This window comes from Amycolatopsis umgeniensis, from assembly GCF_014205155.1.
In the GTDB taxonomy this organism is placed as follows: Bacteria; Actinomycetota; Actinomycetes; order Mycobacteriales; family Pseudonocardiaceae; genus Amycolatopsis; species Amycolatopsis umgeniensis.
Genome location: NZ_JACHMX010000001.1, coordinates 7,558,212 through 7,787,083, shown reverse-complemented (window position 1 = coordinate 7,787,083; position 228,872 = coordinate 7,558,212). Strand labels below are relative to the sequence as shown.

Here is a 228,872-nt window from a genome sequence, read left to right as displayed (position 1 = left end):
ACATCAGCTACTACGCGATCTCGGCCTCGACCGACCTCGCCGAGGAGCGCGGCCAGTACCAGACGTTCGAGGGTTCCTTGTGGAGCAAGGGAATCCTGCCGATCGACTCGATGCAGCTGCTGATCGACGCCCGCCAGGGCGACGGCCTCGACGTCGACACCTCGTCCACTTTGGACTGGGCGCCGCTGCGTGAGCGGGTCAAGACCGTCGGTATGCGCAACTCCAACGTGATGGCGATCGCGCCGACCGCGACGATCTCCAACATCGTGGGCGTCGGGCAGTCGATCGAGCCGCTGTTCCAGAACCTGTTCGTCAAGTCGAACATGTCCGGTGACTTCACCGTGGTGAACCCGCACCTGGTCCGCTCGCTCAAGGCGCGCGGGCTGTGGGACGAGGTCATGGTCTCGGACCTGAAGTACTTCGACGGCAGCCTCGGCCAGATCGACCGCGTGCCGGACGACCTGAAGGCGCTGTACGCCACCGCGTTCGAGATCGAGTCGAAGTGGCTGGTGGACGCCGGTTCGCGTCGCCAGAAGTGGATCGACCAGGCGCAGTCGCTGAACCTGTACATCGCGGCGCCCAGCGGCCGCAAGCTCGACGAGCTGTACCGCTACGCCTGGCACAAGGGCCTCAAGACCACGTACTACCTGCGGGCCCGGTCCGCGACGCACGTGGAGAAGAGCACCCTGCGCGGCACCGACGGCAAGCTGAACGCGGTCTCGGCCACCCCGGCCCCGGCCACGCCTTCGGCACCCAAGCCCGCCGCTCCCGCACCGGCTCCGGCTCCCGCCGCTTCGCCCAGCCCGGCCGCCGCTGTTCCGGCCGTTCCGGTGACAGCTCCCGCCGCCAAGCCGGAGCCGAAGGAGATCCCGCAGGTCTCCGACGTCGACTTCGTCGCCACCGACGGCGCCGCCTGCCGCATCGACGACCCCGACTGCGAAGCCTGCCAGTAAGACATCCTCGTGAGTGGTGATTCGGGTTCTGACCCGAATCACCACTCACGACCCCACTCGTGAAGTGAGCCTCTGTATGACCACCTTTGACGCTTCCACCGACGCCACCGGCCTCGGTGAGATCGAAGTCGGCGCCGCCCGGATCAACGTCGACGACAAGCGGATGATCAACGCCCGCGCCGACGTCAACCAGCTGCTGCCGATGAAGTACACCTGGGCGTGGGAGAAGTACCTCGCCGGCTGCAACAACCACTGGATGCCGACCGAGGTCGCCATGCAGGCCGACATCGCGCTGTGGAAGTCGGCCGACGGCCTGACCGAGGACGAGCGCACCATGCTCAAGCGCAACCTCGGCTTCTTCGCCACCGCGGAGTCGCTGGTGGCCAACAACATCGTGCTCGCGGTGTACCGGCAGATCACCAACCCCGAATGCCGCCAGTACCTGCTGCGCCAGGCGTTCGAGGAGGCCGTGCACACGCACACCTTCCAGTACATCTGCGAGAGCCTCGGCCTGGTCGAGGGCGAGCTGTTCAACATGTACCGCGAGGTCCCCTCCATCTCGGAGAAGGACGCGTGGGCGCTGAAGTACACGCAGAACCTGGAGAACCCGGACTTCGAGACCGGCACCCCCGAGGCCGACCAGAACTTCCTGCGTGACCTGGTCGCGTTCTACGTGATCTTCGAGGGCATGTGGTTCTACACCGGCTTCGCGCAGATCCTGTCGCTCGGCCGCCGGAACAAGATGATCGGCATCGCCGAGCAGTACCAGTACATCCTGCGCGACGAGTCGATCCACCTGAACTTCGGCATCGACTGCATCAACCAGATCAAGATCGAGAACCCGCACCTGTGGACCGAAGAGTTCCAGGCCGAGATCCGCGGCATGCTGACCGAGGCGTGCGAGCTCGAGGTCTCCTACGCCCGCGACACCATGCCGCGCGGCATGCTCGGGCTGTCGGCCGAGCTGATCGAGCAGTACATGCACTTCATCACCGACCGTCGGGCGCAGCAGATCGGTCTCCAGCCGATCTTCGGCGAGACGGAGAACCCGTTCCCGTGGATGTCGGAGGCGATGGACCTCAAGAAGGAGAAGAACTTCTTCGAGACCCGCGTCATCGAGTACCAGTCCGGTGGCGCCCTCGACTGGGACTGACCCCGCATCTCGCGTGATCAGACACGTAACTCGCGTGTCTGGACACGGAACTCACGTGATCGAACACGGAACACGCCGGGCGGACTTCCGCCCGGCGTGTTCCGTCTCCAGACACGCGCGTCCCGTCTCTGATCACGCGAGTTCGCCATCTGATCACGCGAGTTCGCCGTTTGATCACGTATGTCGTCCGGTTCATCACATGTCCAGCGGGGCAGTAGCGCGCCTGGGTACGCTTCGGGGCGCTACTGGTTCGCCCGGCCCCCCAGGCCGGTCGAGGTAACAGGGAACCCGGTGTGAATCCGGGACTGCCCCGCAGCGGTATGTGGGAACGAAAGCCGTCACCGTGCGAGACACGGTAAAGCACTGGGGCATGGCGCCCCGGGAAGCGACGGCCGGTAGGAGCGAGCGAGTCGCCCACGAGTCCGAAGACCTGCCCGTGGTGCGCGCGTCGACGGCGTGCGTGAGTCCGGGCCTCGTGGGATGGGCACGACCGAAAACGCGGTCACTCCTGCGCGCGCTCCGGGCTTTGACGACAAGCTCGCGAGGAGAGAGCTGTGACCGAAATCGGCACCACTGTGCTGGGCTACCCCCGGATCGGACCGGACAGGGAGCTCAAGCGTTCACTCGAACGCTATTGGGCGGGCAAGATCGACGAGACCGCGTTGCTGGAGACCGGCCGTGCGCTGCGCACGCGGGCCTGGCGTGAGCTCAAGGACGCGGGCCTGGATTCCGTCCCCTCCAACACGTTCTCCCACTACGACCAGGTGCTCGACACCGCCGAGCTGTTCGGAGCGTTTCCGGAGCGCTTCACGAAGCTCGGTCTCACGCCGCTCGACACCTACTTCGCCGCCGCTCGCGGGGTGCAGGACGCGCCGGCGATGGAGATGACGAAGTGGTTCGACACGAACTACCACTACATCGTCCCCGAACTCGGGCCGGACACCGCGTTCTCGGTCGCCGGTTCCAAGCCGCTCGACGAATACCGCGAAGCCCGCGCGATCGGCGTCGAGACCCGGCCGGTGCTCGTGGGCCCGGTGACGTTCTTGCTGCTCGCGAAGGCCACCGAGACCGCTCCTGAGGGCTTCCGCCCCCTGGACCTGCTCGACAACCTCCTCGACGGCTACGTCGAACTGCTGCGCCGCCTGCACGACGAAGGCGTCGAGTGGGTCCAGTTCGACGAGCCCGCCTTCGCCGGGGACCGCACCGAGCCGGAGCTCAACGCGCTCATCCGCGCCTACCACCGGCTCGCGAAGGAGACCGCGCGCCCGAAGATCCTGGTCGCCGGGTACTTCGGCGGCCTCGGTCGTGGACTGGGTGTCCTCGCCCGCTCCCCGATCGACGCCCTCGCCGTCGACCTCGTCACCGATGAGTCCTTTGTGGACGCCGTCGCGGCCGAGCCCGCCTTGCGCGACAAGGAGGTCTTGGCCGGTGTCGTCGACGGACGCAACGTCTGGCGCACCGACCCGACCCGCGCGCTCAGCCGGGCGGCGACGTTGCTCGGCACCGCGAAGTCGGTCAGCGTCTCGACTTCGTGCTCGCTGCTGCACGTGCCCTACGACGTCGAGCGAGAGGCCGAACTCCACCCACGGCTGAAGGGCTGGCTCGCGTTCGCCAAGCAGAAGGTCGACGAGGTCGTCCTGCTCGGCCGCGCGCTCAAGGAGGAGGGCGTCGACCTCTCCGCGGCCCGTGCCGCCGCCACGGATCGCGCCACGGCGGCCGATCTGGCCGACGCCGGGGTTCGTGCCCGGCTGGAGGCGCTGCGGCCGGAGGACACCGTCCGCTCGCCCTACGCCCAGCGCGCGGCGGCGCAGCAGGCTGCGCTGGATCTGCCGCCGTTGCCGAGCACCACGATCGGCTCGTTCCCGCAGACCACCGACGTCCGCAAAGCCCGGGCGGCGCACAAAGCGGGCTCGCTGGACGACGCAGGCTACGAGGCCGCGATGAAGGCGGAGATCGAGCGCGTCATCCGGCTGCAGGAGGATCTCGGCCTGGACGTGCTGGTGCACGGCGAGCCCGAGCGCAACGACATGGTGCAGTACTTCGCCGAACGGCTGGCCGGGTTCGCCGCCACCGACTTCGGCTGGGTGCAGTCCTACGGTTCGCGGTGTGTCCGGCCGCCGATCCTGTACGGCGACGTCTCGCGAGCCGAGCCGATGACCGTCGAGTGGGCGCGCTACGCGCAGGGACTGACCGGCAAACCCGTCAAGGGCATGCTGACCGGACCGGTGACGATCCTGGCGTGGTCGTTCGTCCGCGACGACCAGCCGCTGGGCGAGACCGCCCGTCAGGTGGCGCTGGCCATCCGCGACGAGGTGCACGACCTGCAGGAGGCGGGCATCCGCGTCATCCAGGTCGACGAACCGGCGCTGCGGGAACTGCTCCCGCTGCGCAAGGCGGCGCACGAGGCGTACTTCGCCTGGGCGGTCTCGTCGTTCCGGCTGGCGACGTCCGGGATCGACGACGCGACGCAGATCCACACGCATATGTGCTACTCGGAGTTCGGTGAGGTGGTGAAGGCGATCGACGCGCTCGACGCCGACGTCACCAGCATCGAGGCCGCGCGGTCGAAGATGGAGGTCGTCACCGATCTCGGCGCGGCGGGCTTCGGCCGCGGCGTCGGGCCGGGTGTGTACGACATCCACTCGCCGCGCGTCCCCGGCGTCGACGAGGTCAGCGGGCTGCTGCGGACCGCCGTCGGCGCCGTGCCCGCCGAGCGGATCTGGGTCAACCCGGACTGCGGTCTGAAGACCCGCGGATACGCCGAGGTGGAACCCGCCTTGCGGAACCTGGTCGCGGCCGCGAACGCGGTGCGGTCCGAACTGGGCTGATCAGTACATGAAGGCCCCCTTCCTTGCGCCAGGCGCAAGGAAGGGGGCCTTCATGTACCTCCGCCAGGGTATTGTCAGAACGTCAATAAGGGTATCATGGTGGAGCGGTAGCCGGTCTCAACGGGGAGATGGTCACCATGGCGAACGCCGTCGAAAAGGTCACCGGGGCGCTGCGTGAGCGGGTCCCGCCGCTCACCTCGATCCCGCTGCCGCGTTCGATCGACCAGCGCTGGCTCGGCGCGACCTGGCCGGTCCGCGAACTCGCGCCCGCCCCGCCGGGTCTCAAACCCGTCCTCGGCGACGAAGGCCCGCCCGTCATCGGGCACGCGCTGGACTTCATGCGCTTCGGCATCGAGTTCGGCCTCAAGCGCTACGAGACCTACGGCCCGGTGTCGTGGATGGGCGCGTTCGGCCGCCGCATCGTCGCCCTCTCCGGTCCCGAGGCCACCCAGATCGCGTTGGTGAACAAGGACAAGGCCTTCTCCCAGGAGGGCTGGAAGTTCTTCATCGAGCAGTTCTTCGACCGGGGCCTGATGCTGCTCGACTTCGGCGAGCACCACCTGCACCGCCGGATCATGCAGGCGGCGTTCACCCGGCAACGGCTCACGGGTTACGTCGACCAGATGGGACCGGCCCTGCGCGAGGGCATCGCCGAGTGGGCAGGCAGGCCGAACCCGCGGATTTACTGGTCCCTCAAGCAACTCACGCTCGACGTCGCGACACGCGTGTTCATGGGTATGCGGTCCGGCGAAGACGCGGCCGCGATCAACCGCGCGTTCGTGAACTCCGTGCGCGCGGGCACGGCCATCGTGCGCTTCCCCGTTCCCGGCGGCCGCTGGGCGGCGGGATTGCACGGCCGCAAGGTCCTCGAACGCTACTTCGCGGCGAATCTGCCCGCGAAACGGCGAAGCGACGGCGAGGACCTCTTCACCGCCTTGTGCCACGCCACCACCGAAGACGGCGACCGCTTCACCGACTCCGACGTCGTCAACCACATGATCTTCCTGATGATGGCCGCGCACGACACGTCGACCATCACCAGCGCCGCCGCGGTCTACCACCTCGCCAAGAACCCCGAGTGGCAGGAACGCGCGCGTCAGGAGTCGCTCGCACTCGGCGACGGCGTTCCGGACATCGAGGCGCTGGAGACCCTGACGACGCTGGACCTGGTGATCAAGGAATCCCTGCGGCTGGTGGCCCCGGTGCCGTCACTGGCGAGGAAGACCGTCAAGGACACCGAGGTCCTCGGACACTTCATTCCCGAAGGGACACTGGTCGGGGTTTCCCCCACCGTCAACCATTTCTCGCCTGAGCACTGGACGAACCCGATGCGGTTCGACCCGGACCGCTTCGGCGAGGAACGCCGCGAGGACAAGTCGCACCGCTACGCGTGGATGCCCTTCGGCGGCGGCGCGCACAAGTGCGTCGGACTGCATTTCGGGACGTTCGAAGTGAAGGCGCTGCTGCACGAGATGCTGCGGGCGTATCGCTGGTCGGTCCCGGAGGACTACACCGCGCGCTGGGACTACGTCTCGCTGCCCGTCCCCGCGGACGGCCTGCCGATCGAACTCGAGCCTTGTTGATTCAAGACCGGCTGAATCCCGACTAAAGGGACATCCACGATCGAGTACTCTTGGTAACCTCCGGTCACCACTCGTGTAGCGGCGATCACCCTTTCAGCCGGTAGACACCCCGTATCGAGCATGATGCCGTGGCACTACTCCCGGTCGGCTCATACCTAGTGTGGGCCCGTGGGCTCGGACACCCGGTCTGAGCTGGCCATAAACCGCGCATGAAGAGGTGAAGTGTGCCTGAGCCTGGTTCCGCGCCAGGGTTGGTCGACGTCGCTCGGAGATGGGCCGCGACGCTCGCTGACACTAAAGGAGTATCGCTTCCCCAGGAGCAACTCGAGCGGCTCTTGCTCGGCGTCGCCCAGGACGCCGTCCGGACCGAGCCCGACCACCAGCCCGCTCTGCTGCGCTTCTCCAAGCTCTATTCCGCCTCCCCCATCGGGATCGCGCTCGCCGACTCCGACGGCAGGATCGTCGAGGCGAACGTCGCGCTCGGCAAACTCCTCGGCTGCCGCCCCACGTCGCTGCGCGGGCGGAACATCTCCGAACTCGGCTCCGCCGACCACGACGTCGCCCGGCTGCGGAACGGGCTCTCCCAGCTCATGAACCTCGGCCAGCCGACCCAGCAGGAACGCCTGCTGCTGGACCACAGCGAGGAAGGCACGCTCTGGGTCGACGTGACCCTGACCGACCTTCCCGGAGACCGGCCCGGCTCGACGTATCCGGTGCTGATGGTCTCCGACGCCAATGAGATCCACCTGCTGCAGGAACGACTGCTCCACCAGAACGTGCACGACGCGCTGACCGGCCTGCCGAACGCCACCGCGTTCGGCAACGCCCTCGAGACCGCGCTGGCCGGGTCCGGCGGCGAGCAGGTCGCGCTCGTCTATCTCGACGTCGACGGCTTCAAGGTGATCAACGACGGCCTCGGCGCCGGCGTCGGCGACCAGGTGCTGCGCGGGGTCGCGAACAAGCTCAAATCCGTCTTCGCCGGCCGCTACAACGGTTCCGTCGCCCGGCTCTCCGGCGACGGGTTCGCCATCCTGCTGCGCGGCGAGTTCACCTCGCCCCAGGTGATCGATCTGGTCGAGCAGGCCCTGGAGGAACTGGTCGAGCCGATCTACCTCGGCGGGCACGGCATCGGGGTCAGCGCGAGCGCCGGCATCGTCGTCCGCCCGGTCGCCGACGGCGGGCCGGAAGACCTGCTGCGCGCCGCGGAGATCGCGCTGCACCGCGCCAAGGAGGCGGGCAAGGCGCAGTGGATGCTGTTCGACCCGGAACTCGACGCGCGCGACCGCGGCCGCTACCAGCTCGGCGCGGTCATCGCGGGCGCGCTGGAGAACGGCGAGTTCTCGCTGATCTACCAGCCGACGGTGAAGCTCGCGAACCCGGATCAGCTGGCCGCGGTCAACGCGGGGCTGCGCTGGACCCATCCGGAGAAGGGCGAACTGGACTCCGACGAGTTCTACCCGCTGGCGCAGACCACCGGGATGACCATCCCGCTCGGCCGGTGGTTGCTGGCGGAATCCCTCGCCGCCACCGCGCGCTGGCGGCAACGGTTCGGTGACGCGGCACCGGACGTCTGCGTGCGGCTGCCGAACCGGCTGGCCATCGACCCCGATCTGGTGCTGCTGGTCAAGGAACAGCTCGACCGGCACAACCTGCCCGCGCAGGCGTTGCGGCTGTGCACCGATCGCGAGTCCGTGCTCGACCCACGCGGCGAGGTGCTGGACTCCTTCGCGGTGCTGGCCGATCTGGGCGCCCAGCTGGTGCTGACGATCTCCGGTTCGGCCGATCTGGAACTGATCCCGCAGCATCGGCTGCCGGTCCGTCACGTGATCCTGTCCGGCGCGGTGATCGACGCGCTGGCCGACGGCGAGGACGAGGCCGATGTCCGTCACCTGTGCCAGCTGGTCACCAGGGCCAAGGAGCTGAAACTGCGCATCGGCGCGGAAGGCGTCCGCAGCCACGAGCAGGCCGAGCGGCTTCGGCGGTACGGCGTCCTCGCGGCGCGTGGCTCGTTCGTCGCCGATTCCGCGACCGGGGACGAGGTCGACGAACTGATCGAACGGCACGCCCACTGAGGTGGCATGATCCGTCCATGGACCAAGGTGACATCGCCCCGGACTTCACCCTGCCCGACGACAAGGGCGAGGAACGCACGCTGTCGGACTTCCTTTCGTCCGGCCCGGTCGTACTGTTCTTCTACCCCGCCGCGATGACGAGCGGCTGCACCGCGGAAAGCTGCCATTTCCGTGACCTCGCCGCGGAATTCGCCGAAGTCGGCGCGCACCGTGTCGGGATCAGCCCGGACGCCGTCGCCAAGCAGCAGGAGTTCTCGGCCAAGCACGGCTTCGACTACCCGCTGCTGTCCGATGTGGACGGTGTGGTGGCGAAACAGTTCGGCGTATGGCGCAAATTCAGCCCGCTGCACGCCAAACGGCACACGTTCGTCATCGACACCGATCGCAAGGTGCTCGAAGTGATCAAGAGCGAGCTGAAGTTCACCGTGCACGCCGACAAGGCGCTCGCGGCCCTGCGCGACCGCAAGGCTAAGGACGCTTGAGCCGCCAGATCCTGTTGACGCCCGCGCAGGCGGGGGCGAACGGCGGCTCGGCGGCCTCCTCACCGATCATCGTGAACCCCAGCCGCGCGGGCACGGCGCCGCTCGCGAGGTTCTTCTCGTCGTGCCGGATCTCGACCTCCGGCGAGCCGATCCGGAAGGCCTCGGCGGTCAGCAGCCGCGCGGCCCTCGTCACCAGGCCGCGGCCGGTGTGGTGGCGGCTGAGCCAGTAGCCGATCTCGATCCAGCCCGGCCGCGTCATCATGCCCGCGCCGCCGACGACCGCACCGTCGGCGAAGATCGCGAAGTCGTAGTTCCTGCCTTCGGCCCAGTTGCGCGCCGCGTTCTCGAGGAACTCCTTGGCCTCGGACTCCCCGTAGCCGTCGGTGGCCCAGAGCATCCACGCACCGAGGTGCCCAGCGGAATCCCCCGCGACGGCTGCCAAGGTGTCGAGTTGCTCCGGTTTCCAGCGGCGCAGGACGACGACGTCGTCGGCGAGGGTTTCGGCGGGCGCTTCCATCACCCCATGGTGACTCACCGTCGCCCCGGACGCCTCTGATTTTCGGGCGCCGGACGTGCCTCAGGCTCGGTCCGTGAAGGCCCCCTTGAGGGACCCTGGGTCCCTCAAGGAGGCCTTCACGGACTTGCGGATCGCCCTAGGGGTACCAGCGTGAAGGCCCCCGGCCTCCCCGAGAACTCAGGTCAGGATCGCGCTGTCCGGGATCACCGTGTCGTTCTTCAAAGCGTCGAACAGCAGCTTCGACTTGGTCTTGTCCCAGTTCTCCGCCGAACCGTTGGTCACCGGGACCGTCGTGGTGACGACGCCGCCCGACGAGATCCCGCGCATCGCCAGCGCGAGCCCGACCAGGTTGTGCACGTGATCGCCCGAATCCATGGTCAGCGCGTCCGGCGCTGTCGACAGCAGCGGGAACAGCGAGAACGGGTTCAGCAGCGTGCCGGGGCTGCCGATCTCGCTGACCAGCGCGCCGATGAACTTCCGCTGGTTGGCGACGCGGTCGAGGTCCGAACGCGGGGTGGCGTCACTGTGCCGCATGCGGACGAACCCGAGCGCCTGCGGGCCCTGGAGGTCCTGACAGCCCGCGGGGATCTTGATCCCCGTCATGGTGTCCTCCATCGGCTTCTCGACACACATGTTGACCCCGCCGATCGCGTCGACGATCTTGGCGAATCCGCCGAACCCGATCTCGGCGTAGTGGTCGATCCGCAGGCCGGTGGCACCTTCGACGGTCTGCGCGAGCAGTGCGGGGCCGCCGATCGAGAACGCCGAGTTGATCTTGTTCTTGCCGTGCCCCGGGATGGCCACCTGCGAGTCGCGCGGGAGGCTCAGCAGCGTCGGCTTGGTGCTGTTGTCCGGGACGTGCGCGATCATGATGGTATCGGTCCGCTTGCCGCCGCCGGCGGCCTTGACGTCACCGGTGACGAGCTTCTCCTGCTCCTCCGGTGTCAGCCCGTCACGGCTGTCGGAGCCCACGATCAACCAGTTGGTGCCCTCGGCCGCGACGGGGCGGCCGGAGTAGTCGGCCAGCGCGTCGACGCGGTTGATGGAGAACTCCAGGTACACCCACACGCCGGCGAGGAACACCACGAACACGGTCAGCAACGTGACCAGCACCTTGCCGAAGCCCCAGCGCTTGCGTCGCCGCGGCGGGCGCGCGCCGTCCATCGGGCGGCCGGGAGGCGGTTCCGGGCGGCGCGGTGGCGGACCGGCGGGACGCTCGGCGCCTCCGTGCCCCATGGGCGTCGTCCGCTCGTCGTACGGGCTGCTCCCCCGGCCCGGCAGCGGCATCATCTGCGCGGGCTGGTGCCGCCGGGGGCGGCCGGACGGCGGCCGCTGTGGCGGCATCCGTCGCCCTCGGTCGTCGCCTCCATACGTCATGCCGAATCACCCGTCCCGATTTCGCGTGTGGGGCCCAGTCAACCGCAGACCCTAGGTGAAGGACGTGCGGCACCCCGCATCGGTTGGGTGGCGTTCACCGCCCGTTGTCGGCGAAGCCGAACTGGTGGACCTTGAGATACCCCGAACGGAACCCCGCTTCGGAGTACGCCAGGTAGAACTCCCACATCCGTTTGAAGACGTCGTCGAAGCCCAGTTCGGTGATTTCGTCCCACCGATGAGTGAACCGCTCCCGCCACAGCCGCAGCGTGTGCGCGTAGTCCTGGCCGAACTCGCGCACTCCCTGCAGTTTCAGCCGGGTGTGGTCCAGCATGCCCTGTTCGACCGAGGTGGTCGACGGGATGAGCCCGCCGGGGAAGATGTACTTGTGCACCCACGTGTACGAACGGGCGGCGGCGAGCATGCGTTCGTGGTCCATGGTGATGGCCTGGAGCCCGAACCGGCCGCCCGGCTTCAGCCGCTTCCCGATGGTCTCGAAGAACGTCGGCCAGTACGTCTCACCGACGGCCTCGATCATCTCGACACTGACCACGGCGTCGTATTCGCCGGTCGAGTCGCGGTAGTCGCACAGCCGGACGTCGACCCGGTCGGCGAAGCCCGCCGCCGCGATGCGTTCGGTCGCCAGCGCCGCCTGCTCCTCGGAAATGGTCAGTGACGTCACCTTGGCTCCGCGCGCGGCGGCCCGGATCGAGAGTTCGCCCCAGCCGGTGCCGATCTCGAGCACCGTGCTGCCTTCGCGGACCCCGGCGTAGTCGAGGACGCTGTCGATCTTGCGGTGCTGGGCGGTGGTGAGGTCGTCGTCCGGGCCGAACAGCGCCGACGAGTACATCATCGACGGGTCGAGGAACGCGCCGAAAAGGTCGTTGGAGAGGTCGTAATGGCGGTGGATGTTCGCCCGCGACCCCTCGATGGTGTTCTCCTCGTCCGCGGGGTGGCCGCGATCGACGAACCGGCGGAACCGTTGCAGCAGCGGCGGGATGAGCGTCGCCATCCGCTCCGCGAACGGGGTCAGCACCTCGGCGAGCGCGTCGCTCGTCCAGTCGCCGACCATGTAGGCCTCGCCGAACCCGATCTTCGCGTCGACACCAAGGCGATGGAAGAGGGCGGCCGGCCGGTTGACGCGCATCTCGGGCGCGTCCGGACCGCCGGAGCCGAGCTGGGAACCATCGGGCATCCGCACGCGGACGTTCAGCGGATGCACCGCACGGCGGAACAACTGTTCGGCGATCCGCGCGCGGAACGGCGAATGCGGCGGGGTGGCCAGACCCGGCCACCGCGACTCGTCGGGCGTGGGCAGGCCGGACGGGCTTGCCGCCCGATCGATGCTTGACGTGGACATAAAAGGTGCTCCCTCCCGCCCGGTCTAGACCGGGATCCGCAGCCGCTCGGAGCTCGGCCTGTTCCAGGCCGCGCTCAGCGTTTCGTCGTTTCCCCCGGCTTCGATGAGCTCGAGGGTGAAAGCCCGTACGAGACGGTTCCAGACGCGAGACCTCCGAAGCATCGCGTGCCCCTCCCCGCCGATCTCAAACCGCGCGGACCGCGATGTCACCTTTTCGGCGCGTTCCGCGAAAGCGTGTGAGGCCACCGGATCGGTCATCCGGTCCTTGGTCCCGTGCGCGATGAGCACGGCACGGCCCCGGACGGCGCCGATGGGTTCACCCGGTGGTGTCCACGGTGCCAGCGCGCAGACCCCGATGACAGCCGGATCATCGGCGACGCGCAACGCGACCCGACCTCCCATCGAATGGCCGACGAGGACCACGGGTGAGCCCGGATGGTCTTCGCGGATCCGTTCCAGGGCCCAGCGCGCGTCGGCGAGCGCGTCGGTTCCGTGGTCGTTCCAGCCGTAGACCCGGTTGCGCAGGAGCCGCACCTCGACACCGTGCCTCCGGCCCGCCCGGTGGACGTCCTTCGCCAGCGGCACCATCCGCTGGTATGCCAGCCGCCACCACGGAACGCGGGCATGACTGTGCTCCGCGCCGCCGTGCAACACCAGCACCACGGCCTTCACCTGGCCACGCACCCGCCAAATCCGCACCGCGGGATCAGCCTCGCTCACCCTGGATCCTCCAGTCTCCGGAACCCGGCCGCAGCGATCGGGTCAACCTCGATCATCTCCCGATGTATTCCACTTCGGCCATTGGTCCACGCGATACATTCGTCGCTGATCTCCAGACGGAAGGGCGGATGTGGTGAGTACCACCGAACGTTATGCAGACGTCGCCGAACGGCTCGCGGAGGCCGAACGGGGTAACGCGGAGCAGATCCGGAAATCGGCCGAGCTGATCCTGGGGGTCATCCAGGCCGACGCCCTGGTGTTCACCGCCGGAGCGGGCCATTCGCTGGCCGCGGTCGCCGAGACCTTCTATCGCGCGGGCGGCCTCGCCTGCGTGTACCCGGTCTACCACCCCGAGCTGCTGCCGCTGCACGGCGCGCAGCACAGCACCAAGACCGAACGCCGCTCCGGGCTCGCCGAAGAGGTGCTGGCCGAACGCGCGCCGGGTCCGGACGACCTGCTGGTGGTGTTCTCGACCTCGGGGGTGAACCCGTATCCGGTCGAGCTGGCCGCCGGCGCCCGAGCCCGCGGCGCGTCGGTCATCGCGGTGAGCTCGGCCGCGTCCGTGGCCGCGGCGCCGAAGCGCGCGGCGACGACGCTGATCGAAGAAGCCAGCATCGTGCTCGACTCCCACGTCCGCCCCGGCGACTCGAGCTACCCGCCGGAGGCTCCGCGGACGGCGCCACTGTCCACAGTGATCAACGCCTTCCTGTGGAACCTGGTCTTGGCCGAGGTGGTGGACCTCGGCGCGGCGCAGGGCGTCGACATCCCGCTGTGGCGCAGTTCCAACGTGGACGGTGGCGACGAGGCCAACGCCGCGCTGCTGGCCAAGTACGGCGCCCGGGTTCCCGCTCTCCGGTAGCCGCGGTCCGCGCGGACGAGCCTCTTGACTCGTCCGCGCGGTCCTTCTACGGTCACATACCGACTGGTCGGTGTCTCGTGGGAGGTCCGTGTCCATGATCGAGATCCACGGCGAATGCGCGGCGGGATTCGAACCCGTACGGGCCGCCTTCGAGGAGAACTTCGAGCGACGCGAGGAACTCGGCGCGGCGTTTTCGGTGACCAGGCACGGCGAGACCGTGGTCGATCTCTGGGCGGGCTGGGCGGATCCGGACCGGACGACCCCGTGGCGGGCGGACACGCTCACCAACGTCTGGTCGACCACCAAGGGCATGACCGCTCTCTGCGCGCATCACCTCGCCGACGCCGGCCTGCTCGACCTCGACGCACCCGTCTCCGGGTACTGGCCGGAGTTCGCGGCCGCGGGCAAGCAGGACGTCCCGGTGCGCTGGCTGCTCTCGCACCGCTCCGGAGTGACCGGCATCGGCCTCGAACGGCCGGTGACGGTCGAGGAACTGTACGACTGGGACCACGTCACCGGACTGCTCGCCGCGCAGGCCCCGCTGTTCGAACCGGGCACGGCCAGTGGCTACCACGCGCTGTCGTTCGGCTTCCTCGTCGGCGAGGTGGTCCGCCGGGTGAGCGGGGTGGACGTCCGCGCGTACTTCGCCGAGCACGTCGCGGGCCCGCTGGACGCGGACTTCCAGATCGGCCTGGACTCCGAAGACGATCTGGCGCGTTGCTCCACCCTCGTCGAGCCGGTGCTCAGCGCCGAGACGGCGGGCGCGCTGGCACAGGCGTTCGCCAACGCGGGCCCGGCCGCCCTCGCGGCACTGGCGAATCCGCGCGTCCGAGGTCGCGACGCCAACGAACCGGCATGGCGGCGCGCGATCCTGCCCGCCCTGAACGGACATGGCACCGCCAGGGCCATCGCGACGATCTACGGTGCGCTCGCCTCGGGGCGGCTGCTCTCGGACAAGGCCCTCGCGAACGCCCGCGAAGGGCAGGGCCGCGAGGCCGACGTCGTCGGCGGGCTCGGCAACGAATGGGCGCTCGGGTTCTACCTCGGCAGCGAGGAACGCGGCTTCGGGCCGAACCCGCGCGCGTTCGGGCACGACGGGCTCGGCGGCTCGTCCGGCGGCGTGGATCCCGAGAGCGGGATCGCCTTCGGCTACACGATGAACCGGATGGGTCCGCTCATGCGCGACGATCCGCGCAAGATGGCCCTGGTGAACGCGATCTGGTCTCGTGAGCGGTGAGGACGGTTGTGGAGGGGCAGGGCAACCTGTCGGGGCAGGTCCGTGAAGGCCTCCTTCCCTACCCTCAAGGTAGTGAAGGAGGCCTTCACGGACACTCGATGACCTCAGGCTCAGGAGCACCAGCAGCCCTCCCCCTCGATAGAACCCTCCCGAGAGGGGTCACGCGACCGCGGGTTCCTCCGCGAACTGCGTCAGGTAAAGCGTCGCGTAGCGCCCTTCCCTCGCGAGGAGTTCCTCGTGCGTCCCTCGCTCGACGATCTCGCCGTGCTCGATCACCAGGATCTGGTCCGCCGCCCGCACCGTCGACAACCGGTGCGCGATGACCAGGGCGGTCCGCCCGTCCAGCGCGTCGGTCAGCGCCTCGCCGACGGCCGCCTCGGACTGCGAGTCCAGATGAGCCGTCGCCTCGTCGAGGATGACGACCCTCGGCTGCGCCAGCAGGAGCCGCGCGATGGTCAGCCGCTGCCGTTCCCCGCCGGAGAGCCGGTAACCCCGCTCCCCCACCACGGTCTCGAGCCCGTCCGGCAGTTCCCGGATCAGCTCGGCCAGCCGGGCGCGGTCCAGCGCCGACCAGATCTCGGCGTCGGTGACGCCCGGCCGCGCGTACTCGAGGTTCGCCCGGATCGTCTCGTGGAAGAGGTGCCCGTCCTGGGTCACCACACCGACGGTTTCCCGCAGCGAGGCGAAACTCAGCTCCCGAACGTCCACATCGGACAGCCGGACCGAACCGGCGTCGACGTCGTAGAGACGCGGCAGCAGCGACGCGATCGTCGACTTGCCGGCTCCGGAAGAACCGACCAGCGCCACCATCTGCCCGGGTTCGGCGCGGAAGGTGATGCCGTGCAGCACCTCGTCACCGCCTCGGTGATCCAAAGTGGACACATCCTCCAGCGACGCCAGCGAGTACCGGTCCGCCGCGGGGTAGCCGAACCGGACGTCGGAGAACTCCACCGACACCGGGCCTTCGGGCAGCGCACGCGGGGCAGGCTTCTCCTCGATCATCGGCTTGAGGTCGAGCACCTCGAAGACCCGCTCGAACGACACCAGCGCGGTCATCACGTCCACCCGGACGTTCGCCAGCGCGGTCAGCGGCGAGTACAGCCTGGTCAGCAGCAACGCCAGCGCCACGACGGTGCCCGGCGCGAGCGCCCCGGTCAGCGCGAGGTAGCCGCCCAGCCCGTAGACCAGGGCCTGCGCGAGCGCGGAAACCGTGGTCAGGCTGGTCAGGAACCAGCGCGTCAGCATCGCCGTCCGCACCCCGATGTCGCGCACCCGCCCGGCCCGCGCGCCGAAGTCGCCCACTTCCCGTCCCGGGTCGCCGAAGAGCTTCACCAGCGTCGCGCCCGGCGCGGAGAACCGTTCGGTCATCTGCGTGGTCATCGAAGCGTTGAGCTGGCCCGCCTCCCGCTGCAACGCGGCCATCCGCTTCCCGAGCCGCCGCGTCGGCAGGATGAAGACCGGCAGCAGCACCAGCGCCAGCAGGGTGACCTGCCAGGACAGCGTCACCATGACCACCAGCGACAGTACGAGCTGGATCACGTTGGTGACCAAACCGGACAGTGTCGCGGTGAACGTGCGCTGCGCGCCGATGACGTCGTTGTTGAGCCTGCTCACCAGCGCGCCGGTGCGGGTGCGTGTGAAGAACGCGACGGGCATCCGCTGCACGTGCCGGTACACCGCGACCCGCAGGTCGAGGATGATCCCCTCACCGATCCTCGACGATTGTGCCCGCTCGGCCAGCCCGAGTCCGGCGTCGATCAGCGCCAGCACCGCGATCACCACGGCCAGCCACACCACCAGCGAGACGTCGTGCCCGCCGACGATCGCGTCGACCACCTTCCCGGCCAGTACCGGCGTGCTCACCGCCAGCACCGCCGAGACGACGGTGAGCACCAGGAATATCAGCAACCTCCGCCAGTGCGGCCTGGCGAACCTTGCGACGCGGCGGAGCGTCCCCTTGTGCAGCCCCTTCGGAACGTCGGCCGACTTCATCGCCGAGTTCATCAGCGTCCACGTGTTGTCCATGAGATCCCTCTCCTCGCCCCCAGTAAACCTCGACATTGGTCGAGATTTTTCCCGGATATAACCAGCACCAACACCGAAGAACACCGGATGCTTCCCGGTTTCCGCGTCCTCTTTCCGGCGGGTACGGCCGCGTCGGTAGCCTGAGCCGGTGACCAAGGACTCGCGGCAGCTGACCATCGACCTGGTCTTCTACGCCGGCTGCCTGATTTTCGCCGGGCTGAACACCGCCGTCGCGGAGTTCTACGGATACCGCGTGTGGGCCAATTTCGCTGTCGCAGGTTACGGCCTCGCCGTGGTCCACACCAGCTGGCTGATCCTCGCCGCCCGCCGCGGCAAACGGCCGACCGGCGCGCTCGGCTCACGGTGGGTGGGTATCGGAGCCATTGGGCTGTTCGCGATGATCCTTCCCTTGGGAATGCTCGTCATTCGCCGTCTGACCGGAGTGGACTGGCTCATCACGCCGTTCTCGTGGGCCGCCCAGCCCGAGGTCTGGGTGATCGAACGGTCGGCGAAACTCCTTCTGGAGAACGGAACCCCGTACGTCGACGTCACCGCGCTCGGCCGCGCGGCGGAAGTAAACGATTACACCCCATACGGTCCGGTGATGACCGTCTTCGGCCTGCCGCGCGCGTTGCTCGGCGGCGGGCCGGTGGCAGACGCCCTCACCGACGCGCGCTGGATGTTCGCGCTGGCGGCCGTCGCATGTGTACTGCTGACGCTGCGGCTGCTGAAGTGGCCGAAAATCCCGGTGAGCGCCGCACAACTCGCCCTCGCCTGCCCGTTGACCGCGCTGACCTGGGCCGTGGCCGGCCCGGATCTGGCCATCGTGGGCCTGCTGGTGCTGTCCTTCGCGCTGGCCACGAGCGGACGCGCGGTCCTGTCGGGTCTCGTGCTGGCGCTCGTGATCAGCGCGAAACTCATCGTCGCGCCCGCGGTCGTGGTGCTGGGTGTCCTCTTGCTCACGCGGCGTGGTCCTCGCGCACTGGGCGGATTCGCCGCGGCACTCGTGGTGACGACACTCGTCCTGCACGTGCCGGTCTATCTGGTGGACCCGAAAGCGTTCGTCGAGCACGTCTTCCGGTTCCCGCTGGGAATGGGCGTGGTCAAGTCACCGGCGGCGAGCCCGTTGCCCGGGCGCCTCATCGCCTCACTCGGTCCCGTCGGGATGGCGTTTTCCTTCGCCCTGCTCGGGATCGCTGCCGTCGCGATCCTGATCTGGCTGGTGCGCCGACCTCCCACGACCGGTTCGGACGCGCTGTTGCGCATGGCCGTCGGGCTGAGCGCGCTGATCCTGCTCACCCCGGCGACGAGGTACGGCTACCTGGTGTACCCGCTGGTCCTGCTCGGTGCCAGGCTGGCCTTCGGCTCCAGTGAATCCCGTGAAACAGCGGTCCCGGGTAAGGGAACTGCGCCCCCCGCGCAGCAGTCCGCTACTTCTTCGTGACTACTTCTTCTTGACCCTGGTGGCACCACCACGGCCACGAAGCTGGACGCCGGACTCCGAGAGGACCCGGTGCACGAACCCGTACGAACGGCCCGTGGACTCCGCGAGGGCGCGGATGCTCGAGCCCTTCTCGTATTTCTTCTTCAGGTCAGCGGCCAGCTTGTCACGCGTGTTGCCGGTGATCCGCGCGCCTTTCTTGAGATCAGCCACGTCGATCGCCTTCCCGCCGAGAGTGTTCTGGGCCACATAGCGGCCCCTGTCGCCGCAATGATCGAACACTGAGCGCCGGAATGCCAGACGACGAGCGCAAAACTGCTGAAACCGCGATCACATTGGGCCATTTCAGTGGCCGGATGGCATCGATCAAGCACCCGAACGGACGCAGGGCTCACGCAAGCTGGACAAGTTCCAGATAATCGGCGGACCAATGGTCCTCGGTTCCGTCCGGCAACAGGATCACGCGTTCCGGCTCCAGCGCCTCGACCGCGCCCGGGTCGTGCGTCACCAGGACCACGGCGCCCGCGAAGCTGCGCAAAGCGTCCAGGACCTGGGCGCGGCTGGCCGGATCGAGGTTGTTCGTCGGCTCGTCGAGCAGCAAAACGTTGGCAGCGCTGGACACCAGCCCGGCGAGCGCGAGCCGCGTCTTCTCGCCACCGGAGAGCGTGCCGGCGGGCTGATCGAGCTGTTCGCCGGTGAAGAGGAACGATCCGAGAAGGTTCCGCAGCTCTTGCGCGCCGGTGTCCGGGGCGAGGTGACGGATATTTTCCCACACGGAAGCATCGTGGTCGAGCGTTTCATGTTCCTGTGCGTAATAGCCCAAACGCAATCCGTGACCCGGAATGGTCTCGCCGGTATCCGGAGTTTCCATTCCGCCGAGCAGCCGGAGCAAAGTGGTCTTTCCGGCGCCGTTCAATCCGAGTACGACAACCTTCGAACCGCGGTCGATGGCGAGGTCGACTCCGGTGAAGATCTCGAGCGAACCGTAGGACTTCGAAAGTCCCTCCGCGGTGAGCGGGGTGCGGCCGCAGGGCGCGGGCTCGGGGAACTTGATCCGGGCGACCTTGTCGGCCTGGCGGGTCTCGTCGAGCGCGGAAAGCATCTGCTCGGCGCGGCGCGCCATGTTCTTGGCGGCCACCGCCTTCGTCGCCTTCGCACCGAGTTTCGCGGCCTGCTGCTGCAGTGTGGCCGCCTTCTTCTCGGCGTTCGCACGCTCGCGGCGGCGGCGTTTCTCGTCGGTGGCCCGCGCGTCGAGGTAGCGCTGCCAGCCCATGTTGTAGAGGTCCAGCTCACTGCGGGTCGCGTCGAGGAACCACACCTTGTTGACCACGTCGCCGAGCAGTTCGACGTCGTGGCTGATCACGACGAGACCACCGTCGTGCTGCTTCAGGAACCCGCGCAGCCAGTTGATGGAGTCGGCGTCGAGGTGGTTGGTGGGCTCGTCGAGCAGCAGGATCGTCTCGGATTTGCCACCGGCGCCCGCCTCGGCGGCGGCGAACAGGATCCTGGCCAGCTCCACGCGGCGGCGCTGTCCACCCGAGAGGGTCTGCAGCGTCTGCGCGAGCACGCGGTCGGCGAGTCCGAGGTTGGAGCAGATCCGCGCGGCCTCGCTTTCGGCGGCATAGCCACCGAGTGAGGCGAAGCGCTCTTCGAGACGGCTGTAGCGGTTGATCGCCTTGTCGCGCTCCTTGTCGTCCACGAGCTCCGACATCGCGGTCTGCGCCTTTTCCATGTTGCGCATCAACGAGTCGAGGCCGCGGGCGGAGAGCACGCGGTCTTTCGCGGTGACGGACAGGTCGCCCTCACGCGGGTCCTGCGGCAGGTAGCCCAGCTCGCTGCTGCGGCGGACCTCGCCGGCGTGCGGCTCGCCCTCCCCCGCCAGCACCTTGAGCGAGGTGGTCTTGCCGGCGCCGTTGCGGCCGACCAGGCCGATCCGGTCGCCCTGCTGGATGCGGACGTTGGTTTCGTCGAGCAGAATGCGCGAACCAGCGCGCAGCTGCAGGCCAGAGGCCGTGATCACGGGAACTCCCGGTAAAAGGGGGTGGATGAGCGGACAGCTTCGACTCGCCGGCCCGGGGCCGGCGAGGAGCTACTCCAAGAGGATGTCCACGCGATCAGTGTACGGGCCGGTGTCGAGCGGATTTACCCGACCGTGCCCGATGTCACGGGAGACGGGGCTGAAGGACGCTTTCCCCGCGTGCGGCGCGGTGAAGGGAACTTCGCCGCATCACATGCGGGTAAGGGGCCCTTCAGCCCTCCGCGTACGTCGCCCGACCGTGCCCGGCGTCACGGCTCGCGCAGCGTGATCTCCACCGCGACCGCCCGTTCGGCCGCGTCGTCGAGCACCGTCCGGCGCGGTTCGGCGATGTCGAGAACACGGGGTTCGGCACGCTCGAACAGCGGTGCCAGCCGCCGGTCCTCCCGCAGTGATTCCAGCGCCCGCCGGTCGCCCCCGAGTACGACCGCGTCCACTTCGGACAGTTGAGGCAGGAGCACCTCGAAGGCGTCTTCGGCGGCGGAACGCAGCGCGACGCGCGCCTGCCCTTCCCTGCGTCGCGCGAAACGCTGTTGCGACCAGCCGCCCGCCGCGGACCGGCCCTGGACGAGATGGCGATCCGTCCTGGACTGGACGACCACTCCCCCGCGCGCGATCCCGACACTGTGCCCGCCTCGCCGCACCAGCAGGAGCGCGATCCTCCGGGAGACAAGGGCGTGGTCGACGAGCGGTCCGATGGCCAGTCCGGCCACGGTTCCCTCGGCGTCCAACGGTCCGAAAGGGACGGTCGCGACGGCGACGACACCGTTGTCCGCGGTGACCGTGACGATGTCCGGCGCGAATTCCGTCGAGCGCACGCCCTCGTTGCGGACGGCGAACCGGGCGTACCAGCCTTCGAGGCGGTCCGGGGCGACCTCGACCGCCCGTCCCCCGCCCGCCACCTGCCGCTCCCTCGCCATGGGTTCAACCTACGCGTCCCGGTGGTCTCGCGAGCCAAAGTCCGTGAAGGCCTCCTTGCGGGACTCTGGGTCCCTCAAGGAGGCCTTCACGGACTATCGGGACGGTAGTGGTGTCACATTCGCCCCAGTGTCACCAAGGATCACATCGTCGGGTAGCGAAGGGCCCCTTCACTACCTTCAGGGTAGGCAAGGAGGCCTTCACGCGCTTCACGAGAGGACTAGACCGGCTTCACCGGCCCCTTGCCGACCGACTTCCCGACGCCCGCGGGCCGCTCAGCCACCCCGGGCTGGACGAAACCGTTGACGTGCAAGGAGATCGAGCGGATCGAACCGGTGTCGCCACCGGCGACGTCCACCGCGGTGAACGTCCAGACACCGTCGGCCGCCGTACCGGTGGTGAGGCCGCCCAACGGCTGCACCGGCTTGTAGGTCCCGGTGAACGGGGCATTCGCCGCGGGCGCCGAACTGAACAGAGCGGTCGCGGTGTCGGCGAAGACGACCTGGCACACGTTGTTGCCCGAGCCGCCGCCGCGCTGGAACACGGTCGCCTTCGCGCCCGCCGGCGAGGTCAGCGTGCCGACCAGGTCACCGACGTACGAGTGGTTGATGCCCACCGTCGTCGAGGTCTGGTCGGTGTTGCACGTGGCCCCGTCCACCGAGAACGTCAGCTTCGACGCGCGTCCCACGCCGCTCACCGTGATCGGCACGGTCACGCCGGTCGGGTCGCTGTCCGGGATGGCCACCGCCGCACCGGCGTAGGCGAAGTTCTGCGTCACCGGCGACGGCGTGCCGACAGGCAGCGAGAACGTCGACGTGCTCGGCGAGAACGAACCCGCGAAAGTCACCCTGGCGTTCAGCACCACCGGCACACCGAGTTCCTGCGTGGTGGGAACGGTGATGGTGAAGTCGTTCACGCCGGTCTGCCCGGGGCTGATCGTGCCGTACGACTTCGACCGCGGCGCCACCGTGACACCGGGGGTCGGGCTGGTGAGCACGACGCTGGTCGACGACGCGGTGCCGTCGCCGCGGTTGGTCACCGGCAGGGTCACCTTGGCGGTGTCGCCCGGGTCGAGCGCGGAGCCGCCGTCGGCCGGGGTGACCGTCGGCTGGCCCGCGGTCGCGAGCGGCTGCGGGCTGGCACCGGTGTACGCGAGCACCTTGTCGGCGAGGATGACGCCCGCGCCGCTGGAGGGGTCACGGCCCGGGGCCAGGATGTCGACGGCGGTGTTGATCAGCGCCTCGCGCACGTCGGCCGGGGGAAGCCCCGGGTTGCCCGAAAGCACCAGGCCCGCGATCGCGGCGGCGTGCGGCGCGGCGGCCGACGTGCCGTAGAACGTGGTGAAGCCGGTGACGCTGGTCGAGACGCCGTCGGCCGCGGTGAAGTCCGGCTTGGCGCGGACCTCACCACCGGTCCCGGACACGTTGCCCGGGGTGATCGGGGTGCCGTCGGCCTGGTAGAACATCCGCCGCGGACCGTCCGAAGTGAACCGTTCGACCTTCGTGGTCGCGCCGAAGGCGGCGGGGAACGGACCGGCCGGGTTGGCCGGGTCGCCCGGTTCGAGGGCACGCGGGAACGCCTTCGCCGCCGGAGCCGCCGCGACGCTGAACGCGTCCCGCGCCGCCGAGTGACCCACGGTCACGCCGGGTTTGGTGTAGGCCTTGAGGCCGTCGGCCGAGTCGGTGAAACGGCCGCGCAGCGCGGACAGCGACAGGTAGCGGCCCTCACCGGAGAACTTGACGATGGCCAGCCGCAGCCCGGCGGCGCCCGTGGTGTCCACCCGCTCGTAGGCGTCCTGGGTGCCGGTCTGGACGTCCTGGCTCAGGTCGACGACGTTGCCCGCCGCGTTCAGCAGGTACAGGTCGTAGTCGTTGTTCGAGCGGCCCAGCGGGTCCGACCAGAACAAGGTGACCGGCACGGCCCCGGACGCGTTCGAGATCGGCTCGAAGATCTGGTTGCCCGCGGCTCCGGCGAAGTTGTGCGCGGTACCGGCGAACTTGCCGACGCTCTTGCCGGAGTCGACGAAGTCGCCTTCCCAGTGGCCGGAGGTGCCGTCGGCGACGTTGCCCTCGTTACCGGCCGAGGAGAAGTACAGCGCGCCGTTGGCGGTCACGTCGTTCACGGCCTGGGCGATGATCCAGTCCTGGAACGGCGATTCCTTGAAGTACAGGACGTCGTCGACGATGACGTCGCAGTGCGCGTCGAAGCGCAGCTTGCGGATGTTGTCGGCGAAGCTGGCGTCGGAGTTGAACGCGCTGGCGAAACCGAGCGACGCGTTCGGCGCGAGATCGTGGATGATCTCGAGCATGGCGGTGCCTTCGTCGCCGTCGCCCTCCTGACCGGGGATCACGTCGACGCCCGCCGGGAGTTCGCCGCGAGCCTGCGAGGTCGCGAGCGAGTCGACGCCGTCGGACAGCGCGCAGATCTTGGTGCCCACCCCGGTGACGCCGAACTGCTGGCGCGCGGTGTCGGCGTTGTGCGCACGATCGCCTTCGCTGTTGATCGGCCCGGCGGCGATGCCGACCTGGCCCTTGGCCTCGACGGCCTTCTTCAGCTCGGCCGCGATCCGGGCGCCCTTCTCTTCCTTGCTCTCCGTCTTCGCCTGCTTGCCCGCGGCGGAAGGCTCGGCCAGCTGACGGGCGGTGAACGCCTCGTTGGCGGTCTCGACCTTCTTGACGTCCTCGCGTCCGGCGATCACCGGGACAGCGTTCAGCGGCACTTCGGCGCGCACGCTGCCGTAACGTTCGGAGACCGCGCGAATCCCCGCACCGGATTCACGCAGGCTCTTCAGGAGTTCTTCCGAGACCTGGCCCCGGATGTCCACGAGTACGGTGCCGGCCGCGGAGACATTCGCCCCAGACCCCAGTGCGGGAACCGCGGAGGCCGACATGCGTTGAGCGCGGAGTTTCTGTTCGACGAGCAGCCTGCTGTCCACTTTGGACTCGCTGGCGGTCTGGCTCTTCTTGATCGACTGCAGGGCCTCGATCTGCCGGATCGTGTTCTCCGAGAACGAGTCCGGGGATTGGCCCGTTTCCGCCGCCGCGACGGGCGGACTGACCAGGCCGAGCGCGGTGACGAGTGCCGCCGTGCCTGCGGTCAGGATCGTTCTTCTTCTCCTACTAGAACGGGTTGGACGCACGTGCGCCTCCGATTCCTAGGCGCGTGCCCCGACTCACGCTGACCAATGCCGGCGATCACCGGCTGGATCAAGCTAAGTACCGGGCGTGCACCGGCGGCAGGCGCCGTTCGAGTGACGTCGGAATGGGATTTTCCGTTTTTGGCCGGATGCTGTAGGCCGATCAGCGTAATCGTATGGTCACGATGTGCCGAAGACCGGCCTCAAAGGACGAACGAGTCCGACCACGGCTGCGAAGCGCGACCGGACAAGCCGTCCAAAAGGGTCACCGCTTGTTTGTCCGTCAGCGACGCCACGAAGTCGACCACCGCCCGGCCGCGCGCGAGCCCGCGCACGGCGTCGGCGCCGGTGACCGGTTCCCCGGTCGCTCCGATGAGCAGTTCCGGCGACCTGCGCGCGAGATCGTTGAACTCCGAGCGCGCCAGTTCCACCAGATCGTGCAGCCGTCGCGGGAGCCGGTAGAACTCGTCGCGGTCGAGCAGCCACGCGTCGAGCGCGTCGACCAGCGTGGTCACCAGGCTCGCCTGACCGCGCTGGTGCAGCGCCAGTTCCGGGCGCAGCAGCACGAACCGCCGGTGCACGAATTTCAGCACCTGCACCTCGTGCCACTGCGCGGGCCGCAGCGTGAGATGCCCTGTCCGGGTCGAGGGCGACGGCACGACCTGCACGCCGTCGACGAGACGCGCGGTCCATTTCGCGGAGAAGGCGGCGGTGGCCTGTTCGGCCTCGATGGACCCGTCGAACCCGGTGGCGAGCAAACCGTCGACGAGTTCGGCCCGGACACGGGCGACGGCACTGGTGAAGGCGTCGTCGTCGACTATCCAGCCGTCCTTGGCGTGCATCCGGCGGCGCAACCGTTCCAGCGAACGGCCGGGAAGCCGCCGTTCGGCGGTCAAGGTCGCGTCGTCCAGCCCGGCCAGATCCACCGCGCCCTCGACCCAGCCGGTGAACTCGGCCGCGACCGGCGCGTGCTGCAGGACGCCGATCCGGTGGAAGTCCTGGAGATCGTGGATGGCGTAGGCGATGTCGTCGGCGGTGTCCATCACGGACGCTTCGACGGTCTGCTGCCAGGGTTCGATCCGGCCGTCGAACGGCGCCCGCGCCTGGGCGAAGTCGTCGAGCTCGGTGCTGTAGGCGGAGAACTTGCTCGCGCCGGTGCCGGGGGCGTCGGCGGGCTCGGCCGCGCCGCGCGGCTGGACGGACATCGACGTCGGATGCGGATCGGGCACGTGCAGGCGCGCCCACGGGTACTTCAGCACCGCGGCGCGCACCGCCGTGGTGAGGTCGAGTCCGGAAGCGGACGGTCCGCGCACGTCGGTGGTGGTGATGATCCGGAACGACTGCGCGTTGCCCTCGAAACCGTCGGCGAGGCCGAACCGGTGCCGGGCGATCCGGTCGAGGGTCTGCTCCCCCAGATGCCCGAACGGCGGATGCCCCAGATCGTGCGCGAGCGCGGCCGCCTCGGCGACGTCCGGATCGCAGCCGCCCAGTTTCGCGGCGAGTTCGGCGGAATCGCTGGTGGAGTTGATCCGCTCGGCGATCGCGCGCGCGACCTGAGCGACCTTGAGACTGTGGGTGAGCCGGTTGTGCAGCAGTCCGGAGCCACCGGCGCTGACCACCTGGGTCACCCCGCCGAGGCGGGCGAAGAACGGCGACGCGGCGATCCGGTCACGGTCGATCCGGAACGGGCTCGTGGCGAGGTCGGTGAACCCGGCGCTCTCGCTCTCCGGATCACGCCGCCACGTCCTTGGATCCGTCTGTTCCATGCGCCACACCGTATCCGCCGGGGCGCTTTGAGACACTGCCCAGGTGGCGGACGTGGTGATCGCGGGCGGCGGCCCGGCCGGGCGGGCGCTCGCCCGTGCCTGCGCGCGGCGAGGCCTCTCGACGACCCTGATCGACCCGGCGCCGGGCAGGCGCTGGCGGGCGACCTACGGGCTGTGGGCCGACGAGCTGCCGTCGCTGCCCGAGAGCGCCATCGCCTGCGCGCCTTCGAGGACGCTCGCGTTCGGAACCAGGCCGCATTTGCTCGACCGGCAGTACCTCGTGGTGGACAACGCCGGTCTGCGCTCGTGGCTGGACGGCGGCTACCAGGTCGTCGCCGGGGCGGTGGCCGGCGTCGACCACGGCGCGCGGGGCTCGTCGGTGCGGCTCGAGGACGGACGGGTCCTGGCGGCGGGCCTGTACGTCGACGCTTCCGGCGCCCGGCCGAGGGGGAAGCGGTACGAGCAGACGGCGTTCGGCGTCGTCCTGCCCGCCGAGGACGCGCAACGCCTGGCCGACAGCCCGGAAACCGCCGTGTTCATGGACTGGCGCGGCAGCGAACAGGGTTTCCTGTACGTGTTGCCGCTCGGCGACGGCACCGTCCTGGTCGAGGAGACCTCGCTGGCCCGCAAGCCCGGCCTGCCGCTGGAGCTCCTGGCCGTGCGCCTGCGTGCCCGGCTGGCGGCCGCCGGGCTGACGTCGGCCGGGCGCGAGGAACGGGTGCGCATCGTGCTCGACGTGCCGGCGCCCCGACGCGGCCGGACGGTGCCGTTCGGGGCCGCGGCCGGGCTGGTGCATCCGGCCACCGGGTACAGCGTGGCGACCTCGGTGCGGCTCGCGGACCCGGTCGCCGTCGCCGTCGCCAAGGTCTGGGACCGGGGCCCCGCCGAGGTCGCGTCGGCCGCTCACCGGGCGCTGTGGCCGTCTTCGGCGCGCACCGTGCACGGATTGCGGCGGCACGGGCTGCGGGCGCTGTGCGGGATGCCGCCCGAAACGGTCCCGGTGTTCTTCGATCTGTTCTTCGCCTTGCCCACCGGACTCCAACGGGCTTTCACCAGCGGCCGCGAAGACGTTCCGGGAACCGTCGAAGCGATGTCGGCACTTTTCCGGACAGCGCCATGGCGAGTGAGAAAACACCTGATCGGGTGGCGTGCGTTACGCCGTTCTAGGTAACCCGATGCCGCCATGATGAACATCAGTCGACACGTGTTCCGCTTCCCGCCACATCCGGCGAACATACGATCGTGACGTTGCAGATCGCGGTCCGCTTCGCATACCAGCCGTTGTACAGCCTGCACACCGGTGGCGTCGTCGCGTTCGAAGCCCTGGCGCGGCCGGGCCGCGGCACCGCCCACGAACTGCTGGCCGACGCCCGGCGCAGCGGCAGGCTGGCCGAGGTCGACATCGGCCTCGCCGCCGAAGCCGTCCGGCAGCAGAACGAGCCGCAGACCACCCTCCCCCTGCACCTGAACCTGTCCGCGCGGACACTGGCCGCGCCCGCGTCCCAGTTCGACCCGCTGACCGAGGCGCTCAGCCTGTCCGGCCGCCGGACAAGGGACGTCGTGCTGGAGATCGGGCCTCCGTTCGCCCAGGTCCCCGCCGACCAGCTGCTCAGCGGGATGCGACGGCTGACCGACCTCGGCTTCCGGCTCGCGCTCGACGGCCTCGGCCGCGGCGACCTGCCGCTCACGCTGCTGGCCTCCGCGCCGATCGACCTGGTGAAACTGGACCGCAGCGTGCTGCGTGGCCTGCCGCACGACCCGGCCGCCGTCGCGGTGGTCGAGGCCGTGCTGCATTTCGCGTCGCGGACCGACAACCGGCTGGTCGCGACCGGACTCGAGACCACCGAGCAGCTGGAGTCCGCGCGCAGGCTCGGCGTGCGGATCGCGCAGGGAAACCTGCTCGCCCCGCCGGACGGCAACCACGCGCCGCTGCCCGCGCCGGACGCGCCCGGCCCGTTCATCCCCGGTACCGCGCGCGCCCGCCGCGTCGGCGACTTCCTCCGGCCCGCGACCACCCTGCCGGAAGCCGCGACCTGTGACGACGTACGCGAGGTGCTGGCCGCCGCCGACGGGCCGAGCGGCATCGTCGGCATCGACGACCGGCACCGTCCACAGTGGTCGATCGACCGGACGCGGTTCCTGGTCGCGGTCACCGGGTTGTACGGCCACGCCCTGCACGCCAAACGGCCGGCTTCGCGGCTCGCCGACCGGCCGCACACGATCCACGCCGACGCGAGCGCGCTGGAGTTCCTCGAATTGGTCACCGACGCGGACTGGGGCCGGACCGGTGACGACGTCGTGGTGGTCGACGACCGCGGCCGGTGCGTCGGCGTGGTGCTGGTGAACGAGGTCGTCCGCGGGGTGGCGGAGGCGAAGGTCGAGGAGGCCGTCTCACTGAGCCCGCTGACCCGTCTGCCCGGCAGCGACGCCGTCGCCAGGGACGTCGACCGCCGGATCAACGCGCGGGAGCCGTTCGTCGCGGCCTGGCTGGACGTCGACTCGTTCAAGACGGTCAACGACACCGCCGGATTCGCCGCCGGTGACGACCTGATCCGCACGCTCGGCCGGACGCTCACCGATCTGGAGTCGCGGCTGCGGAGGATGCGCGTCAGCCATGTCGGCGGGGACGACTTCCTGATCGCCTGTGACGTCGACGAGATCGGCACGGTCGCCGCCGCGCTGCTCGACACGCCGTGGTCGGCCGACGAGCTGCCGGTGACGGTTTCCCTCGCGACCCTGGTGTGCGGGAACGGCGCGATCCGGTCCTACAAGGACGCTTCCCGGCTCCTGGCGCCGTTGAAGAAGCGCGCCAAGGAGGTCCCGGGGTCGAGCTGGGTGCTCGGGCGGCCGGGTTCGGAACGCGTCGAGGTGCTGCGCGGGATCACGACGCGAGGTCTCCCCGCTCAACGCGCCGCCGCCGGCTTCTGACCCTCAGAGGGCGTGGGCGGCGCGGTAGGCCGAGAAGCGCTCGTCGACCTCGCCGGCGGTGAGCCCGAAGTCCGCGAGGTCGTACCGGTGTACGGGTTTCCTTTCCCCGGAACGGCTTTCGGCGTGGACGACGGTCATCGCGTCCCGGGCTTCGCCGCTCAGCGGCAACCCGAAATGCCGGTAGACACCCTCGACCGTGCCGATCGGGTCGGCGACGAAATCCTCGTACCGGACGTCGCAGAACTGCGCCGGATCGTATCGCTTCCGTGCTTCGAGTGACCTTTCCGCGCCCCGCGCCCACAGATCCAGCTGGGCACGGCCGATCACGTCACCGCGGAAGACGTCGGACCAGCCGTCCGAAGCCTGTTCGTTCAAACTGCACACCGACGCGATGATCGTGCTCGGCGCGCGATGGGTCTGGACGATCAGCGCGTCCGGGTAGACCTCCAGCAGCGCGTCGAGCGCGAAGAGGTGACTCGGGTTCTTGAGCACCCAGCGGCGCCCCGCGTCGGGCAGGCCGATCAGCTGCAGATTGCGCCGGTGCCTGCGATAGGCGTCCGTCCAGCTCTGCCCGTCCAGCCAGCGTGAGTACGACGGCACGTGCGCGAGGCATTCGTAGGACACCGATTTCAGCGATTGCCGCAGCAGCTGCCAGCATTCCTCGACCTGACCGGCGGACATGTGGTGCAGGCCCATGAACTCGGGATGTTCGACGTGGTGCTTCTCGTATCCGGCCTGGATCCCTTGGAAGACCGGGTTTTCCGCCCAGGTCTCGCGTGGCGGGCGCGGTTGCGGCACCTCGGTCAGCCAGACCTCCAGCCCTTGGTGCGCCGGATCCTCGGTGAGCAGCCGGTGCAGCGCCGTGGTCCCGGTGCGCGGCAGGCCGGTGACGAAAATGGGCCGTTCGACGGGAACCCCGGCGTACTCCGGATGCTGTTTCCAGGACGCCTCGCTCAACGACCTCGCCACCAAGGCGCCGCGCAGGAACGCACGATGGATCTTGTTGCCGTACGGGGTCAAACCCGCCTCACCGGCATACGAATCCAGCAGCACCCGGAGACCTTCGAGATGGTCTTCGCCGCCGAAGTCGTCCAGTCCGGTGAGTTTCGCCGCCGACGCGTGCAGATCCTCCACGGTGCCGACGTTTTCCCGCCCTGGCAGCATGCTTTCCCCTTCAGTGGTGGTATTCGCCGGCGTTGACGTCGAGGCACTGGCCGGTGACGCACCGGGCGAGCGACGATGTCAGGAACACGACGGTGTCGGCGATCTCGTCCGGTTCCGGAAGACGCCGGAGGTCGATCGTCTCCGCCGTCTCGGCGTACACCTGCTCCGGTGTCACACCGCGTTCCTTGGCCAGATAGGCGAAGTACCACTTCAGCGAGTCCGCCCAGATGTAGCCGGGCGCCACGGAGTTGACCCGGATCCCGCGCGGCCCGAGCTCCGAAGCGAGGCTCTGCGCGAGCGCGAGCAAGCTCGACTTCGCCATCTTGTACGCGCCGAAAGTCCGCCGGGAATGCCGGAGCACGGCCGAATTGATCATCACCACCGAACCGCCGCTCTCTTCGAGCGAGGGCGTGAACAGTCGCGTGAGCCTGAGCGCGGCGAGCACGTTGGTCTCGAAGCCTGCCCGGACGTCGTTCAGGTCGACGTCGGCGAGATCCATGATCGGCGGGATGGCGAAAGCGTTGTTCACCAACGCGTCCACTCTGCCGAAAGCCTTCAGCGCGGCCTCGGCGAGGTTCGCGGCCGAAGCGTCGTCGGTGATGTCGGTGGGCACGGTGACCGCACGACGGCCGAGCGCGTCGACCTCCTTGGCGACCTCGGCCAGCCGGGCTTCGGTGCGGGCGGCGAGGACGACGTCGGCGCCCGCGGCGGCGGAACGCACCGCGATGGACCGGCCGAGCCCCGGCCCGACGCCGGAGACCACGACCACCTTGTCCCGCATCAGGTCCGTCATCCGAGCATCCTCGACGCGACGGCCGTCTGGCGGGCCGAGATCCGGCTCGACCACTCCTCCGGGGTCACGCGTGCCTCGTCGTGGAACGGCAGCCTGTCGGCGAGTTCCCCGAACTTCACCACCTCGACCTCGGGACCGTCGGCCGCGTCCAGCGCGCGGGAGAGCCGCTGCCACCGGATCTGGACGTACCCGCGATCGTGACCGGTCCGCTCGAGCCAGTTGGCCAGCCCAGGGTCGCGTTCGCTGATCACGAACCGGATCTTGCCGTCCGGGTCGACCCGCGCCTGGTCGGCGGTGAGGCTCGTCTGATGGTTGATGTAGTCCAGCGAGAGATACCAGATGCTGCCGAGCTGGATGCCCTGATAGGGCGCGTCCGAACGCGGCACCGTGACGATCATGACCTCCTCGTCGCCGAGTTCGTAGTGCCCGGCTGACGAGTACTGCGTGGTCAGGCCGCCCGGCGTCGGACGCGGTTCGGTCATCGTGTTGACCGGCAGGTTCAGGTAGAACCACTTCGGGAAGGCGAGGAAGGTCCGCAGCCTGCTCAGCAGGATCTTGCCGGTGACGCCGTAGCGTTTGGCCAGCGCGTCGCGGGTGAGCGGCGCCGGTGCGCCGCCCGCGGTGTCCGCGCACTGGATCTGGATCGTGCCGCGGCGTTCGGTGGCCCAGTCGCTGTGGACCTCGCGCACCACGAGCATCGACGAACCCGGGCCGAGGACGAAGTAGTTCGAGCCGGGGTCGGGTTTCGGCGGTCCGAAACGAAGTTCGAACGAGCCGTCCTCGGCGATCTCGATCTCGCGGTCGTCGAAGGCGGCGAGGCTGTCCGGCACCTCGACGGGCGAGTAATCACCGTTGAGGACCTGGAAACTGACGTCGGCCGTGCTCCCCCGCGTCCCGGTGACGACGTACTCGCGGTCCTCGCGGATGTTCGCGTTGAAGTACAACGTGTCCGGGTTGTCCAGGCCCATCTTCGTGTACGGCCCGGTGGACTGGGTGAAGTACGGATAGTCCCGTTCGTAGGCCCACGCCATCTGCAGGGACGCGCGGATACTCCCGGCGAGATAGTCGTAGCCCTCGACGAGGTCCTGTTCGGTCCGGATGTGCGGCGCCTCCGCGATGACCTTCTCGGCTTCGACGATCGCGTCCGCGAACGGTTGAGTGAGCACCGGCGACTCCTCATGCTGGTACAAATACGTACCGACTTGGTACGTTCTTCGCGACAACAGACTAGAACGCGTTCTAAGGATGGGTCAATGACTCGGCGCTCTCCGCCCACCGAGCGGGTCGTGCGGCTGCTCGACTTCTTCGCGTCGCACCCCGGGCGGCGTTTCGGCCTTTCGGAACTCGCGCGCGAGCTGGACCTGGCCAAACCGACCTGCCTCGGCATCGTGACCGAACTGGCCGACGGCGGTTACCTGGTCCGGGACCCGAGTCCGGTCACATACCGGCTAGGGCCGGCGATGGTCGCCGCGGGCCGCGTCGCGGGCGAGGGATTCGGCGCGAGCGAGGTCGCCCGGCGGCATCTGGAAGACCTGAGCAAGCGCTATGGCGCGACGTGCACGGCGTCGGCCGTGGTCGGCGACAGGATCCTGATGCTGCAGAGCGCCGGGCCCGGACGGGTCAAACTCGGCGAGACTTACCCGTTCGCGCCGCCGGTCGGGCTGATGTACGTGCTGTGGGATTCCGACGCGGCTTTCGACGCTTGGCTCGCGAAACCCCCGGCAGTGCCGGTGCGGCTGGACGAAGCGCACCTGCGCCGCGTCGTCGCCGAGTGCCGCGAACACGGTTACCTGGTGGAGAGCCTGACCTCGGCGGGACGGCGGCTCTACGCGCTGATGGCGGGCGTCGGCGCGGAGGAACTGCCGCCGGAAGTGCGCGGTCTGGTGGGGGAACTCGTCTCGAGCCTCGGTGAACGCGTCTACCTCGGTGCCGATCTGGAACCGCGCCTCAAGCACGCGGTGAGCCTGCTCGCGGCACCGACTTTCGACGCCTCCGGACGGCAGGAGCTGGTGCTCACACTGTCGGTCGGCGAGCCGATCACCGGCGCCGAAATCGCGCGGCGGGGCGCGGCACTGGTCGCGACCGCCGATGCCGTCACCGCCGAATCCGGAGGCCGCCACTCCCGCGTTTAGTCCTCTGGATGCGGTAGTTGCACGCGCAAGAACCCGCGACTCTCAGCTGGCACGAAGACGCGACTCCCGTGATCAGACACGAGACTCGCGTGATTGGACCCGTAACTCGCGTGATCAGAAACGGATCTCACGAGTCACGGGTCTGATCACGCGAGTCACGGGTGCCACCTCTGGCCACCAGCGAAGTCAGGACCAGCGGTTCGCGGTGAGCTTGAGGCTCGGCACGTCGTCCATCGACATCATCGTTTCGTACAGCCGGTCGTACTGGGTCGAGGCGGTCAGCCACTCGCCGTCCACCCGCCGATAGGTGTCCTCGTAGTACGCCGCGCCCTCGATCACCACGCCGTGCTCGGGCACGATCACCTTGTCCCGCATCAGCCAGACGCCGGCCGCCGTGTCGCCGTCGACGTCGATCTCCGGCTGCCCGGCGAAGTGCACCGTGGTGACGCCGGGGCCGACGGCGTTCCGGAAGAACCCGATGATCTCTTCGCGGCCATCGAAGGTCAGGGGCTTGCCGTAGGACGGCGTGCCGTAGCGCGCGTGCGCGTCGACGGTCAGGGTCCCGGCCATCTCGTCCCACAGCTTGAGGTCGAGGCACCGGAGGTAGCGGGCTTTGAGGCGTCGGATCTCTTCGAGTGCGACCAGGTCCATGCCGACAGCGTCCTCCTCCCCTTGACCAAGAGCAAGAACTTGTTCTACTTTTCTGATCTCGAACCACGGAGGTCACGATGGCGTCCCCGGCCTACGAGCTCACCCATCTCGAAGCACTCGAAGCCGAAGCCGTGCACATTTTCCGGGAGGTCGCGGCGACCTTCGAACGGCCGGTGCTGCTGTTCTCCGGCGGCAAGGACTCGATGGTGATGCTCCACGTGGCGGCCAAGGCGTTCTGGCCGTCGCCACCGCCCTTCCCGGTCATGCACGTCGACACCGGACACAACTTCGACGAGGTCATCGAGTTCCGGGACCGCACCGTCGGCACCTACGGGCTCCGGCTCGTCGTCTCCAGCGTCCAGGACGACATCGACGCGGGCAGGGTCGTCGAAGACCCGAAGGCAGGCCGCAACCGTCTCCAGACCGCCGCCCTGCTGCGCGGCATCCGCGAGCATTCCTTCGACGCGGTCTTCGGCGGCGCCCGGCGCGACGAAGAGAAAGCCCGCGCCAAGGAACGCGTGTTCAGTTTCCGTGACGAGTTCGGCCAATGGGATCCGCGCAATCAGCGTCCGGAACTCTGGGATCTGTACAACGGCAGGCACCGCAAGGGTGAGCACATCCGCGTCTTCCCGCTGTCGAACTGGACCGAACTCGACATCTGGCAGTACATCGAGGCCGAAGGCGTCGATCTGCCGTCGATCTACTATTCGCACCGGCGCGCGGTCGTCCAGCGGGACGGGATGTTGCTCGCGCACACCCGGTTCCTCACCTTGGGCGAAGACGAAAGCCCGTACGAGGCAACGGTTCGCTTCCGCACCGTCGGCGACGCGACGTGCACCGGCTGTGTCGAGTCGACGGCGACGTCACCGGGTGAAGTGGTCGCCGAAGTGGCCGTCAGCAGGCTCACCGAACGCGGCGCCACCCGCGCCGACGACCGGATCTCCGAGGCCGGGATGGAAGACCGGAAGAAGGAAGGCTACTTCTGATGGGCGCTTCACAGCTGGTCCGCCTCGCGACAGCGGGCAGCGTCGACGACGGGAAGTCGACCCTGATCGGCCGTCTGCTGTTCGATTCGAAGACGGTGTTCACCGACCAGCTCGAAGCCATCGAGCGCACCAGCCGCGCCCGCGGCGAGGCGTATCCGAACCTCGCGCTGCTCACCGACGGCCTGCGCGCCGAACGCGAACAGGGCATCACGATCGACGTCGCCCATCGGTATTTCGCGACGCCTCAACGGAAGTTCATCATCGCCGACACCCCGGGGCACGTGCAGTACACCCGCAACATGGTCACCGGGGCGTCCACGGCGGACCTCGCGCTGATCCTGATCGACGCCCGCAAAGGCGTACTCGAACAGTCGCGGCGGCACGCGTTCCTCGCGAGCCTCCTGGGCATCCCGCATCTGGTGTTGTGCGTCAACAAGATGGACCTCGTCGGCTGGTCCCGGGAGCGCTTCGAGGAGATCCGTGAGGACTTCCGCCGCTTCGCCATGAAACTCCAGGTCCACGACCTGACCTTCATCCCGATGTCGGCGCTGCACGGCGACAACGTCGTGCACCGGGGCGCCGGTATGCCTTGGTACGAGGGCACTTCCCTGCTGCATCACCTCGAACAGGTGCACGTGGCCTCGGATCGCAACCTCATCGACGCGCGTTTCCCGGTGCAGTACGTGATCCGGGAGCACAGCCGTGACTTCCGAGGCTACGCGGGCACCGTCGCGGGCGGGGTGTTCAAACCCGGCGACGAGGTCACCGTGCTGCCGTCCGGCTTCACCACGACGGTGCGCGCGATCTGGGGCCCGGGCGGCACCACGATCACCGAAGCCTTCGCGTCGCAGGCGGTCACGATCGAACTCGCCGACGACCTCGACCTCGGCCGCGGTGATCTGATCTGCCGTCCCGGCAACCGGCCGCACACCGGCCGGGACGTCGACGCGATGGTCTGCTGGTTCTCCGAACACCACGCGCTCACCCCCGGCGCGAGCTACGTCGTACGGCACACCACCCGCGAGACCAAGGCCGAGATCCGCGACCTGGACTACCGGCTCGACGTCACCACCCTGCACCGCGACGAGACAGCGAAAGCGTTGTCCCTCAACGAGATCGGCCGCATCCGGCTGCGCGCACGGCAGCCGCTGCTGTTCGATTCCTACCGCCGCAACCGGTCCACCGGCGGTTTCCTGCTCGTCGACGAACATTCCGGGGCGACGGTCGCGGCGGGCATGATCACCGGGCCGAGTGTGACGGCGTCGAACGTCGTCTGGCATACCGCCGCGGTCTCCAGGACGGAACGCGCGACACGGGGGCTCACCGTCTGGCTCACCGGGCTTTCCGCGTCCGGGAAGTCGAGTGTGGCCGTCGAACTGGAGCGGCGCCTGGTCGGGTCCGGCAGGCCCGCGTATCTGCTGGACGGCGACAATCTCCGGCACGGGCTCAACGGGAACCTCGGCTTCAGCCCGGCCGACCGCGCCGAGAACGTCCGGCGCGTCGCGGAGGTCGCGAAGCTGTTCGCCGACGCCGGAGTGGTGTCGGTGGTCTCGCTGATCAGCCCGTACCGAGCCGATCGCGAACTCGCCCGCGCCGCACACGAGGCGGCCGGGCTGCCGTTTCTCGAGGTCTTCGTCGACACCCCGCTCGAGGTCTGCGAAGACCGCGATCCGAAGGGGATGTACGCGAAGGCGAGGGCGGGCGAGATCAGCGGCTTCACCGGGGTGGACGCTCCCTATGAGCAGCCGGAGAACCCGGATCTGGTGCTACGGCCGGAAAACGGCGACCCCGCGTCGATGGCCGCGCTGATCCTCGCCACCCTGGAGTAGGTCTGAGCCCTTCCCGCATCACCTGACACGGTGGACTGTTGAGGGACGAGGCACGTTGCGAAAGCCACTTTCGCAACCTTCAACGTTGTGAAAGTGGCTTTCGCAACGTCGGCCGACGGGCGGCTCGGTGCCGCCAGGGGCTTGTCGCGAAAGCCACTTTCGCGACGTCTGATGTCCCGAAAGTGGCTTTCGCGACATGAGCGCCGACCGTACGAGGCGCCGGACACGACACCTCAGCCGCCGTTGGTGGCCCGGTACGGAGCGGCCGCGTAGGTGCGGGCCGTGGTCGCTGTCAGCTTCTCGACCGAACGGAACATCGTCTTCCCGAGCTTCGCCCGCGCTTTCAGCGCCGGGTGCGTCGCGGCGTAGTCGTCTTTGGTGACCGCAGGGTCGCCCGCGAAAACGCCGGAAGCGAAGAGCGAGTAGGTCAGGATCGGCTTGCCGTCCGCGCTGAACATCACCCCGGCCTCGTTGCGGCCGTCGTTGAACCAGCCCGCCTTCGTGGCGACCCGCAGCCGCTCGGCCGAGGTCAGGCCCAGCCGCACCCCGTCGGTGAACGCGCTCAGCGAACGCAGGATGTTCAGCAGGTACTCGGTGGACTTCGCCGAAAGCAGTGTCCCGCCGACCAGTTTCCGCAGCAGCGTATGCGTCTCGGCCGGGGTCGTCTTGCCGAGGAAGAAGCGGTTCGGGTTCGCCACCGGGACCACCTGGGTGTGCACGAAACCCTTGCCGCGCAGGATCTCGTTGACCTCCGCCGAGGGGCAGACCAGCCCGCACAACCGGACGGCGGTGTTGTCGGACAGCGTCAGCAGCGCGGCCATCGCGTGCCCGAGCGTCACCGAACTCGGGTACGCGCCGTCCAGGGCGAAGATCCCGTCGGTGTCCTTGATGACGATGTCGGCCGTGACGTCGACGCGCTGGTCCAAAGTGAGCAGTCCGCGGTCGATCTTGTCGAGTACCGCGGTGGCGACCGCGATCTTGTTGACGCTGTAGGCCTCGACCACCGCGTCGGCCCGCTCGGAGACGGCGGTGACCAGGTTCCCGTCGGAGTCCGCGACGCTGACGTGAGACGACCAGGTGCCTCCCGCCTTCGCGGTTTCCCTGGCGTAGACCTGGGAAATCCGGCGCGCGGCGGCCGAAGCGTTCGCGGCGGCAGTGTCCGATTCGGACTCTTCGGCGGCTTGAGCGACGTGTGTTGTCCCGAGTACCGCACCCGCGGCGGCGACCGTGCCCAGCCCCAGCATCCGGCGACGGTTGACGTTGGTGTCCACTCACGAACCCTACCGCGATCAGCCCGCCGGTGTGACGAAACCGGTGTCGTAGGCCTTGATCACCGCTTGTGTCCGGTCCCTCGCGCCGAGTTTCGCCAGGACGTTCCCGACATGCGTCTTCACCGTCTGCACACCGAGGTACAGCTCGCCCGCGATCTCCACATTGGACAATCCGCCCGCCATCAGCCGCAGCACCTCGCGTTCGCGTTCGGTGAGCCCGGCGCCGGCGAGGCCGTCCTGCGGGCCCCGGTTCGCCTGCTGCGCGGCCAGCCGCCGGATCGCGGCCGGGAACAGCAACGACTCCCCAGCCGCGACCGTGCGGATCGCCGCGACGATCTCCTCGGGCCTTGTCCGCTTCAGCAGAAAACCACTCGCGCCCGCGAGCAGGGCGTCGTAGACGTAGTCGTCGTTTTCGAAGGTGGTCACCACGATCACCTTCGGCGGATTGTCCATTGTGGACATCAAATGCGTGGTCGCGCGGATCCCGTCGATCGAGGGCATCCGGACGTCCATCAGCACGACGTCGGGTTTGAACCGCGAGACCAGCCCCGGCACCTCGGCGCCGTCGGACGCCTCGCCGACGACCTCCAGATCCGGCTCGGAGGCGACGATCGCCCGCAGCCCCGCCCGGATCAGCTGTTCGTCGTCGACCAGCAACACCCCGATGCTCATCGCCGTTTCCCCCATGGCACCGCCACCTCGACCTTCCAGAATCCGTCCGCGCGGCCCGCCGTGATCGTGCCTCCCAGCACTTCCACCCGTTCCGTCATTCCCCGCAGTCCCCGGCCACCCCCGTCCCGCGACGGCGCCGCGGCGCCGAGCGGGTTGGCCACCCGCAGCCGCAACAGGTCCGGAGCGGCGTCGACGAGCACCGTCACCGGCACCTTACCGGCGTGCCGCAACGCGTTCGTCAGGCATTCCTGCAGGATCCGGTAGGCCTCACGCGAGACAACCGGCGGCACCGACGACGGTTCGCCCCGCACCTCCGCCGTCACTTCGGCGCCCGCCAGCCGGGTGGCCTCGACCAGCGCGGACAGCTCCGCCAGCCCCGACTGCGGCGCCCGTGACGACGCCTCCTCGCGCAGCAGTCCGAGTACGTGGTCGAGATCGTCCAGCGCGGCACGGGCGGAGTCCTCGATCGCGGCGAGCGCCTGTTCGGTGAAGTCCGGATCGGATCTCAGCGTCCGGCGCGCGGCCCCCGCCTGGATGGTCACGACGCTCAGCGCGTGCCCGACCGAGTCATGCAACTCCCGCGCCAGCCGGTTGCGTTCCGCGAGCTGCTCGGTGCGTTTCTCCAGCTGGGCGATCCGCTCGGCGGCCGAGACACCCAACAGGCTCCTGGCGATGCGGGTCAGCACCGCACCGGCCACCCAGACGACGTACGCCAGCGCGACGAGGCCGAGCAGGAACGCCACCGGGATCCAGGCGCTCGCCCAGCCCTTCGGCACCACGATCGGGTCTTCTGTGGACAGTGTGATCCGGCCGGTGAACGGCGCCGCGACGGAGAACCCGAAGCCGACCGGGACCAGCAAACTCACCAGGCTGACGACACAGCCGGTGCCCACGTGCAGCAGGAACATCGCGCTCGACCGCAGCCGGACGGGCCAGCTCCCCGCCGGCCCGAACGTCACCCCCGGCACCGGGTCGTCCAGCAGTTCCCGGACGGCCGCTCCCTCCAGTACCCGGACGGCGGGGATGAACGACGACGCGATCATCACCAGGACGACGGTGATCATCCCGATGACGACGCCACGCCCCATCGTCACGACGAGCGGCAGCAGCGACGGCACCACGATGGCGGCGAAGAGCAGATACGGCACGCTGAGGGCACCGCCGAGGATGAAGTACACCCACCGCCGGTAGGTCGCCCGGTCGACGAGCGGGCCGAAAAGTCGCATGCGCTCTTTCTAGCGTGTGCCCGACTCGCGCGGATCCCTCAGCAGTATCTGCGCGATCTCCCTCGCCAGGGTGACCCGGTGCGCGTCCCCGTCGATACCGGTGTGCGCGACAGCGCCTTCCAGCAAGAGGAAGAGCTGCTCCGCGAGCCGGTTCGGATCGGCGGCACCCGGGGCGTCCTCGCGGAGGAGTTCGGCGAACTTCGCCCGCACCGCCGCCTTGTGCCGCCGGATCACGTCGAGGCCGGGATGCCCGGCGGGCAGTTCGGCGGCCGCGTTGAGGAACGCGCACCCCCTGTCGCTCCCGAGCTTCGGGTGATCGACGTAGGCGTCGAAGACCGTCAGCGCCCGAGGCGTGCCGGCCTCCGCCAGCCGCTGTTCGAGGTACGCCCACCAAATGTCGTGACGGCTTCGCAAGTACGCGACCGTAAGGTCCGTCTTCGATCCGAAGCACGCGTACAGCGTCTTCTTCGTGACGCCGGCGGCCTCGGCGATCGCCGCGACGCCCACGGCGTTCAGACCGTCTCGGTAGAACAACGTGCTCGCCGCGCTCAAGACGCGCTCGCCTGCCGGTGTCAGCATGCCTCGACTATACCGATCGGTTGACCTGAGCGCGAAATGCGGGAACACTCCCGAAGTATACCGACCGGTATACCCCTGGAGGAGAGCTGATGGTTTCTTCGTACAAACGCGAGCTGACGCTCACCGCGGCCGGGTTGTCGCTGATCGCGGTCTCCTACGGACTCGCGAGGTACGCGTACGGCCTCTTCGCGCCGACACTCCGGACGGAGTTCGGCCTCGACGGCGGCACTCTCGGCGCCATCGCGGCGGGCAGCTACGTCGCGTACTGCCTCGCCGTCGTCGCCTCGACCGCCATCACGGCGCGCTGGGGCGCGCGAGCGGGGGCGCTCGCCGCCGGGACGGCCGCCACCGCGGGGACCGCCCTGATCGCCGCCGCACCGAACGCCGCCGTCCTCGCGCTCGGCGTCGTCCTCGCCGGGGCCAGCACCGGTCTGGCCTCCCCTTCACTCGCCGACGCGGTCTCACGCGTCGTCCGCGCGAATCGCCGCGACCGCGCCCAGTCCGTGGTGAACGCCGGGACCGGGCTCGGCGTGCTGATCTCCGGCCCGGTCTCCCTGCTCGCGATCGGTGACTGGCGGCTGGCTTGGTGGGCCTTCGCCGCGGCCTCGGCGCTGGTGACCCTGTGGATCGCCCGCATCGTGCCGCCGGTCAAGGGAGAACGGAAGAGCGGCCTGCCGGTGCCGCTGTTCCCGCCCGCCACCGGACGGCTCCTGCCCGCCGCCGCGACACTCGGCCTGGCCAGCGCGGCGATCTGGACGTTCGGCCGGGACATCGCCGTGAGCATCGGCGGACTGGACGAGACCGCCTCGACGGTGGTGTGGATCGTCCTCGGCGCTGTCGGCCTGGCAGGCGCGTTCACCGCCGAACTGACCTCGCGGGCGGGGCTGCGCCGGGCCTGGTCGGCGGGGATGATCCTGTTCGGCGTCGCCACGGCGCTCTTCGCCCTCGCCACCCGGTCGCTCCCGGCGCTCATCATCGCGGCGGCACTGTTCGGAGCCGTCTACATCGGACTGACCGGCGTGCTGATCCTCTGGGGCACCAGGGCCTACCCGTCGTCGCCCGCGTTCGGTGTCGGCGTCGCCTTCCTCATGCTGGCACTCGGCCAGGCTGTCGGAGCACCGCTCATCGGTTTCCTCGGCGATCTCATCGACCTTCGTGCCGGTTTCCTCGCGGCGGCCGCGACGGCCGTCCTCGGCGTCCTGTTCGCACCGAGGGAGGCGACCACTACCTACAACTTCGGGGTCCGTTCCCTCTCAAGGGTGAGTTCCGTCCCGCCCGAGCGGGAATCCCGCGCGGGCTGCGCGTGATGTCCTCATCGGCATGAACCTGCTGCTCGGCCTGCTCACCCTGCCCGTCTACGCGCTCATGCTGTGGCCGCTCGTGGTCGCCGCCCGCCGCGTGCTGGGAGTGCGGATCGGCGTGGTGCGCGCGTTCTGCGCCGCGGGTTTCGGCTGGCTCGTCGCGGGCGGCATCCTCAGCGCGTTCCCCACCCCGATGTACGCGAGCGGCGGCGCCTTCGCCGGGCTGATCATCCCGGTGGCGGGCGGCGCTTTCCTCGCGACACTGATGTTCCTGTTCGTCGCGGAGTTCGTCCTCCCGTCGGGCTCCGGCCTCGGGCTGATCGGCAGGATCCGTTCCCTGCGCCGCCGCGCCGCCAGGACACGGCGGTACTCGCAGATCACCCGGATCGCGATCAAACACGGCCTCGGCCGCTACCTCACCGGCCGCCGCGAATCCGGCCTCGCCCAGGTCCGGCACGCCAAACTGGCGCGTTCGCTGCGGCGCGCGCTGGAGGAGGGCGGCGTGACGTTCGTGAAGCTCGGCCAGTTGCTCTCGACCCGGTCGGATCTGCTCCCGCCGGTGTTCATCGACGAACTGAGCAAACTCCAGGACCAGGTCGCGTTCGCCGACGCCGACGAGGTCGCGACCGTGCTGCGGGAGGAACTGGGCGGCGACCCGGACGAGATCTTCGCCGAGTTCGACCCGGCACCGATCGCGGCCGCGTCGATCGCGCAGGTCTACCGCGCGAAGCTGCGCGACGGGCAGGAAGTCGTCGTCAAGGTGCAACGGCCCGGCGTGCAGTCGCTGGTCGACCGGGATCTCGACATCGTCCGCCGGGTCGCGGCCGCGCTGGACCAGCGTGCCGGCTGGGCACGCTCGCTCGGCGTCGTCGACCTCGCCGACGGCTTCGCCGACGCACTGGTCGAGGAACTCGATTTCCGGACCGAAGCCAGGAACATCGAAGCGGTCGCCGCCGCCTACCCCGGCACCGAGGTCGCCCTCCCGACCGTCCACAAAGAACTGTCCACCGAGCGTGTCCTGGTGATGCGGCGCCTCGACGGCAAGCCGCTCGCCGCTGCCAAGGAGCAGGTCCCGGCCGCCGAACGGGCCAAGCTCGCGCGATCGATGCTGCGCTGCGTCCTCGGCCAGGTGATGGGCAGCGGCGTCTTCCACGCCGACCCGCATCCCGGCAACGTCCTGCTGCTCACCGACGGCAGGCTGGGCCTGCTCGACTTCGGCTCCGTCGGACGGCTCGACTCGGGACTGCGCGGCGGATTGCAGAACCTCATCCTCGCCCTCGACCGCGGCGACCCGGCCGCGTTGCGCGACGGCCTGCTCGAGATCGTCGACCGGCCGGACGAGATCGAGGAGCAACGGCTGGAACGAGCACTGGGCGCCTTGGTGGCCAAGCATTTCAACCACGGGCAGGCGCCGGATCTGGACATGTTCACCGACCTGTTCCGCGTGATCGCCGACTTCCGGCTCAGCGTGCCCCCGCCGATCGCCGCGGTGTTCCGCGCACTGGCCACTTTGGAGGGAACACTGGCCGCGCTGGCGCCGGGATTCAACATCGTCGTCGAATCCCGCGCCTACGCCGCCGAACAAGTGGGTGCCGGACTGCGGCCGGAGTCGTTGCGCTCCACCGCCACCAACGAACTGATGGCGCTCCTGCCGGTGCTGCGCCGCCTGCCCCGTCGCGTCGACCGGATCGGCAACGCGCTGGAGCGGGGCAGGCTTTCGGTCAACGTCCGGCTGTTCTCCGACGAACGCGACCGCGACGTCGTCACCGGGCTGGTGCACGAACTCCTGCTCGCGTTCGTCGGCGCGGCCACCGGGCTGATGGCCGTGCTGCTGCTGGGCGGCGCGACCGGCCCGGAGGTGCTGCCCGGCATCACGCTGCACCAGATGTTCGGCTACAACCTGCTCGTGGTCAGCGCGCTGGTGGGACTGCGGCTGCTCTTCGTCGTTTTCCGGCGGACCGGGCAACGCTCACGATCGCCCCGATGACGCCGATCACGACGAGGCCGACACCGGCGAGCATGAGGTACCGCGCGGTGAGGAATCCGGTGTCGGACACCGGGTCCCCGGGCAGACCGGCGTCGGCGAAGGCCGTGGTCTGCTGGAACGGCTCCGCGTAGACGGTCCTTCCGATGCCGACGACGACTCCTTGTACCTTGTCCAGCGGAACGGCGCCGCCACCCGGCGACCCCGCGTAGATCTGCGAGTCGCGGGAATTGTTCCGCCGGTCGCCCGCGAGGAACACGGTGCCCGGCGGGACTTTGGCCTCGAAGGGTCTCCCGCTGGTGCCCTCGTAGTCGACGTAGGGCTCCTTTACGGCCTTCCCGTTGACGGTGATCAGGTCGTCCTTCGTGCAGCAGACGATCTGATCACCACCGACGGCGATCACCCGCTGGATGGCCTGCCCCTCGTTGGGACTCGCGTCCGGATACGCGCTGAGATCCATGAGGACCACCGAGCCACGCGGGATCTCGCCCATATCGGACCATCGGTAGGTCACGATGGTGCCGGGTTCCAACGTCGGACTCATCGCCCGGCTGGCGACGGACCTCATCCCGTAGTCCGACAGGCTCCAGAAGCCGTATCCGCCGGCTCCCACGCCGACGACCGCCAGCAGGATCATCACCCACAGGAGCGGGGAAAGTCTTCGCTTCGGCCCGGCCGTTTCGGGGGGCGGAGCGGGAAAGTCAGTTTCGGTCACAGCGCACAGTAGCGCCGGTGGCCGACAGTTTCCGGCGAACGCTCAACCCCGGGGTGCGTACATGATGACGCCGACCCCGGCCAGGCAGATCAAGGCGCCGATCACGTCGTAGCGGTCCGGCCGGTAGCCGTCGGCGACCATCCCCCACGCCAGCGAACCCGCGACGAACACTCCCCCGTACGCGGCGAGGATCCGGCCGAAGTTCGCGTCGGGCTGCAGCGTCGCGACGAAGCCGTAGAGGCCGAGCGCGACGACACCCGCGCCGATCCAGAGGTAGCCGCGGTGTTCCCTGACGCCTTGCCAAATCAGCCAGGCACCGCCGATCTCCAGCAGGGCGGCGAGTGCGAAGAGCGCGATGGACCGGATCATCCCGTAACTCAAACAGACACCGGCCGGGCGAACTCCGGGGCGGGGTATAGGGCGTTATACACAAGGGAGTCGTTCGCGGTCAGGGCAAGGGCGTCACTCGCGTGATCAGGGACCGCACTCGCGTGATTGGGCCCGGAACTCACGTGACTGGAGGCCGAACTTGAGTGTTCCGGCCCCAATCACGCGAGTCACGCCTCTGATCACGCTAGTTCCGGGCTTGATCACGCGAATGCGGCGGATCGCGGTCCCCGAACGCTGGGAAGGCCCGTTACTTGCACAACTGCAAGTAACGGGCCTTCCAGAGCGCACGTAAGCGGAAGTCAGACGGTGAAGCCCAGCGCCCGCAGCTGTTCGCGGCCGTCCTCGGTGATCTTCTCCGGGCCCCACGGCGGCATCCAGACCCAGTTGATCCGGAAGTCCTTGACCAGTCCCGTTCCCCCGCCGACGAGCGCGGCACCGGTCTGGTCCTCGATGACGTCGGTCAGCGGACAGGCCGCGGACGTCAGCGTCATGTCGATGGTGGCGGTGTTGTCCGGCTCGACGTGGATGCCGTAGACGAGCCCGAGGTCGACGACGTTGATGCCCAGTTCGGGGTCGACGACGTCGCGCATCGCCTCCTCGAGGTCCTCGACCTTCGCCAAGTCGGCGGTGTCCGGGGCGGCGGCGGTCTCGGCGTCGAGGTCGGCGGCCGTGCGCCCCTCGCGGGTTTCGGTCTGCTGTTCGGTCATGCCGTCTCAACTCCGTTGGTCGTGCGGGCGACGGCGTCCTTGAACGCCATCCATCCGAGCAGGGCGCATTTCACGCGAGCCGGGTACTTGGCCACACCGGCGAAGGCAATGCCGTCTTCCAGCACTTCCTCGTCCGGCTCGATCTGGCCCCTGCTCTGCATCAGCTCGACGAAGGCGTCCATGGTGGTGAACGCCTCCTCCACGGTGTGCCCGACGACGAGATCCGTCAAGACCGACGTGGACGCCTGGCTGATCGAGCAGCCTTGCCCCTCGTAGGAGACGTCGGCGACCTTTCCGTCGTCGACCTTCACCCGCAGCGTCACCTCGTCGCCGCAGGTCGGGTTGACCTGGAACGACTCGGCGTCGAACGGCTCGCGCAGACCGCGGCCGTGCGGGTTCTTGTAGTGGTCCAGGATGATCTCCTGGTACATGCTTTCGAGGTTCATCAGGCCACCCCGAAGAACTTCTGCGCCTCGCGCACACCGTTCACCAGCGCGTCCACTTCGGACAGCGTGTTGTAGATGTAGAACGACGCGCGCACGGTCGCCGGGACCGAGCAGGCCCGGTGCAGCGGCCACGCGCAGTGGTGCCCGACGCGGACGGCGATGCCGAGGCTGTCCAGCACCTGGCCCGAGTCGTGCGGGTGGACGCCGTCGATGACGAACGACACCAGTCCGCCGCGGTCGGCCATGTCCGTGGGGCCGATGATCCGCACGCCGGGGATCTCGCCGAGTCCGGCCAGCGCCGCCTCGGTGAGGATGTGCTCGTGCGCGGCGACCCGGTCCATGCCGATACCCGACAGGTAGTCGGCGGCCGCACCGAGGGCGACGGCCTGCGACGTCATCGGGGTGCCCGCCTCGAACCGCTGAGGCGGCGCGGCGAACGTGGTCTGCTCCATGCGGACCATCTCGATCATCGAACCGCCGGTCAGGAACGGCGGCATCGCTTCGAGCAGCTCACGGCGGCCGTAAAGGACACCGATGCCGTACGGGCCGACCATCTTGTGCCCGGCGAAGGCGGCGAAGTCGACGTCCAGGTCGTGCAGATCCACCGGGAAGTGCGGCACCGACTGGCAGGCGTCCAGCACGACCAGCGCGCCGACCTTGCGGGCCTTCTCCACCAGGAACTTGACCGGGTTGATCGTGCCGAGCACGTTGGACTGGTGCGTGAACGCGAGCACCTTCGTCCGCTCGGTGATCAGCTCGTCCACATTGGACAGGTCAAGCCTGCCGTCCGCGGTGACGGAGAACCACTTCAGCGTCGCGCCGGTGCGCTGGCAAAGCTGCTGCCACGGCACCAGGTTCGCGTGGTGCTCCATCTCGGTGATGACGATCTCGTCGCCGGGACCGATCTTGAACCGCTCGGCCTCGGGACCGGCCGTGGCGGCGTTGCTCATCGCGTAGGCGACGAGGTTGATGCCCTCGGTGGCGTTCTTGGTGAACACCAGCTCGTGCGGGGAGGCGCCGACGAACTCCGCGATCCGCACGCGGGCGGATTCGTAGGCGTCGGTCGCCTCCTCGGCGAGCTGGTGCGCGCCGCGGTGCACCGCGGCGTTCGAGGTCTCCAGGAACCGGCGCTCGGCTTCGAGCACCTGCGCCGGTTTCTGGGACGTCGCACCGGAATCCAGATACACCAAGGGTTTCCCGTCCCGCACCGTGCGGGTCAGGATGGGGAAGTCGGCCCGGATGGCCGCCACATCTAAGGGCACAGAGTTAGCCGTGGTGGTGGTCATCGGGCCAACTCCTCTCGGTGTAGTCGCGAAAACAGTGATCAGACGGCGGCGGTCTCGGCGGAGCCGGTGTACTTGACGTACCCGTTCTCCTCCAGCTCGTCCGCGAGTTCACGGCCGCCGGACTCGACGATCTTGCCGCCGGCGAAAACGTGCACGAAGTCGGGCGTGATGTGCCGCAGGATCCGCGTGTAGTGCGTGATCAGCATGACGCCGGCGTCGTTGTTGGCCTTGAACTCGTTGACGCCCTCGGAGACGACGCGCAGCGCGTCGACGTCGAGGCCCGAGTCGGTCTCGTCGAGGATGGCGATCTTCGGCTTGAGCAGCGCCAGCTGCAGGATCTCGTGGCGCTTCTTCTCGCCGCCGGAGAAGCCCTCGTTCACCGAACGCTCGGCGAACTCGGACGAGATCTCCAGCTTGCCCATCTCCTCCTTGACCTCCTTGACCCAGTGGCGCAGCTTGGGGGCCTCGCCACGGACCGCGGTGGCCGCGGTGCGGAGGAAGTTGGACATGGACACGCCCGGCACCTCGACCGGGTACTGCATGGCGAGGAAGAGGCCCGCGCGGGCGCGCTCGTCGACGCTCATCTCCAGCACGTCCTCACCGTCGAGCAGGACCTGCCCGGAGGTGACTTCGTACTTGGGGTGACCGGCGATGGCGTAGGACAGCGTGGACTTGCCCGAACCGTTGGGGCCCATGATCGCGTGGGTCTCGCCCGACTTGATGGTCAGGTTGACGCCCTTGAGGATCTCCTTGGGGCCCTCCTCGGTCGTGACCGAGGCGTGCAGATCCTTGATTTCCAGCGTAGGCATTTCTTTCCTAAAAGTCTGATGTGGACGGACGAGGGCTTAGACGCCCACGGCTTCGAGCTCGGCTTCGATCGCGGCCTCGAGACGCTCGCGCACCTCGGGGACGCCGATCTTGACCAGGATCTCGTGGAAGAACCCGCGCACGACCAGGCGCCGCGCGGCGTCCTCGCCGATTCCCCGCGACTGGAGGTAGAACAACTGCTCGTCGTCGAACCTTCCCGTCGCGCTCGCGTGCCCGGCGCCTTCGATCTCGCCGGTCTCGATCTCCAGGTTCGGGATCGAGTCCGCCCGCGCACCCGGCGTGAGCACCAGGTTGCGGTTGAGCTCGTAGGTGTCGGTCGCCTCGGCGGCCGCCCGGATCAGCACGTCGCCGACCCACACGGTGTGCGCGTTCTCGCCTTGCAGCGCGCCCTTGTACATCACCCGCGACTTGCAGTTCGGCACCGCGTGGTCGACGAAGAGACGGTGCTCCTGGTGCTGTCCCGCGTCCGCGAAGTACAGGCCGAGCATCTCGACGTCGCCGCCCTTGTCGGCGAAGGTCGCCGTCGGCGAGACGCGGACCAGGTCACCGCCCAGGGTGATGACGATGTGCTTGAGCGTCGCGTCGCGGCCGAGCTTGAGGTGCTGCTCGGAGACGTGCACCGCGTCGTCGGCCCAGTCCTGGACGCTGACCACGGTGACGTTCGCCGAATCGCCGATGACGAACTCGACGTTGTCGGCGTAGGTGCCGGAGCCGACGTGGTCGAGGACGATGACGGCCTCGGAGAACTGCTCGGCGCGGACCTGCAGGTGCCCGTAGGCGACCTCGCCTTCGCCGGGGCCGGTGATCTTCACCGTCGACGGCTTCGACGCCTTGGTCTCCTTGGGCACCGTGATGACGGTGGCCTCGGTGAACGAGGAGTAGGCCTGCGCGGCGATCCGGTCGCTCGGGACACCCGCGACGCCGAGGCGCTCGTCGTCCCGGCCGACCGTCTCGATCTTGAGTTCAGGGGCGGCGTCGGCGTCCACGGTGGCCGAACCCGAAGCGGGTGCGGACCCGTCGTGCAGGCCGCGCAGCCGCTTCATCGGGGTGAAGCGCCAGTTCTCCTCACGGCCGCCGGGGACCTCGAAGGCCTCGACGTCGTGGGAGATGAAGCGCTCCGCGCGGGACGTGGCCGGGATGACCACGCCCTCGCGCATCGCTTCGGAAACGTTGTTCTCGGTAACCGACATGACTAGCCGACGGACCCTTCCATCTGAAGCTCGATCAGGCGGTTCAGCTCGAGCGCGTACTCCATCGGCAGCTCACGCGCGATGGGCTCGACGAACCCGCGCACGATCATCGCCATGGCCTCGGCCTCGTCGAGACCGCGCGACATGAGGTAGAACATCTGGTCTTCGCTGACCTTCGAGACCGTGGCCTCGTGGCCCATGGAGACCTCGTCGTTGCGGATGTCGACGTACGGGTACGTGTCCGACCGCGAGATCGTGTCGACCAGCAGCGCGTCACAGACCACGCTGGAGCGCGAGTGGTGCGCCCGCTTCGCGATCTTGATCAGACCGCGGTACGAGGTGCGGCCACCGCCGCGCGCCACCGACTTCGACACGATGGTCGAGGAGGTGTGCGGCGCCAGGTGCTCCATCTTCGCGCCCGCGTCCTGGTGCTGGCCTTCGCCCGCGAACGCGACCGAGAGGACCTCGCCCTTGGCGTGCTCGCCCATGAGGAAGACCGACGGGTACTTCATCGTGACCTTGGAACCGATGTTGCCGTCGATCCACTCCATGGTCGCGCCCTCTTCGCACTTGGCGCGCTTGGTGACCAGGTTGTAGACGTTGTTCGACCAGTTCTGGATGGTCGTGTACCGGCAGCGGGCGCCCTTCTTCACGATGATCTCCACGACCGCCGAGTGCAGCGAGTCGGACTGGTAGATCGGCGCGGTGCAACCCTCGACGTAGTGCACGTAGGCGTCTTCGTCGACGATGATCAGGGTCCGCTCGAACTGACCCATGTTCTCGGTGTTGATCCGGAAGTAGGCCTGCAGCGGGATGTCCACCTTGACGCCCTTGGGGACGTAGATGAACGAGCCGCCGGACCACACCGCGGTGTTCAGCGCGGAGAACTTGTTGTCCCCGGCCGGGATCACGGAGCCGAAGTACTCCTTGAAGAGCTCCGGGTGCTCCTTGAGCGCGGTGTCGGTGTCCAGGAACAGGACGCCCTGCGCCTCCAGATCCTCACGGATCGAGTGGTAGACGACCTCGGACTCGTACTGCGCGGCGACACCGGCGACGAGGCGCTGCTTCTCCGCCTCGGGGATGCCGAGCCGGTCGTACGTGTTCTTGATGTCCTCGGGCAGGTCCTCCCAGGAGGTCGCCTGCTTCTCGCTGGACCGCACGAAGTACTTGATGTTGTCGAAGTCGATCCCGGAGAGGTCCGCACCCCAGTTGGGCATGGGCTTCAGATCGAAGAGCTTGAGCGCCTTCAGTCGCGCTTCGCGCATCCACTCCGGCTCGGACTTCTTCGAGGAGATGTCGGTGACGACGTCCTCGTTCAGTCCTCGACGGGCGCTGGCGCCCGCCTCGTCGGAGTCCGCCCAGCCGAACGCGTACTTGCCAAGGGACTCGATGGTCTCTTCCTGGCTCATGGGCGCGGTGGTGGGAGTGCGCTGCTCGGCAGCGGCAGTCATGCGGGTTTCCCTCCATTCGGGATCCGTGCTGTGCGCCCAGGAGAGGGCGCCGTGCTTCCCGGCCGGGGTGTGGCCGGGTGACCCGCCGAAACGACGGGTACGTGGGTGGTGCACGCGTTGTCACCGCGTGCGATGGTCGCCAGCCGCTGCACGTGGGTACCCAGCAGATGCGCGAATGCCTCGGTCTCGGCTTCACACAATTGAGGGAACTCGGCGGCGACGTGGGCGACCGGGCAATGGTGCTGGCAAAGCTGTTCGCCGACACCGACCTGACGGGTCGACGCAGCGTAACCCTCCCTGGTCAGTGCCGCAGCGAGGGCCTCGGCGCGCGCCGCGGGGTCCGTGTGCTGCGTGATCGCGTCCTGATGCGGGCCGACCAGCGAAGCGACTCGAGCCTCCGCGAAGGCCTTCACCGCGTCTTCGCCGGCGTGCTCGGCGAGGAAGCGGATGGCCGAGGACGCGAGGTCGTCGTAGGCGTGCCCGAACCGGGCGCGACCGGCCTCGGTGAGGAGGAAGTTCTTGGCGGGACGGCCTCGTCCGCGCGGGCCGCGGCGGGGCACGTCCCGGGTTTCGGCCTCGCCGTCGGCGAGCAGGGCGTCGAGATGACGGCGGACGGCGGCGGCGCTGATCCCCAGCTGCTCGGCCACCACGACGGCGGTCATCGGACCCTGTTCCAGCAGCAAACGGGCCACTTCGTGCCTGGTCCGGCCCTCGGGGCCGACCTGTGCGGGGACAGGCTGGACCTCGGCGCGGGGCATGTCGCCACCGGCCTCGTCTCGCGTCCCCGTCTTTTTCACAACACAAGTGTGACGTATTTCCGGGGAGACGGCAAAGAGGGGTGCCTCACGGAGTGGCGTGGGTCACGTCGGCCGGGCTTCGCGCCGGGTGTCGCGTGCTCGGGGACCGAACACGCGTGATCAGAAGCCGAACACACGTGATCGGAGACCGGACGCGCCCCGGGCCGGTCTCCGCACCGTCTTCCGGCTGAAGACACGTGTGACCCGCCCGGAAACACGCGTGTTCCGGCTCGGAACACGAGCACACGGCAAAGTCACCACAGAGGCCCGGCGCTTCCGCAGCGAACCCGATCGAACCAGCCGCACCATGACGATGAGACGAAAGCGTCCTTCACCGCGTCGCATGCGGCGAAGGGCCCCTTCAGCCCTCGGTAACCACGTACCCGTCCGGTCTGTTCCCGCGATCGCTACCCTTCGTGCGTGGCAGTGGGCGATCACCCGGCACGGCGGGACACGGACGGGGCAGCACCCGAGGACGCTCAAGCGGCGGGTCCGGTGGCGACGCTCTCCCCCGGGCACCCGCGCGAACCGGAGCCGCTCGACGACAAGGAACTGCGCGGGCTGAACGTGGTCCGCCGGTTCGGCGCGGTCGGTTCGCTGTTCCTCGCCCTCGGCTCGCTCGGCGCGGGCGCCGCACCGGTGATCAACCCGGTGCAGGAGATCCCGGTCCTGCGGCTGTTCACCCGCATCCCCACCGTTTCGCTCGCGATGGGCCTGGCGGGGATGGCGATCATCGTGCTGAGCTGGCTGCTGCTCGGCCGGTTCGCCCAGCCCGCGCGCCGCCGCCTCGCCACCCAGGGCCAGCTCGCCCGCACGATCGCGCTCTGGTGCGCGCCACTGCTGTTCATCCCGCCGCTGTTCTCCCGCGACGTCTACAGCTATCTCGCGCAGAGCGAGATCGTGGCCCGCGGGATGGACCCGTACTCCCTCGGGCCCGCCGAAGCGCTCGGCGTGTCCGATCCGCTGACCTCGGGCGTCTCCAACATGTGGCGCGAGACCCCGGCGCCCTACGGTCCCCTGCTGCTCCGCCTCGGCGGCTGGCTCGCGCCGCTGAGCAGCGGCAACATCGTCACCGGCGTGCTGTTGCAGCGCGCGCTCGCGCTGATCGGCGTCATCCTGATCATCTGGGCGCTGCCCCGGCTGGCCCGGCGGTTCGGCGTGCAGCCCGCCACCGCGCTGTGGCTCGGCGCGGCGAACCCGCTGCTGATCTTCCATTTCGTCGCGGGCGCCCACAACGACGCGCTGGCGATCGGGCTGATGGTGGCCGGGCTGGAGGTCGGCCTCAGCCGGATGCCGGTGCGGTTCAAGAACGACGAACCTCCCCCATTGGCCAAGGGGGAACTGCTGTACATCGGGCTCGGAGTGGTGCTCATCACCCTCGGCGTCGCGGTGAAACTGAACGCGATCCTGGCGCTGCCGTTCTTCACGGTGATGGTGGCCAGACGCTGGCACGGCCGGATCAAGGACCTGGTCACCGCGGCGGTGCCGATGGCGCTGCTGTTCGGCGTGGTGCTGGTGGCGGTCTGTTACGGCACCGGCCTCGGCTTCGGCTGGGTCGGCGCGCTCGGCACCCCGGGACTGGTCCGCTCGTGGATCTCGCCGACGTCGGAACTCGCGGCGCTCGGCGGTGTCCTCGGCATCGCGCTCGGCCTCGGCAACCACACCAACGCGATGGTGCCGATCCTCGGCACGCTCGGCTATCTCGTCGCGGGCGCCGTCACGGTCAAGTTCCTGTGGGACAGCTTCAACTGGCGCTACCGGCCGATCATCGGCCTCGGCGTCTCGCTGGGCGCGGTGATGGTGCTGCACGTGGCTTTGCAGCCCTGGTACCTGTTGTGGGCGATCATCCCGCTCGCCGCGGCGGCGGGCACCTCGCGGTTCCGTATCGCCGCGACGATCGTCACCGCCGTCCTGCCGTTCCTGCTCCCCACGACGGGCAGCACCTTCGACGGCCGCGGCTACGTCCTGCCGTTCGCGTGGGCCGCCGCGGGCGTCCTCACACTGTTGGGGCTGTTCATCGTCCACCGCATCTCGCCGCTGCTGCTGTCCAGACCGTCCCCGGAGCATTCGGTCCCCGCGTGACGCCGTATCGTGACCTGTCGTGAACGCCCCCGCCGTCGAGATCACCGGGCTGGTGAAACGCTACGGATCCACCACCGCGGTCGATGGACTCGACCTGCGGATGGAACGTGGCACGCTGCTCGCGCTGCTCGGCCCGAACGGGGCCGGCAAGACAACCACCGTCGAGATCTGCGAAGGCTTCCTGCGCGCTGACAGCGGCGAAGTCCGGGTGCTGGGCCTGGACCCGTCACGGGACGGCTCGGCACTGCGGCCGCGGATCGGCGTGATGCCCCAGGGCGGCGGCGCGTATCCCGGTGTCCGCGCCGACGAGATGCTCGGGCTGGTCGCCGCTTGTGCCGCGAACCCGCTCGATCCGGCCTGGCTGCTGGACGTCCTCGGCCTTTCGGGAGCGCGCAAGACGCCGTTCAAACGGCTTTCCGGCGGGCAGCAGCAGCGACTTTCCCTCGCCTGCGCGCTCGTCGGACGTCCTGAACTGCTCTTCCTCGACGAGCCCACCGCGGGCATGGACCCGCAGGCCCGCCGCCTGGTCTGGGATCTGCTGGAGGCGCTGCGCGCCGACGGGGTCAGCGTGCTGCTCACCACGCATCTGATGGAGGAGGCCGAAACGCTGGCCGACACCGTGGTGATCGTGGACCACGGCAAGGTCGTCGTCGAAGGTTCTCCGCAGTCGCTGACCGTCGAGGCCGGCGAAGCCGCGCAGCTGCGGTTCAAGGCCCGCACGCGGCTCGACACCGGCCTGCTGACCGCCGCGCTGCCCGAAGGCCACCTCGTCCACGAATCTGCGCCGGGGACGTACCTCGTCGAAGGCGCTATCGACCCGCAAGTGGTGTCGACGGTGACGGCGTGGTGCGCGCAGCAGGGTGTCATGCCGGAGGAACTGCAGGTCGGCAGGCGCACGCTGGAAGAGGTCTTCCTGGAGCTGACCGGACGGGAACTGCGCGCATGACCACGACACCGGCACCGCGGTTCGCCCCGGGCACGTTCACCCCGGCCCCCGGCCGCGGCTCGCTCGGCAGGATGCTGCGCACGCACGCGAAGGTCGAGGCGAGCCTGACCCTGCGCCACGGCGAGCAGATCCTGCTGACCCTGCTCATCCCGCTCGCGCTGCTGATCGGCTTGTCGCTGCTGGACATCCTGCCGTCGTCACAGCTCGGCGAATCGTCCAAAGTGGACTGGATCACGCCGAGGATCCTGGCACTGGCGGTGATGTCGTCCGCGTTCACCGGACAGGCCATCGCACTGGGCTTCGACCGCCGATACGGCGTCCTCAAACGACTTTCCGCCACCGCGCTGCCCCGCTGGCTGCTCGTCGCGGGCCGGGTCGCGGCCGCGCTGGTCGTGGTCGCGCTGCAGGCGGTGATCCTCGGTGCGGTGGCCGCGCTGCTGGGCTGGTCGCCGTCGCTCGGCGGAATCCTCGGCGCGATCCCGTTCCTGATCGTCGGCACGCTCGCGTTCGGCGCGCTGGGCCTGCTGCTCGGCGGGGCGCTGCGCGCGGAGGCCGTACTGGCGCTGGCGAACATCGTCTGGTTCGTGCTGCTGCTCGCCGGCGGCATCCTGCTCGCGCCGTCGACGATGCCCTCGGGCGTCGCGACGATCGTCGAGCTGCTGCCCTCGGGCGCGCTCGCCGAAGGCCTGCGTTCGGTGCTGCTGGACGGTTCGTTCGGCTGGGGCCCGTTCGCGGTCCTCGTCGGCTGGGGCGTCGTCGCGGGCGCGCTGGCGAGCAAGACCACCAAGCTCACCTGAAGTTCTGTTGGCGGAGCTGAGATGGACCGGAAAAGGCGACCACACGCGTGAACCCGCCTCGGCCGAAGGCCCCGCTATCGCGGTGGCAGGACGCCCTGCCCGCCGTCGCGAGGTGGTTGACCAGGCAGCGTCCTGCCGACGTCGATCGCGGACGCGGGTTCACCACCAGACGCTGAGGCGGCCGACACACCGCGTGTAGCCGGTGGAACGCTCTCAGGAAGGGCGTTCTAGCATCGGGCGGTGCCGTTCCAGAGCCTTGTAGCGCGTCTGCCGTATCCCTCGTTCGCGGTTCAGCGAGCGGTCGCGATCGCGGCGGTGATCGCCCAGGCCGGAATCGGCGTCACCGGCTCGGTCGTCCGCGTGACGGGTTCGGGCCTCGGCTGCCCGACCTGGCCGCAATGCGTCGAAGGCAGCATCGTGCCGGTGGCGCACCCCGAGTTCGACGCGCTCACCCAGTGGATCGAATTCAGCAACCGCATGCTGACCGGCGTCGTCATCGCCGTCGCCGCGCTGTGCGTGATCACCGCGTGGCGCGTGCAGATCGAGCACCCGAGCCGCCGCCGTCTGGTGAAGCTGGCCTGGACGATGCCCGCGGGTGTGATGCTGCAGGCCGTCGTCGGCGGGATCACCGTGCTCGCGAAACTCGAATGGTGGACCGTCGCGCTCCACTTCCTGGCTTCCACTCCCCTGGTCTGGCTCGCGGTCCTGCTGCTGCGCGCGTTCAAGGAGGGCGACGAGCCCGCCCGCTGGCTGATCCCGGACGCGGGCCGCAAGACGCTGATCGCGCTCGCCGCGTCGATGTGGGCCGTCCTCGTGGCGGGCACCGTCGTGACCGGCGCCGGCCCGCACGGTGGCGACCCCGGCACCCACCGGCTCCAGGCCCCGATCGAGACGCTCACCCAGGTCCACGGTGGACTGCTGGTGGTCTACCTGATCGTGCTGGCCGTCTTCGGACTCCAGCTGATGCGCGGCCAGACGCCGAAGCAGCTGTGGCAGCGGTACACCCTCGCGTGGGTCATCGCGCTCGCCCAGGGCGTCCTGGGCTCGGTGCAGTACGCCCTCGGCGTGCCGGAGGCGCTGGTCTCGTTCCACGTCCTCGGCTCCGCGCTGGTGATCATCTCGACGGCGACACTGTGGTGCGGATCACGCGATCGTGGTCCCGTCACCTCGGCGACGGCGCCGGAACGCGAACTCGCCACCTCGAACTGACCCTCCGGCAAACCGGACGTAACCCCCGGGCGGCACGCTCGCCAGACACTGCCCTTACGCTGCGTTCGGTGCCCCACACGGGGGTCACCACCGAGTCGAGGCACGAGGTGTCGCATGACCGCCAGCACCGAGCCGGACGCACCGGCCAGTCAGTCCAAGCCCCTGATCTCCCATCGCCGAGGTTCCGGGGAGATGCTGATACTCAAGACCTTCCTGCTGGTCCCGTTCGTCGCGCTGATCGCCGCCGTGCCGATCGTGTGGGGCTGGGGCATGACCTGGGTCGATCTCGTGCTGGCGGCCGTGTTCTACACCGTCGGGACGCTCGGGGTGACCGTCGGCTATCACCGCTACTTCACCCACGGCGCCTTCAAGGCCGGACGGCCGCTGCGCGTCGCGCTCGCCATCGCCGGGAGTTTCGCGGTGCAGGGGTCGGTCATCTTCTGGGTGGCCAGCCACCGTCGCCACCACGCCTTCGCCGACCGCGAAGGCGACCCGCACTCCCCCTGGCTGTTCGGGACGTCGCCCACGGCGCTGCTGCGCGGGTTCTGGCACGCGCACATGGGCTGGATGTTCAGCCGCGAGGTGACCAACTACGAGCGTTTCGCGCCGGATCTGGTGGCCGACAAGGATCTTCGCGTGGTGAACCGCTACTTCTGGCTGTGGATCACGCTCAGCCTCGCGCTGCCCGCCGTCCTCGGCGGACTCATCAGCTGGTCATGGTGGGGCGTGGTGACCGGGTTCTTCTGGGCCGGGCTGGTCCGGATCGCGTTCCTGCACCACGTCACCTGGTCGGTGAACTCGATCTGCCACATGGTCGGCGAGCGCCCGTTCGCGAGCCGTGACAAGGCGGCGAACTTCTGGCCGCTGGCGATCCTGTCCATGGGCGAGTCGTGGCACAACTCCCACCACGCCGACCCGACCTGCGCGCGGCACGGTGTCCTGCGCGGACAGGTCGACGTCTCCGCGCGGGTGATCTGGCTGTTCGAGAAGTTCGGCTGGGCGCGGGACGTGCGATGGCCGAAGCCCGAGCGGCTGGCCGCGAAGCTCGTGAAGCCCGCCTGACCCGTCGCATTCAGTCCTCTGAATGCGGTAGTTGCCCACGCATCTACCGCATTCAGAGGACGAATCGCGTCAGGAGAGTTGCTGCCGCACGGCGGAAGCGAAGCGCCACGCGGCGGCGGCATCCGTCTGACGGAAGCCGAGTGAAGGCTCGACGAGCTCCAGTTCCAGCAGCAGCGGCCTGCCGTCCGGACCGGCGACGAGGTCGACGCGGGCGTACAGCAGTTCCGCCCGCAGGATGCCGAGCAGCGCCGCCGTCGCGTCGAGCACGTCCTCGGCGAGCGCGCGGAACGCGGCGGGCGGCTGCGCGGATCCGAGCTTCTCCGTGACCCACAGGCCGGATTCGTCGAGTTCCCGGCCCAGCATGGCGGCCTTCGAGAAAGCGTGCGAGTACACGCCGCCGAAGAACACCAGCGCCAGCTCACCGTCGGTGTCCACACTGGACTGATACGGCTGCATCACCACGGTGTGGTCCGCGTCGTGAAGACTCTTCAGATGCGACGCGGCGTACTCGGCGCCCTCGGGCGAGAACTTCCCGACACCACGGGATCCGGCACCGATCGCGGGCTTCAGCACGAAGTCGCCCTTGGGCCAGCGCGGGGTGCCGTCACCCGGCGCGATCAGCGTCGTCGGCACGACCGCGACCCCGGCGTCGCCGAGTTCGGCCAGATAGGACTTGTCGGTGTTCCAGCGCGCGACCTCGGCCGAATTGGACAGCGCGGGCACGGATTCGGCCCAGGACAGGAACTCGTCGCGGCGCTCGGCGTAATCCCAGGTGGCGCGCAGGACGACGATGTCCGCGGCGCCGAAGTCGACGGTCGCGTCGTCCCAGACGGCCCAGCGGGTCTTGAAGCCGAGGTCGGCCAGCGCCTCGGGAACGGCGTGCTCGTCGCCGTCGCCCTCCGGCACCCCGGAGCAGGACGCGAAGATCGCGGAGCCGGTCACTTCCCCGCCATCCGGCGGCGGTGCCCGGCGCCGATCTTGGTGGCCTTCACGGTCTCGCTGTCCCACTCGGCGGGCTCGAGGTCTTCGACGGCCTCGACCAGCGCGTCGCCGGCCTCCGTGGAGGCGACGACGACGTCGCCGAGCGCTCCGTCCGCACCCACGAGCACGACACGGGCGCCGATCCGGCCGATGTTCTCCACCACCGCGCGCGACGGCTTCCCGTGCCGCTTCACGAAGTCGCGGGCGGCCGCGACCTGGCGCGACGTGGGGGCGGCGGTCTCGGTCTTCTCTTCGGTCTCAGCCACGCGCCGAGCTTAACCGCGAAAGGTCCGCGACGCGGAATAACCGTGGCGTCGGCCATAGTTGTCCCGGTCGGAACGACCTTGAACGAGGAGGATGTATGCCCACGGCAGTGCAGATCCGGCGAACCGGCGGTCCCGAAGTCCTTGAGCTGTCCGAAGTCGAGGTCGGCGAGCCCGGTGCGGGGGAACTGCTCGTGGATATCGCCGCGGCGGGCGTCAACTACATCGACACCTATCACCGCGAGGGCATCTACCCGGTCGACAAGCCGTTCATCCTGGGCATGGAAGGCGCCGGGACGGTGGCCGCGGTCGGCGCGGACGTCTCCGGTTTCGCCGTCGGCGACCGGGTCGCCTGGCAGGGTTCGCTGGGCAGCTACGCCCAGCGCCGTCTGCTGTCCGCCGCGGTCGCGGTGAAGATCCCGGACGGCGTCACCGAGGAGACCGCCGCCGCGACGATGCTCCAAGGTGTCACCGCGCACGCGCTGATCGCCTCGACCTACGAGGTCAAGGCGGGCGACGACGTCCTGATCCACGCCGCCGCGGGCGGGATGGGCCTGCTGCTGGTCCAGCTGGCCAAGGCACGCGGCGCCCGGGTGATCGGCACCGTCTCCACCGACGAGAAGGCCGAGCTCGCCAAGCAGGCGGGCGCGGACGACGTCATCCGCTACGACCAGGTCGACTTCGCCAAGGCGGCCCGTGAACTCACCGGCGGCAAGGGTGTCGCGGTGGTCTACGACGGCGTCGGCAAGTCCACTGTGGACGGAAGCCTGGCGAGCCTGAAGATCCGCGGCCTGCTCGCCCTCTACGGCGCGGCCAGCGGTCCGGTGCCGCCGATCGACCCGCAACTGCTCAACCGCAGCGGCTCGGTGTACCTCACCCGCCCGACCTCCGCGCATTACGTGCTCACCCGCGAGGAGCTGGAGTGGCGGGTGAACGAACTGTTCGCCGCCGTTCAGGGCGGCTCGCTGAACATCCGCATCGGCGGCCGCTACCCCCTGGCCGACGCCCGTCAGGCGCACGAAGACCTCCAGGGGCGGCGCACCACCGGCAAGCTCCTGCTGATCCCGTGACGGCCCTCTGGTCCGGAGAAGTCCGGCTCACCGGCGAAGACCTCGTCTTGCGGGACTGGATCGAAGACGACATCGCGTTCATGCCGGGGCTGTTCGACAATCCCGCCGTCGCGCGGTTCACGCCGCTGCCGTCGCCGTTCGACGAGGTGGCGGCGAAGGCGCACTACGAGAAGTACCTCGTCCGCCGGGCGGAGGGCACGGGGCTGCGGCTGGCCATCACGGCCGACGGTGGCGAGCCGCTCGGCGAGGTCGTGCTGTTCCTGCGGGAAGAAGGCCACGTCGAGCTCGGCTACGCGGTCGGTCCGGCGCATCGCGGCCGGGATCTGGCGGCGCGGTCTCTCCGGGTCCTCACCGCGCACGCGCTGGAGCGCGGGCTCAGCCCGCTTCGGCTGCAGATCGACTCCGAGAACGCGGCGAGCGAGGCCGTCGCGCGCCGCGTCGGCTATGCCCTGACGGACTTGCCACCGGAGACGAAGGTCGAGAAGGGCCTGGAGATCACTCTGCTGACCTGGGAGTACACCGGGACCCGGTAGCGCGGTCCGTGAAGGCCTCCTTCCCTACCTTCAGAGTAGGGAAGGAGGCCTTCACGGACACTCAGCCGACAGACCGCACCCAGATCGCCCGCAGGTGGAATTCGTCCTGCTCGGCGTGCTCGACGGTGAGTTCCACCTCGTCATCGACCTGGAGCTGCCGGAACCCACCGGGACGGGCACCGGTCACCATCGAATAGTGAACCCAGATGGGATCGGCGAAGTCAGCCGACTCCACGACACCCCAGCCGTCGTCGACGAGCCAGGAACGGACCCGGCCGCGGTGGACCCGCCCGTCCGAGGTCCCCATCAGCCCTTGTCGGTCGGGACGCTCACGGCGTCGGTGACGAACACCAGGGTCTCGTTCGGCGCGATGCCGCGGCCGCCCTGGCCGTAACCGAGGTCCGGCGGGATGATCAGCAGCCGCCGCGCGCCCTGCTTGATCCCTTCGAGCCCCTGGTCCCAGCCCTTGATGACGTCACCCGCGCCGAGACTCAGGTCGAACGGCTCGCCGCGGTCGAACGAGCTGTCCAGCTTCTGCTTGTTGGACCAGGTGACCAGCGAATAGTTCATCTTCAGCTGCTGACCGGCCTTGGCACCCTCACCGGTGCCGGGCTCGAGGTCCTTGACGATGAGCTTCTTCGGCGGGTCGCAGTCGTCCGGGATGGTGATGGTCGGCGCCTCCCCGAACTTCCCGGTGGTCTTGACGTCCTCCGCCGTGCATTCCTTGCCCTTCGAAGCGGCGCCTGCCGCGCTGGAGGACGACGGGGCGGGGGCCGGGGTGGAGGCCGAGCCTGCGGTGTTCTGCTTCTCGCCACAGGCGGCCAGGGCGAGGACGCCCGCGCCGATGACCACGATCTTGCCGAATGTGCGCATGCGGCCGACCTTAGCCAAGACCCTCCAGCGCCGGAACAGCGTCACCGGTCTGCACCACACCCATCCGACGGGTCGCCCTGGTCAGGGCCACATAAAGATCGTTGAGCCCGCGCGGGGACTCCGCGACGACCTGATCGGGGGCGACCAGCACCACCGAATCGAACTCGAGCCCCTTGGCCCGCTCGACGGGCATCACCGAAACCCTGTCACCCGCCTCGCCGAGCGTCTCCGAAAGAGGAGCGATCAGGGACGCCGGGCACAGCACGGCGACGGTCCCACCGTCCACAGCGGACAGTTCGGCCTCGACGACGCCGGGCAGTTCCGCGATGAGATCCGCCGGTGTCACCGAGCGCAGCCAAGGCTCGAAACCCGTCTCTCGCACCGAAACCGGCGCTTCCAGCTCCGGGTTCACGTCGGCGAGCACCCGGGAAGCGACGGCCATGATCTCCGCCGGGGTCCGGTAGTTCACGGTCAGCTCTTCGAGCCGCCAGCGATCGGCGACGTACGGCGACAGCACCTCGCCCCACGACCGCGCTCCCCCGGCCGCCCCGGTCTGGGCGACGTCACCGACGAGCGTCATCGACCGGTTCGGCGACCGGCGCATCAGCAGCCGCCAATCCATCGCGGTCAGTTCCTGCGCCTCGTCGACGATCACGTGCCCGAAGGTCCAGGTCCGGTCCTGGGCGGCCCGCTGCGCCGCGGTCATCTCGCTGCGGCGATGCTGGCGTTCGGCGAACAATTCGGCGTCGAGGACGTCACCGACCCGCAGCAGTTCCTCGTCGATGATCTCCTCGTCCTGCTCGAGGATATCGAGCACGCCTTCCGCGTAGGCGCGGTCTTCCCGCTCACGGCGAGCCCGCTCGGCCCGGAGGTCGGTGTCGTCCTCGCCGAGCAACTCGGCGAGCTCGTCGAGCAACGGGACGTCGGCCGGGCTCCACTTCGCGTCCGTCGGGCTGTGGAGATGCTCACGATCGGTGTCCGACAAGGCTTTCCCGGCCGCGCTCCGCAACCGTTCGCGGTCGGCGAACAGCTCGTCGAGCACGATCTCGGGGGTGAGCTTGGGCCACAGCCCGTTGATCGCGGCGGCCACGTTCTTGTCGGCGGAGACCTCGGCGCGGATGTCCTGGACGTCCCGCGCGTCGAGCAGGTCCTCCCCCAGTTTGCGGGCGGCCTGGCGGGTCAGCGCGTCGAGGAGGTCCGAGACGAAGATCCGCCGGGCGAGGTTGTGCGGACGGCGCGAGCGGCGGGCCCGCGTCCGCGCCTCGGTGCAGGTCTTGCGGTCGAGCATGAGGATCTCGCGCTCGAATTCGATCTCCAGCACCGGCTCCGGGACCCGCTGGCGATCACGGACCGCGGCGGCGAGCACGTCGGCCATCACCGGGCGGCCCTTGATCTCGGCGGCCTCGCGGGTGACCGGCCCGGTGGCGTCCAGACCCGGGTACAGCTGCCCGATCGTGGCCAGCAGCACCCCGGTCTCACCCAGCGACGGCAGGACCTGCCCGATGTAGCGCAGGAACGTGCTGTTCGGCCCGACCACCAGCACGCCGCGCGTGGTGAGCTGCTGCCGGTGCGTGTAGAGCAGGTACGCCGCGCGGTGCAGCGCGACCGCGGTCTTGCCGGTGCCCGGGCCGCCCTGGACCACCAGGACGCCGTTCGGCGACGCGCGGATGATGCGGTCCTGCTCGGCCTGGATGGTGGCGACGATGTCGCTCATCTCGCCGGTGCGGCGGCGTTCGAGCGCGGCCAGCAGCGCGGCCTCCCCCGCGAGTCCGAGGTCTTGGCCCTGGTCGGCGGCGGAGAGGTCGAGGATCTCGTCGTCGACTCCGACGACCTTCCGGCTCAGCGACCGGATGTGGCGACGCCGTCGGACACCTTCGGGTGAGGCGGCCGTCGCGAGGTAGAAGGGCCGCGCGACCGGCGCGCGCCAGTCGACGAGCAGCGGACGGTACTCGTCGTCCTCGTCGAACAGCCCGAGCCGCCCGATGTAGGTGGTCTCCTCCGCGTGATCGGGCAGGAAGTCGAGGCGGCCGAAGCACAGCCCCTGCTCGACGGAACTCAGCTGGGACAGCCTGTCGGTGTACAGCGTCGTGGCGACGTCGCGTTCGGTGCGAGCCTGCGGGGTGCCGCCGGTCTGGCGCAGCGTCTGGTCGAGCCTGCGCTGCGCGTCGACGCGTTCGGCGTCGAGCTTGCGGTAAAGGGTGGTGACGTACTCCTGCTCGAGCGCGACATCCTGCTCGAGCGCGTCGAGTTCCCGGTCCGGGGACACGGACAAAAGCAGCCTGCTTTCGAGAGGTGGGACAGGGGCCGAAAGAGGTACAACGGCGCCCGCCATCATCTCATTCCCGCGTGCGCACCCGGACCAGGAGGAAGGCCGCCAGCGAAAGGCCGGTCGCGACACTCGCCCAAACGAGGTTCTCGTGCAGCAGGACGGCGAGCGTGGCCGCGACACCCGCGATGGACTGCGCGAGGAAACCGCACAGCGCGACGGCCTGGGCGCCGTGTCCGGGAACCGTGCTCACCGCGACGGCCATGCTGCTCGGGAAGAGCGCGGCCTGGCCGAAGGTGGTCCCGCAGTACAGCGCGATGAACGTCACGAGCGCGGCCGTGAGCGGGATGCCGGGCAGCAGCCACAAGGCGACCGTCAGCGCTCCGGCACCCGTCATGACCAGCGCGCCCGCCCGCGTCAGCCAGGGCGAGCCCTTGCTGCTCGCCAGCCGGTTCACCAGCAACGCGCCGCCGAAGTAGGCCAGCCCGAACAGGAGGCCGAGGCTGCCGTACTGGTCCACGCTCAGGCCGAAATGCTGCTGGAAGACGAACGGGGCGACCTCCTGGAGGAGCACGATCGTCGCGAAGCCGAGTCCGGCCGCGATCGTCGGCCGCAGGAACGCCGGGACGGTGAGGATCCGGAGCACGCCGGTCTTCTCGACGCGGCCGCGGGCGAGCGGGATCGTCAGCGTGCCCGCGACGCAGATCACCCCCGCCGCCGTCAAAACCGCGAACCCGCCCTGCCAGCCGCCGATCAACCCACCGACGAACTGCCCGCCGCCGAGCGCCGTGACGAACGCGATGGACAGCACCGAAAGCCGTTTGGCGAGCGCGTCGCCGTCACCGAGGTCCCGGACGGCGATACGGGCGACGATGGCCGCACCACCGGCACCGATCCCTTGCAGGGAACGAAGAATCAGCAGCCAGGTCGGCGAGGTGTTGCCGATCAGCACCGCACTGGAAACGACGAAGAGGCCGAGCGCCGCCAGCATCGCGGTCCGCCGCCCGAGGCGGCCGGCCACCCAGCCCCACAGCACCACCGGTGCCGCCGCGCCGATGACGAACAGCGAAACCGACAGTGCCGCGAAGCTGCGTGACACGGCGAAGTCGCGCTCGATCGCGGGGAGGGAGGGCAGGTAGATCGTCGTCGCCATCTGGGCCGTGAAGACGACCAAGCAGGCGACAGCCATGGTCCTGCGCTCGGCACGGACGGGGGCCGGGCGCTCGGTTGTGGACGTCACTTCGCCGGACGGTACCGACGGGTAACCCCGCGCGTCGCCCATGTCACCCCTTGGGACGCCACGACCCGCCCCAACGCACTTCGTCCTCCCCGCGCCAGTCGCCTGCGCCGGCCGGACGTGTTGCGAAAGCCACTTTCGCAACCTTCAACGTTGCGAAAGTGGCTTTCGCAACGGCGACGGCCAGCAGCACCGCACTCACGTGATCAAACCCGGAACTCGCGTGATTGGGGACGGAACTCGCGTGATCAAGCACCGCACACCCGAGTGCGGCCTCCAGTCACGTGAGTCACGTCCCTGATCACGCGAGTCACGTCCGCGCTACAAGATCAGAAGGGCAGGCCGATGGCGGGCAGGCCGATGGCCGAGTCCACGGCCAGCGCGACGAACACGATCATCAGGTACGTGTTCGACCGGTGGAACAGCGACATCGGCTTGGTCTCCTCGCCGCGCCGCACCGCCGCGTTCAGGCTGTGCGCGTAGAAGAGGAACCAGCCGCCCGCCAGGATCGCGAAGGTCGTGTAGATCCAGCTCGTCACCGGGACCAGCAGCAGCGTCCAGGCGACCATCACCCACGAGTAGATGACGATCTGCCGCGCCACGTGCTGCGGGGTGGCGACCACCGGGAGCATCGGGACGCCGGCGCGCTCGTAGTCGTCGCGGTACTTCATGCCCAGCGCCCAGGTGTGCGGCGGGGTCCAGAAGAAGATGACGCCGAACATCACGAACGCGGGCCACTCGACGGTGCCGGTGACGGCGGCCCAGCCGATGACGACCGGCATGCAGCCCGCCGCGCCGCCCCAGACCACGTTCTGTGACGTACGCCGCTTCAGCACCAGCGTGTAGACGAAGATGTAGAACAGGATCGTCGCGATCGCGAGAATCGCCGAGAGCAGGTTCACCGTGAAATAGAGCACGACGGCGGACAGCACGCCGAGTACGAGACCGAAGATCAGCGCGCCGCGCCGGGGCACCGATTCCTTCACCAGCGGACGGCGCTTCGTGCGGTTCATCACCTTGTCGATGTCCGCGTCGATGACGCAGTTCAAGGCGTTGGCGCTGCCGGCCGCCATGGTGCCGCCCACGAGCGTCGCGAGCACCAGCCACGGCGACGGGATTTCCCTGCCTGCCAGGAACATCGCGGGAATCGTGGTGACGAGAAGGAGCTCGATCACCCTGGGCTTCGCGAGGGCGGCGTACGCGCCGACGACCTGGCGGATTGTTCGCCGGCCACCGTGCGGTCGTTCACCGGTCGGATGTACGGCGCTGGTGCTGTCACTGCGTCCGTGCGCAGCGTTCACCAACGACATTTCACTCCCTGCGTCAGTTTTCGGGGCGGGGTCCACCAGGCTTCCGGGTGATGTGGCGGCCCCGGATCCCCGTGTTCTGAACCCTTCCTCGATGTTAGACGTGCTGTTTCCAGAGGGTGATCGCGGGTCCTCGACCGGCCGAACCATTAGGCTGGCCGCGGTAGGTCGCGGCGTGCCTCTGCGAACGGCCCGGAGCAGGAATATCGTCCCTTCCGGATCGATTGAGATTAGTAGCGGTACACGTGGGTTACCCACGAGGGAAGAGAAGCCACAACCTGATGACGGGGAGTTCGAGTTCAGTGTCCGAAACCGCCTCTACCAGCGAGAAGAACCCACTCCTCCGGCGCAACGTGCCCGCCGACTGGACCGACCTCGACACGCGGGCCGTCGACACCGTTCGGGTGCTCGCCGCGGACGCGGTCGAGAACTGCGGCAGCGGTCACCCCGGCACCGCGATGAGCCTGGCGCCGCTCGCCTACACGCTGTTCCAGCGGACGCTGCGTCATGACCCGGCGGACCCCGAGTGGCCCGCGCGCGACCGCTTCATCCTTTCCGCGGGGCACTCGAGCCTGACCCTCTACATCCAGCTGTACCTCGCCGGGTTCGGCCTGGAGCTGGAAGACCTGAAGCAGCTCCGCAAGTGGGACTCGAAGACCCCCGGTCACCCGGAGTACCGCCACACCAAGGGCGTCGAGACCACCACCGGCCCGCTCGGCCAGGGGCTGGCCAACGGTGTCGGCATGGCGATGGCGGCCCGCCGCGAGCGCGGCCTGCTGGACCCGGAGCCCGCCGTCGGCGAGAGCATCTTCGACCACTACGTCTACGTGGTCGCCTCCGACGGTGACATCGAAGAGGGCGTCACCGCCGAAGCCTCGTCGATCGCCGGCCGCCAGGAACTGGGCAATCTGATCGTCTTCTGGGACGACAACGAGATCTCGATCGAGGACGACACCAAGATCGCGCTTTCCGAGGACGTCGTGAAGCGCTACGAGGCCTACGGGTGGCACACCCAGGTCGTCGAGGGTGGCGAGGACGTCGTCGCGATCGAAGAGGCCATCAAGGCCGCGAAGGCCGAGACCGAGCGTCCGTCCTTCATCGCGCTGAAGACCGTCATCGGGTACCCGGCGCCGAAGAAGATGGGCACCGGCAAGGCGCACGGCGCCGCGCTGGGCGCCGAAGAGGTCGCCGCGGTCAAGGAGATCCTCGGCTTCGACAAGGACCAGAACTTCCAGGTCGACGACGAGGTCATCGCGCACACCCGCCAGGCCGTCGACCGCGGCAAGACCGCGCGCGCCGAGTGGCAGGAGCAGTTCGAGGCGTGGGGCACCGCCAACCCGGAGCGCAAGAAGATCGCGGACCGGATGGCCACCCGCTCGCTGCCCGAGGGCTTCGCGGACAACCTGCCGACGTGGGAGCCGGACGCCAAGGGCATCGCGACCCGCAAGGCCTCCGGTGAGGTGCTCAACGCGCTCGCCGACCCGCTTCCCGAGCTGTGGGGCGGTTCCGCGGACCTCGCGGAGAGCAACAACACCACCATGAAGGGGGCCGACTCGTTCGGCCCGGAGAAGGCTTCCACCGACATGTGGAAGACCAGCCCGTACGGCCGGACGCTGCACTTCGGCATCCGCGAGCACGCGATGGGCTCGATCCTCAACGGCATCGCGCTGCACGGCGGCACCCGTCCCTACGGCGCGACGTTCCTGATCTTCTCCGACTACATGCGCCCGCCCGTGCGGCTGGCCGCGCTGATGAAGGCGCCGGTCACCTACGTGTGGACGCACGACTCGATCGGTCTCGGCGAGGACGGCCCCACCCACCAGCCGATCGAGCAGCTCTCCTCGCTGCGCGCGATCCCCGGCCTCAACGTCGTCCGCCCGGCGGACGCCAACGAGACCGCGTACGCGTGGAAGGCCGTCCTGGAGGACGTCCACCACCCGTCGGGCCTCGCGCTGACCAGGCAGAACGTGCCGGTCCTGGAGGGCACCAGCGCCGAAGGCGTCAAGCGGGGCGGTTACGTCCTCGCCGAGGCGTCCGATGGCAAACCCCAGGTCGTGCTGATCGCGACAGGCTCCGAGGTCCAGCTGGCCGTCGAGGCTCGCAAGACCCTCGAAGCCGACGGCATCACGGCGAGCGTCGTCTCGATGCCGTGTGTCGAGTGGTTCGACGCGCAGGACCAGTCCTACAAGGACTCCGTCCTCCCGCCGTCGGTCAAGGCACGCGTCTCCGTCGAAGCCGGTATCGCCCTTTCGTGGCACCGCTTCACCGGTGACGCCGGGGAGAACGTCTCGATCGAGCACTTCGGTGCCTCGGCCGACGCCGGCACTCTGTTCCGCGAGTTCGGTTTCACCGCGGAAGCCGTCGTCGACGCCGCCCGTCGCTCGATCGCCAACACCAAGAACTGAAGGGGAAAGCATGAGCAACGACAAACTCGCTCAGCTGTCCGAGGCAGGAGTGTCGATCTGGCTCGACGACCTGTCCCGTGAGCGCCTGAACACCGGCAACCTCGCCGACCTGATCCGCGACAAGCACGTCGTGGGCGTCACGACCAACCCGACGATCTTCGCCAACGCGATGTCGAAGGGCGAGGCGTACGACGAGCAGACCAAGGAGCTCGCCGCGCGCGGCGCCGACGTCGAAGCCACCATCCGCGAGCTGACCACCACCGACGTGCGCAACGCCGCGGACCTGTTCCGCGACGTCTACACCGCCACGAACGGGGTCGACGGCCGCGTGTCCATCGAGGTGGACCCGCGTCTGGCCAAGGACACCGACAAGACGGTGGCCGAGGCGCAGGACCTGTGGAAGACCGTGGACCGGCCGAACGTGCTGATCAAGATCCCGGCCACCGAAGAAGGCATCCCGGCGATCACCAAGACCCTGGCCGAGGGCATCAGCGTCAATGTCACGCTGATCTTCTCGGTCGAGCGGTACAAGGCGGTCATCGAGGCCTACTTCGCCGGCCTGGAGCAGGCCAAGGCCAACGGCCACGACCTCAAGGGCATCCACTCGGTCGCGTCGTTCTTCGTGTCCCGTGTGGACACCGAGATCGACAAGCGGCTCGGCGCCATCGGCACCGACGAGGCCAAGGCGCTGCGCGGCGAGGCCGCCATCGCCAACGCGCGGCTCGCGTACGCGGCGTTCGAGGAGCTTTTCGCCTCGGACCGCTGGAAGAAGCTCGCCGAGGCGGGCGCGAACGCGCAGCGTCCGCTGTGGGCCTCCACCGGTGTGAAGGACCCCGAGTACTCAGACACCCGCTACGTGGACCAGCTCGTCGTCAAGGACACGGTCAACACGATGCCGGAGAAGACCCTCGACGCCGCGGCGGACCACGCCGACGTCACCGGCGACACGGTGACCGGCAAGGGAGCCGACGCGCAGGCCGTCTTCGACAAGCTGAGCGCCGTGGGCATCGACATCACCGACGTGTTCCTCACCCTCGAGAACGAGGGCGTCGAAAAGTTCGAGAAGTCCTGGACCGAACTTCTCGAGACCGTCACCGGGCAGCTGGAAAAGGCAAAGGACTGATCTGGACGATGGCAGGGGAAACGACCGGCGTCGAAATCGTCGACGCCGCCCTGGCCGGCGAAGCCGCTCCGTTCGCGGAGCGGCTCGTCGCCGACCAGGTCGCATCGAAATTGGCGTCCCAGGACGCCACACTGTGGGGTCCCGAAGCCGAGTCCGAAGCGTCGATCCGTCTCTCGTGGACGACGCTGCACAAGTCCTCGCGGCCGTTGATCGGCGAGATCGAGGCACTGCGGACCGACCTGCGTTCGGAGGGCGTCGATCGCGTCGTCCTCGCGGGCATGGGCGGTTCGTCGCTGGCCCCCGAGGTCATCACCGGGACGGACGGCGTCCCGCTGACCGTCCTCGACACCACTGACCCTGGCCAGGTCGCCGACGCGCTCGCCGGTGACCTGGAGCGCACGGTCATCGTCGTGTCGTCGAAGTCCGGCGGCACCGTCGAGACCGACAGCCACCGGCGGATCTTCGCGAAGGCCTTCGCCGACGCGGGCATCGACGCCGCGCGGCGGATCGTGGTCGTCACCGACCCGGGTTCGCCGTTCGCGGAACTGTCCGAAAAGGAGGGTTACCGCAAGGTCTTCCTCGCCGATCCGAACGTCGGCGGCCGCTACTCGGCGTTGACCGCGTTCGGGCTCGTCCCGGCCGGGCTCGCCGGCGCGGACGTCGCCCGCCTGCTCGACCAGGCCGCTTCGGCGGCCGACTCGCTCGCCGCCGACACCGTGGACAACCCCGCGGTCAAGCTGGCGGCGGCATGGGTCGCGGCGCACGAAAAGGGCGCCGAGAAGGTCGTCATCGCCACAGTGCCTTCAAAAGAGGGTGGCTCCGTACTCAAGGGCTTCGCCGACTGGGCGGAGCAGCTGATCGCCGAGTCCACCGGCAAACAGGGCACCGGTCTCCTCCCGGTCGCCGTCGAAGGCCCGGACTCCCCCGGTTTCGCCGACGCCAAGGAAGACGCCACCCCGGTGACCGTCGGCCAGGCGGAAGGCGCCGCGAAGATCTCCGTGACCGGCTCGCTCGGCGCGCAGTTCCTGCTGTGGGAGTTCGCCACCGCGTTCGCCGGACGGCTGCTCGGGATCAACCCGTTCGACCAGCCCGACGTCGAGGCCGCCAAGAAGGCCGCGCGGTCGCTGCTCGACAACCCGGACAAGCTCAAGGGCGGCGAAGAGCCGTCCACTGTGGACGGCGCGGTCGAGGTGTTCGGTTCGGACGGAGTCGCCACCGACGGGAAGCTCGCGGACATCCTGCGGGCTTTCTTCGACTCCGCCCCGGAAACGGGCTACATCGCGGTGCAGGCGTACCTCGACCGGCTCGACGACGCGTCGACGTCGATCCTGCGCGGCGAGATCGCCAAGCGCACCGGCCGCCAGACCACCTTCGGGTGGGGGCCCCGGTTCCTGCACTCGACAGGGCAGTACCACAAGGGCGGGCACCAGAACGGGGTCTTCCTGCAGATCACCGGCGCCGTCGAGCAGGATCTCGACGTGCCGGACAGGCCGTACACCCTCGGCGTGCTGCAGCACGCGCAGGCGCTGGGTGACGGTCAGGTGCTCGCGGAGCACGGTCGTCCGGTGCTGCGGCTGCACCTCACCGACCGGGCCGCCGGCCTGGCCGAGCTGGTCCGCGCGGTACAGGAGGCAGGCGAGTGACCCGAGCCTGGAGCAACCCGCTGCGCGACCCGCGTGACAAGCGGCTGCCGCGGATCGCCGGGCCGTCCAGCCTGGTGATCTTCGGCGTGACCGGTGACCTCGCCCGCAAGAAGCTGATGCCGGCGATCTACGACCTCGCCCACCGCGGGCTGCTGCCCGCCGGGTTCTCGCTGGTCGGTTTCGCCCGCCGGGACTGGGAACACCAGGACTTCGGCGAGCTCGTGCACGACTCGGTCAAGGAGCACGCGCGGACGCCGTTCAAGGAGTCGGTGTGGAACAGGCTCGCCGAAGGCATCCGGTTCGTGCAGGGCACCTTCGACGACGATGACGCCTTCGACAGGCTCGCGCAGACGGTCAAGGACCTCGACGCCGAGCGTGGCACCGGCGGCAACACCGCGTTCTACCTGTCGATCCCGCCGAGCGCGTTCCCAGTGGTGACCAAGCAGCTCGCCCGCTCCGGTCTCGCCGACGCGAGCGACGAGACCTGGCGCCGCGTCGTCATCGAGAAGCCGTTCGGCCGCGACCTCAAGAGCGCCAAGGAGCTCAACGAGATCGTGAACGACGTCTTCCCCGAGGAGTCGGTGTTCCGCATCGACCACTACCTCGGCAAGGAGACGGTGCAGAACCTGCTGGCGCTGCGGTTCGCGAACCAGCTGTTCGAGCCGATCTGGAACGCCAACTACGTCGACCACGTGCAGATCACCATGGCCGAGGACATCGGCCTCGGCGGCCGCGCGGGGTACTACGACGGCATCGGCGCCGCACGCGACGTCATCCAGAACCACCTCCTGCAGCTCCTCGCGCTGACAGCGATGGAGGAGCCGGTCTCGTTCGCGCCGCGTGCGCTGCGGTCGGAGAAGGTCAAGGTGCTTTCGGCGACGAAGCCACTGGGACCGCTGGATGAGACCACCGCGCGCGGGCAGTACGCGGGCGGCTGGCAGGGCGGTTCGAAGGTGCCGGGCCTGTTGCAGGAAGACGGTTTCGCGAAGGACTCGACCACCGAGACCTACGCCGCGGTGACGCTCGAGGTGCAGAACCGCCGCTGGGCGGGTGTGCCGTTCTACCTGCGCACCGGCAAACGGCTGGGCCGCCGGGTCACCGAGATCGCCGTGGTGTTCAAACGCGCGCCGCATCTGCCGTTCGACTCGACCTCGACCGAGGAACTGGGCCAGAACGCGCTGGTGATCCGGGTGCAGCCCGACGAGGGCATCACGCTGCGGTTCGGGTCGAAGGTGCCGGGGACCACGATGGAGGTCCGCGACGTCACGATGGACTTCGGCTACGGGCACGCGTTCACCGAGTCCTCGCCCGAGGCCTACGAGCGGCTCATCCTGGACGTCCTGCTCGGCGAACCGTCGCTGTTCCCGGTGAACGAAGAGGTCGAACTGTCCTGGGAGATCCTCGACCCGATCCTCGACCACTGGGCCAAGAAGGGCGCGCCCGAGGCGTACCCGCCCGGTTCGTGGGGACCGCCGTCCGCGGACGAAATGCTGGAGCGTACCGGCCGGAACTGGAGGCGTCCGTGATCATCGACCTGCCGTCGACCACGACGTCGCAGCTGAACAAGAAACTCGTCGAGATCCGCGAACAGGGCGGGCAGGTGGCGCTCGGCCGGGTGCTGACGCTGGTCATAGTGGCCGACGACGACGACAAACTCGAAGAGGCGATCGAAGCCGCCAACGAGGCCAGCCGGGAGCACCCCTCGCGGGTGATCGTGGTGGCCAAGGGCGCGCGGACGGCGGCGCCGCGGATCGACGGCCAGATCCGGGTCGGCGGCGACGCCGGCGCGAGCGAGGTCATCGTGCTGCGGCTCTACGGCCCGCTCGCCGCGCAGGGGCAGAGCGCGGTCGTGCCGCTGCTCCTGCCGGACGCGCCGATCGTCACCTGGTGGCCCGGCACCGGTCCCAAGGCTCCGGCCAAGGACCCGCTCGGCGAGCTGGCCCAGCGCCGGATCACCGACTCCGCCGCGGAAAAGGCACCGGTGCGGGCACTCACCACCCGGGCGAAGTCCTATGTGGAGGGTGACACCGACCTGGCGTGGACGCGGCTGACCAGCTGGCGCGCGCAGCTGGTGTCCGCTTTGGACCTTCCGCCGCATGAGAAGGTCACCGGGGCGACAGTGACCGGCGAGGCCGACTCGCCGTCGACAGAGCTGCTCGCGGGCTGGCTGGCCGAGTACCTCAAGGTGCCGGTGAAGCGGGTCAAGAGCACCGGCGCCGCGGGCATCATCTCGGTGACGCTGGAGCGGCGCTCCGGCCCGGTGGAACTGCACCGGCCGGACGGGCGGGTCGGCACGCTGACCCAGCCCGGCCAGCCGACGCGCCGGATCGCCCTGCAGCGGCGGGACAACAAGGACTGCCTGATCGAGGAGCTGCGACGGCTCGACCCGGACGAGGTCTACGAGGCTTCGCTGAACGGGCTCTCCAAGATCTCGTCGGGAACGGCGGCCAAGGCCGCTCCGGCGAAGAAGGCGGCTCCGGCCGCTTCCAAGAAGAAGGCCCCTGTCGCCGCTTCGAAGAAGGCCACCTCATGAGCAAGACCGAGGTCGTCGTCTACCGGAACCCGGACCTCCTGGCCGCCGCCGCGGCGGCGCGGCTGGTCACCCGGATCGTGGACGTCCAGGCGGCCAAGGGTTCCGCTTCGGTGGTGCTCACCGGCGGCGGCACCGGGATCGGGATCCTCCGGGAACTGCGCGACTCCAGTGCTCGTGACGCCATCGACTGGTCGCGTCTCGACATCTACTGGGGCGACGAGCGCTTCGTCCCGGCGGACTCGGACGAACGCAACGAGAAGCAGGCCCGCGAGGCGCTGCTCGACCACGTCCCGCTCGACCCGAAGCGGGTGCACGCCATGGCACCGTCGGACGGCGAGTTCGGCGACGACGTCGACGCGGCGGCAGCGGCCTACGCCGAGGTGCTGACCGACGAGGTTCCGGCGTTCGACATCATGCTGCTGGGTCTCGGCGGGGAGGGGCACACCGCCTCGATCTTCCCCGAGAGCCCGGCGGTGTACGAGAAGGAGCGTTCGGTCGTCGCGGTCCGCGACTGCCCGAAACCGCCGCCGACCCGGATCTCGCTGACCCTGCCCGCGATCCGTCGCGCGCAGGACATCTGGCTGGTCACCGGCGGCGAGGCCAAGGCGGACGCCGTCGCGCAGGCGCTGGCCGGTGCGGGCGAGGTCCAGATCCCGGTGGCGGGAGCACGCGGCAGCCGTCGCACGCTCTGGCTGCTGGACCAGGGCTCCGCCTCGAAGCTCACGAAGGTCTATCAGACCCCGTCTGCCTGACCTTTAGCGCGTGAAGGCCCCCTTCCCTCGGCTGAGCCGAGGGAAGGGGGCCTTCACGCGCGACAGGCTGAGCTTGAGACTCGCGTGAGACTCCGGAGCGCCCGTCCCTCGCTAGCGTTTTCCTCGCTCGACGAATACGAGAGGGGAACCACAATGCTTCGACGAATCAGGAACGGCGTCCTGGCGGGTGCCGCGGTCTTCGGCGGTCTGATGCTGGCCCAGGCGCCCGCTTCGGCCGGAACGCTCGACGCGACGACGACCGTCGCCACGGCCGACAAGGCCGCACCGAGCGGTTACCAGTGCCGCTACATGGGCTACTGGATCGACGGCGACGGCAACGTCACCCACCTGTGGGACTGCACCGGCGGCTGACCGAACCGGTCCGGACGGCCCGCCGGGGATGCCCGGCGGGCCGTTCGGCCGATCGAGTGAGCGCGCCCCGAAGCGGTAACCCACCGCGCTCGGGTGAAGATCCCCTTCTCGGACGCTTCATCGTCGAGGGGGACTCATCATGGGCGCCGAATCGCTGAGACCTGCGCAGGAAACCGTGCTGCGGGACATCGTCGGGCTACTGAAGAGCGGCCGGAGCGCCGTGGTGAACCTGACCGGACCGCTCGGAGTCGGCAAGACGACCGTGCTCACCGCCCTGACCAGGACACCCTGGATGCTCGAGAATCCCGGCTCCGCCGCGGTCGTCGACGGCGCCGACCACCCCGGCGCGGTGGCGACCCTCGTCGGTACGCCGACGGTGGTCGCGAGCCGCCGTCCACTTCCCTTCGCCGACGTGACCGTCGAACTACCCCGCTGGGAGAACGCGGAGATCCGCACGCTGGCGGAGCGGCACGGCATCTCCCGCGCCGCCGATGTCGACGTCGTCGTCCGCCTGTCCGGTGGTCTGCCGCTGGTCGCGCGCTGTCTGTGCCAGGCGCTGCGGAAGCCGGTCAGCGCGGCCGTCCCGGGGGCGCTCGCCGATCAAGCGCTGCGGGAGATCCTCGCCCGGCTCCGGTCCGAACCGCAGGACGGGACCACCGGGAAGCTGCTCGACGCGCTCGCCGTAGTCGGCTACGGCGACGAGGAGCTGCTGGCCGAACTGGTCGAGGCGCCCCGCGATCAGGACTGGTTCGCCGCGGTGTCCGATCTGAGCCTGGTCACCGCCACCGCCACCGGTCTCGCCGTGATCGACCCCTTCCAGGCCCTGCTCGACCTCAAGCATCGCTGGCGGAGACCGGTCGCGCGCCGTGCCGCGCTCGCCAAGGCGGTCACGAGGAACCGGCACCTGCTCGCGACAACGGCCGACGGGCCCACTCGCGACGCGCTGATCGGGCATTCCCTCTTCCTCAGCGACGACCCCGAGGTCAGGCAGGCGCTGTTCCCCACCGGCGTCCACTCCCCCCGCGTCCGCCCGGCGGAACGCGAAGACCACGACCGCATCGGAGAACTCGTCCACGCTTGGGCGCGGCGCGGCGAACTCGACACGGGCCGCTGCGAGCGGCTGCTGGACACGTGGCTCACCCACGGCGCCGACGGCTTCCACCTCGTCTGCGACCCCGACGACCACCCGGTGGGCATGACCTACATCCCCCGGATCACCGAAGAGTCCATCGCCGCCATCGAGCCGATCGTCCAGCAGCACACCGCCGATCTCACCGACAGCCCCGGCGGCGTGTTCGTCGGACTGGCGATCAGCGAGCAGGACCGGCCGGCGTCGCACGCCGCGCTCCTGCGGCACATCCTGATTTCGGGGGTCTCCGAGGGCCGGGCGATCATCGCGACGCCGTGGCCCGAGTACCAGCGGCTCGCGAGACGGTTCGGCTTCGCCCACCACGGGGACGCGCGCCACGATCCTTACGACTGCGGCCGCCGGTCCGAGATCTATCACCACCGGTTCACTCCCGCGGAGCTGCCCGCCTGGCTCGACCGGTTGTCGGCGCTGGGATCGGCGACGCCGGGCCCCGGCCCTCGCTGGTACACCGGCCAGGTCAAAAAGGCACTGGCGCTACTCCACGATCCGGCCCGGCTCGCGGACAGCCCGTTGACCGCGCTCCCGGGCGTCGGCGGGGCGGAGGGGCTGCGCGCTCTCCTCGTCACCGCGATCGACGAACTGATCGCGTCCGGCGAACCGGCGACGGCACAGGCCGGACGCGTCCTGCACGCCTATTACCTCCGCAGGCGGACGAACCACCTCGGCGCCGCCACCCGGCTGCATCTGAGCCGGGCCACCTACTTCCGGCGGCTCGATCACGGCATCACCCTGCTCGCGGAACGTTTCCTCGGCGCGGGCTCCACACGACACTCCGCTGGCGGAAGTCCGTGAAGGCCTCCTTCCCTACTCTGAAGGTAGCGATGGGGGCTTTCACGGAACATCACCGTCCGAACGCGAAAAGTGACATAGATCAACTCTCACCGGTTTCACCGTCAGAGCCGGTCCGCTCACTCGTCGAAGTGATCACCGGACCACTCCGCCCGAGTGGTCCGGTGTGGATCCGACCGACCGAACGTTCATGCACTTGTCCGCAGAACGGACAGTGACCGTACAGTCGCTAGCCCGACTGGGGGAAACTTACCGTCCTGGTACATCCACCCGTTAGCATCCGCACATTTGTTCGTTCCTGCGCGTCCCGATCGGGCGAAGAACACGTCTCTTCATTCAAGTCCACAAGACGAGTGAGGTCGCCAGCGATGAGCACAGAGGGTCTCTCGATGCCAGGTATCTCGGTGGGCGGCTCCGGAGCGGACGCCGCCGACCGGATGCGCCGTGCCGCCGGGGTCATGTCGTTCGCCAAGATCAAACGCCCGGCGCTGGTCGCGCTGGGCGTCGACACGCTCGCGATCTTCCTCGCCGCACTCGACGTCTGGCTGGTGATCCCCGAGAAGGCCCAGCCGTACTCGATCTACCTGTCCGGCGCCGCTTGCCTCGGCCTCGCCTTCCGCCGCAAACTGCCGTTCCTCGCGGTGATCGTCACCGTCCCCGGCTTCCTGGCGGGGTGGTCCCAGCTGGCCGCGATGATCGCGCTCGGCTTCCTCGCCACCCGCAAGCAGATGCACTGGCAGACCTGGACCGGGTTCGCGCTCGTTTTCACCTGCCGGTTCGTCCAGTGGCCGCTGGCCGACTTCGTCGAGCTCAGCTGGCGCGAACACGTCCTGGACGGGATCTACGGCGTCATCGTCGCCGGGATGCCGGTGGCCATCGGCCTGCTCATCGGAGCGCGGACCGAGATCTCGCAGAAGCTCTCCGAACTCGCCGCCAGCCGCGACCGTGAGCGCCGCTTCCACGCTGACGCCGTCCGCGCGGAGGAACGCGCCCGCCTCGCGCGGGAGATGCACGACGTCGTCTCGCACCAGATCACGCTGATCGCGATGCAGGCCGGCGCGCTGCAGGCACAGACCACCGACCCGCGTTCGCTCGAAACCGCGCTGGTCATCCGGAAGCTGAGCACCAAGACACTCGAAGAACTGCGCTCCCTCGTCAGCGTCCTGCGTTCGGGCTCCGAGGACGACGGGCCGCGGCCGGGGATCAACGAACTCGACCGGCTGATCCGCGGCTCGGACGTCCCGGTGCACCTCACCGTCGAGCGGATCCCCGACCTCCTGCCGAGTCAGGTTTCGGCGGCGGCCTATCGCACGGTGCAGGAATGCCTGACCAACGTGCACAAACACGCACCGGGGGCCACCGCGACCATCCGGATCCAGGGCGAGCACGGTTCGCTCAAGGTCGAAATACGCAACGAGCGCGCTCGGACGCCCGGTTCGGCCCTGCCCTCGGGAGGGCACGGGCTGACCGGGCTGGCCGAACGCGCTCGACTGCTGGGTGGGAGCTTCGAGACCGCCGACACCGAGGACGGCGGGTTCCGGGTGCGTGCCCGGTACCCGCTCGACCGGTGAGCGAAGGCTAGATCTCCCGGCGCTGGCGCAACCGCTCCAGCGCCTCGGCGAGGATGGCCTCGCCGTCGGCGTCGGAACGCCGTTCCTTCACGTAAGCAAGGTGGGTCTTGTAAGGCTCGGTCCGCGGCGCGGCAGGCGGGTTCTTTTCGTCCTGCCCACCCGGAAGCCCGCAGCGTGGGCAGTCCCACTCTTCGGGAATCTCGGCGTCCATCGAGAACGACGGCTGCGCCTCGTGCCTGTTGGCACACCAGTAGGAAATGCGGCGCCGCGGCGCCGACTCACCCCGTTCCGATTCGCCCGAAGGTCCGGCACCCACACGGGTGCCCCGAATCGCGTTACCGCCAACCATGAATCCTCACACCTATAGGGATCGGCGGCGCGCCCCCCATAGGCACGCCGAAACACCTGGATCGATCAGACCTTGAGCAGGAGCCCGAGGCCGATGATGCTGATCAGCCACACCGCGCCCAGCAGCAGCGTGATCCGGTCGAGGTTCTTCTCGGCCACGCTCGAGCCGGAGAGGCTCGACTGCATACCGCCACCGAACAGCGAAGACAGACCGCCACCACGGCCGCGGTGCAGCAACACGGCGACCACCAGGAAAAAGCTGGAGGCGATCAACAGGATTTGCAGGAACAGCTTCATGTCATCCTCTGCGCTCTTGGAGAATGCAGGAAAACGGTGCGTGCTGGCGGCTCTTGACCGCCAGGACACACCGTACTCCTGGACTCGTCCACTGCTGTGTGACGGACCGGATACCCAGGTTACCCGGTAGGTGCCCCGATCAGGGCAGGGGCCCGCCCGCGGCGAGTGCGCAGAGTTTGGTGAACTCGTCACCATCCAGGCTCGCACCACCGACGAGGGCACCATCGATGTTCTCGCACGCGACGAGGTCACTGATGTTGTTGGCCTTCGCCGAGCCGCCGTAGAGCACGCGGACCGAGGATGCGACCTCGGCACCATACTTCTCGGCGAGGGTGGCGCGGATGGCTCCGCACACCTCCTCGGCGTCCGCCGGGGTCGCGACCTTGCCGGTCCCGATGGCCCAGACCGGCTCATAAGCGACGACGACGTCCTTGACCTGCTCGTTCTTGAGCCCCTTGAGGCCCTCGACCAGCTGGGTCGTGGTGTGGGCGATGTGCTCGCCAGCCTCGCGGACCTCGAGCTTCTCCCCCACGCACAGGATCGGCGTGATGCCGTGCTTGAGCGCGGCCTTGACCTTCTTGTTGACCAGTTCGTCGGACTCGCCGTGGTACTCACGCCGCTCCGAGTGCCCGACGGTGACGAAGCTGCAGCCCAGCTTCTTCAGCATCAGGCCCGACACGTCACCGGTGTAGGCACCGGAGTCGTGCGGCGACAGGTCCTGGGCGCCGTAGGTGAGCGACAGCTTGTCGCCGTCGGTCAGCGTCTGGACGCTGCGGATGTCGGTGAACGGCGGCAGGACCGCGACGTCGACCTTCGCGTAGTACTTCTCCGGCAGGGCGAAGGCGATCTTCTGAACCAGCGCGATGGCTTCGAGGTGGTTCTGGTTCATCTTCCAGTTGCCGGCGATGAGCGGTTTGCGCGCCACTAGTCGTTCTCTCCCAGCACAGCGACTCCGGGCAGTTCCTTGCCCTCCAGGTACTCCAGCGACGCGCCGCCGCCGGTCGAGATGTGCGAGAAGCCGTCCTCGGGGAGGCCGAGCCGCCGCACGGCCGCGGCGGAGTCGCCGCCGCCGACCACGGTGAAGGCGTCGCTCTTGACCAGCGCCTCGGCCACGGCACGGGTGCCGCCGGAGAAGGACTCGAACTCGAACACGCCCATCGGGCCGTTCCAGAACACGGTCGCGGCGTCGGCCAGCTTGCCCGCGAACAGCTCACGGGACTTCGGGCCGATGTCGAGGCCCATGCGGTCGGCCGGGATGGCCGTCGCCTCGACGACGTCGAACTCGGCGTCGGCGGCGAAGCCCGTCGCGGCGAGCACGTCCACCGGCAGGATCAGCTCGACACCGCGCTTCTCCGCCTCGGCGAGGAAGCCGCGGACCTGGTCCAGCTGGTCCTCCTGCAGCAGCGAGTTCCCGACCTCGTGGCCCTGGGCCTTGAGGAAGGTGTACGCCATTCCGCCGCCGATGAGCAGCCTGTCGACCTTGGTCAGCAGGTTGGCGATCACGCCCAGCTTGTCCGACACCTTCGCGCCGCCGAGCACGACGACGTACGGCCGCGCGAGGTCCTCGGTGAGCTTCTTGAGGACCTCGACCTCGGCCAGCACCAGACCGCCCGCATACGCCGGGAGCGCACGCGCGATCTCGTAGACCGAAGCCTGCTTGCGGTGCACGACACCGAAGCCGTCGGAGACGAACGCGCCGCCAGGGACGAGCGCGGCCAGCTCGGCGGCCAGTTCCTGGCGGTCCGCCTCGACCTTGCTGGTCTCGCGCGCGTCGAAGCGCACGTTCTCCAGCAGGGCGACCTGACCGTCTGTCAGACCCGCGACGGTGGCCTTGGCGGACTCGCCGACCAGGTCTTCCGCCAGCGGGACGTCGACGCCGAGCAGCTCGGTGAGCTTCGCGGCGACGGGCGCGAGCGAGAACTTCGGGTCCGGCTCGCCCTTGGGACGGCCGAGGTGCGCCGTGACGACCACCTTCGCGCCCGCCTCGGCGAGGCGCTTGAGGGTCGGCAGGGCCGCGCGGACGCGGCCGTCGTCGGTGATGGTCTCCCCGTCGAGCGGGACGTTCAGGTCGGAACGCACGAGTACATACCGGCCTGAGACGTCCTCGCCCAGCAGGTCTTCGAGATTCTTCAGCGCCATCGGTCAGGAAAGCTTGTTGCCGACGAGCTTGACGAGGTCGGCGAGGCGGTTGGAGTAGCCCCACTCGTTGTCGTACCAGCCGATGACCTTGACCTGGTTGCCGATGACCTTGGTCAGCGGCGCGTCGTAGATGCAGGACGCCGGGTCGGTGACGATGTCGGCCGAAACGATCGGGTCCTCGTTGTAGCGCAGGATGCCGGCCAGGGGGCCCTCGGCGGCGGCCTTGTACGCGGCGTTGATCTCCTCCAGCGTCGCGCTCTTGGTCAGCGTGACGGTGAGGTCGGTGGCCGAGCCTGTCGGGATCGGGACACGCAGCGCGTAGCCGTCCAGCTTGCCCTGCAGCTCCGGCAGGACCAGGCCGATGGCCTTGGCGGCACCGGTCGAGGTCGGGACGATGTTCAGCGCGGCGGCGCGGGCGCGGCGCAGGTCCTTGTGCGGCGCGTCCTGCAGGTTCTGGTCCTGCGTGTACGCGTGGATGGTGGTCATCAGGCCCTGCTCGATGCCGAACGAGTCCTGCAGGACCTTGGCCAGCGGGCCGAGGCAGTTCGTGGTGCAGGAGGCGTTCGAGATGATGTTCTGCGAGCCGTCGTACTTGTCGTCGTTGACGCCCAGCACCACGGTCAGGTCCTCGCCCTTGGCGGGCGCGGAGATGATGACCTTCTTCGCGCCGCCGGCGAGGTGTGCCTTCGCGGCGTCGGCGTTGGTGAAGAAGCCTGTCGACTCGACGACGACGTCCACGCCCAGGTCGGCCCAGGGCAGGTTGGCCGGGTCGCGCTCGGCGAGGGCCTTGATCGTCTTGCCGTCCACGACGATGCCCTCGTCGCTGACGCTGACCTCGCCCGGGAAACGGCCGAGGATGGAGTCGTACTTCAGCAGGTGGGCCATCGTGGCGACGTCGCCGAGGTCGTTGAACGCGACAACCTCGATGTCGTGACCGGCGGCCTGCACGGCCCGGAAGAAGTTGCGGCCGATGCGGCCGAAGCCGTTGACACCTACGCGAACCGTCACTGCTGCCACTCCCTTGAGACTCGTCCGGGATCGCCCCGGTAAGACGTCCTTTACTCGGGCGCAACCCTAGCGTGCGTGCTCGGGCGACCCTCTTTGCCCTGACGAGACTTCCACCACTCGGTGGGTCAGGTCAAGAATCGATTAAGTGGTTCGCCACCAGGAGCTCTGTCGAAAACTCTCAGCTTTGTTGTGCTAGCCGTCGCTCCAGCGGCGTGCGCATCCGTGGCGTGACTCGCACCTCCCCGAACCACCCGGCCAGGTGGTTCGCCTCCGCCTCGACGGCCCGTTCGACGTCCGCGCCGACGTCCTCCAGGAGGTGGAAGACGACTTCACCGTCCCGGCGCTGTGCCCAGCCACCGACGATCCGGCCGTCGGCCCAGACGGTGGGCCCGATGTTGCCGGTGCCGTCGAACAGCGGCACGCGATGCGGGCCGAGGTACCAGTCCCGCTCGATCCATCCCATCGCCGTCGGATCGAGAGACGGGAGCAGCGCGACCCAAGGCCCGGGCTCCGCGACCGGCTCCAGGTCGTCGGCGAGCACCACGCCGGGAACGCCGTCGAGGTCGACCTCGATCGGCTGAACGGCCGCAAGAGCCTTCTTCGTCTGCCCGACCGTCCAGCCCATCCACCACCGCAGGTCCGCTATCGGCGCCGGACCGTAGGCGTGGAGCCACTTGCGGGCGAGCTCGGCCCTGGCCTCGTCGGCGTCCCATCCGGTGATGCCCTGGGGCAGCCAGTCGGCCATCGGGGCCCAGTAGTGCTGGCTGCTGATCCAGCTCCCGCGCGGGCGCCCGCGCACGATGCGGCCGTCGACCGCCAGCTGGAACAGGACCCGGCTGGTGACGTTGGCGATCGCCTCGTACGGCTTCCCTTTCGACATCATGAGTTGCTGCCTCAGACGCGGCTCGTCCTCGGACAGCTGCTGCGCCGTCGCGGAACCGCGGGCCTTCAACGCGAGCTCTGTCGCGTCCTCGACCTCGGCCAGCCAGCGTTCCGGCTCGGGCACGTTCTCCGGATGCCCCTGTGTGCCGAGATGCTGTTCGAGCAGGCGGCGCTGCTTCTTGGCGATGTCCGCCGAGCACGCCGCCTGGACCAGCGCCGCGTTCTCCCGCCCGACCACGAAGACCGTGCGGCGCATGCCGAGCATCCGCACCAGCGCGCGCTCCTCGTAGAGCGCGTTCTCCAGTTCCGCGACACCCTCGCCCTTGACCCGCGCCCACGCCGAAAGGTGGACCGTCGCCGGGTCGGTGGCGTGCAGCGCGACGACCGCGTCCGCCGCGGCGTGCACCGACGGGGCGGGTGTGGCCAGGTGGTGGCGGGTGGCGAGGCGGGCGCGGCGCTGCCGGACGTCGATCTTGGGTGTCACGGATCGGTTCTACCACCGGGCCCCGACAGAACTCCGGATCAGTCCGCGTGCGGCCTGATCGCGTGCGTCGCGTCGGCACCGCAGACGAGGACGTTGACCGACGAAGCCGCCAGTTCCCAGCCGGGTCCGTCGTCCGGCTGGTCGCAGGGGCAATCGTCGTCCTGGCTTTCCGTGGATTCGAAGGCCAGCAGGAGTTCGAGGCCGGCATCGCAGTCCGGGCAGGTCAGCGGGAACCCGTCGGAGCTGGACGTCCACCAGAAGGTCAGCCCGCCGAGCTTGGAGCCGGTGGCCAGCGGAGGCCACGCGTCTTCGGCTTCGTCGTCGACGAACTCACCCCGTTCGTTCGTGAAGGGCAGCGTCGCGTTGACCTCGGCAGGCAGCTCCGAGGGATGCGGATGGTCGACGAACTCGCACGGCGCGAACGAGCACGGCACCGTGGGCAGGTACTCGTAGTGGTCGGTCTGGAACGGCTCAGGCGGGCTCTCGAGCAGATCGGTCACCCCGCTGGAATTCCGCCAGATCACCTGGACACCCGGCCCCCAGTAACCGGGGCCATCGTGGGGATCCGGGCAGAACAGCACCTGCAGCAGGTCGGTGCCGTCGGGAAACGGCAGTTTCGGGAAGTCGCGCCGGAAGAACTGCGCCGCGCCCGCCAGCGGCATCGCCTTGTCGTCGGGGTGCGCCGCCTCCAGCCCGGCCGCCGGGGTGTGGATCACGCCCGGCGCCGCCTCGTTCCGCGCGGTGTCGGGACAGTGCGGCCAAGGCTCGTCGACGGGCCACAGCAACGGTCCGCCGATATGGCTGTCGCGCGCGGTGGGTGTACCCGCCCGGGGGTGCAGGCGGACGGCCGCCCGGGCGAAGGGGGTGAGGTCGGGGATTCCCTCGCCGGCTCGCGGCGGTTCCGAAGGCATGCCGAGGATGCTAGAGAGCGCACGGCATCCTCCGGACGCGTTTCCCTTTTTTCATCACCACCGGAAACCGTAGCCTCGGGGCATGGTCACCGCCGGGCAATTCGCGGCCTTCGCCGCCCTCACCTTCCTGATGGTCGTCGTGCCGGGTCCGAGCGTGCTGTTCACCATCAGCCGCGCGCTCACCGTCGGCAGGCGGGACGCGCTGCTCACCGTCGCGGGGAACGCGGTGGGCGTCTACCTGCAGGTGCTGGCGGTCGCGTTCGGACTCGGCGCCGTCGTGACCGGGTCGGCGACGGCGTTCACCGTGATCAAGCTGGCGGGTGCCCTGTACCTGGTCTATCTCGGCGTCCAGGCGTTCCGGAAACGCCGCACACTCACCGACGTCTTCGCGAGCGAAGCCTCGGCCGTCCCGGGCCGCACGCTCGCCGTCCTGCGCGACGGACTCGTGGTCGGCTTCGCCAACCCCAAGTCGATCGTCTTCCTCGCCGCGATCCTGCCGCAGTTCGTGGACGCCTCGGCAGGCTCGGTCCCCGTGCAGATGCTGCTGCTCGGGCTCTGCCTGCCGGTGATCGCGCTGATCTCCGACACCGCGTGGGCGCTCGCCGCCGGCACGGCGCGCGCCTGGTTCGCCCGGTCGCCGCGGCGGTTGCGGATGGTGGGCGGCACGGGCGGGTTGATGATGATCGGGCTCGGGACGTCGCTCGCCTTCACCGGCCGCGGTGACTGAGCCGCCGGTGAAGGCGCTTGCTCGACGCCTTCTGGTCGCTAGACCCGTTCCAGCTCGAACACCGGGATGACCCGGCTGGTCTTGCTCTGGTACTCGGCGAACTGCGGCATGACGGCGGACTGCCTGGCGTAGACGTCGTCGCGCTCGGAGCCGGTGAGCACCCGCGCGCGGACCGGGAAGGTTTCGGTGCCGAGCTCGACCTTGGTGTCCGGGTTGGCCACCAGGTTGTGGAACCAGGCCGGGTTGTCGTCGGCGCCGCCCTTGCTGGCGAAGATGTAGATGCGGTCGTCCTCCAGGAGCGGGACGAGCGGCGCGATCCGCTCGGTGCCGGACTTCGCGCCGGTGTGGTGGACGAGGACGAGCGGGTAACCCTCGAACATGCCGCCCGCCTTGCCGCCCTTTTCCCGGAACTCGGCGATCACGGTGCGGTTGATCCCGTCGAAATCGAACTCGGTCGTTTCTGCCATGCGTCCGATCGTATGGCGCATCCGGTGACCTTATCGATGCCTGAAATCACCACAGGAATATCCATCTGTAGCACTATCATCGGCGATATGGACCTCCTGGCCGAAACGCTCGCCGTCGGCGGCGTCCGGGGCGCCGCCGGGGCCCGGATCGAGGCGTCCGGGCCGTGGGGCATCCTCTGGCATCGCATCGCCGGCGCCGCTTTCTACGCCGTCACCTGCGGGACGGCTTGGCTGGACGTGGCGGGTCAGCCGCCGCGGCAGCTCATGCCCGGTGACGTCGTCCTGCTGCCGAACGGGCCGGAGCACACCCTGCGCAGCGCTCCGGACGCGCCTGTTCTTCCCCAGCTCTGCACGGCGGCGGAGAGGGCGCGGAAGTGCGGCGGGGTGCTGCGCCTCGGCTCCGGCGACGTGCAGACCCACATCCTCGGCGCGTCCTACGACTACGACCCGGCGGTCTCCATCCAGGTGCTCGCCACGTTGCCGGACCTGGTGCACCTTCGCGCGAACCATCTCGACGGCGGGCTGGACGACACCGTCCGCCTGCTGTCACGGGAGCTGGCCCGGCCGCAGATCGCCACCGAGTTCGTCCTCAACCGGCTCGTCGACATCCTCCTTGTCCAGCTGTTGCGCGTGTGGCGCACGGAGAAGCCCGCCGAGGCGCGGGGAACCTGGCTCGGCGTCCTCGGCGATCCGCTGATCAGCGTGGCCTTGGCCAAGATCCACGAGGCCCCGGCGAAACCGTGGACGACCGATCTGCTCGCGACGGAGCTGGCGACCTCGCGCAGCACGCTGACCCGCCGGTTCCGCGAAACGACCGGCCGGACTCCCGGCGACTACCTGACGCAGTGGCGGATGGACCTGGCCGCGGTCCGGCTCCGCGACACCGGCGAGACGGTGGACAGCATCGCCCGTTCTGTCGGCTACACGTCGGTGTACGCGTTCAGCCGGGCGTTCCGGCGTGCCCGCGACCAGGCGCCCGGGCAGTACCGGACCTCGGCTCGCGCCCGGGCGGTACCGGCCGGGTGACCGGGACGAGGTTCGGGCGTGGCGCAGGTGACCTGCCCTGCCGGACCGTGTGGAAACAGGGACGTCAGATGTCCCAAAATCCACACGGTCCCGCACGACGGTCCCGGTGACCACCAGATCCGACGGGGGTGTGTGGAAACAGGGACGTTCAATGTCCCTATTTCCACACACCCCTCGCCCTGCGCGACGTTTGCGCTTCCTCGCAGAGGATCTCTCGGTCCCGCACGACGGTCCCGGTAAGCAGCTCAGGCCGGCCGGGTGACCGGAACGACGTCGAGAAGTTCTTTCAGACCTTCGAAATCCTGCGGGTCGGTGGTGTAGAGCGGCATCCGGTGCGCGATGGCCACGCTGGCGATCATCAGGTCGGCCACGCGGCGCCGAGGTGTCCTGCCCATGGCGAGCACGGACGCCGAAACCCGGCCGAAGATCCGGGCCGCCTCGGTGCCGAACGGCAGCGGATCGAACTCCGACTCCACCCGTTGCAGCAGATCCGTGCGCCGGGCCCGTTCGGCCGGATCCTCGGCGTAATGCGGACCCGCGGACAGTTCGGCGAGCGTGATCGTGCTGATCGACATCAGGTCCGGCAGCTGAGCGTGGTCGATCGTCCGCCGGAGAATGAGGATGTTCGTGTCGAGCAGGCCGTGGACCTCAGCGGCCATAGGGATCGTCCGCCTCCCCCGCGAAAGCGTCGTCGAGGTCCGCGCGGAACCTGTCCGGGTCGATGAGCGGAGCGTTGGCCGAACCGGTGGCGAACTGGTCACGGGAGACGGCATGACGACGACACAGCGGGACCAGCTGGGCGATGGGCGAGCCGCTACGGGTCACGGTGAAGGTCTCCCCGTGCTCGACCGCGTCCATGATCTCGCCGGATCGGTTCCGGAGATCACGCTGAGAGATCTCATGCTGAACGCTCATGAGCACACTCTAGCAGGGTGTGCCCCAGGGTGCCACTGCGTGCCACACCCTGTCAGGCCGGCTCTTCCTCCTGCTCCGGCTCGTCGGACGGCCGCGTGAACAGCCGCGTCGCCGAGAGCCGCGCGACGCCGTCCGGATCCCCGAGTTCGTCGGTCGCGTTCCGGATCGTCGCGTCGACGGACAGGTACTTGCGGCCCGCCCGCAGGTCCGCGTCGTTGCGCAGCCGCACGATCAGCGGGAACTCGCTCAGCGCTCCGGCGTCGAACAGGCCGGTCGTGTAGATCAGCTGGACGCCCAGCGCCTCCGCGACGGCACGCTGCAACTCCAGCAGGTAGCCCGCCGAAGCACGGCCGATGGGGTTGTCGAGGAACAGCACGCCGGAGTGCCGGTTGCGTGCCTTGCCGCGGTTGTTCGCCCGCAGCGCCGCCAGGGTGCAGTACAGGATGATCGCCGCGGTCAGCTGCTGTCCGCCGGAGAACACGTCCCGGATCTCCGAAACCCGCTGCCGTTCGGTCCGCAGCACCGAGTCCGGTTTCAGCATGTCGACCCGGAACCCCTTGGGAGCGGCGGCCTGCACACCGCGCAGCACGAGCGAGAGCCCGTCCCGCTTGACGTCCCGGCCGTCGGAGGTCTTCCCCACCGCGGCCTCGTCGACGACCTCGCCCAGCTTCTCGGCGAGCACGTTCTCTTCGAGTTCGGTGAAGCGGATCCGCAGGAACTCCTGGCCCGACCAGTCGCCGAGTCCGTCCGGCAGCCGCGAAACCCGTTGTGCCGCGCGGAGTGTGCGCAGCGCGCCGTCGACCATGCCCTGCAGGCGGGTGATGATGCCGCCGCGGTGCCTGTCGATCTGCGCGAGATCGTCGGTCAGCGTGCGCAACCGCGGTCGCAACGCCTCCGCCCATTCCGCGGCGTGGGCGGGCAGCTGATCGCGGCGGACCGAGATCACCTGCTGCCGCACCGGGGTGCTGAGCTTTTCGAACCGCTTGTCCGTGGCGTACTGCGCAAGCTGATCGGCCGCGGCCCGCACCCGGCGGTCGCCCGCGTCGGCGGCGTCCTGCGCGTCGGTGAGCGCGGTGTTGAGCCGGGAATGCTTGGTCCGCGCGGATTCGACGTCGCCGTCGAAGACCGTCGCGTCGTCCTCTTTGGACAGCAGATGCGCCATCGACTCGGCCAGCAGGCCGAAACCGGACGCGGACGTCTTCGCCGATTCCAGCGTCGCTTCGGCCGCGGCTCGGCGTTCCTGCAGTTCCTCCCATTTCCGCGCGGCGGCGGACACTTCGAGGCTGGCGTCGTCGATCAGCGCCAGACCGTGCTCGATGTCCTGGGGCCGCGCGTCGGAGGAGATCGCGGCGAGCGCTGACGGCTGTTCCGGGAGCTGACTCAGTTCCGCCTTGCGGGTCGCGACGAGGCCGACGATCTCGGTGCGCTCGTCCTCCAGCACCGCGACCGCCCGGTTCGCCCGTGCCTGCGCGGCCGCCCGCGCCGAAGCGTCGGAACCGTCGGGCGTCTCCAGCAACGTCAGGGCCCGCTCGCGGACGGCGTCGTCCAGCGCCTCGACGGCCGCCCTCGCGGACGCCTCGACACTCTCCGCCTGATCGAGCTCGGCCCGGAGGTCACTGCCGACCTCGACCTTCGAGTACGCCTCGGACGCGGACGCGAAAGTGCGCCGCAGCGCGTCCACCGGCTCCGCGGGTGTGGGGTCGTCCTCGGTGACGTCGCTCGATCCCGGCACCTCGGCCAGTTCCGACTTCGCGGTCGTCGCGGTGCGCCGGTGCCCGTCGGCGGTGCGTTGCTCCTCACCGGCCTGCTCACGCAGCCGGGAAGCCTTCACCGCGGCTTCGGACGCCGTCGCCTCGGCCCGCTCGGCGGTCTCCGTGGCGCGTTCGACGTCGTCCGTCCACTCGGGAATCTTCGTGGCACGCGCTGCGAGCGCCTCCAGGCCGCGAGCCCGCTCCCCCGCCTCGGCCGACGCCGTGCGCAGTTCGGGAACCCGCTCCCGCAGCGCCGTCGCCTTCTCCCCGAGGCGCTGGAACTCCTTTTCCGCCTGCTCCAACGCGGTCCGCGCGGTCTCGTGCGCGGTGCGCGCGCTCTGCAGCTGCTCGGCCAGCGTCGCGATGCTGCCGGGCGGGTAGTCCTCGCGCCAGGTCTTGAGTTTCCAGGACAGCGCGCTGTCGTCGGTCAGCGACGTCGCCAGTGCTTCGAGACGGCGCTGCCGTTCCGCGTGCCGGAGCGCGATGGCCTCGCGCTCGGCGTCGGCGGCTTCCTCGTCGTACATCGCCGGATTGGGCGGGACGAGGAACTCGATGCCCGCCTCACCCGGCAGCCGGTCGGCCGTGGTGGCCTCGGTCGTGGCGACCGGGATGATCGTGGTGGGCAGCAAACGCCGCTCCGCCAGCACCTTCTCGGCGAGCCGGACCTGCTCCGGTTCGTTCAGGAGGATCCCCGAGACCAGCTGAGGCGCGCGGGCCAGCACGGCCGCCCGCCGCTTCTTGTCCAAAGTGGACAGATAGCGCCAGCCCGACCACGCGTTCATCCCGGCGGCTTCCAGCGCGTCCAACGCGGCCTGGACCTCTTCGGGGGCGGGCAGGAGACCGCCGGAGCCGAGCGCGTTCAGCGCACGCTCGTCGACGGATTCCTCCATCCGCAGCGCGGTCTGTTCCTTCTCCGCTGTCGAACCCGCCTCGCGAAGCCGCTCCAGCAGCACCGGAAGATCCGTCTCCAGCACGACGTCGTCCGCGCCGAGGAGTTCGGTCAGCCGGGGCTCGACGGCGAGCGCGTCGGTGCGCCGGTTCGCCCTGTCGAGTTCGTCGGCCGCGCGTTCCAGCCTGTCGTCGGTGGATCCCGCCAGCCGGTGCGCGTCGTTGACGGTGACCTGCGCGGCACGCAGATCCTCGGCCACGCGTTCGAGTTCCTGTTCGCGGCGGACGAGTTCGGCGGCGGTCGTCTCGGCCTCGGTCCGGGCCGCGCGGGCCGCTTCGGACACGTCGGCGCCGGCCTTGAGCGCGCCCGCGCGGACGGTTTCCGCGATCTCCTCACGGATCTCCGCGATCCGCGCGCCCAGCCCACGGGCTTCCGCGCGGTGTGAGGCGGCGAGGTTGGCCGACTCGTCACGTTCGGATTGGGCCTTCTCCGCTTCGGCGCGCAAGGCACCGACATGGGCCTCGGCCTTCGCGGCCTGCTCGGTCGCGTTCTTGGCCAGCGCCAGCAGCCCTCGGGCGAGCGCGGCCGCCGCGGTGTTGCGCGCCTGCAACGCCGGCTGCGCCTTCTGCTCGCGATTCCCCACCAGTTCACGGAAATCGCGGGCCTTGCGGGCGGCGTTGAGATGGTTCAGCACAGTGGCGCATTCACGCCATGCCTCGGCCGCGGTCTTGGCCTCGGCCAGTTCGCCGTCGATCCGCTTCTTGCTCTCCTGGGCCTCGTCCAGCCGCAGTTTCCCGACCAGGCGCCGGAGTTCGGTGACCCCGGCGGTGAGACGGCGGTGATCGCCCTCGGCCAGTTTCTCGGCGGACTTCACCTCGTCGACGTGCTGGTCGAGCCCGCTGAGCCGCTCGTTCTCCAGCTTGTCGCGAGCGGCGACCTGACCGGCCAGCGCGCGCATCTCGGCGCGCGCCGCGTCGGCGAGCTTCCGTGACGCGGCGGCGACGCCTTCCTCTTCGGCCAGCGGCGCGAGCAGGTCGAGTGCTCCGGCGACGAAGTCCCGCTCCGACAAGAGGTCCCCGCGCTGGGCGAGGTTGTGCGCGTAGGTCGCGACGACTTCGGCGAGATCCTTCGGCTCGTCCTCGGAAAGCACCGCCCGCAGCAGGAACTCGACGAACGCCTCGTCGGTGCTGAACGCGAAGGCGTCCGCCGCCTCGCCCTCGCCGGCGTTCATCGCGCGCTGGTACCGGAAGAGTTCGGTGTCGAGACCGAGGCCGTCGAGCCGGGACGTCCACTCGTGGTGGCGCCGGGTCCAGAACAGCTCGAGTTCCGACTCGCCGCCGTGCACCTTGTCGAGCTGGTCGTGGAAACCGGACATCGTCAGCAGCCTGCCGTCCGAGGTCAGCGGCAGGGAGTCCAGATCGAGCGAAGGCGTGGGACGGAAGCAGTACCAGGAGTCGACGAGGTTCTCCGAATCCGCCGACACCACGTGCCCGCGCCATTCCGACACCTTGCCGGTGATCACCCGGTGGCCGGTCTCGACCTGCAGCCATTCCAGGGCCACGTGCGAGACGTCCTTGGCGGCGACGAACTTCTCCAGCACCTTGGTGTTCGTCGTGCCGACGACCTGGCGGCGGCCGGGCAGCATGACCGAGAAGATCAGCTTGATCAGGACGGATTTGCCGCCACCGTTCTCCAGGAACAGCACGCTCGCCGGTGACGGGCGCCGCGGCGGCCCCTCCCCCGCCAGGTGGATCCCGGCGCTGAACAGCGCGTCCTGTTTGGGTGCGGTGATGGCCGCGCCGACGCCGCTGAAGTCCAGCACGACGTCCTGGTACCGCGCGCCCGCCGGGCCCACCGAGTGCAGGCGAACCCGCGAAAGCTCGTACATCTCTTCCGTCCCCTTAGAGCGTGTCCGAAGCGGCCGCGCGCAACGTCCCGCCGCCGTTGGCGACCGAGACCACGTTCAGCTCGAGCAGATCGTCGAAGGCCGCGTCGGCGGCGAGTTCGCGCACCTGCACCTGATAGCGCGGTGTGGTGCGGTAGGTCCCGCCCTGTTCCCCGCTGACCTGGACGAGAAAACCCTGATCCGCGAGGAAGCGCAGGGCGCGCGCGACCATGCCGCGGGTGGTGTCCGACGCCAGCCTGCCGTCCTTGGTCGCCGCCGCCGCCGGACGCCGGGCGTAGGCCCGCCAAGCCTGTTCGAGTTCGGGCGCGTCGGCCAGCGGATCGTTGTTCGCCTCGGCCTGCGCCGCGCGCTCGTCGAGGATCCGGCAAGCCTCGCGCACCATCGCGTCCACCTGCTCGACACTGACGCGGCCGATGTAGGTGTCGTTGGCGAGGTCGTCCGGGCGCGGGTAGCCCAGCGCGGCGGTGGCCAGGTGCACGAGGCCGTGCAGGACCTTCTCGGTCTCGCGGCGCTCGCGGATCTTGCTCTGCCGCGCGTAGCTGTCCATCTTGATCTCGAAGACGGACTCGTCGGTCGCCGCCAGCACGGCACCGGCCTGCAGGTTGACCTCCAGCACCATCAGCCCGAGCCCGGCCGCCACCGCGTGCGTGAGCTGTTTGAACGCGCTGTCCTCGCCGTAGCGCCGGACGAGATCGCCGTAGACGACGTCCCTCGACGGCAACTGCTTCGGGCGCATCCCGAACGAGACGAGCCGGGCCGCGGATTCGACGTCCCCTGATGTCGTCACGCGACGTCCTCCTCTTCCTGGTCATCACGATCGACCCTGGCCGACGAAAGCAGCAGATCCGCTCCGCCGAACTCGGGGTCTTCGAGCAAAGTGCCGTCGTCGACGGCCAGCAGCACCTGGCGCTCCCCCAGCCGCAGCGCCGCGCCGACCTCGGGACTGTAGGCGTGCACCGCCCGCAACGCGACCAGGGCGGGCAGCCTCGGATCGATCAGGCGGGCCTCTTCGAGCAGCCCGGACAGCCTTCGCGGCACCTCGGGCAGGTCGAGCAGGTCGTCGGCGAGGCGCCACTGCTCGTCGCCGAAACGGTCGGTGACGTCGGCGGGCATCAGCTCGGGTTCGGGGATCTCGCCGACGAGCTGGTCTCGCTCCGGCGCCGGCCGCAGCAGCAGCGAAACCAGCGAGGACAGCGACGGCACCGTCGGCGGGGAGATCCCGGCTCCGGCGTGGAAGAACGACTCGGCGGGCGCGACGGCGTCGGCGATCGGCAGGCCCAGCGTCGGCATCAGGAGCTGGCCGAACAGGTCGATCGTCGCGCGCTGCGGCGGGCCGGAGAACTGCTGGCGATCCTGCTCCGCGCGGAACACCGCCCCGGCGTCGGCGAGCCGCGACTGGAGCCGGGTGTGGCGGCGGATGCAGTCGCCGACGATGTCGACGAGCTCGGCGGCCCGGCGTTTGCGGTCGAGGTCCTCGGTCTCGTCGCGGGACGCGGTGATGTTCTTGAGGATCGCGTTCTCGGCGCGGAAGCGGGACTCGATATGGGACAGCGCCTGGTCGAGCAGGTCCGGGACCTCGCGCTCCCAGTCGACCGCGCGCACGTCGCGCCGGGTGGCGTCGAGTTTGGCGCGCAGCGTCTCGCCGTACTGGACGGTGCGGTAGCGGGCCTGTTCGGCGGCGAGCTTCGCGTCGGCGAGACGGCCGCGGTTGATCAGGTTCTCCAGTTTGACCTCGGCCGCGATCTGGGCGGATTCGACGTCGGTGTCCAGCGCGCCGACGAGCACGTTGATCGCCTCGTCGGTGGCACGCAGGTAGACCTCTCCGTTGGGCGCGGCCAGCTCGACGAGCAGCTTGAAGTCGAACTGCCGCCGCTGGTAGCCGCCGCCCGGGCCGATGGAGCCGTAGACGCGCCGGAACCCGCGATCGGTGGTGCCGACGTTGATCAGGTTGTCGAGCACCCAGCGCGCGACCTTGGCGTGCTCGTCCGGCGTCCGGCCCGGCGCCTGGAGCGCCACGAACGGCAGCAGGCGCACGATCACCTGTTCGTGGTCGGCACCGGTGTCGAAGTCCATCGACACGGTGACCTGGTCGATCGTGTGCAGCGCGATCTCGGCCATCTGGTAGATCGTGGCGTCCGCCCAGTCCAGCTTCGCCTTGCGCGCGTCGAGGTCGTGCAAGGGCGCGGTGCAGGCCAGCGCCTTGAGGCGGCGGGTCAGCCCCTCGTCGGCCAGCCCCATCCCGGTCAGCTCGTCGTCTCGCACAGCAGGCCAGGCTAGTCGGCACCCCCGACACCCCGCACGGGTGACCGGGCGGAGCTCAGGTGTGGATGTAGGACTGGATCAGGATCGAGGGCTCGGCACCCCCGCGATGCTGCAGGATCGTCCGGTCGCCACCGGCGCAGTCCCGCCCGGCGTAGCCCCAGTGCCGTTCCGCGCTGCGGTTCGCCATCGACCTCGCGGGGAAGGGCAGCGGGACACACTGGCGGCCGTCCCCGGCCCAGTCGGGCGGGAGTTGCACCTTGGCCCCGCCGTAGCCGGGTTCCGGCCAGAAACAGAGAAAGCCTTCCACGCACTCCGGAGCGACGACGGCCGCCGGAACCGGGCCGGAGCCGTCCGTGGACAGCACGAGCACGACGGAAGCGGCGGCGAGCACGGCGGCCACCGCCGAGCCCACCCGGATCGCGCGTCTTCGCCACGCCCGGGCACGCGGCCCGTCCGGCGGACTCGCCGCCACCTCGCTTCGAATCCGGTCGAAACGCTCGAACAGTTCGGGCTCCCCGCACCCTCGCAGATAGCAGCGCAGCTGTCCGGCTGTCGGCAGCAGACCGTTCTCGATGTTGGACACCCGTTGCCGGGTCAGCGCGTCCTGGCCGAGCACCGACCGTTTGGCGACGCATTCCTGGGTGAGTTTCCCGCGCACCTCGCGCAGTTGCGCGCCGAAGGCCTTCGCCGTGACGACGCCGTCATTCCCCGCAGTGGACATGGTCCACCCCCTCCCCACCACCATTCTGACGCATCCGGCCACGGTGTCGCGGGACAAACCGGGACACGGCGCGACACCGTTTTCCCTGCCAGGCGGCCCTTTCGGCTGCTGTCGTAGAGGTGTCGGACAACCGATCAGGGAGGAATTCACCATGAAACGTTCACTCGTTCCGGTGGCCGCTGCCGCCGCTTTGCTCGTCTCGGGCGTGGGTTGGACGCCGGCTTCGGCGTCGGAAGAGGGCAACTGCACCCCGGTCGTGAACTGGTGCGGCGGGGTCTTCAACGACACCTCGCGCGTCGTCACGGTGTCCAAGAACTTCAACGGCCAGATCTACACCGACACCACGCCGCTGAGCGCGGGCGGGCGCACCGGCCCGCGCACCGACATCGACGGCGTCCGGATCCCGGTGGGCTGCACAGCGCATCTGCGCACGATCGTCAACCGGTGGGGCGGTGAGGACTACGACGGCGGGGCGGCGTACGCGTCGGGCACCTGGCACCGCGTCCACGACGACGAGGTCGTCAAGATCACCCGGCTCAGCTGCCGGTAGCCGGGTCTGGACGCTGCCCGGCGACCGGGGGTCCGGGCAGCGTCCACCCCCGGGTGACCGGGGCTGCCCACCACCGCACGCCCCGGTAGCGTCTGGTTCATGCGTGAAATGAGCCGGGACGAATGGTGGGACTTCGCGAGCGAGGGCACCCGCACGGGCATGCTCGGGCTGGTCCGCGCCAACGGGGCGCCGATCGTGACGCCGGTCTGGTTCCTGCTGAACGAGGGGCCCCACGGGGACGAGCTGATCTTCACCACCGGCACGGACACGCTCAAGGGGAAGGCGCTGCGGCGCGACCCTCGGCTCTCGCTGGCCGTCGACGATCAGAAGCCGCCTTACTCGTACGTGCAGTTCACCGCCGAGGCGGAATTGCACACCGACTACGAAGAGATGCTCGAATGGGCGACCAGGCTCGGTGGCCGGTACATGGGCGAAGACAAGGCCGAGGCCTACGGCAAGCGCAACGCGGTCCCCGAGGAGTCCTTGGTGCGGGCCAAAATCGTGAAGGTGATCGCGCGGGCGGACATCGCCGGCTGACTTGCTTTCCTTCTTCGCGTTTAGTGAGGGGTAGGGCGACCTGTCCCGTGAGGCATGTCCGTGAAGGTCTCCTTCCCTACGCTCAAGGTAGTGAAGGAGACCTTCACGGACACACGTAGACACCGGTGGCCCAGAATTCAGCAGTCACAGCGGCTGCGCGTGAAGGTCTCCTCCCCGTCAGTACGTGAAGGACCCCTTCACTGCGCTAGACGCAATGAAAGAGGCCATCACGTACTTGAAGGCAGACAAGGGCGAGAGCAGGGCTCGTGCCACCCGCTCGAGACCACACCACGTTGCCCTTCCCCTCATTTAGTCCTCTGGATGCGGTACTTGCGTGTGCAACTACCGCATCCAGAGGACTAAACGCATTCATAAGGTGTCTCCGTCCCGCTGACCGCGACGCCGGGCATCACGTTCCGTGAGTGTCTTCGTCGACTATTGACACGAAGCACCCACTGGTGTGTGATCTGACCCATAGATAGGAAAGTTTCCTAACTAAAACTCCCACTCCCCCGCCGGGTTCCGCCCGGTCCGCCGTTGCACCCTCCCGACCCGACTTCACGCATGGAGGCTCCAGTGGCACCCCGACCACCGTGGCGCGCGTTTCTCACGTGTGCCGCCGCGACGGCGATGACCTTCGCCGTCCTGCCGGCTCCGCCCGCCGGCGCGGCACCGACCGAGCACGAATCCGAAGCCGCGACGATCTCCCAAGGCGCCGTCGAGAAGAACCACGCGGGCTATTCCGGCACCGGGTTCGTGAACTTCGACAACGTCGTCGGCAGCTATGTCGAGTACACGGTGAACGCCGCGCAGGCCGGAACCCAGACGCTGACTTTCCGCTATGCCAACGGAACCACTGTCGACAGGCCGGTTTCGCTGAGCGTCAACGGCAGTTCCGCCGGGACGCTTTCCTTCCCTGGCACCGGCGCGTGGACCACCTGGAAGACCGTTACCAAAGACGTCGCGCTGACGGCCGGGGCCAACAAGATCCGCACCACCGCGACGACCGCGGAAGGCGGCCCCAACGCGGACAAGCTCACCGCGAGCGGAGTGGTCGACGCCGAAGCGCCGACACCGCCGAAGAACCTGGCAGCCAAGGACGTCAAGGCCCGCAGCGCCACCTTCACCTGGGAAGCCGCGACCGACAACGTCGGCGTGGTCCGCTACGACGTCATGCGCGGCGGTAACGTGCTCAAGACCGTCGACGGGACCACGCTCACCACAACCGTCGACAACCTGCAGCCGAACACGGCCTACGACATCTCGGTCGGCGCCTTCGACGCGGCCGGAAACCCTTCGCAGCAAAGCAATGTCGTGCAGTTCACGACACCGTCCAGCGGGGACACCACCCCGCCGACCGTGCCGGGCAACCTGCGCTCGACGTCGGTGACCGCGAACAGTGTTTCCTTGGCGTGGAACGCTTCCACGGACAACAGCGGCACGATCGCGGGCTACGACGTCTACCAGGGCACGACGAAGGTCGCGACGACGCCTTCGCTCGAAGCGACGATCACGGGGCTGACGGCGAACACGTCATACACGTTCACGGTCAAAGCGCGTGACCTCGACGGCAACGCTTCCGCCGCGAGCAACGCGCTGACCGCGAAGACGAGCGGCAACGCGGGCGGCGGGATTCCCGAGTACGACAAGGACATCACGAAGGTCGACCTCGCCTGGTCCGTCGACTTCCTGCCGGACGGCACGGCGCTGGCGACCGAACGGGACCGCTTCGAGATCCTGCGGATCACGCCTTCGGGCCAGAAGACCACCGTGGGCAAGGTTCCCGGCGCCGTCGGCACCAACGGCGAGGGCGGCCTGCTCGGCATCGCGATCTCGCCGAACTACGCCACCGACCACGCGATCTACCTGTACCACACGGCTTCCGGCGACAACCGGATCGTGAAGATGACCTACGACAACGGGACGCTGTCCTCGACCTCGACGCCGGTGCTCACCGGGATCGCCAAGAACCGTTACCACAACGGCGGGCGGATCCGCTTCGGCCCGGACGGCAAGCTCTACGTGACCGCGGGCGACGGGCAGAACAAGGACACCGCGCAGAACAAGGGATCGCTCAACGGGAAGATCCTGCGGGTCAACCCCGACGGTTCGCCCCCGAGCGACAACCCGTTCTTCTCCACCGGCGGGAACGCCCGGTACGTCTGGAGCTTCGGGCACCGCAACCCGCAGGGCCTCGCCTGGGATTCCCGCGGTCAGCTGTGGGCATCGGAGTTCGGCGACGGCAAGCTGGACGAGCTCAACCTGATCCAGAAGGGCGGCAACTTCGGCTGGCCCCAGTGCGAAGGCACCGACGGCAGCTGCGGAGGCACTGTCGCGCCGAAGAAGACCTGGCCGACCAGTTCCGGCGGGCCGAGCGGGATCGAGATCGTCAACGACTGGGTCTACGTCGCGGCCGTCACCAGCGAGCAGCTCTTCGCCACCCAGATCAACGCGGCAGGCAACGGCGTCGGCTCGGTGCAGTCGCTGTTCTCCGGCCGCTGGGGCAGGCTCCGTTCGGTCACCAAGACCCCGGACGGCGGCCTGTGGGTCACCTCGACCAACGCGGACAAGAACGGCGGCACGCCGAGCGGGATCGACAACGTGGTGGTGCGCCTGAAGTTCCCCGGTTCCTCGCAGCCGGGAGCGTTCAAGCTGGCCAGTTCCGCGTTCGCCGACAACGCGTCCATTCCGAACAAGTACACCTGTGCGGGTGACGGCACCGCGGGCCAGGACACCTCCCCGCCGCTGGCGTGGGGTGCCGGGACCACGAACGCCAAGGGGTACGCCGTCGTCTTCGCCGACGTGGCCAACAACGGCAACAAACTGCACTGGGCGATCTGGGACGTCCCGGCTTCCGCGGCGTCACTCCCGGAGGGGCTGGGCTCGGGCTTCACCGTGCCGAACCAGAACGGCGCCAAGCAGAAGGCCATGGGCAGCGGGGCGAACTCGCAGAAGTACTTCGGCCCGTGTCCCGGCGGCTCCAGTCATCCCTACACGTTCACGCTCTACGCGCTGAACACGGCGACGGTGCCGGGCCTGACCTCGTCCTCGACGATGGCGCAGATCGAGACGGCGATCAAGAACGCCTCGACGGCCAACGTCAAACTGCGCGGCAACTCCAACGCCGCGTCCTGAAGCACGGCCGGGGTGTCCGGAGCGGCGCCGGGCACCCCGACCGTATCCAGTGCGAGCTGGAGGAACGCCACCTCGTCCGGTTTCCGGGCGGGGTGGCGTTTTCCTCGGTACCGGCCCTAGGCTTCGACCGGTGAAGGACTGGACGTTCTGCCCTCGCTGCGGCGACCGGACACGGCTCGCCGGCGACGGCGAGGAAGCCCATGTCGAGTGCCCCGCTTGCGGCTTCACCAAATACGACAACCCGCTGCCGACCACGGTCGGGCTCATCCTCGACGGCGACCGGATGCTGTTGCTGCGCCGGGCACACGAGCCCCGGAAGGGCAGCTGGGACACCGTCGGCGGATTCCTTTCCGGAGCCGAGAGCGCCGAGGAGAACCTGGTCCGCGAAGGGCTCGAAGAGATCGGCTGCGAACTCGTGAACCTCCGGTTCGCCGGATCGTACTCGTCGATCTACGGTGACACCGGCCTGAAGACGATCGGGCTCGCCTTCACCTGCGAACTCCCGCCGGACGCGGAAATCGTGCTGTCGGAAGAGAATTCCGAGTACGCCTGGTTCCCGCTCGACGACCGCCCGCCGCTCGCCTTCGCCGACTGCGAGGCCGCGGCCACGGCGCTCACCAGCCGAACAGGTTCCGCATGATCCGCGAACACCGCTCGGTCATCGCCGCGGCGTCCTGATCCGGCTGGTCGATCCACCAGCTGATCAGGGAGTCGACCACCCCGGTCCACACCTGGGCGATCGCCTCGATGTCGCGTTCGTCGTCCAGGCCACGCGAGTGCATCAGCTGGGCGGCGCCGATCAGCGCGAACCCGTCGAGCCGGAACCGGTAGTCGACGGCGACGCCGGCGATCTCGCCGGTCGAGGGCACCGTTGGGTCGCGAAGCAGCTTCCACGCGTACCGGTCGTTGTCGAACGTCTGGAAGATGGCCGAGAGCACCGCGAGCGGCATCCGCTCGGGCGGCTCGCCCTCCGCCGCCATCGTCTCGGCGACCCCTTCGGTCAGCCTGTCCCCCGCCCGGTGCAGGCATGCGAGATACAGCCCGTCCTTCGAACCGAAGTACTGGTACAGCAAGGGTTTCGTGACACCGACCCGGCGGGCGATCTCCACCATCGACGCCCCGGCGTACCCGTTCTTGCCGAACTCCTCCGTCCCGGCGCGCACGATCAGCGTCTCCCGCTCTTCGCGGGGCATGCCCTTCGTGCCGACGGCCCTTGCTTCTGTCACGGCGGTTATCTTACCCTGAGGTAAATGACCCTAGGGTAAGTTACCTCAAGGTCAGATCTCGACGGCGAGACGGGAAGAGGTGCGGTGCGGTGGCGGATTTCCTTGTCCATCTGAGTGACCCGGTACTGATGGCGACACCGGTGTTCCTGCTGTTCGTCGCGATCGAGATCCTCGCGCTGCACGTGCTGGGCCACGACGACAACGTCATCGGCTACAGCGTCAAGGACACCAGGACCAGCATGTCCATGGGCGCGGTGGCGGTCGTGATCAACGGCGTCTTCCGCATCGCGATGCTGTTCGTCTTCGCCGCGCTCTACGAACTGGCGCCGGTGAAGTTCAGCCCGCACGACTGGTGGACCTGGGTCCTCATGCTGCTGGGCCAGGAGATCGTCTTCTACGCCTACCACCGGGCGAGCCATCGCGTCCGGATCATGTGGGCGGGCCACCAGGTCCACCATTCGAGTGAGCACTACAACTTCTCCACGGCGCTGCGGCAGAAGTGGACCCCGTACTTCCAGCTGCCGTTCTGGTCGATCCTGGCCTTCGCCGGCATCCCGCCGTGGATGATCCTGACCGGTCTGTCGATCGACCTCGTCTACCAGTTCTTCGTGCACACCGAGAAGATCCGGAAGCTGCCGCGCTGGTTCGAGTACGTGTTCAACACGCCTTCACACCATCGTGTGCACCACGGCAGCGACAAGGAGTACCTGGACGCGAACTACGGCGGCATCCTGATCATCTGGGACCGGCTGTTCGGCAGTTTCGTACCCGAGGGCAAGCGGCCGACCTACGGGCTGACCAAGAACGTCGAGTCCCACAACCTGCTCAAGGTCGGCTTCCACGAGTACGGGTCGATCCTGCGCGACGTCCGCGCGGCCGGGTCTTGGCGGGACAAACTCGGCTACGTGTTCGGCCCGCCGGGCTGGCAGCCCGCGGAGGTCAGGGCGGTCAGCGTCTAGCCCAGTGCCGCGGAAAGGACTTCGCCGGTCCGGCGTTTGGCCAGGTAGAACGCCGCCTCATGCGGTTTCGCCCCGTTGTCGACCGTGTAGCCGCTGTCGAGGACGCCGTCCGCGCCGGGGAACATCTCGCCGAGGTCCGGCTTCGCGGCGACGAGATCGTCCCGGTCGGCCAGGTTCACCCAGCGCGCGACACCGGGCGGGACGGACGGTGGCTGCGGGCGGGTTCGCTCGTAGACCACCGTGCGCAGGCCCAGCGGCGAGCCAAGGGTGAGCAGCAAAGGCAGCGGACGGCCGTGCAGATGGGCGGCTTCGTAGGCGACGACGGAACCGAGCGAATGCCCGATGATCGCCTCGGTCTCCGGCCCGATGTGCTCGGCGACGCGGTCCTGGACGCGTTTCCTGATCGTCTCGTCGGTGAGGTACAGCGTGACCTGCTTGAGCGCCTTGACCACCACGCGTTCGGCGAACGCCACCCCGAGCCTCGCGAACGGCCGCAGCCGGACCAGCGCGTTCAGCACCGGGCGGGCCGCCGCGCGCACACCTTGGTACTCCTCGGACGCACCGCCGAGGTGGGCCAGATCGGCCCGCGCCAGGTTCCGCTCGCTTTCGCGCGAAGACCGTGAAGCCGCGTTCCGGAGCCATTCCGCCGCCAGCGCTTCGGCGAGCCACCACTCGTCGGCGGTCAGTTCGTCCATGCCGCCTTGCTGCCCGTCGCGGAGGAAGAGGTCGCCGTAAAAGGCCATCCGCGCATCGCCGGGCCGGGCGTCGCGCCACAGGGCGTCGGCCAGCGCGGGATCGCCCGCGAGCCGGATCCCGCCGGCGAGACTCGGCAGCCATTCCGCCTCGAGGGTGTCCGCGGACTTCTGTTCCTGGGCGATGCCGTGCACCAGAACGATCCGAGCCATGGCGCACAGTATCGTCGAAGTGCTTGCCGGTGCACCGCCGATGAGACAAAGTGATCTCCGTGGGAGAGCGGAGATCGTTGGTCGTCGCGTCGCAATGCGATTCGTTGAACTTGCTTTCGTTCCTTCCCGACGTCGGCCACGAAGTCTCGGCGGCGTTGCGGGATCCCGGCATCGGCGGCTGTGTCCCCGCGCTCGCGGACGGCCGCGACCTGCTCATCGACCCGACGATGGTCGAACTCGACGACGCGCTGGCCGAGGCGTTCGAGCGCGCGGCCGAAGACGAGGCGACACTTTTCCTTTCGCTCGTCGGGCACGGCGAATACGCCGACGACGACTTCTACTTCCTCACCAAGGAAACCAGCCTGCCGGTGGACAGCCGGAAGTCGTTCCTGTTCGCCCAGCGGATCAAGGAGCTCCTCGGCCGCTACTCCACGCTCGACGGTCTGGTCATCCTGCTCGACACCTGCCACGCGGGAATCGGCGCCGTCCAGGCGGGCAGGCGCTGGCTGCGGATCGTCGGCGAGGCCGGACGGCGGTTCGACCTGCTGACGGCGTCCGACGACCGCGTCGCCGCCAACGGCTGCTTCAGCCGGTCGCTGGTCACCGTGCTGCGTTCGGGGCACCGGAGTTTCGGCGAGCACGTCCGCTGCGCGGATCTCAAACGGGTCATCACCGGCTTGTGCCCGGCGCAGACCGCCGTCCATCTCGGTTTCGACGGCACCCGCGAGGTGATCGGCGCCGATCAGGGGCTGTGGCTCGCGCTCAACGCCTCCCCCGCGTGGCGCCATTCGCCGCTGGCAGGCAATCCCGCGGCCCCGGACATCGAACGGCTGACAGCGAACTACAAGCAGAAGCCGGAACTCGGCGAGACTGTCGGGCATCTGCTCACCGGGGCCCGCCTGGTCGCGATCGCCGGGGAGGCCGACTCCGGCAAATCGGCCATGCTGGCCGCGCTCGCCCGCCCGTCGGTGGCGGGATCCTATGTCCCGCCGGACTTCCTGCACGCCGTGCTGTTCGCCGCCCGCGGGCAGACGGCGGAACAGATCGCACGGGAACTGGCCCGCCAGCTCCAGCACACGGTCCCGTGGTTCGCCGAGTCCCGCGAGGCCTTCCTGAGCACTCTCGATGACAGCGCACGGAGCGGCGCAAGCGCTTTCGATCTGGCGATCCTCGGCCCGCTGCGGACAGTCACTCCACAGTGGACGAACAGCCCGGTGCGGATCGCGATGGACGGCCTGGACGATCTAGACCCCGACGTCACCTCCCGTGTGACCGGCCTCCTGCGGAACCTGTCCACCGATCCGGAGTTGTCGTGGGTCAAGACGGTGGTGGCGACGCGGACACCGGACAACCTCCCGTCCGCGACCGTGGTGCGCCTGATCCCCTTGCGGGTCACGCATCCGGTGATCCGGCCAGCGGACCGGCCCGGCAAGCCCGCGCCCCGGCCGGCGCGCGACGTCCCAGCTCAGCGAGGAAGCGACTCGCCGACTTCACCGAGACTCACCCCCGCGACGCTGATCCTCGACGTCCCCGGCCGGGCTCCCGTCCACCACGAACTCTCCTACGGATTCACGACGCTCGGCCGCAGCCGCCGCGCCACCCTGCCGCTCGCCGATTCGCGCGTTTCCCGCGTGCACTGCGAAATCCGCTGGGACGGGACGACCGCGTGGCTGACCGACCTCGATTCCGCCAACGGCACCTTCGTCAACAAACGGCGAATCCTCAACGCCGAACTGGCGCATCGCGACGTGATCCGGCTCGGCGACTCGACGGCCACCTTCATCAGCGTCGGCCAGGAGGAGAAATGGCCGGAGGCCGATGAGGACACCGGCGCGCTGCCCTCACCCCGTCCGGCGCGGGCGGTCCTGCTGGACCTGCTGCACCTGGCGGCCGACCGCGGCCCCATCCCGATCTCGATCCTGACCAAGGCGAGCGCTGCGAGCGGCGGCCCGGAAAGAACGGTGCACGTTCGGGACATCCTCGCCGGTCTCCGCACCGCGGTCCGGCGCACACAAGCGGGTCTGCCGACCGAAACCGTGCTGTGGACCGGCCCCGCGCCCGAAGTGACGCCCCGCCTGCACGCCCGGCTGGCGGACGCGACCTCGGACGTGGAACCGCCGTCCGGAGACGAGGAGCCGACCTTGGAACAGGCGTACGCGGCCACCAACGAAGCCGAGTTCCGGTGGCTCGCGGGCCTGCACGAGGACGCGCTCAACTCGGTGGAGCGGCGCGTGTCCGGGATTCCGGTGGAGAACCGGGAAAACTGGGCGGCGTGGGCTCGGCGGGCGGAGCGGGAGCTCGGAGAGACCCATCGGATCACGGTGCGCTGCAAGACCTGGTACGAGACTTGGGTGGCGAGGACGACCCCGCCCACTCCGGAGAACGAGTGGTGAGCTCCCTGCGGATCGCGCTGCTGAGCTACCGGGGAAACCCTCGTTCCGGCGGGCAAGGCGTCTACATCCGGCATCTGAGCCGCGAGCTCGCCGGACTGGGCCACCGGGTCGAAGTGCTGGCCGGGCCGCCCTACCCGGAGGTCGACGCCGGTGTGCGGCTGACGAAGCTGCCGGGGCTGGATCTGTTCGCCGAACCGAACCCGTTCCGCACCCCAAGGCTGTCGGAGTTGCGCGACCTGCCCGCTTGGGTGGAATTCCTCGGTATGCGCCGCGGCGGTTTTCCCGAGCCGTTGGCGTTCTCCCTGCGCGCCGCCCGGCATCTCGCGAAACGCCGGCGTGAGTTCGACGTCGTGCACGACAATCAAGGGCTCGGCTACGGAACACTCCACTGTGGACTCCCGACGATCGCGACCATCCACCATCCCATCGCGGTGGACCGCGAGCTGAAACTCGCCACGGTCACCGGTCCGGAAGCGGACCGGGTCGAGCGATGGTACGGCTTCGTGTCCATGCAGCACCGCGTCGCTCGACGGCTGCCCGCGCTCACGGTCTCCCACGCCTCGCGTGAGGCGATCACCCGGGAAATGCGCGTACCCCACCACCGGATCCGGGTCGTACCGCTCGCGGCCGACACGCGGGTCTTCCACCCCCGCCCCGAGATCGCACGGGTGCCCGGCAGAGTCGTCACCACGGCCAGCGCGGACGAACCGCTCAAGGGCCTCGACATGCTGCTCACCGCGTGGGCGAAGATCGACGGCGAACTGGTCGTGGTGGGTAAGCCGAAACCGGACGGGCCTGCCGAACGAGCACTGATGAACCTCGGCCCCGACGCGAACGTGCGGTTCGTCAGCGGCCTGTCGGACGTCAACCTGGCGGAGCTTCTCTGTTCGGCCGAGATCGTGTGCGTTCCCTCGCTCTTCGAAGGTTTCTCGTTGCCCGCGGCGGAAGCGATGGCCTGCGGGACGCCCGTGGTGGCGACGACGGCGGGCGCGCTGCCCGAAGTCGTCGGGGACGCCGGAGTCCTGGTGCCGCCCGGCGATCCCGGCGCCCTGGCGGACGCGATCAACTCACTCCTCGGCGATGTGCGACGACGTGCCGACCTCTCGGAGCGAAGTCTTGCCGCGGCGGCGACCCTGAGCTGGCGGCGGACTGCCGAACAGACCATGGACCACTACCGGCGGATTCTTGGACGAGAGGGGACCGAGTGCTGACCGTCGACTTCGACCGGTTCCCCGTCGGCCCCGGCGATCGAGTCCTCGACCTCGGCTGCGGAGAAGGGCGACATGCCTACGAGGCCTACAAACGCGGCGCGGACGTGGTCGCCGCGGACCTCGACGACACCGCGCTGAAGCACGTGCGGGACAGGTTCTCCAGCATCGCCGAGGCCGGGGAGGCGCCCGCTTCGGCGTCCGCGACGGCCGTCCGCGCGGATGCCCTCCGGCTTCCGTTCCCGGACGGCGCCTTCACCCGGGTGATCGTGGCCGAGACCCTCGAACACATCCACGCCGACCGTGTCGTCCTCGCCGAGGTGAGCCGGGTGCTGGCAGCCGATGGCCTGATGGCCGCGACCGTGCCACGCTGGTGGCCGGAGAGGATCTGCTGGCTGCTCTCCGACGAGTACCACGCTGTCGAGGGCGGGCACATCCGGATCTACCGACGCGGCGAGCTTTTCGGCCGTCTACGGGAAGCAGGGCTGCGCCCCTTGTCCAGCCATCACGCGCACGCGTTGCATTCGCCCTACTGGTGGCTGAAATGCGCGGTCGGACCCGAGACGGATCACCGGTTTTGCGAGCTTTACCACCGATTCCTGGTGTGGGACATCATGCGAGGTCCGCGTCCGGTCAGATTCGCCGAACGCGTGTTGAACCCGGTGCTCGGCAAGAGCCTCGTCGTCTACGCCCGCAAATCGTGAAGGCCACCGCGGCCACGATCGCCGCCGTGCAGCGACCGGACGGCGGGATCCCCTGGCAGGCGAACGGTCATCTCGACCCGTGGAACCACATCGAAGCCGCGATGGGCCTCGACGTCGCCGGGATGCACGCGGAGGCCGAAGCCGCCTACGACTGGCTCGCTCGCAACCAACGGCCCGATGGCTCCTGGGCGGCCGAGTACCGCGACGGCGAAGCCACGCTGTCCACTATGGACACCAACTTCACGGCCTACGTTGCCGTCGGTGTACGACACCACTTCCTGGCGAACGGCGACCACTCGTTCGTGGAACGCCTGTGGCCCACAGTGGACCGTGCCCTCGATGCGATCGTTCGACGGCAGCAACCGTCCGGCGCCATCGCCTGGCGGACCGATCCCGGTGTCCGCCTGGTCGCCGGGTGCAGCAGTATCCACCACGCGTTGACGCAAGCGATCGGCCTCGCGTCCCTGGTCGGCCAGGCGCGTCCGCGATGGGCGGCCTCGGCTAAGCGCCTCCGCACGGCGCTGGTCGAGCAGCCCCACCTGTTCACGGCGAAACCGCACGCGATGGACTGGTACTACCCGGTCCTGGGCTCTGTCCTGACCGGTTCCAGCGCGACGGAACGGATCGACACCGGCTGGGACCGGTTCGTCGAACCTGGCTTGGGGGTGCGCTGTGTCGATCACGAGCCTTGGGTCACCGGCGGCGAGACGGCCGAACTCGCGCTGACACTCGCCGTTCGCGGAGACCGCACGCGGGCCGCCGCACTCCTCGAGTGCATAGCGCGCCTACGGCATGAAGACGGCTCGTACTGGACCGGCTACCAGTTCGCGGACAAGGAGTTCTGGCCCGACGAGCGCACCACCTGGACCGCGGGCGCCGTCCTCTTGGCCACCGCCGCGCTGAACGGGGACCCGGCGACGTGCAAGGTCTTCGGTGAACAGACCTCGTGAGTGGTAAGGACGGTTATCGAGGGGTAAGGCAACGTGCCAGGTTGCTCGCTTGCGTGGTGGCTTCGGGGTGTCGCGAAAGCCACTTTCGGGACGTCTGATGTCTCGAAAGTGGCTTTCGCGACATCAGGGTGGCGGTGGGGCGACCCGGCACGCGAAGCAACAGCCACGCATTCAGTCCTCTGATTGCGATAGATGCACACGCAATCAACGCAACCAGAGGACTAAACGCGACGTCAGGCTTCGTCTTCTTCCAGCATGTCCGGGGTCACGGCGGATTCGGTGTCCGGGATGCCCTGTTCCTTCGCCTTCTTGTCGGCCATCGCCAGCAGGCGGCGGATCCGGCCTGCGACGGCGTCCTTGGTCATCTGCGGGTCGGACAGCTGGCCCAGTTCTTCGAGCGAGGCCTGCCGGTTCGACAGCCGCAGTTTGCCCGCGGCGAGCAGGTGATCCGGGGCGGACTCGCCGAGGATGTCCAGTGCCCGCTCGACCCTGGCCGCCGCCGCGACGGCCGCGCGGGCCGAGCGCCGCAGGTTGGCGTCGTCGAAGTTCGCGAGCCGGTTCGCGGTGGCACGCACCTCGCGGCGCATCCGTCGCTCTTCCCACGCGAGCACGCTCGTGTGGGCGCCGAGGCGGGTCAGCAGGGCGCCGATGGCGTCACCGTCGCGCACGACGACGCGGTCCGCGCCGCGGACTTCGCGCGATTTGGCTTGGATGCCCATCCGCCGGGCGGCGCCGACGAGCGCCAGCGCGGCCTCGGGGCCGGGGCAGGTGACTTCGAGTGACGACGAGCGGCCGGGTTCGGTGAGCGAACCGTGCGCCAGGAACGCGCCTCGCCAGGCGGCTTCCGCGTCGGCGACGCCGCCGGACACGACGGCGGCGGGCAGCCCGCGCACCGGGCGGCCGCGCTGGTCGATCAGGCCGGTCTGCCGGGCGAGGCCCTCACCGTCCTTGACCACCCGGACGACGTACCGCGTGCCCTTGCGCAACCCGCTGGAGGAGATGACGTGGACGTCGGACTGGTGTCCGTACAGTTCGTGGATCTCCTTGCGCAGCCGCCTCGCCACCGAACCGGTGTCGAGTTCGGCCTCCACCACGACGCGGCCGGCCACGATGTGCAGCCCGCCCGCGAATCGCAGCATCGACGCGACCTCCGCGCGGCGCGGGCCGATCTTGGTGATCTCAAGCCGGCTCAGCTCGTCCTTCACGGCGGCGGTCATCGCCATCGCTGCCCCTCCATACCTTCAGCTCCTCCCCCGGTGAGACCGAGAGCGTCTCGCATACAGCTCGCGAGCGCATCAGGATCATGCCGCCCCGTCACGACCGGGTCAGCCACCGCCCCCAGCAACGCCCGCGCCCCGAGTTTCCCGGCGGCCTCTCGCAACCGGGCTGGTGAGGGCACCGAGTCCCGGTCCGCGACGACCGCGTCCACCCTCAATTCCGGGGCGTGTTCGAAGAGTACGTCCAAATGCTTCTCCGGAGAGAATCCCGCCGTCTCCCCCGGTTGGGGGATCAGATTGAGGATGACCACCTTCGTGGCGTCCGTCCGGAGCAGCGCGTCGTGCAGATCCGGCACCAGCAGATGCGGCAGCACACTGGTGAACCACGACCCCGGGCCGAGGAAGACCACGTCCGCGCCGAGCACGGCTTCGATCGCCTCGGGGCATCCGCGCGGCGGCCTGTCGGCCTGTCCTGTCGGGTGCAGGCTGATCCGGTGCACCTGTCCCGGCGTCGTCGCCACCGCCACCTGACCGCGGATCCGCCGGAGCGCCTCGGGGTTCTCGGCGTCGAGACCCGAGACCTCGCCTTGGATTTCCAACGGTTCGGGTGACATCGGCAGGACGCGGCCGGAGATGCCCATGAGCCTGCTCGCCTCGTCGAGCGCGGCGACCGGATCCCCGAGCACCTCGAACAACCCGGCCAGCAACAGGTTCCCGACCGCGTGCCCGGCGAGCGCGCCGTCACCGCCGAACCGGTGCTGGAACACCTCCGCCCACAGGGTTCCGCCGTCTTCGGCGGCGAACGCGGCGAAGGCCTGCCGCAGGTCTCCCGGCGGCAGCAGCCCGAGTTCGCGGCGCAGCCTGCCGGACGAGCCCCCGTCGTCCGCGACGGTGACCACGGCGGTGACCTGCGAGGTCACCCGGCGCAGCGCGGTGAGGGTGGCGTGCAGGCCGTGCCCGCCACCCAGCGCGACGGCGCGCAGCTCACTCGCGGCCAAGGTCGCGGTGCACCACCTTCACGGCCATACCGTCCTCATTGGACAGACGCTGGGCGAGCTCCTCGGAGATCGCGACGCTGCGGTGCTTCCCGCCGGTGCAGCCGACCGCCAGCGTCAGGTACCGCTTGCCCTCGCGTTTGTAGCCCGCGCCGATCAGACGCAGCAGCTGGTGGTAGCGGTCGAGGAACTCGTCCGCGCCTTCCTGGCTGAGCACGTAGTTGCGGACTTCGCCCTCGAGACCGGTGTGGTCGCGCAGTTCCGGGATCCAGAACGGGTTCGGCAGGAACCGGACGTCCATCACCAGATCCGCGTCCATCGGCAGGCCGTACTTGTAGCCGAAGGACAGCACGGTGACGCGAGTCTGCGTGCTGGCCTCGGAACCGAAGGCGTCCTCGATCTTGGCGCGCAGGTCGTGCACCGAAAGCGACGAAGTGTCGAGCACGAGGTCGGCCTCTTCGCGCAGCGGCTCCAGCAGCGTGCGCTCGGCGGTGATGCCGTCGGCGAGCCTGCCGTCACCCTGCATCGGGTGCCCGCGGCGGACGGCCTCGAACCGGCGCACCAGCACCGCGTCGGTGGCCTGCAGGAACAGCACGCGCGGCTTGTAGCCGCGGGCGTCGAGATCCTTGATGACCGACGCCAGGTCGTCGGTGAACGCGCGCGAGCGCACGTCCATCACCACGGCGACCTTGGTGATCGCGCCCCGCGCCTGCGCGCCGAGCTCGACCATGGTGGCGATCAGCTCGGGCGGCAGGTTGTCCACCACGAACCAGCCCAGGTCCTCCAGGCATTTCGCGGCGGTACTGCGGCCCGCTCCGGACAGTCCCGAAACGACCGCGACCTCCATCCCCGAACCGCGGCCTTCTTCTTGCGCACTCACGATGGTCCCTTCCCCGATCACGTACTGGACTCCCCCGCCGTCGCGGCCGTCTCCCCTGCGAGCGCCGCGACGACCGCTTCCGCGGTGCGCCTGCCGAAGCCGGGCACCGCCTCGATCTCCTCGAGTCTTGCTTCGCGGAGTTTCTTCACCGAGCCGAAATGCTTGATCAGCGCGGTACGACGAGCTTGCCCCAGCCCCGGCACACCGTCCAATGCGGACACCTGCATCCGCTTGGACCGCTTCTCCCGGTGGTATCGGATGGCGAAACGGTGTGCCTCGTCGCGCAGCCGCTGCAGCAGGTACAGCGCGTCCGAGGTGCGCGGCAGGATCACCGGATCGGGATCACCCGGCAGCCACACCTCCTCCAGCCGCTTCGCCAGGCCGACCACGGCGACGTCGGTGACGCCCAATTCGGAGAGGACGTCCGCGGCCGCGGTGGCCTGCGGGCCCGCGCCGTCGACGACGAGCAGGTTCGGCGCGTAGGCGAACTTGCGCGGCTTGCCGGTCTCCGGGTCGATGCCCGGCCGGTCCGGATCGACCTCTTCGGCGTTTTCCTTGAGATAACGGGAAAAACGGCGGCGGGCGACCTCGGCGATCGACGCGACGTCGCCTTCCTCCGCGGCCTCGCGAAGCGCGAAGCGCCGATACTCGGACTTGCGTGGGATCCCGTCCTCGAACACCACGAGCGACGCGACCACATCGCTGCCCTGGATGTGGCTGATGTCGACGCATTCGATGCGCAGCGGCGCGGTTTCCAGGGCCAGGTAGTCCTGCAGTTCCGCGAGCGCGGCCGAACGCGCGGTGAGGTCGCCGGCCCGGCGCAGTTTGTGCTGGGTGAACGCCTCGCCCGCGTTGCGCGTGACCGTCTCCGCGAGCGCGCGTTTGTCACCGCGCTGCGGCACCCGCAGGCTCACCCTCGAACCGCGCAGCCCGGAAAGCCATTCGCCGACCGCTTCCGCGTCCGCGGGCAGCTCGGGGACGAGCACCTCACGCGGCACCGGCGACCCGAGGTCGGGGTCGTCCGCGCGTTCGGCTTCTTCGCCGTAGAACTGCGTGAGGAAGTGGTCGACGAGGTCCTTGACGTCCATCTCCTCGGCCTTGTCGATCACCCAGCCGCGCTGACCGCGGACCCGGCCGCCGCGCACGTGGAAGACCTGGACCGCGGCCTCGAGTTCGTCGTGGGCGAAAGCGACGACGTCGGCGTCCGTACCGTCGCCGAGCACCACCGCCTGCTTTTCCATCGCCCGCCGGAGCGCGCCGAGATCGTCACGCAGCCGGGCGGCGCGCTCGAACTCCAGCTCTTCGGACGCGGCCGCCATTTCCTGTTCCAGGCGGCGGATCAGCGCGTCGGTGCGGCCAGCTAGGAAGTCGCAGAAGTCCTCGACGATGCCGCGGTGCTCGTCGGCGGAAACCTTGCCGACGCAGGGCGCGGAGCATTTGCCGATGTAGCCGAGCAGGCAGGGCCTGCCGATCTGGCCGTGCCGCTTGAAGACGCCCGCCGAACAAGTGCGCGCCGGGAAGACCCGGAGCAGCAGATCGAGCGTTTCGCGGATGGCCCAGGCGTGCGCGTACGGCCCGAAGTACCGCACGCCCTTCTTGCGCGCGCCGCGATAGACGTGCAGGCGCGGGTACTCCTCGTTCATCGTGACGGCGAGCATCGGATAGCTCTTGTCGTCGCGATAGCGGACGTTGAACCGCGGGTCGAACTCCTTGATCCAGTTGTACTCGAGCTGGAGCGCCTCGACCTCGGTGCCGACGACGGTCCACTCGACGCTCGCCGCCGTCGTCACCATCTGGCGTGTGCGCGGGTGCAAGCCCGTGATGTCGGCGAAGTAGGAGTTCAGCCTGCTGCGGAGGCTTTTCGCCTTGCCGACGTAGACGACCCTCTTCGTGGCGTCACGAAATTTGTACACGCCAGGGGCGTCCGGGATGCTCCCCGGCGAGGGACGGTAGGTGGTCGGGTCAGCCACGCCGTCAAGCCTATGGGGCAGCACCGACAGTCTTACGGGCCCCCGTCCTTAGACAGGGTCCGGTCAACCCTTCGAGTGGCCATTCCCACGATCCGGTAAGTCTTTCACTACACATACCGACCTAAGTCGGGTATTCGGCCGGACCCGACGTTCGTTGGTTCCTAGCGGGTGAACCAGGTGATTACTTTCCGTCCCAGTTCCACTTCACTTGGTTCTTCGTCAGATGACGCTCGAAAGGACTCCTGCACCGTGAGCCGTCTTCGTACGCTGGGCGCCGCCACACTCGCCGCCGCAGCCCTCACCATGACCGCCGGCGTCGCCTCCGCGGGCACCCCGACCGGTGTCCAGCCCAACATCGTGGGCGGCGGCACCGCCCCCACCGTGAGCTGGGGCGCCCAGGTCTACGTCAACACCCCGGGCCGTCAGTGGGACGGGTTCAACTGCTCCGGCAGCGTCATCGCCCAGCGCTGGGTGCTGACCGCCAAGCACTGCCTCGACTCCGACGGCAGCGGCATGCGCGTCCGCGTCGGCAGCAACGCCCTGCAGGGCGGCCGCGTGATCGCCGTCGACCGCAAGGTGTCCTCGCCCGCGGGTTCCGACATCTCGCTGCTGCACCTGGCCTCGGACGCCGGTGTCACGCCGATCACCCTGGCCAGCTCGAACCCGTCGGTCGGCAGCACGAACCAGCTGTACGGCTGGGGCCGTGAGACCCCGACCGGCCCGCCCGCCTCGGCGCTGAAGGTGGCCAACGTCCGCGTCAGCGGCAGCTCGTCCGACGCCTACGGCGGCCCGGCCATCCAGAGCGTCGGCATCAACGGTTCGGCGTGGAAGGGCGACTCGGGCGGCCCCCAGGTCTCCAACGGCGTCCAGGTCGGCGTCGCTTCGACCGTGCAGAACCAGAGCGGCTCGAACACCCGCGGCACCAACAACTACGGCAGCGTCGCTTCGGCCCGCTCCTGGATCCGCACGACCGCCGGGGTCTGACCTCACACCCCGGTGGGGCCCCTCCGAGACGCGACCCGTCTCGGAGGGGCCCTTTCGCGTCAGCCTGTCGGTGGGGTGTGGGACGCTCGCGGGCATGCGGATCGCGACCTGGAACGTGAACTCGATCGGGCCCCGGCTGCCGAGGGTGCTGGAGTGGCTCGGCACGGTGCAGCCGGACGTGCTGTGCCTGCAGGAACTCAAGAGCGGCACCGACGCCTTCCCCGTCGACGCCGTGCGGGAACTGGGCTACGAGACCGCCGCGTACGGCATCGGACGCTGGAACGGCGTCGCCATCGTGTCCCGCGTGGGGCTGGAGGACGTCACGCGCGGGCTGACCGGCGAGCCCACCTTCGAAGACAAGACCGACGCGCGCGCCATCGGCGCCACCTGCGGCGGGGTGCGGCTGTGGTCGGTGTACGTGCCCAACGGGCGAGAGCTGGAGAACCCGCACTACGACTACAAACTCTCCTGGCTCTCGGCGCTGGAAGCGACGGTGCGCGAGGAGCAGGCGCGCGGACTGCCGTTCGCGGTGCTCGGCGACTTCAACATCGCGCCGACCGACGCGGACGTCTGGGACATCGGCGTGTTCGCCGAGTCGACGCACGTGACGGAGCCGGAGCGGAAGGCGCTCGCGGCGCTGCGGGACCTCGGGTTGTCCGACGTGTTCCCGCGGCCGTTGAAGTACGACCACCCGTTCACGTACTGGGACTACCGGGCCGGGAACTTCCCGAACAACAAGGGAATGCGGATCGACCTCGTGTACGCCGACGCCCGGATCGCGGGCGGGGTGACGGATTCCTATGTGGACCGTGACGCGCGGAAGGGGAAGGGCCCCTCGGATCACGCGCCCATCGTGGTGGACCTGAATTTGGGATCGTGAGTGGGTCTCGGCGGAGCCCCGAGATGACGCGAAAGCCACTTTCGCAACGTTGAAGGTTGCGAAAGTGGCTTTCGCAACGCCCGAAACCGGCACGCGGAGCGACCCAGACACCCACCACACGGCCACCTCGCCTGCTCAAATCCGTGAAGGCCTCCTTCCCTACCTTGAGGGTAGGGAAGGAGGCCTTCACGGACAGCAGAAAGAAAAGGCGTCAGCCGTTCCAGGCCGCCTTGTGCAGCCGCCGCAGCGCCCGCACCGCGGCCACCGCGCGTTCCCGGTCCACGGCCTGCACGGCCATGACCGAGTAGTACTCGTCGTCCGGCAGTTCCAGCCGCGCCCACGAAGCACCGTCGGGGAAGCTCACCGAGAGCACCTCGCTCCACGCGAACTTCTTGGTCATCAGCACGTTCCGGACCTCGATGCCGTCGGCGTCGGCCTTCACGCGCGCCATCGCGAACAGCATCGTGCCCGCGGCGAGCAGGACGCCGATGCCGATCATCGCCGCCTGGTCGGACGGCTGGAAGATCACGCCGGTGTCCGAACCGCGCAGCAGGACCGCGACGATCACGAACGTCGCCAGCAGGATCACCGCCAGCACCGAACACATCACCAGGGCACGGCGGGGCCGCACCACCACGACCTCGGACTCGGTCATCACATCCGCCTCGACGCTCACACGAAGCCCCGCTCGGTCCACGGCTGGCGCAGGTTCCGCAGCGCGTGCGCGGCGTCCAGCGCCGCGACGGTCGCCTCGTAGCCCTTGTCCTCCACGGAGCCGGGCAGACCGGACCGGTCGAGGGCCTGCTGTTCGGTGTCGCAGGTGAGCACCCCGTTGCCGACCGGGGTGCTCTCGTCGAGCGCCACCCTGGTCAGGCCCGCGGTGACAGCGTCGCAGACGTACTCGAAATGCGGCGTCCCGCCCCGCACGACCACACCCAGCGCGACGACGGCGTCGTGCGTCCGGGCCAGTGCCTGTGCGGCGACGGGGAGTTCGACGGCGCCCGCGACACGGACGACGGTCGGCTCTTCCTCCAGGTCGGCCGCCTTCGCCGCCTCGAGGGCACGTTCCAGCAGGGCGCTCGTGATCTTTGTGTGCCAGCGCGTGGCCACGATCCCGAGCCGGATGTTCTTACAGTCGGACAGGTCGAGTTCGACGTCCGGACGGCCTTCGCCGCTCACCGCGTGCCACCTCCGTTGCCCTGGTCGACTTCGGCGCCGACCTGGTCGAAATGCTCCAGCTGGGACAGGTCGTGCCCCATCCGGTCCCGTTTGGTCTTGAGGTAGCGCAGGTTCTCCGGGTTCGGCGAGATCGGCAGCGACACCCGGCCGGTGACCCGCAGGCCGTACCCCTCGAGCCCGACGCGTTTGGCCGGGTTGTTCGTCAGCAGCCGCATCGAGCGGACGCCCAGGTCGCACAGGATCTGCGCGCCGGTGCCGTAGTCGCGCGCGTCGGCGGGGACGCCGAGCTGCAGGTTCGCGTCGACGGTGTCCGCACCCGCGTCCTGCAGCTGGTAGGCCTGCAGTTTGTGCAGCAGCCCGATACCGCGGCCCTCGTGACCGCGGATGTAGAGCACGACGCCGCGGCCTTCCTTGGCCACCGCTTCGAGCGCCGCCTCCAGCTGCGGGCCGCAGTCGCAGCGCAGTGAGCCGAAGACGTCACCGGTGAGGCACTCGGAGTGCACGCGGACCAGGATGTCCTCACCGTCGGCGATCTCGCCGAAGACGAACGCGATGTGCTCGATGCCGTCGAGCAGGCTGTCGTAACCGACCGCGCGGAACGTGCCCGCCGACAGCGGGATCCGCGCCTCGGCGACCCGCTCGACCTGCTTCTCGGTCCGCCGCCGGTACGCGATCAGGTCGGCGATGGTGATCATCTTGAGGTCGTGGTCCGCGGCGAAGACCTCGAGTTCGTCGCGGCGGGCCATGTCGCCCTCGTCCTTCTGCGACACGATCTCGCAGAGCACTCCGGAAGGCGAAAGCCCGGCGAGGCGGGCCAGGTCGACGGAGGCTTCGGTGTGCCCGGGACGCCGCAGGACGCCGCCCTGCTTGGCGCGCAGCGGGACCACGTGACCGGGGCGCCGGAAGTCCGACGCCGTGGACGCCGGGTCGGCGAGCAGGCGGACGGTGTGCGAGCGGTCGGCCGCGGAGATACCGGTGGTGATGCCGTCGGCGGCGTCGACCGTGACGCTGTACGCGGTACCGCGCTGGTCCTGGTTCGTGTGGTACATCGGCGGCAGGTCGAGCCTGTCCGCCTCGGCCTCGGTCAGCGCCACGCAGACGTACCCCGAGGTGTAGCGCACCATGAAGGCCATCAGTTCCGGTGTGGCCTTCTCCGCCGCGAAGATCAGGTCGCCTTCGTTCTCACGGTCCTCGTCGTCCACCACGACGACCGGACGGCCCGCCTTGATGTCGGCGATCGCCGCCTCGATGGCATCGGCGTTCACGGCCACCCCGCCTCCACAGGGGGTCAGATCAGCCGACCCCGGAATCGCACTCGTCTCGCTCACGCCCGCTCCTCCGTACCGCCATTGTCCCCCTGCTCGCGCAGGTGCGGCATGGCCAGCTTCTCGACGTACTTGGCGACCACGTCGACCTCGAGATTCACCAGGTCACCCGGCTGATTCCGGCCGAGGGTGGTGAGTTCGAGAGTGGTCGGGATCAGGGCGACGGAGAACTCCTCGTCGGTCACCGCGGCGACCGTGAGGGAGATGCCGTCGACCGCGATCGACCCCTTTTCGACCACATACCTGGCCAGTCTGCCCGGCAGGGCGAACGAGGTGAGCCCCTGTTCGTCCCGCTTGAGGAAGACGCCGGTTCCGTCCACGTGGCCCTGCATGATGTGCCCGCCGAGCCTGCCGCCCGCCGGCGTCGCGCGTTCCAGGTTGACGACGTCGCCGACGTTCACCTTCGCGAGGCTGGAGCGTTGCAGGGTTTCGTGCACGACATCGACGGTAAACTCACCGCCCGCCACCGCGACCACGGTGAGGCACACGCCACTCACCGCGATGGAGTCGCCGTGACCGGCGTCGCTGGTCACCAGCGGCCCCCGTACGGTCAGCCGCGCGGCGTTCGGGACCTGCTCGACCGCGGTGACCTCGCCGAGTTCCTCGACAATGCCGGTGAACACTCCTGCTGCCCTCCTCCTGGTCGCACCGTCGCTGGAAAACGGTGCTCCCCCCATCCAACACCCATCGGGGCCGATTCCTTCTCCTGACCCGACGGCTGATCAAGAGCCGGGATCAGCCGCGGACGCGGGCCGCCTGCTCGCGCAGCGCCGCGACGGCCTTACCAGGGTCTTCGGCGCCGTAGACGGCGGAACCGGCGACGAAACAGTCCACACCGGCCTCGGCGGCCTGCTCGATGGTGTCGGCGTTGATCCCGCCGTCGATCTCGACGACCAGCTTGAGGTGGCCGGTGTCGACCAGGCGCCGCGCGGTGCGCACCTTGTCCAGGACACCCTCGATGAACGACTGGCCGCCGAAGCCCGGCTCGACCGACATCACCAGCAGCGTGTCGTAGTGCTTGAGGGTGTCGAGGTGGTCCTCGATCGGCGTGTTCGGCTTGATCGACAGTCCTGCCTTCGCCCCGGCGGCGCGGAGGTTCTTCGCGAGCGCGACAGGGTCGTGCGCGGCCTCGACGTGCACGGTGACGTTGTAGGCGCCCGCCTCGGCGTACCCGATGGCCCACTTGTCGGGGTTCTCGATCATCAGGTGGCAGTCGATCGGGACGTCGGTGGCCTTGATCAGCGACTGCACGACGGGCAGGCCGAGGGTCAGGTTCGGCACGAAGTGCGCGTCCATGACGTCGACGTGGACCCAGTCCGCGCGAGTGTCCCCCTCCCCCGCGACGGCGCGGATCTCGTCGCCGAGCCGGGCGAAGTCCGCGGAGAGGATGCTGGGTGCGATCAAAGGTCGGTGAGCCACGCGCCCGAGTGTAGGAGGACGCCGCTAACGCCCGCTAACCGGCTGTGACCGGCGTCCCGCTCTTGAGGATGACGGGAAATGGCACCGCAGTGGGAGGTGCGCGCACGCGGCACCCAATAGCGTTCCCGTCATGGTCAACCCCCTCGGAACACTGGTCCGGATCGGCAGCTACCGCAGCGTGCCGTTCGGTCTTCTCGGTATGGCGATGACGGCGATCCCGTTCCCGATCGCGCTCATCCCCGCGATCCTCATCCCTGGCGACGTGAAGGCGAAGATCGTCTACGGCATGCTCGCGATGGCCCTGCTGGCCGGGCTCGCCGGGCTCCCGGGACCGATGCGGCGGGTGAGCATCTGGTTCGCCAACCAGATGCTGGGCACCCGGATCGCCTCTCCTCCGCCGCAGTCGAAGGTCGCCTGGGCGGAGCGCTGGCGCTCGGCGGCCTGGCTGATCGTGCACACCACGCTCGGCTGGGTGCTGTTCGGCCTCGGTTGCTTCTTGATGATCGGCTTCGTGTTCGCCATCGTGTGGGCGGGAGGCGGCGGCAGTCCCATCGAGTTCTTCGGCGAGCGGGTGACGATCGAAGCCGGTACCGCCGGACTCTGGACGCTGCCGATCGCGCTGGTCACGCTCGTCGTCATCGCGTACGTCCTCGCCGGTTTCACCAAGCTCTTCCAGTACTGCGCGGTCGCGCTGCTGGGGCCGTCGGCCGCCGAACGCGTCGCCGCGGCCGAGGTCCGGGCGAACCACTTCGAGCAGCGCAACCGGCTGGCCCGCGAGCTGCACGACTCCATCGGCCACACGCTGACGACGTCGACCATCCAGGCCGCCGCGGCCGCCGAACTGGTCGATTCCGAACCGCAACTGGTACGCAAGGCGCTGGGCACCATCGAGGAGTCGTCCCGGGCGGCACTCGAAGACCTCGACCACGTGCTCGGCCTGCTGCGGGACGACCGGTCTTCCCGCGAACCCGAACGACGGCTCGTCGAAGCCGCGACGCTCGCCGAGCGGGCGCGATCCGGCGGAGCGGTGATCGACTACGAGCTGACCGGCCCCGCCGCGGAGCTGCCCGCGACGCTTTCGCGGGAGGCGTACCGGATCGTCCAAGAAGGACTGACGAACGCGTTGCGGCACGCCCATCCCGGCCCGGTGACCGTACGGGTGGCGGTACTCGCCGACGCGCTGCGGATCGAGATCGTGAACCCGCTCATGGAACACGCGGCGGTTTCCGGCCGCGGCGGCAACGGATTGCCGGGGCTCACCGAACGTGTCGAGGCGCTGCGCGGCGAGCTCGTCGCGGGGCCCGCCATCGACGGGGAACCGCTGTGGCGCCTGGTGACCACGATCCCGCTACGGTCGCGCTCATGACACTGCGGGTCCTGATCGTCGACGACGAACCGTTGCTGCGCGCCGGATTGCGCTCGCTGCTGGACAACCAGCCCGATCTGACCGTGGTCGGCGAGGCGGGCGACGGCGGCGAGGTGGTCGACCTGGTGCGGCGGACGCATCCCGACGTGATCCTGATGGACGTCCGCATGCCCGGCGTCGACGGGATCGAGGCGACCCGGCGGGTGCTGGCCGAAGTGCCCGAACCACCGAAGGTCCTCGTGATCACCACGTTCGACAACGACGACTACATCTACGACGCGCTGCTGGCCGGCGCGAGCGGGTTCCTGCTGAAGCGTGCGCGCAAGGAGGAGTTCGCGCACGCCATCCGGACCATCGCCGCCGGGGAGACACTGCTGTTCCCCGACGCGATCCGGCGGCTGGTCACCGCTCGCCCGGCGGCGTCGGGCCTCGCGCCGCGGCCGTCTTCGCTGACGAAACGGGAGACCGAGGTGCTGCGGCTCATCGCCACCGGGATGTCCAATGTGGACATAGCGGCCGATCTGGTCATCAGCCTCGAAACCGTCAAAACCCACGTGGGCAACATTTTCGGCAAACTGGGCGCCGCCAACCGCAGTCAGGCGGTGGTGTTCGCTTACGAGACCGGCATCGTCGCACCGGGTCACAGCCTGCGCTAGCGGACGGCCGCTGTTCTTCCCGTGTTCACCCGGAAATCCCCGGCCGCACACATGCGCGGTGACTAATGGGACTGCCCTGATTTTCAGTAATCCCAAGGAGATTTTCGATGGCTTCGCTGTTCACAGGACGGCGCAAATGGCTCGCGGGCGGGGCGCTGGGCGTCACGCTGATCGCGCTGGCGCCCGCCGCGCTCGCCGCCGGCGACGACGCCCGTCTCGCGGCCGCGCAGGGCGACCGCACCCAGGACGTGCGCGCCGCGATCAAGGGCGGCGGCGCCCGCAACGTCATCCTGTTCATCGGCGACGGCATGGGCCAGTCCGAGATCACCTCGGCGCGCAACTACGAACGCGGCGCGGCCGGGCGGCTCGCGATGGACGAACTGCCGCTCACCGGTGACTACACGACGTACGCGGTCGAGAAGAACAACCCTTCGAAGCCCGACTACGTGACCGACTCGGCCGCCTCCGGCACCGGCTGGGCCACCGGCGTGAAGACCTACAACGGCGCCATCTCCGTGGACCCGTACGGCAACGCCGTCCCGTCGATCCTCGAGATCGCCAAGCGTTCGGGCCTGCGCACCGGTGACGTCACCACGGCCGAGGTCCAGGACGCCACCCCCGCGGTGCTCGGGTCGCATGTCGTCAACCGCGACTGCAAGGGCCCCAACGAGACCAGCGCCAAATGCGCGGTCAACGCGAAGGAGAACGGCGGCGCCGGTTCCATCGCCGAGCAGCTGGTGCAGACCAAGCCGGACGTCCTGCTCGGCGGCGGCGCGAAGTATTTCGACCAGCAGGTCAAGGCCGGGAAGTTCGCCGGCAAGACCGTGCTGGACCAGGCGAAGTCTTCGGGCTACCAGGTGGTGAACACCGCGGCCGACCTCGCCGCGGCCAAGCCGGGCAAGCCGCTGCTCGGCCTGTTCGCCGCCGGCAACCTGCCGGTCAACTGGACCGGCCCGGCCGCGAAGCAGGGCGGCACCCCGCCGAGCCGCTGCACGCCGAACCCGGCGCTGCCCAAGACCCAGCCGAAGCTGGCCGACCAGACCCGCAAGGCGATCTCGCTGCTCGACGACCGCCGCAAGGACAAGGGTTTCTTCCTCCAGGTCGAAGGCGCGAGCATCGACAAGCAGGATCACGCCGCCGACCCGTGCGGCCAGATCGGTGAGACGATCGACTTCGACCAGGCCGTCGCGGCCGGGCTCGCGTTCGCGCGCAGCAACCCGGACACCCTGGTGATCGTCACCGGCGATCACGGCCACACCAGCCAGATCATCGGCAACGGCACGGTCAGCCCCGGCCAGACCGCCACCCTCGTCACCAACGAGGGCGCGAACATGACCATCAACTACGGCACCGGGATGCCCGGCTCGTCGCAGGACCACACCGGAACGCAGATCCGCGTCGCCGGCTACGGACCGCAGGCGGCGAACGTCGTCGGCCTGACCAACCAGACCGACCTGTTCGGCACCCTGAAGCGCGCTCTGCGCCTGCGCTGACGGTGGGGCAGGCCCCCGGTGAGGGGTGGGGGCCTGCCTCATGGTCGCTTCCTCGTGGCGTCCCTAGCTTTGTTCCATGCGAAAAACCTTGCCAGGCAAGAAGACCATCGCGGTCGGCTCGCTGATCGCGATGCTGGCCACCACCACCGCCGCCCCGGCGCTCGCCGTGACCAAACCGCACGACGAGGTCGACAAGGCGCTGAAAACACTGGTGCAGGACGGGGTCCCCGGCGCGCAGGCGACGGTGACGAGCGTGTCCGGGCGGTCGTGGTCGGAACGCGAAGGCGTGGGGAACATCCGCACCGGGACACCCTTCCCGCGCGGCTCGAAGTTCCGCGCGGGCAGTGTGACCAAGACCTTCGTCGCCGTCGTGGTGCTGCAGCTGGTCGCCGAAGGAAAGGTGCGGCTGGACACGCCGATCGACCGGTATCTCCCGGGCCTCGTGCGCGGGAACGGCAACGACGGCACCAAGATCACCGTCCGGCAGCTGCTCCAGCACACCAGCGGCCTGTACAACTACGTCCGCGGTCTCGACATCGACGAATGGCGGCATCGCGGTGCCGAGCCCGAAGAACTGGTGGCGATCGGTCTGGCGAACCGGCCGCTGTTCGATCCGGGCAAGGGCTGGTCGTACTCCAACACCAACTACATCATCGCGGGCATGCTCATCGAGAAGGTCACCAGGCATTCGGTCTCCGCCGAGATCGAAGCCAGGATCGCCCGGCCGCTGGGCCTACAAGGCACTTATCTGCCGCTGCGTGGCGACGAACGCCTGCCCTTCCCGCACGCCAGGGGCTACGCACCGGACCTCGCCGACTACACCGAACTGGACGCGTCGATCGCCGGGGCCTCCGGCGGGCTCGTTTCCACCGGCGAGGAGCTGAACCACTTCTTCGCCGCGCTCACCGGCGGCCACCTCCTGAAACGGGCGGAACTCGCGGAGATGCAGCGGACCATGCCCGTGGACCTGGGCGTTCCCGGCGCGCAATACGGACTGGGGATCGTGTCGGTCCCGTTGAGCTGCGGCGGGGTGTGGTGGGGCCACCGCGGGAGCATCCGCGGCTTCTCGACCCTGTCCGGGGCGATCCCGCACGGCAAGCAGGTGAACGTCGTGGTCAACCAGGATCCGGTGCCTGCCAACGTGTCGAAAGACCTGGTGGCCGCCGTCGACACGGGGTTCTGCGCTCGCTAAGGGAGCAGGTCCAGCACGGACGTCCACGGAGCTTCAGGGGTGAGCCTCGTGGTGGTGACACCGGCGGAGGCGAGCGTGTCGAGATGGCGCCGCCAGGCCGGATGGTGCACCCGCGTGTCCTGGATCTGATACCCCAGGACGATCGTGATCCCGGGTGTGCCGAGGACGTCGCCGAGCAGGGTCAGCGCCTGATTGTCGGCGATGCCCAGCGCCAGTTTCGCCACCGAGTTCGCGGACGCGGGCGCGAACAGGAACACCGTGGGATCCGGATGCGGGCGCGGTTCGCCCGGCAGCCGGGAAGTGCTGCGGACCGGCAGCCCGGTGAGCTTCTCCAGCTCACCGATCCCCTCGGTCTTCTCCAGCCAGCGGGCCGCGGTGGGGGTCAGCGTGATCGCGAGCTCCCAGCCGCGGTCCGCGGCCGGTTTCGCGAGCTGTGCGGCGAACCGGGTGTCCAGTCCGCCGCACGAGCTCGCGACCAGGCCGAGAACCCTGCTCACCCGGCGGTTTCCGGCTTCCGCAGGACGGCGCAGAACATCGCGTCCGTGCCGTGCCGGTGCGGCCACAGCTGGACGTACGGGCCGTCGCCGAGCTGCGGGACGTCCGGGAAGAACGGCCGCGCGTCGACGATCTCGGCACCGGCGCGGCGCGCTGTCTCCCCCACGACGCCTTCGGTCTCGGCCAGGTGCGGCGAGCAGACGACGTAGGTGACGACGCCACCGGGGCGGACCAGGTCCAGCGCCGCGGTGATCAGCTGGCCCTGCAGTTTCGTCAGGTCCGAGATGTCGCTGGGCTGACGGCGCCAGCGCGCCTCCGGGCGGCGGCGCAGCGAGCCGAGACCGCTGCACGGCGCGTCGACCAGGACGCGGTCGTAGCCCGGTTCGAGGTCGGTCTCGCGGCCGTCGGCGACGTAGATGGTCACCGGAAGCCCCTGGACGGCGTTCTCGATCAGCTTCGCGCGGTGCGGCGCCTTCTCGACGGCGTCGACGGTCGCGCCGCTGATCGACGCGAGCGCGCCCAGCAGCGCGGCCTTGCCGCCCGGTCCGGCGCACAGGTCCAGCCAGCGCTCGTCGGAGCCGGTGAGCGGGACCTTCGTGACGGCGACGGCGCACAGCTGGCTGCCCTCGTCCTGAACGGCCGCCAGCTTTTCCTTGATCGGTTCGACATCGCCGGGGTCGCCGGAACCCGCGGGCATCCGGACGCCGTAGGGCGAGTACGGGGCGACGTCGCCGCCGGTGATGGCGGCCAGCTCGTCGGCGCTGATCTCGCCGGGACGGGCGACCAGGTGCACGTCGGGGCGGTCGTCGTCGGCCTCCAGGGCCGCCTTCAGCTCGGCTCCCTTGTCCCCCAGCGCTTCCGCGAAGGAGCGCGCGACCCAGCGCGGATGCGCCGTCCGCAGCGCGTACGCCCCGATGGGGTCGGCGGCCTCGTCGGGGGCCAGCTCGTTGAGCCAGGTCTCTTCGTCCTTTTCGGACACCGAGCGCAGCACGGCGTTCACGAAACCCGCGATCCAGGAACCGACTTCGGCGCGGACGAGGTCCACAGTGGACCCGACGGCGGCGTGCTCGGGGATGCGGGTGCGCAGCAGCTGGTACGCGCCGAGCCGCAGCCCGTCCAGCACGATGGCGTCCACCTTGGCCAGCGAACGGTCGACGAGGCAGGCCTCGATGACGGCGTCCAGCATGCCGACCGCGCGGCAGGTCCCGTAGGTCAGTTCGGTGGCCAGCGCGGCGTCACGGCCGGAGATCCGGCGGTTGCGCAGCAACTCGGGGAGCACCAGGTTCGCGTACGCGTCCTTTTCCCGGACAGCGCGCAGGACGTCGAAGGCGACCTGACGGGCCGGGTCGATCTGCGGCGGGCGGCTGGGCCCTTCCTTGCGCGGGCCCGGACGGCCTCGCTCCGGCCTCGACGGCCGGCGTTCCCTACGCTCGTTCACTGCAGGCGCTCTCCTTGTTCGATCCTCGTACCGCGCGCCCAGTCGGTGGCCGCCATCCGCTTCTTCCCCTGCGCCTGCACTTCGCCCAGCCGCACCGGTTTCGACGCCGTGCCGACCAGGACCCGCTTGCGCTCCACGACCAGTTCGCCGGGCGGGGGGCCCGGCTCGTCGACGACCGTGACCGCGCCGAGCTTCAGCCGCTCGCCGCGGAACTCCGCCCACGCGCCCGGTTCCGGGCTGACCGCGCGGATCTGCCGGTCGACGGCCGTGCCCGGGTCGGCGAACGACACCCGCGCGTCCTCGACGGTCACCTTGGGCGCGTAGCTCACGCCGTCCCCGGTCTGCTCCACCGCGCGCAGCGTGCCGTCGGCGATTCCGTCCATCGTGGACACGAGCAGCTTCGCCCCGGACTCCGACAGCCTGCCGAGGAGTTGCCCGGCGGTGTCGGTGGCGGCGATCTGCTCGGTGATCACGCCGTAGACCGGGCCGGCGTCGAGTTCCTTGACGATCCGGAACGTCGAGGCGCCGGTGATCTCGTCACCGGCGCGGATCGCGGCCTGGACCGGCGCGGCGCCACGCCACGCGGGCAGCAGCGAGAAATGCAGGTTGACCCAGCCGTGTTCCGGGATGTCCAGCGCGGCCTGGGGCAGCAACGCCCCGTACGCGACGACGGGGCACGCGTCGGGGGCGATCTCCGCGAGCCGGGCGAGGAAGGCGGGATCGCTCGCCTTCGGCGGGGTCAGCACCTCGATCCCGTGCTCGTCGGCCAGCGCGCCGATCGGGGACCGGACGACATGACGGCCGCGGCCCGCCTGGGCGTCCGGGCGGGTCACGACGGCGACGACCTCGTGCTGATCGGACGCGAGGAGCGCGCGCAGCGACGGGACGGCGGGTTCGGGGGTACCGGCGAAGACGAGGCGCATCAACGCACCTCCGCCGGGGGGACGGGTACCTCTGACTGGGCGAACATCGCCGCTCAGTCTAGAAGGACCCCACCGCCGCGGCGCGCTCGCTCTCCCGTAGGGGCTGAAGGACGCTTTCCCCGCATGTCATGTGGGGAAAGCGTCCTTCACCGCGTGAGATGCGGGGAAAGCGTCCTTCAGCTACCTGGGTGGCCAGGGCAGCACGACGGCCGCCGAGCCGCCACCCCGCCGGGTCGGTTCGGCGGCGGCGAGCCACCGCCCGTCCCGCAGCCGTTCGACGCCGGTCGCGGCCCCGATCTCGGCGGGCGCGGTCGAGAAGCCCTGCTGTTTGGCCTTCAGGATCGCGAGGACGTCGGTCTGGTCGAGGAACGCCTGCTCGACCTGCGCGGCCGCCGAGTTCCGCTGCGAGGCACGCGGTTCGGCGATCGCGTCGACCAGCTTCAGGCCGCGGTCGATGCGGCCGGTGAGGATCTGCAGCACCGTGGTGATGATCGACGCGCCACCGGGCGAGCCGACGGCGAGGAACGGTTTGCCGCCGTCGAGCACGATGGTCGGCGCCATCGACGACCGCGGCCGCTTGGCCGGGCCCGGCAGGTTCGGATCGGGCACGCCCGGCGTCACCGGGGTGAAGGAGAAGTCGGTCAGTTCGTTGTTGAGGAGGAACCCGCGGCCCGGCACGACGATGCCGCTGCCGCCCTCCTGCTCGATGGTCAGCGTGTACGCGACGACGTTGCCCCACCGGTCGGCGACCGTGAGGTGCGTGGTGTTCTCGCCCTCGTACGGCGTCGGCGCGGAGTTCGTCCCCGCGACGCACGGCACCGGCTTGCGCGGGTCCGCGGGCGCGACGGGGCTCGTCCCGGCCTTCGCGGGGTCGATCAGGCAAGCGCGGCTGTCGGCGAACTTCTGGCTGATCAGTTCCTTCGCCGGGACGTCGACGAAGGCCGGGTCGCCGATCCACCGGTTGCGGTCGGCGAAGGCGTACCGGGTCGACTCCAGGAAGTAGTGCAGGTAATCGGCCTTCTGCAGCTTGGAAAGCTTCGTGTTCTCGAGGATGTTCAGCGCCTCGCCGACGGTCAGCCCGCCGGACGACGGCGCGGGCATCCCGTAGACGTCGTAGCCGCGGTACTCGGTCTTGGTCGGCTTCCGCTCGGCCACGCGGTACTTGGCGAGGTCGGCCGCGGTCAGGTCGCCGGGTCGCACGTTCAGCGTCGACGCGGGGTCGACCGGCGGCTTCCGCACCGTGTTGACGACGTCCGCGCCGATCTGCCCGCGATACAGCACGTCCGTGCCCTTCGCGGCCAGCTGCGCGTACGTGCCGGCGAGGTCGGGGTTCTTGAACGTCGTGCCGACCGCGGGCGGCGCTCCGCCGGGCAGGTACAGCGACCGGGTCGAGGGGAACGCCGAGAAGCGGGCGGCGTTGTTGGTGATCTGGGTGTTGAAGGTCTGGTCGACCTTGAAACCCTTGCGAGCCAGTTCTTCGGCGGGCTTGACCGCCTTCGCCAGCGACTTGGTCCCCCATTTGCGCAGGGCTTCCTGCCAGGTGGCGGGCGTGCCGGGCACGCCGACGCTCAGCCCGCTGGTGACGGCCTCGGCGAACGGGATCGCCTTGCCGTTCTCGACGAAGAGGTTCTCGTTCGCCGTCGACGGCGCGGTCTCGCGGCCGTCGAGCGTGTGCACCTTGCCGCTCCGCGCGTCGTAGTAGACGAAGAAGCCGCCACCGCCGAAACCGGCGGAGAACGGGTCGGTGACGCCCAGCGCGGCGGCTGTCGCGACGGCCGCGTCGACGGCGTTGCCGCCCTCGCGCAGGATCTTCGTGCCGATCGCGGTCGCGTCCACGTCGATACTCGAGACGGCGCCCAGGTAGCCGACGGCGACCGGCGATTTCGGTGGCGGCGGTGGACCCGCCGAGGCGGTACCCGGTGCGGCGGCACCGACCAGAGCGGCGATCGCGGCGACTGCGGTGATGCGTACCGGAATGCTTCTGTGCGCGGCCATGGCGCGAGTCTGCCCCGCCTGTCCACCCCGGACAAGACCCGTCCAGCCCTGCGAACGTCGGTAGTGCGGCCGTGCCCGGATGAGCAGAATGCGGTCCATGAAGACTCCCGGCAAGCGATGGGGCGCGTTCCTCCCGCTGCTCATCGCTCTCCCCGTGCTCGCGGTCCCCGGCGTCGCGCGAGCCGAAAGCGCGCGTGGCTGTTTCGACGATTCGGCGGCGATCACCGTCGAGGAGAAGCGGCTCACCGCGACCATGCCTTCCGGTGGCCCGGCGGTCGGCCCGGAACTCGTCCGGCTCGCCGGATTCGACAAGCTCGTTTCCGACTTCACGACGCGCCTCTGCGCCACGAAGACCGGTCCACGCGCCGAGAAGCTCGCGGAAACCGCCGGTGACGGGCTCTGGCGGACCGCCGTCGACCGCGCGCAGGGCCGCCGTCCCGATCTCGGCAGCATCGACAAGGCCGACGACCGGCCGCTGTACTGGGCACGCCTCCAGATGAGCAAGGCGCTGCGCCAGTGGACGCCGCGCTTCTCGCTGCCTGCCCCCGCCCGCGCGGGCCTGCTGAAGACGTTCGACGTCGGCGCCCGCGGCCTCGACGATTCCCGCTTCCCCCTCGGCCCGAAGCTGCGCCGGGTGCTGGTGAGCGGCTTCGACCCGTTCACCCTCAACGGCGCGGGCGTCCGCATCGCGAACCCGTCCGGCGCGGCCGCGCTGCACCTGGACGGCAAGGTGATCCAGACCCCGAACGGGCCAGCGCAGGTGCAGGCCGTGTCCTTCCCGGTGGTGTGGAGCTACTTCGACGCCGGAATCGTCGAGGCGGCTTACGGCAAGGCGTTCAAGGACCGCTTCCGCCGTCCGGAACTGATCATGACGATCAGCCAGGGCCGTCCCGGCCGGTTCGACATCGAACGGTGGGCCGGTGCCTGGCGCGGTGGTTCGCCGGACAACCTCGACGAGCCCGTCCGCGGCCCTGTCCCGCCCGCGACCGGCTGGCCCCAGCCTGCCGACCAGTTCATCGAAACCACGCTGCCGTACGAAAAGATGCTCGCCGCGCCCGCCGGGGCATACCAGGTGCTGTACAACCAGGCGTTCTGTGTCTGGCCCGACAGCACGAAGCCGGGGACGGGAACGGCCGTCTGCCGGACGGACGCGCCGCAGCCCGGCGAGATCGCCGCTTCCGGTGGCGGCGGCAACTACCTGAGCAACGAGTCCATGTACCGCAGCAACCGGCTGCGGACCGGGCTCGGCCTGACCGGGATCGCGGGCGGGCATCTGCACACGCCCGTGCTCGGCACCCCCACCGATCCGGCGGCGCTGACCGACGCCGACTTCGAGGCGCGGCGAGCGGCGATCTCGTCGCAGATCGTCACGCTGCTGACCGCCGCCCTGGGCGGCTCCGCCTCGAAGCCCGCTACGCCCGCTCCGGGCGCTTCGGCTCGCGACGACGTCCTCGCGACCCCCGGCACGACCCTCTGACCCCACGCGTTCAGTCCTCTGGATGCGATAGTTCAGCGTCGAACTACCGCAACTAGAGGACGAAACGCGGGGCGTCAGATGAGCTCAAGTGGGTCCAGCTGGATCCGGATGGGCTCGGAGGCCTTGCGCGCGTCCCGGCGGCCGGCGGCGGCGTGGACCTCGGCGGCGAGCGCCTTCCCGTCCGGACGCGCGACGCGCACCAGGGCCCGCTCCCGTTCGGCGTTGCCGTCCTCGTCGACCTCGCCGAGCGGCACCGGGCCCAGTACCTCGCCGCTTTCCGGCAACTCGAGGTCGTCGAGCAGCCCGGCGACCGCGTCCGGCGTCCCTTCGATACTCGCCATCCGCATCGCGGGCGGGAAGCCGAGTTCGCGACGCTCGGCCAGCTCCAGGCTCGCGTGCCAGCCCGGATCCCAGCGCACCAGCGCCTGCACGACCGAGAGACCCGCTTCCGCGCCGACGAACACGCGCCCGCCTTCGGTCCCCGGCCGCACCAGCGCCGCGGCCGCCATCCACCGGCGCAGGGTCTCCTCCCCCGCGCGCAGGTCCTGCCGCCCCAGCAGCGCCCAGCCGTCCAGCAGCAGCGCCGCGCCGTAGCCGCCTTCCGCGATCGGCTCGGCCCCGGGTGTGCACACCACCAGCGCCGGTTTTCCGGGCACCGAAGCCAAAACCTCCGTCGCGCCCGAGGTCCGCACCGGGAATCCGGAGAACGCGCGGCCCAATTCCTCCGCGGTCCGCTTCGAGCCGACGACGACAGCCCGCAACCGCACGGAACCGCAAGCGGCGCAATGGAAGTTCGTCTCGGGGACACCGCACCACCGGCAGGCGGGCGGCCTCGGTGAGCCGTCGATCAGCCCGCCTGGCAAGGAAAGCGGACCCGCGCAGCGACGGCAGTGCGCCGAAGTCCGGCAGTTGCCGCAGGCGAGTCCCGGAACGTACCCGCGACGCGGAACCTGCACCAGGACAGGGAATCCGCCCGCCAACGACTGCCGCGCCGCCTCGAAGGCGACCGACGGGAGCCGTGCCGCCTTCGCCGCTTCGTCCCGGGCGACGTCGAAGTCCTCACCGACCGGTGTGACCCGCGGCGCGGCGGCCCTCAGTTCGGGACGGGCGGCCACGAGAGGCTGCGCCCAGCCCGATTCCACGAGGAACTGCGCTTCGGAGGTACGCGCGAAACCGGCGACGAGCATGGACCCTTTCGCGGCGTGCGCGCGGTCCATCAGCACGTCGCGGACGTGCGGATACGGCGCGTGCTGGTCGAGGTGGACGTCGTCGCCGTCGTCCCACACCACGAACAGGCCGGGATCGGCGACCGGCGCGAACATCGCCGCGCGCGTGCCGACGACGACGCGGACCGCGCCGCGCAGCACCGCGAGCCAGCGGCGGTAGCGCTCGGCGGGGCCCAGCCCGGCGATCAGCGCGACCACGGAGTCGGCGCCCATCAGCTGGGAGCAGGCGTCGTGCAGCCGCGTGAGATCACGGTGGTCGGGCACGACCATCACGACGCCACGTCCGGCGGCGGCCGCGACGGCTGCCGCTTCGGCGAGACGGCGTGGCCAGTCCTCCCCCGGCAAGGCCTGCCAGACGGCGTTGGCCGGACGCCGTTCCGCGACGGCCTCCAGGAACGCCGGACCGCTCTGATACTTCTCCCAGGCGCCGGTTTCGGGCGCCTGGGGTGCGGGCGCGGGCTCGGCGGGCGGCTCGCCCTCGACCTTCGCGTGCCGGGACGGGATCGCGAGCCGCAGGACGTCGCTCAGCGTGCCGCCGTACCGGTCCGCGACCGACCGGCAGAGCGTGTGCAGCGCGGGGGGCAGGACGGCCTCGCTGGACGTCACCCTGTCGATGTACGCGAGTTTCCCGGTGAACTCCGTCGTGTCGGCGCGCTCGACGAGATACCCGTCGACGAGCTGTCCCGCGAACCGGACGCGCACCCGGCAGCCGGGCACGGCGGTTTCGTGCAGCTTCTCGGGGATCCGGTAGTCGAAGGTCCGGTCGAGATGCGTGAGCGGGATGTCCACGACGATGCGCGCGACCGGGTTCTCGGGCGCGGGGTTCTGCGCGCCGCGGCGGCTGGCGGTTTTCGCGCGGGACGGTTTGGCCTTCCGCGCCGTCTCGGCCTTCGGAGGCTCCGGAAGCTCCCACAGCGGGGTCGGTTCGGGACTGCTGCTCACCCGGTGATCTCTACCAGACTCCCGTGTCACTGTCCGTACCGCGTGGCCCGGGCGCCACATCAGCCCGCGACGTAGTGAAGGCCTCCTTCCCTACCCTCAAGGTAGGCAAGGAGGCCTTCACGGACCGAAGCGATCAGGCGCCCGCGGCCGACTTCAGGTCCGCGGCCCGCGCCGTGCTCTCCCACGGGAGATTCAGCTCGGGACGGCCGAAGTGGCCGTACGCGGCCGTCGGCGCGTAGATCGGGCGAAGCAGGTCGAGGTCGCGGATGATCGCGGCCGGACGCAGGTCGAAGACCTGGGTGATGGCGGCCTGGATCTTCGACGGGTCGACCGTCTCGGTGCCGAAGGTCTCGACGAAGAGGCCCACCGGGGCCGCCTTGCCGATCGCGTACGCGACCTGGACCTCGGCCCGGGTGGCGAGACCGGCGGCGATGACGTTCTTCGCCACCCAGCGCATCGCGTACGCGGCCGAGCGGTCCACCTTGGAGGGGTCCTTGCCCGAGAACGCGCCGCCACCGTGACGGGCCATGCCGCCGTAGGTGTCGACGATGATCTTGCGGCCGGTCAGGCCCGCGTCACCCATCGGGCCGCCGATGACGAACCGGCCGGTCGGGTTGACCAGCAGCCGCACGTTGGAGGTGTCGAGGCCGAGTTCGGCGATCTCCGGGGCGACCACGTGCTCGCGGACGTCGACGCCGAGCATCTGCTCCAGGTCGATACCGTCCGCGTGCTGGGTGGACACGACCACCGTGTCGAGCCGCACGGGCTGGTCGCCCGCGTACTCGATGGTGACCTGGGTCTTGCCGTCCGGGCGCAGGTACGGCAGCACGCCGTCCTTGCGGACCCTGGTCAGCCGCTGCGAGAGCCGGTGCGCCAGCGCGATCGGCAGCGGCATCAGCTCGGGGGTGTCCGAGCAGGCGTAGCCGAACATCAGGCCCTGGTCGCCGGCGCCCTGACGGTTGATCTCGTCCTCGTCGGACTCGACGCGGGACTCGTACGCGGTGTCGACGCCCTGCGCGATGTCGGGCGACTGGGAGCCGATCGCGACGTTGACGCCGCAGGAGTTGCCGTCGAAGCCCTTGGCCGAAGAGTCGTAGCCGATCTTCAGGATCACGTCGCGGACGATGGTCGGGATGTCCGCGTAGGCCTCGGTGGTCACCTCACCGGCGACGTGCACCTGCCCGGTGGTGATGAGGGTTTCGACCGCGACCCGGCTTCGCGGGTCCTTGGCCAGCAAGCCGTCCAAGATCGAATCGCTGATGGCGTCGCAGATCTTGTCGGGATGACCCTCAGTCACCGATTCAGATGTGAACAGTCTGCTTGTGGACGCGGTCACGGTGGCCGTCACTTCCTCACCTAGACGTCTGATGCCCAGAAAGTTAGGCACCCCTCAGTTGCTGTAAGCGTACTGACTATCGTTCGGAGGCCGGTTAACGCTTCATCAAGGTCACAACAGCATCCCACAATGTGGACGCCAGTTCGGCCTTGGCGCCGAGCGGGATCGGGATCTCGGTCCCGTCCGCCCCGAGCAGCCAGCCCGAATTGTCCTCGGTCCCGAACGCCTTTCCCTCGCCGACGGCGTTCACCACCAGCAGGTCCGCGCCCTTGCGCTTCAGTTTGACCCGGGCGTGGTCGAGGACGCCGCCCTTGTCGTCGCCGGTTTCCGCGGCGAATCCCACGACGAGCCGGCCCTCGCTCCGGTTCCGCACCAGTTCGGCGAGGATGTCCGCGTTACGAGCCAGTTCGACGACCGGATCCGGTGTGTCGTCGGACTTCTTGATCTTGTGCTCGGCCCGGTTCGACGGCCGGAAGTCGGCGACGGCGGCGGCCATCACGACGACGTCGGCGGACGCGGCCTCGGCGTGCATCGCCTGGCGCAGTTCCTCGGCGGTGGACACGTGGACGACCTTCGCGCCCGCCGGATCCGGCAGCGCGATGGTGTGCGCGGTGACCAGGGTGACCTCGGCGCCGCGCTGGGCGGCGACGCGGGCCAGCGCGTAGCCCTGCTTGCCCGACGAACGATTGCCCAGGTAGCGGACCGGGTCCAGCGGCTCACGGGTGCCACCGGCCGAAATCGCCACGCGCACGCCTTCGAGGTCGCGCGGGAGGGCGTTCGGCACGGCGAGCAGGAGCCGGGCGAGGTCGACGATCTCGGCCGGGTCGGCGAGCCGTCCCTTGCCGGTGTCCTTGCCGGTGAGCCGCCCGGCGGCGGGTTCGGCGACGACCAGACCGCGCGAGCGCAGCAGCGCCACGTTGTCACGGGTGGCCGGGTGCTCCCACATCTCGGTGTGCATCGCCGGGAAGAAGGCGACCGGGCACCGGGCGGTGAGCAGGGTGTTCGTCAGCAGGTCGTCCGCGATGCCGTGCGCGGCCTTGGCGAGCAGGTTCGCCGTGGCGGGCACGACGATCACCAGATCGGCTTCCTTGCCGACGCGGACGTGCTGGACGTCGGGCACTTCGGTGAACACGCCGGTGTGCACCGGGTTCCCGGACAGTGCCTCGAAGGTGGCCGCGCCGACGAAATTCAGCGCGGCTTCGGTGGGGACCACGCGGACGTCGTGACCGGATTCGGTCAGTCCGCGCAGGACCTCACAGGCCTTGTAAGCGGCGATCCCGCCGCCTACGCCTAGAACGACTTTGGGTTTATTCACCCTCGGTGTGCTCGAGCAGACCGCCGTGGATCTCGCGCAGCGCGATGGACAGCGGCTTCTCGCGCGGGCCCGGCTCGACCAGCGGGCCGACGTACTCCAGCAGGCCCTCGCCCAGCTGGGCGTAGTAGTCGTTGATCTGGCGAGCGCGCTTGGCCGAGTAGATCACCAGCGCGTACTTCGAGCTGACCTTCTCGAGGAGGTCGTCGATGGGCGGGTTGGTGATGCCTTCGAGCTCTTCGTGCAGCGTGGCCTGGGTCGTCACTCGTGGTGCTCCGAATCTTCGGTCGATGGGTCGCCGGTTATCAAGTTTAGCAACTGCTCGGCGGCGTCTCGCACGTCGGCGTTGACGACGCGCTCGTCGAACTCCCCGGCGGCGGCGAGTTCGCGCTCGGCCTCGGCCAGTCTGGCCTTCACCGCGGCCTCGTTCTCGGTGCCGCGGCCGGTCAGCCTGCCGACCAGCTCTTCCCACGACGGCGGCATCAGCATCACCAGCCGCGCCTCCGGCATCGCCTTGCGGACCTGCCGCGCGCCCTGGAGTTCGATCTCCAGGATTGCGTTGCGCCCGGCGGCCAGAGCCCGCTCGACGGGCTCGCGCGGGGTGCCGTAGCAGTTACCGGTGAACTCGGCGTGTTCGAGCAGTTCGCCGCCGGCGACCATGCGGTCGAATTCGGCGCGGTCGATGAAGTGGTAGTGCTCGCCGTCCACCTCACCCGGCCTCGGCTTCCTGGTGGTCACCGAGACACTGAAATAGATCTCCGGATCCAGCTTGCGCAGCTCCCCCGCCACGCTCGACTTCCCGACCCCCGAAGGCCCTGATACGACCGTGAGCCGGTGCCGGGATGAAACTCCCGCCACCGGCTCACCGCCGCGGTCAGCGCCCGGGATCACCGGGTGGTCCTGACCGGTGCCGCTCACTCGCCGCTGAATTCGGCCAGCAGCGCCTTGCGCTGCCGGTCGCCGAGGCCGCGAAGACGACGGCTGGGTGCGATCTCCAGTCGTTCCATGGTCTGCTGGGCACGGACCTTGCCGACGCCCGGAAGAGCCTCGAGCAGAGCCGAGACCTTCATCTTGCCGAGGACTTCGTTCTCCTCGGCCTGCTTCAACACGTCGACCAGAGTGGTACCGCCCCGCTTCAGCCGCTCCTTCAGCTCAGCACGGATGCGGCGGGCGGCGGCGGCCTTCTCCAGCGCCGCAGCGCGCTGTTCCTCTGTCAGCTGGGGAAGTGCCACGTTTTCCTCCGGTAGTTCTCAAATCTGGGTGGGTGTGGCGACGGTACCCACCCGTTACCTCGGCCCACAATGCGGGGGTGGCTGGTCATGACGGATTCCCGGGCCTGCTATTGGCCTTTTTCCAGGGGACCGAGGGAATCCCGTGTCCTCCGAACGGCCGCACGCAGCGCCTCGCGGTCCGGTCCGTGCTTGAGGACGTCGCGGGACGACGCGGGGAGCACACCCGGCAGTCCGGGGCCGAAAAGTACCCGTAGATCGGCCGGAGTGGCCCCCTGTGCCCCGAAACCCGGTGCCAGGACGGGACCGTTCAGCTTGCTCAGGTCGAGCTCTCCCGGCGCGATGGTGGCGCCGACGACGACACCGATGTCACCCAGAGGGCTTTGATCGGCATTGAAGCCGCCCGCCGTGTCGACGATGTCCTGCGCGACGGTCTTTCCGTTGGGCAGCAAGGCGTTCTGCAGTCCCTGCGCCTCCGGGTTGGAAGTGCGCGCGAGGACGAACAGGCCCTTGCCTTGCGTCTGCGCAACCTCGACGGCGAAGTCGAGCGAGCCGAACCCGAGGTATGGGGAGACCGTTATGGCGTCGGCCTCGAGTTCCGCCCCCGCGGGCAGGAAAGCCGCCGTGTACGCCGCCATCGTGGAGCCGATGTCGCCGCGTTTGACGTCCAGCAGGACGAGCGCGCCCGCTTCCCGGCACACCTTCATCGTCTTGGCCAGCACGGCGACCCCAGGAGGCCCATAGGCCTCGAAAAAGGCCGACTGGGGCTTGATCACCGCGACCTCGGGCGCGATCGTCTCAGCGGCCGTGAGGGCGAACTTCTCCAAACCGCCCGCGTCCGCCGGAAGACCCCACGCCTGGAGCAACCCGGGATGGGGGTCGATCCCGGCGCAGAGCGGTCCCTTTTCCGCGACCGCCCGCGCCAGCCTCGCCCCGAACCGCTCGCTCATGCCTTGGCCTTCAGCGCCGCCTGCAGGCTCTGCAGCGAGCGGACGCCGATGTCACCCTTGATGACGGCCTCTATCCCGTGCACGGCCGCCGCGGCACCCTGCACCGTGGTGATGCAGGGGATGTCCCGTGACACCGCGGCGGTACGGATTTCGTAGCCGTCGATGCGCGGACCGCTGTTGCCGTAAGGAGTGTTGATCACCATCTGCACTTCGCCGCTGAGGATGACATCCACGACGTTCTGCTCGCCGTCCGCCGAACCTTCGTAGTGCTTGCGCACGACGGTGCAGGCGATCCCGTTGCGCCGCAGCACTTCCGCGGTTCCCGAGGTCGCGAGGATCTCGAAACCGAGGTCTGCCAGCCGCTTCACCGGGAACACCAGCGAGCGCTTGTCGCGGTTGGCGACGGAGACGAACACCTTGCCCGACGTCGGCAGCGAACCGTAGGCCCCGGCCTGCGACTTGGCGAACGCCTTGCCGAAGGAAACGTCGACACCCATGACCTCGCCGGTGGACTTCATCTCCGGGCCGAGCAGCGAGTCGACACCGTGGCCCTCGGGCGTGCGGAAGCGGTGGAACGGCAGGACCGCCTCCTTGACCGCGACCGGCGAATCGGCGGGCATGTGGCCGCCGTCACCCTCGGCGGGCAGGACGCCGGACTCGCGCAGTTCCTTGATCGACGAGCCGGTCATGATCAGCGCCGCGGCCTTCGCCAGCGGGACCGCGGTCGCCTTCGACACGAACGGCACCGTCCGCGAAGCGCGCGGGTTGGCTTCCAGCACGTACAGGACGTCGTCCTTGAGCGCGTACTGGACGTTCAGGAGCCCGCGGACGCCGACGCCGCGTGCGATGGCCTCGGTCGAGCGGCGCACCGTCTCGATGTCGGTCCGGCCCAGCGTGATCGGCGGCAGCGCGCACGACGAGTCGCCGGAGTGGATCCCGGCCTCCTCGATGTGCTCCATGACGCCGCCGAGGAAGAGGTCTTCGCCGTCGAACAGCGCGTCGACGTCGATCTCGATGGCGTCGTCGAGGAAGCGGTCCACCAGCACCGGATGCTCGGGGGTGACCTCGGTGGCGCGGTGGATGTAGCCGGCGAGCGACTCCTCGTCGTAGACGATCTCCATGCCGCGCCCGCCCAGCACGTAGGACGGGCGCACCAGGACCGGGTAACCGATCTTGTCGGCGATCCGCTTCGCGCCCTCGAACGAGGTCGCCGTGCCGTACTTCGGCGCGGGCAGCCCGGCGTCGGTGAGGACCTCGCCGAACGCGCCGCGGTCCTCGGCGAGGTGGATCGCGTCCGGGGAGGTGCCGATCACGGGCACGCCGGCGTCGGCGAGGCGCTTCGCGAGCGAAAGCGGCGTCTGGCCGCCCAGCTGCACGATGACCCCGGCGACGGTGCCCGACTCCTGCTCGGCGTTGACCACTTCCAGGACGTCCTCGAACGACAGCGGCTCGAAGTACAGCCTGTCCGAGGTGTCGTAGTCGGTGGAGACGGTCTCGGGGTTGCAGTTGACCATGACGGCCTCGAAACCGGCCTCGCGCAGGGCGATCGCGGCGTGCACGCACGAGTAGTCGAACTCGATGCCCTGCCCGATGCGGTTCGGCCCGGAGCCGAGGATCAGGACCTTCGGCTTCTCGGTCTGCGCGGTGATCTCCGACTGCGCGGCGGGATCGGTCTCGTAGGCCGAGTAGTGGTACGGCGTCTTGGCCGCGAACTCGGCCGCGCAGGTGTCGACGGTCTTGTACACCGGCCGCACGCCGAGACGGCGGCGCAGCGCGCGGACGCCGTCCTCACCGGCCAGTTCCGGCCGCAGCGAGGCGATCTGCTGGTCCGACAGGCCGGTGCGCTTCGCCCGCCGCAACAGCGGCTCGTCCAGCACCAGCGCGTCGCGGACCTCGGCGCCGACCTCGCCGATGAGGGCGATCTGGTCGATGAACCACGGGTCGATGCCCGAGGCCTCGTGGATCTGCTCGACGGTGCCGCCGAACCGCAGCGCCCGCTCGACCTCGTAGAGCCTGCCGTCGTGCGGCGTGCGCAGCGTCTCCAAGATCGAGTCCAGCGACACGCCTTCGGGGTCGGGGCGGGTCCAGAAGCCGGTGGCCTTGGTGTCGATGGACCGCAGGGCCTTGCCGAGCGCCTCGGGGAAGCTGCGGCCGAACGACATCGCCTCGCCGACGCTCTTCATCGTCGTGGTCAGCGTGGGGTCCGCGCCGGGGAACTTCTCGAAGGCGAACCGCGGCACCTTCACCACGACGTAGTCCAGCGTCGGCTCGAAGGCCGCCGGGGTCTCGCCGGTGATGTCGTTGCGGATCTCGTCGAGGGTGTAGCCGATGGCGAGCTTCGCGGCGATCTTGGCGATCGGGAACCCGGTCGCCTTCGACGCCAGCGCGCTGGAGCGCGACACCCGCGGGTTCATCTCGATGACGACCATGCGGCCGTCGGCCGGGTTGATCGCGAACTGGATGTTGCAGCCGCCGGTGTCGACGCCGACCGCGCGCAGCACGTCGATGCCGACGTCGCGCATGTGCTGGTACTCGCGGTCGGTCAGGGTCATCGCGGGCGCGACGGTGACCGAGTCGCCGGTGTGCACGCCCATCGCGTCGATGTTCTCGATCGAGCAGACGACCACCACGTTGTCGTGCCGGTCGCGCATGAGCTCGAGTTCGAACTCCTTCCAGCCGAGGACGCTCTCCTCGATGAGCACCTCGGTGACCGGCGACTCGTCGAGACCGGTGGAGGCAAGGCGCTCCAGCTCCTCGTCGGTGTGCGCCATGCCCGAGCCGAGCCCGCCCATGGTGAACGACGGCCGGATGACGACCGGGAGGCCGACCTCGGCGACGGTCGCGCGGACCTCGTCCATGGTGTTGCAGACGCGGCTGCGCGGGGTGTGGGCGCCGATGTCGGCGACGATGTTCTTGAACTTCTGCCGGTCCTCGCCGCGCTGGATGGCGTCGACGTCGGCGCCGATCAGCTCGACACCGTACTTCTCCAGGACACCGCGGTCGTGCAGGGCGACGGCGCAGTTCAGCGCCGTCTGCCCGCCCAGCGTCGCGAGGATCGCGTCGGGGCGCTCCTCGGCGATGACCTTCTCGACGTACTCCGGGGTGACCGGCTCGATGTAGGTGGAGTCGGCGAACTCGGGGTCGGTCATGATGGTCGCCGGGTTCGAGTTCACCAGCGAGACGCGCAGTCCCTCTTCGCGGAGTACGCGGCAGGCCTGGGTGCCGGAGTAGTCGAACTCCGCCGCCTGGCCGATCACGATCGGCCCGGAGCCGATCACCAGCACGTGCTGGATGTCTGTCCTCTTCGGCATTACTTGGCCTTCTCCATCAAGCTCACGAACTCATCGAACAGGGGGGCCGCGTCGTGCGGGCCGGCTGCGGCCTCGGGGTGGTACTGCACCGAGAACGCGGGGACGTCGAACGCGCGGACACCTTCGACGGTGTCGTCGTTCGGGCAGTAGTGCGAGATCTGCGCGGCGCCGAACGGCGTCTCGAACCGCGCGCCCGGCTCGCCTTCGAGGGCGAAACCGTGGTTCTGCGCGGTGATCGCGACCCGTTTGGTCGCCACGTCGATCACCGGGATGTTGATCCCGCGGTGGCCGTAGCGCATCTTGTAGGTGCCCAGCCCCAGCGCGCGGCCGAGGATCTGGTTGCCGAAGCAGATGCCGAACAGTGGGATTTCCCGCTGCAGCACCGCTTTGGTCAGCTCGGTCGCGTGCGCGGTGGTCGCCGGGTCGCCCGGGCCGTTGGACAGGAACACGCCGTCCGCCTCGACGGCGAGCAGTTCGTCCACAGTGGACGACGACGGCAGCACGTGCACCTCGATGCCGCGCGCGGCCATCAGGCGCGGGGTGTTGGACTTGATGCCCAGGTCCAGCGCGGCCACGCGGAACTTCCGCTCGCCCTGCGCCTCGACGACGTACGCCTGCTTGGTGCTGACCTCGCCGGCGAGGTCCGCGCCCTTCATCTGCGGGCTGGCCTTGACCTCGGCGAGCATCTCCTCGTCGGTGCCGAGCGCGTCACCCGAGAAGACGCCGGACCGCATGGCGCCCTGCTCGCGCAGGTGCCTGGTCAGCGTGCGGGTGTCCACTTCGGAGATTCCGACGACGCCCTGGCGCTCCAGCTCCTCGTCGAGCGTGCGCTTGGCGCGCCAGTTCGACGGTGTGCGGGCGGGGTCTCGGACGACGTAGCCGGAAACCCAGATGCGCGAGGACTCGTCGTCTTCGTCGTTCCAGCCGGTGTTGCCGATCTGCGGCGCGGTCTGGACCACGATCTGCCGGTGGTAGGAGGGATCGGTCAGCGTCTCCTGGTAGCCGGTCATGCCGGTGCAGAACACCGCCTCGCCCAAGCTCCGGCCACGGGCGCCGTACGCGGAGCCGCGGAACACGCGGCCGTCTTCGAGTACCAGCGCGGCGGGCGTGCGGGTGCCGTTCAGGGTGCTCATCAGGCACCTCCCTTGATGTCGTTGCGAGTGTCTTGCAAAGCTTCGATCCACTGTGGATAGTCGTCGACGTCGTCGCCGCGGAATCCCGTGTCCAGCTCGACGTCCCCGGCGAGCCAGGTGATGACGAGCAGCGCGTCGATGCCCATCACCTTCCCGGCCATCCCCTTGTCCTTGCGGACGCCGGTGACCGAGGCGCGCGGGATCCAGAAGTCCGGGCCGCCGCCGCGTTCGATGGCGACGCCGTCTTCGTGCAGCCGCCAGACCGCGCCGGTGCGCAGGCCCGCGCCGCGGGTGACGACACGCTCTTGCCAGTGCCCCGCCGTCGTCGTGCTGATGTAGACACCGGTCGACTCGATCAGCGCCTCGCCGGGCTCGGCGGGGATCTCGGCGAACGGCGGCACCTGGACGCTCTGCGCCCGCGACTTGCGCCGCCAGCCGCGCCACATCAGGAGGACACAGACGAGGAAGAAGGCGAAGACCGCCAGTGTCAGCAGGATCCGGTCGCTCATGGGATGATCTTCCCTTCCCGCGCGGTGATCCGCCCGCGCAGCAACGTCGCCGTCACCACGCCGGGGAGCCGCATTCCTTCGTACGGGGTGTTCGCCGCGATACTCGCGAACTCGGCACCCCGCACGATCCATTCCGTGTCCGGGTCCACCAGTGTCAGGTTGGCCGGTTCGCCGACCTCGATCGGACGGCCGTGGTCGGTCAGGTTGCCGATCTCGGCGGGCCGCTCGCTCATCACCCTGGCGACGCCCCGCCAGTCCAGCAGGCCGGTGCGGACCATGGTCTCGACCACGATCGACAGCGCGGTCTGGAGACCGAGCATGCCCGGGCGGGCGGAGTTCCACTCGCGGTCCTTGTCCTGGACGGCGTGCGGCGCGTGGTCGGTGGCGACGCAGTCGATGACGCCCTCGGCCAGCGCGGCCCGCAGCTTCTCGGCGTCGGACTCGGTGCGCAGCGGCGGGTTGACCTTGTTGACCGGATCGTAGGTCGCGAGCCGCTCGTCGGTCAGGAGCAGATGGTGCGGGGTGACCTCGGCCGAGACCTTGGTGCCGCGCTCCTTGGCCCACTTCAGGATGTCGGCGGTGCCCGAGGTCGACACGTGGCAGACGTGCAACCGCGCGTTCGCGTGCCGGGCGAGCAGGCAGTCGCGGGCGACGATCGATTCCTCCGCCGAGGCGGGCCAGCCGGTGTAGCCCAGGCGCGCGGCCTGCTCACCTTCGTGCGCCTGCGCGCCGACGGTCAGCCGCGGCTCTTCGGCGTGCTGGGCGATGACCACGCCGAGCGCCGTCGAGTACTCCAGCGCGCGGCGCATCAACAGCGGGTCCGCGACGCAGAGGCCGTCGTCGGAGAAGACCTTCACCCGGGCTTCGGACTTGGCCATGGTGCCCAGTTCGGCGAGCTTCTCGCCCTTGAGGCCCACGGTGACCGCGCCGACCGGGTGCACGTCGACCAGCCCGGCCTCCTGGCCCCGGCGCCACACGTGGTCGACGATCACCGCGTTGTCGGCCACCGGATCGGTGTTGGCCATGGCGAACACCGCCGTGTAGCCGCCGAGCGCGGCCGCGGCCGAACCGGTGGCGATGGTCTCGGTGTCCTCGCGGCCGGGTTCACGCAGGTGGGTGTGCAGGTCGACGAAACCGGGGAGCAGCACCTGGCCGCCCGCGTCGATCACTTCGGCGTCTTCGGACGCGTCGAGAGAGCCGATGTCGGTGATGACCCCGTCCTCGACGAGCACGTCGACCGGATCGCCCTCGCCGTAGGGGCGGGCGCCCTTGATCAGGACCGTGGTCACGCTGCGGCTCCTTCGCTGGCGAGCAGGTGGTAGAGGACCGCCATGCGCACGTGGACGCCGTTGCGGACCTGTTCGGTGATGGCCGAGGCCGGGGAGTCGGCGACCGCCGAGGCGATCTCCATCCCGCGCAGCATCGGGCCGGGGTGCAGGACGACGGCGTGCTCGGGCAGGAGCTTCATCCGCCGCTCGTTGAGGCCGTACGCGATCGAGTACTCACGCGCCGAGGGGAAGAAGCCCCCGTGCATCCGTTCGGCCTGGACCCGCAGCATCATGACCGCGTCGAGGGCGGGCAGTTCGGCGTCGAGTTCGTGCGACACCGTGACCGGCAGGCTTTCCACCCCGGCGGGCAGCAGGGTCGGCGGCGCGACGAGCACCACCTCGGCGCCCAGCGAGGACAGCAGGTGGATGTTCGACCGCGCGACCCGGCTGTGCAGGACGTCGCCGACGATCCCGATCCGGCGTCCCTCGAACGAACCGAGGCGCTCCCGCAGGGTCGCCGCGTCGAGCAGCGCCTGCGTCGGATGCTCGTGGGTACCGTCACCCGCGTTGACGACCGCCGTCCCCGCCTCGGCGAGCCAGCCCGAAAGCCGCTGCGCCGCACCGGAAGCGGGATGCCGGATGATCACGCAGTCGGCGCCGGCCGCGGCCAGCGTCAGCGCGGTGTCCCGCAGCGATTCGCCCTTGTTGACCGAGGAACTGGACGCGGAGACGTTGATCACGTCGGCGCTCATCCACTTCCCCGCGATCTCGAACGAGACGCGCGTGCGGGTCGAGTTCTCGTAGAACAACGTGATGACGGTGCGGCCGCGCAAGGTCGGCAACTTCCGGACTTCGCGGCCCAGCAAGGTGTGCTTGAGCTCTTCGGCGGTGTCCAGCACGGCTGTCGCGAGCGCCGGGTCGAGCCCGTCGGTGGCGAGCAGGTGCTTCACGATCGATCTCCTTCTGGTGAAGCGCTCTCATTCAGCGTCCGCAGCAGAACCGTGTCCCGTCCGTCCACTTCGGACAACAGGACCTCGATCCCTTCGGCACGCGAGGTGGGCACGTTCTTGCCCACGTAGTCGGCGCGGATCGGCAGTTCGCGATGGCCGCGGTCGACCAGCACGGCCAGCTGGACCGCGCGCGGGCGGCCGTGGTCGCGCAGGGCGTCGAGGGCGGCGCGGATGGTGCGGCCGGAGAACAGCACGTCGTCGACCAGGATCACCACCGCGTCGTCGATACCGGTCGGCGGCAATTGCGAATGCTCGAGCGCGCGGGGCGGGCGGCGGCGGAGATCATCACGGTAGAGCGTGATGTCCAGCGCACCGGTCGGCGGACGGATGCCGGAGAACTCGGCGATCTTGTCCGCGAGCCGCAGGGCGAGCGGGGTACCCCGAGTGGGGATGCCCAGCAACACGGGCGGAGTCGAGCCACCGGCACCGAGAGCGGTCTTCTCGATGACCTGGTGGGCCATTCGGGCGATCGTGCGCGCGACATCCCCGGACGAGAGCAGCTCGCGCTCTCCCGCCGGTTCCGCCGCGCCACGGGGACGTGACGACAAGGCGGACCTCCTTCCCCGCCTCTCTGGACGGGTCCTTAAAGGACGTCGACTTCCTGCGTGGCGAGGAAATCGAGTCGACACTAGCAGGAGCGGGCGCTCATTCTTACGGGTGGCGCGCCCCAGGTGACGAAGGCCTCGCGAAAGCACCCGCTTGACCTGGTGACAACTATGCGTAACCATTACTCTGAGTATTCGACTCTAGGAGTCCCCTGGACCGGTCACCCCGACCGGTTGGGGGTGAGGAAACGGAGAACCACCAGATGGGCGATTACGCCAAGGCGCTCGGGGCCAAGCTCCGCGGGATCCGCCAGCAGCAGGGCCTGTCCCTGCACGGGGTCGAGCAGAAGTCCGGAGGCCGCTGGAAGGCCGTCGTCGTCGGTTCGTACGAGCGCGGCGACCGCGCCGTCACCGTGCAGAAGCTCGCCGAACTCGCCGACTTCTACGGTGTGCCGGTGGTCGAGCTGCTGCCGGAGGGCCGGGTGCCGTCGGGCGCCGAGCCCGCCACGAAGATCGTCATCAACCTGGAACGACTGCAGCAGCTCCCGGCGGAGAAGGTCGGACCGCTCGCCCGCTACGCGGCCACCATCCAGAGCCAGCGCGGCGACTACAACGGCAAGGTGCTCTCGATCCGCACCGAGGACCTGCGTTCACTGGCGATCATCTACGACATGACCCCCGGTGAACTCACCGAGCAGCTGATCGACTGGGGTGTGCTGCCGCCCGAGGCTCGACCGTCCAAAGAGGACTAGAGATGGCGACGTTTTCGGTCCGGGGGGACCGGAAACGCCAACCCGCACCACCGAGCACGAGAACGGGCCGTGCCCTCGGCAGAGGACACGGCCCGTTGTAGTACGTCTTCTAGAGAACCGCGCGAAGACGGTCGGCGATCGTGCCGATGCGGCCGAGCACGCCGTTCACGAAGCGCGGCGAATCGTCGGTCGACAGCTCCTTCGCCAGCCCGACGGCCTCGTCGATGGCGACAGGGTCCGGCACGTCCGTGGCCCACAGCAGCTCGTAGACGCCGACCCGCAGCACCGCCAGGTCCACCGGCGGCATCCGGTCCAGCGTCCAGCCCTGAGCGTGCTCCGAGAGCAGCTCGTCGATCTGGGCCTTGCGCCCGGTGACCCCCTCGACCAGCGAGATCGTGTAGTCCGCGATCGGGTCGACCTCGACCGAACCGACCCTGTCCGCCAGCAGCGTCACGGCGTCGGCACCGCGCTGGGCGGCTTCGTACATCATCTCGACGGCACGCTTACGCGCCTGACGACGGCTGATCGGACCACCGCGGTTCGGCGACTTGCCGGATTTGGCTGAGTCGGCCATCAGTTGGAGACGCGGCCCAGGTAGCGGCCGTCACGGGTGTCGACCTTGATCTTCTCGCCGGTGGTGAGGAACAGCGGCACCTGGATCTCGGCGCCGGTCTCCAGGGTGGCGGGCTTGGTGCCACCGGTGGAGCGGTCGCCCTGCAGGCCGGGGTCGGTGTGCTGGACGATCAGCTCGACCGAGGTCGGCAGCTCGATGTACAGCGGGGTGCCCTCGTGCACCGCGACCTGGACCTCGAAGTTCTCGAGCAGGTAGTTCGCGTTGTCGGAGACGGTCTCGGCCAGCACGGTGATCTGGTCGTAGGTCTCCGCGTCCATGAACACGAAGTCCGCGCCGTCCTTGTACAGGTACGTCATGTTGCGGCGGTCGACGGTGGCCGTCTCGACCTTCGTGCCCGCGTTGAAGGTCTTGTCGACGACCTTGCCCGTCAGCACGTGCTTGAGCGTGGTGCGGACGAACGCGCCGCCCTTGCCCGGCTTGACGTGCTGGAACGCGGTGACGGTCCAGAGCTGGCCGTCGAGGTTGAGGACGAGCCCATTCTTCAGGTCGTTGGTGGTGGCCACGAGTGTGCAGTCTCCTGTGTCGATCTTCCGGGCCGCCGTCAGACGACCACGAGTTCCTTGGTGCTCAGCGTGAGGAGTTCGGGCGTACCTTCCCGCACGACCAGCGTGTCCTCGATGCGCACGCCTCCGCGTCCGGGCAGATACACACCAGGTTCGACGGTGACGGCCATACCGGCGGACAGTGTACCGACGCCGGTGGTGGCGAGGCTGGGCGCCTCGTGCACCTGCAGTCCGACCCCGTGGCCGAGCCCGTGGCCGAACTCCTCACCGCGGCCCGCGTCGACGATCACGCCACGCGCCGCCTTGTCCACTTCGGACACTTCGGCGCCGGGGAGGACGGCGTCACAGCCCGCCGCCTGCGCGCGCTGGACCAGCTCGTAGATCTCTTCCTGCCACGCCGCGGGCTTGCCGATCACGAACGTGCGGGTCATGTCGGAGTGGTAGCCGTCGACCGTGGCGCCGAAGTCGATCTTGACGAAACCGCCGGTCGCGAGCACGGCCGAGGTGGGCCGGTGGTGCGGGATCGCGGAGTTGGCGCCCGCCGCGACGATCGTGTCGAACGACGGCCCCGTCGACCCGTGGCCGAGCATGCGGTTCTCCAGGTCACGGGCGACGTCCAGCTCGGTGCGGCCCGGCCGGAGCCCGCCGGCGGACACGAGGTCCTCCAGCGCCCTGTCGGCCGCCGCGCACGCCTGGCGCAGCGCCTCGATCTCCTGCTCGTCCTTGACCAGCCGCAGCTGCTCGACGAGGCCGGGCGTCCGGACCAGCTGGACCCGGTCGAAGCGCACCTTGAGGTCCTCGTGCTGCTCGACGCTGACGTGCTGGCTCTCGAACCCGGTCTTGCCGAGGTCTTTTTCGGCCGCCAGATCGGCGAGCTTCGCCGCGCTCGCGCGGTCCAGCACCCGTTCGAGATCGGGCACCTCGGTCGCCGACTGGACCGTGTAGCGGCCGTCGGTGCAGAAGATCGTCTTGTCGTCGCCGCTCGCGTGGACGAGGAGAGCGGCGTTGGACCCGGTGAAGCCGGTCAGGTACCTGATGTTGAGCAGGTCCGTGACCAGCAGCGCGTCCACCCCGGAGTCGGCCAGCAGGGAACGCAGCGCCGCGCGGCGGCGAGAGAAGTATTCACGCACGTACTGGAGTTTAGGGGGTGATCCGCCGGCGGCACGCGTTTCGTCGACTGGTTGCGCCGCCTGTGACACCCGGTGGTCCGTGAAGGACTCCTTCACTACCTTCAGGGTAGGTAAGGAGGCCTTCACCGGCGCTCGCCGCTCGGGGCTGCTGCGGGCCGCTGCCGGACAGCCCGCGCCAAGATCGCGTTCAGAGGACTGGATGAGGCGTGGGCAGGTGGGGGCACCGGTCGCTACTGGCGAGTTAAACTCACCCCATGGCACCTTGGCTGACTCGTGGACTCGTGATGGCGCTGCTGCACGGCGCGGCCGTCACCGTGCTGGCCAAGTACGAGGTCTTCAACCCCACCGACAAGACCCTCGTCACCTCGCTCGCCCTCGCCATCCTGGTGGGCGCGGCGGCGGGCTGGAGCGCCATGGACGCCTGGCAGGGCAAACCCGAGCGCGGCAGGAACTGGTTCATCGCGGCGCTGATCGCGGGCCCGGTCTCGGGCGTGCTGTACGTGATCGGCCGCGCGGTGTTCGTCGACCAGACCGGTGTCTCGGAACTCGGCGGCGCGCTCACCGGCGGCGCCGCCTTCTCGGCCCTGCTGGTGCTCATCCCGGCCGGGCTCGGCCTGTTCGTCGGCGGCCGGATCATCAAGACCGAAGACGACGAAGAGGATCAGCCCGCGAGCGGGAAACCGGCCGGGAAGCCGTCCCAGGCCTGATCGCTGATCTCCTCGACGGTCGAGTCGTTCAGCGCGGCGGCACCGGCGTCCGGTACGGCGAACAGCTTGCCGTCGAGCACCACGCCGACCCCGCGGCCGGGAGCGTGCACCATCCTCGCCCCGGCGCTCAGCCGGGCGGCCTGCGGGAATTTGCCGACGGGCTCGAGCCGCTGGTCCAGCACCTCGCCCGCGAGCGCCGCCGCCACCGAGCGCCGGTCGACCCGCACCAGTTTGCCGTCGGCGACCAGGTCGATGGTCCGCTGCGGCGAGGGCATCGCGACGCCCTCGAAGGCGATCCGGGTCCGGGCGTCGCCGTCGCAGGCCCGCGAGCCTCGGACGTCCAGGCCGAAATGCTTGAGGTCGGTCGGCGCCCCCGCGCCGCCGACGATCGTGGCCCGGACGACGTCGAACGGGACCCTGTCGCAGACGTCGCCCGAGGACAGCGGCGCGTGCCCGTCGGGCCGGCGGACCAGACCCGGGCCCTCCTTCCAGGCGCCGGGGATGATCGCCGGCCGGTACGGCTGCGCGGAGAAGTCCCTGGTCCAGAAGGTGAGCGTGGTGCCGTTGTCGGTCTCGTGCGCGATCACGAACGCGTCGAGCGCGCCGACCCACATCAGATCGGTGCTGAACCCGTCGACCAGCGAGCGGGTGCGCGGCGAGACCGTGCTGGGCTTGGGCACGAAGCCCTGCTCCCCCAGCGTTTCCACACCCTGGCTGAAGGCCGCGTCCTTGGCTCGCAGCAGGAACTGCCCGGCGCCGTTCCACCCGGCGGCCTTGGCCGTGGTGTCGGTGAAGAGCACGTAGAACCAGCCGTCGAGGTACACCGCCGAGGGCTGCCCGGCGCCGTAGACGTTGTTGGCGCGGTGCACGTCGTGCGCGGGGCCGATGATCGGCTGCCCGCCCGCGGCGCGGGTCCAGGCGAGGCCGTCGGGGCTGGTGGCGAGCCCGATCGAGTTGCCGAGCGCGTGATCGCCCGCCGCGCCGGTGTAGTACATGTAGTAGGTCGAGCCGACCTTGATCACCGACGGGTCGCAGGTGTGCATCCCGTCGAAACCGCCGGGCGCGCCGGAGAACACCGCCGCCGGGCCGCCGCCGGACGGACCGGTGAAGGGGCCGTCGAGCGAGGGCGACTGCGCGTAGAGGATGTCGTCGCCCGGGGGCGGGGCGCTGCCGTACTGGCTGCACCACCACATCCGGAGTCTGCCGCCGTCCCGCATCACGGTCGGGCCGTAGTTGTAGACCGCGTCCTGGTCGCCTGCCGCGACCACGCCGCCGCCGGCACGGGGATCGCTCGTGGCGAGCTCGACGTCCATCGGCCTGGGCTTCTCGCCGGGCGTCAGCTGGACTCCGCCGATCCCGCCGCCTTTGCCGTCGGCCTGGGACTGCGTATGGCCGTCGCTGCAGGCCATCAGGAGCGCGCCGACCGCGAGGAGGGCCACCACGACACGGGCGGGTCGCCGACCACCACGAAAAAGGCGCATGATGGCCGAGTGTAGCGAGACTTAACCCAGCCGGGTGACGTCACTCCCCGGTAGGGCTACCAATTCCACTTCGAAGCCATCGGTGTTTTCGAGGTAGGCGGCGTAGTGGTGATCACCGCCCGCATACGGATACTTCTCCGCGAACAGGGGCGACCAGCCGTGTTCGACGGCCTTCGAAGCCAGTTCGTTCACCCGATCGCGGGTATCGACGTGCAGTGCGAGATGGTTCAGGCCCGGCGCGGTGCGCTCGTGCTTTTCCCCGCTGAGCGCGGGAGAACGCTCGACGACGAGGTAGGTCGCGCCGTGTTTCCAGCTGACGCCGTCGGGCCAGCGCTGGAATTCCCGCCAGCCGAGTTCGCCGAGCAGCCAGCCCCAGCTTTCCTCGGCGCGCGCGAGATCCGGCACCCACAGTTCGATGTGGTGGGCCCGCCCGTGCTCCGACGGCAGCGCGACGAGCACCCGGTGCGGCCCGCTGCCGTAATGGTCACCGCTGCCGACGTCCAGGAAACCCAAGCGCCGCACCAGGTTCAGACTGGCCACATTGGACTCGCCGACCAGCGCCCACACCGAGGACAGGCCGAGCCCGACGAGCCCGTGCGCCAGCAGGGCCTTCGCGGCCTCGGTCGCCAAACCCTGCCCACCGTGCGCACGCGCCAGGTAGTAACCGATCTCCGGCACCCCGCCGGGCAGCTCTTCCGACGGCCGCAGATGCGCGAGGCCGATCACCTCGCCGTCGCGTTCGATCGCCCAGTGCCCCATCCCGGCGGGTCCGCTGTACGCCAGCCGCCTGCCGACCATCGCGCGGACAAGGTCCGGATCGGTCAGCGGGGTCGCGAAATGCGCGCTCAGCGCCGGGTCGGCGAAGAGCTCGATGATCGCCTCGGTGTCGGACTCCTCCAGCGCGCGCAGCCGCAGCCGCGCCGTCTCGAGTTCGGGCGGGTTGTTCATGCCGCGTTCGCGGCCATCCAGCGCAGTGCCAGCGGATACCCGTCGACCCCGAGCCCGGCGATGACGGCGGTCGCGATATCCGAAAGCACGCTGTGGTGCCGGAACTGCTCGCGTTTGTGCACGTTGGAGATGTGCAGTTCGATCAGCGGCGCGTTGAGCTGGGCGGCGGCGTCGCGGACCGCGATCGAGTAGTGCGTCCACGCGGCCGCGTTGAGCACCACCGGCCAGCCCGCGTCGGCGGCTTCGTGCAGCCAGCCGACCATCTCGCCCTCGTGGTCGGTCTGGCGGACCTCGACGTCGATCCCGAGTTCCTTGCCGGTCTCGACACAGGTTTCGACCAGGTCGGCGTGCGTCGCGGAACCGTAGATACCGGGTTCGCGCAGACCGAGCCTGCCGAGGTTGGGGCCGTTGAGGACGAGCACCTTCACAGCAGCACGCTCCCGCCGGCCTTGGGGGCCTCGCCCGCCACCACCGAGTACGCCGCGGCGAGCAGAGACGGGTCCGGGCCTTCCAGCCTGCCGGGCTTGGCGAGCCCGTCGAGGACGACGAAGCGCAGCACGCCCGACCGGGTTTTCTTGTCGCCCTTCATCGTCTCCAGCAGGTGCGGGAGCGCGTCCGGGTCGTAGGTGGTCGGCAGGCCCAGCAGCTTGAGCACCGACGTGTGCCGCTCCGCGGTGGCGTCGTCGAGACGGCCCGCGAGGCGCGCGAGTTCGGCGGCGAACACCAGTCCGACGCTGACCGCGGCGCCGTGACGCCACCGGTACTTCTCGCGGCGCTCGATGGCGTGGCCGAGGGTGTGGCCGTAGTTGAGGATCTCGCGCAGGTTCGACTCGCGCAGGTCCGCGGCGACGACGTCGGCCTTGACCTGGATCGAGCGTCGGACCAGCTCACCGAGGACCTCGCCGGTGGAGTCCAGCGCGGCGGCGGAATCCTGCTCCACGAGTTCGAGGATGCGCGGGTCCGCGATGAACCCGGTCTTGACGACCTCGGCCATTCCGGCGACGAGTTCGTTGGGCGGCAACGTCTCCAGCGTCGCGAGGTCGACCAGGACCGCGCTCGGCTCGTGGAAGACGCCGACGAGGTTCTTGCCGGCCTCGGTGTTGATGCCGGTCTTCCCGCCAACCGAGGCGTCGACCATGCCCAGCAGTGTGGTCGGCACGTTGACCAGGCGCACACCGCGCATCCAGGTCGCGGCGACGAAACCGGCCAGGTCGGTGACGGCGCCGCCGCCGAGCCCGACGACCACGCCTTGGCGGTCGAGGCCGATGCGGCCGAGGACCTCCCAGCAGAAGCTCGCGACGGAAAGCGCCTTGCCGTCCTCGGCGTCGGGGATCTCGACCCGGTGCGCGTCGATCCCGGCCTCGGCCAGCTCGTCGCGGATGGCCTCGGCGGTGGTCGTCAGCGTCGGCGGGTGGATCAGCGCGACCTTGGAGGCGTCGGCGAGCTGCTCGGTGAGCTCGCCCAGCAGGCCGCGTCCGATGACGACGTCGTAGGGCTTGGCGGTGTTGACGGTGATGCGGACCGGCTCGGTCATCGTTCCCCTCACTTCGGCGGAAGCCGCTTGGCCCTCGCGACCTCGCAGGTGATCTTGCCCTTGACCGGGGTGTCGCCCGGGATCTCTTCGGTCACCTTCTGGCCGGGTGTCATCCGGTTCTTGGCGAACAGCGCCTCACCGGACTCCTTGCCCTCGGCGTCCTTGATCGCGATGGTGACGGCGTAGCGCGCGTCCTCGCCGGTGCTGTTGGTGACCTCGATGGTGATCTTCGGCGTGTAGCTGCCGCTGTCGCATTTGGTGACCTTGACGTCGGCGGCGACATCCGCCTCCGGGGCGGAGCTCGTGGGCGCGCTCGTCTGGATGACGTCGGCACCGGCGGGCTGCTTTTCCTCGCCGCACGCGGTCAGGGTCAAGGCCACGACGGCGAGGAGAACGCCGGCGGTGGTGCGCTTCATGGCTGTTCCTTGCTGATCTCGGTCAGCCCGATGACGGCGGCCTGGACGACCTCGTCAGGTGTCAGCTGGTCGGTCTCGATCTCAAAAGAGGCCACCTCGCGGTACACGGGCAGCCTCGCGTCGAGGAGCGCCTTGTAGGTGGCGCGGGGGTTGACCCCGGCCAGCAGCGGGCGCGCTGTCGACAGCCCGGCGCGCTGCACCCCGGCGGCCATCCCGACGTTGAGGAAGATCACCGTGTGCCCGGCCAGCCGCTCGCGGGTGCCCGGCGTGATCGGCGCTCCCCCGCCCAGGGAGAGGACGCCGTCGTGTTCGGCCAGCGCCTTCGCGACCATCTCCTCCTCCAGCGCGCGGAAGGCGGGCTCGCCCTCCTCGGCGAAGATGTCGGTGATGGGCTTGCCCGCGCTCGCGACGATGTCGTCGTCGCTGTCGCGGAAGGCGAGGCCGAGCCGGGCGGCGAGCGCCGGGCCGACCGTGCTCTTGCCCGAACCCGGCGGCCCGATGATCACCGCGCGAGGGGTCACCAGCGCTCCTCGAGCGCCTTCAGGTAGCCCTCGACGTTGCGCTTGCCCTCGGCCAGCGAGTCCCCGCCGAACTTCTCCAGCGCGGCGTCCGCGAGGACCAGCGCGACCACCGACTCCAGCACGACACCGGCGCGGGGAACCGCGCAGACGTCGGAACGCTGGTGGATGGCCACCGCGGGTTCGCCGGTGGTGACATCCACAGTGGACAGTGCTTTGGGGACGGTCGAGATCGGCTTCATCGCGACGCGCACGCGCAGTGGCTCGCCGTTGGTGATGCCGCCTTCGAGACCGCCCGCGCGGTTGGACCGGCGGGTCACGCCGACCGGCCCGGTGCCGCGATCGATCTCATCGTGGGCCTGGCTGCCCCAGCGCTTGGCCGTGGTGAAGCCGTCGCCGACCTCCACGCCCTTCATCGCCTGGACGCCCATGAGCGCGCCGGCGAGGCGGGCGTCGAGCCTGCGGTCCCAGTGGACGTGCGAACCGAGGCCCGGCGGCAGGCCGTAGGCGATCACCTCGATCACGCCGCCGACGGTGTCACCCGCCTTCCGCACGGCGTCGACCTCGGCGACCATCGCGTCGGTCCCCTCCTGGCCGAAGGCGCGGACCGGGCTCTCGTCGATGGCGGGCAGATCCGACGCCACGGGCAGCGGGCCCTCCGGCGCCGAAGCTCCGCCGATGGACACGACGTGGCTCAGGATCTCGACCCCGAGCAGCTGCTTGAGGTACGCGCGGGCCACCGTGCCGAGCGCCGTCCGGGACGCGGTCTCGCGGGCGCTCGCGCGCTCCAGCACCGGACGGGCCTCGGGGAAGCCGTACTTCTGCATGCCGGGCAGATCCGCGTGGCCGGGGCGGGGACGGGTCAGCGGCTCGTTGCGCGCCAGACCGTCCAGCTCCTCGGCCGGTACGGGATCGGCCGACATGACCTTCTCCCATTTGGGCCACTCGGCGTTCTCGATCTGGACCGCGACGGGGCCACCCTGGGTGAGCCCGTGCCGGACGCCGCCGGTGAACTCGATGTGGTCGGTCTCGAAGCCCATCCGGGGGCTGCGGCCGAAGCCGAGCCTCCGTCGCGCGAGCTGCTCGCCCACTTCGGCGGTGGTGACCTCGACCCCGGCGGGCATCCCTTCCAGGATGGCGGCGAGGGCGGGTCCGTGCGATTCCCCTGCGGTTATCCAGCGCAACACCTGACAGATCCTGTCACAACCTCCTCTCCGTCCCAGGACAGGCCGGGCTATCCCGGACCAGGTCCGGCGAAGACGGCGAGCGCCCACGCCGCGACCAGGAGACCGGGACCGTGCGGCACCGTCGGATGCCGGGGCCCGCCCACCGCGAGCGCCACGCTCAGTAGTGCCGCGGCGACGGCGCCGAGCACGACCGACGGCCAGCCCGTCGCGGCGAGGACCGCGCCCAGGCTCCCGGCGAGCTTCACGTCACCGGCGCCGAGCGAGCGCGGCGACAGCGTGTGGACGAGCGCGTGCGCCCCGCCGAAGACCAGTGCGCCCAGTACCGCCCGCCAGGCGATGTCCGCCCCTCCCCCGCACGCGGCGACCGCGAGCGCGGCGGCGAGGGCCGGGTACGCGGGCAGGGTCAGGATGTCGGGCAGGCGGCGGTACTTGAGGTCGGCGAGCGCCAGCGGGACCGCGAAGACCGTCAGGACGGCCGGGACCGCGAGCCACCACGACGGCCAGGCTCCCGCTTGGTGACGCAGGCCGACCGCGAGGAGCAGCGCCGCCGCGAGGGCCGCCGCCCACGCCGTCACCGGTGCTCCGGCCCGGCGCAGGCAGGAGCGCGTGGCGAGCGCCGATCCGGCGCCCGCCACCGTGAAGGCGATCGGCAGGAACACAAGATCAAGAGTGCGCCCGGGGTGTGGCGGGAGGCAAGTTTTTCTTTTCGTGACAGGGACTTTCACGCGCAGCCGCAGTGGCTGCTGGTGCGGGTGGGCGATCCGCAAGTCCGTGAAGGGCCCCTTCCCTACCTTCAGGGTAGGCAAGGGGCCCTTCACGGACCCGGACCCACGAACAACCCCAGCAGGCACTCAAGACACGCTTGGGCCTGACCCGAAACGCCACTCCCGAGCAACCCGTCCCACGTGCTTCAGGAGCGGCACCTGTCACGGTCGGCAAGCGGGGCGGGTGGCGCTTCGGCCGCGGTGCCGGTGACGGGCCCGGAAGGGGTGTGTGGAAATAGGGACATTCAACGTCCCTATTTCCACACGGCCTCACCCGACGACACCGGAGCCCTGCTCCACTCACGCCCCGGACCGACCACCGGCCGCACCAGTCCTCCGCACTTCCGAAACTTTTCGCACCGTCGGCAATCCGCCCCGTCTCCGGCGCCGAAGGCCTGTCATGACACCGGGATCAGGGGTTCATCCGCAGCAGCGGGAGACCCGAGGGCGTGCGGATCTCCAGCGCCTTGATGTCGCCGGTGCGCATCGCGGTGCCGACCACGATGTGCGCGGTGTCCTTGGGCATCGCGCGCCAGGACGCCAGTTCGCTGGTGCCGCCGTCGGCATCGACGGCGACCAGGATGTAGTCCCCGGTGCGGTTGCCGCCGTAGCTGCAGGTCATGTCCACCTTCGTGCCGGTGTCCGTGGCGGACATCGCGACCTCGGCGGTCACCGGGTAGTCGCCGAGCAGGGTCATCGGGTTCCCCGCCGCCGCGATCGGCCCGGTCAGGACGACCGCGAGCGTGACGCCCGCCGCGACGGCCACCCCGGCCGCGGTGGCGGTGATCGCCCGTTGGATCCGCCTTCCCCGGCGGACCCGTTTGAGCACGGTCGGCAGGAGTTCCGGCGAGGGCACCGGTTCCTCCTCCAGCAGCGCCGGGGCACCGGCCTGCGCGAGGAGACCGGGGATCCCGGCCAGATCGCGGACCGAAGCGGCGCACTGGTCGCACACGCGAAGGTGTTTCTCGTAGGCGAACCGGTCTTCCGGGGACAACGCACCGAGCACGTAGGCCGCGTCGTAGGTGGCGAAGGGGTCGGTCATTGAGTCACCCCTCTTTCCTCCAATACCAGCCGCAACGCCCGCAAGGCGTAGTGCGTCCGCGATTTGATCGTCCCTTCGGCCACACCCAGCCGCTTCGCAGCGTCGGCGACGGAGTAACCCTGGAAATAACACAGAACGAGTACGTCCCGATGTCTCGGCGAGAGCTCGCCGAGGGCTTCGGCGACCAGCCAGCCCTGAACCGCCCGCTCGGTGCCGTCCGTGACCGCCGTTTCGGGCGGTTCGCCGGTCACCACCTCCGGATGCGCCTCGGAAGCACGCCAGTCGTCGATGGCGATCCGCCTCGCCACGGTGAACAGCCAGCCCCGCGCCGACCCCTCGGACTGGTCCAGCACCTTGGCGTTGCGCCAGGCCCGCAGCAGCGTCTCCTGGACGACGTCCTCGGCGCGGACCCGGTCGCCGCTGGTCAGGTGCAGTGCGTAGGACCAGAGCGCCGCGGCGTGCTCCTCGTGCAAAGCCCGCATCAGCCGGTCCTCCGCGAATTCCTTCACCGATCCGTGCCTTCGCGGTTGAGGAGCAAAGGGAGGGCGAAGACCACGCAGGCCACTTCGGTGATCACGCCCCACAGTTCGGCCTGGGTGGTGAAGCGCTCCGAGACGCCGAAGAACCCTGTTGTCAGCGAAAGCACGTACGCGCCCAGCGTGGCCAGGCCGAAGCCGATCGCCGCGAGCGCGGGAAGCCAGTGGTGCCAGACCAGGACGGCGACAGCGAGGACCACGCCTGCCACCACGTTCACCAGGAAGAGTGGTCCGACCACCGCCGTTTCGGACGCCCAGTCCTGCCATACGACGTAATGCACCCACGCCGAGCCGAGCAGGCCCGCCGCCACCACCGCCCGCAACAACCACCGGATCATGTCCGTATCTCTTTCCGCGTGTTCGGTTCCCCTATGCCTTTGAACACGGAAAAGAGGGGCTCTCGGTTCAATCCGGCACCCGATGGTCGGCGAAATTGAACCGGATGGCCGCTCCGGCCGTGTGTATGGGCATGACTGCCGAACTCCACTCCCGCCGCACCGTCCTGACCACCGGGGCCGCCGTCGCCGGCGCGGCCGTCGGCGCCGTGGCCCTCACGGCCTGCGGAAGCGACACCCCGTCGTCCGGCTCGGCCGCCGCGCCGCCAGCCGCGGCACCGGGCGAGGCACTGGCCGCGCTCTCCGACATCGAGGTCGGCCAGGCGAAGGCCGCCAAGACCGCCGACGGCAAGGACGTGATCGTCACCAGGACCGCGGAAGGCACCGCGGCCGCGTTCAGCGCGATCTGCACGCACCAGGGCTGCGCGGTCGTCCCCGAGGGCGCCGAGCTCAAATGTCCTTGCCACAACTCGATCTTCGACGCGGCGACCGGCGCGGTCAAAAAGGGGCCCGCAAACCAGCCGCTGCCCTCGATCGCGGTCAAGGTCGCCAACGGCCAGGTCGTCACGGCCTGACGAGTACACGAAAGGTCCCTTTAGGACGGAATTACCGTCCTAAAGGGACCTCTTCGAGTCAAAGACTTCAGCTGTCCCAGGTGAAGATCGGGTCGCCCGCCTCGACGTCGCCGCCGGTGAGCAGTCCCGAAAGGACCTCGGCCTTCGCGTCGAGCGCCACCACGGGCACGATCGGCGAGTAGCCCGCGGCCGCGACGGCGTCGGGGTCCCAGCCGATGACCGGCTGCCCGGCGCGCACGGCCTCACCCTTGACGACGTGGAGGGTGAACCCCTCGCCCTTCTCCTTGACTGTGTCGATCCCGAGGTGGACCAGCACCCCGCGGCCGTCTTCGGTGGCCACGACGTAGGCGTGCGGGTGCAGGGTCACGACCGTCCCGTCGACCGGCGCGACCGCGTCCTGGCGTCCGCCCGAGGGCAGGACCGCGAGGCCGGGGCCGACCATCGCCTGCGCGAAGACCGGATCGGGCACTTCGGTCATAGCGGTCGTCTTACCGCTCACCGGGCTCAGGATCTCGAGACTCACAGCAAGTCCTCGATGTCACTGGCGATCGTGTCGGCCTCCGGCCCCACGATGACCTGGACACCGGCTCCCATGCGCACGACGCCCATCGCGCCCGCGGCCTTCAGCGCCGGCTCGTCGAGCAGGCTCATGTCTTCGAGCTCACAGCGCAGCCGGGTGATGCACCCTTCCACCTCGATGACGTTCTCGGCGCCGCCGAGCGCCGCGAGGATCTTTTCCGGCCTGTCATCCGCCATCGCGGTCTCCCTGTTCCCTGTCGGTTTCCCACATGCGAACCAGCTTTACTACGCCGTTCGCCGACTCGCACCCGATCCCTGGCCACGAACGCGTAACGGTGGTTGACACCCGCTCGTGCGACGGAGCATCCTGCCCCATCGGATCATTGGTCTAGACCGGAACGTACCAATCTTCCGGACCAGATGCGAGTACGGGTACCCAACCGAACGGACCGAAAGGACGGTGACCGTCATGAGCGCTTCGGCGCAGCTGCCGCCGTCCGACCGTGTGATCAACGGACCGACGCCCAAACACGCCCAGCTGCGGGAGATTCTGCGCCGCACGGTGGAGCGTGAGCTACCCCCCGGCTCACCGATCCCCTCGGAACGTGACCTGGCCGAGACCTATCAGGTGTCGAGGCTCACCGTCCGGTCCGCGATCGGCAAGCTGGTCGAAGAAGGACTCCTGTCGCGCGTGCGTGGCAAGGGGACGTTCACCGCCGCGAGGCGGATGGAATTGCAGCTCTACCTGATGTCTTTCACCGAGGACATGCGCCGTCGCGGGATGACCCCGACCACGGAGGTCGTCAAGACCGCCACCGAGGTCCCGCCCGCCCCTTCGGCACACGCTCTCGGCCTGACCGCCGGAACCCCGGCACACCGGCTGGTGCGGCTCCGCCGTGCCGACGGGGTGCCGCTCGCGGTCGAACGCGGGTGGTATCACGCGGGCCGGATGCCCGGTCTGCTCGATCTCGATCTCACCCGATCGTTGTACGTCCAACTCGCCCAGTCGTACGACCTCCGCCCGGACCACGCGTGGCAGACGGTCTGGGCCGAATCCGCGGACCGCGAAACGGCACGCCTGCTCGGCATGCGCGCCGGCAGTCCGCTCCTTGTCTTCCGCCGGGTCTCCAGCGTCAACGGGGAACCGATCGAAGACATGACTTCCTGGTACCGGGGCGATCACTACCAGGTCACCATGCAGCTGGACCGGAACACCCCGGATTCCGGTCACCATCCTCACTACGGAGGTACCCGATGAGCTCCACCACCGCCGAGGGGGCGAAGAGCAAAGGCAAGGGACTTGCCGGCCTTCAGCGCTTCGGCCGCAGCCTCATGCTCCCCATCGCCGCCCTGCCCGCCGCAGCGCTCCTGTCCAGGCTCGGTCAGCCTGACCTGCTCGGCAAGGACGGCCTCGGCTGGGACAAGGCCGCCGCGGCCATCGGTGCCGCGGGGGACTCGCTGTTCAACTGGCTGCCGCTCCTGTTCGCGGTGGGTATCGCGGTCGGGTTCGCCCGGAAGAGCGACGGTGCCACGGGCCTCGCCGCCGTGGTCGGCTTCTTCGTCTTCACCAGCGTCCTTCGCGTCTTCGCGCCGTTCGAGGAGCTTCCCGGCTGGGACCCCGAAAAGCCCGCCGGCCTGATGCTCAACCCGATCAAATGGCCCTACAGCGTGCTGGCCGGTGTGATCGTCGGCCTCGTCACCGCGCTGCTGTGGCAGAAGTTCTACCGCATCAAGCTGCCGCCGTACCTGGCCTTCTTCGGTGGCCGCCGGTTCGTGCCGATCATCACCGCCCTGGTGCTGCTCGTCCTCGCGGTGCCGCTGGGCCTGGTCTTCCACTGGGTCAACGACGGCATCCAGGCCGCCGGTGAAGCGGTCACCGGCGCGCCCGTGGTCGGTGGCGGTATCTACGGCTTCCTCAACCGGCTCCTGATCCCGGTCGGTCTGCACCAGCTGCTGAACGTGCCGGTGTGGTTCATCTTCGACGGTGGCGACCTGACCCAGTTCTTCAAGGGCGACCCGACCCGCGGCACCTTCATGACCGGGTTCTTCCCGATCTTCATGTTCGCCATCCCCGCCGCGGCGCTGGCGATCTGGCAGACCGCGAAGCCCAGCCAGAAGAAGATCGTCGGCGGTGTGATGATCGCCGGTGCGCTGACCTCGTTCCTGACCGGTGTCACCGAGCCGATCGAGTTTTCGTTCATGTACGTCGCGTGGCCGCTGTACCTGATCCACGCGGTCCTGACCGGTACCTCGCTCGCCCTGGTGAACGCGCTCGACATCCACCTCGGCTTCGGCTTCTCCGCCGGTGCGATCGACTTCGGGCTCAACTTCAGCCACCCGGCGGCGAGCAGCAACGTCTGGCTGCTCATCCCGATCGGCCTGGCCTACGCGGTCGTCTACTACGTGATCTTCCGGTTCGTGATCACCAAGTGGAACCTGCGCACGCCGGGCCGCGAGGACGACTCGATCGAGGCCGATCTCGAGGCAACCGCGGCCAAGCCCGTCAAGTAGTTTCAGCTCCAAAGAACAAAGGCACGAAAGGGAAAGAACATGCCGGAGAAACGCGTCACCGTGGCCAGCAAGGTGGGCCTGCACGCCAGGCCCGCGGCGACGGTCGCCAAGGCGGCCGCGGCGCAGCCCGTCGCGGTGTCCATCGCCAAGGCGGGCGGTGACCCGGTCGCGGCCGGCAGCGTGCTGAACCTGATGACGCTCGCCGCCGGCTACGGCGACGAGGTCATCATCAGTGCCGAGGGTGAAGGTGCCGAGGCGGCCGTCGACGCCATCGCCGAGCTGGTGGCGACCGACCTCGACGCCTGATCCCCACCACTGCGAAGCCCGGGCCGCCCCGACCGGCCCGGGCTTCGTAGGGTGTGGGCATGGAGAGCGTGCGCGAGATCGAACAGTGGCCGGTGGACAACGCCGCCACGGCCGTGGTGACCGCCGCCGGTGACGTGCTGGGCACGCACGGCGACCCGACGAAGGTGTACCGGCTGGCGTCGGTGACCAAACCGCTCACGGCCTACGCCGCGCTGATCGCCATCGAAGAGGGCGTCGTCGAACTCGACACCCCCGCCGGGCCGGAGGGCTCCACGATCCGGCACCTGCTCGCGCACACCTCCGGACTGGCCTTCAACGAGCACAAGCGGATGGCCGAGCCGGGCAACCGGCGCCTGTACTCCAACGCCGGGTTCGAGCAGCTGGCCGACGCGCTCACCGAACATTCCGGCATCCCCTTCGCCGACTACCAGGCGGAGGCGCTTTTCCAGCCGCTGGGCATGAAGGCGACCCGGCTGACCGGCTCGCCCGCCTCGGGCGCGGAGTCCACTGTGGACGATCTGGTCGCGTTCGCCGCCGAGCTGCAGTCCCCGAAGCTCATCGCCGCCGAGACGGTGCGCGAGGCGACCTCCGTGGTCTTTCCCGGACTTTCCGGTGTCCTGCCCGGATTCGGCCACCAGAAGCCGAACGACTGGGGCCTCGGTTTCGAGATCCGCGACCACAAGAGCCCACATTGGACCGGTTCGGCGAGCTCACCGCGGACCTTCGGCCACTTCGGGCAGTCCGGCACTTTCCTCTGGGTCGATCCCGACGCCGGTGCCGCCTGTGTCGCGCTCACCGACCGCGCTTTCGGCCCGTGGGCGGCCGAGGTGTGGCCGCCCTACACCGACGCCGTGCTCACGGAGCTGCGCCGCCTCACTCCATGACGCGGACCGGTGCGCCCGCCTGGAAGGCCGCGATGTCCTCGACGGCGTCCCGATAGAAGATCTCGTAGGCCTCCCGGGTGACGTAGCCGATGTGCGGCGTGAGCACGACATTGTCCAGCGTCCGCAGGGGGTGCTCCGAGGGCAGCGGCTCGACGTCGTAGACATCCAGCGCGGCGACCGCGATCTCCTTGCGGCGCAAGGCGTCCACCAGGGCGGCTTCGTCCACGATCGGGCCACGCGAGGTGTTGACGAGCATCGCCGTCGGCTTCATCGCGGCGAGTTCGGATGCGCCGACCAGCCCCCGGCTGCGGCGGCTGAGCACCAGGTGGACCGACAGGACGTCCGCGCGGGCGAACAGTTCGTCCTTCGACACCGCCGTCACGCCATGGGGTTCGGCCTTCTCCTGGGTCAGGTTCTGGCTCCAGGCGATGGTTTCCATGCCGAACGCCTTGCCGATCTTGGCCGCGCCCGCGCCGAGCCTGCCGAGCCCGAGCAGCCCGAGGGTCTTGCCGGACAGGATCGTGCCGACCGTGGTCTGCCAGCCGCCCGCGCGCATGTTCGCCGACTCCTCCGGCACGTTCCGCGCGGCGGCGAGGATCAGCGCCCAGGTGTGCTCGGCCGCCGGGGCCGCGATGTACCCGGTGGAGGAGACGACCACGCCGTTGCGCCGGGCGGCGGCCACGTCGATCGCGGCGTTGCGGTGCCCGGTGCTCACCAGCAGCTTGAGCGCGGGCAGCCTGTCGAGGACCTCCGCGGGGAAACGGGTGCGTTCGCGCATCGCGACCACGACGTCGAAGTCCCGGAGACGGGCCACCACCTCGGCCGGATCCGCGAACGGCTTCGTGAACACTTCGATGTCGGCGCCGAGGGAGTCCCAGTCCCCGAAGCCGAGCGCCACTTCTTGATAATCGTCGAGAATCGCGATCTTCATGGTGACCAGGCTAAAACAGGCTAGGGTCGGGCGCCGACGGCGGAGAAGGGGAGGAACGGGGCATGGACGAGATCTCGGCCTGGACCAAGGCGGAAAGACTGAGCTTCGCGGAACTGCTGGAGGGACTGGACGAGCAGGACTGGTCGGTGAAGACCCTTTGTCCGGAGTGGACGGTGCACGCGATGGCCGCCCATCTGGCGCAGTCCACCAGGAACAAGCTCCGGGACACCCTCTTCGGCGCCATCAAGGCCAAGGGAAACTGGGACAAGATGAACGTCGACCAGGCCATCGGCTACGCCGCGCGGTTCTCCCCCGCCGAACTCGTCGCCCAGATCCGCGAGGACGCGGCCTCGCCGCGCCGCTCCCCCGGCGCCAAGCCGATCGATCCGCTCGCCGACGTCCTCATCCACGGTCAGGACGTCGCCCGCCCGCTGGGCATCGACAGGCCGATGCCCGAGAAGCCGGTGATCGCGGCGCTGGAGCACCTCCTCGTCAGCCCGTTCTGGGGCGCCCGCAAACGCTGCAAGGAGCTGCGGCTGATCGCCACCGACGCCGAATGGACCGGCGGCGGGGGCACCGAAGAGGTGCGCGGGCCGCTCGCCGACCTGCTTCTCGCGGTGAGCGGCCGGAGCGCCGGGCTGGCCACCTTGACCGGCCCGGGCACCTCCCGGCTCGGCGCGGGCTGACGGCTACCAGCGCGGGACGAAAACGTCGACCCGCACCAGATGATGGTCCGAGGCGTCGTTGAGCCGGGCCAGCGGTGAATCGGGCAGCGGCCAGAAGACCTCGGCGTGCCAGGGGAACAGACCCTTCGACGGCAGGACGTAGTCGATCCGCAGGTTCCCCGGCGCGTTGTCGTTGAAGTCGCCGGTGTCGAAGAACGGGTCGCCCTTCTGGCCGATGTTGGCACCGGCCTGGTCCCGCGCCGCGCGCACCGCGCCGTCACTGCCCGGACGCGTCTCGAGCACGCGAGGCGCGTCCAACAGCCGGGAGATCGCGCCGGGGACGCTGTCGCCGTCGAGCGGGTCGGAGTTGTGGTCGCCCGCGATGACGAACTTCTCGTGCGCGCCCAGCCCGCCGCGACGGCCGCGGTCGTCGTGGATGTAGCGGCTCTTGCCCGGGGTCACGTAGTCGGCCCAGAAGCGGATCTCGTCGTTGTTGCGCGTGCCGTTGCGGTCTTCGGGACCGTCGAAGGTGGGCGGCGTCGGATGGGCGGCCAGGAAGTGCACGGTCGAGCCGCCGACGCGGATCGGGACGTCCCAGTGGGACTTCGACGACAGGCGCAGCACGTCGAGTGCCTGCGGCGAGTACCAGTCGGCCGGCGCCGGAGTCGCCGGGTCGTCCGGGAGCAGCGCGCCCGGCATGTCCTTCCAGAGGAACTTCTGGAACGTCCGCACGCTCCGGGTGTCGATCGGGTACTTGGACAGCACGAGCATGCCGTACTGACCCTCGAAGAGGCCGAAGCCGTGCGCGTCGTTGCCGCCGCCGACCTGGCCGTTGCGATCGAGGTCGAAGCCTGTCGCGACGCCCGTGTTCGACGGCGCGGTGAAGGCGTACGGGTAGTCGATCGGGGCGGCGCCGTTCTGGCCGCGCTCGAGGTAGTTCTCGCGGAACAGGTTCGCGGCGCGGTTGTCCGGCACGTAGTCGAACTCGTTGATCAGCAGCACGTCCGGCCGGTTGCGCTGGATCACCTCGGCGACCTCGTTCGCCTGCGCGTTGCCCGGCTGCGTCAGATCGGTCACGAGCTGCCCGGCCGCCCCGCGGTTGAGCGAAGCGTTGAACGTCGCGAAGCGGACGTTCCGTCCGACACCGGCCTCCGCCGGTGTGGCGGCCAGCAGCGTCCCGGCCAGCACGGCGCCCGAGGTGAGCACGGCGGCGATGCGTTTCACGGTTACCTCCAGAGTCCGGTGCGACCTTACGCATCTTCGGCGGCCACCAGGGTGAGCTTCAGATGAACAGCGCCACTTGAACGCGTTCAAAATCTGGGCTACGGTACTTCTTGAACACGTTCAAAAGGAGGTCCCCATGCAACCCGTAGTCGTGGCCTACGCGCTCTACCTGGCCATCACCGTCCCGCTGACCGTGCTGGTCGCCCGCACGCTGAGCAGGCACGGCAAGACGTTCCTGGAGGATGTCTTCCAGGACAAACAGGCACTGGCGCATTCGGTCAACCAACTGCTCGTCGTCGGGTTCTACCTGGTCAGCCTGGGTTTCGTGACCCTGTTCCTGACCAGCAACGACACCGTGCTCGACGCGCGCGACATCTTCGAGATGCTGTCGGTCAAGGTCGGCACCGTGGCACTCGTGCTCGGCGTGATGCACGTCGGGAACGTGCTGGTGTTCAACGGCATCCGGCGCAAGCACCTGAACAACGCCACCGCACGGCCCGTGGCGACGCCGCCGCCCTACCCCGGTTACCCGGCGCCCGCTCCGCATCCCGCGCCCTGACCGGATAACGTGCAGTGGTGGCGAAGAGTGAGGAAACCAGGTCGCTGATCGTGGCGACCGCGTTGCGGCTGTTCGCGGAGAACGGCTACGACCGCACGACCATGCGGGCCATCGCGACCGAGGCGGGTGTGTCGGTCGGGAACGCTTATTACTACTTCGCCTCGAAAGACCAGCTGATCCAGGGTTTCTACGACGAGATCGCCAACGCGCACCTGACGGCGGCGCGCCAGGGGATCGAAGGTGAGCGGGACTTCAGCGCGCGGCTCAAGACGGTCCTGCTCACCTGGCTCGACGTCGCCGAGCCGTACCACCGCTTCGGCACCCAGCTCTTCGTCAACGCCGCCGACCCGGACTCGCCGCTGAGCCCGTTCAGCGAAGAGTCGTCGCCCGCGCGGGACGCCTCCGTCAGCCTGATGCGTGACGTCATCGCCGATTCCGACGCCAAACTCGATCCGGACCTGCGCGACGACCTGCCCGATCTGCTGTGGCTGTACCAGATGGGGGTCGTGCTGTTCTGGGTCCACGACCGGTCCGGCGGCCAGAAGCGCAGCCGGGTACTCGTGGAACGGACGGTGCCGCTGATCGCGCGGCTGGTGGGGCTTTCGCGGCTGCGGGTGCTGCGGCCGGTCAGCCGGGAGATCGTCTCGCTGATCCGGGACCTTTCGAAGCGGGACGACGCCGCCTGAGGCGCGTTTAGTCCTCTGAATGCTTTCCCAGAAGTCCGTGAAGGCCTCCTTCCCTACCTTGAGGGTAGGGAAGGAGGCCTTCACGGACTTCAGCGTTTAGAGGACTGAACGCGAGCCTCGCGAACGGTGCGGAAGTACAGGAACCGCGGCTTCGTCCGCAGGTTCGCGTACCACCGAGGGTCGGATTCGGCGACCGACTCCTCCGGCATCGGCTCGACCAGCCTGTCGACGGCGAACCCCGCGTCCCGCACCGCGCCGAACGTCCAGCTCAGCGGTCGCCGGTAGAACTGGACCTTCTGCCCCGGCGGGAACTCGTCGTCGAGCAGTTCGAGCTGGAAGTAGTTCTCCTTTTCGAACCAGCGCCAGTCCTCACCGGGATGGTGCACGGAGAACACCAGGAGCCCACCCGGTTTCAGCACCCGCCGGAACTCCGCCAGCGCCGGCGCCCACTCCTTCAGATAGTGCAGCACCAGCGACGCCGTGATGACGTCGATCGAGGCGTCCTCGAGGAACGTGAGCGGCCGCGAAACGTCGGCCGTCTCGAACTTCGCGACGTCCCCGAACTTGTCCCTGGCGACCGCGACCATTCCTTCGCTGGCATCGACGCCGAGGACGTCCGCTCCCTTCGCGGCGAGTAGCGCGCTAAGGTGTCCCGCCGCGCAGCCGACGTCGAGCACCCGCTTGCCCGCCACCTCCCCCGCCAGTTCGACGATGGCGGGGCGGTCGTAGTGGGCGTTGGTGCTGCTGGTTTCGGCGTGCGCCGCGTAAAGCCGGGCGAAACCGTCGTATTGGGCGGCGCGTGCCCGTTCGATGATCTCGTCGATCACCGCGGTCTTGGCGTCCGCGTACTGCTGGATGTACTTCCAGGTGCGCGACGCCAGTTCCCGTTTCTTGGCCTCGTAGAGCTTCAGCTCGTCCTCGTGCGCGATCAGGCGGTCGCGGAAGAGGCGATAACGCTCGGCCTGGCCGTTGTCCGGTGAATAGACGTGCAGGTTGATGTTGGTGTCCGGGCCCTTGAAGCAGCGATGCTTCTCCCAGTCCGGTTCGCGGATGACGAGCCGGTAGCCCTCCGCTTCCAGCTGCGGCAAGTAGGTGTCTTCGTCGTTCGAATCCGCGACGACGAGCATGATGTCGATGATCGGTTTCGCGCAGAGTCCCGGCACCGACGTCGAGCCGACGTGCTCCAGGATCAGCGCGCGTTCCCCCAGGATCCCCCTGATGCGCTTGGCTTCCCGGTCGAACAGTCCGGGCCACGCCGGGTCGTATTCGGCCAGGGTGACGGTGGAATTCAGTACCGGAGCCTGACCGACCCACGCGGTGTCGATGTCTTCTTCGGTGTAGTCGTCTCGATCGGGTTTAGGCATTTGACCCCCTTGTTCCTTCCTCAAGGCAGTCGGCCAGATTATCGAACCCGGGCGATCTTGTCAGCCGATCGGCAGAGAAAGAATCCCGCCGGTCGCCTCGCGCAGCGCGTCCCGCATTTCGGCACGCGGCGCCGGCTGCCCGGTGAAGTATTCGGACTGTCCGAAAGCCTGGTGCAGCAACATGTCCAGTCCGGTGGCCAGCCGCCCGCCCCGGTCGGCGACCGCTTCGGCGAGCGCGGTCGGCCAAGGGTGGTAGATGACGTCGAGGACGCAGCCGATCCCGGCCAGCTCCGTCAGATGCGGCCGGACGGCGTCCGGGGGCACGGTATTCACCAGCACCGCCGAAGCGTGCGCGAGCTTCCCGAAATCGGCGTCGGCCCAGCGAAGGACCTCGACGTCGAGCCCGGCCCGCTGGGCCGCCTCGACGGTTTCCGTCGCCCGCGCGGGATCCCGCACGACGAGCCGGACCGTCCGGACACCGAGCGCGGCCAGCCCGACGACGGCCGCCGCGGCCGTGCCGCCCGCCCCGAGGACGACGGCCGCGTCGTCGGAATCGGGCGAATACTCTCCCGCGATCCGCAACGCCTCGGTGACACCGTCGACATCGGTGCAGTCGGCCAGCCAACCGGTTTCCCGGCGCACCAGCGTGTTCGCCGCGCCCACAGCGGCCGCGCGCGGCGTCACCTCGTCGGCGTACTCCAGCGCGGCCCGTTTCCCGGGCATCGTCACCGAAAGCCCGGTCCACTCCTGGCCGAGACCGTCGACGAACGCGGGTAGCCCGGGACCGTCCATCTCGACGCGATCGTAGGTCCAGCCGTCCAGCCCCAGCGCGCGGAAGGCGGCGCCGTGCAGGACGGGCGAAAGGGAATGTTCGACCGGTTTCCCCAGGATCGCGGCCTTGCGTTTAGTAGACACCGCGCCTCTGTGCGTCCAACTTGGCCTTGTTGTGCTCGTCGTTCGTCGCCGTGAAACAGGAGAGTCCGTTCTTCTCGCATTTGACGAAGAACAGCCATTCCCCCGCCGCCGGCTTCAGCGCGGCCTGGATCGCCTCCGCGCTCGGGACCGCGATCGGCGTCGGGGTCAGGCCGACGAATTTGTAGGTGTTGTAGGCGCCCGCCTTGTCCCGATCTTCGGGTTTGGTCAGCAGGGTCGGCCGGTCGAGGACGTAGTTGATGGTCGAGTCCATCTCGAGCCGCATCTTCTCGTCGATCCGGTTGTAGATGACCCGCGAGATCTTCCCGAAGTCGGCTTTCACCGCCTCGCGTTCGATGATCGAGGCGATGACGAGCGTCTCGTACGGCGTCTTGCCCTCGCCCTTGGACTGCTCGCTCAGTCCCGCGTTGAGGATGCGCTCCGCCGAGGTCTTCACGACGTCGGTGAGCAGTTCCTCCGCCGTCCAGCCGGGTTTGACGTTGAAGATGCCCGGGGCGATGAGACCTTCGAGCCGCCGGTCCTTGTGCTCGGCCTTCGTGGCGGACTCGACGGCCCACGACGGCACGCCCAGCTTCGCCAGATCCGCGTTCTCGATCGTCTTCCGCAGTTCTTCGACCGGGATGCAGGTGCTCGTGCCGTTCAGATCCGCGCAGGAAGCCTTGGACAGCAACGTGTACACCCCGGGCGTCTTCTTGCCGTCGGGCTGGGTGATGTCGTGGAACTGGGTGTACGGCCGGATTTCGACCTGGCCGACCTTCGACGCGGCGGCGGTCATCTTCTCGACCGCGCTGGCACCGGACATCTTCGTCTTCATGACGTAGTAGCCCTGCTGGAGCCGTGAGACGGCGGTGTTGTCCTCGCCCGCCTTCACGAACGCCTTGCCGCTGGCGACGACACCGGCCGCCTGCAGCCGGTTGCCGATCGCCGACGTCGAGTCGCCCTTCTCCACCTGGACCAGGACGTCGCTCTCGCCGGTGCCTTCGTAGTCCTCGTAGCCGAAGATCTCGGTGAAGCCGTAGTACGCGCCACCGGCGAGCAGGACGAGCACGGCCAACGCGGCGACCCAGCCCAGCGCGCGCTTCTTCTTGCGCTTCTTGGGCGGCGGTCCCTGGCGGTCCGGGCGCTCGTCCTCTATGCGTTCGGGCTCGGCGCGATCTTCGTCCTCGAAGCCCTGCTCGTCTTCGTAGTCGTCGTACTCGTCGTAGTCCTCGTACTCGTCGTACGCGTCCTCGCCGAAGATCTCGTCGTATTCTTCTTCGCTGCCCTGACGCGGCGCAGGAGGAGGAGCCGCGCCGGGGCGCCGGGCGATCGGCGCTTCCTGGATCGCGGGGATGATGTCGGTCGGCCGCTCGTCCGGGAGCGGGCCGTCGTCCTCGCGGCGCCTGCGGCGACCGGGACGGGGCGGCTCTTCCTGGGCATACGCGGGCATGCCGAGACCCCGGTCACCCGGCTGGGGGGACCGCCGCTGCGGTGCGGGAGGCGGCGGAGGGGCCGCGGGTTCCGGCGCCCGCCTCGGCGGGGCCGGACGCTGCGCGCGAGGCGGAGGAGGCGGCGGCTCTTCGGGAGCGGCCCGGCGGCGACGCGGCGCCGGCGGGGGGACCTCGTCGGGCTCCTGCCGGACGTGCCGACGACGGGCGACGGGCTCGGCGGGTGGCTGAGGTTCGGGCCGCCGACGAGGCGGGGCCGGGGGCCGGGGGGCCTCCTCGGGTTCCTCCCGCAACCGTCGTCTGCCGCCCTGACGGCGTTCGGGCCGGCCGTGGGGCTCGGTCATGTGTCGCCCTTCCGTGCGCGATGTGCCGCTACCGCGTCGATCCACGCCTGCAGGATCTCGACCGCGGCCGCCTGATCGACGACGGCACGTTGCTTACGTCCCTTCACCCCACGCTGCGACAGCATCCTGGATGCCGTCACCGTGGTCAACCGCTCGTCGGCCAGCCGCACCGGTACCGGAGCGATCCTCGCGGCGACCTTGTCGGCGTAGTCCAGCGCCGCTTCGGCCGCCGGGCCGTGACGGTCTTTGAGCGTCCTCGGCAGGCCGACGACGACTTCGACCACGTCGTGTTCCGTGACGAGTTCGACGAGCTGGTCGACGTCCTTGTCGCCAGTCGCGTCGCGAGTGAGGGTAACGAGCGGGCTGGCGAGGATGGGGTCGGGATCGCTGAGTGCGATCCCGACCCGGACGGATCCGACATCCACGCCAAGCCGCCTGCCGCGCCCCGGATCGGACTCCCCAGGCCGATCCGGGCGCCGCTGGGGGGCGTCGTCAGCCAACTTGGGCGACCGCCGCGCGCAGTGAGGCGATGGCCTGCTCGACACCGGCCGGGTTGGTGCCACCGCCCTGGGCCATATCCGGCTTGCCGCCGCCACGGCCGCCGATCGCCTCGGCGAACGACGGGACGAGCTTGCCCGCGGCGATGCCCTTTTCCTGGGCCGCCTTGGTGGTCGCGACGACGAAGGCGATCTTCTCGCCCTGCGGCGCGAACAGCGCGACGACGCCGGGACGGTTGCCGAGCCTGCCGCGGATGTCCTGGGCCAGCGCGCGCAAACCGTTCGAGTCGACGCCCTCGCCGAGCTTCTCCGCTACGACCGCGACCCCGCCGATGTCCTCGGCCTTGTCCGCGAGCGAGCCCGCCGAACCGAGCACCTGCTGCGTGCGCAGCTGCTCGATCTCCTTCTCGGCGTTCTTGAGCCGGGTGAGCACGTCGTCGATGCGCGAGGGCAGCTGCTCCGACGGCACCTTGAAGGTGTTCGCGAGCTGCGAGACGAGCAGCTGCTCCTTGCGGACGTACTTGAGCGCGTCCGTGCCGACCAGCGCCTCGACGCGGTGCACACCGGAGCCGATGGACGAGTCGCCGACGAGCTTCACCAGGCCGAGCTGGCCGATGCGGTCGACGTGGGTGCCACCGCACAGCTCGCGGGAGTACTCGCCCATGTCGACGACGCGGACGTCGTTGCCGTACTTCTCGCCGAACAGCGCGACCGCGCCCAGTTCGAGGGCCTTGTCCTTCGTGGTGACGAAGGTGTTCACCTCGACGTTGGTCTGGAGGTAGTCGTTGACCTCCTCCTCGACCTCGGTCAGCACGTCGGCCGACACCCCGCCGGAGGTGGTGAAGTCGAACCGCATCCGGCCCGGCGAGTTGAGCGAACCGGCCTGTGCCGCGCGCTTGCCGTACGCGCCGCGCACGGCCGCGTGGACCAGGTGCGTCGCGGAGTGCGAACGCTCGATCGACAGGCGGCGGTGCTGGTCGACCGAACCGGTCAGCGCGCTGCCGAGGCCGACCTCGCCGTCGACGACCTCGACGCGGTGCACGAACAGGCCCGGCACGATCTTCTGCACGTCGTGGACCTTGAGCTCGACGCCGTCGCCGAGCAGGACGCCGGTGTCGGCGACCTGGCCGCCGCTCTCGGCGTAGAACGGCGTGCGGTCCAGGACCAGCTCCGCCTTCTTGCCCGCGCCGACGCTGCGCACTCCGACGCCGTCTTCCAGCAGCGCGACGACCTTCGCCTCGGCCTGCAGATCGCTGTAGCCGAGGAACTCGGTCTCGCCGTGCTGCTCGAGCACCTTGCGGTACTCGGACAGGTCACCGTGGCCGGTCTTGCGCGACGCCGCGTCGGCCTTCGCCCGCTGCCGCTGCTCGTTCATGAGCGTGCGGAAGCCCTCTTCGTCGACGGTCAGGCCCTGCTCGGACGCCATCTCGAGGGTCAGGTCGATCGGGAAGCCGTAGGTGTCGTGCAGCTGGAACGCCTTGTCGCCGGCCAGCAGCGAGCCACCTTCGCGCTTGGTCTCCTCGGCCGCGAGGTCGAAGATGCGCGAACCGCTGGTCAGCGTGGAGAGGAAGGCCTCTTCCTCGACGCGCACGACGTCCTCGATGCGGTCGAAACCGGAGACCAGCTCGGGGTAGGTCGGGCCCATCGTGTCGCGGACGACCGCGGCGAAGGCGGGCAGTACCGGCTCGTGCACGCCGAGCAGGCGCGCGGAGCGGACGATGCGGCGCAGCAGGCGGCGCAGCACGTAGCCGCGGCCGTCGTTGCCGGGGGTGACGCCGTCGCCGATGAGCAGGACGCCGGTGCGGGCGTGGTCGGCGATGACGCGGAAGCGGACGTCGTCGGTGTGGTCGCTGCCGTAGCGGCGGCCGGAGAACTCTTCGGCGCGACCGATCACCGGGCGGACGAGGTCGGTCTCGTAGACGTTCTCGACGCCCTGCAGGATCGTCGCGACCCGCTCGACGCCCATGCCGGTGTCGATGTTCTTCTTCGGCAGCTCGCCGATCGGCTTGTGGCCGTGCTTCGGGCTCTTCTCGCCCCGCACGTCCTGCATGAAGACGAGGTTCCAGATCTCGATGTAGCGGTCCTCGTCGGCGACCGGGCCGCCCTCGCGGCCGTAGTCGGGCCCGCGGTCGTAGTAGATCTCCGAGCAGGGGCCACCGGGACCGGGTACGCCCATGTCCCAGTAGTTGTCCTTGCCGTCACGGGACTGGATGCGCTCTCCGGGCAGGCCCGTGAGCTTCTTCCACAGTCCGGCCGCCTCGGAGTCGTCCTCGTAGACGGTCGCCCAGATGCGGTTCGGGTCGAGGCCGTAGCCGCCTTCGCTCTGGGGCTTGGTGATCAGCTCCCAGGCCGCCTCGATGGCGCCTTCCTTGAAGTAGTCGCCGAAGGAGAAGTTCCCGGCCATCTGGAAGAACGTGTTGTGCCGGGTGGTCTTGCCGACCTCGTCGATGTCCGGCGTGCGGACGCATTTCTGGACGCTGGTCGCGCGCGGGTACGGCGCCGGGGCCTCACCGAGGAAGTACGGCTTGAACTGGACCATGCCGGCGTTGACGAACAGCAGGTTCGGGTCGTCGAGGATCAGGGGCGCGCTCGGCACGCGCGTATGTCCCTTGTTCTCGAAATGGCTCAGGAAGCGCTGGGTGATTTCGTGTGTTTCCACGGGATCGTCCTTGTATACGGGCTCGCGCGAAGGCGCTGGAGGAATGCGGGCAGGCTGGAACGGCGGAGGGCTAGGGCTCTTCTGATCGCGGACGCGACCCGATCAGCCCTCCGCCCGGCGAGCTCGCCGGGCCGGGCGCCGCGGCGACGCCGCGTGCCTGCCCGCAGGGCCTTCGGAGGCCGTGCTCAAACCGGTGCGTTCGGACACCATGTCGTGCAGCTCCTGTTCCCGTTCGCTCATCCCGGCGCGGACCTCCGCGCCGAAAGAACCGACGGCGCCCGCGAGTTCGCGCATGGCGTCGCCCAGGTTCGAGGCTATCCCCGCGGGCGTGGCCTGGCGAGCGGTTTCCGTCGCTTTGCGTGACAGGGCGACGCCCGCGACCACGCCGACACCGAGCCAGAACAGGCGCTTCACTTGCGGCCTCGCTTCGCCGGGCGCGCGGCCTTCGCTTCCGCCTTCTTGCGGCGGGCCTTGATGGCCTTGCTGAGGCCGTACGACAGCGCGGCCGTCTTCACCAGCGGTCCGCCGAGGGTCGCGGTGAACACCGACGTCAGCGCGGACACGTTGCCGGACACGGCCTGAGCGTTGGCCGTGATCCCGTCGACCCGTTCCAGCTGCGTGTTGACGTGCGTGATCGTCTCGTTCGCGCCGATCAGCAACGGGTCGGTGTTCTCATGCGCCTTGCGGATGGCGATCGTGGCCTCGTCCAGGGTCCGGCCGAGCTTGAACAGCACGATCGCCAGCAGCACGACGAGTACGACGAATGCTCCTGCGGCGATCAGCGCGGCGATCTGCCCTGCCGACACGGGCCCTCCTCAAGGGTCTGCGGTCTTGGTGCCCGTGAGGTTACCGCCCCGCCAGCCGTTCGGCGGTGTCACCCCGCCGGACCGTCACTCAGCGCAGCGAGGCGGGGCGGGGAGCGTGGCGAACGACGTTCGCCGCCAGGACGACCTGTTCGGTTCTTGTGCCGTTCACCTCGCTGGGCAAAAGTCGCCCGCATGCCTGAACTGTCACGCCGTACGTTGCTGGGCGCCACCGGCGCCGCGGCCGCCACCACTCTCCTCCCCCCGTCCGTGCACGCCGCCATGGCCGAACCCATGCGCCGCGGCGGACTCGACGCCATCGAGCACGTGATCGTGCTGATGCAGGAGAACCGGTCGTTCGACCACTACTACGGCAGCCTGCGCGGCGTCCGGGGCTTCTCCGACACCCACCCGCTCGAACTGCCTTCGGGCAGATCGGTGTTCGAGCAGCCGAATCCCGCGGGCGGCACGGTGCTGCCGTTCTCCCTGCGCAAGGCGGCCGAACTGGCGGGCCGGAAGCCGGACGACATCCAGTACCTCGGCGATCTCGACCACAGCTGGAACGGCAGCGGCAAGGCGTGGGCGCGCGGCTGGAACAACGGCTGGATCGCGGCGAAGACCCCCGCGACGATGACGTACTACGAGCGCCGCGACATCGCGCTGCAGTACGAACTCGCGGACACGTTCACCATCTGCGACGCCTACCACTGCTCGATCTTCGGCTCGACCAACCCGAACCGGAACTTCCTCTGGACCGGGACCACGGGCTTCGAACCGGGCAGTACGACGAATCGCGCCGTCACGAACGCGGCGTACTCCTACGACCACAAGGGTTACGACTGGACGACCTACCCGGAGCGGCTCGAGGCCGCCGGGGTGCCGTGGCAGATCTACCAGGAGTGGGACAACTTCACCGACAACGCCGTCGAGTACTTCGTGCCGTTCAAGAAGGTCGGCACGAAGATCCTCGCCTCGGTCGAGGAGAAGTTCCGTACCACCGAGGAGTTCTACGACGCGCTGCTCAAGAAGACGCCCGAAGAGCGCACCAAGCTGCTGGCGCAGTTCGACGCCGGTGTCGCGAAGCTGACGCCCGCCGAGCGGAACCTGTTCAAGAAGGCCATGTACCGCAGCGAGCCGGAGACGCTGGTGACCCGGCTGAAGGCGGACATCCAGGCGCGGCGCCTGCCCGCGGTGTCGTGGCTGGTGCCGTCGGCGGTGGACTCCGAGCACCCCGGCGCGTCCACGCCGGTCGGCAGCGCGAACCTGATCTACCGCGTGCTCGACGCCCTCGCGTCCGACCGCGACACGTGGTCGAAAACGGTGCTGCTGATCAACTTCGACGAGAACGACGGCTACTTCGACCACGTCCCGCCGCCGATGCCGCCCGGTGCCGCGGCGAACGACGCCGACCACTTCAACGGTCAGCCGCTCGGTTTCGGCCCGCGCGTGCCGATGACGGTCGTCTCGCCGTGGTCGATCGGCGGCAACGTCGACTCCACCGTGTACGACCACACGTCGGTGCTGCGGTTCCTGGAGCGCTGGACCGGGATCGGCGAGCCGAACATCAGCAAGTGGCGGCGGACCGTCGCGGGCGACCTCACCGGCGCCTTCGACTTCTCGCGCGCCGGACGCCAGCCCCGCGTGACGCGGCCGGGCCCGGTGCCCGCGCCGATCAGCCGGTGGCGGCCGTCCGCGCCGTCGGAGCAGAGCCTGCCCGTGGCCGAACCCGGCAACCGGCCGGCGCGTCCGCTGCCGTACCAGGTCGCGGTGTCCGGTGTCGTGAAGTCCGGTTCCCTCGCGCTGTCGCTGGCGAACAGCGGCTCGGCTTCAGCGCATTTCGCGCTGTACCCGTACAAGGGCGAATTCGCCGAGCCCGCGCATCGCGACGTCCGTGGCGAGGCTCTTGAGGCCGTGAAGCTGACGGGTGACGACTACCGGGTGGTCGTCCAGGGGCCGAACCGGTCGTGGTGGGAACTGCGCGGGAACCGCACGGGCGCGGCGGCCGGAGTCGACGTGCGGACACGGTTCCTGACGTGGCGTTCGGGTGTCGAGTTCAAACTGTCCAACTCGGGCTCGTCGGCGCTCACGCTGCGGCTGTCGTCTTCGCGGTTCACGCGCGTGGTGCGGGTCGGCGCCGGACGTTCGGCCACTGTGGACTGGCCGGTTTCTGGCGGCTGGTACGACGTCAAGGTGACCGCGGACGGCGATCCGTCGTTCCTGCGGACGCTGACGGCGCACGTGGAGAACGGGCGGCCCGGCGTCTCCTGCTGAATGTCCGTGAAGGCCTCCTTCCCTACCCTGAGCGTAGGGAAGGAGGCCTTCACGGACTTAATCGGTTGCGAGTGCGGAACCGAAGACCCGCCAGAACCAGATGCATTTCGACCTGACGAGCGCGTCCCTCGAAGACCAGCGGAACACGGTCGCGAAGGCACTCGAACTCGGCGGCCGCCATGTCGACATCGGCCAGCTCCCCGAGGAAGAACACGTGGTGCTCGCCGACCCCGAAGGCAACGAGTTCTGCGTCATCGAGCCCGGGAACACCTTCCTCGCCGAATGCGGTTTCGTCGGCGCACTCGCGTGCGATGGTTCCCAAGAGGTCGGCTATTTCTGGAGTGAGGCGCTCGACTGGCCGCTGGTCTGGGATCAGGACCAGGAGACCGCGATCCGTTCGCCGCACGGCGGCCCGAAGATCACCTGGGGCGGCCCGCCGTTCGACGCCAAGACCGGGCCGAACCGGCTCCGATTCGCGCTCAGCGGTTCTCTCGCGGAAATCGATCGGCTCGTCTCGCTCGGTGCCGTCCGTCTCGGCACCGGAGAAAATGGCCGGGTGGAGATGGCCGATCCCGACGGAAACGAATTTTCTGTCGTGGTCACTCGCTGACCTCCGCGGCACGGACATCGAACGAAGCGAAAAAGGCGAACCGGTCCGGTTTTACGGCAGCCACGTCCCTGAGGAGGCTGTCGGGGTCATAGCACTCACCAGATGTGGCCGGGAGTATGGCCACCCGCGAACCCTGTTGACAGGCCTGGCTTACGTACCACCGCCCGAATCGCCGTCCGTCTTCGACGAAGACCAGACCTGACGAAGCACAGGTCTGCTCCGCCGTACGGCACAGGATGGAAATTGGTCTACACCTATTGACGCACGCCTGGTCAGCGGCTCAAGCTGCTGAGACCGAGGGCCATCTTCCACTGTCGGAGGTTTCGGCGTGCCAAGGAGAACCAGGAAACTACTCCCCCTGCTGGCGTCGCTCATCGCGCTGGCCGGACTCATGATCGTCGTCATCAGCCCCACCACCTCGAGCGCGGCGGGCCACGAGGACTGCCGTCCCGACGGGCTGTACCGGACACCCGGCGTCGACACCCCGTACTGCACCGTCTACGACACGAACGGCCGGGAATCACTGGGGGAAGGGCATTCCCGCCGCGTGATCGGCTACTTCACCAGCTGGCGCACCGGAAAGAACGGCGCACCGGCGTATCTGGCCAACAACATCCCGTGGACCAAGGTCACCCACCTCAACTACGCGTTCGCACACGTCGACGCGCAGAACAAGGTGTCGGTCGGCGCCCCGGGCCCGAACAACGAGTCCATCGGCATGGAATGGCCGGGCGTGCCCGGCGCGGAGATGGATCCGGCGTTGCCCTACAAGGGACATTTCAATCTGCTGAACAAGTACAAGAAGCAGTACCCGAACGTGAAGACGCTGGTTTCGATCGGCGGCTGGGCCGAGACCGGCGGCTTCCTCAACCCGGACGGCACGCGCAACGCGTCGGGCGGCTTCTACAAGATGACACAAAGCCAAGCGAGCATCGACACCTTCGCTGATTCCGTCGTGAAGTTCCTGCGCGACTACGGATTCAACGGCGCGGACATCGACTACGAGTACGCGACCTCGGCGAACTACGCCGGAAACCCGGACGACTACTGGATCGCGCAGGCCAACCGCGGCACCCTGTGGGCGGGCTACGAGAACCTGATGCGCACGCTGCGCCAGAAGATCGACCAGGCTGGCGCCGCCGACGGCAAGCACTACCTGCTGACCGCGGCCGTCCCCGCGTCCGGCTGGCTGTTGCGCGGCCAGGAGGTCTACGGCGTCACGCAGTATCTCGACTACGCCAACATGATGAGCTACGACCTGCACGGCGCGTGGAACCAGTTCGCCGGGCCGAACGCCGCGCTCTACGACAACGGCAAGGACGCGGAACTCGCGCACTGGCAGGTGTACACGACACCGCAGTACGACGGGCAAGGCTATCTCAACACCGACTGGGCGTATCACTACTTCCGCGGTGCCATGCAGGCGGGCCGGATCAACATCGGCGTCGGGTTCTACACCCGGGGCTGGCAAGGTGTGTCCGGCGGGACGAACGGGTTGTGGGGCACCGCTCCGTTGCCGGATCAGAAACAGTGTCCACCGGGAACCGGATCCCAGGTCGGCTCGACGGTACCGTGCGGCAACGGCGCGATCGGCATCGACAACCTCTGGCACGACATGAGCCTGACGGGCGCCGAGGTACCCGCGGGCGCGAACCCCATGTGGCACGCGAAGAACCTCGAGAACGAGATCACCCCGGACTACCTGGAGAAGTACGGGCTGGACCCGAAGAACAACCCGAAAGACCGGCTCTCCGGCACCTACAACCGGCACTACGACAACAGCATGGTGACGCCGTGGCTGTGGAACAACGACAAGAAGGTGTTCCTGTCCACTGAGGACGAAGAGTCGCTCGCCACGAAGGCCAAGTACGTGGCCGACAAGGGCATCGGCGGCGTCATGATCTGGGAATTGGCGGGCGACTACGCCTTCGACGCCGCCAAGGGCCAGTACTTCATGGGTGACACGCTGATCACGAAGATCAACGACGGCCTGCGCGGCGCGGCCCCGTACGGCGCCTCGAAGTCGTCGCGTCCCGCGCCGTCGTCGGTGCTGAACGCGAACGTCAACCTGACCGGATTCGCGCTGGGCGACGCGAACTACCCGATCACCCCGCGGATGCGTATCACCAACAATTCGACCACCACCATCCCCGGTGGGACGAAGATCGAGTTCGACTACGGCACGAGCGCGCCCGGCAGCATGTCCGACCAGTCCGGTTTCGGCCTGGCGGTCACGAGCAAGGGCCACAGCGGGCCCAACGTCGGCGGGATGAAGGGAGACTTCCAGCATGTCGCGGTGACCGTGCCGACCTGGCAGAACATCGCCCCGGGTGCCACGGTCGAGATCCGGCTGAACTACTACATGCCGATCGCGTCCCCGTCGAACTTCACGTTCACCTTCGGCGGGACGACCTACGCGATCGCGTCGGACAACCCGCGCGGCGGCGGCGCTCCGCCGACGACGACCACCACACCCACCACGACCACCGGGACGACGACCACGACACCCACCACCACGACCAGTCCGACGACGACGCGGACGACCACCACCACCCCGACGACGACCACCACGGCGCCGTCGGACGCCTGGAAGCCCAACACCGACTACGCCACCGGTGCCCGGGTGACCTACAACGGCTCGGCCTACGTCTGCCGTCAGGGCCACCGGTCCCTGCCCGGCTGGGAGCCGCCGAACGTGCCTGCCCTCTGGACCCCCGCCTGACAGACCCGGCAGCGCGCATGAAGGGAGCTTTCCCCGCATCTCATGCGGGGAAAGCTCCCTTCACCTCGTCACAGGCGGGAAGCGTCAGTGGCGCCCAGCGGTCAAAGTGTCGAAGTCCGGGAAGTCCCCCGCCAGCTTGGCACCGGTGAAGTTCCCGACCCACCCACCGTCGTCGTGGAAGAACCGGACCGACACGTAGTCCGGCCGCGTGCCCATGTCGAACCAGTGCGTGGTGTTCGCGGGCACGCTCAGCAGGTCTCCCGCCTCGCACAGCACCGCGTACACCCGTCCGCCGACGTGCAGGTAGAACACGCCGGACCCACGGGCGAAGAAGCGGTCTTCGTCATCGTCGTGGGTGTGCTCGGCGAGGAACTTCTGCCGGGCTTCGGCGGCCTCCGCGGCCCAGCCGGGCTCGTCGGACGGCGTCATGTGGACGGCGTCGACGAAGGTGTACCCCTCGGCCGCCGAGACCTTGCCGATCGGCTCCTCGTAAGCGGCCAGCACCTGCTCCGGCGTCACTTCGCGCGGCAGGTCCGCGACGAGTTCCCACCGATCGAACCGGACGCCGAGCCGTCCCAGTTCCGCGGTGATCACGGCCGGATCCTCGGTCCTGAGCGCGATCTCGCCGGGCCGGTCGTCCGGCCACACGGTCAGCAGGGTCATCGCACTCCCCTTTCTCCAGTGACGAGTCTTGTCTCTACCCGGAACCGGAGCAACCACTCCAAACATTCCAGGCGATGACGCGCGTGGCGCAGGTCATCGCCCCAGACGTAGATCCCGTGCCGCGCGACGATCACCGCCGGCGTGTCCGCCCGGAACCCCGCCTCGAACGCGTCGCCGAGGACGCGCATGTCCTGGCCGTTGGCGATCACCGGAATCGTCACCAGGTCGTCGTGCGCCGCGCGGCCGAAGCCCTTGAGCATCTCCAGGTCCCGCAGTTCGACGCCGTCCGGCCAGTGCTCGGCGGCCACGACCGGCGCGAGCGCGTGCACGTGGATCACCGCACCCGCGCCCGACACGGCCGCGATCCGGGCGTGCAGCCCGGCCTCGGCCGAGGGCACCTTGTCCGGATTCGGCTGGTCGGCCACGGCCAGCCCGTCCTCGCCGACCACCACGACGTCATCGCTGGTCAGCTCGCCTTTGTCCCGTCCGCTGACGGTCACGGCGACCCGCAGCGGATCACGGCCGAGCACCACCGAGAGGTTGCCCGACGTGCCCCGCATCCAGCCGAGCCCGGCGAACCGGGCGGATTCCTCGGCGAGCGCGCGTCCGGCGAGTTCCAAGACACTCATCGAGGAACGACCTTCACCTCGTCGAACGTCCGGATCGTCCGGTGTGCCCCGAAATCCGCGTCGCCGAAAGGTTCGCCGTCGCGCGCGAGGCCGACGGTCTGCCAGCCGTCGGCGACGGCCCCGTCCAGTTCGGCCGGAACGTCGGAGAAGAACACGACGTCGCCCGGCTCGGCCGCCAGCGCCGAAGCGATCGCGCGATACGACGGCGCCTCCCGCTTCGGCCCGGCGTTGACGGTGTCGAAATGCTTCTCGAACAGGCCGGTGACGTCGCCGTCGGTGGTCCGCGAGAACGACGCGACCTGCCCGGCGACCGAGCCGGAGGAGAACACGGCGAGCCGCAGCCCGGACCCGTGCCACGAACGCAGGGCCGGGGCGACGTCGCCGAAGAACTCCGTCGTCAGGTCGCCGTCGGCGTACCCGCGCTGCCAGATGAGGCCTTGCAACGTCTTCAGCGGCGCGATCTTCTGGTCCGCGTCCATCCAGCCGTGCAGCACCCGCACGATGTCCACAGTGGACGCGTCCGCCGGGAGCCCGCCGAGTTCCTTGATCCGGGCGACGGCGCCGGCGACCTCGGGGTCTTCCGGGTGCTCGTCGATCCACGGGCCCAGCCTCGGGCGCGCGTAGTCGTAGAGGGTCACGTGCACGTAGCTGGTGGCCGTCAGCGTGCCCTCGATGTCGAGGACCACCCACCGGGCGGTCAGCGTTGCGGTCACTGGTTCGCTTCCCCTTCTGCGTAGTACTCGCGGAGCCGTCCTGGTTCGAAGGCCCCGCGGTCGGTCACCACCTTGGTCACGAAACGCGGTGGTGTCACGTCGAAAGCCGGGTAGTGCCCACGAACGCGTTCGCTGGCGACACGGTGGCCGAGCGCGCTCAGCACCTCGTCGCCGTCGCGGTACTCGATCGGCACGTCGGCGCCGGTCGGCGCGGCCTGATCCGGCGCCTGGACCATCGCGTGGAACGGCACGCCGAACGCCTCCGCCGCCACCGCAAGCCCCAGGGTGCCGATCTTGTTGACGACGTGGCCGTCCATGGTGACCCGGTCGGCCGCGGTCACCAGCGCGCCGACCTCTCCCGAAGACAGCACGGCCGCACCCATCCCGTCGGTGATCAGCCGGGTGTCGGCGCCCATCTCGGCGAGGGTCTCGGCGGTGAGCCGCGCGCCCTGCAGATACGGCCGGGTTTCCGTGCAGAGGAAGGAGAACTCCTTGCCCTGCCGCCGCGCGGCCAGCACCAGTTCGACCAGGTACAGATCCGCCCAGCAATGCGTCAGCACGGTCGCCTTGTCCGGCACCAGCGCCGCCGTGGCCTCGCCGAGCGCACGGCTGCGCGACCGGTACAGCTCGTCGCCCGCTCGCGCCCCCGCCGTCGCCGCCTCGACCAGGTCGCCCGTCGACTTGTCCACTTCGGATAGAACGGCGGCGACGGCCTTGCGCAGGTGGTTGTTCGTCTTGCGCGTGGCGATGATCCGCTCTCCCACGCGCTCCAGGTACGCGCGGGCGTCGGGGAGCCCGGACGCCTCACGGGCGCCGAGCACCATCGCGCCCAGTGCGGCGAAATACGGCCCGGACGACTGGGTGACCATGTCCTCGATGGCCACCGCGACCTCTTCCGAAGTCCGGCACAGCACCCATTCCCGCGCGAACGGGAAGACACGGCGGTCGAGGATGTGCACGCCGTCGTCGTCGAGGCGGACGCTTTCGGCGAGGATCGGCAGCGTCATCAGCTGTACCCCGAAAGGCACGGCGGGATCCCGTTGAGGAAGTGGTCGCCGACCTCGCGCGCCTTGTAGGTCACCGGATCGTGGAGGGTCAGCGTGCGGGCGTTGCGCCAGAACCGGTCGAAACCGTACTTGGTCGCCGTCGCCCGCGCGCCGGTGAACTCGAAGACCTTGCTCGTGGTTTCGACGGCCGCCCGGCTCGCGACGATCTTCGCCGACGAGATGGCGATCGCCGCTTCGGCGCGCTCGGCCGGAGACAGGTCGAACCCGCGCTCGTCGGCCTCGCCGAGGGCGGCAACCGCGGCGTCGACGGCGAATCCGGCCGCCCGCGCCGTCGCGACCAGCTCGCCGTACCCGGCCAGCGTGTACGGATCCTGCGTCGCTTTGTCCACATCGGACAGTGTCCAGGCCCGCGCGGTCTCGCGCGTGTAGCCCGCGGCGGCGTCGAGCGCGCCGCACGCGAGGCCGACGTAGACCTGCGCGAGCATGAGCTGGAACCCGATCGACGCCAGGGAGACACGGGGCACCTTCGGATCCGACTGGTCCTCGGGCTGGGCACCGAGGACGTCGTCCTTGGTGAGCCGGACGGCCTCGAACCGCACAGCGCCGCTCGCGGTGAGCCGCTGCCCGATGTTGTCCCAGTCACCGGGGAAGGTGATGCCGTCGGCGCGCGCGTCCACGACGAAGGTGAGCTTCTCGCCGTTGTCGGTCCTCGTCGCGCTGACCACCAATCGATCGGCGACGGCCGCGCCGGTGGCGAAGGTCTTGGTGCCCTCGACCGTGAACCCGCCGTCGGCCGGGGTCAGGAGCAGGGCGGCGTCGAGCGGGTTGCTCACACCCGCCCAGAACCAGCCCGGTTCGCTCGCGGCGCGCGGCCCGAAGAGGCCGGTGCGCCACAGTTGCAGGTAGTGGTAGCCGAGCAGATGCCCGACCGACGCGTCCGCGGCGGAGACGATCCGGGTGGCCTGGTTCGCGGCCGCCCAGCCCGCGGTGTCGAGCAGGGGCAGCAGGCCGGACTCGCGCAGCAGGCCGACCTCCTGGACCGGGAGCCGTCCGGCGAGGTCGCGCTCGGCGGCGTCCGCCGCCAGAGTGCCCGCCAGCTCGAGAGCCGCTTTTCGCCACACTTCCGTCATTCCGCCCCTTCCAACTCGACCACGGCGTCGAGGGCGACGCGAGTCGCCCTCGCCACCCCCTCGGCCACGACGTCGCGATGCGGGTCGTAGGCCGACGGGTCGGGATGCTCGGGCCGCGCGTCGCCGTCGATCACGAGCACACCACCGGCCCGCAGGCCACGCAATGCCGCGAACACCAGCAGTGTGGAGAGTTCCATCTCAATGGCGATCACCCGCGCGGCCAGGTAATCGGCCATCGGGAGGGTGAGCACCAGCGGGCTGAACGCGGCCCGCGTCCACACCACGCCGCGATGCGCCTCCGGGGCGGCGCGGCTCAGCGCCACGACGGCCTCCGGGGTGGCGAACGCCGGGTACTCCGGGTGGATCAGCTGCTGGGTGACGCCGTCGTCGCGGACCGCCGCCTCGGCGATGACGAGGTCGCCGTCGATGATCCCGTCGGCCAGCGATCCGGCGGTGCCGAGCCGCAGGAACGTGCGGACGCCCGCCTCGGCCAGCTCGCCGAACTGGCACAACGCGCCGGGCCCGCCGACGCCGTGCGAGGACACGACGACCGGGACGCCCTTCCAGGTGCCGGTGTAGCTGCGGTACTCGCGGTTCTGACCGACGAGGACGGCGTCGTCCAGCATTTCGGCGACCGCTCTCGCGCGGTCCGGGTCGCCCACGACGACGGCGCGCGGCGGCAGTCCGTGCCGGGGGATCTTGGTGATGGGCAGGACGTCGCTCACGCGGGCTGTCCCTTCTTGCGCTTGAAATTGGACAGGAACAGCGCCACGAGCGTGACGACATAGGGCGCGGCATCGGTGGCCTGCTGCGGGAGGCCGATGCCCTGGAGCCGGAAGCCGAACGCCTCCGCGAGGCCGAACAGCAGCGCCGCGAGGAGCACCCCGAGCGGATGCGCGCGACCCAGCATGACCGCGACGACGGCGATCCAGCCCCGGCCGGCGGTCATGTTCTCGGCGAACAGCGTCACCGAGCCGAGCGCCAGTTGCGCGCCGCCGAGACCGCACAGCGCTCCCCCGGCGAGGATCACTCCGTAGCGGTACTTGGTCACGTCGACGCCGAGGCTGGACGCCGCCTCCGGACGTTCGCCGACGCCGCGCAGCCGCAGGCCCCACGGGTGCCGGTAGAGGAGCACCGCGAGCGCGGGCACGGCCAGCCAGGACAGGTAGACCAGCAACGACTGCCCGGGAATCGGGCCGAACTGCCCCAAGCCTCGCAGCGTGGGATCGCTGAACGAGCCCTCGGTGCCGAAGACCGTGCGGATGAGGAAGCTCGTCAGCCCGACCGCGAGCAGGTTGCTCGCGACGCCGAGCACGATCGGATCGCCGTCGAAGGTGATCGACCCGATCGCGAGGATCAGTGAGTACGCCGTCGCCGCGATCACCGCCACGACGACGCCGATCCAGGCGCTGCCGGTGTACCAGCTCCCGGCGACGGCGCCGAAGCAGCCGACCAGGAGCGATCCTTCGAGGGAGATGTTGAAGACCCCGGCCCGCTGGCACAGCGCGCCCGCGAGCGCGGCGAACAGAATGGGTGTCAGCGCGGTGAGCGCCGAGGAGAACAGGCTCGCGTCGATCATGCCCGCCTCGCCTTCCGCTTGAAGACCCCGGAGGTGGCCGCGAGGAAGATGATCAGCACCGCTTGCAGGACCGCGGTCAGCTCGCGCGGGACCTGCGTGGCGCGTTCCATGGCGAACCCGCCGCTGGTCAGCGCCGCGAAGAAGACCGCCGCGAGCAGCGTCCCGAGCGGGCTGGCCCCGGCGAGCAGCGCCGCGAGCAGGCCGATCCAGGTGTACTGCGGCGTGATCAGCGCGCCGTCGATGAACCGGTACGGGAAGCCGAGGACGGCGATCGCGCCGACCAGTCCGGCGGTCCCGCCCGACACGGCCAGCAGCCGCACCGTGAGCTTCGGCCGGTCGATCCCGGCGTAGATGGCGAATCGCGGCGCCCAGCCGGTCACCTTCGTCTCGAAACCGGCGGGCGTGCGAGCGTCGATCACCGCGTAGACCGCGATCACCGCCACCACCAGGAAGATCCCGGTCGTCACGCCGTCGAGTTCGGGCAGCCGTGCGCCTTCGGGCAGCTGCGGGCTTTGCGGCAGGCTGGAACCGGCGTCCTTCACTGGGAATCGCACCAGATACCCCGCGAGCGACATCGCCGGATAGCTCAGCAGCAACGTGCTGATCAGCAGCGGGACACCCAGGCGGTTCTCGCAGACCGCGGCCAGCGCGGCGTACGCGGCTCCGGCGAGAGTGCCCGCGAGCAGTGCCAAAACGACTTTGACCAGCCCAGGACCGGGGACGTACAGCCCGACGGCGAGCGCGCTGATCGCGCCGAGCACGAGTTGCCCCTCACCGCCGAGGTTGACCATGCCCGCGCGCAGCGGGATCGCGAGCGCGGTGGCCATCCCCGCGACGGGGACCGCGTAGGCGAGCGTGTCGCCGATACCGTCGGGACCGAACGCGCCCGAAAGGATCGCGCCATAGGCGGCCAGCGGATCGGTTCCGGTGGCCAGCAACAGGATCGCGCCGAGCACGAGCGCCGCGACGACCGGGACGGCGATGAGGCGGACGCGGGTCATCCGGCACCTCCGGCCATCGCCAGGCCGACCGTGTGCGGATCGGCTTCGTCCTTGGTGAATTCCGCGACGATCCGGCCCTCGAACAGCACCAGCACGCGGTCCGAAAGCGCGAGGATCTCGCTGAGTTCGGCGGAGATCAGCAGGACGGCGTGCCCGGCGTCGCGATGGGCGACGAGCCGGGCGTGGATGTTCTCGATCGCACCGACGTCGACCCCGCGAGTGGGCTGCTCGACCAGCAGGAACGGCGCGCTGTGGGTGAGTTCGCGGCCGAAGATCGCCTTCTGCTGGTTGCCGCCGGACAGCGTGCCCATCGCGGCGGTGGGGCCCGCCCCACGGACGTCATAGGCCTCGATGATCGCCGACGCGTGGTCATCGACCGCCTTACGACGCAAGAATCCCTTGCGCACCAAGGGTCGCTTACGATGGAAGCCGACAGCCAGGTTCTCCCGGAGGCTCGCCGTGGGCGCGGAGCCGACCTCGGCGCGATCTTCGGGAACGTGCGCGAGCCCCGCGTCCCGGCGTGCGCGGACCGACGGGCCGTCGATACTCTGTCCTTTGAGGACGATCTCGCCGCCGGTCTTCAGGAGGCCGGTGATCGCGCCGGACAACTCGGCCTGGCCGTTGCCCGCGACCCCGGCGACGCCGACGATCTCCCCGGCGCGCACGGTCAGGGACACGTTGTCCAGCAAGGGTTTTCCTTCCACGCCGGGAACGGTCAGGGAACGGGCTTCGAGGACGGCGGCGCCAGGAGATCCGGCCGGATGGACGCGGTCGAGGTCGACCTCGCGTCCGGTCATCGCCGCGGCGAGTCCCGCGGCGGTCTGGTCCGCCGTGCGCCCGCGAGCGCTGACGCGGCCGTCCCGCAGCACCGTGACATGGTCGCTGACGGCGAGAACCTCCTGGAGTTTGTGCGATACCAGCAGAATCGTGCGGCCTTCCCCGGCGAGCGTGCGCAGTACGCCGAACAGCCGCTCGGTCTCGGGCGGGGTCAGCACGGCGGTGGGCTCGTCGAGGATCAGGACGGCGGCCTCGCGGTACAGGAGTTTGAGGATCTCGACGCGCTGCCGGAGTCCGACAGGCAGGTCGCGGACGCGGTCACCGGGCCGCAGCCGCAGTTCGTGCCGTTCGATCAGCTCGGTGACGCGGGCCGTCGCCGCCTTGCGGTCCAGCAGGCCGCGCCGGGTGGGTTCACTGCCGAACACGACGTTCTCGGTGACGGTGAGTCCGCCGAACAACGCGAACCCCTGCTGCACCATGCCCACACCGGCGTCGATGGCCTGCGCGGGCGAGCCGAAGGACACTTCCTTGCCGTGCAAGGAGATCGTGCCCTCGTCGGGCCGGTGGAGACCGTAGAGCACGGACATGAGCGTCGACTTGCCCGCGCCGTTCTCACCCATCAGGGCGTGGATCTCGCCCGCGCCGACGTCGAGGTCCACGTGGTCGTTCGCGAGCACTCCAGGGAACCGCTTGACGATCCCCCGGAGTGAGACGGCGTCAGGATTCGGCGGGGTCATCGACGACGATCGCGCCCGAGATGATCTGGTCCCGCAGTTCGCCGACCTTCGCCAGCACGTCGGGATGGCTCGCGACGACACACTGCGACGTCGCGGCGTCCGGCTCGAGCCCGGTCAAGGAGATACCCTTCTCCTTGACACCATAGGACTTCGTCTCGCCGGTCTTGCCGCCGAGGATCGCCTCGACCCCGTCGCCGATGACGACGTTGGTCCGTTTGATGACGTTGTCCACGACCTGCCCGGGGCTGGCCGGGCACTGGTTGGCGTCGACACCGAACGCGAAGAATCCGCCCTGTTTGGCCGCCTCGAAGACACCGAGGTTGCCCGCCGCGGAGGCCGCGCCCATGACGTGGTCGACGCCCTGGCCGGCGAGCGTGGTGGCGAGCGCCTTCGCCCTGGCCGGATCGTTGAACGGATTCGCGCCGCCGATGAACAGCGGAGCGAGCGTGGTGCCGGGCTTGGCCTTCTCCGCGCCCTTGCCGAACGGGATCGAGTACCGGTGGAACTGAGGCGCGTCGAGCACGACGACCGCGCCGACCTTGCCTGTCTTGCTCAGCAGCCCGGCTTCGGCACCGGCGAGGTAGGTGCCCTCGTGCTCGCGGAACACCGCGCAAGTGACGTTCGGGAACGGTTTGGTGGTGCAGGAGTCCACGAACAGGAACTTCTGCTCGGGATTGCGCTCGGCCTCGGCCGCGATCGCGTCGGCGAAGTTGAAGCCGACGGCGACGATCACGGCGGGCTTCTCGCGCACCGCGGCCGCGAGATTCTGCTGGATCGACGCCGGATCGGTACTCTGGAACACCTTCTGCGTCCCGTTGTGCTTCTTGGCCGAGTCCTCGATACCCTGGACGGCGAGCTTGAGGAAGTCGTTGACCCCGACCGGGCTCGGCGTGATCAGGACCAGCGCGGGCCCGGCGGCGTTCTGGGCGGCCGGGTCCTTGACCGAGGCGTTGCACGCGGCGAGGAGCGCGACGGCGGAAACGGCCATGACGGCCCGCAAGAGGGTTCTCGGCGACATGTCCCGGACCTTATGTCGCTCGTCCACGATATGACACCGATTCCTACGATGTGGAACCGTGTAGGTCGTTATACGCCGGGCCGCGCGGGCTCGCGTCGAGGGGTCCTAGCGGTGAGGACCCGTTGTTGCCGCAGGTGAAGTTCGTGCTCCATACCGCGATTCCGCGGGGCTCCCCGCGGCAGGAGATGGGCCATGGATCTGACATGAGGTGTTTTCTGACCTGGCCACGGGCGGCGGATCGCATGTTCGTGCGTAAAAGGGGGCTGGAAACACCGCATGATCACCGACGGCACCGGCATACCGCTCGCGGCCACGCTGACCGGCGGGGAACCGGCACGACGTCACCCAACCGATGCCGTTGATCCACGCGATCCCGCCCGCGCGGGCCGCCGGTTCTACAGTGACCGGGCCTACGACCGCGACAAAAGCACCTTCGCCCTGCCGCACTGGTTCCGCCGCCTCAAAACCCATTCATTTTGTTAGGACTCCTCAGTCGACTAAATGCGGTGGTCGACGGTCGATGTCACGTCGGGTAGCAGCGGCTTTTTGGCAGATTCACCCGTCAGTGGTGAATGTGCCGGTTGCGTTGTTGCTTAAAATTACGAACACCTGTTCGATAGTTGTGCGGTATTGTTGTGGGGTGTCCGAGACGTTTCTCCCCGAGTTGCCGCAGGAGCTGTGGCGTGCTGGCAAGCTGGAGCTTGCTCATGGCGTGCTGCAGTTCCTGCAGATGATGCGGATCGCCTCCGCCGGGTTGGGGCGGTATCTGGCGGAGATCGAGTCCCGGGGCGCGAAAGACCTCTACGGCTACGGCAGTACAGCAGCGTGGTTCGCTGACGTGGCCGGGTTGTCGCGGGGCGAGGCCGGTCCGATCGTGAGTCAGGCGATCGCGCTGAACCCGACCCGAGCACTGGACGACACGGAGGTTCCGGCGGTGGCTCCCGCTACGGGTGCGGCTGCCGCTGAGGGCGCGATCGGGAGTGAACGGATCAAGCAGATCCTGGAGATCCTGGCCCGGATCCCACCGGATGTGTCGGTGGAGGATCGGGAGTGCGCGGAGAAGACCCTCGCCGATCTGGCCCGCGACGCCGGGCCCCGGCAGGTGTCGAAGCTCGGGGACAACCTGCTCGCCTGGCTCGACCCCGACGGCAACGAGCCCAAAGACCCCGAACCCAAACAACCCAGCCGTGAAGTCACCCTGGAACGGCGCAAGGACGGGTTCTGGACACTGAACGGCCTCCTCGATGATGAACTCGGTGCCCGCACCGCCGCAGCCCTCGAGGCCTACGCGGCACCACGCCCGATCGACGAATCCGGCCAAGCCGATATACGCACCAAAGCCGAACGCCAGGGCGACGCCTGGGCCGAACTCCTGGACCTAGCCATCGCCTGCCCCGACCAGCCCGGCACCAACGGCTACCGGACTCTCGTGCACGTCACGATCGGTCTGGAGGAGTTGAAGACTGGACTGGGGAACGCGTGCGTGGACTTCGTCGGCACCATGACCGCCCGCGAAGCCAGAATGGCCGCCTGCGACTGCCTCATGCTCCCCATCGTGCTCAGTGCGGCGGGTGAGCCGTTGGATGTGGGGCGGTTGAAGCGGTTCGTCACCCCCGCCCAACGCCGAGCCCTCAACATCCGCGACCGAGGCTGCGCCTTCCCGGGCTGCCATCGGCGGCCGAGGAACTGCCACGCCCACCACATTGATCACTGGGCAGACGGCGGACCCACCGACCTCCGGAACCTGGTGTTGCTCTGCGGGTTCCACCACCGCCTGATCCATCACGGGGACTGGCAGGTTCGCATGGCAGCCGATGGGTTACCGGAGTTCATTCCGCCCCAGTATCTGGACCCGTTACGAAGACCCCGGCGCAACACCCTCCACCGCGCCACCGCCTGACCCGAGAAGCCCGCCACCCCCACCGGCGACGGGCACCTCGGCATGCCCACACAGCCGAGCGGGGTGGCCATGACTCGCGATTCGAGTCGGTGAGCGCGCGGAACTCGTGCCGGATGCCCACGCAACCGTCGCCCTCGTACAGATCAGGTCCGTGAACGGACCGGTCATCCAACGCACCAAGACCCACAGTCGATGCCACAGTCCGGCGGCGCGCAGAGTCACAGACCTCGCCTGCGCTCAATAGCCCGCAACGTCGAGCGGGCTACCTCAGGATTTGTCCGCCTCGGCGGCGAGGAAGATGTCCGTTTCCAGGAAGCCCCGCCACTGAGCGGGCGATTCGCTTTGCAGGGCGCGATAGGCGGCGGCCTTCACCCGCGCGTCGCGGAGCTTCTGCTCCGCCGGTGTTCCGCTGGACACCTTCCCGTGGCGGGTTCCCACAACGCGAAGACGAAGTCCCCGTCGTCCTTGGCCAACGAAGGTCAGCTCGAAGCCGAGCAGCGCGGCGGCTGGCCGCCGCCGTGCGCCGGGCCTGGTAGACCGTTTCCCGGCCCAGATCCCAAAGGTCCACCCGCCGTTGTAGGCGTCGACAGCCCCGAACCGGACCTCCTGCGCGATCTCGCCTCGCAGTAGACGAAGTCGAGTTCACTGATCCGCAGCAGTTCCGGCGTGATCGTGAGCTCGACGACGACAGCGGCGTTGGTGCGCACCTCGTCCGGAGCGGCTGGCGCCACCCCTGGTCACCGCGGCGAAGGAAGCCACCACAGTTGTCAACTTGTTCTGCTCGCGTTCGTGGACACAGCACGACAACCCAGTGATCCGCCATGATCGACGAACGTCACCGATCTCCCGGCTCTGCTCCGAATGCGAAGCTAACGCTCACCCCGGATCGTGCGCCGCAGCTTCGGCACCCGCTCGTGCAGAGTCCGCTCCGCACCCCGCTGCGTCGGTTCGTAATAGTCCCGCCCGACCAGCTCATCCGGCGGATACTGCTGCGCCAGAACACCTTCCGGCGCGTTGGGCGGGTACCGATAGCCCTTCGCGTTGCCGAGCTTCTCCGCCCCCGCGTAGTGCCCGTCCCGCAGATGCGGCGGCACCGTCCCGATCCGCCCGGACCGGACGTCGCTGAGCGCGGCGTCGATCGAGGTGACGATGGCGTTCGACTTCGGCGCGGTCGCCAGGTGCACGGTCGCCTGCGCCAGCGCGAGACGGCCTTCCGGCATCCCGATGAACTGCACCGCGTGCGCCGCCGCGACGGCCGACTGCAGTGCCGTCGGGTCGGCCATGCCGATGTCCTCGCTCGCGTGCACCACCAGACGACGCGCCAGGAACCGCGGGTCCTCCCCCGCCTCGATCATCCGCGCCAGGTAGTGCAGCGCGGCGTCCACATCGGACCCGCGGATCGATTTGATGAACGCGCTGATGACGTCGTAGTGCTGATCGCCGTCGCGGTCGTACCGCACCGCCGCTTTGTCCACTGTGGACTCGACAATGGCGAGGTCGATCGTCTTGGCCTCGGTCGCGCTCGCCGCGTCTGCGGCCGCTTCCAGCGCGGTCAGGGCGCGCCGCGCGTCGCCGGAGGCCAGCCGCACCAGATGTGCCCGCGCGTCCTCGGTCAGCGTGAGTTCGCCGCCGAGACCTCGTTCGTCGGTCAGCGCGCGGTCGATCAGGGCGACGATGTCCTCGTCGGTCAGCGGCCGCAGCTGCAGCACCAGCGACCGCGAGAGCAGCGGCGAGACGACGGAGAACGACGGGTTCTCCGTGGTGGCCGCCACCAGCAGGACCGTCCTGTCCTCGACGGCGCCGAGCAGGGCGTCCTGCTGTGTCTTGGAGAACCGGTGGACCTCGTCGATGAACAAGACGGTGTTCTCGGCGTTGTAGTTCCGGCGGCGCCGGGCCTCTTCGATGACCCCGCGCACCTCCTTCACCCCGGCCGACAGCGCCGACATCGCCACGAACCGGCGCCCTGTGGCGGCCGAGACGAGGTTCGCCAGCGTGGTCTTGCCCGTCCCCGGCGGGCCGTAGAGCAGCACCGACGCGGGAGCCGCGCCTTCGACGAGCCGCCGCAGCGGCGCACCCTCGCGCAGCAGGTGCTGCTGGCCGACGACCTCGCCGAGCGACCGCGGCCGCATCCGCACCGCCAGCGGCGAGCCTGCCGGTACGGCGACCTCCCTCGGCTCGGCCTCCTCCGGAGGAGGCCCGAGGTCGGGGTTCACGGTGAAGAGTTCGTCCTGTGCCACGGTGTCGACGGTAGCCGTTGCCACCGACGGTTCCGGGCACAGGTCAGCGCAGCCGCTCCCGGAACGAATGCCACATGATCACGGCCGCGTACGGCGCGAACTCACGGCCCCGCCGCCACACCCACGGCACCCCCTTCAGCACCAGCCAGCCGAAGTGCCCGGCGGCACTCGGCTCCACCCCTCCCGAGCAGGTCAGACTGACCGGACGCGGTACCGCGAACCCGGCCTCGGCGAGCCGCTCGGTGAACCCGGTCGCCAGCATCCGGTGCCCGAGTTCCGACGGATGCAGCCGGTCGACGCTCCACGCGGTGAGGTCGTAGGCGCCGGGCAGCAGTTCGAGATCGAGACACGGCACACCCTCGCGCTCGACGACACCGGCGATGGCGGCGTTCAGTTCGGCCACCCGCTCGCTCAGTGCCCGCCGCAGCGACTGCGGGAGGCGGAACACCTTGCCGTGGTCGTGGTAGCGCACCGGCACCACGGTGGTGCCGACGGCGGCCAGCGAGCGGATCACCTCGGTGAGGTCCGCGGCGATCCGCTCGGCGCTGAAATCGGGCCTCAGCGTGTCGTTCATCCCCGCCACCACCAGCGCGACGTCCGGCCGGTGCGCCACGGCCGCGGGAAGCTGCTTCGTCAGCACGCACCCCATGCGCGCGCCGGTGAACGACGGGTTCAGGTAGCCGTCCGGTTCGACGCCCAGCGCCTCGGCGACGAGCGGGCCGACCCCGCGCCAGCCGCCTCGGGCCGGCAACGGGTCACCCAGGCCCACGGCCGTGGAATCGCCGAGAACGACCATTCTGCGAGCGGACCGGGGTACGGCCGGGGCCGGTGGGAGGAGGGGTTCGGGACTCGGAGTGACTTCGACACTGATCACGGTCACGGTAGACACCATCGGCCACGCAGACTTACCTGCGGTGATGCCTGGGTAACGCGGTGAGGACAGGCGAGCGAAAACTACCGGAAAGCGGGATAGAAGGCGAGATCCGCGTGCGGCCCCAGCCGGGCACCGAGCGCCGCGGCGACCCGGGTGGCGTGCTCGGAGATGTCCGTCAGGCGGGCGCGCAGCGAGTGTTTGGCCAGCTCCCGCCACCAGGTCACCAGCGCGGCCTCCCGGCTGATCGGCGTGGCGTGCCTGTCCAGGTCGAGCTCGGGCAGGATCTCCCAGGTGATGATCCACAGCAGGAGCAGCTGACCGTCCATCAGATGTTCGGCCAACGCCTCCTCGTCCGCGAGCCCGGGCCAGACCGAGACCACCTCGGCCCGCCAGGCCGCGATCATCGCCTCGCTCATCCCCGGCGGCAGCGCCAGCGCGTCCGCGTTCGACGCGAACGGCAACCGCAGGTACGCGGCGTCCATCAGGGTGCTGCGCACGCGGCCGCGTTCGAAGTCGAGGAACCGCACTCCGCCGCTGGTCACGAGGTTGTTGTCCGGGCTGAGATCGACCGGGCTGAACGCGCGGTACGACGGCGCGCCCGCCCGCTCGGCGACCTCCATGACCCGCCGTTGCACGGGCTCCGGCGTCTCGACGTCGAGCAGTTCCTCCAGCAGCCCCGGCAGTTGCGCGCAGACGGCGGGAAGCGGCGCGTCCTCGTTCTTGACCGGGCCGCCCAGACGGCGCAGGAGCGCGTTGAAATCGGGCTCGCGGCTCGCGGTGCTCGCGTGCAGCCTGCCCAGCGACCGGGCCCAGGACAGCAGCGCGCGTTCGGCTCCCCGCGCGTCACGGGCGTGGAGCTTGTCGTGCAGCGTCGGGACGCCGCCGAGGTCCTCGATCACCAGGACCCGGTACCGGCCGTCGTGCGCCAGCAGTTCCGGGCACATCCGGTCTTCCGGCGCGAGCGCGGTGAACAGCTGGTAACTGACCGCCTCCTGCGCGAACGGATCGGGCCGCCCCGGTTCGGGTGGATCGGGGTAGTGCTTGATGACCAGGGTGCGTGGCAGCGCGAACGGCGACGACGCCACCCTCGCCCGGACGACTGTCGCCGGGCCACTGCCGGCGAGGTCTTCCGGGGCGACGAGCGTGATCGCGCTGCCGAAGCGGCGCGATAGGACCGACTCGCCCGCAGCGACTGCCGCTGCGACGGCGAGGGTTTCGGCTCCAGCTCCGACGGTCGAATCGTCGGCAGAGGAGGTATCGACTGTCATTACCACCGACCCTACTCGTGACTGAGCAACCATGACCACTGAGATCCGGGCAAACGCGCGCACTGGCGCGATCTGGGACTCATCCGCGTGAAAGCGGACGTTCCGTTACCCTCGATCGTTGCCCACGACGGCGAAACATCAGCACAATGGCCGCAGCTGCAACGATTCCGATGAGATTGACCAGCAGCTGACCGGCCGAATAAAGACACCGGTCCCACTGACCGGCAATCCCGGCGACCACCGCGTACCCGGCCGCCGGCACCGTGGTCACCGAGATGAACACACCCACGAGCGCGGCGGATTTGGCCGAGGTCATGGAAAGCATTCCCGCCGCACCGGCGAGCAGTGCGACGATCAGCGACGCGATTCCCACCTGGTAAACGAAATCCACCTCGTGGTTCTCCGCGAGCTTGCTGACTTCGAGCACGCCGGTGGCGTTGCCCACCAGCACCACACCCAGCGTGATCACCATGGCGATCGGGAAGCCGCCGAGCAGCGCGACCCCGCCCTGCCGGACGAGATCGCCGCGGCGCAGCACCAGCCCGACCGCGATGGCCGCGAGCGGGCCGAACTCCGGCCCCACCACCATCGCGCCGACGATGGTGACCGACGAGTTCGTGATCACGCCGACCGACGCCAGCAGGCAAGCGATGGTCAGGAACGCCTGAAACGTCCAGGTGAGCCGGGACTCCTCACCGGAGCGGCCGACGAGTTCCTGCCACACCACCGCGTCCGCGGCCTCACCCGGCGCGGCCTCCTCGGCCTTGTCCGCGGCGTCGGACACCGCTGTGTCGAGCGCTTCCAGGGTGATGCCGCCGGTGTGGTCGAGACCGAGCCCGCACAGCGACTCGATGATCTCGTCGGCGGCCTCGCGGGCGACGTCGGCCTCGATCAGGTCACCCTCGGGCGAGACCGCCACCCCGCGATGCAAGACGAGATGCGCGGTCCCGGAGTGTGCCCGCAGGATCCGGATCGCTTCTTCGGTCCGGTCCGGCGGGCACACGGCCCTGAGATGGAGCATCAGTTCTGAGCGGGCGGCGCGGGCTTGGCGTCGATGCCCGCCTCCTTGCGCTGCTCCGGCGTGATCGGCGCCGGGGCCGCGGTCAGCGGGTCGAACCCGCCACCGGTCTTCGGGAACGCGATCACGTCACGCAACGAATCGGCCTTGGCCAGCAGCATGACGATCCGGTCCCAGCCGAACGCGATGCCGCCGTGCGGCGGCGGGCCGAACGCGAAGGCGTCGAGCAGGAAGCCGAACTTCTCCTGCGCCTCCTCCTCGCCGAGGCCCATCAGCTCGAAGACCTGCTTCTGCAGTTCCTGCTGGTGGATACGGATCGAGCCGCCGCCGATCTCGTTGCCGTTGCAGACGATGTCGTAGGCGTAGGCCAGCGCGTTGCCGGGGTCGTCGGCGAGTTTGCCGATCCACTCCGGGGTCGGCGAGGTGAAGGCGTGGTGCAGCGCCTTCCACTTGCCGCCGCCGACGGCGACGTCGTCGGACTCGTCGGCCGAGATGAACATCGGGAAGTCGACGACCCACACGAACGACCAGGCGTTCTCGTCGATCAGGCCGAGGCGGCCGCCGATCTCCAGGCGGGTCGCGCCGAGCAGCGAACGCGCGTCGGCGGGCTTGCCCGCGGCGAAGAAGACGCAGTCGCCGGGCTTGGCGCCGACGGCTTCCGCGACAGTCTCGCGCTCCTTCTCCGACAGGTTCTTCGCGACCGGCCCGCCGAGCGTGCCGTCCTCGTTGACCAGGATGTACGCGAGACCGCGGTGCCCGCGCTGCTTGGCGAAGTCCTGCCAGGCGTCGAGGGTGCGGCGCGGCTGGTCGGCCCCGCCCGCCATCACGACGGCGCCGACGTAGGGCGCCTGGAACACGCGGAACGGGGTGTCGGCGAAGAACGCCGTCATGTCGGTGAGCTCGAGGTCGAAGCGCAGGTCCGGCTTGTCCGAGCCGTACTTCTCCATCGCCTCGGCGTAGGTGATGCGCTGGAACGGCCGGGGGATCTCGGCGCCGATCAGCTTCCACAGCGCGGTCACGATGTCCTCGCCGAGGGCGATGACGTCGTCCTGCTCGACGAAGCTCATCTCGATGTCGAGCTGGGTGAACTCCGGCTGCCGGTCGGCGCGGAAGTCCTCGTCCCGATAGCAGCGCGCGATCTGGTAGTACCGCTCGAGCCCGCCGACCATGAGCAGCTGCTTGAACAGCTGCGGCGACTGCGGGAGCGCGTACCAGGAGCCGGGCTTGAGGCGGGCCGGGACCACGAAGTCGCGGGCGCCCTCGGGGGTGGAGCGGGTCATGGTCGGGGTCTCGACCTCGACGAATTCCTGCGCGTGCAGCACCTCGCGGGCGGCCCGGTTGACCTCGCTGCGCAGGCGCATCGCGGCCGCGGGGCCGCTGCGGCGCAGGTCGAGGTAGCGGTGCTTGAGGCGCGTCTCTTCGCCGACGTCGACCCGGTCGTCGATCGGGAACGGCAGCACGGCGGCCTCGGACAACACCTCGAGCTCGGTGGCCAGCACCTCGATCTCGCCGGTGGGGATCTCGGCGTTGGCGTTGCCTTCGGGGCGCTTCGAGACCTCGCCGACGATGCGGAGGCAGTACTCCGACCGCAGCTGGTGCGCGCGCTCGGCCATCTCGCCCTCGCGGAAGACGACCTGGCTCACGCCGCTGGCGTCGCGCAGATCGATGAAGATGACGCCGCCGTGATCGCGCCGCCGAGCCACCCATCCGGTGAGGGTGACCGTCTGACCGGCGTGCTCGGCACGCAAGGTGCCGGCTTTGTGGGTGCGAAGCACTGCGGGTGCTCTCCTTCGGCATCACGATTCTGCGATTCGACGGCGCTGCGGTTCGACTGCTCTGCGCCGACGTCAAAGGCTAACGAACCGTCCCGGATGCCTCGCGACCAGGTGTTCTCAGATCGTCGGCCAGGCCTCCAGCGCCGCGGCCATCCGCCGGGTGTGCGCCAGATAGTCGGGCACGGACAGGACCCGGCCGTCGATGTTCTCCAGCAGCCAGCCCGCGGCCGCCTCCTTCGAAGCGAAGAACTGGGTGCAGACCAGCGCCTCGACGTAGTCCTGGCCGTGGGTGAGGTCGATATCGGACAGGCGCGACGCGGCGACGACGGCGTGCGGCGGGTCGACGCTCAGCACCCTTTCGCGGGTGAAGTGGACGCGGACGCGTGCCCCTGTCGCCGGGCAGACCGAATCCGCGTGCACGGGTTCGCCGGTGGCGACGGCCAGCAGGAACAGGTCCACCCGGTAGCGGTCGGAGCCCGTCCGGTCGGCGGGGCCGGGCCGGGAGCCGCGGTCCATCACCACCAGGCCGTCGCGGATGACGTAGCCCATCAAGTCCATCAGGCGGTGGGCCTCGGCGGGATCCATGCCGACGGTGGCGGCGAGTCTTCCGATGGCGATGGGGTGTCTGCCCGCTCTGGTCAGCTTGGTCGCGGCCCAGGCGATGCGGACAGCGGCGGTGCGATCCGTTCGGGTGGTCACAGGCACCTCCTCGCCTTCGTCCCTTCGAGATTAAGCACGAAAAGGATTTCCGCCAAGTGACTAAGCCGAACGGCCGTATCCGTTGCGGGGTAAGAAGATTCACATTAAGGGCCGCATACCGGGAAGACGTTTTCCGGTGTTGCGCGAAAAGAGTCGATCTTTCGACCGGATGAGGCAAAAGTGAGGCGTGAGGTCTCGTTCGTGAGTGGCAAATCGCGTGAGAACGTCACTTTCCACTCACGAGTCTTGAGCCAGGCCGGAGTGGCTCGGCACCGCACTCGCGTGATCAGAGACGGGACTCGTGTGATTGGGCACGGATCTCACGTGATCAGAGACCGCACACACGAGTGCGGCCTCCAGTCACGTGAGTCCCGTCTCTGATCACGCGAGTGCGGACCCTGATCACGCGAGTCACGCCCTCGCCCTGACCGCGAACCGGCACCCAAGCCTCACAGCAGCTTGAGCTGTTCCGCGGGCGGCAAGACCGGCTCGGCGGCGCGCTGCACGGGCATCGTCACCTGCATCCGGTCCCCGTCGTCCGCACGGGAACCGAAGCCGTGACGCCGCAGCAACGGGCCGACGCGGGTTCCCAACCGCTCCCGATAGGACTTCGGGAGATAGGCGCCGCGCGAGTACAGCTCGCGGTATTTCGGCACCAGTTCCGGATGTTCCCGGCCGAGCCAGCGCGCGAACCATTCCCGCGCGCCCGGCCGCAGATGCAACGGGAGGACGGTGACGCGTGTGGCGCCCGCCTCGGCCAGCCGCGCGAACAAGGCGTCGAGCGCCTCCGCCGTGTCGGTCAGGTACGGCAGCACCGGGGCGACCAGCACCGAACACGGGAGGCCCGCGTCCCGCGCCTTGCGGATCAGGTCGAGCCTCGCCCTCGGGGTCGGCGTCCCCGGTTCGAGACGGCGTTGCAGATCCTCGTCGAGCAGCGCGAGCGAGATCGCCAGCCCGGCGGGCACGTCCTTCGACACCGATTCCAGCAGCGGCAGGTCCCTGGCCAGCACGGTCCCCTTGGTCAGGATGGACAGTGGCGTCCCCGAATCCGCCAGCGCGGTGATGATGCGCGGCATCAGCTCGTACCGGCCTTCGGCGCGCTGATAGGGATCGGTGTTCGTGCCCATCGCGACGTGCTCGCGCGTCCAGCTCGGCCGGCGCAGTTGCGCGGCCAGCACTTCGGGCGCGTTGACCTTGACGATCACCTGCGTGTCGAAGTCACGTCCGGCGTCGAAATCCAGGTACGTGTGGGTGTTCCGCGCGAAGCAGTTGTGCGTGACCATGCCGTCGGCGATGAAGTCGCCGGTGCCGGTGGTGATGTCGAACAGCGGCAGCTCGATGCCGAGCGCCTCGACGGACGCCACCTTCCGCCTGGTGCGTCCGATGGCGAGACCGTCGAGCGACCTTTTCCAGCCGACGGCGGGATCGGCGAGATGGAAGAAACGCATCTCCTCCGAAGGCCCACCGAGCAGCTGCACCGTCCACAACGGACGGAATTTGGCGTTTTCGGTCTTCACGTAACGGAAACCGAAGTTGTCGAGCGCGGCACAGAAGGTGGAGACGATGTCCTGTTCGTCGTGGGTGACGCGCAGCGCGCCGTGCCGGTAACTACCGGCGAGATCGAACAGCCCGGCCAGGAAACCCCGCTGCCAGTGGGAATCCGGCGACGACGGCACCTGCACGAAGCCGACCGACGCGCCGAAGTCCGGCAAGTACTTGAGCGCCCTGTCCGCCGCGGCCTGTTCGGCCGAGAATCCCCCGGACCGCAGCATTCCGCACAGGAACCCGGCGCGGTAGCCGATGGTGTCGTCCGGGGTTCGGGTCAGCTTCCCGACCCCGACGAGTTCGGTGCCCCCGACCAGATGCGGCCGCTGCGCCGCGCCGAAGCGGGAGCCCGTGACGTGCTTCCACCCGCGCCCGGTGAGGAACCGGTGGTCGCCACTGGCCACGATGGACGTTCCGTCGTCGAGGGTCAGGCGGTACGCCGGTTTGAGCGTCGACCAGTGCGCGAGCACCTCCGTCGGCACCAGGCGCCGTCCGGCGCCGCGCCCGCGCGTCCCGTAGATCGTGTCGCCGGGAACCAGGTCCGCCAACGGTTTCGTCCGGCCGTCGGCCATCAGGACCGGCGTCCCGCCTTCGAGGCAGTACGTGCACGCGTGCGAGCAGCCGCGGTACGGGTTCACCGTCCAGCCGAACGGCACACCGGAGCCCTCCGGCACCTTGTTCAGCACGGATTTGGCGTGCACCTCGTGAAAGGTGACGCCGCCGAACTCGGGCGCGCGCACCGAACGCCGCAGCCCGTCCAATCCGGGCAGCACCGGCTCGCCGCCGTCCGCCCGCTGTCCATCCCATCGCACTCGGCCAGTCGAACACATGTTCTAGACAGGTGTCAAACAGGTGTTCGAGCGCGGGTGATCTTCGCGAGGTCAGAGCTTGGTGATGTTGTCCGTGACGTACCCGGCGGGCTGGATGAGGCCCGCGCACCGGCTGTCCCCGCGCGGCGTCGCCGACCGGCGGCGCACGGTCACGGAGTAGTAGTCCTCGCCGCCGCGCACGGTGACCACCCGCGCGTCGGATTCGAGCAGCGGCTCCTCCTGGACGGCGAGCACGTCGTCCAATCCGGACAGATCCAGCTGACGCCGGAGCGCGATCTCCGCGAACTGCGCCCACGCCGTCCTGGCGGAGGTGCGGCCGCGGAGTTGCTCCGGTTCGACCTGCCCGCGCAGCGCGGCCTTGGCGACCAGCGCCGCCTCGGCCGGATTGAGCTGACCGTGCAGGAATCCGTCGGGGACCACGAGGAGGTTGCCCGCCCAGCGGTCGCCGCCGACATGGCTGACCTCCCAGGACCGGCCGGGATGGTTCGCGTTGAGCGCCGAGGCCAGCGGGCGGCCGAGCACCGCGCAGCACATGTCCTTGGTGCCGTGCGTGCAGACCAGGAACAGCGGCCCGTCCACTCGCGTGCCGAGTCCGCCGACGCCGTTCGCGACCGCTTCGAGATCCAGCGCGGCCAGCTCGCTCGTGTCGCGGATCTCCAGGCGTTCCATCCAGCGGTTGCCCGGTTCGCCCCCGCCGACGTACACGGCGCGGGGGCGATCCGGGTCTCGCTGGTGCTTGCCGGGACGGCGGATCAGCAGGGGACGGAGCCCGCGGGATCGTCTCAGATTCTCGAGCAGCTCACGGCGTTCGGCGGGGAAGGCCTCGTCGAGGACGTTTTCCAGCGCGTCCGCGGGCCAGGGGCCCGGCTGCTCGATGAGCAGCCAGCAGCGCATGTCGGCCGCGGTGCCGGCGGGGCTCGCGCCCAGCATGCGCGCGACCGTGGCGCAGCCCGGCAACGCGGCGGGCGGCGCCGAGCTGTCCGGCGATGGGGTGTCCGAGAGCTGAGCGGTCATCGGCTGACCTCTCCGGACCTTACCTTAGGCATGCCTTAGCTTACCCTGTCCTAGCCTCCTTCACACTTCTCGTCTCCTGTGACGTTCAGCCGATGGAGAGAAGCCCCTGCGTGGTGAGCTCGCCAAGGAAGGCGCGAACGGTCCCCCGATCGAGTTCGGACAGCTCGGCGAGTCGCTTGACCGCCTGCGGGCTGCCGTCGAGCAACGCCTTCAGCAGCGGGGCCGCGGCGTCCGCGAAGACGAACCGTTTCCCGTCCGCGAGCAGGGTCACCCTGCCGTCGCCTTCCTCGAGCACCGCCCTCGGGACGAGGAACCGGACCTCGGTCTCGTCGCCGTCCGGGAGCAGGCCGGGGGTCGCCGCCCACGGCAGCCCGACCCGCGGGTGCGCCGGAGCCGCCGAGTCGCGCTCGGCGAGGAACCGGCCGACGACGTCGGTGGTCAGCGTGGCTTCCAGCTCCGCACGCAGGGCGTCGGCGCGGGCCGCGCGCTCCTCATCCGTCCCGAACCTCGGGAGGTCCTGGCGGAACACGGTGCTCGCCCGCAGCTTGTCGGCGAGCCACGACACCAGGTCGATCCCGGTCGCCGGGCTGAAACCGAGCGTGAGGTGCAGCGACATCTCCCCCACCGCGGTGACGTCGTGCCAATGCCCGCGCGGGACATAGAGGACGTCGCCGTCTTCGAGGATGAAGTCGTCGATGGGCTCACCGGGGCGCTCGGGCTGCTCGACGTCGCGGTGCAGCGGAGCGGGCCTGGTCGGACCGTGCATCCGCCAGCGTTTGCGGCCGGCGACCTGGATGATGAACGCGTCGTGGTCGTCCCAGTGCACGTCGAAGCCGTGCGTCACGCCCCAGCCCGCGTACAGATTGACCTGGACGCTCTCGCGGAGGTCGTGTTCGAGGCTCCTGGCGAGATCGCCGATCGGGTCGCTGAGTTCCTGGATGGCGTCGAGCACCATCGTCGCGCCGTCGCGGAGGTGCTCCGTGAACGGGGCGGCCTGCAGACGGGGGACGGTGCCACTGCGGCGGGTGGGGACGAGATCGGTGTAGCTCTCCATGGGCACCGGAGTCCCATCGAGCGCCAGCCGCAGCCGCGGGAACTCCAGGCGATGCTGCCGGAGGATCGCGTTCAGCGCCGGCCACGGCAACAGGTCGGCGAACCGGCCCGCGCGGCCTTCGAAACGGCGGTAGGTCTCGCCCTGGACGTCTTGGAAGAACTGGCTGACCCCGAGCGGAGCCACGAGGTCAGCCAGCGTCGGCGTTTCGGGCACTCAGCCGTCGTTGCCGTCGTTGTCGGCGGCCGCGCCGTTGGCCTTCCCGCGGTCCACCGCGGTCGGGATCTTTTCGACCTCCAGCAGCAAACCGCTGTCGGGAGCCTGCGTACCTGACTGTTCCTGTGCCATCCTGCCACCTTTTTCTCAGACGAGCGGACGGACCGAAAATCGGCCTGGAGCGTCGCCAAGCCTACGACACGTTTGCGGAAAATTCACCGCCCAGCAGGGAAAAACGACCTCCGGAGCGATCTTCGACACCGTGGCGCGAGTTCACCCGGACAGCGGTTCTAAGCTCGTATCCATGGCTGAACCGGCATTCGTCCCGCGACCGCGATGGGACGTGCTCGCGGCCGTCGGCACGGGTGGCGCGCTGGGCAGCCTCGCCCGCTACGGGCTGTCGGTCGCAGTCCCCCACTCCCGCGGCGAATTCGCGCTTTCGACCTTCGCCACCAACGTTTCCGGCTGTCTGCTGATCGGCGTCCTGATGGCGGCGCTGACCGCGGCTGCCGATCCGCACCGGCTGCTGCGACCGTTCCTCGGGGTCGGGATTTTGGGCGGCTACACCACGTTTTCGACCTACGCGACGGACTCACTCGATCTTGTGACGACCGGGCATCCGTTCACCGGGTTGGCGTACGCCTTCGGCACGGTGGCCGCCGCGCTGGTAGCGGTCTACGCCGGCCACGAAATCACCCGCGCGATGCTGAAATGACCGTTTTCTTCGTCGCGCTCGGCGGCGGCGCCGGCGCGATCCTGCGTTTCCTGACCGACCTGCGGATGCGGGCGTGGCGGGGTCCCGCCTTCCCGTGGGGCACGTTGGCGGTCAACATCGTGGGCTCGGCGATCCTCGGGGTCCTCACCGGCTGGGCGCTGCACGGTGGTCAGCCGGACGGGATCCGCTCACTGCTGGCCGTCGGGTTCTGCGGCGGGCTCACGACGTTCTCGACCTTCGGGTACGAAACGCTGCGCCTGTTCACCGACGAAACACGGCCGCGCGCCGTGCTGAACGTCGGTGTCACGATGGCCGCCGGGATCGGCGCCGCGGCGGCGGGACTCCTGCTCGCCGCCGCCGTCTGGCACTGACGTCAGTCTTCGGGCAGCATCCGCCACGCGGCCATCGCGACCGCCTCACGCTGTTCGGCCGGAAGACCGGCCGCCATCTCCTCCAGCTTCTCGACGACGCCTTCGTGAGCGGCGTTCGCGAGCCGGAGCCCCTCCTCGGTCAGCGTGATCTTCAGCGCGCGGCGATCGCAGGAGTCCGCGACCCGCTCGACGAGAGCGCGCCGCTGCACCCTGTCCACCAGGCCGGTGACACTGGACTTCTCCAGGTTCAGCAGCTTGCCGAGCTCGGTCATCCCGACGCCCGTCTCCCCCTGCGCCAGCACGCAGAGCAGCTGCGCCTGCTGGGGCGTGAGGTCGTGGGAGCGGCCGACGTCGATGAAAGCCCGCTGCACCAGATGCGACAGCCGCACCAGCGCCGTCGCGAATCCGAGGTCTTCGGCCGTGGTCATGCGCACGAGTCTACTTGACGATGGTTCGGAGTACGAACTACTGTAGTTCGCAGTACCAACATTACGTACTACGAACTAGGGGGACTCATGACCACGACCGTGGCCGTCATCGGCGGGGGATACGGCGGTATCACCGTCGCCAAGGACCTGGACTCGTCCACCGACGTCGTCCTCGTCGAGCCACGCGAGGACTTCGTCCACCACGTCGCCGCGCTGCGCGGGCTCGTCGATCCCGAGTGGACGGATCGGCTCTTCTATCCGTACGCCGGACTTCTCGAGCGGGGACGGGTGCTCCGCGACCGTGCGACGAGCGTGGACCAGAACGGTGTCACGCTCGCGTCCGGCGAACGGCTCACGCCGGACTACGTCGTCCTGGCGACCGGCGTGGCGTACCCGTTCCCGGCGAAGATCGATTTTCGGGACAGCGCTTCGGCCAAGGCGAAGATCCATGCCACCCGGGAAGAACTCGCGGGCGCGGAGAGGGTGCTGCTGCTCGGCGCGGGCCCGGTGGGCCTCGAACTCGCCGGTGAGATCAAGGCGGCTTGGCCGGAGAAGGCCGTGACGATCGTCGACCCGGCAGAGGGGATCCTGCCGGGCTTCCCGGACGAGTTCCGCGCGGAGATCCGTCGTCAGCTCGACGAACTGGGCGTCGAACTCCTGCTCGGCACCTCGCTGAGCGAACCGCCCGTCTCGAAACCGGGGCAGGCGAAGACGTTCACCTCGAGTCTCACCGGCGGCGGCGAAGTGACCGCCGACCTGTGGTTCCAGTGCTACGGGGGCGCGCCGCACACGGCGTACCTCGACGGCGAACTGGCCGCCGCCCGGCGGGCGAACGGTCAGGTCGAGGTGACCGCCGACCTGCGGCTTCCCGGGCAGTCGCGGGTGTTCGCGCTCGGCGACATCACCGCGCTGCCGGAGGGGAAGCTGGCGAAGGTGGCCGGTGACCACGCGGAGGTCGTCGTCGCCAACATCCGGGCGCTGGCCGAGGGCGGCGAACTGCGGACCCACACGCCCGGCGGGCCGATGATCTCGCTCCCGCTGGGGCCCGCCGGGGGTGCGACCTACGCCGAAGAGGTGGGGATCCTGGACGCGGCGACGACCGCGGAGATCAAGGGGTCGCACATGATGGTCTCCAGGTACGAGGAGATGTTCCGGGGAGCGTGAGCGGCTCGTGATCGTTGGGTGGCGAAGCCTGACTGTGTGGATTTTGGGACATCTGACGTCCCGAAATCCACACAGTTCCGCGTCATTGGACCGGTCACGGCTTTACCGCGGAGCCAGACCCCGGACGTGCGCGAACGGATCCTCACCCGTCGGCAGCAGCGCGATGATCGGCGTCGTCAGCCCGTTGTCCACATAGGACTGAACCTGCTCGCGGCAGGAATCGAGGCTGCCGTGGACGATCAGGTCGTCGACGACCTCGTCCGGGATCACCTGGTTCGCCTTCTGCCGGTCGCCCGCGGCCCACGCCTCGTGCATCGGCGCGAGCGCCTCGCCGCGGCCGAGCCAGTCGTGGAAGGCCGCGTACACCGGCACGGTCAGGTAACTCGAGATGAGCATCCGGCCGAGTCCGCGCGCGGCGGCCTTGTCCTCGGTGGGGCAGACGAAGATCCTCGCGGCGAGTTCGGCGTCCGGACCGATTTCGGCCCGCACCTTCGGCACGTCGGAGGCGGCGAGCCAGTTGGTGATGGCGCCGTCGGCTTCCTTCGCCGCCAGCCGCAGCATCCCCGGCCGCAGCGCGGCCAGCATGATCGACGGCGGCGGGTCGGCGGGTCGCTCCAGACGGAACTTGCTGACGGAGAAGGTCTCGTACTCCTCGGTGACCTTCTCCCCCGCCAGCGCCGACCGCAGGAACCGCAGGGTGTCCCGGGACCGCGCGAACGGCGCCTCGAACTCGGCGGCGTTCCAGTTCTTCACGATCACCGGCGACGACGCCCCGATGCCGAGGACGAACCGGCCGGGCGCCAGTTCCGCGACGGTCGCCGCGCTCATCGCCAGCAGACCGGGTCCGCGGGTGTACACCGGCACGATCGCGGTGCCCAGCCGCAGCTGCGGCGCCCACTGCGAAGCCAGCACCAGCGGGGTGAAGGCGTCGTTGCCCGCCGTCTCGGCCGACCACGCGTCGGTGTACCCGAGGTCGGGCAACTGCTCGACCATCTCCTTGTGCGCCGCGAGCGGCACCCCGGTCAGCGGAATCGTGATGCCCCACCGTTTCATGCGTTCTCCTCGCTCTTCACCGCGTCACCGGTCAGCTCGCGCACGATCCAGTCCACCTGCGTGCGCATCAGGTTCTCCGCCACCTCTTCGGCTTGCGGCGTCATATGCGTCGCGCCGGCCAGCGGCAGGAACACGTGCGCGCGTCCCTTGGCCAGCAGTGCCGACGACAGGCGCAACGAGTGGGCGACGAAAACGTTGTCGTCGGCCAGTCCGTGCACGATCAGCAGCGACCGCGACAGGTCACCGGCGCCGGCGATCAGCGAGTTGTGCTCGTACGAAGCCGTTTCCTCCTGCGGAAGCCCCAGGTAACGCTCGGTGTAGTGCGTGTCGTACAAGGACCAGTCGGTCACCGGGGCGCCCGCGATTCCGGCGTGGAAGACGTCGGGGCGGCGCAGCACGGCCAGCGCGGACAGGTAGCCGCCGTAGGACCAGCCGCGGATCGCGACCCGCTCCAGATCCAGCTCCGGACGCAGCGCGGCCGCCGCGTGCAGGGCGTCGACCTGGTCGGCGAGGGTGACGTCGGCGAGTTTGCCCGCGATCTCCTTTTCCCAGGCGGAACCCCGGCCGGGTGTCCCGCGCCCGTCGGCCACCAGCACCGCGAAGCCCTGGTCCGCCAGCCACTGGGGGGTCAGGAAGGCGTTGCGGGTCTGCAGGACACGCTGGGCGTGCGGGCCGCCGTACGGGTCGAGCAGCACCGGCAGCTTGCCTTCGCTCTCCTCATACCCTGTCGGCAGCACCAGCGCGGCGCGCAGGCCCCGCTCCCCCAGCGTCAGCCAGGTCAGGTTCGGCACGACGTCGGGATCGACGGTGTAGGAACCGATGCGCGCCACGGTCTTCTCGCCGGAGACGACGGTCACCACCGGGCCGCTGCGGTCCAGGCTCCACGACGAGAGCACGGTCAGCGCAGCGTTTCCGGAGCCGACGTGCACACCGTCCTCAGTGGACAGACGCCGCAGCTCGCCGCCTTCGGTGCGGAAGACGTGGATCTGGGTCGGATCGGCTTCCGACGCGCTGAACAGCACCTCGTCGCCGACGTGCAGGATCGAGCGCACCTGCAGCCCCGGCGGGGTGATCGAGACCCCGTCGACGACCAGCCGGTGATCGCCGTCGGCGGCGCTCTCGCGCACCAGACGGCCGTCGGCGGTCCACGCCGGGACACCCGCGGCGATCTCGACCCAGCGCTCGTCCGTCTCGGTGTGCAGGACCTCGACCGCGCCGGTCGCCGGATCGACCGCCTGGATCTCCAGTTTCCGCTGGTCACGCGACTGCACGGACAGCAGCGGCTTGCCAGCCGCCGACCAGTGCACCGCGGCCAGGTACTCCCAGTCCGTCTTCGCGACCTCGACGCGCGTGCCGTCGAGGCCGATGATCGCCAGCGTCACGTCGACGTTCTTCGACCCCGCCGCCGGGTACGCGACGACGTTGGCGGGCGACTGCGGGTTGGCCGGATCGGCGATCGTCCAGCGCGGCACGCCCGCCTTGTCGGACCGCTCGGCCAGCAGGCTCCGCCCGTCCGGGGACCACCAGTAACCCCTGGTGCGGTCCATTTCCTCGGCCGCGATGAACTCCGCGAGCCCCCAGGTGACGTCCTCGCCGTCTTCCTCGACGACCACGCTGTCCTCGCCGGTGGCCCGGTCGATCACCCGCAACCGCCGGTCGCGGACGTAGGCGACCTTGGCGCCGTCCGGACTGGGCCGCGGGTCGACGACCGACCCATCGACCAGCACGGACACCGCGCCGGTGGCCAGATCGAGGGTGTGGAGCTTGCCCGAGAGCGAGAACGCGGCGACGGTGAAGGCGTCGTCGACCGCGTAGCCGACCACGCCACCGCCGGTCTCCCGGCTGCGCTCGCGGCGGGCACGCTCCTCCGGCGGGAGGTCCTCTTCACCGGGCAGCAGTTCGGCCGCGTCGACCAGCTTCGTCTCTTCGCCGGACACGACGTCGAACGACCACAGGCTGTGCCGCGGGTCGGTGCCGGACTCGGACCGCAGGAACAGGATGCGGGAACCGTCCGGGGCGACCTTGAACTCTTTCGGCGCGCCGAGGGTGAAGCGCTGCGTGCGGGCCTGACGACGGAGGAACGGGAGATCTTCGAGACTGGTCACGTCCGAACTCTCTCAGACGATCAAGCGGGGACGCCAACGCCTTCCAGCTTCTTCAGCTCCGTCTCGGGGTCGAAGTCGGCCTGGGGGAACTTCGGGTCCATCTCCTCGATCGTCTCGATCAGCAGCCGCGCGACCAGGTAGTTGCGGTACCACTTGTGATCGGCGGGAACGGCGTACCAAGGCGCGTTCGCCGTGGAGGTCTTGGCGAAGATGTCGGCGTAGGCCTTCTGGTAGTCGTTCCATTGGGCACGCGCGTCGAGGTCGGCGGGGTTGTACTTCCACCACTTCGCCGGGGTCTCCAGCCGCGCCTTGAGCCGCTTCAGCTGCGCCTCCGGCGAGATGTCGAGGAAGACCTTCACGATCGTCGTCCCGGCCTCGGTGAGTTCCTTCTCGAACTCGTTGATCTCGGCGTAGCGCTTGCGCCATTCCGCGGCGGGCACCAGTTTCTGCACGCGCGGGACCAGGATGTCCTCGTAGTGGGAGCGGTCGAAGACGCCGACCTGCCCCGGCACGGGGAGCTGTTTGCGGATGCGCCACAGATAGTGGTGGCGCGCCTCGGCGGCGGTCGGCTTCTTGAACCCGGCGTACCGCACGCCCATCGGATTGACCAGGCCGAGGACGTGCCCCACCGTGCCGCCCTTGCCGGAGGTGTCCATCCCCTGCAAGACCAGCAGGACACTGCGTTTTCCGCCGCCGACGCCCTCCGCGTACAGGGCCTCCTGCAGTTCGGCGAGCTTTCCGCCGGAATCGGCGAGGTCTTTGAGCCCCTTGGGCTTCTTGCGCGGCCCGATCGGGAACGTGCCCGGGTCGTGCCGTTCGGTTCCCTTGCCGATCCTCAGCGCGTCCCGGACGGAGACGGTGTCCTTTTTCGCCATCCGGCGACGATAACCGCGGTCCGGGTCGAGCGCCTCCGGTGATCAAGTACTCGGCTGCATGATTTCGCCACTCGATGGAGTCGATACGCAACGAACAACGGGTCAAAGCAACGTTTCCCGGATGAAGTCCACGGGATGGGCATCTAACCTGAACGCATGACGACCGCCGACTTCATCGCGCTCGACGAGCAGTGGAGCACGCACAACTACCACCCCCTGCCCGTGGTGATCGCCACCGCCGAGGGCGCTTCGGTCACCGACGTCGAGGGCAAGACCTACCTCGACTTCCTCTCCGGCTACTCCGCGCTGAACTTCGGGCACCGCCACCCCGGGCTCATCGCCGCCGCGGTCGAACAGTTCGGCCGGGTGACGCTGACCTCGCGCGCCTTCCACCACGACCAGCTCGGACTGTTCTGCCGGGAGCTCGCCGAGCTGACCGGTACCGAGATGACGCTGCCGATGAACTCCGGCGCCGAGGCCGTCGAATCCGCGGTGAAGATCGCCCGGAAGTGGGCGTACCAGGTCAAGGGCGTCCCCGACGGGACCGCGGAGATCATCGTCGCGGGCTCGAACTTCCACGGCCGCACGACGACCATCGTGTCCTTCTCCACCGACGAGACCGCGCGCGCCGACTTCGGCCCGTTCACGCCGGGCTTCGTCACCGTCAAGTACGGCGACGCCGACGCGCTGCGCGACGCCATCACCGAGCGCACCGCCGCGATCCTGCTGGAGCCGGTCCAGGGCGAGGCGGGCGTCATCGTGCCGCCCACCGGCTACTTCGCCGAGGCTCGGCGGCTGTGCGACGAGCACAACGTCCTGCTGATCGCCGACGAGATCCAGTCCGGCCTCGCGCGCACCGGCACCGTCCTCGCGCTCGACCACGAAGGCGTCCGCGCCGACGTCTACACCCTGGGCAAGGCGCTCGGCGGCGGGATCATGCCGGTCTCGGCCGTGGTCGGCGGCAAGAACGTGCTCGGCGTGCTGCGGCCGGGTGAACACGGCTCCACCTTCGGCGGGAACCCGGTCGCCTGCGCGATCGGCCGCGCCGTGGTCGGGCTGCTGAAGACCGGCGAGTTCCAGGAACGCTCCCGCGAATTGGGCGCCCACCTGCACGGCAGGCTCGGCGAGCTGGTCGGGAACGGGCTCGCCGAGGTCCGCGGCCGCGGACTCTGGGCGGGGATCGACATCGCGCCCGGCGGGCCGACCGGCCGGGAGGCGTCCACCGCGCTGGCCGAACGCGGCGTGCTGTGCAAGGAGACGCACGACCACACGCTGCGGATCGCGCCGCCGCTGGTGATCACCCGCGAGGAACTCGATCGCGGTATCGACGCGATCACGGAGGTCGTCAAGACCCGGTGAACCTTTCGGGCGGCCGGTACGTTGGCTGTCCATGGGAGACGAGCGGGAGTGGGTGGAGCGGCCGCTGGTCGGCACCGAAACGGTGACGCCGGAGGACTGGTTCGCGAGAGGCGAGGCGCTGCGGGAGAAGGCGCCTTCGTCCGCGCACGATCACGCGGCGGCGGGCAAGGACAGGCCCGGCGTGGCGGAGTTCTTCGCCAAGACCAACGAAGGCCGCCTGCCGGAACTGGTGGAACTGCGGCGCGAGCGCATGCTCGCGTCGCCGTTCACCTTCTACCGCGGCTCGGCCGGGCTGATGGCCGCAGATCTGGCGGGCTCGCCGGCGTCCGGGCTGACGGCGCAGCTCTGCGGGGACGCGCACGCGGCGAACTTCGGGCTGTACGGCACGCCCGAGGGCCAGATCGTGATGGACATCAACGACTTCGACGAATCCGTGCCGGGGCCGTGGGAGTGGGACCTCAAACGGCTCGCGGCGAGTCTCGTGCTGGCCGGACGCGAGGGCGGCATCGGCGAATCGGGCTGCCGTGAGGCCGCCGAAGACGCGGTGAAGTCGTACCGGCGCACCATCCGGGGGCTGGCGGAACTGCCGTTCCTGCGGTCGTGGAACGCGCTGCCGGACGCGTCGGTGCTGAGCAAGGTCCGCGCGCACGACCTGATCGACGACTTCGAGGAAGCCGCCGAGAAAGCGCGGAAGAACACCAGCGCCAAGGTCACCGCGAAGTGGACGAGGCGGATCGACGACCACGAGACCGGCCTCGAACGGCACCGCTTCGTCGAAGACCCGCCGGTGCTCACGCACGTCGACGACGCGACAGCGGAAGCCGTCGTCAGCGGTCTCGTGTCCTATGTGGACACCATCCGCGAATCGCGGCGGACGCTGATCTCGCGGTACCGGGTGTCCGATGTGGCCTTCCGGGTGGTCGGCACCGGCAGTGTCGGGCTGCGCAGCTATGTCGCGCTGCTGCACGGCAACTCCGGCGAAGACCTTGTGCTGCAGGTGAAACAGGCCAACCCTTCGGCGTTGGCGCCCTACCTCGGGCTGCCCGCCCCTGACCACGAAGGCCGCCGGATCGTCGAAGGCGCTCGCCTCGTGCAGGCCGAGACGGACATCCTGCTCGGCTGGACGACCATCGACGGCGTGCCGTACATCGTGCGGCAGTTCCGGAACCTCAAGGGCGACATCGACCCGGCGGAGCTCAAGAAGGACCACCTCGACGACTACGGCCGCCTCGCGGGCGCGCTGCTGGCACGGGCGCATGCGCGGTCGCTGCATCCGCGACTGCTGGCGGGGTACTTCGAGGACGACGAAGACCTCGACGAGGCCATCGGGGCCTACGCGGTGCGATACGCGGACCAGACCGAAGAGGACTACAAGACCTTTGCCGCCCTCTGAACCGACGGGGGCTGAAGGGGCCCTTCCCCGCATCTCACGCGGTGAAGGGCGCTTTCCCCCCGTCTGATGCGGGGAAAGCGCCCTTCAGCCCCCGCGGGCCGTCACGTAAGGTCGCCCGGATGAGCGGAAGAGCGCCGTACGGCCTGATCGCGGTGACCTGCGCGGTGATCATGGTCGTGCTCGGGGTACTGGTCTCGGGCGAAGGCCTCGCCGGCCCTGACGAAATCGCCGTCAAGTGGGTCGAGCGCGCCTTCGGTCCCGACACCGACCTTCTCCGGCTTCTCGTACTGCCGACCGAGGCCTACGTCCTGATCCCGGTCGCGGCCATCGCCGTCGCCCTGTGCCTGTCAGGACGGCGCAGGCTCGAAGCGGTGCTGATCGTCGTCGGCCCGCTCATCGCGATCCTCGCCAACACCTGGGTGCTCAAACCGCTTTTCGACCGCTGGAAGAACACCTACCTCGCGTACCCCAGCGGGCACACCGTCGCGCTGGTCGCGGTGCTGACCGTACTCGTCCTGCTCGCCCGCCCCGGGGTCGCGACGGCCGTCATCGCGGTCGTGGGCGCGGTGGTGCTCGGCAGTGTCACGATCGGCATGATCGGCCTCGGCTATCACTACCTGACCGACGTCGTGGGCGGCACCCTGTTCGCCGTCGCGGTCGTGTGCGCGACGTGGGCGCTGCTCACCTGGGCTGCACGGCGTCGCGCGCCAGCGCCGTCAGACGGCTGACGGCACGCAGGTACTTCTTGCGGTAGCCACCGTTCACCATCTCCTCGGTGAACAGCAGCGGCACCGGCTCACCCGAGACCACGAGCGGGATCGCGCGGTCGTAGAGCCGGTCGGCGAAAGCGACCATCCGCAGTCCGACGTTCTGGTCCGGCACCGGGTGGATGTCGCGCAGGTGCACGCGGGTCACGCCGTCGAGAAGCCTGCCGTAGCGCGAAGGATGCAGCTCGCCGAGGTGCGAGCACAACGCGTCGAAGTCGTCCACGGTGGACTCGGGATGCGCGGCGGCGGAGGCGTCCAGTTCCTCCGGGCTCGCGGGCGGCGGCGCGTCCGGCAGGCCGCGGTGACGGTAGTCCGGGCCGTCGACGCGGCAGACGCCGAACCGGGCGGACAGCGACTGGATCTCGCGCAGGAAGTCCGCGGCGGCGAATCGGCCTTCGCCGAGCTTGTCCGGCAGCGTGTTGGACGTCGCCGCGACGTAGACCCCGGCCGAGATCAGCTCCTGCAGCAGCCGGGTGACGAGCATCGTGTCGCCGGGGTCGTCGAGTTCGAATTCGTCGATCGCCAGGAACCGGTGTTCGGAAAGCCGTCGCACCGCTTCGGCGAAACCGAGGGCGCCGACGAGGTGGGTCAGCTCCACGAAAGTGCCGTACGCCTTGGGGGACGGCGTTTCGTGCCAGGTCGACGCGAGCAGGTGGGTCTTGCCGACGCCGAAGCCGCCGTCCAGGTAGAGCCCCATCGGTCCGGTGGGCGCGTCGTCCCCGCCGCCGAACAGCGCGCGCAGTTTCGACTTCGGCTTCCGGTTCGCGGCCTCCGCCACGCGCTTCGCGAACGCGCCACAATCGACGACGGCCTCGGCCTGGCTCGGCTCGTCCGGGTTGGGCACGTAGGTGGAGAACCGGACCGCGTCGAACCGCGGCGGCGGGACGAGCGCGGTGATCAGCTCGTCGGCGGACAGCTCCGGACGGCGATCGATCAGGCGGGCGGGCATTCGCCGAGAGTAACGGCACCGGTGGTGGCCGTTCACCCTCCCTGACCGGGCGTATCCCCCGCTCAGCGGTGCCGTCGGGCGCGTGCTGGGATGGTCGTGTGCAGCTTTTGTGGCCAACGACACCGGCGGATGCCGTCTCCGACGCCGACCTGGAGCGGCTCTACGGGTATCCCGAGGGCCTGACCCGTCCCTGGGTCCAGGTCAACTTCGTCAGCTCCGCCGACGGCGCGGCGGCGGTCGACGAGCTGTCCGAAGGGCTCTCGCATCCCGCCGACAAGCGGATCTTCCTGATGGGACGGCTGCTTTCCGACGTGATCCTGGTCGGCGCCGGCACGGCTCGCGCCGAGGGATACCGCGGCGCGCGGATCACTCCCGAACGCGCGGCCCGCCGGGTCTCGCTCGGGCTGTCCGAGGTCCCGCCGATCGCGGTGGTGACCCGTTCCGGTGAACTCGACCCCGCGGGCCCGTTGTTCACCGACACCAAGGTCCCGCCGATCGTCATCACCACCGAGAAGGCGCCGCGAGCCGCGTTGGAGCGCGCGGGTGCCGAGGTGCTCGTCGCCGGGACCGACGACGTCGACCTCCACCGAGCGCTGGAACTGCTCGGCGAGCGCGGGTTGCGCCGCGTCGACTGCGAGGGCGGGCCGATGCTGTTCGGCGACCTGATCGCGGCCGACCTCGTCGACCAGTTGTGCCTGACCGTCGCGCCCCTGCTGGCGGGCGCGGGCGAGCGCCGGATCGCCGACGGCCGCCCCGCCCCGGAGCCGCGGCGGCTGGACCTCGCGTCCGTGCTCTTCGAAGACGGCTTCACCATGCTTCGCTATCGCCGCCGGGAGGGCGGGTGAGCGAGCCCTCGCCGGTTCCGGACGAGGAACTGGCGGCCCGGGCCGCCGCCGGGGACCACGGTGCCTTCGACACCTTGGTCCGGCGGCATACGGCCAGGATGTACCGCGTGGCGCTGCGGATCACCGGCAGCACGTCGGAGGCCGAGGACGTCGTCCAGGAAGCCTGGCTTTCCGCGTGGCGCGCGCTGCCCGGCTTCCGGTACGAATCCGCGGTGTCCACCTGGCTCTACCGGGTGACGACGAACGGCGCGCTCGGCCAGGTCCGGCGACGGAAACCGACCGTGCCGCTCGACGAGGGCGACGCGGGCGTCGTACCTGGTCCGGAAGGCCATGTGGTGAGCGCCGAACAGGTCGGCACGGTGCTGCGCGCGATCGCCGAACTCGACGTCGGCCAGCGGATCCCGCTGATTCTGCGAGAATTCGAAGGGTTGACCTACGAGGAGATCGCCGAGGTCCTCGAGGTCGGCGTGCCCGCCTTGCGCGCCCGCCTGCACCGCGCGAGGGTGGCTCTGCTGGCGAAGCTCGGCGACAACTTCCGACCCGGGGAACGGTGATGAGCGAGGATCCGCGCGACGACCCCCGGTGGCAGCAGGTGCGCGCCGCCGCGAGCCGTCCGGTGCCGACGCCGCCCGGTCTCGTCGAACGGGTGCTCCGCTCGGTCGGCGGCGTACGCGGCAGGCACACCACGGCGCCGCTCGATCTGCCCTCGGCGGGCGGGAAGACCCAGGTGTCGGAACGGGCGCTGGTGCTGATGACCAGGAAGGTCGCCGCCGAGATCGGCCGCGACCTCGGCGGGGTCCATGTCTCGGCCGTCGCGCTCGAGGACGACGTGCTCCAGGTGCTGGTGACGGTCCGGTTCGGGGTCGAGGCGTCGGCCGCGGAACTGTTGCGCCATCGCGTGACCGCGGCGCTGACCGGCCAGCTCGGCTCGTCGCCGCCCGCGATCAACGTGCACGTCGTGGACGTCCATCCCGACTGACCCCGGAACTGATTACCCCATCCGGGGGACACGGCGTGACGGCTCGGCATGCGCGCGTGTCCTGGTCGGTGAGAGCGTTAGGACCGCCGCGCGCGCAGGCCGCGCGGCACCGGTGCGAGAAGGAGCGAACTTCATGGCGCAGCCGAGCGCGAGCAAGCCCGACACCCCGGTCGCGGGGTCGTCGCTCAACGAGGAAGGAGCCGCCGGCAAGACCACGATCTCGTCGGTGGTGGTGCAGAAGGTGGCCGGCCTGGCCACCCGTGAGGTGACCGGGATCCACGCGCTGGGCGGCGGGGTCTCGCGGGCCTTCGGCGCGATCCGCGAGCGCATCCCCGGTTCCGGCACGGTCACCACGTCCGGTGTCTCGGTCGAGGTCGGCGAGAAGCAGGCCGCGATCGACCTCGACGTGGTCGTCGAGTACGGCGCGCGCATCGTCGACGTCGCCCGCGCGGTACGCCGCAACGTGATCGGCCAGGTCGAGCAGATCACCGGCCTCGAGGTGATCGAGGTCAACATCGCGGTCAACGACATCCACCTGCCCGACGAGAACGGCGGCGAGACCGAGACCTCGCGGGTCGAGTGATGAACGGGACCCAGACCGGCCTGCTCGCCGGCCTCATCCTCGGCCTCGCCGCGACACAGGGCTTCACCGCGTTCCTGGTGACGCTGGCCGTCGGCGTCATCGGCCTCGTCCTCGGCCGGGTGCTCGACGGCGAACTCGACCTCGGCGACCTGTTCGGCCGGGGCCGCGACAAATGACCGTCCTGCCCGACCCCGGGGACTCCGCTGATCGCGGCACCCTCACCATCGCGCCCGCCGTGGTCCGCAAGATCGCGCAGCACGCCGCGGACCAGGTCGACGGGACCACGCGCGCCGAGCGGCGGATCGCCGGACTCGGGCTGGGGACACACGGCGCGAGCGCGAAGGTCGGCGGTGAGGGCAACGACGTCGACCTCGTGCTCGACGTGGCACTGAACTATCCGGCACCGGTGCGGCGGATCGTCGGCGATCTGCGCGCCCACGTCACCGAGGAGGTCGAACGGATCACCTCGTACCAGGTCCGGGACATCTCGGTGACGGTTTCCGCGCTCCTGCCCGACATCGCGCCCCGCGTCCGCTAGAAGGAGCAACTGGCATGCGTTTGTTCGTCCGCCTGCTGTCCGCCCTGATCGGGCTGGCGCTGGCCGCCGCCGGGGTCCTGCTGGCCTTGGAGGTCGGCTGGGGCTGGTGGCGGCCGGGGCGGGGGCCGCTCTTCGTCCCGTGGGACGACTGGCGCGACAGGCTCGCGGAGCACTCCTGGAGCGCGCCGGAGGCCCGGTACCTCGCGATCGCCGTCGCGGTCGTGGGCCTGCTGCTGATCCTGGCGGCGGCCTCGGCGGGACGGCGTGCCATCCGGTTGACCGATCCGGCGAACGAGGTCAGCGTGACCACGTCGCCGCGTTCGCTGGCGAGGCTGGTGGGGCTGACCGTGCGCGCGCAGGAGAACGTCGCGGGCGCGAAGGTCACCGCCACCGCCAAGAAGATCCGCGTCCGCGCGACGAGCAGGCTGGAAACCGAAGGCGAGCTGCGGCCGCGGCTGCTGGAGACGGTCTCCGGCCTGCTCGACGACGTCCCCCTGGTGCGGCGGCCGAAGGTGTCCGTCGTCGTCGACTCCCCGAAGGACCGCCGATGACCCGTTCGGTCTCCGCCAAGGCGCTCGGCCGGTCCACCGGCACCGAACGCACCCTGACCGTCCTCATCGGACTGCTCGCCCTGCTCGGCGGGGCCGCGGTGATCGTGGTCGGCGCGGGCTGGCTCGGCACGTACCGCGCCAACCGCCCGCTCGTGGACCCGATCGCGCTCGACTGGCTCTCGCAGAACGCGCTCGCCGCCCGGATCGGCGCGATCGTGCTCGGCGTCCTCCTGCTGTGGCTGGGGCTGTGGTGGTTCTTCCGGTCGCTGCGCCCGGAAGGCCGTCCGGACCTCGAACTCGACGACGACCTCGTGGTGACCGCTTCGGCCATTTCCGAGGCCGTCCGCCTCGACGCCGAGACGATCGACGGTGTCGGGCGCGCCCGGGTCCGCGCGGTCGGCGACAGCGACAATCCGGCGCTGCGGATCACGCTCTGGCTGAGCGAGGGCACCGACCTCAAACGGGTCTGGGAGCAGCTCGACCTCACCGTGCTGGCCCGCGCGCGGGAGTCGCTCGGGGTCACCGTGCTGCCCACCGCGGTCCGGCTCGAACTCGACACGGGAGCACCGCAACGGGTGCGCTGAGCGCGTCGTTGTGGCAAGAATGGCCGTCATGTCGCTTCCGTTGACTCCGCCGGTCAAACCGATGCTCGCCAAACCGGCGAAGGCGATCCCCGATTCCGGTGGTCTGTTGTTCGAGCCGAAATGGGACGGCTTCCGCTGCCTGGTGTTCCGCGACGGCGACGAGCTGACCTTGCAGTCGCGGTCGGAGAAGCCGCTCAACCGGTACTTCCCCGAGGTCGTCGAGCGGCTGAAGGCGGCGCTGCCCGAGCGGATCGTGCTCGACGGCGAGTTGGTGGTCGGCCGGGACGGGAAGCTGGACTTCGATGCGCTCACCGACCGGATCCACCCCGCCGAGAGCCGGATCCAGCTGCTCGCGGACCAGACCCCGGCGGAGTTCGTCGCGTTCGATCTGCTGGCGCTCGGCGACGAGTCCTATCTGGACGAACCGACGTCGAGGCGGCGGGAACGGCTGGAGAAGCTGGCCTCGGACGGTATCCACCTGACCCCGGCCACCTCGGATCCGGCGATCGCGCGGCACTGGTTCGAGCTGTTCGAGGGCGCGGGGCTCGACGGGGTCATCGGCAAACCGCTCGACGAGCCGTACACCCCCGGCAAACGTGTGCTGCTGAAGTACAAGCACTCGCGCACCGCCGACTGCGTGCTCGCGGGGCTGCGCTGGCACGTCGACGGCGAAGCGGGCGAGATGGTCGGCTCGTTCCTGCTCGGGCTCTACGACGAGGACGGCGTGCTGCACCACCCCGGCGTCGTCGGATCGTTCCCGGTCACCCGGCGGCGTGAACTGGCCGAGGAGCTGGCGCCGCTGATCACCGACGGGGCCGATCACCCCTGGCTGGGCGACAACGTGCGGGAGAAGCAGCGGATCCCCGGCGGGATCACCCGGTGGAAGTCCAAGGAAGCGCCGTGGGTGCCGCTGAAGCTGGAAAAGGTGGTGGAGGTCGGCTACGAGCACACGGAAGGCGGGTATCCGTCGCGATTCCGCCACACCGCGCAGTTCAAGCGCTGGCGCCCCGACCGTGAACCGGACTCCTGCACCTATGCCCAGCTCGACGAGGTCGCCCGCTACGACCTGGACGCGGTGTTCCGCGGCGAGGTGAAACGCACCCGCTAACCGGGGTCTGACACGAGACCTGCGAAGCTCACCACGAGCTTTTGTCATGCCCTGGAAGTGAGGACCAGCCCGTGCGCCCCGCCAGCACCGCCCGCCGCACGCCACGGCTGATCCTCACGACGGCCATGGTCACGGCCGCGCTCGCGGGCTGCACGGCCGGTCCGTCGGTCCGGCCGGCGGTGATCGACAACGACGGCAAACCCGATCCCGGCACGTCGACGACGGCGCAGCAGGTACCGCTGCCGCCGCTCGCCGAACCACAGTCGCCGTCCATCAAATGGGAGGACTGCGACGAGGCGACCCGCCAGCGGCTGGGCCGGCCGTCCGTGCCCGACACGCTGAAGTTCTCCTGCGCCAGGGTGCCGACGACCCTCGACGCGCCGGATCTGCCCGGCCGCGGGCTCTCGCGGCTGTCGGTGGTCAAGACCGGGGGCGGGCCGATCCCGCTGGTCGTGGTCAACGACGTCGACGGTGAGCCGGGTTCGCTGTACGCCGCGCGGCTGGCCGCGTCGCTGCCGCCCGAGTTCCTGCAGAAGTTCTCCCTGATCGGCGTCGACCGGCGTGGGACGGGGATGTCCGCGCCGGTGCAGTGCGTCCCGGCGGAGATCCGCACCGACCTGCTCGGCGGGGACCCGGCCGCGGGTGACCTCGAAGCCGTGGTCGACGCGGCGCGCAAGGCGGGCCAGCAGTGCGCGATCGAACTGGACGACTCGCAGGTCGCGATGGACAGCTGGCGGACGGCCGGCGACCTCGAGGAGCTACGGGAGCAGCTGGGGCTGGACAAACTGCACGCGCTGGGACGCGGTGACGGTTCGAAGGTCCTCGCCGAGTACGCGGTGCGGTTCCCGGCGCAGGTCGGCCGCGTCATGCTCGACGGGCTGCCCGACCCGGCCCCCGACGCGAGCGCCGTCCAGGAGTCGATCGCCGCGAGCGCGCAAGCGACCCTCGACGCTTTCGGCGCCGACTGCATCGCCAAGGGTTGCCCGCTCGGCGACGCCCGCGCGGCCGTGACAGCCGTCGCGGACCGGCTCCGCGCCGCACCGGCGACGACCACAGACGGCGTGGACATCACGCCGGGGATCGCCTTGTACGCCGTCTATTCCGGGCTCGCGCAGCGCTCGCGCTGGGTGGAGCTGGCCGAGGCGCTCAAAACCGCGCAGACCGGCGACGTCACGCCGCTGGCCGCGTTCGCCGAGCCGGTGCTGAAGGACACTCGGGCGCGGCCGTCCCGGCTGGACGGCACGCTCGCGACCAAATGCAACGACAGCGCGACCCGGCTCTCGGCCGAAGAACTCACGCGGGTGACCACGACCCTGCGCGACAAGTACCCGCAGTTCGGCGTCTTCGCCGCGCAGCAACTGGCGTGGTGCAGCCCGTGGCCCGTGCGCCGCGAACCGCTTCCGCCCGCGGGTGCCCCCGGCGCCCCGCCGATCCTCGTCGCGGGCACCGCGACCGACCCGGTCACCCCGGAACAGGGCACCGGCCGGGCCGCCGACCAGATGCCGAGCGCGGTCACGATCACCTGGCAAGGTGCCGGGCACGGCGCGCTGAGCCTCTCCCCCTGCGTCACCGACGCGACGCGGGCCTTCCTGATCGACGGGAAGATCCCCGTCGACGGGACACTCTGCCCGGCGTGAACTCGTGTGACGGGATGCCGCACGCCTCTGATCACGCGAGATCCGTCTCCAATCACGCGAGATCCGGGTCTGATCACGTGAGTTCGGTGCCGTGGCCCGGCGTGAGCTACTGCCGGTAGGACTCCACTTCGGAGATCGGCCGCACCGCGGCCCCGTCCGGGTCTTCGTCGAATTCGACGCGCGCCCGCCGCTGGCGCAGCAGGTCCCAGCACTGGTCGAGCTGCTGCTCCACCCCGGCGAGCCGGGCCCGGTCGTCCGAGCTCAGCCCGGCGCCGATCGCCCGCGAGCGGAGTTCGTGCTCCTCGCTGACCAGTTCGTCGATCCGGCTGAGGATGTCCCCGTCGGCCATGCGCGCCTCCTGCGAAAGCTCTCCTGGGTTGCTCCGACGACGACGCTACGCGCAATCACGGGAATGTGCGTCCCGCCCGGATCGTTACCCGGACATGAGCACTGTGGAGCTGACCGCCGCCAACTTCGACCAGGTCGTATCCGAGAACGACTTCGTGATCATCGACTTCTGGGCGGGCTGGTGCATGCCGTGCCGCCAGTTCGCGCCGACCTACGAGAAGGTGTCGGGCAACCACGACGACATCGTCTTCGCGAGTGTCGACACCGAGGCCGAGCAGCAGCTGGCCGCCGCCTTCGACGTGCGCTCGATCCCCACGCTCGCGGTGATCCGCGACAAGACGGTCATCTACGCGCAGCCCGGCGCTCTCCCGGAGAAGACGCTCGAAGACCTGATCCAGCAGGCGCGCGACATCGACATGGACAAGCTCAAGGAAGAGGCCCAAGAAGCCTGAGCCTGAAGAAGGGGCCCTTCGAGACGGATTTCGTCTCGAAGGGCCCCTTTGTACTTCAGCGGAACCGTGCCACCAGGGACCGGGTCAGCCCCGGGTGGCGAGTCCGCGCAGGAAGAACGCCAGGTTCGCCGGGCGTTCCGCCAGCCTGCGCATGAAATAGCCGTACCATTCGTCGCCGTAGGGGACGTAGACGCGCATCGTCTTGCCGTCGCCCGCGATCCGGCGCTGCTCTTCGGGACGGATCCCGTACAGCATCTGGAATTCGTGGTCGTCCGCCTTGCGGTCCGCCTCCATGGCGAGCTTCTCGGCGATCGCGATCATCCGGGGGTCGTGCGAGGCGACCATCGGATAACCCTTGCCCTGCATGAGGATCTTCAGGCAGCGCACGTAGGACCTGTCCACTTCGGACTTGTCCTGGAACGCGACCTCTTCGGGTTCGGCGTAGGCGCCCTTGCACAGCCGGACGCGGGAGCCCTCGCCGGAGAGGTCGCGGCAGTCCTGTTCGGTCCGCCGCAGATAGGCCTGCAGCACCGCGCCCACCCACGGGTACTCGGTGCGCAGCTCCCGCAGGATGCCGAGCGTCGAGTCGGTGGTGGTGTGGTCCTCCATGTCGAGGGTGACCGTGGCACCGACCGCTTCGGCCGCCGCGCAGATCTTGCGGGCGTTCTCGAGCGCGACCTTCTCACCGTCGGCGGGCAGGAACTGGCCGACCGCGGACAGCTTCACCGAAACGTCCGCGCCGAACGCGAGGCCGTCGGCCGCCAGCGCGGACAGCAGTTCCTCGTAGGCGCGGACGGTCGTCGCGGCCTGCTCGGCGTCGGTGGTGTCCTCACCGAGGTGGTCGAGGGTGACGCGGAGGCCGTCGTCGGCCAGTTCGCGGACCACCCGGGCGGCGTCGGGAGTCCCCGAGCCGGCGACGAACCGGCTCACCACCGATCGGGTGGCGGGGACGACCTCGACCAGCTTGCGCATCCGCCGGGATCGGGCGGCGGCGAGCAACGGGGCACGCAACATCACGGACTCCTGGGATCTCAGCCCTGGTGGGGGTAACGGACGCTGGTGGGTGCTACGAACGTCTCCTTGATCGAGCGCGGGCTCGTCCAGCGGAGCAGGTTGAGCACCGAACCGGCCTTGTCGTTGGTGCCCGACGCGCGGGCGCCGCCGAACGGCTGCTGGCCGACGACGGCGCCGGTCGGCTTGTCGTTGACGTAGAAGTTGCCGGCGGCGAAGCGCAGCGCCTCGGACGCCTTCGCGACGGCGGTGCGGTCGTTGGCGATGACCGCGCCGGTGAGCGCGTAGTCGGCGGTCTCGTCGACCAGCTTCAGCACCTTGTCGAAGTCTTCGTCCTCGTAAACGTGGAGCGAGAGGATCGGGCCGAAGTACTCGGTGCGGAAGATCTCGTGCTCCGGGTTGTCCGAGACGAGGATCGTCGGGCGCACGAAGTAGCCGACGCTGTCGTCCGCGGTGCCACCGGCGATGACCTCGACCTCGGCGTCTTCAGCGGCGCTCTTCAGCACGGCGGCGTGCTTGTCGAAGGCGCGGCGGTCGATCACGGCGCCACCGAAGTTGCCCAGATCGTTGACGTCGCCGTAGGTGATGGCCTCGGTCTCGGCGATCAGGCCGTCCTTCAGGCTCGCCCAGAGCGAGCGCGGGACGTAGGCACGGGACGCGGCCGAGCACTTCTGGCCCTGGTACTCGAAGGCGCCGCGGACCAGCGCGGTGCGCAGGATGTCGACGTCGGCCGAAGAGTGCGCGAGCACGAAGTCCTTGCCGCCGGTCTCGCCGACCAGACGCGGGTACGTGCGGTAGCCGGCGATGTTGGCGCCGACGGTGCCCCACAGGTGCTGGAAGGTCGCGGTGGAACCGGTGAAGTGGATCCCGGCCAGGTCGCGGTGGGTCAGTGCCACGTCGGAGATGGCCTTACCGTGTCCCGGCAGCAGGTTGATCACGCCCGGCGGCATACCGGCCTCTTCGAGCAGCCGCATCAGCAGGTGCGCGGCGAAGCTCTGCGACGGCGACGGCTTCCACAGCACGACGTTGCCCATCAGCGCGGGCGCGGTCGGCAGGTTGCCGGCGATCGCGGTGAAGTTGAACGGGGTGATGGCGTACACGAAGCCCTCGAGCGGGCGGTGCTCCATCCGGTTCCAGATACCGGGCGAGCTGACCGGCTGCTCGGCGAGGATCTGACGGCCGAAGGCGACGTTGAAGCGCCAGAAGTCGATCAGCTCGCAGGCGGAGTCGATCTCGGCCTGGAAGGCGGTCTTCGATTGGCCGAGCATGGTGGCGGCGTTCATCCGGGCACGCCACGGGCCGGCCAGCAGGTCGGCGGCACGCAGGATGATCGCGGCGCGGTCGTCGTAGGACAGCGCGCGCCAGCCGGGGGCGGCGGCCTTGGCCGCGGCGATCGCGTCGTGCGTGTCCTGCGCGGTCGCGCTGTGGATGACGCCCAGCACCGCCTTGTGGTTGTGCGGCTGGACGACCTCGATCTTCTCGCCGCCGCCCTTGCGCTGCACACCACCGATCGTCGCGGTGATGTCGACGGGGTCGGCGCCGCCCAGCGACTTGAGCGCGCCCTCGAGTTCAGCGCGCTCCGCGCTGCCCGGTGCGTAGTTCAGCACCGGCTCGTTCTTCGGGGCGGGGGTCTGGGTCACGGCGTCCACTGACTGCTCCTGACTTCACTTCGCCGGGTAGAGGTCTCACCCCGAACGGTAGACCGGACGACTCCGCCGCGGCTTGTCCGACTGGCTAGAATCAGGGTGACCGTCTTGTCCGATCGGCTTAATCCGGTGATGACCACGACTACGGAACCGACAGCCAGAGTGCTCGGCGCTTCGCTGCGGCACGTCCTCGCCACCCTCGGGGAACCGCTGGTCAGGGTGCTCGCGGCACCGAGCGGGCTCGGCGTCGAGGTGGCGGACGTCGTCATCCACGATCCGGAGGACCCGCCGGACGCCCATCCGGGTGACCTCGTCCTGGTGATCGGAGCCCGCGGACGGTCGGCCGCGGGGGCGATCCGGGCGGCGGGACGCTCCGGCGCGGCCGCCGTGGCGGTCAAGAACGGCTCGGCGGTCGTGAACGTCGCGACCGACGCGGGGATCGCGCTCATCGAGGTCGGCCACGAGGCGCGCTGGGAGCAGGTCGAGGCACTGGCCAGGGGTGTCGTGGACGCGGCCCGCGCGGGCGGTGAAGCGGACAGCGGCGAGGTGCTGGGCGATCTGTTCTCGCTCGCGCAGACCATCGCGACCTTGACCGGCGGCCTGGTCAGCATCGAAGACACGGCGAGCCGCGTGTTGGCCTATTCGCGGGCGGGTGACGAGGTCGACGAACTGCGCAGGCTCTCGATCCTCGGCCGCGAAGGCCCGGAGCGGTACCTCGCCATGCTTCGCGAGTGGGGCGTTTACCAGCGGCTTCGCGCCGGGGAAGGCATCGTCCGCATCGACGAGCGGCCCGATCTCGGCATCCGGCGGCGGATCGCGGCCGGGATCCACGCCGGATCGCAGGCGCTGGGCACGATCTGGGTACAGGAAGGCACGCATCCGCTCACCGAAAGCGCGGAAATCGCGTTGCTCGGGGCGAGCCGGGCGCTCGCACCGCAGCTGATCCGGCACCGGACACTGCCCAGCCCGGAACTCCGGCTGCGCGAAGACCTCCTGGCAGGGCTGCTCGAAGGCCGTCTCGACGTCGAGTCCGTCGCCGATGACATCGGCGCGGATCCCGGGAAACCGGCCGTGGTGCTGGGGTTCTCGCTCCCCCGCGACCGCGCGGCGACCGACCGGCAACTGCGCCGCGCCGAACTGGTGCACCTGATCACCGTGCACACCGCCGCGTACCGGCGGAGCGCGCTGGTGAGCGTGATCGGCGGCCGCGTCTACGCGCTCCTCCCCGACCTCCCCGAACACGCCGAGACGCGGATCCTGGCGCTGGCCAAGGAAATCGTCGGTACCGCGCAACGGCATCTCGACGTCCGGGTGCGCGCCGCGCTGGGCGGTGTCGTGCCCCATCTCTCCGAGGCGGCGGCTTCACGGGGTGACGCGGACCGTGTCCTGGCGGCGATGGCGCGCGGGCACGGGACGGCGGACGTCGCGTCGCTGGCCGACGTCCGCGCCGAGGTCCTGCTCTCGGAAGTGCTCGCCTTCCTCGGCGAGCAGCCGAGGATCCGCGACCCTCGGCTGGCCGACCTGATCGCGCACGACGCCGAGCACGGCGGGATCCTGGTCCCCGCGGTGCTGGCGTACCTCGACGCTTTCGGCGATGTCCGGCAGGCGGCGCGCGAGCTGAACATCCATCCGAACACGGTGCGGTACCGGGTGCGGCGCGCCGGCGAGGTGTCCGGGATCGACCTGGACGACCCCGCGCAGCGCATCCTCACCCAGCTTCTCTTGCGCCTCTAGACCGCGTTTAGTCCTCTGGATGCGGTTGTACGCCTCACGACACCGCGGCGAGGTTCCTCAGCCCGGCGACCTCGGCCAGTCCTCGATAGGAATCCAGTCGCTCAGCCTGGTCGAAAGTACTGGTGGTCACGAGGATCTCGTCGGCGCCGGTGGTGGCGACGAGAGCGGCGAGCCGGTCGCCCACCTCGTCCGGGGTGCCGGCGATCTGACCGTCGAGCGCCCGGTCCAACCGCTCCTGGTCCCGTTCGGACAGTGATCCGGCGAGGATCTCCTCCACCGGCGACAGCGGCGGGAACACACCGTGTGCCCGCGAGTAGACCGTCGACCACGCTTCGGGGATCAGCAGCCGCCGGGCGCGTTCGGCCGTCTCGGCGACCGCGATCGCCGTGGACACCACGACGTACGGCCGTGAAGCCTGCGCGGAAGGTCGGAAGCCGGAGCGGTAACCCTCGATGGCTTCGAGCAGCGGTCCTTCACCCCGGACCGGCGCGATCACCAGCGGCAGCCCCAGTTCCGCGGCCAGCCGCGCCCCGGCACCGGTGGCCAGCAGGAACGCGGGCACGCTCAAACCCTCCGCGGGAATGGCGTGCACACCCGGAAACGCCGTCTGGTCACCCGCCAGGAAGCCCAGCAGTTCCCGGACCTGGTCGCCGAAGCGGTCGGCGTCGTCCTTCTCGTGCCCGAGCGCCTGGCGAACCCCGCCGGTGAACCCGACCGACCGGCCGAGCCCCATGTCGATCCGGCCCGGGAACAGCGATTCGAGGACGCCGAACTGTTCCGCGACCACGAGCGGCCGGTGGTTCGGCAGCATCACGCCGCCGGTGCCGACCCGGATCCGTTCGGTCGCCGAGGCGACGGCGGCCGCCAGGACCGTCGGCGCCGAACCGGCGACACCGGGCACGCTGTGATGCTCGGAGACCCAGAACCGGTGGTAGCCCAGCGCTTCGATGTCCCGGGCGAAGGCGACCGTGTCGCGCAACGCGCGGGGCGCGTCGCCACCGCGGCGGGTCGGGGACCGGTCCAGTACCGAAAGCGTGATCACTCCGGGATCAACGCGTCCGGACCCGGCGGGCATTCCCCGCTCAGGGACGCCAGCGCTCGCTGTAGTCGGCGTGGTCGGCGTGCGGCAGGGCCAGCAGCCGCAGGGTCAGGCACCAGTTCGTCCCGGCCTCGTCGGCGGGCACGTTGCACGTCTCGCACCAGTACTCGTTGCCGTACAGGGGGAATCCCGGGACCTTCTCCGAAACCGTGGTGCGGTGCGCCTGCAGGAGCCTGCGGGTCGCCTCGATCTCGTTGATCATCTGATTGACCACGTCGAGCTCGATGTCGTTCATCGAACGGATCTTCTTTTCGATGACGACCTTGGTCTCACCACGATTGAGCGATTCGCTGATCTCGGTTTTCTTGACCGCCTGCATGATCAACGCCTGGCGTTGCCCCACACGCGCGGCGAGAAAGGCGATCAAGTCGTCCACGGGTACTCCTTCGTCTCCCCCAGCCTAGTGTTCGGGTGAGACTGTCGCTGGCAGGAAGCCCGGCGTTACGACAAGGTCCCACGCGTCACACAGTCTCGTATCGGTGTGCCGCGGAGCGGTAACAGGTTTCTAGATCGACACGAAAGCGCAATCACTCCGCGAGCAAAAACGAAGAAGAGACGGATGCCGAGCACGAATTGGTCACCGATACCGCACGCGTCGTCACGAAATGCGTTCCCCCTCGTGGCCGGACTCGCCGTCGCGCTCACTTTGGGCGCGGGCGTCGGTGTGGTGGCGGCCACCTCTCCGCGAGCGCTCGAAACGGCGACCGCGCCGACCCCTGCGACGGTGACCGTCACGGCGAAAGCCGCCCCCGTGCCGACCGTGACCGTCCCCGCACCCCCGGTCACTTCGGGACGCGCCGTCCCCGCCACCCCGGCGAACCGGTTCGCCGACGGGACCTACCTGGTCGGCACCGAGGTCGAAGCGGGCTCGTACCGCTCGCCCGGACCGGCGCCGGGCGGCAACGGCCACTGCTACTGGGCGCGGCTGCGCACCGGCGGCGTGTCGAAGATCCTGGCCGACCAGCTGACCACGGGTGCCGCCCGGTTCACCACCCGCAAAGGTGAATACGTGCAGGTCGCGGGCTGTGAGTTCAACCGGTCGCCCTAGATGCGCAGTCATAATTGCGCAGTTTCACCTGCGCAAGTTAGCCTGCGGGTATGGACGAGACAGCCGCACGCGCGGCCCACGACATCCGCGTGGCCTTCAGCAGGCTCCGGCGCCGCCTGCGGGAGAACTACGGCAGCGGTGATCTCACGCCGTCCCAGACGTCCGTGC

At 69.5% G+C, this 228,872-nt stretch carries 216 protein-coding genes, 3 pseudogenes and 1 riboswitch (2 of these 220 cut by a window edge); of the genes and pseudogenes, 86 read left to right on the top strand and 133 right to left on the bottom strand.

Features of this window, described 5'->3' with window-relative positions:
* The 6 genes from HDA45_RS36330 to HDA45_RS36305 all read left to right on the top strand — a co-directional run.
* Positions 1-953, top strand: partial view of a ribonucleoside-diphosphate reductase subunit alpha gene (locus tag HDA45_RS36330; protein WP_184903125.1) — the final stretch only. It extends 2,026 nt beyond the left edge of the window; only the last 953 of its 2,979 coding nucleotides appear in the window; the start codon falls outside the window, past its left edge; its stop codon occupies positions 951-953.
* 76 nt (positions 954-1,029) lie between these two features.
* Positions 1,030-2,106 carry a ribonucleotide-diphosphate reductase subunit beta gene (locus tag HDA45_RS36325; protein ID WP_101606829.1) on the top strand — a complete coding sequence of 359 codons (1,077 nt, stop codon included), beginning with the start codon at positions 1,030-1,032 and terminating at the stop codon, positions 2,104-2,106.
* 229 nt (positions 2,107-2,335) lie between these two features.
* Positions 2,336-2,558: riboswitch (cobalamin riboswitch) on the top strand.
* A gap of 102 nt (positions 2,559-2,660) precedes the next feature.
* On the top strand, positions 2,661-4,934 hold the full coding sequence (gene metE, locus HDA45_RS36320) for a 5-methyltetrahydropteroyltriglutamate--homocysteine S-methyltransferase (protein ID WP_184903123.1): 2,274 nt from the start codon (positions 2,661-2,663) through the stop codon (positions 4,932-4,934).
* Between the two features lie 137 nt (positions 4,935-5,071).
* Entirely contained in the window at positions 5,072-6,517 is a 1,446-nt protein-coding gene (locus HDA45_RS36315; RefSeq protein WP_184903121.1) for a cytochrome P450, read from the top strand.
* Between the two features lie 224 nt (positions 6,518-6,741).
* Complete coding sequence (locus HDA45_RS36310; protein WP_343072222.1) at positions 6,742-8,589, top strand: putative bifunctional diguanylate cyclase/phosphodiesterase; 1,848 nt, start codon at positions 6,742-6,744, stop codon at positions 8,587-8,589.
* A 17-nt stretch (positions 8,590-8,606) separates the two neighbouring features.
* Positions 8,607-9,071 carry a peroxiredoxin gene (locus tag HDA45_RS36305; RefSeq protein WP_184903119.1) on the top strand — a complete coding sequence of 155 codons (465 nt, stop codon included), beginning with the start codon at positions 8,607-8,609 and terminating at the stop codon, positions 9,069-9,071.
* Here the strand turns inward: HDA45_RS36305 and HDA45_RS36300 are convergent.
* The 4 genes from HDA45_RS36300 to HDA45_RS36285 all read right to left on the bottom strand — a co-directional run bounded on the left by HDA45_RS36300 (position 9,058) and on the right by HDA45_RS36285 (position 13,042).
* The gene (locus HDA45_RS36300) at positions 9,058-9,588 is read right to left on the bottom strand and encodes a GNAT family N-acetyltransferase (protein WP_184903117.1); all 531 of its coding nucleotides are present in this window, start codon (positions 9,586-9,588) and stop codon (positions 9,058-9,060) included. The genes HDA45_RS36305 and HDA45_RS36300 overlap by 14 nt on opposite strands.
* A gap of 177 nt (positions 9,589-9,765) precedes the next feature.
* Positions 9,766-10,932: an LCP family protein gene (locus HDA45_RS36295; protein WP_246480898.1), complete on the bottom strand. Its 1,167-nt coding sequence runs from the start codon at positions 10,930-10,932 to the stop codon at positions 9,766-9,768.
* A gap of 127 nt (positions 10,933-11,059) precedes the next feature.
* Complete coding sequence (locus HDA45_RS36290; protein WP_184903113.1) at positions 11,060-12,322, bottom strand: SAM-dependent methyltransferase; 1,263 nt, start codon at positions 12,320-12,322, stop codon at positions 11,060-11,062.
* A 24-nt stretch (positions 12,323-12,346) separates the two neighbouring features.
* Positions 12,347-13,042, bottom strand: a complete 696-nt coding sequence (locus HDA45_RS36285; RefSeq protein ID WP_184903111.1) for an alpha/beta fold hydrolase — start codon at positions 13,040-13,042, stop codon at positions 12,347-12,349.
* A 130-nt stretch (positions 13,043-13,172) separates the two neighbouring features.
* Here HDA45_RS36285 and HDA45_RS36280 point away from each other — a divergent pair, with 130 nt between their 5' ends.
* Together HDA45_RS36280 and HDA45_RS36275 are read left to right on the top strand one after the other, a co-directional pair.
* Entirely contained in the window at positions 13,173-13,901 is a 729-nt protein-coding gene (locus HDA45_RS36280; RefSeq protein ID WP_184903109.1) for a sugar isomerase domain-containing protein, read from the top strand.
* A 94-nt stretch (positions 13,902-13,995) separates the two neighbouring features.
* The gene (locus HDA45_RS36275; protein ID WP_184903107.1) at positions 13,996-15,138 is read left to right on the top strand and encodes a serine hydrolase domain-containing protein; all 1,143 of its coding nucleotides are present in this window, start codon (positions 13,996-13,998) and stop codon (positions 15,136-15,138) included.
* 159 nt (positions 15,139-15,297) lie between these two features.
* Here the strand turns inward: HDA45_RS36275 and HDA45_RS36270 are convergent, their stop codons facing one another.
* A complete protein-coding gene (locus HDA45_RS36270; protein WP_184903105.1) occupies positions 15,298-17,163 on the bottom strand; it encodes an ABC transporter ATP-binding protein in 1,866 nt (621 codons plus the stop codon).
* A gap of 148 nt (positions 17,164-17,311) precedes the next feature.
* Here HDA45_RS36270 and HDA45_RS36265 point away from each other — a divergent pair, with 148 nt between their 5' ends.
* Positions 17,312-18,607, top strand: coding sequence for a glycosyltransferase 87 family protein (locus tag HDA45_RS36265; RefSeq protein ID WP_184903103.1), 1,296 nt, complete (start codon positions 17,312-17,314; stop codon positions 18,605-18,607).
* Here HDA45_RS36265 and HDA45_RS36260 read toward each other — a convergent pair whose 3' ends face one another.
* The 5 genes from HDA45_RS36260 to HDA45_RS36240 form a co-directional block, all read right to left on the bottom strand.
* Positions 18,608-18,817, bottom strand: coding sequence for a helix-turn-helix domain-containing protein (locus tag HDA45_RS36260; RefSeq protein WP_003071237.1), 210 nt, complete (start codon positions 18,815-18,817; stop codon positions 18,608-18,610).
* Between the two features lie 178 nt (positions 18,818-18,995).
* A complete protein-coding gene (locus tag HDA45_RS36255; RefSeq protein WP_181777379.1) occupies positions 18,996-20,624 on the bottom strand; it encodes an ABC-F family ATP-binding cassette domain-containing protein in 1,629 nt (542 codons plus the stop codon).
* A gap of 266 nt (positions 20,625-20,890) precedes the next feature.
* On the bottom strand, positions 20,891-21,559 hold the full coding sequence (locus HDA45_RS36250; RefSeq protein WP_184903101.1) for an acVLRF1 family peptidyl-tRNA hydrolase: 669 nt from the start codon (positions 21,557-21,559) through the stop codon (positions 20,891-20,893).
* 218 nt (positions 21,560-21,777) lie between these two features.
* Positions 21,778-24,696 (bottom strand): S8 family serine peptidase, encoded by a 2,919-nt coding sequence (locus HDA45_RS36245; protein ID WP_484477141.1) that lies wholly within the window; start codon positions 24,694-24,696, stop codon positions 21,778-21,780.
* Between the two features lie 200 nt (positions 24,697-24,896).
* The gene (locus HDA45_RS36240) at positions 24,897-26,459 is read right to left on the bottom strand and encodes a deoxyguanosinetriphosphate triphosphohydrolase family protein (RefSeq protein ID WP_184903099.1); all 1,563 of its coding nucleotides are present in this window, start codon (positions 26,457-26,459) and stop codon (positions 24,897-24,899) included.
* A gap of 43 nt (positions 26,460-26,502) precedes the next feature.
* Here HDA45_RS36240 and HDA45_RS36235 point away from each other — a divergent pair, with 43 nt between their 5' ends.
* Positions 26,503-27,630, top strand: coding sequence for a lycopene cyclase family protein (locus HDA45_RS36235; RefSeq protein WP_184903097.1), 1,128 nt, complete (start codon positions 26,503-26,505; stop codon positions 27,628-27,630).
* A 71-nt stretch (positions 27,631-27,701) separates the two neighbouring features.
* On the top strand, positions 27,702-29,387 hold the full coding sequence (locus tag HDA45_RS36230) for an EAL domain-containing protein (protein WP_184903095.1): 1,686 nt from the start codon (positions 27,702-27,704) through the stop codon (positions 29,385-29,387).
* 3 nt (positions 29,388-29,390) lie between these two features.
* On the opposite strand, the gene HDA45_RS36225 is transcribed toward HDA45_RS36230, so the two are convergent.
* Genes HDA45_RS36225 through HDA45_RS36215 form a run of 3 tightly spaced genes read right to left on the bottom strand, consistent with a single transcriptional unit; the run spans position 29,391 to position 32,510 of the window.
* Positions 29,391-30,551, bottom strand: a complete 1,161-nt coding sequence (locus HDA45_RS36225) for a sulfotransferase family protein (protein WP_184903093.1) — start codon at positions 30,549-30,551, stop codon at positions 29,391-29,393.
* Between the two features lie 10 nt (positions 30,552-30,561).
* The gene (locus HDA45_RS36220; RefSeq protein WP_184903091.1) at positions 30,562-31,344 is read right to left on the bottom strand and encodes an SDR family oxidoreductase; all 783 of its coding nucleotides are present in this window, start codon (positions 31,342-31,344) and stop codon (positions 30,562-30,564) included.
* Positions 31,341-32,510 carry a DUF1214 domain-containing protein gene (locus HDA45_RS36215; RefSeq protein WP_184903089.1) on the bottom strand — a complete coding sequence of 390 codons (1,170 nt, stop codon included), beginning with the start codon at positions 32,508-32,510 and terminating at the stop codon, positions 31,341-31,343. Before HDA45_RS36215 ends, HDA45_RS36220 begins: the two co-directional genes overlap by 4 nt.
* Before the next feature lie 87 nt (positions 32,511-32,597).
* On the opposite strand from HDA45_RS36215, the gene HDA45_RS36210 reads away from it, so the two are divergent.
* Positions 32,598-33,476, top strand: a complete 879-nt coding sequence (locus tag HDA45_RS36210; protein ID WP_184903087.1) for an IclR family transcriptional regulator — start codon at positions 32,598-32,600, stop codon at positions 33,474-33,476.
* Between the two features lie 186 nt (positions 33,477-33,662).
* Here the strand turns inward: HDA45_RS36210 and HDA45_RS36205 are convergent, their stop codons facing one another.
* On the bottom strand, positions 33,663-34,127 hold the full coding sequence (locus HDA45_RS36205; protein WP_184903085.1) for a nuclear transport factor 2 family protein: 465 nt from the start codon (positions 34,125-34,127) through the stop codon (positions 33,663-33,665).
* 77 nt (positions 34,128-34,204) lie between these two features.
* On the opposite strand from HDA45_RS36205, the gene cysD reads away from it, so the two are divergent.
* Both cysD and cysC read left to right on the top strand, forming a co-directional pair.
* Positions 34,205-35,113, top strand: coding sequence for a sulfate adenylyltransferase subunit CysD (gene cysD, locus HDA45_RS36200; protein WP_184903083.1), 909 nt, complete (start codon positions 34,205-34,207; stop codon positions 35,111-35,113).
* Positions 35,113-36,942: an adenylyl-sulfate kinase gene (gene cysC, locus HDA45_RS36195; RefSeq protein WP_184903081.1), complete on the top strand. Its 1,830-nt coding sequence runs from the start codon at positions 35,113-35,115 to the stop codon at positions 36,940-36,942. Before cysD ends, cysC begins: the two co-directional genes overlap by 1 nt.
* A 233-nt stretch (positions 36,943-37,175) precedes the next feature.
* Here the strand turns inward: cysC and HDA45_RS36190 are convergent, their stop codons facing one another.
* The 4 genes from HDA45_RS36190 to HDA45_RS36175 are packed head-to-tail and all read right to left on the bottom strand — an operon-like array spanning position 37,176 to position 40,690.
* Positions 37,176-38,186, bottom strand: a complete 1,011-nt coding sequence (locus HDA45_RS36190) for a serine hydrolase (protein WP_184906393.1) — start codon at positions 38,184-38,186, stop codon at positions 37,176-37,178.
* Positions 38,187-38,231: 45 nt separating this feature from the next.
* The gene (locus tag HDA45_RS36185) at positions 38,232-38,885 is read right to left on the bottom strand and encodes a response regulator (protein ID WP_184903079.1); all 654 of its coding nucleotides are present in this window, start codon (positions 38,883-38,885) and stop codon (positions 38,232-38,234) included.
* Entirely contained in the window at positions 38,882-40,111 is a 1,230-nt protein-coding gene (locus HDA45_RS36180) for a sensor histidine kinase (RefSeq protein WP_184903077.1), read from the bottom strand. The genes HDA45_RS36185 and HDA45_RS36180 overlap by 4 nt, the downstream gene beginning before the upstream one ends.
* A 9-nt stretch (positions 40,112-40,120) precedes the next feature.
* Complete coding sequence (locus HDA45_RS36175; protein ID WP_184903075.1) at positions 40,121-40,690, bottom strand: TetR/AcrR family transcriptional regulator; 570 nt, start codon at positions 40,688-40,690, stop codon at positions 40,121-40,123.
* An 89-nt stretch (positions 40,691-40,779) separates the two neighbouring features.
* On the opposite strand from HDA45_RS36175, the gene HDA45_RS36170 reads away from it, so the two are divergent.
* Together HDA45_RS36170 and HDA45_RS36165 are read left to right on the top strand one after the other, a co-directional pair.
* Positions 40,780-41,997: an MFS transporter gene (locus tag HDA45_RS36170; RefSeq protein WP_184903073.1), complete on the top strand. Its 1,218-nt coding sequence runs from the start codon at positions 40,780-40,782 to the stop codon at positions 41,995-41,997.
* A gap of 13 nt (positions 41,998-42,010) precedes the next feature.
* Complete coding sequence (locus HDA45_RS36165; protein WP_184903071.1) at positions 42,011-43,978, top strand: AarF/UbiB family protein; 1,968 nt, start codon at positions 42,011-42,013, stop codon at positions 43,976-43,978.
* Here the strand turns inward: HDA45_RS36165 and lepB are convergent.
* The 9 genes from lepB to HDA45_RS36120 all read right to left on the bottom strand — a co-directional run bounded on the left by lepB (position 43,902) and on the right by HDA45_RS36120 (position 51,785).
* Entirely contained in the window at positions 43,902-44,690 is a 789-nt protein-coding gene (gene lepB / locus HDA45_RS36160) for a signal peptidase I (RefSeq protein WP_184903069.1), read from the bottom strand. The genes HDA45_RS36165 and lepB overlap by 77 nt on opposite strands.
* Positions 44,691-44,732: 42 nt before the next feature.
* A complete protein-coding gene (locus HDA45_RS36155; RefSeq protein WP_020637161.1) occupies positions 44,733-45,059 on the bottom strand; it encodes a YnfA family protein in 327 nt (108 codons plus the stop codon).
* Positions 45,060-45,379: 320 nt separating this feature from the next.
* Complete coding sequence (locus HDA45_RS36150) at positions 45,380-45,787, bottom strand: metal-sulfur cluster assembly factor (protein WP_184903067.1); 408 nt, start codon at positions 45,785-45,787, stop codon at positions 45,380-45,382.
* On the bottom strand, positions 45,784-46,233 hold the full coding sequence (sufU, locus tag HDA45_RS36145; RefSeq protein WP_184903065.1) for a Fe-S cluster assembly sulfur transfer protein SufU: 450 nt from the start codon (positions 46,231-46,233) through the stop codon (positions 45,784-45,786). Before sufU ends, HDA45_RS36150 begins: the two co-directional genes overlap by 4 nt.
* Positions 46,233-47,519 (bottom strand): cysteine desulfurase, encoded by a 1,287-nt coding sequence (locus HDA45_RS36140; RefSeq protein ID WP_184903063.1) that lies wholly within the window; start codon positions 47,517-47,519, stop codon positions 46,233-46,235. The genes sufU and HDA45_RS36140 overlap by 1 nt, the downstream gene beginning before the upstream one ends.
* A gap of 38 nt (positions 47,520-47,557) precedes the next feature.
* Positions 47,558-48,328 (bottom strand): Fe-S cluster assembly ATPase SufC, encoded by a 771-nt coding sequence (gene sufC, locus HDA45_RS36135; protein WP_007029703.1) that lies wholly within the window; start codon positions 48,326-48,328, stop codon positions 47,558-47,560.
* A gap of 36 nt (positions 48,329-48,364) precedes the next feature.
* On the bottom strand, positions 48,365-49,537 hold the full coding sequence (sufD, locus tag HDA45_RS36130) for a Fe-S cluster assembly protein SufD (protein WP_184903062.1): 1,173 nt from the start codon (positions 49,535-49,537) through the stop codon (positions 48,365-48,367).
* A gap of 2 nt (positions 49,538-49,539) precedes the next feature.
* On the bottom strand, positions 49,540-50,946 hold the full coding sequence (gene sufB, locus HDA45_RS36125) for a Fe-S cluster assembly protein SufB (RefSeq protein ID WP_425491800.1): 1,407 nt from the start codon (positions 50,944-50,946) through the stop codon (positions 49,540-49,542).
* Positions 50,947-50,984: 38 nt separating this feature from the next.
* Positions 50,985-51,785 (bottom strand): helix-turn-helix transcriptional regulator, encoded by an 801-nt coding sequence (locus HDA45_RS36120; protein WP_378317169.1) that lies wholly within the window; start codon positions 51,783-51,785, stop codon positions 50,985-50,987.
* A 495-nt stretch (positions 51,786-52,280) separates the two neighbouring features.
* Here HDA45_RS36120 and mptB point away from each other — a divergent pair, with 495 nt between their 5' ends.
* The 5 genes from mptB (at position 52,281) to HDA45_RS36095 (ending at position 57,881) form a co-directional block, all read left to right on the top strand.
* Complete coding sequence (gene mptB, locus HDA45_RS36115; RefSeq protein ID WP_184906390.1) at positions 52,281-53,867, top strand: polyprenol phosphomannose-dependent alpha 1,6 mannosyltransferase MptB; 1,587 nt, start codon at positions 52,281-52,283, stop codon at positions 53,865-53,867.
* 19 nt (positions 53,868-53,886) lie between these two features.
* On the top strand, positions 53,887-54,813 hold the full coding sequence (locus tag HDA45_RS36110) for an ATP-binding cassette domain-containing protein (protein ID WP_184903060.1): 927 nt from the start codon (positions 53,887-53,889) through the stop codon (positions 54,811-54,813).
* Complete coding sequence (locus HDA45_RS36105) at positions 54,810-55,610, top strand: ABC transporter permease (protein WP_184903057.1); 801 nt, start codon at positions 54,810-54,812, stop codon at positions 55,608-55,610. Before HDA45_RS36110 ends, HDA45_RS36105 begins: the two co-directional genes overlap by 4 nt.
* Positions 55,611-55,850: 240 nt before the next feature.
* Entirely contained in the window at positions 55,851-56,819 is a 969-nt protein-coding gene (locus tag HDA45_RS36100) for a COX15/CtaA family protein (RefSeq protein ID WP_184903055.1), read from the top strand.
* 114 nt (positions 56,820-56,933) lie between these two features.
* Positions 56,934-57,881 carry an acyl-CoA desaturase gene (locus tag HDA45_RS36095; protein WP_184903053.1) on the top strand — a complete coding sequence of 316 codons (948 nt, stop codon included), beginning with the start codon at positions 56,934-56,936 and terminating at the stop codon, positions 57,879-57,881.
* Positions 57,882-57,950: 69 nt separating this feature from the next.
* Here HDA45_RS36095 and HDA45_RS36090 read toward each other — a convergent pair whose 3' ends face one another.
* On the bottom strand, positions 57,951-58,823 hold the full coding sequence (locus HDA45_RS36090; RefSeq protein ID WP_184903051.1) for an ATP-grasp domain-containing protein: 873 nt from the start codon (positions 58,821-58,823) through the stop codon (positions 57,951-57,953).
* Positions 58,820-59,128: a hypothetical protein gene (locus tag HDA45_RS36085; protein WP_184903049.1), complete on the bottom strand. Its 309-nt coding sequence runs from the start codon at positions 59,126-59,128 to the stop codon at positions 58,820-58,822. Before HDA45_RS36085 ends, HDA45_RS36090 begins: the two co-directional genes overlap by 4 nt.
* A 95-nt stretch (positions 59,129-59,223) precedes the next feature.
* On the opposite strand from HDA45_RS36085, the gene HDA45_RS36080 reads away from it, so the two are divergent.
* Both HDA45_RS36080 and HDA45_RS36075 read left to right on the top strand, forming a co-directional pair.
* Positions 59,224-60,195: a quinone oxidoreductase family protein gene (locus tag HDA45_RS36080; protein ID WP_184903047.1), complete on the top strand. Its 972-nt coding sequence runs from the start codon at positions 59,224-59,226 to the stop codon at positions 60,193-60,195.
* Positions 60,192-60,728, top strand: coding sequence for a GNAT family N-acetyltransferase (locus HDA45_RS36075; RefSeq protein WP_184903045.1), 537 nt, complete (start codon positions 60,192-60,194; stop codon positions 60,726-60,728). The genes HDA45_RS36080 and HDA45_RS36075 overlap by 4 nt, the downstream gene beginning before the upstream one ends.
* Before the next feature lie 61 nt (positions 60,729-60,789).
* Here HDA45_RS36075 and HDA45_RS36070 read toward each other — a convergent pair whose 3' ends face one another.
* From HDA45_RS36070 to HDA45_RS36050, 5 genes are all read right to left on the bottom strand, one after another.
* Positions 60,790-61,035: a cold-shock protein gene (locus tag HDA45_RS36070; protein WP_184903043.1), complete on the bottom strand. Its 246-nt coding sequence runs from the start codon at positions 61,033-61,035 to the stop codon at positions 60,790-60,792.
* A complete protein-coding gene (locus HDA45_RS36065; RefSeq protein WP_184903041.1) occupies positions 61,035-61,601 on the bottom strand; it encodes an FKBP-type peptidyl-prolyl cis-trans isomerase in 567 nt (188 codons plus the stop codon). The genes HDA45_RS36070 and HDA45_RS36065 overlap by 1 nt, the downstream gene beginning before the upstream one ends.
* A 10-nt stretch (positions 61,602-61,611) precedes the next feature.
* Positions 61,612-63,867, bottom strand: coding sequence for a HelD family protein (locus HDA45_RS36060; protein WP_343072313.1), 2,256 nt, complete (start codon positions 63,865-63,867; stop codon positions 61,612-61,614).
* 70 nt (positions 63,868-63,937) lie between these two features.
* Positions 63,938-65,107 (bottom strand): MFS transporter, encoded by a 1,170-nt coding sequence (locus HDA45_RS36055; protein ID WP_343072220.1) that lies wholly within the window; start codon positions 65,105-65,107, stop codon positions 63,938-63,940.
* A gap of 326 nt (positions 65,108-65,433) precedes the next feature.
* On the bottom strand, positions 65,434-66,414 hold the full coding sequence (locus HDA45_RS36050) for a heme o synthase (RefSeq protein WP_020637180.1): 981 nt from the start codon (positions 66,412-66,414) through the stop codon (positions 65,434-65,436).
* Between the two features lie 299 nt (positions 66,415-66,713).
* Here HDA45_RS36050 and tkt point away from each other — a divergent pair, with 299 nt between their 5' ends.
* The 9 genes from tkt (at position 66,714) to HDA45_RS36005 (ending at position 78,749) form a co-directional block, all read left to right on the top strand.
* Positions 66,714-68,816 carry a transketolase gene (tkt, locus tag HDA45_RS36045; RefSeq protein WP_184903036.1) on the top strand — a complete coding sequence of 701 codons (2,103 nt, stop codon included), beginning with the start codon at positions 66,714-66,716 and terminating at the stop codon, positions 68,814-68,816.
* Between the two features lie 10 nt (positions 68,817-68,826).
* Positions 68,827-69,939 (top strand): transaldolase, encoded by a 1,113-nt coding sequence (tal, locus tag HDA45_RS36040; protein ID WP_184903034.1) that lies wholly within the window; start codon positions 68,827-68,829, stop codon positions 69,937-69,939.
* A gap of 8 nt (positions 69,940-69,947) precedes the next feature.
* Positions 69,948-71,582, top strand: a complete 1,635-nt coding sequence (locus HDA45_RS36035; RefSeq protein WP_184903032.1) for a glucose-6-phosphate isomerase — start codon at positions 69,948-69,950, stop codon at positions 71,580-71,582.
* Entirely contained in the window at positions 71,579-73,108 is a 1,530-nt protein-coding gene (gene zwf / locus HDA45_RS36030; protein WP_184903030.1) for a glucose-6-phosphate dehydrogenase, read from the top strand. The genes HDA45_RS36035 and zwf overlap by 4 nt, the downstream gene beginning before the upstream one ends.
* Positions 73,105-74,115: a glucose-6-phosphate dehydrogenase assembly protein OpcA gene (gene opcA / locus HDA45_RS36025; RefSeq protein ID WP_184903028.1), complete on the top strand. Its 1,011-nt coding sequence runs from the start codon at positions 73,105-73,107 to the stop codon at positions 74,113-74,115. The genes zwf and opcA overlap by 4 nt, the downstream gene beginning before the upstream one ends.
* The gene (pgl, locus tag HDA45_RS36020) at positions 74,112-74,867 is read left to right on the top strand and encodes a 6-phosphogluconolactonase (protein WP_184903026.1); all 756 of its coding nucleotides are present in this window, start codon (positions 74,112-74,114) and stop codon (positions 74,865-74,867) included. Before opcA ends, pgl begins: the two co-directional genes overlap by 4 nt.
* A 153-nt stretch (positions 74,868-75,020) precedes the next feature.
* On the top strand, positions 75,021-75,239 hold the full coding sequence (locus HDA45_RS36015) for a hypothetical protein (RefSeq protein ID WP_184903025.1): 219 nt from the start codon (positions 75,021-75,023) through the stop codon (positions 75,237-75,239).
* Between the two features lie 139 nt (positions 75,240-75,378).
* Positions 75,379-77,181: an ATP-binding protein gene (locus HDA45_RS36010; protein WP_184903022.1), complete on the top strand. Its 1,803-nt coding sequence runs from the start codon at positions 75,379-75,381 to the stop codon at positions 77,179-77,181.
* A gap of 365 nt (positions 77,182-77,546) precedes the next feature.
* Entirely contained in the window at positions 77,547-78,749 is a 1,203-nt protein-coding gene (locus HDA45_RS36005) for a sensor histidine kinase (protein WP_184903020.1), read from the top strand.
* Positions 78,750-78,756: 7 nt separating this feature from the next.
* On the opposite strand, the gene HDA45_RS36000 is transcribed toward HDA45_RS36005, so the two are convergent.
* From HDA45_RS36000 to HDA45_RS35970, 7 genes are all read right to left on the bottom strand, one after another.
* Positions 78,757-79,098, bottom strand: coding sequence for an RNA polymerase-binding protein RbpA (locus HDA45_RS36000; protein WP_026467877.1), 342 nt, complete (start codon positions 79,096-79,098; stop codon positions 78,757-78,759).
* A 65-nt stretch (positions 79,099-79,163) separates the two neighbouring features.
* Positions 79,164-79,394, bottom strand: a complete 231-nt coding sequence (gene secG, locus HDA45_RS35995; RefSeq protein WP_005152283.1) for a preprotein translocase subunit SecG — start codon at positions 79,392-79,394, stop codon at positions 79,164-79,166.
* Between the two features lie 139 nt (positions 79,395-79,533).
* Complete coding sequence (gene tpiA, locus HDA45_RS35990) at positions 79,534-80,319, bottom strand: triose-phosphate isomerase (protein ID WP_184903018.1); 786 nt, start codon at positions 80,317-80,319, stop codon at positions 79,534-79,536.
* Positions 80,319-81,527: a phosphoglycerate kinase gene (locus HDA45_RS35985; RefSeq protein ID WP_281401016.1), complete on the bottom strand. Its 1,209-nt coding sequence runs from the start codon at positions 81,525-81,527 to the stop codon at positions 80,319-80,321. The genes tpiA and HDA45_RS35985 overlap by 1 nt, the downstream gene beginning before the upstream one ends.
* 9 nt (positions 81,528-81,536) lie before the next feature.
* Positions 81,537-82,541: a type I glyceraldehyde-3-phosphate dehydrogenase gene (gap, locus tag HDA45_RS35980; RefSeq protein WP_101606776.1), complete on the bottom strand. Its 1,005-nt coding sequence runs from the start codon at positions 82,539-82,541 to the stop codon at positions 81,537-81,539.
* Between the two features lie 178 nt (positions 82,542-82,719).
* Complete coding sequence (locus HDA45_RS35975) at positions 82,720-83,907, bottom strand: DNA glycosylase AlkZ-like family protein (protein ID WP_184903014.1); 1,188 nt, start codon at positions 83,905-83,907, stop codon at positions 82,720-82,722.
* Positions 83,908-83,945: 38 nt separating this feature from the next.
* The gene (locus tag HDA45_RS35970) at positions 83,946-84,818 is read right to left on the bottom strand and encodes a hypothetical protein (RefSeq protein WP_184903012.1); all 873 of its coding nucleotides are present in this window, start codon (positions 84,816-84,818) and stop codon (positions 83,946-83,948) included.
* A gap of 82 nt (positions 84,819-84,900) precedes the next feature.
* Between HDA45_RS35970 and HDA45_RS35965 the strand changes: the two genes are divergently transcribed.
* Entirely contained in the window at positions 84,901-85,545 is a 645-nt protein-coding gene (locus HDA45_RS35965; RefSeq protein WP_184903010.1) for a LysE family translocator, read from the top strand.
* Positions 85,546-85,583: 38 nt separating this feature from the next.
* On the opposite strand, the gene HDA45_RS35960 is transcribed toward HDA45_RS35965, so the two are convergent.
* A complete protein-coding gene (locus HDA45_RS35960; RefSeq protein ID WP_246480897.1) occupies positions 85,584-86,012 on the bottom strand; it encodes a nitroreductase family deazaflavin-dependent oxidoreductase in 429 nt (142 codons plus the stop codon).
* Between the two features lie 87 nt (positions 86,013-86,099).
* Here HDA45_RS35960 and HDA45_RS35955 point away from each other — a divergent pair, with 87 nt between their 5' ends.
* A complete protein-coding gene (locus HDA45_RS35955; protein ID WP_184903006.1) occupies positions 86,100-87,038 on the top strand; it encodes an AraC family transcriptional regulator in 939 nt (312 codons plus the stop codon).
* A 245-nt stretch (positions 87,039-87,283) separates the two neighbouring features.
* On the opposite strand, the gene HDA45_RS35950 is transcribed toward HDA45_RS35955, so the two are convergent.
* From HDA45_RS35950 to HDA45_RS35925, 6 genes are all read right to left on the bottom strand, one after another.
* Complete coding sequence (locus HDA45_RS35950) at positions 87,284-87,697, bottom strand: type II toxin-antitoxin system VapC family toxin (protein WP_184903004.1); 414 nt, start codon at positions 87,695-87,697, stop codon at positions 87,284-87,286.
* The gene (locus tag HDA45_RS35945) at positions 87,687-87,953 is read right to left on the bottom strand and encodes a type II toxin-antitoxin system Phd/YefM family antitoxin (protein WP_184903002.1); all 267 of its coding nucleotides are present in this window, start codon (positions 87,951-87,953) and stop codon (positions 87,687-87,689) included. The genes HDA45_RS35950 and HDA45_RS35945 overlap by 11 nt, the downstream gene beginning before the upstream one ends.
* Positions 87,954-88,005: 52 nt before the next feature.
* Entirely contained in the window at positions 88,006-92,481 is a 4,476-nt protein-coding gene (locus HDA45_RS35940) for a coiled-coil domain-containing protein (protein ID WP_184903000.1), read from the bottom strand.
* 13 nt (positions 92,482-92,494) lie between these two features.
* A complete protein-coding gene (locus HDA45_RS35935; RefSeq protein WP_184906384.1) occupies positions 92,495-93,235 on the bottom strand; it encodes a hypothetical protein in 741 nt (246 codons plus the stop codon).
* Between the two features lie 47 nt (positions 93,236-93,282).
* The gene (locus tag HDA45_RS35930) at positions 93,283-94,737 is read right to left on the bottom strand and encodes a hypothetical protein (protein WP_184906386.1); all 1,455 of its coding nucleotides are present in this window, start codon (positions 94,735-94,737) and stop codon (positions 93,283-93,285) included.
* Positions 94,738-94,816: 79 nt separating this feature from the next.
* On the bottom strand, positions 94,817-95,482 hold the full coding sequence (locus HDA45_RS35925; protein WP_184902998.1) for a peptidase inhibitor family I36 protein: 666 nt from the start codon (positions 95,480-95,482) through the stop codon (positions 94,817-94,819).
* Positions 95,483-95,633: 151 nt separating this feature from the next.
* Between HDA45_RS35925 and HDA45_RS35920 the strand changes: the two genes are divergently transcribed.
* The 4 genes from HDA45_RS35920 to HDA45_RS35905 all read left to right on the top strand — a co-directional run bounded on the left by HDA45_RS35920 (position 95,634) and on the right by HDA45_RS35905 (position 100,344).
* A complete protein-coding gene (locus tag HDA45_RS35920) occupies positions 95,634-96,032 on the top strand; it encodes a hypothetical protein (RefSeq protein ID WP_184902996.1) in 399 nt (132 codons plus the stop codon).
* A gap of 99 nt (positions 96,033-96,131) precedes the next feature.
* A complete protein-coding gene (locus HDA45_RS35915) occupies positions 96,132-96,569 on the top strand; it encodes a PPOX class F420-dependent oxidoreductase (RefSeq protein WP_184902994.1) in 438 nt (145 codons plus the stop codon).
* Positions 96,570-97,199: 630 nt separating this feature from the next.
* On the top strand, positions 97,200-99,704 hold the full coding sequence (locus HDA45_RS35910; RefSeq protein WP_184906382.1) for a PQQ-dependent sugar dehydrogenase: 2,505 nt from the start codon (positions 97,200-97,202) through the stop codon (positions 99,702-99,704).
* A 130-nt stretch (positions 99,705-99,834) separates the two neighbouring features.
* Positions 99,835-100,344 carry an NUDIX domain-containing protein gene (locus HDA45_RS35905; protein WP_184902992.1) on the top strand — a complete coding sequence of 170 codons (510 nt, stop codon included), beginning with the start codon at positions 99,835-99,837 and terminating at the stop codon, positions 100,342-100,344.
* Here HDA45_RS35905 and HDA45_RS35900 read toward each other — a convergent pair.
* Complete coding sequence (locus HDA45_RS35900; protein WP_343072219.1) at positions 100,319-100,930, bottom strand: TetR/AcrR family transcriptional regulator; 612 nt, start codon at positions 100,928-100,930, stop codon at positions 100,319-100,321. The two genes, HDA45_RS35905 and HDA45_RS35900, sit on opposite strands and share 26 nt — an antisense overlap.
* An 89-nt stretch (positions 100,931-101,019) precedes the next feature.
* Between HDA45_RS35900 and HDA45_RS35895 the strand changes: the two genes are divergently transcribed.
* Entirely contained in the window at positions 101,020-101,889 is an 870-nt protein-coding gene (locus tag HDA45_RS35895) for a sterol desaturase family protein (protein WP_184902990.1), read from the top strand.
* Here HDA45_RS35895 and HDA45_RS35890 read toward each other — a convergent pair.
* Entirely contained in the window at positions 101,886-102,794 is a 909-nt protein-coding gene (locus HDA45_RS35890) for a hypothetical protein (RefSeq protein ID WP_184902988.1), read from the bottom strand. The genes HDA45_RS35895 and HDA45_RS35890 overlap by 4 nt on opposite strands.
* A 104-nt stretch (positions 102,795-102,898) precedes the next feature.
* On the opposite strand from HDA45_RS35890, the gene HDA45_RS35885 reads away from it, so the two are divergent.
* The 4 genes from HDA45_RS35885 to HDA45_RS35870 are packed head-to-tail and all read left to right on the top strand — an operon-like array spanning position 102,899 to position 108,049.
* Positions 102,899-105,187, top strand: a complete 2,289-nt coding sequence (locus HDA45_RS35885; RefSeq protein WP_246480896.1) for an FHA domain-containing protein — start codon at positions 102,899-102,901, stop codon at positions 105,185-105,187.
* A complete protein-coding gene (locus tag HDA45_RS35880) occupies positions 105,181-106,398 on the top strand; it encodes a glycosyltransferase (protein ID WP_184902986.1) in 1,218 nt (405 codons plus the stop codon). The genes HDA45_RS35885 and HDA45_RS35880 overlap by 7 nt, the downstream gene beginning before the upstream one ends.
* On the top strand, positions 106,392-107,099 hold the full coding sequence (locus HDA45_RS35875; protein WP_184902984.1) for a methyltransferase domain-containing protein: 708 nt from the start codon (positions 106,392-106,394) through the stop codon (positions 107,097-107,099). The genes HDA45_RS35880 and HDA45_RS35875 overlap by 7 nt, the downstream gene beginning before the upstream one ends.
* On the top strand, positions 107,096-108,049 hold the full coding sequence (locus HDA45_RS35870; protein ID WP_221471333.1) for a prenyltransferase/squalene oxidase repeat-containing protein: 954 nt from the start codon (positions 107,096-107,098) through the stop codon (positions 108,047-108,049). The genes HDA45_RS35875 and HDA45_RS35870 overlap by 4 nt, the downstream gene beginning before the upstream one ends.
* Before the next feature lie 233 nt (positions 108,050-108,282).
* Here HDA45_RS35870 and whiA read toward each other — a convergent pair whose 3' ends face one another.
* From whiA to uvrC, 4 genes are read right to left on the bottom strand one after another with little or no spacing between them, the layout of a single operon-like run.
* Positions 108,283-109,272 carry a DNA-binding protein WhiA gene (whiA, locus tag HDA45_RS35865; RefSeq protein ID WP_061980674.1) on the bottom strand — a complete coding sequence of 330 codons (990 nt, stop codon included), beginning with the start codon at positions 109,270-109,272 and terminating at the stop codon, positions 108,283-108,285.
* A complete protein-coding gene (locus tag HDA45_RS35860) occupies positions 109,263-110,249 on the bottom strand; it encodes a gluconeogenesis factor YvcK family protein (RefSeq protein WP_184906374.1) in 987 nt (328 codons plus the stop codon). Before HDA45_RS35860 ends, whiA begins: the two co-directional genes overlap by 10 nt.
* 1 nt (position 110,250) lies before the next feature.
* Positions 110,251-111,108, bottom strand: a complete 858-nt coding sequence (gene rapZ, locus HDA45_RS35855) for an RNase adapter RapZ (RefSeq protein ID WP_101606758.1) — start codon at positions 111,106-111,108, stop codon at positions 110,251-110,253.
* A 50-nt stretch (positions 111,109-111,158) separates the two neighbouring features.
* Positions 111,159-113,111 carry an excinuclease ABC subunit UvrC gene (gene uvrC, locus HDA45_RS35850; protein ID WP_184902982.1) on the bottom strand — a complete coding sequence of 651 codons (1,953 nt, stop codon included), beginning with the start codon at positions 113,109-113,111 and terminating at the stop codon, positions 111,159-111,161.
* A gap of 249 nt (positions 113,112-113,360) precedes the next feature.
* On the opposite strand from uvrC, the gene HDA45_RS35845 reads away from it, so the two are divergent.
* Entirely contained in the window at positions 113,361-114,095 is a 735-nt protein-coding gene (locus HDA45_RS35845) for a S1 family peptidase (protein ID WP_184902980.1), read from the top strand.
* 94 nt (positions 114,096-114,189) lie between these two features.
* Positions 114,190-114,975 carry an exodeoxyribonuclease III gene (locus tag HDA45_RS35840; RefSeq protein WP_184902978.1) on the top strand — a complete coding sequence of 262 codons (786 nt, stop codon included), beginning with the start codon at positions 114,190-114,192 and terminating at the stop codon, positions 114,973-114,975.
* Between the two features lie 211 nt (positions 114,976-115,186).
* Here HDA45_RS35840 and HDA45_RS35835 read toward each other — a convergent pair whose 3' ends face one another.
* The 5 genes from HDA45_RS35835 to rpe all read right to left on the bottom strand — a co-directional run bounded on the left by HDA45_RS35835 (position 115,187) and on the right by rpe (position 118,883).
* The gene (locus tag HDA45_RS35835; protein ID WP_184902976.1) at positions 115,187-115,630 is read right to left on the bottom strand and encodes a PH domain-containing protein; all 444 of its coding nucleotides are present in this window, start codon (positions 115,628-115,630) and stop codon (positions 115,187-115,189) included.
* A gap of 17 nt (positions 115,631-115,647) precedes the next feature.
* Positions 115,648-116,154 (bottom strand): 6,7-dimethyl-8-ribityllumazine synthase, encoded by a 507-nt coding sequence (gene ribH / locus HDA45_RS35830; protein ID WP_184902974.1) that lies wholly within the window; start codon positions 116,152-116,154, stop codon positions 115,648-115,650.
* Positions 116,151-117,425, bottom strand: a complete 1,275-nt coding sequence (locus HDA45_RS35825; protein ID WP_184906372.1) for a bifunctional 3,4-dihydroxy-2-butanone-4-phosphate synthase/GTP cyclohydrolase II — start codon at positions 117,423-117,425, stop codon at positions 116,151-116,153. The genes ribH and HDA45_RS35825 overlap by 4 nt, the downstream gene beginning before the upstream one ends.
* A gap of 53 nt (positions 117,426-117,478) precedes the next feature.
* Entirely contained in the window at positions 117,479-118,102 is a 624-nt protein-coding gene (locus HDA45_RS35820) for a riboflavin synthase (protein ID WP_184902972.1), read from the bottom strand.
* 112 nt (positions 118,103-118,214) lie between these two features.
* Positions 118,215-118,883 (bottom strand): ribulose-phosphate 3-epimerase, encoded by a 669-nt coding sequence (rpe, locus tag HDA45_RS35815; RefSeq protein ID WP_184906369.1) that lies wholly within the window; start codon positions 118,881-118,883, stop codon positions 118,215-118,217.
* Positions 118,884-119,028: 145 nt separating this feature from the next.
* On the opposite strand from rpe, the gene HDA45_RS35810 reads away from it, so the two are divergent.
* From HDA45_RS35810 to HDA45_RS35795, 4 genes are all read left to right on the top strand, one after another.
* Entirely contained in the window at positions 119,029-120,264 is a 1,236-nt protein-coding gene (locus tag HDA45_RS35810; protein WP_184902970.1) for a sensor histidine kinase, read from the top strand.
* On the top strand, positions 120,261-120,920 hold the full coding sequence (locus HDA45_RS35805; RefSeq protein WP_184902967.1) for a response regulator transcription factor: 660 nt from the start codon (positions 120,261-120,263) through the stop codon (positions 120,918-120,920). The genes HDA45_RS35810 and HDA45_RS35805 overlap by 4 nt, the downstream gene beginning before the upstream one ends.
* A 107-nt stretch (positions 120,921-121,027) precedes the next feature.
* A complete protein-coding gene (gene phoA / locus HDA45_RS35800) occupies positions 121,028-122,413 on the top strand; it encodes an alkaline phosphatase (protein ID WP_184902965.1) in 1,386 nt (461 codons plus the stop codon).
* A gap of 76 nt (positions 122,414-122,489) precedes the next feature.
* A complete protein-coding gene (locus tag HDA45_RS35795; protein ID WP_184902963.1) occupies positions 122,490-123,605 on the top strand; it encodes a serine hydrolase domain-containing protein in 1,116 nt (371 codons plus the stop codon).
* Here the strand turns inward: HDA45_RS35795 and HDA45_RS35790 are convergent.
* The 4 genes from HDA45_RS35790 to ggt form a co-directional block, all read right to left on the bottom strand.
* A complete protein-coding gene (locus HDA45_RS35790) occupies positions 123,602-124,102 on the bottom strand; it encodes a flavoprotein (protein ID WP_184902961.1) in 501 nt (166 codons plus the stop codon). The genes HDA45_RS35795 and HDA45_RS35790 overlap by 4 nt on opposite strands.
* Positions 124,099-125,538, bottom strand: a complete 1,440-nt coding sequence (locus HDA45_RS35785) for a transcription antitermination factor NusB (RefSeq protein WP_184902959.1) — start codon at positions 125,536-125,538, stop codon at positions 124,099-124,101. The genes HDA45_RS35790 and HDA45_RS35785 overlap by 4 nt, the downstream gene beginning before the upstream one ends.
* Positions 125,535-126,461, bottom strand: coding sequence for a methionyl-tRNA formyltransferase (gene fmt / locus HDA45_RS35780; RefSeq protein WP_184902957.1), 927 nt, complete (start codon positions 126,459-126,461; stop codon positions 125,535-125,537). Before fmt ends, HDA45_RS35785 begins: the two co-directional genes overlap by 4 nt.
* Positions 126,462-126,641: 180 nt before the next feature.
* Positions 126,642-128,456, bottom strand: a complete 1,815-nt coding sequence (ggt, locus tag HDA45_RS35775) for a gamma-glutamyltransferase (protein WP_184902955.1) — start codon at positions 128,454-128,456, stop codon at positions 126,642-126,644.
* A 97-nt stretch (positions 128,457-128,553) separates the two neighbouring features.
* Here ggt and HDA45_RS35770 point away from each other — a divergent pair, with 97 nt between their 5' ends.
* Positions 128,554-129,933, top strand: coding sequence for a pyroglutamyl-peptidase I (locus HDA45_RS35770; RefSeq protein WP_246480894.1), 1,380 nt, complete (start codon positions 128,554-128,556; stop codon positions 129,931-129,933).
* 74 nt (positions 129,934-130,007) lie between these two features.
* On the opposite strand, the gene HDA45_RS35765 is transcribed toward HDA45_RS35770, so the two are convergent.
* The 13 genes from HDA45_RS35765 to pyrR all read right to left on the bottom strand — a co-directional run bounded on the left by HDA45_RS35765 (position 130,008) and on the right by pyrR (position 144,707).
* Positions 130,008-132,101 (bottom strand): primosomal protein N' family DNA-binding protein, encoded by a 2,094-nt coding sequence (locus tag HDA45_RS35765; RefSeq protein ID WP_184902951.1) that lies wholly within the window; start codon positions 132,099-132,101, stop codon positions 130,008-130,010.
* Positions 132,102-132,234: 133 nt separating this feature from the next.
* Complete coding sequence (gene metK / locus HDA45_RS35760; RefSeq protein WP_184906367.1) at positions 132,235-133,437, bottom strand: methionine adenosyltransferase; 1,203 nt, start codon at positions 133,435-133,437, stop codon at positions 132,235-132,237.
* A gap of 94 nt (positions 133,438-133,531) precedes the next feature.
* Positions 133,532-134,752, bottom strand: a complete 1,221-nt coding sequence (gene coaBC / locus HDA45_RS35755; protein ID WP_184902949.1) for a bifunctional phosphopantothenoylcysteine decarboxylase/phosphopantothenate--cysteine ligase CoaBC — start codon at positions 134,750-134,752, stop codon at positions 133,532-133,534.
* A complete protein-coding gene (gene rpoZ, locus HDA45_RS35750; RefSeq protein WP_005152353.1) occupies positions 134,745-135,014 on the bottom strand; it encodes a DNA-directed RNA polymerase subunit omega in 270 nt (89 codons plus the stop codon). Before rpoZ ends, coaBC begins: the two co-directional genes overlap by 8 nt.
* On the bottom strand, positions 135,011-135,667 hold the full coding sequence (gmk, locus tag HDA45_RS35745; protein WP_184902947.1) for a guanylate kinase: 657 nt from the start codon (positions 135,665-135,667) through the stop codon (positions 135,011-135,013). Before gmk ends, rpoZ begins: the two co-directional genes overlap by 4 nt.
* A complete protein-coding gene (mihF, locus tag HDA45_RS35740) occupies positions 135,664-135,981 on the bottom strand; it encodes an integration host factor, actinobacterial type (protein WP_003096398.1) in 318 nt (105 codons plus the stop codon). Before mihF ends, gmk begins: the two co-directional genes overlap by 4 nt.
* A gap of 107 nt (positions 135,982-136,088) precedes the next feature.
* Positions 136,089-136,928 carry an orotidine-5'-phosphate decarboxylase gene (pyrF, locus tag HDA45_RS35735; protein ID WP_184902945.1) on the bottom strand — a complete coding sequence of 280 codons (840 nt, stop codon included), beginning with the start codon at positions 136,926-136,928 and terminating at the stop codon, positions 136,089-136,091.
* Entirely contained in the window at positions 136,925-140,239 is a 3,315-nt protein-coding gene (carB, locus tag HDA45_RS35730) for a carbamoyl-phosphate synthase large subunit (protein ID WP_184902942.1), read from the bottom strand. The genes pyrF and carB overlap by 4 nt, the downstream gene beginning before the upstream one ends.
* Positions 140,239-141,372 (bottom strand): glutamine-hydrolyzing carbamoyl-phosphate synthase small subunit, encoded by a 1,134-nt coding sequence (gene carA, locus HDA45_RS35725; RefSeq protein ID WP_184902940.1) that lies wholly within the window; start codon positions 141,370-141,372, stop codon positions 140,239-140,241. Before carA ends, carB begins: the two co-directional genes overlap by 1 nt.
* On the bottom strand, positions 141,372-141,881 hold the full coding sequence (locus tag HDA45_RS35720; protein ID WP_184902938.1) for a PH-like domain-containing protein: 510 nt from the start codon (positions 141,879-141,881) through the stop codon (positions 141,372-141,374). The genes carA and HDA45_RS35720 overlap by 1 nt, the downstream gene beginning before the upstream one ends.
* The gene (locus HDA45_RS35715; protein ID WP_184902936.1) at positions 141,878-143,170 is read right to left on the bottom strand and encodes a dihydroorotase; all 1,293 of its coding nucleotides are present in this window, start codon (positions 143,168-143,170) and stop codon (positions 141,878-141,880) included. Before HDA45_RS35715 ends, HDA45_RS35720 begins: the two co-directional genes overlap by 4 nt.
* On the bottom strand, positions 143,167-144,099 hold the full coding sequence (locus HDA45_RS35710) for an aspartate carbamoyltransferase catalytic subunit (RefSeq protein WP_034311667.1): 933 nt from the start codon (positions 144,097-144,099) through the stop codon (positions 143,167-143,169). The genes HDA45_RS35715 and HDA45_RS35710 overlap by 4 nt, the downstream gene beginning before the upstream one ends.
* The gene (pyrR, locus tag HDA45_RS35705) at positions 144,096-144,707 is read right to left on the bottom strand and encodes a bifunctional pyr operon transcriptional regulator/uracil phosphoribosyltransferase PyrR (protein WP_184902934.1); all 612 of its coding nucleotides are present in this window, start codon (positions 144,705-144,707) and stop codon (positions 144,096-144,098) included. The genes HDA45_RS35710 and pyrR overlap by 4 nt, the downstream gene beginning before the upstream one ends.
* 260 nt (positions 144,708-144,967) lie before the next feature.
* On the opposite strand from pyrR, the gene bldD reads away from it, so the two are divergent.
* A complete protein-coding gene (gene bldD / locus HDA45_RS35700; protein WP_003096372.1) occupies positions 144,968-145,456 on the top strand; it encodes a transcriptional regulator BldD in 489 nt (162 codons plus the stop codon).
* 109 nt (positions 145,457-145,565) lie between these two features.
* Here the strand turns inward: bldD and nusB are convergent, their stop codons facing one another.
* From nusB to HDA45_RS35685, 3 genes are read right to left on the bottom strand one after another with little or no spacing between them, the layout of a single operon-like run.
* Positions 145,566-146,030, bottom strand: coding sequence for a transcription antitermination factor NusB (gene nusB, locus HDA45_RS35695; protein ID WP_184902932.1), 465 nt, complete (start codon positions 146,028-146,030; stop codon positions 145,566-145,568).
* A complete protein-coding gene (gene efp / locus HDA45_RS35690) occupies positions 146,030-146,593 on the bottom strand; it encodes an elongation factor P (protein WP_184902930.1) in 564 nt (187 codons plus the stop codon). Before efp ends, nusB begins: the two co-directional genes overlap by 1 nt.
* Positions 146,594-146,631: 38 nt before the next feature.
* A complete protein-coding gene (locus HDA45_RS35685; RefSeq protein WP_184902928.1) occupies positions 146,632-147,723 on the bottom strand; it encodes a M24 family metallopeptidase in 1,092 nt (363 codons plus the stop codon).
* A 284-nt stretch (positions 147,724-148,007) separates the two neighbouring features.
* Between HDA45_RS35685 and HDA45_RS35680 the strand changes: the two genes are divergently transcribed.
* Complete coding sequence (locus HDA45_RS35680; RefSeq protein ID WP_246481515.1) at positions 148,008-148,430, top strand: hypothetical protein; 423 nt, start codon at positions 148,008-148,010, stop codon at positions 148,428-148,430.
* On the opposite strand, the gene HDA45_RS35675 is transcribed toward HDA45_RS35680, so the two are convergent.
* The 11 genes from HDA45_RS35675 to HDA45_RS35625 form a co-directional block, all read right to left on the bottom strand.
* A complete protein-coding gene (locus HDA45_RS35675; protein ID WP_184906365.1) occupies positions 148,385-149,872 on the bottom strand; it encodes a glycoside hydrolase family protein in 1,488 nt (495 codons plus the stop codon). The two genes, HDA45_RS35680 and HDA45_RS35675, sit on opposite strands and share 46 nt — an antisense overlap.
* A 60-nt stretch (positions 149,873-149,932) precedes the next feature.
* Complete coding sequence (locus HDA45_RS35670) at positions 149,933-150,859, bottom strand: GNAT family N-acetyltransferase (protein ID WP_184902924.1); 927 nt, start codon at positions 150,857-150,859, stop codon at positions 149,933-149,935.
* Positions 150,856-151,287 (bottom strand): type II 3-dehydroquinate dehydratase, encoded by a 432-nt coding sequence (gene aroQ, locus HDA45_RS35665; RefSeq protein ID WP_184902922.1) that lies wholly within the window; start codon positions 151,285-151,287, stop codon positions 150,856-150,858. The genes HDA45_RS35670 and aroQ overlap by 4 nt, the downstream gene beginning before the upstream one ends.
* Positions 151,284-152,393: a 3-dehydroquinate synthase gene (gene aroB, locus HDA45_RS35660; RefSeq protein ID WP_184902920.1), complete on the bottom strand. Its 1,110-nt coding sequence runs from the start codon at positions 152,391-152,393 to the stop codon at positions 151,284-151,286. The genes aroQ and aroB overlap by 4 nt, the downstream gene beginning before the upstream one ends.
* Before the next feature lie 8 nt (positions 152,394-152,401).
* Positions 152,402-152,809, bottom strand: coding sequence for a hypothetical protein (locus HDA45_RS35655; protein ID WP_184902918.1), 408 nt, complete (start codon positions 152,807-152,809; stop codon positions 152,402-152,404).
* Positions 152,806-153,330 (bottom strand): shikimate kinase, encoded by a 525-nt coding sequence (locus HDA45_RS35650; RefSeq protein ID WP_184902916.1) that lies wholly within the window; start codon positions 153,328-153,330, stop codon positions 152,806-152,808. The genes HDA45_RS35655 and HDA45_RS35650 overlap by 4 nt, the downstream gene beginning before the upstream one ends.
* The gene (aroC, locus tag HDA45_RS35645; protein ID WP_101606724.1) at positions 153,327-154,514 is read right to left on the bottom strand and encodes a chorismate synthase; all 1,188 of its coding nucleotides are present in this window, start codon (positions 154,512-154,514) and stop codon (positions 153,327-153,329) included. Before aroC ends, HDA45_RS35650 begins: the two co-directional genes overlap by 4 nt.
* A gap of 47 nt (positions 154,515-154,561) precedes the next feature.
* Entirely contained in the window at positions 154,562-155,173 is a 612-nt protein-coding gene (locus tag HDA45_RS35640; RefSeq protein ID WP_184902914.1) for a prepilin peptidase, read from the bottom strand.
* 517 nt (positions 155,174-155,690) lie between these two features.
* Positions 155,691-156,320, bottom strand: a complete 630-nt coding sequence (locus HDA45_RS35635) for an anti-sigma factor family protein (protein WP_184902912.1) — start codon at positions 156,318-156,320, stop codon at positions 155,691-155,693.
* A complete protein-coding gene (locus HDA45_RS35630) occupies positions 156,317-156,829 on the bottom strand; it encodes a sigma-70 family RNA polymerase sigma factor (protein WP_184902910.1) in 513 nt (170 codons plus the stop codon). Before HDA45_RS35630 ends, HDA45_RS35635 begins: the two co-directional genes overlap by 4 nt.
* Positions 156,826-157,194 (bottom strand): hypothetical protein, encoded by a 369-nt coding sequence (locus HDA45_RS35625; RefSeq protein WP_184902908.1) that lies wholly within the window; start codon positions 157,192-157,194, stop codon positions 156,826-156,828. The genes HDA45_RS35630 and HDA45_RS35625 overlap by 4 nt, the downstream gene beginning before the upstream one ends.
* 131 nt (positions 157,195-157,325) lie before the next feature.
* Here HDA45_RS35625 and HDA45_RS35620 point away from each other — a divergent pair, with 131 nt between their 5' ends.
* The gene (locus HDA45_RS35620) at positions 157,326-157,766 is read left to right on the top strand and encodes a QcrA and Rieske domain-containing protein (RefSeq protein WP_184902906.1); all 441 of its coding nucleotides are present in this window, start codon (positions 157,326-157,328) and stop codon (positions 157,764-157,766) included.
* A gap of 67 nt (positions 157,767-157,833) precedes the next feature.
* Here the strand turns inward: HDA45_RS35620 and HDA45_RS35615 are convergent, their stop codons facing one another.
* Entirely contained in the window at positions 157,834-158,289 is a 456-nt protein-coding gene (locus HDA45_RS35615) for a glucose PTS transporter subunit IIA (protein WP_184902903.1), read from the bottom strand.
* Positions 158,286-158,531 (bottom strand): annotated as a pseudogene (locus HDA45_RS35610) (PTS sugar transporter subunit IIB); the annotation flags it as partial. The pseudogene HDA45_RS35610 and the gene HDA45_RS35615, both read right to left, overlap by 4 nt.
* A gap of 223 nt (positions 158,532-158,754) precedes the next feature.
* On the opposite strand from HDA45_RS35610, the gene HDA45_RS35605 reads away from it, so the two are divergent.
* Genes HDA45_RS35605 through HDA45_RS35590 form a run of 4 tightly spaced genes read left to right on the top strand, consistent with a single transcriptional unit; the run spans position 158,755 to position 161,986 of the window.
* A complete protein-coding gene (locus HDA45_RS35605; protein WP_076163796.1) occupies positions 158,755-159,543 on the top strand; it encodes a GntR family transcriptional regulator in 789 nt (262 codons plus the stop codon).
* Positions 159,540-160,796, top strand: coding sequence for a PTS transporter subunit EIIC (locus tag HDA45_RS35600; RefSeq protein WP_184902901.1), 1,257 nt, complete (start codon positions 159,540-159,542; stop codon positions 160,794-160,796). Before HDA45_RS35605 ends, HDA45_RS35600 begins: the two co-directional genes overlap by 4 nt.
* Positions 160,797-160,835: 39 nt before the next feature.
* Positions 160,836-161,102, top strand: a complete 267-nt coding sequence (locus HDA45_RS35595; RefSeq protein WP_076163675.1) for an HPr family phosphocarrier protein — start codon at positions 160,836-160,838, stop codon at positions 161,100-161,102.
* Between the two features lie 59 nt (positions 161,103-161,161).
* Positions 161,162-161,986: a serine hydrolase domain-containing protein gene (locus HDA45_RS35590; RefSeq protein ID WP_184902899.1), complete on the top strand. Its 825-nt coding sequence runs from the start codon at positions 161,162-161,164 to the stop codon at positions 161,984-161,986.
* On the opposite strand, the gene HDA45_RS35585 is transcribed toward HDA45_RS35590, so the two are convergent.
* The gene (locus tag HDA45_RS35585; RefSeq protein WP_184902897.1) at positions 161,976-162,917 is read right to left on the bottom strand and encodes a D-2-hydroxyacid dehydrogenase family protein; all 942 of its coding nucleotides are present in this window, start codon (positions 162,915-162,917) and stop codon (positions 161,976-161,978) included. The two genes, HDA45_RS35590 and HDA45_RS35585, sit on opposite strands and share 11 nt — an antisense overlap.
* Before the next feature lie 62 nt (positions 162,918-162,979).
* On the opposite strand from HDA45_RS35585, the gene HDA45_RS35580 reads away from it, so the two are divergent.
* Positions 162,980-163,603 (top strand): maleylpyruvate isomerase family mycothiol-dependent enzyme, encoded by a 624-nt coding sequence (locus HDA45_RS35580; RefSeq protein WP_184902895.1) that lies wholly within the window; start codon positions 162,980-162,982, stop codon positions 163,601-163,603.
* Between the two features lie 3 nt (positions 163,604-163,606).
* On the opposite strand, the gene HDA45_RS35575 is transcribed toward HDA45_RS35580, so the two are convergent.
* On the bottom strand, positions 163,607-164,806 hold the full coding sequence (locus tag HDA45_RS35575; protein WP_184902893.1) for an endonuclease/exonuclease/phosphatase family protein: 1,200 nt from the start codon (positions 164,804-164,806) through the stop codon (positions 163,607-163,609).
* A 136-nt stretch (positions 164,807-164,942) separates the two neighbouring features.
* Between HDA45_RS35575 and HDA45_RS35570 the strand changes: the two genes are divergently transcribed.
* The gene (locus HDA45_RS35570; protein ID WP_184902891.1) at positions 164,943-165,365 is read left to right on the top strand and encodes a hypothetical protein; all 423 of its coding nucleotides are present in this window, start codon (positions 164,943-164,945) and stop codon (positions 165,363-165,365) included.
* A 17-nt stretch (positions 165,366-165,382) separates the two neighbouring features.
* The gene (locus tag HDA45_RS35565; RefSeq protein ID WP_184902889.1) at positions 165,383-166,051 is read left to right on the top strand and encodes a TetR family transcriptional regulator; all 669 of its coding nucleotides are present in this window, start codon (positions 165,383-165,385) and stop codon (positions 166,049-166,051) included.
* A gap of 89 nt (positions 166,052-166,140) precedes the next feature.
* On the opposite strand, the gene HDA45_RS35560 is transcribed toward HDA45_RS35565, so the two are convergent.
* The 7 genes from HDA45_RS35560 to HDA45_RS35530 form a co-directional block, all read right to left on the bottom strand.
* On the bottom strand, positions 166,141-167,415 hold the full coding sequence (locus tag HDA45_RS35560) for a GrpB family protein (protein ID WP_184902887.1): 1,275 nt from the start codon (positions 167,413-167,415) through the stop codon (positions 166,141-166,143).
* A gap of 60 nt (positions 167,416-167,475) precedes the next feature.
* On the bottom strand, positions 167,476-168,306 hold the full coding sequence (locus tag HDA45_RS35555; protein ID WP_343072312.1) for a shikimate dehydrogenase: 831 nt from the start codon (positions 168,304-168,306) through the stop codon (positions 167,476-167,478).
* 13 nt (positions 168,307-168,319) lie between these two features.
* Positions 168,320-169,777 carry an endolytic transglycosylase MltG gene (mltG, locus tag HDA45_RS35550; RefSeq protein WP_184906363.1) on the bottom strand — a complete coding sequence of 486 codons (1,458 nt, stop codon included), beginning with the start codon at positions 169,775-169,777 and terminating at the stop codon, positions 168,320-168,322.
* A 338-nt stretch (positions 169,778-170,115) separates the two neighbouring features.
* Complete coding sequence (gene ruvX, locus HDA45_RS35545; RefSeq protein ID WP_378317146.1) at positions 170,116-170,544, bottom strand: Holliday junction resolvase RuvX; 429 nt, start codon at positions 170,542-170,544, stop codon at positions 170,116-170,118.
* Positions 170,545-170,611: 67 nt separating this feature from the next.
* Positions 170,612-173,275: an alanine--tRNA ligase gene (gene alaS / locus HDA45_RS35540; RefSeq protein ID WP_184902881.1), complete on the bottom strand. Its 2,664-nt coding sequence runs from the start codon at positions 173,273-173,275 to the stop codon at positions 170,612-170,614.
* Positions 173,276-173,377: 102 nt separating this feature from the next.
* Positions 173,378-173,689, bottom strand: coding sequence for a hypothetical protein (locus HDA45_RS35535; RefSeq protein ID WP_184902880.1), 312 nt, complete (start codon positions 173,687-173,689; stop codon positions 173,378-173,380).
* Positions 173,686-174,081: a DUF948 domain-containing protein gene (locus HDA45_RS35530; RefSeq protein WP_101606704.1), complete on the bottom strand. Its 396-nt coding sequence runs from the start codon at positions 174,079-174,081 to the stop codon at positions 173,686-173,688. Before HDA45_RS35530 ends, HDA45_RS35535 begins: the two co-directional genes overlap by 4 nt.
* A 192-nt stretch (positions 174,082-174,273) precedes the next feature.
* Between HDA45_RS35530 and HDA45_RS35525 the strand changes: the two genes are divergently transcribed.
* The 4 genes and pseudogenes from HDA45_RS35525 to HDA45_RS35515 all read left to right on the top strand — a co-directional run bounded on the left by HDA45_RS35525 (position 174,274) and on the right by HDA45_RS35515 (position 179,681).
* Positions 174,274-176,349: a phosphocholine-specific phospholipase C gene (locus HDA45_RS35525; RefSeq protein WP_184902878.1), complete on the top strand. Its 2,076-nt coding sequence runs from the start codon at positions 174,274-174,276 to the stop codon at positions 176,347-176,349.
* 94 nt (positions 176,350-176,443) lie between these two features.
* Positions 176,444-176,593, top strand: a pseudogene (locus HDA45_RS42920) (VOC family protein); the annotation flags it as partial.
* A complete protein-coding gene (locus HDA45_RS43100) occupies positions 176,567-176,959 on the top strand; it encodes a VOC family protein (RefSeq protein WP_343072311.1) in 393 nt (130 codons plus the stop codon). The pseudogene HDA45_RS42920 and the gene HDA45_RS43100, both read left to right, overlap by 27 nt.
* Before the next feature lie 328 nt (positions 176,960-177,287).
* The gene (locus HDA45_RS35515; RefSeq protein WP_184902874.1) at positions 177,288-179,681 is read left to right on the top strand and encodes a chitinase C-terminal domain-containing protein; all 2,394 of its coding nucleotides are present in this window, start codon (positions 177,288-177,290) and stop codon (positions 179,679-179,681) included.
* A gap of 84 nt (positions 179,682-179,765) precedes the next feature.
* On the opposite strand, the gene HDA45_RS35510 is transcribed toward HDA45_RS35515, so the two are convergent.
* The 10 genes from HDA45_RS35510 to HDA45_RS35465 are packed head-to-tail and all read right to left on the bottom strand — an operon-like array spanning position 179,766 to position 188,935.
* Positions 179,766-180,344, bottom strand: a complete 579-nt coding sequence (locus HDA45_RS35510; RefSeq protein WP_184902872.1) for a 1,2-dihydroxy-3-keto-5-methylthiopentene dioxygenase — start codon at positions 180,342-180,344, stop codon at positions 179,766-179,768.
* On the bottom strand, positions 180,341-180,973 hold the full coding sequence (gene mtnB / locus HDA45_RS35505; protein WP_184902870.1) for a methylthioribulose 1-phosphate dehydratase: 633 nt from the start codon (positions 180,971-180,973) through the stop codon (positions 180,341-180,343). Before mtnB ends, HDA45_RS35510 begins: the two co-directional genes overlap by 4 nt.
* The gene (gene mtnC / locus HDA45_RS35500; protein WP_184902868.1) at positions 180,970-181,686 is read right to left on the bottom strand and encodes an acireductone synthase; all 717 of its coding nucleotides are present in this window, start codon (positions 181,684-181,686) and stop codon (positions 180,970-180,972) included. The genes mtnB and mtnC overlap by 4 nt, the downstream gene beginning before the upstream one ends.
* Positions 181,683-182,693 (bottom strand): translation initiation factor eIF-2B alpha/beta/delta subunit family protein, encoded by a 1,011-nt coding sequence (locus HDA45_RS35495; protein ID WP_184902866.1) that lies wholly within the window; start codon positions 182,691-182,693, stop codon positions 181,683-181,685. Before HDA45_RS35495 ends, mtnC begins: the two co-directional genes overlap by 4 nt.
* On the bottom strand, positions 182,693-183,823 hold the full coding sequence (locus HDA45_RS35490) for an acyl-CoA dehydrogenase family protein (protein ID WP_184902864.1): 1,131 nt from the start codon (positions 183,821-183,823) through the stop codon (positions 182,693-182,695). Before HDA45_RS35490 ends, HDA45_RS35495 begins: the two co-directional genes overlap by 1 nt.
* Complete coding sequence (locus HDA45_RS35485; protein ID WP_184902862.1) at positions 183,820-184,548, bottom strand: phosphorylase family protein; 729 nt, start codon at positions 184,546-184,548, stop codon at positions 183,820-183,822. Before HDA45_RS35485 ends, HDA45_RS35490 begins: the two co-directional genes overlap by 4 nt.
* Positions 184,545-185,402: an ABC transporter permease gene (locus HDA45_RS35480; RefSeq protein ID WP_184902861.1), complete on the bottom strand. Its 858-nt coding sequence runs from the start codon at positions 185,400-185,402 to the stop codon at positions 184,545-184,547. Before HDA45_RS35480 ends, HDA45_RS35485 begins: the two co-directional genes overlap by 4 nt.
* Complete coding sequence (locus HDA45_RS35475; RefSeq protein WP_184902858.1) at positions 185,399-186,403, bottom strand: ABC transporter permease; 1,005 nt, start codon at positions 186,401-186,403, stop codon at positions 185,399-185,401. Before HDA45_RS35475 ends, HDA45_RS35480 begins: the two co-directional genes overlap by 4 nt.
* Positions 186,400-187,917 (bottom strand): ABC transporter ATP-binding protein, encoded by a 1,518-nt coding sequence (locus HDA45_RS35470; protein ID WP_184902856.1) that lies wholly within the window; start codon positions 187,915-187,917, stop codon positions 186,400-186,402. Before HDA45_RS35470 ends, HDA45_RS35475 begins: the two co-directional genes overlap by 4 nt.
* Complete coding sequence (locus HDA45_RS35465; RefSeq protein ID WP_246480893.1) at positions 187,898-188,935, bottom strand: BMP family ABC transporter substrate-binding protein; 1,038 nt, start codon at positions 188,933-188,935, stop codon at positions 187,898-187,900. Before HDA45_RS35465 ends, HDA45_RS35470 begins: the two co-directional genes overlap by 20 nt.
* A gap of 261 nt (positions 188,936-189,196) precedes the next feature.
* On the opposite strand from HDA45_RS35465, the pseudogene HDA45_RS42595 reads away from it, so the two are divergent.
* Positions 189,197-189,358: pseudogene (locus HDA45_RS42595) on the top strand (transposase); the annotation flags it as partial.
* 217 nt (positions 189,359-189,575) lie between these two features.
* Complete coding sequence (locus HDA45_RS35455; protein ID WP_184902852.1) at positions 189,576-190,835, top strand: DUF222 domain-containing protein; 1,260 nt, start codon at positions 189,576-189,578, stop codon at positions 190,833-190,835.
* Positions 190,836-191,102: 267 nt separating this feature from the next.
* Here the strand turns inward: HDA45_RS35455 and HDA45_RS35450 are convergent, their stop codons facing one another.
* From HDA45_RS35450 to HDA45_RS42910, 12 genes are all read right to left on the bottom strand, one after another.
* Entirely contained in the window at positions 191,103-191,273 is a 171-nt protein-coding gene (locus tag HDA45_RS35450) for a hypothetical protein (RefSeq protein WP_184902850.1), read from the bottom strand.
* Between the two features lie 41 nt (positions 191,274-191,314).
* Positions 191,315-191,566 (bottom strand): hypothetical protein, encoded by a 252-nt coding sequence (locus tag HDA45_RS35445; RefSeq protein ID WP_184902848.1) that lies wholly within the window; start codon positions 191,564-191,566, stop codon positions 191,315-191,317.
* A 138-nt stretch (positions 191,567-191,704) separates the two neighbouring features.
* The gene (locus HDA45_RS35440; protein ID WP_184902846.1) at positions 191,705-193,072 is read right to left on the bottom strand and encodes an AAA family ATPase; all 1,368 of its coding nucleotides are present in this window, start codon (positions 193,070-193,072) and stop codon (positions 191,705-191,707) included.
* 43 nt (positions 193,073-193,115) lie between these two features.
* Complete coding sequence (locus HDA45_RS35435; protein ID WP_184902843.1) at positions 193,116-193,964, bottom strand: SGNH/GDSL hydrolase family protein; 849 nt, start codon at positions 193,962-193,964, stop codon at positions 193,116-193,118.
* Between the two features lie 62 nt (positions 193,965-194,026).
* Entirely contained in the window at positions 194,027-195,214 is a 1,188-nt protein-coding gene (locus HDA45_RS35430; protein ID WP_184902841.1) for a phosphotransferase, read from the bottom strand.
* A gap of 79 nt (positions 195,215-195,293) precedes the next feature.
* Entirely contained in the window at positions 195,294-196,235 is a 942-nt protein-coding gene (locus tag HDA45_RS35425) for a DUF389 domain-containing protein (protein ID WP_184902839.1), read from the bottom strand.
* A complete protein-coding gene (gene aspS / locus HDA45_RS35420; RefSeq protein WP_184902837.1) occupies positions 196,235-198,007 on the bottom strand; it encodes an aspartate--tRNA ligase in 1,773 nt (590 codons plus the stop codon). The genes HDA45_RS35425 and aspS overlap by 1 nt, the downstream gene beginning before the upstream one ends.
* A 117-nt stretch (positions 198,008-198,124) precedes the next feature.
* Positions 198,125-198,706 (bottom strand): organomercurial lyase, encoded by a 582-nt coding sequence (gene merB / locus HDA45_RS35415; RefSeq protein ID WP_184902835.1) that lies wholly within the window; start codon positions 198,704-198,706, stop codon positions 198,125-198,127.
* 449 nt (positions 198,707-199,155) lie between these two features.
* Positions 199,156-201,063 (bottom strand): intein-containing Rv2578c family radical SAM protein, encoded by a 1,908-nt coding sequence (locus HDA45_RS35410; protein WP_184902833.1) that lies wholly within the window; start codon positions 201,061-201,063, stop codon positions 199,156-199,158.
* A 69-nt stretch (positions 201,064-201,132) separates the two neighbouring features.
* Positions 201,133-202,095 carry a ferredoxin family protein gene (locus HDA45_RS35405; RefSeq protein WP_184902831.1) on the bottom strand — a complete coding sequence of 321 codons (963 nt, stop codon included), beginning with the start codon at positions 202,093-202,095 and terminating at the stop codon, positions 201,133-201,135.
* Between the two features lie 85 nt (positions 202,096-202,180).
* Positions 202,181-203,362: a JmjC domain-containing protein gene (locus HDA45_RS35400; protein ID WP_184902829.1), complete on the bottom strand. Its 1,182-nt coding sequence runs from the start codon at positions 203,360-203,362 to the stop codon at positions 202,181-202,183.
* Positions 203,363-203,494, bottom strand: a complete 132-nt coding sequence (locus HDA45_RS42910; protein ID WP_005157133.1) for a hypothetical protein — start codon at positions 203,492-203,494, stop codon at positions 203,363-203,365.
* Positions 203,495-203,666: 172 nt separating this feature from the next.
* Here HDA45_RS42910 and crcB (HDA45_RS35395) point away from each other — a divergent pair, with 172 nt between their 5' ends.
* The gene (crcB, locus tag HDA45_RS35395; protein WP_184902827.1) at positions 203,667-204,077 is read left to right on the top strand and encodes a fluoride efflux transporter CrcB; all 411 of its coding nucleotides are present in this window, start codon (positions 203,667-203,669) and stop codon (positions 204,075-204,077) included.
* Positions 204,074-204,448, top strand: a complete 375-nt coding sequence (gene crcB / locus HDA45_RS35390; RefSeq protein WP_184902825.1) for a fluoride efflux transporter CrcB — start codon at positions 204,074-204,076, stop codon at positions 204,446-204,448. Before crcB (HDA45_RS35395) ends, crcB (HDA45_RS35390) begins: the two co-directional genes overlap by 4 nt.
* Before the next feature lie 2 nt (positions 204,449-204,450).
* Here crcB (HDA45_RS35390) and HDA45_RS35385 read toward each other — a convergent pair whose 3' ends face one another.
* Positions 204,451-204,876 carry a MarR family winged helix-turn-helix transcriptional regulator gene (locus tag HDA45_RS35385; protein ID WP_184902823.1) on the bottom strand — a complete coding sequence of 142 codons (426 nt, stop codon included), beginning with the start codon at positions 204,874-204,876 and terminating at the stop codon, positions 204,451-204,453.
* An 87-nt stretch (positions 204,877-204,963) separates the two neighbouring features.
* Between HDA45_RS35385 and HDA45_RS35380 the strand changes: the two genes are divergently transcribed.
* Positions 204,964-206,040: an NAD(P)/FAD-dependent oxidoreductase gene (locus tag HDA45_RS35380; protein ID WP_184902821.1), complete on the top strand. Its 1,077-nt coding sequence runs from the start codon at positions 204,964-204,966 to the stop codon at positions 206,038-206,040.
* 102 nt (positions 206,041-206,142) lie between these two features.
* On the opposite strand, the gene HDA45_RS35375 is transcribed toward HDA45_RS35380, so the two are convergent.
* The 3 genes from HDA45_RS35375 to HDA45_RS35365 are packed head-to-tail and all read right to left on the bottom strand — an operon-like array spanning position 206,143 to position 210,073.
* On the bottom strand, positions 206,143-207,093 hold the full coding sequence (locus tag HDA45_RS35375; RefSeq protein WP_184902819.1) for an LLM class F420-dependent oxidoreductase: 951 nt from the start codon (positions 207,091-207,093) through the stop codon (positions 206,143-206,145).
* Positions 207,090-209,198, bottom strand: a complete 2,109-nt coding sequence (locus HDA45_RS35370) for a prolyl oligopeptidase family serine peptidase (protein WP_184902817.1) — start codon at positions 209,196-209,198, stop codon at positions 207,090-207,092. The genes HDA45_RS35375 and HDA45_RS35370 overlap by 4 nt, the downstream gene beginning before the upstream one ends.
* Before the next feature lie 20 nt (positions 209,199-209,218).
* Positions 209,219-210,073: a PPK2 family polyphosphate kinase gene (locus HDA45_RS35365; RefSeq protein ID WP_184902815.1), complete on the bottom strand. Its 855-nt coding sequence runs from the start codon at positions 210,071-210,073 to the stop codon at positions 209,219-209,221.
* 156 nt (positions 210,074-210,229) lie between these two features.
* Between HDA45_RS35365 and rocD the strand changes: the two genes are divergently transcribed.
* From rocD to HDA45_RS35350, 3 genes are all read left to right on the top strand, one after another.
* Positions 210,230-211,432 carry an ornithine--oxo-acid transaminase gene (gene rocD, locus HDA45_RS35360; protein ID WP_184902813.1) on the top strand — a complete coding sequence of 401 codons (1,203 nt, stop codon included), beginning with the start codon at positions 210,230-210,232 and terminating at the stop codon, positions 211,430-211,432.
* A gap of 31 nt (positions 211,433-211,463) precedes the next feature.
* Positions 211,464-212,825 carry a DUF2252 domain-containing protein gene (locus HDA45_RS35355; protein ID WP_184902811.1) on the top strand — a complete coding sequence of 454 codons (1,362 nt, stop codon included), beginning with the start codon at positions 211,464-211,466 and terminating at the stop codon, positions 212,823-212,825.
* A gap of 119 nt (positions 212,826-212,944) precedes the next feature.
* Complete coding sequence (locus HDA45_RS35350; protein ID WP_184902808.1) at positions 212,945-213,553, top strand: phosphatase PAP2 family protein; 609 nt, start codon at positions 212,945-212,947, stop codon at positions 213,551-213,553.
* Here HDA45_RS35350 and zapE read toward each other — a convergent pair.
* Complete coding sequence (zapE, locus tag HDA45_RS35345) at positions 213,507-214,541, bottom strand: cell division protein ZapE (protein ID WP_184902806.1); 1,035 nt, start codon at positions 214,539-214,541, stop codon at positions 213,507-213,509. The genes HDA45_RS35350 and zapE overlap by 47 nt on opposite strands.
* Before the next feature lie 98 nt (positions 214,542-214,639).
* Here zapE and HDA45_RS35340 point away from each other — a divergent pair, with 98 nt between their 5' ends.
* The 10 genes from HDA45_RS35340 (at position 214,640) to HDA45_RS35295 (ending at position 221,366) form a co-directional block, all read left to right on the top strand.
* Entirely contained in the window at positions 214,640-215,386 is a 747-nt protein-coding gene (locus HDA45_RS35340) for a pyrimidine reductase family protein (RefSeq protein ID WP_184902804.1), read from the top strand.
* Positions 215,383-215,940: a sigma-70 family RNA polymerase sigma factor gene (locus tag HDA45_RS35335; RefSeq protein WP_184902803.1), complete on the top strand. Its 558-nt coding sequence runs from the start codon at positions 215,383-215,385 to the stop codon at positions 215,938-215,940. The genes HDA45_RS35340 and HDA45_RS35335 overlap by 4 nt, the downstream gene beginning before the upstream one ends.
* Positions 215,940-216,365: a hypothetical protein gene (locus tag HDA45_RS35330; protein WP_184902801.1), complete on the top strand. Its 426-nt coding sequence runs from the start codon at positions 215,940-215,942 to the stop codon at positions 216,363-216,365. The genes HDA45_RS35335 and HDA45_RS35330 overlap by 1 nt, the downstream gene beginning before the upstream one ends.
* A 133-nt stretch (positions 216,366-216,498) precedes the next feature.
* Entirely contained in the window at positions 216,499-216,948 is a 450-nt protein-coding gene (locus HDA45_RS35325) for an Asp23/Gls24 family envelope stress response protein (RefSeq protein WP_037343835.1), read from the top strand.
* A complete protein-coding gene (locus HDA45_RS35320) occupies positions 216,948-217,124 on the top strand; it encodes a hypothetical protein (RefSeq protein WP_005157087.1) in 177 nt (58 codons plus the stop codon). The genes HDA45_RS35325 and HDA45_RS35320 overlap by 1 nt, the downstream gene beginning before the upstream one ends.
* A complete protein-coding gene (locus tag HDA45_RS35315) occupies positions 217,121-217,486 on the top strand; it encodes an Asp23/Gls24 family envelope stress response protein (protein WP_184902799.1) in 366 nt (121 codons plus the stop codon). Before HDA45_RS35320 ends, HDA45_RS35315 begins: the two co-directional genes overlap by 4 nt.
* A 14-nt stretch (positions 217,487-217,500) precedes the next feature.
* A complete protein-coding gene (locus HDA45_RS35310; RefSeq protein ID WP_184902797.1) occupies positions 217,501-218,037 on the top strand; it encodes a DUF6286 domain-containing protein in 537 nt (178 codons plus the stop codon).
* Positions 218,034-218,621 carry an alkaline shock response membrane anchor protein AmaP gene (locus tag HDA45_RS35305; RefSeq protein ID WP_184902795.1) on the top strand — a complete coding sequence of 196 codons (588 nt, stop codon included), beginning with the start codon at positions 218,034-218,036 and terminating at the stop codon, positions 218,619-218,621. Before HDA45_RS35310 ends, HDA45_RS35305 begins: the two co-directional genes overlap by 4 nt.
* Before the next feature lie 28 nt (positions 218,622-218,649).
* Positions 218,650-219,729: an ATP-dependent DNA ligase gene (locus HDA45_RS35300; protein WP_184902793.1), complete on the top strand. Its 1,080-nt coding sequence runs from the start codon at positions 218,650-218,652 to the stop codon at positions 219,727-219,729.
* 71 nt (positions 219,730-219,800) lie between these two features.
* Positions 219,801-221,366 carry an alpha/beta fold hydrolase gene (locus HDA45_RS35295; RefSeq protein ID WP_184902790.1) on the top strand — a complete coding sequence of 522 codons (1,566 nt, stop codon included), beginning with the start codon at positions 219,801-219,803 and terminating at the stop codon, positions 221,364-221,366.
* Positions 221,367-221,472: 106 nt separating this feature from the next.
* Here HDA45_RS35295 and HDA45_RS35290 read toward each other — a convergent pair whose 3' ends face one another.
* Entirely contained in the window at positions 221,473-221,715 is a 243-nt protein-coding gene (locus HDA45_RS35290) for a DUF2630 family protein (protein WP_184902788.1), read from the bottom strand.
* A 94-nt stretch (positions 221,716-221,809) separates the two neighbouring features.
* Between HDA45_RS35290 and HDA45_RS35285 the strand changes: the two genes are divergently transcribed.
* The gene (locus HDA45_RS35285; RefSeq protein WP_020637318.1) at positions 221,810-222,166 is read left to right on the top strand and encodes a thioredoxin family protein; all 357 of its coding nucleotides are present in this window, start codon (positions 221,810-221,812) and stop codon (positions 222,164-222,166) included.
* Between the two features lie 84 nt (positions 222,167-222,250).
* Here the strand turns inward: HDA45_RS35285 and HDA45_RS35280 are convergent, their stop codons facing one another.
* Both HDA45_RS35280 and pruA read right to left on the bottom strand, forming a co-directional pair.
* Complete coding sequence (locus tag HDA45_RS35280) at positions 222,251-223,180, bottom strand: proline dehydrogenase family protein (protein WP_184902786.1); 930 nt, start codon at positions 223,178-223,180, stop codon at positions 222,251-222,253.
* 17 nt (positions 223,181-223,197) lie between these two features.
* Positions 223,198-224,826 (bottom strand): L-glutamate gamma-semialdehyde dehydrogenase, encoded by a 1,629-nt coding sequence (gene pruA / locus HDA45_RS35275; protein ID WP_184902784.1) that lies wholly within the window; start codon positions 224,824-224,826, stop codon positions 223,198-223,200.
* 129 nt (positions 224,827-224,955) lie between these two features.
* Here pruA and HDA45_RS35270 point away from each other — a divergent pair, with 129 nt between their 5' ends.
* Complete coding sequence (locus tag HDA45_RS35270; protein WP_184902782.1) at positions 224,956-226,557, top strand: PucR family transcriptional regulator; 1,602 nt, start codon at positions 224,956-224,958, stop codon at positions 226,555-226,557.
* 34 nt (positions 226,558-226,591) lie between these two features.
* Here HDA45_RS35270 and HDA45_RS35265 read toward each other — a convergent pair whose 3' ends face one another.
* On the bottom strand, positions 226,592-227,632 hold the full coding sequence (locus tag HDA45_RS35265) for an LLM class flavin-dependent oxidoreductase (protein WP_184902780.1): 1,041 nt from the start codon (positions 227,630-227,632) through the stop codon (positions 226,592-226,594).
* A 7-nt stretch (positions 227,633-227,639) separates the two neighbouring features.
* Entirely contained in the window at positions 227,640-228,032 is a 393-nt protein-coding gene (locus HDA45_RS35260; protein ID WP_101606657.1) for a DUF6221 family protein, read from the bottom strand.
* 183 nt (positions 228,033-228,215) lie between these two features.
* Here HDA45_RS35260 and HDA45_RS35255 point away from each other — a divergent pair, with 183 nt between their 5' ends.
* Positions 228,216-228,704 carry an Rv1352/Rv1906c domain-containing protein gene (locus tag HDA45_RS35255; RefSeq protein WP_221471327.1) on the top strand — a complete coding sequence of 163 codons (489 nt, stop codon included), beginning with the start codon at positions 228,216-228,218 and terminating at the stop codon, positions 228,702-228,704.
* Between the two features lie 50 nt (positions 228,705-228,754).
* A protein-coding gene (locus HDA45_RS35250; protein WP_184902778.1) for a MarR family winged helix-turn-helix transcriptional regulator crosses the window boundary here: on the top strand, positions 228,755-228,872 show its start. Its footprint extends 311 nt past the window's final position; the window shows 118 of its 429 coding nt (coding positions 1-118); its start codon is at positions 228,755-228,757; the stop codon falls past the right edge of the window.

What these genes read in the sequence shown, in the direction of transcription:
- HDA45_RS36325 (WP_101606829.1), top strand. Translation starts at nt 1,030, where the DNA reads ATGACCACCTTTGACGCTTCCACCGACGCCACCGGCCTCGGTGAGATC.
- HDA45_RS36315 (WP_184903121.1), top strand. Translation starts at nt 5,072, where the DNA reads ATGGCGAACGCCGTCGAAAAGGTCACCGGGGCGCTGCGTGAGCGGGTC.
- HDA45_RS36305 (WP_184903119.1), top strand. Translation starts at nt 8,607, where the DNA reads ATGGACCAAGGTGACATCGCCCCGGACTTCACCCTGCCCGACGACAAG.
- HDA45_RS36300 (WP_184903117.1), bottom strand. Translation starts at nt 9,588, where the DNA reads ATGGAAGCGCCCGCCGAAACCCTCGCCGACGACGTCGTCGTCCTGCGC.
- HDA45_RS36295 (WP_246480898.1), bottom strand. Translation starts at nt 10,932, where the DNA reads ATGCCGCCACAGCGGCCGCCGTCCGGCCGCCCCCGGCGGCACCAGCCC.
- HDA45_RS36290 (WP_184903113.1), bottom strand. Translation starts at nt 12,322, where the DNA reads ATGTCCACGTCAAGCATCGATCGGGCGGCAAGCCCGTCCGGCCTGCCC.
- HDA45_RS36275 (WP_184903107.1), top strand. Translation starts at nt 13,996, where the DNA reads ATGATCGAGATCCACGGCGAATGCGCGGCGGGATTCGAACCCGTACGG.
- HDA45_RS36270 (WP_184903105.1), bottom strand. Translation starts at nt 17,163, where the DNA reads ATGGACAACACGTGGACGCTGATGAACTCGGCGATGAAGTCGGCCGAC.
- HDA45_RS36250 (WP_184903101.1), bottom strand. Translation starts at nt 21,559, where the DNA reads ATGGCGAGGGAGCGGCAGGTGGCGGGCGGGGGACGGGCGGTCGAGGTC.
- HDA45_RS36240 (WP_184903099.1), bottom strand. Translation starts at nt 26,459, where the DNA reads ATGGAACAGACGGATCCAAGGACGTGGCGGCGTGATCCGGAGAGCGAG.
- HDA45_RS36225 (WP_184903093.1), bottom strand. Translation starts at nt 30,551, where the DNA reads ATGCTGCCAGGGCGGGAAAACGTCGGCACCGTGGAGGATCTGCACGCG.
- HDA45_RS36220 (WP_184903091.1), bottom strand. Translation starts at nt 31,344, where the DNA reads ATGACGGACCTGATGCGGGACAAGGTGGTCGTGGTCTCCGGCGTCGGG.
- HDA45_RS36210 (WP_184903087.1), top strand. Translation starts at nt 32,598, where the DNA reads ATGACTCGGCGCTCTCCGCCCACCGAGCGGGTCGTGCGGCTGCTCGAC.
- HDA45_RS36205 (WP_184903085.1), bottom strand. Translation starts at nt 34,127, where the DNA reads ATGGACCTGGTCGCACTCGAAGAGATCCGACGCCTCAAAGCCCGCTAC.
- cysD (WP_184903083.1), top strand. Translation starts at nt 34,205, where the DNA reads ATGGCGTCCCCGGCCTACGAGCTCACCCATCTCGAAGCACTCGAAGCC.
- cysC (WP_184903081.1), top strand. Translation starts at nt 35,113, where the DNA reads ATGGGCGCTTCACAGCTGGTCCGCCTCGCGACAGCGGGCAGCGTCGAC.
- HDA45_RS36190 (WP_184906393.1), bottom strand. Translation starts at nt 38,186, where the DNA reads ATGCTGGGGCTGGGCACGGTCGCCGCCGCGGGTGCGGTACTCGGGACA.
- HDA45_RS36185 (WP_184903079.1), bottom strand. Translation starts at nt 38,885, where the DNA reads ATGAGCATCGGGGTGTTGCTGGTCGACGACGAACAGCTGATCCGGGCG.
- HDA45_RS36180 (WP_184903077.1), bottom strand. Translation starts at nt 40,111, where the DNA reads ATGCGACTTTTCGGCCCGCTCGTCGACCGGGCGACCTACCGGCGGTGG.
- HDA45_RS36175 (WP_184903075.1), bottom strand. Translation starts at nt 40,690, where the DNA reads ATGCTGACACCGGCAGGCGAGCGCGTCTTGAGCGCGGCGAGCACGTTG.
- HDA45_RS36170 (WP_184903073.1), top strand. Translation starts at nt 40,780, where the DNA reads ATGGTTTCTTCGTACAAACGCGAGCTGACGCTCACCGCGGCCGGGTTG.
- HDA45_RS36165 (WP_184903071.1), top strand. Translation starts at nt 42,011, where the DNA reads ATGAACCTGCTGCTCGGCCTGCTCACCCTGCCCGTCTACGCGCTCATG.
- HDA45_RS36155 (WP_020637161.1), bottom strand. Translation starts at nt 45,059, where the DNA reads ATGATCCGGTCCATCGCGCTCTTCGCACTCGCCGCCCTGCTGGAGATC.
- HDA45_RS36150 (WP_184903067.1), bottom strand. Translation starts at nt 45,787, where the DNA reads ATGACCGAACAGCAGACCGAAACCCGCGAGGGGCGCACGGCCGCCGAC.
- sufU (WP_184903065.1), bottom strand. Translation starts at nt 46,233, where the DNA reads ATGAACCTCGAAAGCATGTACCAGGAGATCATCCTGGACCACTACAAG.
- HDA45_RS36140 (WP_184903063.1), bottom strand. Translation starts at nt 47,519, where the DNA reads ATGACCACCACCACGGCTAACTCTGTGCCCTTAGATGTGGCGGCCATC.
- sufC (WP_007029703.1), bottom strand. Translation starts at nt 48,328, where the DNA reads ATGCCTACGCTGGAAATCAAGGATCTGCACGCCTCGGTCACGACCGAG.
- sufD (WP_184903062.1), bottom strand. Translation starts at nt 49,537, where the DNA reads ATGTCGGTTACCGAGAACAACGTTTCCGAAGCGATGCGCGAGGGCGTG.
- sufB (WP_425491800.1), bottom strand. Translation starts at nt 50,946, where the DNA reads ATGAGCCAGGAAGAGACCATCGAGTCCCTTGGCAAGTACGCGTTCGGC.
- HDA45_RS36105 (WP_184903057.1), top strand. Translation starts at nt 54,810, where the DNA reads ATGACCACGACACCGGCACCGCGGTTCGCCCCGGGCACGTTCACCCCG.
- HDA45_RS36095 (WP_184903053.1), top strand. Translation starts at nt 56,934, where the DNA reads ATGACCGCCAGCACCGAGCCGGACGCACCGGCCAGTCAGTCCAAGCCC.
- HDA45_RS36080 (WP_184903047.1), top strand. Translation starts at nt 59,224, where the DNA reads ATGCCCACGGCAGTGCAGATCCGGCGAACCGGCGGTCCCGAAGTCCTT.
- HDA45_RS36070 (WP_184903043.1), bottom strand. Translation starts at nt 61,035, where the DNA reads ATGGGGACCTCGGACGGGCGGGTCCACCGCGGCCGGGTCCGTTCCTGG.
- HDA45_RS36065 (WP_184903041.1), bottom strand. Translation starts at nt 61,601, where the DNA reads ATGCGCACATTCGGCAAGATCGTGGTCATCGGCGCGGGCGTCCTCGCC.
- HDA45_RS36050 (WP_020637180.1), bottom strand. Translation starts at nt 66,414, where the DNA reads ATGTCGTTGGTGAACGCTGCGCACGGACGCAGTGACAGCACCAGCGCC.
- tal (WP_184903034.1), top strand. Translation starts at nt 68,827, where the DNA reads ATGAGCAACGACAAACTCGCTCAGCTGTCCGAGGCAGGAGTGTCGATC.
- HDA45_RS36035 (WP_184903032.1), top strand. Translation starts at nt 69,948, where the DNA reads ATGGCAGGGGAAACGACCGGCGTCGAAATCGTCGACGCCGCCCTGGCC.
- pgl (WP_184903026.1), top strand. Translation starts at nt 74,112, where the DNA reads ATGAGCAAGACCGAGGTCGTCGTCTACCGGAACCCGGACCTCCTGGCC.
- HDA45_RS36015 (WP_184903025.1), top strand. Translation starts at nt 75,021, where the DNA reads ATGCTTCGACGAATCAGGAACGGCGTCCTGGCGGGTGCCGCGGTCTTC.
- HDA45_RS36010 (WP_184903022.1), top strand. Translation starts at nt 75,379, where the DNA reads ATGGGCGCCGAATCGCTGAGACCTGCGCAGGAAACCGTGCTGCGGGAC.
- HDA45_RS36005 (WP_184903020.1), top strand. Translation starts at nt 77,547, where the DNA reads ATGAGCACAGAGGGTCTCTCGATGCCAGGTATCTCGGTGGGCGGCTCC.
- HDA45_RS36000 (WP_026467877.1), bottom strand. Translation starts at nt 79,098, where the DNA reads ATGGTTGGCGGTAACGCGATTCGGGGCACCCGTGTGGGTGCCGGACCT.
- secG (WP_005152283.1), bottom strand. Translation starts at nt 79,394, where the DNA reads ATGAAGCTGTTCCTGCAAATCCTGTTGATCGCCTCCAGCTTTTTCCTG.
- HDA45_RS35970 (WP_184903012.1), bottom strand. Translation starts at nt 84,818, where the DNA reads ATGCCTTCGGAACCGCCGCGAGCCGGCGAGGGAATCCCCGACCTCACC.
- HDA45_RS35965 (WP_184903010.1), top strand. Translation starts at nt 84,901, where the DNA reads ATGGTCACCGCCGGGCAATTCGCGGCCTTCGCCGCCCTCACCTTCCTG.
- HDA45_RS35960 (WP_246480897.1), bottom strand. Translation starts at nt 86,012, where the DNA reads ATGGCAGAAACGACCGAGTTCGATTTCGACGGGATCAACCGCACCGTG.
- HDA45_RS35955 (WP_184903006.1), top strand. Translation starts at nt 86,100, where the DNA reads ATGGACCTCCTGGCCGAAACGCTCGCCGTCGGCGGCGTCCGGGGCGCC.
- HDA45_RS35950 (WP_184903004.1), bottom strand. Translation starts at nt 87,697, where the DNA reads ATGGCCGCTGAGGTCCACGGCCTGCTCGACACGAACATCCTCATTCTC.
- HDA45_RS35945 (WP_184903002.1), bottom strand. Translation starts at nt 87,953, where the DNA reads ATGAGCGTTCAGCATGAGATCTCTCAGCGTGATCTCCGGAACCGATCC.
- HDA45_RS35940 (WP_184903000.1), bottom strand. Translation starts at nt 92,481, where the DNA reads ATGTACGAGCTTTCGCGGGTTCGCCTGCACTCGGTGGGCCCGGCGGGC.
- HDA45_RS35935 (WP_184906384.1), bottom strand. Translation starts at nt 93,235, where the DNA reads ATGCGCCCGAAGCAGTTGCCGTCGAGGGACGTCGTCTACGGCGATCTC.
- HDA45_RS35930 (WP_184906386.1), bottom strand. Translation starts at nt 94,737, where the DNA reads ATGGGGCTGGCCGACGAGGGGCTGACCCGCCGCCTCAAGGCGCTGGCC.
- HDA45_RS35925 (WP_184902998.1), bottom strand. Translation starts at nt 95,482, where the DNA reads ATGTCCACTGCGGGGAATGACGGCGTCGTCACGGCGAAGGCCTTCGGC.
- HDA45_RS35920 (WP_184902996.1), top strand. Translation starts at nt 95,634, where the DNA reads ATGAAACGTTCACTCGTTCCGGTGGCCGCTGCCGCCGCTTTGCTCGTC.
- HDA45_RS35915 (WP_184902994.1), top strand. Translation starts at nt 96,132, where the DNA reads ATGCGTGAAATGAGCCGGGACGAATGGTGGGACTTCGCGAGCGAGGGC.
- HDA45_RS35910 (WP_184906382.1), top strand. Translation starts at nt 97,200, where the DNA reads ATGACCTTCGCCGTCCTGCCGGCTCCGCCCGCCGGCGCGGCACCGACC.
- HDA45_RS35890 (WP_184902988.1), bottom strand. Translation starts at nt 102,794, where the DNA reads ATGGCTCGGATCGTTCTGGTGCACGGCATCGCCCAGGAACAGAAGTCC.
- whiA (WP_061980674.1), bottom strand. Translation starts at nt 109,272, where the DNA reads ATGGCGATGACCGCCGCCGTGAAGGACGAGCTGAGCCGGCTTGAGATC.
- rapZ (WP_101606758.1), bottom strand. Translation starts at nt 111,108, where the DNA reads ATGGAGGTCGCGGTCGTTTCGGGACTGTCCGGAGCGGGCCGCAGTACC.
- HDA45_RS35840 (WP_184902978.1), top strand. Translation starts at nt 114,190, where the DNA reads ATGCGGATCGCGACCTGGAACGTGAACTCGATCGGGCCCCGGCTGCCG.
- HDA45_RS35835 (WP_184902976.1), bottom strand. Translation starts at nt 115,630, where the DNA reads ATGACCGAGTCCGAGGTCGTGGTGGTGCGGCCCCGCCGTGCCCTGGTG.
- HDA45_RS35810 (WP_184902970.1), top strand. Translation starts at nt 119,029, where the DNA reads ATGGTCAACCCCCTCGGAACACTGGTCCGGATCGGCAGCTACCGCAGC.
- HDA45_RS35805 (WP_184902967.1), top strand. Translation starts at nt 120,261, where the DNA reads ATGACACTGCGGGTCCTGATCGTCGACGACGAACCGTTGCTGCGCGCC.
- phoA (WP_184902965.1), top strand. Translation starts at nt 121,028, where the DNA reads ATGGCTTCGCTGTTCACAGGACGGCGCAAATGGCTCGCGGGCGGGGCG.
- HDA45_RS35795 (WP_184902963.1), top strand. Translation starts at nt 122,490, where the DNA reads ATGCGAAAAACCTTGCCAGGCAAGAAGACCATCGCGGTCGGCTCGCTG.
- fmt (WP_184902957.1), bottom strand. Translation starts at nt 126,461, where the DNA reads ATGCGCCTCGTCTTCGCCGGTACCCCCGAACCCGCCGTCCCGTCGCTG.
- ggt (WP_184902955.1), bottom strand. Translation starts at nt 128,456, where the DNA reads ATGGCCGCGCACAGAAGCATTCCGGTACGCATCACCGCAGTCGCCGCG.
- HDA45_RS35770 (WP_246480894.1), top strand. Translation starts at nt 128,554, where the DNA reads ATGAAGACTCCCGGCAAGCGATGGGGCGCGTTCCTCCCGCTGCTCATC.
- pyrF (WP_184902945.1), bottom strand. Translation starts at nt 136,928, where the DNA reads ATGAGCGAGCGGTTCGGGGCGAGGCTGGCGCGGGCGGTCGCGGAAAAG.
- carB (WP_184902942.1), bottom strand. Translation starts at nt 140,239, where the DNA reads ATGCCGAAGAGGACAGACATCCAGCACGTGCTGGTGATCGGCTCCGGG.
- carA (WP_184902940.1), bottom strand. Translation starts at nt 141,372, where the DNA reads ATGAGCACCCTGAACGGCACCCGCACGCCCGCCGCGCTGGTACTCGAA.
- HDA45_RS35720 (WP_184902938.1), bottom strand. Translation starts at nt 141,881, where the DNA reads ATGAGCGACCGGATCCTGCTGACACTGGCGGTCTTCGCCTTCTTCCTC.
- bldD (WP_003096372.1), top strand. Translation starts at nt 144,968, where the DNA reads ATGGGCGATTACGCCAAGGCGCTCGGGGCCAAGCTCCGCGGGATCCGC.
- nusB (WP_184902932.1), bottom strand. Translation starts at nt 146,030, where the DNA reads ATGGCCGACTCAGCCAAATCCGGCAAGTCGCCGAACCGCGGTGGTCCG.
- HDA45_RS35680 (WP_246481515.1), top strand. Translation starts at nt 148,008, where the DNA reads ATGGCGCTGCTGCACGGCGCGGCCGTCACCGTGCTGGCCAAGTACGAG.
- HDA45_RS35670 (WP_184902924.1), bottom strand. Translation starts at nt 150,859, where the DNA reads ATGAACAACCCGCCCGAACTCGAGACGGCGCGGCTGCGGCTGCGCGCG.
- aroB (WP_184902920.1), bottom strand. Translation starts at nt 152,393, where the DNA reads ATGACCGAGCCGGTCCGCATCACCGTCAACACCGCCAAGCCCTACGAC.
- HDA45_RS35655 (WP_184902918.1), bottom strand. Translation starts at nt 152,809, where the DNA reads ATGAAGCGCACCACCGCCGGCGTTCTCCTCGCCGTCGTGGCCTTGACC.
- HDA45_RS35635 (WP_184902912.1), bottom strand. Translation starts at nt 156,320, where the DNA reads ATGACCGACCCCTTCGCCACCTACGACGCGGCCTACGTGCTCGGTGCG.
- HDA45_RS35625 (WP_184902908.1), bottom strand. Translation starts at nt 157,194, where the DNA reads ATGATCCGGTGGTTGTTGCGGGCGGTGGTGGCGGCGGGCCTGCTCGGC.
- HDA45_RS35620 (WP_184902906.1), top strand. Translation starts at nt 157,326, where the DNA reads ATGACTGCCGAACTCCACTCCCGCCGCACCGTCCTGACCACCGGGGCC.
- HDA45_RS35605 (WP_076163796.1), top strand. Translation starts at nt 158,755, where the DNA reads ATGAGCGCTTCGGCGCAGCTGCCGCCGTCCGACCGTGTGATCAACGGA.
- HDA45_RS35600 (WP_184902901.1), top strand. Translation starts at nt 159,540, where the DNA reads ATGAGCTCCACCACCGCCGAGGGGGCGAAGAGCAAAGGCAAGGGACTT.
- HDA45_RS35595 (WP_076163675.1), top strand. Translation starts at nt 160,836, where the DNA reads ATGCCGGAGAAACGCGTCACCGTGGCCAGCAAGGTGGGCCTGCACGCC.
- HDA45_RS35590 (WP_184902899.1), top strand. Translation starts at nt 161,162, where the DNA reads ATGGAGAGCGTGCGCGAGATCGAACAGTGGCCGGTGGACAACGCCGCC.
- HDA45_RS35585 (WP_184902897.1), bottom strand. Translation starts at nt 162,917, where the DNA reads ATGAAGATCGCGATTCTCGACGATTATCAAGAAGTGGCGCTCGGCTTC.
- HDA45_RS35580 (WP_184902895.1), top strand. Translation starts at nt 162,980, where the DNA reads ATGGACGAGATCTCGGCCTGGACCAAGGCGGAAAGACTGAGCTTCGCG.
- HDA45_RS35570 (WP_184902891.1), top strand. Translation starts at nt 164,943, where the DNA reads ATGCAACCCGTAGTCGTGGCCTACGCGCTCTACCTGGCCATCACCGTC.
- HDA45_RS35560 (WP_184902887.1), bottom strand. Translation starts at nt 167,415, where the DNA reads ATGCCTAAACCCGATCGAGACGACTACACCGAAGAAGACATCGACACC.
- mltG (WP_184906363.1), bottom strand. Translation starts at nt 169,777, where the DNA reads ATGCCCGCGTATGCCCAGGAAGAGCCGCCCCGTCCCGGTCGCCGCAGG.
- HDA45_RS35525 (WP_184902878.1), top strand. Translation starts at nt 174,274, where the DNA reads ATGCCTGAACTGTCACGCCGTACGTTGCTGGGCGCCACCGGCGCCGCG.
- HDA45_RS35510 (WP_184902872.1), bottom strand. Translation starts at nt 180,344, where the DNA reads ATGACCCTGCTGACCGTGTGGCCGGACGACCGGCCCGGCGAGATCGCG.
- mtnB (WP_184902870.1), bottom strand. Translation starts at nt 180,973, where the DNA reads ATGAGTGTCTTGGAACTCGCCGGACGCGCGCTCGCCGAGGAATCCGCC.
- HDA45_RS35495 (WP_184902866.1), bottom strand. Translation starts at nt 182,693, where the DNA reads ATGACGCTGCCGATCCTCGCCGAAAGCGTCCGCCTCGACGACGACGGC.
- HDA45_RS35490 (WP_184902864.1), bottom strand. Translation starts at nt 183,823, where the DNA reads ATGACGGAAGTGTGGCGAAAAGCGGCTCTCGAGCTGGCGGGCACTCTG.
- HDA45_RS35480 (WP_184902861.1), bottom strand. Translation starts at nt 185,402, where the DNA reads ATGATCGACGCGAGCCTGTTCTCCTCGGCGCTCACCGCGCTGACACCC.
- HDA45_RS35475 (WP_184902858.1), bottom strand. Translation starts at nt 186,403, where the DNA reads ATGACCCGCGTCCGCCTCATCGCCGTCCCGGTCGTCGCGGCGCTCGTG.
- HDA45_RS35470 (WP_184902856.1), bottom strand. Translation starts at nt 187,917, where the DNA reads ATGACCCCGCCGAATCCTGACGCCGTCTCACTCCGGGGGATCGTCAAG.
- HDA45_RS35465 (WP_246480893.1), bottom strand. Translation starts at nt 188,935, where the DNA reads ATGTCGCCGAGAACCCTCTTGCGGGCCGTCATGGCCGTTTCCGCCGTC.
- HDA45_RS35435 (WP_184902843.1), bottom strand. Translation starts at nt 193,964, where the DNA reads ATGGTGTCTACCGTGACCGTGATCAGTGTCGAAGTCACTCCGAGTCCC.
- HDA45_RS35430 (WP_184902841.1), bottom strand. Translation starts at nt 195,214, where the DNA reads ATGACAGTCGATACCTCCTCTGCCGACGATTCGACCGTCGGAGCTGGA.
- HDA45_RS35425 (WP_184902839.1), bottom strand. Translation starts at nt 196,235, where the DNA reads ATGCTCCATCTCAGGGCCGTGTGCCCGCCGGACCGGACCGAAGAAGCG.
- HDA45_RS35405 (WP_184902831.1), bottom strand. Translation starts at nt 202,095, where the DNA reads ATGACCGCTCAGCTCTCGGACACCCCATCGCCGGACAGCTCGGCGCCG.
- HDA45_RS42910 (WP_005157133.1), bottom strand. Translation starts at nt 203,494, where the DNA reads ATGGCACAGGAACAGTCAGGTACGCAGGCTCCCGACAGCGGTTTGCTG.
- crcB (WP_184902827.1), top strand. Translation starts at nt 203,667, where the DNA reads ATGGCTGAACCGGCATTCGTCCCGCGACCGCGATGGGACGTGCTCGCG.
- crcB (WP_184902825.1), top strand. Translation starts at nt 204,074, where the DNA reads ATGACCGTTTTCTTCGTCGCGCTCGGCGGCGGCGCCGGCGCGATCCTG.
- HDA45_RS35385 (WP_184902823.1), bottom strand. Translation starts at nt 204,876, where the DNA reads ATGACCACGGCCGAAGACCTCGGATTCGCGACGGCGCTGGTGCGGCTG.
- HDA45_RS35380 (WP_184902821.1), top strand. Translation starts at nt 204,964, where the DNA reads ATGACCACGACCGTGGCCGTCATCGGCGGGGGATACGGCGGTATCACC.
- HDA45_RS35375 (WP_184902819.1), bottom strand. Translation starts at nt 207,093, where the DNA reads ATGAAACGGTGGGGCATCACGATTCCGCTGACCGGGGTGCCGCTCGCG.
- HDA45_RS35365 (WP_184902815.1), bottom strand. Translation starts at nt 210,073, where the DNA reads ATGGCGAAAAAGGACACCGTCTCCGTCCGGGACGCGCTGAGGATCGGC.
- rocD (WP_184902813.1), top strand. Translation starts at nt 210,230, where the DNA reads ATGACGACCGCCGACTTCATCGCGCTCGACGAGCAGTGGAGCACGCAC.
- HDA45_RS35355 (WP_184902811.1), top strand. Translation starts at nt 211,464, where the DNA reads ATGGGAGACGAGCGGGAGTGGGTGGAGCGGCCGCTGGTCGGCACCGAA.
- HDA45_RS35350 (WP_184902808.1), top strand. Translation starts at nt 212,945, where the DNA reads ATGAGCGGAAGAGCGCCGTACGGCCTGATCGCGGTGACCTGCGCGGTG.
- zapE (WP_184902806.1), bottom strand. Translation starts at nt 214,541, where the DNA reads ATGCCCGCCCGCCTGATCGATCGCCGTCCGGAGCTGTCCGCCGACGAG.
- HDA45_RS35330 (WP_184902801.1), top strand. Translation starts at nt 215,940, where the DNA reads ATGAGCGAGGATCCGCGCGACGACCCCCGGTGGCAGCAGGTGCGCGCC.
- HDA45_RS35325 (WP_037343835.1), top strand. Translation starts at nt 216,499, where the DNA reads ATGGCGCAGCCGAGCGCGAGCAAGCCCGACACCCCGGTCGCGGGGTCG.
- HDA45_RS35320 (WP_005157087.1), top strand. Translation starts at nt 216,948, where the DNA reads ATGAACGGGACCCAGACCGGCCTGCTCGCCGGCCTCATCCTCGGCCTC.
- HDA45_RS35315 (WP_184902799.1), top strand. Translation starts at nt 217,121, where the DNA reads ATGACCGTCCTGCCCGACCCCGGGGACTCCGCTGATCGCGGCACCCTC.
- HDA45_RS35310 (WP_184902797.1), top strand. Translation starts at nt 217,501, where the DNA reads ATGCGTTTGTTCGTCCGCCTGCTGTCCGCCCTGATCGGGCTGGCGCTG.
- HDA45_RS35305 (WP_184902795.1), top strand. Translation starts at nt 218,034, where the DNA reads ATGACCCGTTCGGTCTCCGCCAAGGCGCTCGGCCGGTCCACCGGCACC.
- HDA45_RS35300 (WP_184902793.1), top strand. Translation starts at nt 218,650, where the DNA reads ATGTCGCTTCCGTTGACTCCGCCGGTCAAACCGATGCTCGCCAAACCG.
- HDA45_RS35290 (WP_184902788.1), bottom strand. Translation starts at nt 221,715, where the DNA reads ATGGCCGACGGGGACATCCTCAGCCGGATCGACGAACTGGTCAGCGAG.
- HDA45_RS35285 (WP_020637318.1), top strand. Translation starts at nt 221,810, where the DNA reads ATGAGCACTGTGGAGCTGACCGCCGCCAACTTCGACCAGGTCGTATCC.
- HDA45_RS35280 (WP_184902786.1), bottom strand. Translation starts at nt 223,180, where the DNA reads ATGTTGCGTGCCCCGTTGCTCGCCGCCGCCCGATCCCGGCGGATGCGC.
- HDA45_RS35270 (WP_184902782.1), top strand. Translation starts at nt 224,956, where the DNA reads ATGACCACGACTACGGAACCGACAGCCAGAGTGCTCGGCGCTTCGCTG.
- HDA45_RS35265 (WP_184902780.1), bottom strand. Translation starts at nt 227,632, where the DNA reads ATGCCCGCCGGGTCCGGACGCGTTGATCCCGGAGTGATCACGCTTTCG.
- HDA45_RS35255 (WP_221471327.1), top strand. Translation starts at nt 228,216, where the DNA reads ATGCCGAGCACGAATTGGTCACCGATACCGCACGCGTCGTCACGAAAT.